Source organism: Citrobacter sp. Ce129, from assembly GCF_030334545.1.
GTDB lineage: Bacteria > Pseudomonadota > Gammaproteobacteria > Enterobacterales > Enterobacteriaceae > Citrobacter > Citrobacter europaeus.
Genome location: NZ_JAOWDS010000051.1, coordinates 288,356 through 519,041 on the forward strand (window position 1 = coordinate 288,356; position 230,686 = coordinate 519,041).

Here is a 230,686-nt window from a genome sequence, read left to right on the forward strand (position 1 = left end):
GTCGCCGATCATCGCGTATTTGATTTTCGCGATAGTGTCAGAGCTGCTGTGCCATGCTTTGTGGGTGAAGTGGGTGTCAGTAGATACGGAATACACGTCTACACCCAGTTTCTGCAGTTCTTCGTAATGGTCTGCAACGTCGCCCAGTTCGGTCGGGCATACGAAAGTGAAGTCAGCCGGGTAGAAGAAGAAGACGCTCCAGCGACCTTCGGTATCTTTCTCGGTTACTTCGATGAACTCACCGTTTTTGAACGCCTGGTTTTTGAAAGGTTTAATTTTGGTATTAATCAAAGACATCTGTACTTCCTCCGTGTTTTCGTTGAGAGATAAGTTAACGAAAATCTCTTCGCAGGGCTAATGCGTTTCCTTTATCAAATCAATAAGCGATAACTAACAACCCACTCAAACACATGTTGTGAACCTAAAGATAAAAGTAAAAAAGGCCCCCTTTGCAGGGAGCCTCATTACCCGAGCTACCCGCAGGTAACGTCAGTGCCAGCAGGGCTGGCTATGTGTTGCGCTCTACATTACCTTAACAAAGGTCGTAACAGCGATTGGGATTACATCACCCAACTCAAGAAAGGGCAATCGACGGACGGTCGATCTTACCTATGGCTGCGATAGGTTTTGCAACTAAGTCCCCTTTCCTTCTGATTTTATAAGGAAAATCAATGTTTAAACGTACCTTACTGTTAACCCTGCTCCCTGCCGTGGTGCATGCCGAAGAACTGCCTGCTCCCGTTAAAGCTATTGAGAAACAGGGTATTACTATCCTGAAACCCTTCGACGCGCCGGGAGGAATGAAAGGCTATCTGGGAAAATACCAGGACATGGGGGTCACTATCTATGTCACGCCTGACGGTAAACATGCCATCTCCGGCTACATGTATAACGAAAAAGGCGAAAATCTCAGCAATGCGCTAATCGAAAAAGAGATCTATGCTCCTGCCGGACGAGAGATGTGGCAGCGAATGGAAAAAGCAGCATGGATTCTGGACGGGAAAAAAGAGGCCCCGGTCATCGTCTACGTGTTTGCCGATCCTTTCTGTCCCTATTGCAAACAGTTCTGGCAGCAGGCGCGTCCGTGGGTGGACGCCGGTAAAGTTCAGTTGCGTACATTATTGGTTGGCGTAATTAAACCTGAAAGTCCGGCCACCGCCGCTGCAATTCTGGCAGCCAAAGATCCGGCCAAAACCTGGCATGACTATGAGGCATCCGGTGGGAAAATGAAGCTGGAAATCCCGGCTTCGGTCCCTGCGGAGCAAATGAAGGTACTGAATATCAACCAAAAGTTGATGGATGATTTGGGAGCCAACGTAACGCCGGCAATCTATTACATGAGTAAAGACGATACGTTACAACAGGAAGTAGGCTTACCGGATAAAGAAAAATTAAACATTATCATGGGAAATAAATAAAGGTAACAAGATGAGTGATTGTTATCGTTCTCATTTCAATCACTCATTAGAATTAACTTTCTGGTGAAAATTACGCAATCTGTGCTATTTTAGCTAAAGTTAATTATTCATTAAGCACAGAAACATAAATTTCAAGAATAACTAGCATTTAAACTATTCCATAATTGAATTTTTCAATACATTACCATCACAGGAAGGTATGCATGGCTAACCTCTATGACCTCAAAAAGTTCGATCTCAACCTGCTGGTTATATTTGAATGCATATATCAACATTTGAGCATCAGCAAAGCTGCAGAAACGTTGTACATCACACCATCAGCCGTAAGCCAGTCATTACAACGACTACGTACGCAGTTTAACGACCCTTTGTTTATTCGCTCCGGCAAAGGCATCACGCCTACGGTGACAGGAGCCAATCTTCATCAGCACCTTGAGCAGAATCTAAATAAACTGGAACAAACCATTAATATTATGCACGGTTCCAGCCTGAAAAATAAATTCGTAATCTACAGTCCACAAATCACCACCACGCTGGGCGTAACGGAATTAATAAACTCATTAAGAAAAAACTCCGATGTTGAAATTGAACACCACGATATATTAATGTCGACAGAAACTGCAGAAAATATTCTGGCGTACCGCAAGGCTGATCTGATCATCTCGACAGTACCTGTGCACAACCGCTCTATCGTATGCACCCTGTTTAAAACAGTTGAAAGTGTATTAGTATGCAGCAGGAATCATCCCAGAATGGTTGAACACAGTACGCTTGAAGACATCATGCGCGAGCAGTTTACACTGTTTATCACGACACAACCCGGGGTCCAGGAACAACAGTCAGCAGCTAATAATCTCTTTCTCAACCGCAAAATAGGTTTTAGTAGTGATTCGTTGACTTCTATTACCAATATTATTGCCAGCACAGATATTATTGGTCTCCTTCCCAAAATAATATATGAGCAAAACGCGGTAGCGCTTAACCTGAAAGAGATCAGTGTTGATTTCAAATTACCGTCAGTTAAACTATTTTTAATGTATAATCGCTCCTCACTTAATAACAAATCATTTGCTGAGTACATTAAAACAATCACCCCATAGGCTCTGTAAATAACAACACAACAATATATATTTCTTATAAATTAGACAGCAATATTTAAACCGTGAATATGTTTAAGTATTGCATCCTGGTGAAATTAGCATATCTTATTGAAAGTATTTACTATAGCTGTAAATAATAAAATCTGGATATGGACTTGATATGTCTGTTTATAAAATACCACTGAATCAAAACGTTCTCGAAGCCGCACAGGAACGTATTGCCTGGACGCTTGAGGCTCTGCCACGCATTTGCGTTTCTTTCTCTGGGGGTAAAGATTCTGGGTTGATGTTACATCTGACGGCCATAAGTGCCCGCCAGTCAGGTAAAAAAATTGACGTGTTATTTATCGACTGGGAAGCCCAGTTTTCCTGCACTATCGACTATGTACAGGCGCTTCGCGAACGTTATTCTGATGTCATCGAACGCTTTTATTGGGTCGCATTACCGCTCACTACGCAAAATTCCCTCTCCCAATTTCAACCTGAATGGCAGTGTTGGGAACCGGGCACGCCGTGGGTTCGCCAGCCTCCGGAAGATGCCATAACCGATCCTGAGTATTTCTCTTTTTACCAGCCCGGCATGACGTTTGAACAATTTGTTCGCGAGTTCGCTGACTGGTATTCAGAGAAACGACCAGCCGCGATGATGGTCGGGATCCGCGCCGATGAGTCCTATAATCGTTTTGTCGCCATTGCTAATTCGCAAAAGCAACGCTTTGCCGATGATAAACCCTGGACCACCAGCGCCCCCGGCGGACATACCTGGTATATTTACCCACTTTATGACTGGAAAACCGCCGACATCTGGACCTGGTTTGCTAAAACCCAGTTGCCATGCAACCCCTTGTATAACCTGATGTATCAGGCCGGTGTTCCTACACGATATATGCGCATCTGCGAACCCTTTGGACCAGAGCAGCGTCAGGGACTGTGGCTCTACCATGTTATTGAGCCTGAACGCTGGGCGACAATGTGCGCGCGCGTCAGCGGCGTAAAAAGCGGCGGGATTTATGCAGGTCTCGATAACCATTTTTATGGTCATCGCAAAATATTGAAACCCGAACATTTAAGCTGGCAGGAATATGCCATGCTGCTGCTCAACAGCATGCCGGAAACGACCGCCGAACATTATCGCAATAAAATCGCCGTCTATTTGCAGTGGTATAAGAAAAAGGGCATGGAAAATATTCCGCAAACTCAGGAACGAGATATTGGCTCAGCGGATATTCCGTCGTGGCGGCGTATCTGTAAAGTCCTGCTGAATAACGACTACTGGTGTCGGGCGCTGTCATTCAGCCCAACAAAACCCAAAAACTACCAACGTTATAACGAACGCATGAAAACCAAACGCCAGGAATGGGGGATCTTATGCAACAACGATTAACTCAGGAACTCGTTGGCTTTCTTTCTGATCTGTCAGAAAAAGAGAGAATTGAGGCCATCAATGAATTCAGACAGGCGATACACAGCGTCAGTCCTTTTCGCGAAGAGCCTGTAGACTGCGTGCTGTGGGTTAAAAATGATCACATCTCACCCAATGACTACAATCCCAACAACGTTGCGCCACCGGAGAAAAAGCTGCTGCTGAAATCTCTGGAGGCTGACGGATTCACGCAACCCATCGTGGTGGTCCATTCCACGGCTGAAGAATACGAAATTGTCGATGGTTTCCACCGCCATGAACTAGGGAAAGCCAAAGCCTCGCTGCGCACAAGGCTAAAAGGATATTTGCCGGTCTCCTGTTTAGAGCGTGAGCGTCATGAGCGTATGGCTGCGACCATCCGCCATAACCGCGCTCGCGGACGTCACCAAATTCATGCCATGTCCGAAATCGTCCGTGAATTATCATTGCTGGGCTGGAGTGAAGAAAAAATTGGCAAAGATCTCGGCATGGATAGTGACGAGGTTTTACGCCTGAAACAAATTAACGGCCTGCAAGAATTATTTGCCGACCGTCGCTTCTCCAAAGCCTGGACGGTTAAATAGCTACAGCGAAACCAGACGTTCGGCTGCCGCTATCAGCGTCGATTCCTGCTTGGCAAAACATAGGCGAATCAGCTTATGCGGGAAAGGATCGGCGCAGAAAACCGATAGCGGGATCGCCGCGACGCCCACTTCTTTGGTCAGCCACTGGCAAAACTCAACGTCGCCAAGCGTGGAGACGGCGCTGTAATCGACCAGCAGAAAATACGTGCCTTCACACGGCAGAATTTCCAGTCGGCTTTCACGCAGCGCATTTACCAGTACATCGCGTTTTTTCTGATAAAAGGCTGGCAACTCACGATAATGCGTGGGATCTTCGCGCAGCATATCCGCCAGAGCCAGCTGTGCCGGCGTATTGACGGAAAACGTCAGATACTGGTGTACCTTGCGCAATTCCGTGCTAATGGCGGCAGGCGCTACGCAGTAGCCGACTTTCCAGCCGGTCATATGATAAGTCTTACCAAACGATGAAACGGCAACGGCACGTTCACGCAGCTGTGGATGCGCCAGCACGCTGGCATGTCCCTGTCCGGCGAAGCAGATATGTTCATACACTTCATCGCTGATGACAAAAATATCGCGTTCTTTAATCGCCTGCCACAGGGCATCGAAATCGGCGTGATGCCACACGCTGGCGGAAGGGTTGTGCGGAGTGTTAAGGATCACCAGCCGGGTCCGTTCGCTAAGTAAAGCGCTAAATTCCTGCCAGTCGACGCGAAAAGACGGCGGTTGCAGCGCGATGCGTTTGACCACGCCGCCGGATAATTCGATCGCGGGCGCATAGCTGTCGTAGCTCGGGTCAAAACAAATCACCTCATCGCCAGGCCGTACCAGTGCCGTAATCGCGGCGTACAATGCTTCTGTAGCCCCCGCAGTGACGGTCACTTCGCTATTCGCATCAGGTTTATAGCCGTACAGCTGCGCGGTTTTATCCGCAATAGCTTCGCGCAGCGGCTGTACGCCCGTCATCGGCGCATACTGGTTTGCGCCATGCGCGACGTGAAACGCCAGACGTTCTTGTAAAAAGAGCGGACCATCAAAATCAGGGAATCCCTGCGAGAGGTTAATGGCCTGGTACTGCTGCGCCAGCGCGCTCATTTGCGTGAAAATAGTGGTGCCCAGATTAGGCAGTTTGCTTTGCGGAATCAGCGGGTTATTACTCATTATAGTTATCCCAGCGTGTGATGTTGTGGTTGAAGCCACTATAGCACGATGCTAGTATTTGGCAATCAAGACGTTCAGACGTCTATATAAAAATAACCTGCCTGGACAGGACAGCCAAAAGGACAACACAACATGAGTAATACCGAGATTCGCGTCGTCACCGGCCCGGCCAACTATTTTTCCCATCCCGGCAGCCTGTCGAGACTCAACGATTTTTTCACCAGGGATCAACTCTCACGCGCCGTCTGGGTATATGGTCAGCGCGCCATCGATGCAGCCCGACCTTATCTGCCAGAGGACTTTCATCTTGCCGGGGCTAAACGCCTGCTGTTTACGGGCCATTGCAGTGAAACAGATGTCGCTCAACTGGCAAAAGAGTCAGGAGAGAATCGCAGCGTGGTGATTGGCGTGGGCGGCGGGACATTGCTCGACACGGCCAAAGCGCTGGCCCGTCGTCTGGGTCTGCCTTTTGTCGGTATTCCTACTATCGCGGCGACCTGCGCCGCCTGGACACCGCTCTCCGTCTGGTATAACGATGCAGGACAGGCGCTGCATTTTGAAATTTTCACGGATGCCAACTTCCTCGTACTGGTAGAACCCGAGATCGTTTTCCATGCGCCAGAAGAATACTTACTGGCGGGGATTGGCGACACGCTGGCGAAATGGTACGAGGCCGTCGTGCTCGCACCTCAACCGGAAACCCTACCGCTTACCGTGCGTCTGGGTATTGATGCGGCGCAGACGATTCGCGACGTCCTGCTGGAAAGCAGCGAGCAGGCGCTGGCAGACAAACAGCAAGGCACGCTAAGCCGCACGTTTTGTGATGTGGTGGATGCGATTATAGCCGGAGGCGGCATGGTCGGCGGTCTGGGCGAGCGCTATACCCGCGTGGCGGCCGCGCATTCGGTACACAATGGCCTGACCGTCCTCCCGCAAACGGAGAAGTTTTTACACGGCACCAAAGTGGCGTACGGCATACTGGTGCAGAGCGCGCTGCTGGGACAAGATGATGTGCTGGCGCAGTTGATTACCGCTTATCAGCGCTTCAACCTGCCAACCCGATTAGCTCAACTGGAAGTGAACATCAATAACCGCGTCGAACTCGATAAGGTTATCGCGCACACTCTGCGCCCTGTGGAGTCCATTCACGCGCTGCCGGTAACGTTAACGCCACAGACCCTGCGCGCAGCGTTCGAAAAGGTAGAGTCGTTTACGGTGTGACTATGGTGCAGGTTGCCTGATGACGGCTTCGCCTTATCAGGCCTACGGTCAAAGCATTGTTGTAGGCCGGATAAGCGTCAGCGCATCCGGCAAAAAATTAACAGCACTTCGCGCCGCCTTTCCCCCCATAGCGCGCATCCTGACGCTCGCGGAAAAATTCTTCATAGGTCATTGGCATCTGGTCCGGATGCGTGACGCGCATATGTTCAACATAGTTGTCGTAATCCGGCACACCTATCATTAATCGGGCGGTTTGACCTAAATATTTCCCGGCTTTGGAGAGCGTTTCAAACATAGTGTTTCCCTGTCGTACAAACGCCCTCCCCGTTCAGGAGAGGGCTCGTTGGTTAAGAGAATATTAGTGCGCGCCTTTCGCCTGCGCCACGATCTCTTCGACATTTTCAGGCATCGGTTCGTACGGCGTTTCTTTCGACGTCGGTTTGTCCTCTTTCAGCGCTGCCAGCGCAGTTCTGATGGAGAACAGACCCAGCACCACAACGACCACCATGAAAAAGATGGTCAGTCCCGCATCCAGTCGGTTATTAAATACCAGTTGCGTCAGCTGCGACTGGGTGTACTGCGCAGGAATGTTACCGCTGTCGATCATCGCCTGGAACTTGTTGGCGATAGCCAGGAAGCCGATTTTCGCATCCGGGCTAAACGCTTTCTGCCAGCCAGCGGTCAGGGTACAAATCAGCAGCCATGCCGTTGGCACCAGCGCCACCCATGCGTAGCGCTGACGTTTCATCTTGAACAACACCACCGCACAGAGCATCAGCGCCATACCGGCCAGCATTTGGTTGGCGATACCAAACAGCGGCCACAGAGTATTAATACCGCCCAGTGGATCCACCACCCCCTGGTGCAAGAAGTAACCCCAGGCCAACACGCACAGCGCTGTAGCCAGCAGGTTCGCAGGCAGCGAATCGGTACGTTTCAGACTCGGTGACACCACGCCCAGCAGATCCTGCAGCATAAAGCGCGCGGCACGTGTACCGGCATCTACCGCCGTCAGAATAAACAGCGCTTCAAACAGAATGGCGAAGTGATACCAGAACGCCACATCCATCATACCGCCCAGCGCACCGTGCAGAATGTACGCCATCCCTACAGCCAGCGTCGGCGCTCCGCCTGCGCGGGAGATAATGGATTGTTCACCGACTTCATTGGCGATTTGATGCAGGGTGTCCGGCGTAATGGCAAAGCCCCAACTGCTGACCACCTGCGCCGCAGAAGCGACTACGTCAACCGTCCCCGCCGGAGCCAGCACCGCCATCGGGCTGTTCATCGCAAAGTACACGCCCGGATCGATGATACACGCAGAAACCAGCGCCATGATGGCGACAAAGGATTCCATCAGCATCCCGCCGTAGCCGATAAAGCAGGCCTGCCCTTCATTCGCCAGCATCTTCGGCGTGGTACCGGAAGCGATCAGCGCATGGAAGCCCGATACCGCGCCACAGGCAATGGTAATAAACAGGAACGGGAACAGGTTACCGGTCCAGACCGGGCCAGTACCATCAACAAACTTTGTCAGCGCAGGCATGGTCAGCGTCGGACGCATGATCAGAATCCCTACCGCCAGACCAACAATGGTGCCGATTTTCAGGAAAGTAGAAAGATAATCACGCGGCGCCAGCAGCAGCCACACCGGCAGCACGGCAGCGACAAAGCCGTAGCCCACCAGCATCCACGTCAGCTGTACTCCGGTAAAGTCAAAGTACGGCGCCCAGGTCGGGCTTTCAGCGACCCAGCCGCCGGAAATAATAGCAAACACCAGGAATACAAGACCGATGACCGACACTTCACCAATGCGGCCCGGGCGCAGATAACGCAGGTAAATCCCCATGAAGATCGCCAGCGGGATGGTAAACGCGACGGTGTAAGTGCCCCACGGGCTGTGGGTCAGCGCTTTCACGACGATCATCGCCAGTACCGCAAGGATAATCACCATGATCATAAAACAGGCCACCAGCGCAATGACGCCCGCCGTAGGGCCCATCTCTTCTTTCACCAGTTCGCCAAGGGAACGACCATCGCGACGGGTAGAAACAAACAGCACCATGAAATCCTGCACCGCCCCCGCCAGCACTACCCCGGCGAGCAGCCAGATCATACCTGGCAGATAGCCCATTTGCGCCGCCAGCACAGGTCCAACTAACGGACCTGCTCCGGCAATCGCCGCAAAATGGTGACCAAACAGCACTTTTTTATCGGTAGGAACATAGTCCAGACCATCGTTATGACGCACGGCTGGCGTCATACGCGTCGGGTCCAGCGCCAGTACATTTTTCGCAATGTACAGGCCATAAAAACGGTAAGCGATTAGGTAAACACAGACCGACGCCACGACTATCCACAACGCGTTGATCTGTTCACCACGGTTTAATGCGATATAGCCGAGGGCAAATGCTCCCACTACGGAGAGCAATGTCCAGACGAGGTACTTCCCTGATTTGTTCATAGTTGTATCCGTTATCCTGGTCAGAGAGATGTTACATTTTGTTTCTATAACATCTTTTCTTGATTTAACAACCTGACAACCATGTAAAGCGGATATATCACTGATTTTTTACATTGTATTGTTAACTTGATCACTATCAACGCAGAGACAACTGAAAAAATTGCGCGCTATGTGCCAACCCCTCAATGTTTTGTCCACATCTCCTCCCGGCATGATGCAGAGCGAGTCACTTAATATTTTTATTATCAATAAGGATATTTATTAACAATATTAACCTGAACTTCTCAATTTATACGGTTAATACATTTATGGATTCAGACTATCCTGATTTTGTATGCAGTTAGTGCTTTATTTCATTTTAATCACCGATTTCAAAGCAAAGAATATACCCGCATCACCAGTTTTAATGACAAAATCATCCATATAAAAAATAAAATTAATTAAGCAGAATTTTTTCAGCGCCAGGTTGTTCAGGATGGCCGTATAAGGATATAAATTATGAATAAATGCTATCGCATCGTCTGGAATATCGCCAGAAATATGTTTGTGGTGACGTCAGAACTCTCGCAGGGCGATCATCGGGTCCGCGCAACCGTCGCGGGCCTGGTGTTATCGGTGGTTGGATTAACGGCAAACTGCGTTCATGCCAGCGACTACGGTCCGCTTAGCGGTGAAACCATCAGTTTAAATGATGGCGATACAGTGACGTCTGTTGATGGCACCACGGGTATCGAAAGCCTGTCCTCAGGGGGGCAAGGCGTACAAATTAATGGTAAAGCCACCATTAACGTTACTGGTGATAGTGGCTCTGTTGGGGTAAAGCTTGATAACAGCGCCAGTAATAATTTAGGTAACGGCACACAGATTAACGTTACGGACACAGGAACGGCGAAAACAGCATCAACCACAGGTCTTTATATTAACAACACCAGTCCAGGCACAAATATAGACGCCGAGAATATATCAATTAATACCATTAGTAAAAAAGATGCTTACGGAATTAACGTTCATACAGAAAACGCCACGCTGAACTTCGGCAACAAGAGTAAAATTGTCACCGAATCCCAAAATGGTAATGCGACGGGCGTCTATTTCTATGACGACAATAATACGTTAACCATGAATGCTGGAATAATCCAGGTTAACACCGAAGCAACCGGTAAGGCTGTCGGTATCGACACATACTGGGCAAACGGTACCACGCTCAATTTTGGGGATGACAGCCGCATAGAATTAACCAGCGGCACAGCCGGCGGCAGCGCGCTCTATCTTGGAAAAAACACCCAGGTTAACGCGAATGGGCTGAACATTGATTTCACCGTATCAGAGGCAGGAACAGGCACCACGATTTATGGTATCCAGGAGGGGCAATACAGCCAAGTTAATCTGGGCAAGAACAGCGCAATTACGCTCTCAATGCCTGGAGGTACGGCATATGGACTCGTTTCTGGTTCACAAAGTTATTTTACGGCAGATAGCCTTGATATCACCCTTTCCACAACCTCTACCGAGCGCGCAAAAGGTACGGGCGCGGACATCAGCGGCAACGTGGATTTTGGCAATGATTCCACCATTACCGTGCACGGTTTCTCCGAAGGATACGGGATGATTGTTGATGATTATTCAGCAACCAGCAAAGATGATGCCATCGGGACAGTAAAGGCCAACAATCTCACCATTGATGTCACCGGCCAGAAGACGGAAGGGCTTCGAATAGAAGGCGGCGTGGTTGATTTAGGGTCAGACAGCGCCATTAGCGCAAACGGGACTGCATCAACAATTTACCTGACCGGCCGAGGATACAGTGAATTCAATGCCAAAAATCTGACCGTCACGACCGCGCAGTCCACCGCCCTTACACTAATGAGCAGCATGCATGCCGCCGTCGCCAACATTGGCGAAGGCAGCACTATTGATGGAAGAAATTCCACAGGCCACACAACCAACGGTATTGTGGCCAACACCCCCTACAGCGCCCCGACAACCATAAATTTCAACGGTTCAGCAGAGCAGCGAAACACTATCTACGCGGTGAACGGCTATGGCGCATCAGCCCAATACAGCGGCGCGACGATCAATATATCCAATACGGATATCATCATGAGCGGTAACGATCCTTACGGTCTTTGGGCTATCGGCGATGGGGATTTTACCCATGCAGGCATCATCAATGGTGATAACCTGACTATTGATATGACCGGCGCTAACGGCAGTGGTTACGGCGTGATAGTGCAAGAAGGCGGTATCGTGAATCTGACGGGCGATACCACCATTATCGCCGACGGCGGCGTTGCCATCTGGAATCCGAAAGTTTCTTCGGGCGGGAATGTTCTACCTGGCGGGACGGTAAATGGCTCAGGGAAAATGACCATAACCGGCGACATCGTTAACAGCGGCTGGGGATATATCAACCTCAATATGGACGCGGATTCTTATTTCGCCGGGGCAACCTCGGTTAATGAAAGCTTCAACGACCAGGGTATTGATTCAATCCTCAACCTTAACCTTGCCGACCAGAGCCTGTGGCGGGTTACCGATGATTCCACGCTCACGACGCTGACTAACGCAGGAACCCTTGAGCTGGCGGCAGACCACGCAGCCGGAACTTACAGCACCGTGCATGCTGACGAGGTCACGCTGAAAGAAAGCAGTATTCTCAGCGTCGATTTAAGCGCCGCGGCGCTGGCCAGTCGGTCCGCTAACCCGCTAATTACCGGCGGACAGGTTAATCCCGGCGGCGATCTACACATCAGCAATTCGGGTAATGCGCTGGATCTCAACGCGCTGACCTCAGACAATCAACTGGCAGACATCGACACGGTTACGCTAATTGATGCCGACTCCGCAATCGTGAGCGATTTCGCTTCGATCTCAACCGATCCGGATACCCTGCCCGACTATATCGCGATTTCTGGTCAGGTTAACGCCCTTGATAATACCCAATATGAATTGGGCGTGGGGCTCAGTTGGTACGCCGGAGACTCCGCCGCGGTCTCTACGCCTGCACACGGTACGTTTACCCTTGACGCGGGCCAGACATTTACCGTCAATGGGTTGCTGGCAGATACCTCACCCAACGCCACCACTGGATGGGACGGTAAAAGTCTGACCAAAAAAGGAGACGGCACGCTCACCCTTACCGCAAAGAATACCTGGAGCGGAATCACAGACATTCAGCAGGGAACGCTGTGGTTGACTGAATCGGGCGCTATCGGCGCTGAAGGCAGCAAGCAGAGCGTCAATGTCAAAGCCGGAGCCACCCTCGGCGGCAACGGGGTAATCAACGGCGCGGTAAATAACCTCGGCCTGCTAAGTTTTGGCGATAGCACAACGCCAGACAGCCAGTTGATCGTTAATGGCAATGTGACCAACCAGGGCGTAATCCGCAGCAGTGGTTCGACTCCCGGGAATGCGTTAATCATCAACGGCGACTACACGGGCAACGGCGGTCAGCTCTCACTTAACGCCAGTTTGGGCGATGATAATTCACCAACCGACCAGCTCATTGTCTCGGGTAATGTAAACGGCAGCACCACGCTCTACATCAATAATGTGGATGGCGTGGGGGCATATACCGATCAAGGTATCGAGATTGTTGACGTCGGGGGGGTGTCATCGGATAACGCGTTTTCTCTTGGCAATCAGATTCAAATCGGCCTGTATGAGTATCGTCTGTATGAAGATAACGAAAGCTGGTATTTGCGTTCCAAAGCAGAAACACCCGACGATCCTGACGACAGCGACGTGACACCGGTTGATCCTGATGACGGCGACAGCGACGTCACACCGGTTGACCCTGATGACGGCGGCAGCGACGTCACACCGGTCGATCCTGATGACGGCGGCAGCGACGTCACACCGGTCGATCCTGATGACGGCGGTAGCGACGTTACCCCGACAAATCCACAATATCGCGCCGATATAGGCGCTTATCTGGGCAACCAATGGCTGGCGCGTAGCCTGCAGATGCAAACGCTGTTCGATCGTGAAGGGAGCCAGTACCGCTCGGCCGAAGGAAGCGTCTGGGCGCGAATGAAAGGCGGAAAAACGGACACATCGGCTGTAAACGGCAATATCGACATGGACAGCGATTACACCCAGTTTCAGCTTGGCAGCGACCTTGCAACCTGGCGCGATGATCAGCAAAGCATCACGTTTGGCCTGATGGCCAGTTACCTTGACGGCAGTACCGACAGCACCGGAAATCGTGGCGCGGATGGCAGTCAGTTTACAGCCACAGGCGATATCGACGGTTACAATCTTGGCGCGTATGCCACCTGGTTCTCTGATGCCCGGCAACATCGCGGCTGGTATGTTGATACGTGGTATCAGTATGGCTTCTACAATAACAGCGTCGAGAATGGCAATGCCGGTTCAACGCATTACGACTCCCTGGCTCACGCGATTTCGCTGGAAAGCGGTTATCGCTACGACATGAATATGAGCAGCGCTAACACAGTAAGCCTGACGCCACAGGCGCAGGTTATCTGGCAACGCTACGAGGTAGATAGCGTTGAGACAAATGGTACACGCATAGACGGGCAAAATAGCGATAGCTGGACCACACGTCTTGGTCTGCGAATTGATAGCCAGCTTTCATTCGTCGATGCAACCGTCCGGCCATTCGCAGAGATTAACTGGCTACACTCCACCGACGATCTGGCCGTATCATTTGATAACGCAACGGTAAAACAGGATCTTCCTGCCGATCGCAGCGAGCTAAAAGTGGGAATTCAGGCGAATCTCAATAGCCAGTGGAAAGTCAGCGTCCAGGCGGCAGGTCAGAAAGGTAATAACGACTACCGCGATCTCAACGGGAGTTTTAATCTGCGCTATAGCTGGTAACTGGTGTCACGAAGCGCGTCTAAACGACGCGCTTATCTTCACCCCATCACTGCAGTGCCTAAACGACAGGTGCAACAGCGTCGTCCCTGTTCATCAAAGATAACGATTTCCCAGCTTTGACTCTGACGCCCGAGGTGCAGCGGCTGGCAGACACCGCGCACTTTCCCCTGCGCAACCGCCCGATGATGGGTAGCGTTCAGTTCCGTCCCCACCACGCACTGCCCGTCGCGCGTCATCAGATAACCCGCCATCGAACCCAGTGTTTCCGCCAGAGCCGCCGACGCGCCGCCGTGCAGCAGGCCAAACGGCTGATGCGTGCGGCTATCCACCGGCATTTCGGCTTCCAGCACATCATCCCCCAGTCGGGTATAAACCATGCCAAGATGCGCCACCATCGTGTTCTGACTGGTAGCATTCAGTTCATCCAGCGTTAAATGACGTTTCCAGATCATGGTCATGCCCCCAGCGTAGAGCCGCCGTCCACCACGATATCCTGCAGCGTAATGTGGCTGGCAAGGTCAGAGGCGAGAAATAAAATGGTGTTGGTGATTTCCTGCGGCCGGGCGATTTTCCCCAGCGGAATACCGAGCTTGAACTGCTCGCCAAACCCACGAATGCGCTGTTGCTCCGCGTCATCACTGACCCACAACGTACGCTGCATGTCAGTGTCGGTCGAGCCTGGTGAAACCACATTACAACGCACACCGCTACCCGCCAGCTCAAGTCCGACGGTCAGCGCCAGGCTTTTCAACGCGGCTTTTGACGCGCCGTAGGCGCTCATGCCGATACGCGGTGTGTGCGCCGCATCCGACGCGACGGTCACGATCGCCCCGCCCTGCTGGCGACGAAACTGCGCCATCGTCTGCTGAAACAGATTGAACGCCCCGCCAACGTTTACCGCAAACGTCTGCTGCCACTCCTCAGCGCTCAGCGCATCGGTAGCCCCCATACGCAAAATACCTGCGGCATTGACCAACACATCCAAACGCTCGCGCGCTTTAAGGACGCGCTGGCACACCTCAGCCACCTGTCCGGCATTCGCCACATCCAGCACTTCGGTCGTAAATGGGTAGTTATCCTGAGGAAACTCGCGATCGAATCCTGTCACCTCAGCGCCAGCATGCGCAAATGCCAGCGCCGTGGTATAGCCAATCCCTTTTCCCGCCCCGGTTACCCAGACGGTTTTCCCTGCAAAATCAAATCCGGCCATTACTTCACCTCGCGGGAGAGCAGCGTCCACCAGGCGTCAATGGTCGGATTTTTCGCCAACATCACGAAATCAATGTCGCCATGAACTTTACGCCAGCGCGCCGCCAACGCCATCATGCGCACAGAATCCAGCCCGTAGTCGATCAGGTTTTCATCATCCATCGGCTCTTCAGACTCGTCCAGCAGCGGCAGAATAACGCTGCGCAACGCATCCTTAGTGGCCGGGACCGGGGTCGGTAATAATTCCTGAGTCATCACTACGCGCCCGGAACGCCCTGCCACGTATTTCAGCGACATCAGGTGCTCGTCACGGCTAAAGTCCGCCAGCGCATCGGCAACCATAAACGGCTTGATATCACGCATAAAGGCGTCCGTTGCGGTGGTCATACAGCCGATATGCGCATACACCCCGGTAATGATCAGTTGATTACGACCGGTTTCCTTGAGCATCTGTTCCAGCGGGGAGCGATGAAATGCGCTGTAACGCCATTTCACCAGAATGGTATCCGCTTCATCCGGGGCCAGCGCCTCAACAATCTTTTGCTGTTCTGGTGAACGCGTCAGACCCGGTCCCCACATATCATTGAGCAGAGCGCGGTCTTCATCACTCTGTTCTTTCGGCTGAGCGGTGTAATACACCGGAATGTTATGCTCTTTACAGTACTGACGCAGTGCGGCGATGTTAGCGACAACCTGCTCCATCATCGGGCAGTTATCACCCCAAAAGCCGATAAAATAATCCTGCATGTCGTGGATCAGCAGCGCGGCGCGTTCAGGGTCAAACGCCCAGTCGACCTTGTTCACCGGAACATCAAGCGCCGTGGGTAGCGCATAAGCCTGCAGTTTAGGAATTGCCATCTCTTTTTCTCCTTCAGGCCAGTGAACGTGCTGCCAGCCACTGACGTAATTGTTTTTTATCCACTTTCCCAACCGGGGTCAGCGGTAATGACTCAACGCATTCAACGCGGTCAGGTAATTTGAATTCCGCCACGCCCTGTTCACGTAGAAAACGACGCACCTGCACCGCGCGCAGCGGCTCTTTTACCACCAGCCAGGCACAGCTTTTCTCGCCCATCAGTTCGTCATCCATACTGACCAACGCGGCATGGATCACCGATGGATGGCGCAGCAGCAGGTTTTCAATCTCTTCAGCAGCGATCTTCTCCCCACCACGGTTGATCTGATCCTTCTCGCGTCCCTGAACGGTGATATAACCATCCGGATCGATAGCGATCAGATCGCCGGAACAATAAAAACCGTTGGCGTCAAAGGCGCTGGCATTGTGCTCTGGACTTTTGAAGTAGCCGCGGAAGGTGTAAGGGCCACGCGTCATCAGGCGTCCGGTTTCACCCTGGGCTAATGGATTGCCATCAGCGTCCGCCACCCAGACTTCATCATCGGGACACATTGGGCGACCCTGGGTATTGATGATGCGCTCCGGGCTATCATCCAGACGGGTGTAGTTCACCAGCCCTTCCGCCATGCCGAAGACCTGCTGCAGCTGGCAGCCAATCTCTGCAGGAATACGCGCCGCAAGCGTGGCGGAAAGACGTGCCCCACCAACCTGCAACAGCGTCAGCGAAGCCAATTGCGCATTGCTGCCCCATTCAGCAATGGCCTGCAACCACAGGCTCACCGCAGGCGGTACCAGCGCCGTGACGTTAACCTGATGCCGTTCTATTAGCGGGAAACACAGGGTTGCGCTCGGGTCATCCGCCAGCACCACGGTGCCGCCGGCCAGGAATACGCCCAGTGCGCCAGGCGAACTCATGGCGTAGTTATGCGCCGCCGGGATCGCGCACAGATAACGCGTTTCCCCGGTGAAGCGGCAAATCTCATTGCTGCGACGCACACTGTAGTAGTAATCGTTATGGGTACGAGGTATTAGCTTTGGCGTCCCGGTCGTCCCGCCGGAAAGCTGGAAGTACGCCACCTCATCAGCGGGCGACGGCGTGGCGGTAAAATCAGTCGCAGGTTGGCTTATCGCCGTTTGTAGATTGTGTTCACCTTCATCATTACGCAGTTGCACCACGCGCACTGAATTGTGTTCAGCCACAAAAGCGTTTAGAAAATCGTCCCCGCTAAACAGCGCATGCTGGCGATCGGCAATCAGCAGCGCCGGTTCAATCTGTTTGGCATAGGCGTTTAGTTCGTTACGCTGATGGCTGAATAACGCCAGCACCGGTGCTACGCCCAGCTTGAGCAGCGCAAAGAAGGTGATATACAGCTCAGCCACATTGCCCAGTTGTACCAGCGCGGTTTCACCGGGTTTGATCCCCTGACGGCGCAGGCTGCAGGCGAGATTGTCAGCGGCCTGATTTAGCTGGCGATAGCTCAGATGGCGTTCACCATCAATTACCGCCGTATGATCGCTTTCTGCGTGACGGGTCAGAATGTCGGTCAGCGGCAAATCCTGCCAGTAACCTTTTTCACGATAGCGGCGGGCAAACTCCTCCGGCCAGCGGGTGAAAGGAATACTCATTATCGCTCCTCAGAAGCCTGGTCAATAAGGCTCTTAATGCAGTCCAAAAACATTCAACATCGTGGAGAGCTTGGCCCCCGTTTCACGCCATTCCGCAACCGGAGAAGAGGCAGGAACAATCCCGGCGCCAGCAAAGAAACGAACCTGATTACGCAGCAGCTTCGCGCAGCGGATCGTCACCACCCATTCACCGTTACCTTCGGCATCGCACCAGCCAACAATGCCGCCGAACAGTTCGCGATCGAACGGCTCCAGCTCGGCGATAATGTTGCGTGCAACCTGATGTGGGAAACCGCTCAGCGCTGGCGTCGGATGCAGCAGACACGCCAGCGTCAGGGCGTTTTCCTGCGCGTTGGCTTTACCTTCAAACGGTGTGCCAAGGTGCCAGAGCGTTGGCGTGGTAACCAGTTGCGGTGAAGAAGGCAATTGCAGTTCACGGCTGCGATCGCGCAGGACGGTTTTCATCGCCTGCGTCACCAGTTCGTGCTCATGGCGATCCTTCTCGGAGGCCAGCAGGCGGATCCCCGCCTCTCGATCCAGCACATCATCTGGCTGACGACGTGCCGAGCCTGCCAGCGGCAATGAGCTAAAACGATCGCCTTCTTTGCGCAACAGCAGTTCCGGGCTGGCGCCAATCAATACGCCGCCGTCTTCCAGAGGCACATGGAAGTTGTAGCTCGCCGGATTTTGCGCCACCAGGCGCTCCAGCAGCGCGCCACTGTCAATGCTGGCATCGGTGGTGATATCGATCAGGCGTGACAACACCACTTTGTCGACTTCCGGGGTTGCCGTCAGCGCAGCCGCCCGGCTGACCATATCTTCAAAGAAATCCTGTTCCGGGATCGATTGACGTTCAACAACGTTCAGCGACTGATGCGCGTTAAAGTAACGTGATGACTGCTGCTTAGCCGTTCGGGAGAACGTCTGCCACGAGCGGGGAATAAACAGCGATGACGGCTGGCGGGTATCAAAAGGAATCGCCCCTACCATGATGGGGTTCGCGATACCCTGCGATTTGGCATCCGCAAACAGTGCATGCATTTTTTGTTGGAATGGGCTGTCTGGCGAATCGCCATCAATTGCCGGTTCCGCGTAGCGGGCGAAGCATCCTGACGTCGTAAAACTACGATACGGCGACATAAAGAAAAAACTGTCGGGAGCGAGCGTCGGCATAGTCTGCGTTTTTTCCTCGGCCAGTGACGTATCCATATCATCCTCCAAAAATGATAAAGGCTCTAATAATGATTATCATTTATATTTTCGGTCGCTAACCTAAAAGCAAAGCGCCGGTATGTCAACTCTTGTGGTAGCACAATGTGCGACTTTGGCTTGCATCCTTGCCCGCTAACAATGAAAATGAGAAGCATTACTTATACTGATAACAGGATGCTGATACGTGAGTCTCCCCTCTTTTTGTCGCACCGTGCTCTTACTGGCTGGTTTATCTATTTCAGGAATTTCTTCAGGTCATGCCGCCGACTGGCCGCGTCAGGTTACCGACAGTCGCGGCACGCATACGCTGGAGCATAAGCCACAGCGAATTGTCTCCACCAGCGTCACCCTCACCGGCTCGCTGCTGGCGATTGATGCCCCGGTCATCGCCAGCGGTGCCACTACGCCGAACAACCGCATCGGCGATGCACAGGGCTTTTTACGCCAGTGGAGCGAAGTGGCAAAGGCGCGCAAACTGAGCCGTTTGTACATCGGGGAACCGAGCGCTGAGGCCGTAGCGGCACAAATGCCGGATCTGATTCTGATAAGCGCCACTGGGGGCGATTCAGCCCTCGCGCTTTACGATCAGCTGTCCACCATTGCGCCAACGCTCATCATTAATTACGACGATAAAAGCTGGCAGTCGTTGCTGACCCAGTTAGGTGAAATTACCGGTCAGGAACAACAGGCGGCATCCCGTATTGCCGAGTTTGATAAGCAACTGCAGGCGGTTAAGCAACGTATCACCCTGCCGCCACAACCGGTCAGCGCGCTGGTGTATACCGCCGCGGCGCACAGCGCCAACCTGTGGACCCCTGAGTCGGCGCAGGGCAAACTGATGGAGCAATTAGGTTTCACGCTGGCCCCGCTGCCTGCCGGTTTGCACACCAGCCAGAGTCAGGGCAAACGCCACGATATCATCCAGCTTGGCGGTGAGAACCTGGCGGCTGGCCTGAACGGCAAAGCGCTGTTCCTGTTTGCTGGCGACAGCAAAGATGCCGATGCCATTTATGCCAATCCGCTTCTGGCGCATCTGCCAGCCGTGCAGAATAAACGTGTTTATGCTCTGGGTACGGAAACCTTCCGTCTCGACTACTACAGCGCGACATTGCTGCTGCAGCGTCTGTCGGCTCTGTTTTAATCGCCCGCGCCGGATACGGCTAATGCCTTATCCGGCCTCCCCTGGGCATAACGTTAGCTGGCATTCACGGGCATTTGTCGGAATCGGCGCACTTCACCCAACAGCAGCAGCAGTAGCAGACCGATAATCACCAGCCCAAAGCCACTCACGCTTGCCGAAGCGACCGGCGTCATTATCGCGCCCAGACCACCTAACAGCGCCGCGCCAATCGCATCGCCGGTAACGTTCTGCGCCGTCCACAAACCGTTAATTCGCCCAAGCATTGCTTCCGGCGTCTGCGTCTGTAACAGGGTGTATTGCAACAAAGAGCTGACCGCACTCAACCAGCCGAACAGCGCCAGGCAGACAACCCCAAGCTGCCAGACCGGCATCAGGCCAAACAGACCAATTGCCAGGAACGACGCTACGGTTGATGCCAGCATGATCAGTCCCGGACGAACGCTGTGCGCCAACTGTCCGCTGGTCAATGCCCCCACTGCCGCGCCAAGAGGAATGGCGGCATACAGCAGACCAATTTGCGCGCTCGACATGTGCCAGTTAATTGCCAACGCCGGATACAGCACGCGCACGGCGCTCGCCATAGTCAGCAGACCGCCGAGCAGCGCAATGCCGCCAATTAACGGGCTGGCAAGCAGAAAGCGAAATGCTGCCAGCAGCGATTTCAGCGGATGCTCACGCGGCTGTGGCGGAGGCGGCAACGCGGGAAGACTCAACAACGGCAGCAAGGTAATGAAAGTACCCGCCGCCGCCAGCCCGTAGTTCCAGGCCACGCCGCCGGTCGCGAGCAGCACCCCGCCAAGCATCGGCGAAATTACCGAACCCAGGCGTACCGTCAGCATGGTAATTGCCCCGGCCTGCATCAAATTCTCGCGCCCGACCAGCGCCGGCGTTGCCGCCAGCAAAGCGGTTACGCCCAACGAGGCAAAGAAACCGTCCCATAAGCCAAGCAGATAAATGGCCAGTAACGATGGTTCGGGCAGCAGCGCATTCAGACACAGACCAATAAAGCCGACGCCGCAGGTTCCACGCGCCAGCAGGATCACTTTTTTACGCTCATAGCGATCGGCCAGCACCCCGCCCACCATCAGGCCAATAAACATTGCGCTGCCGGTCAGCGTCACCGATAAACCTACCTGCCAGGTCGACTGAGTCATCATCTGGATCTGTACCGGAACCGCCACGCCGAGTAGCCCCAGAGAGACAATGGAAATAAAACGGGCGAGGAAGACGGCGCGAAATGCAGGGTGGGTCTTTAACAGGCTGAGATTGAGCAGCCAGGATTGTCGATTCATTACAGAGCCTTACCAGGTACTTTTTCAATATCCATTCGATGGCTGCACATGCTAACATATCCAAATAAGATCGATAACGATAATTACTATCATTATCAGGGAAGTTGATATGTCATGCTCTGTTTCCGCGACACGCGCCTTCGCCGTGCCCGGACTATTGTTATTACTCGTTCTCACCACGGTATTAAGTCTGGTTATTGGCGCCAAGTCGCTACCTGCCTCCGTGGTGCTGGATGCGCTCACCGGCAGTTGTCAAAGCGCTGATTGCACCATCGTGCTGGACGCGCGCCTGCCGCGCACGCTGGCGGGGCTGCTCGCGGGTGGCGCGCTGGGCCTGGCTGGCGCATTAATGCAAACGCTCACGCGTAACCCTCTCGCCGATCCCGGTATTCTGGGCGTCAACTCTGGCGCCAGCTTCGCTATTGTGCTGGGAGCCGCGCTTTTCGGCTTTTCCTCTGCGCAAGAGCAACTGCTGATGGCCTTTTGCGGGGCGCTGGCCGCATCACTGATCGTTGCATTTACCGGTAGCCAGGGCGGCGGACAGTTAAGCCCGGTACGTCTGACGCTGGCGGGCGTAGCGCTGGGCGCAGTGCTGGAAGGATTATCTACCGGCATCGCCCTGCTCAATCCGGACGTCTACGACCAGTTGCGTTTCTGGCAGGCCGGTTCACTGGATATCCGTAGCCTGCAAACGCTAAAGGTTGTTCTGGTACCGGTACTGATTGCTGCGGCTGTCGCGTTGTTCCTCAGCCGGGCACTGAATAGTCTGAGCCTTGGCAGCGACACCGCTACCGCGCTTGGCAGTAAAGTCGCTCGCACGCAGTTTATTGGCCTGCTGGTGATTACCGTATTGTGCGGCAGTGCAACCGCGATTGTCGGTCCTATCGCCTTTATTGGCCTGATGATGCCGCATATGGCGCGCTGGTTGGTGGGGGCGGATCACCGCTGGTCACTACCCGTAACCCTGCTGGCAACCCCTTCTCTGTTACTGATTGCCGATATCATCGGTCGCCTGATTGTCCCCGGTGAGCTGCGCGTTTCGGTGGTCAGCGCCTTCATCGGCGCGCCAGTGCTTATCTTTCTGGTACGGCGGAAACCGCGTGGAGGTGGCGCATGATGCACCTCCCTCGCCGCCTGATAATCAGCAGCCTGCTGCTGGTTGTAGGATGTCTCGCCGTTGGCTTGTGGAGCCTGCGTAGCGGCGTCGTTACGCTGGAAACCCAGCAAATTATTGCTGCCCTGCTCGGCGATGCGCCGCGTAGCATTACACTGGTGGTGACCGAATGGCGTTTGCCACGCGTGCTCATGGCGCTATTGATTGGCGCGGCGCTCGGCGTGAGCGGCGCAATATTTCAGTCGCTGATGCGCAACCCGCTGGGTAGCCCGGATGTGATGGGTTTCAATACCGGGGCCTGGAGCGGTGTGCTGGTGGCAATGGTACTGTTCGGACAGCATCTTACCGCTATCGCGCTGGCAGCCATGCTGGGTGGGGTCCTGACCTCTCTGGTAGTCTGGGCGCTCGCCTGGCGCAATGGTATCGACACCTTCCGGCTGATTATTATTGGTATCGGCATACGCGCTATGCTGGTCGCGTTCAACACCTGGCTATTGCTGAAAGCATCATTAGAAACCGCGCTGACGGCCGGGCTGTGGAACGCCGGTTCGCTCAATGGCCTGACCTGGGCCAAGACCTGGCCTTCTGCCCCACTGATTATCATCATGCTGGTGTGCGCCACGCTGCTGGTACGCCGGATGCGTTTGCTGGAAATGGGTGATGACAGCGCCTGCGCGCTTGGCGTCAGTGTAGAACGCTCACGTCTGATGATGATGCTGGTAGCGGTTGTACTGACCGCTTCCGCCACCGCGCTGGCAGGTCCAATCTCGTTTATTGCCCTTGTCGCCCCGCATATCGCGCGGCGGATTAGCGGCACATCGCGCTGGGGATTAACCCTGTCGGCGTTGTGCGGCGCGTTGCTGCTGCTGATGGCTGATTTATGCGCCCAACAGCTCTTTATGCCTTATCAGCTTCCGGTGGGCGTTGTCACCGTAAGCCTCGGCGGTATTTATCTTATCGTCTTGTTAATTCAGGAGTCCCGCAAAAAATGATCGAATCAGTAGCCCGTTTGCGTGGCGACCAGTTAACGCTGGGTTATGGCAAGTTTACCGTGGCGGAAAACCTCAATGTGTCGATTCCCGACGGTCACTTCACCGCAATCATCGGGCCAAACGGCTGCGGAAAATCAACGCTACTGCGCACGCTGAGTCGTTTGATGACGCCCGCGCATGGCAAGGTCTGGCTCGACGGCGAGCATATTCAGCACTATGCCAGCAAAGAGGTTGCCCGCAGAATAGGTTTGCTGGCGCAAAACGCCACCACGCCGGGTGATATTACGGTACAGGAACTGGTTGCCCGCGGGCGCTACCCGCACCAGCCATTGTTTACCCGCTGGCGCAATGAAGATGAAATCGCGGTCTCCAACGCAATGCAGGCGACAGGTATCACACATCTTGCATCACAAAGTGTGGATACCCTTTCCGGTGGACAACGCCAGCGCGCATGGATTGCGATGGTGCTGGCGCAGGAAACGTCGATTATGCTGCTTGATGAACCCACCACCTGGCTGGATATCAGCCATCAGATCGATCTGCTGGAGCTGCTGAGTGAGCTCAATCGGGAGAAAGGTTATACGCTGGCCGCCGTTCTGCACGACCTCAATCAGGCCTGTCGCTATGCGACGCATCTGATTGCGCTGCGTGACGGAAAGATTATTGCCGAGGGTGCGCCAAAGGAGATAGTCACCGCACAGCTTATTGAAAAAATCTACGGTCTGCGCTGTATGATTATCGACGATCCGGTTGCCGGAACGCCGTTAGTGGTGCCGTTAGGACGTACGGCGAACAGGTAAACACCGCCACCTCCGCAGAGGTGGCGAGACCATTTACTGAATGTCTTTGAGCAGGTCACACATGACTGGCCCAATCTTCTCAAACGCCTCAGGGGTTATGATATCAACGTGCGCGCAGTCCTGACGATAGACATCCAGACTGGATATCCACGGCGACCAACTGCGCTCCGGACTGACTCCCGGCACTAAGGTACGCTCAGCGACGAACAGCGTGGCGTGACCAGCAAACGGCACGCTGTGTGCCGTGGTGAGCAGGCGAACCGCATCGGCGTAGTTACCTTCGATTGCGTTAAATAAGGTCTCTGACGCATTACCCTGCTGCGCAGCCAGAAACGCTTCACGCTCGCGCGCGATCTCCGCCAGTACCGCTGGATCTAACCCATTGGCCTCTTTATCCTGCCAGTTTTGCGTTTCCGGCGGCCAGGTATCGAGCAGTCCCAGGAATGCAACTGTCTCTCCTCTGGCATGTAAGCGCGCGGCAATCCCCTGCGCCAGCGTGCCTCCCAGCGAGTAACCTAATAAATAGTAGGGACCATGAGGCTGCTGGCTGAGCAGCGTTGCCAAATGATGTTCACATACCGCATCAAGGTTCTCCGCCGTTTGCATAGGGCCATCCGGCCTTGGAGACTGAATGCCGGTAATCGACCATTGCGGGCTGAGGTAGCGCGACAGCACGCTAAACTGCCAGGCAAAACCCGACGCCGGATGGAAGCAAAACAGCGTTGGCCCGTGACTTTGGCGCAGCGGCAGTAGCGTCTCAAATCCCAGACGCTGCGACTGCTCATCATCATTGCTCTCCAGCAGTGCGCTCAGTTGTTCAACGGTAGAAGCCACCATTATCTGCCCAGGCGTCACCTGACGCTCAAAAGCCAGGCTCAACTGCGCTGCCAGCTTCATCGCCAGCAACGAATGACCACCAAGCGCAAAGAAGTCCGCCTCCACGTCATTCACCTCGCAACTCAGCAAAGCCGCAAAAGACTGTGCGATGGTAGTTTCAGTCCCTGTACGCGGCGCGCGCCCGGAAGTACGCGACGTCAACTGCGGCATCGGCAGCGCTTTACGATCCAGTTTACCGTTCGCGCTAAGCGGTAGCTCCGCCAGTTGCAACAATACCGTTGGCACCATATGCGCAGGCAGTTTTTCACGCAGACTGTCCCGCAATGCGGACGTATCCAGCGGTAACCCCGATTGCGACACCAGATACCCCACCAGTTGACGCGCATCGCCGCCTGTCGCCGCCGCCTGGTTGAATACGCAGGCATGGGCAACGGCATGCTCGACATCAGGCAACTGCTGCATCACCCGATCAATCTCACCAAGCTCAATGCGTTGTCCGCGAATTTTAAGCTGGTCATCGCTGCGCCCAAGGTATTCCACCGCGCCATTTTCCAGCCAGCGCGCCACATCCCCGGTACGGTACATGCGTTCGCCGGCGTTAAACGGATCGGCGATAAAGCGGCTTGCGGTCAGATCCGCTCGCCCCAGGTATCCTTGCGCCAGTTGGATCCCCGTCAGATACAGGTCACCCGCCACGCCGAAAGGCACCGGGCGCATCATGGCATCCAGGATGCGTAAACCTGTATTCCATACCGGATAACCAATCGGCACGCTGTTGCCGGTTACGGCGGCAAGTTCATCCCCACAGGCCGGATACCAGCTCACATCGACCGCCGCTTCCGTTGGCCCGTATAAATTGTGCAGTGGCGCACGAGTCAACTGCTCCCACTCGCGACATAAATCTGCAGGCAAGGCTTCACCGCTGCAGAATACCCGTTTCAGCGAGGCGCAACTCTCCCGCGCGGTTTCCGGCGTCAGTGAAGCGACAAAAGCGGCCAGCATCGAAGGAACGAAGTGCGTGGTCGTCACCCCGTATTGGGCAAAGAATTGCTGCATCGCCAGCGGATCGCGGTGCGCCTCAGGTTCCGCCATTACCAGTTTAGCCCCGGCAATAAACGGCCAGAAAAACTCCCATACCGAGACGTCAAAACTGCACGGCGTTTTTTGCGCCACCACATCATCTGCGGCCAGCGGGTAGTGATTTTGCATCCACAGCAAACGGTTAACGATGGCGGTTTGCCCAACCATTACCCCTTTTGGTCTGCCGGTAGAACCGGAAGTAAAAATGATATAGGCCGTATGATTGGGTTGAGATAGCGCCAGCGGAGCTGCATCTTCTGCTGGCAGCGGCGCGTTGTAGCACAGACTTTCCAGCGCCGGAATATCGCTAAAGCGCGCCAGTTGCTCTTCGATCGCGATCAGCAATTTCGGTTTTGCGTCTTCGAGCATCATCCGCAGGCGATCGTCCGGGTATCCGGTATCCAATGGCAGCCAGGCGGCTCCTGCCTCAACAATACCGTGCAATGCCAGCGTCAGGAACACGGAACGCGGTAATGCCACGGCTACGCTGTCGCCAGGGCGGACGCCACGCTCGCGCAGAAGCTGCGCCAGCGCCACGACCTGCTGGCGCATTTCGCGATAGCTAAACTGATAACGGGCATCGGCCAGCGCCGGGGCATCCGGCGTTTTATCAGCCTGCTGCGCCACTAACGCGCTCAGCGTAGTGGACGGGATCTCCACGGTGGTGTCGTTAATCTTCGTCAGCCGCTCATGTTCTATTGGCAACAGCATCCCGGCGTCGCCGCAGCATAGCGCCGGATTGTCGGCAAACTGCTCGATAAGCCCAATTAAACGTGATGCATGCTGCGCCAGCGTCTCGGCTTCATAACGTTGTTTATTGGCCAGGATTTCAATACTCAAACCGCCGTTTTCATCCGGGAACAGCGCCAGCTCAAGATCGTTCACCGGCCCCGTCGCCAGCGTATGAGTTCGCGCCTGCACGCCGGGAATATTGAGCTGATAGTCGAATATTTTCACGTTCAGCACCGGGCCAAACAGAGGTTCAGCACCGGCTGCGCGCCCGCTGTCGCGAACAATTTGCTCGGCATCATAACGCTGATGTCGGCGCATTTTCTTTAACTGTCCGGCCAGTCGTTGTGCAAGCGCAGGCAAGCTTTCTGCCGCATCCAGTTGCACACCAAATGGCAAAACGTTTAAAACGGGTCCGCTGGACGTCAGCGCCGCCGATCCCATGCGCCGCATAAAGATAAACCCGGCTGCATAATCCATTCGGCTGCACAAACGTCCCAGCCACAACGCCACCAGCGCGAGGGCCAGATCCGCACGCTGAACGTCAGGCATACGTGCCGCAAGCCGGCGAAACTCCCCTTCAGGCGCGGTTAACTTCAGACGAATGATATCCGCGCTGGCTGACCGCCCCGGCAGTGGTTTATCAGATAGCGATGCCGGAGGTGGGAGTTGCTTTCGTTGCTCGCTCCAGAAGGCGCCGTCGCGTTGCCAGGCATCACTCTGACGATACTGTTGATACTCTTCCACCACCTCAGCAAATGGCGTAAAAGGTGATTCTGGCGTGGACTCGCCATGCAGCCATGCGCGGTAAATCGCGGCTATCTGGCGGGTAATGGCCGGAAAACTGAAGCCATCAACCAGCAGATGATGATAACGCTGATACCAATACCAACGCTTGTCTCCCACCTGAATGAGCAGGTGAAAAACCAGCGGTTTGCCGCTATCAGCACGTATGTCCTGCTGCAGGTCTGCCTGCATCAACGCTCGTGCCGCCTCATGGGGATTGGATTTTTCACGCAGGTCAATAACGTCGGGTTGCGCAAAGGCGAGCGCGGGGTCTACCCATTGCCAGACCTCGCCGTTATCTTCGCTAAACCGCATCCGTAGGGTATCTGCCTGCTCCAGACCCGCCACAACCGCTTTTGCCAGTAACGGCGCGTCCAGTTCGCCGGTTAATTCTACGTAGTGCGCCACGCTCCATGCCGAGGGCAATGTGGAGAGTTTTTCCGCCATCCAGATCCCCGGCTGAGCCGCGACTAATGGTAAACGCTGAGTCATGGAGCCTCCTGCACATCGACGTAATTTGCTGGCGTCAGCGTGGTCCAGTTTGCATCCAGCCATTGCTGGCAGGCTTCCTGGGATTGGGGTTCGCACGCGACCGTCCAACCAGCAGGAAGTGAGCATTGTCGCGGCCAAAGGCTAAACTGACGTTGGGGATTTTGCAGAATGTAAAACTGGCCCTGCGGATTATCGAAGGGGTTACTGAATTCCATACTCAACTCCTGTCGTGGAACGTCGTCCGGTTAAATCGTGTCGGTAAGCGGTTGCCAGAGCGTTATAAGCCCTTGCATCAAACCGCCGCGCCAGCAAAGCGCATCGTGTCCGCCATCAACCTGACGCCAGAAAATAGACTGTGGTGCAGAGGGTAACTGGGCATATAGCGCCTGATTAGCGCGAAAAATAATGGGCTCGCGGATCCCGGCTTCCAGGACAATACGCAGCCCCTGAGCACTGACCTTCCCGCTCTTCAGTTGCTCAACGATCGTCCCATCCTGATAACCACCGCGATGCGGCCACCAGTAAGAGCCCGACTGGCTGAGTACGCAGCCAAAGCGCGCGGGCCAGTTTAGCCCGGCATACAGCGATGACAATCCGCCAAAACTTTGTCCGGCGACCACCGTGCGCTGCGGGTCATCACTGAACGCGGTTGTCGTCTTCACCAGCGGCAACAGCTCCTCTTGTACCGCCAACCAAAAATCCGCGTTACACGGCAGTTCGCGGCTACGGTGAGCCGTGTCGATGGCATCAATCAGGAGATAAACGGCAGGAGGAAGGTGCCCACGATGCGTAAGTGAAGTTAGCGCAGGCCAGACCGGCATACTCTGCGCCCAAAACTGTCCGTCCAGCAGGATAGCCAACGGACGCGTTTCGGGTTGAGCATCACCGGTGGTAAACACCCATACGCGACGCGTATTGCCGAGCCTGGCGCTACGCCATTGCAGACACACTGTGGGTGAATCGGGGTTTTCAGGTCGATCCCATCCTGGCTGTACGGGTGCCTCCGGCATTTCCAGCGCAGACACCGCGTGGCCACGACCGCCCTGCCAGCTCTGCGAATTAAGGGGGTCAGCAATAGCCTGCGGCAGTAATTGCCGCCAGCCTTCACGCAGCGCGGTTCGGTCAGGGGTGTCGCCCAGCGCCTGCGGTGCAAAAATATCGTTGCGCGCTGTTGGGATAAAACAGTAACTGCCACGCCAGTTGGCGCTGAGGGAAACACTCCAGCACCAAATATTCGTTCCATCAATGCGTCGCATCGACTGAGGGGTAGCATTTTGATGGTGGTCGGTGACGCCGGTGATATAAACCCAAACGTGATGAATGGCTGACTCTTTCTCCGTTCCCTGCGGGTCACGCCACCAGAAGGTTACCCGATAATTTCCGTTGTCTTCACGCTCCCACTCCGGGCCTTTTTTTGACTGCCACCACGCCTCGCTTCCCATCTTTAACGTCGTCACCGCCATAACCCCATGTTTATCGTGAAATTTTATGATCTAGCGTGAAATATATTGATAATATTATTGATAACTATTTGCATTTGCAATAGCGTATTGTCGCGCTGTGGGAAGCGCGCACAGTTTTTCACCACTTATAAACCGACCTGGCACTGCGTACTTTTTCTGGAATGGAGGGTTTACGCGGATGCGGGCGACATCAGGCCAAATGCCGCAACACGGCACATTGGAACTCGTGGCTAAAAGAACAGCAGGACATACAATGAACAACAAGATTCATTCACTGGCCTTATTGGTCAATTTAGGGATTTACGGGGTAGCCCTGCCAGCAATGGCAGAAGATCAAACCGATAGCGCCGCAGTCTCTCATGAAGACACCATCGTCGTTACCGCTGCCCAGCAGAACCTGCAAGCGCCGGGCGTTTCAACCATTACCGCTGATGAGATTCGTAAGAATCCTCCCGCTCGCGATGTGTCGGAAATCATCCGTACCATGCCAGGCGTTAACCTGACCGGTAACTCAACCAGCGGACAGCGCGGCAACAACCGTCAGATCGATATCCGCGGCATGGGGCCAGAAAACACCCTGATTCTGATCGACGGTAAACCGGTTACCAGCCGTAACTCCGTACGCCAGGGCTGGCGCGGCGAGCGTGATACCCGCGGCGATACCGCCTGGGTCCCACCGGAAATGATCGAACGTATTGAAGTGCTGCGCGGTCCTGCCGCGGCACGCTATGGCAACGGTGCGGCTGGCGGCGTGGTGAATATCATCACCAAAAAAGGCAGCAATGAATGGCACGGCTCCTGGGATACCTATTTCAACGCCCCGGAACACAAAGATGAAGGTTCGACCAAGCGGACCAACTTTAGCCTGAATGGCCCATTGGGCGGGGATTTCAGCTTCCGTCTGTACGGTAATCTCGATAAAACTCAGGCCGACGCGTGGGACATCAACCAGGGCCATCAGTCTGAACGTACCGGCACCTACTCCAACACCTTACCCGCCGGTCGTGAAGGGGTAATCAACAAAGACATTAACGGCGTGGTTCGCTGGGATTTCGCCCCGCTCCAGTCACTGGAACTGGAAGCTGGCTATAGCCGTCAGGGCAACCTGTATGCGGGTGACACCCAAAACACCAACACCAACCAACTGGTGAAAGATAACTACGGGAAAGAGACCAACCGTCTTTACCGCCAGAACTACTCTCTGACCTGGAACGGCGGCTGGGATAACGGCGTCACCACCAGCAACTGGGTGCAGTACGAACACACGCGTAACTCCCGTACACCGGAAGGCCTGGCAGGTGGTACTGAAGGGATTTTCGACCCGAATGCGTCACAAAAATATCTCGACGCCGACCTGAGTGACGTCATGCTGCACAGTGAGGTCAGCATTCCGTTAGATCTGCTGGTCAACCAAAATCTGACGCTTGGTACCGAATGGAACCAGCAGCGCATGAAAGACATGTTATCTAATTCACAGACCTTTATGGGCGGTGATATTCCAGGGGCCAGCAGCACTAACCGTAGCCCGTACTCAGATGCAGAGATTTTCTCTCTGTTTGCTGAAAATAACATGGAGCTGACCGACAGCACGATGCTGACGCCAGGTCTGCGTTTCGACCATCACAGCATCGTCGGCGACAACTGGAGTCCGTCCCTGAACCTGTCCCAGGGTCTGGGTGACGACTTTACGCTGAAAATGGGCATCGCGCGCGCCTATAAAGCGCCAAGCCTGTATCAACTTAACCCGAACTACATTCTGTACAGCAAGGGGCAGGGTTGCTACGCCACCGGTTCCGCGACCGGTATTGGTTGCTATATGATGGGCAACGACGATCTGAAGGCCGAAACCAGTATCAACAAAGAGATTGGTCTTGAGTTCAAGCGCGACGGCTGGCTGGCTGGGGTAACCTGGTTCCGCAACGATTATCGCAACAAAATTGAAGCAGGTACGGTACCGTTCGACAGAACGTCTATCACCAACAAAGGGAAGACGACTTACACCGATATCTACCAGTGGGAAAACATTCCTAAAGCGGTGGTTGAGGGCCTGGAAGGTACGTTGAACGTGCCGGTTAGCGAAACCGTTAACTGGACCAACAACATCACTTACATGCTGCAAAGTAAGAATAAAGAGACCGGCGAACGCCTGTCGATTATTCCTGAGTACACGCTGAACTCGACTCTAAGCTGGCAGGCACGCGAAGATTTGTCGCTGCAGTCCACCTTCACCTGGTACGGCAAACAGCAGCCGAAGAAGTACGATTACCAGGGTAAACCGGTAACCGGTAGTTCGGCGAATGAAGTCAGCCCGTACAGCATCGTCGGCCTGAGCGCGACCTGGGATGTGACGAAAAACGTCAGCCTGACTGGCGGCGTGGATAACGTCTTCGACAAACGTCTGTGGCGTGAAGGTAATGCCCAGACCACGGGCGATATTGTAACCGGGAACTATATGGCGGGCGCTGGCGCATACACCTATAACGAACCGGGCCGGACGTGGTTCATGAGCGTTAACACGCACTTCTGATAACGTTTTCCCTCTCCTCGCTGCGGGGAGAGGGAAATTATAACTATCATGCACATCACGCACACACCGCTCACTTTCGCAGACCACACGCTGCACATTGTCGAGTTCGATCCCGCCAGCTTCCATGAGCACGACCTGCTCTGGCTCCCCCACCACACTCAGCTTCAGTCCTGTGGACGTAAGCGTAAAGCTGAGCACTTAGCTGGGCGTATTGCCGCAGTACACGCGCTGCGTGAGTTTAGTCACAAAACCGTACCCGGCATCGGCGCGCAACGCCAACCGTTGTGGCCGCAAAATCTGTTTGGCAGCATCAGTCATAGCGGAACAATCGCCCTGGCCGCGGTATCAACGCATCCCGTCGGGCTGGATATAGAAACTATTTTTACGCAGCAAATGGCGAACGAACTGGTAAGTAGTATTGTCACCAATACAGAAAAAGCGTGGTTGGCTAATAGCGGTCTGTCTGTGGAGCAGGCTCTCACGCTGGCATTTTCCGCCAAAGAAAGTGCCTTTAAAGCAACCCAGGCGTCACAACAATCAGTCGCCGAATTTACGCAGTATCAAATCGTTGAGTTGCAACACAACCAAATGATACTACGTGCTCACAGCCAGGCGTATCGCGTGCAATGGCGGTTCTCGGGTAATGATGTAATCACACTGGCAACAGTGTGAACGTCACAGCAGTTCTCGCGCCTGAGCAGCGATAGCTGCGGCGTCAAAACCATGATGCTGACGTAGCCAGCCACGATCCGCTGCCGCTGCATACTCTCCATCCGGAATGCCTAAACGCTTTAACACCGCCCCGACTCCGCCCTCAGCCAGCACTTCTGCCACCAGGCTTCCCAACCCACCATTAATGTTGTGCTCTTCTACGGTAATCACCGCTTTGCTGCCCTGTAGTGCTGACAACAGGGCTTTGGTATCACATGGTCGAATTGAAGGTACACTGACCACCTTCGCCTGAATACCGGCATCAGCCAACAGCGCAGCGGCATCAACAATTTCATGAACTGTCGAGCCCGTTGCCACCAGCGCCACATGCTCCCCTTCACGCAGCGTCAACACCGCCCCCGGAACAAAACGGTAACTCTCGTCATGAAGTTCCGGCAGTGCTTTTCCATCAAGACGAATATATACCGGTCCCTGATAGCCAATCGCATAATCGATAATCTGTCGGCACTCTCGTGGCGAAGATGGGGCGAAAATCTGGATATTGCCGAAGCCTCGCATAATGGCAATATCATCGATCGAATGGTGAGTGCTCGCCAGCGGACCATAGCTGGCACCGGCATTAAGACCGAATAGCTTCACATTGGTATTGTTGTAGCAAACATCGACTTTAATTTGCTCATTGGCACGGGAGATAAGAAATGGCGCAGCGTTACAGGTGACGGCGACCTTACCGCCAAGTGCAAGTCCTGCCGCCGTTCCAACCATGCTTTGTTCGGCAATACCTACGTTGACCAGGCGACCGGGAAACTGCTTTATAAAAGGAGCAATTTTCGCGGTTGATGTCGAGTCCGCTACGACCGGCACCAGGTCAACACCCTGTTCCACTGCATCAATGAACGCCTGAACCATGACGTTCGCGAGGTGTTCTGCATTACTCATCTTTTAACTCCTCCAGAGCCAGTTCGATCTCTTCACCTTTTGGCACCCGATGGTGCCATTCAGGGCGCCCCTGGATAAACGATATACCCGCGCCTTTCGTGGTATTGGCAATGATGACGTTAGGTTTGCCATCCTGCTTAAGTCCTTCCAGCGTGGCGACAACCGACGCCATATCATTCCCCTGACACTCAGTCACCGTCATACCAAATGCCTGCCATTTTGCGGCAAGCGGATCGGTATTCATGATTTCGCGAGTCGGTCCGGCTAATTGAAGATTGTTCTTGTCATTAATAATGATCAGGTTATCGAGGCCATAATGAGCAGCAGCCAGCGCCGCTTCCCAGTTACTTCCTTCGGCCAGTTCGCCATCGCCTGTGATTAAAAAGATGCGGCGTGAACTGTTACTTTTCTTCGCAGCCAGAGCCAGTCCCACCGCAACAGGTAAACCGTGGCCCAGAGCACCGGTATTCAGTTCAATACCCGGCGTTTTCTGGCGCACCGGGTGTCCGGGAAGATGGGAATTGGCATGTTGATAGGTTTCCAGCCAGTCAACGGGAAAAAAACCCGCCTCCGCCAGAACGCAGTAGTAACAGCCTACCGCGTGACCTTTAGACTGGATGTAGATATCCCGAGCCTCATCAGCGATACGCTCCGGAGCGACATTGAGTATACGAAAATAGAGTGCCGTCAACAGCTCAACTTGGGACAAGTCCGCACCAGTATGCCCACCCGCAGGGCTGTTAGCATTTAATCTAACGATGTGACGGCGAACCGCCCGCGCTTTGCGCTCAAGAGTCTGGATATCATAGTTCCAGGGATTCATTTAGCACCTCTGAATTTATTTTCAATATGGAATATTTATTCCGCGTGGGACTAAAAAAACCAGAATTTCCCATACGTCACATCTTCAGGCTTACGCCGTTGTATCATGCTCAGGAACATTCTGCCTCCTTACCGCGACCACACTGACGCTGGTAATAATAAGTTGACCTGTAACCACCATGAATATATATTCACAAATGATTCTTTATTCAATTATGCAACCTAATTTTCGTATTTGTCCATAGCTGTTTTGGAGGATTGGTTAAAGTTAGAGCTTTATCACACTTACCTGTCTTCAATTTTCGCGTATGATAAAACGCATTAAGATAATGGCGGTACGTAAATGATTTTCGAGGAAATATATGGCTAAGCAGGACGAACAACGGCTATTGGTTAAAATCGCTACCCTTTACTATCTTGAAGGACGCAAACAGTCCGATATTGCTCAACTTCTCTCGCTTTCTCAGTCGTTTATCTCCCGCGCCATCACCCGCTGTCAGAAAGAAGGGGTGGTGAAAATCAGCGTTGTCCAGCCCTCAAATATCTTCCTGAATCTTGAAAAAGGGATCGAGGAACGTTACGGCATTAAGCAGGCCATTGTGGTCGATACCGAAGAGGATGCCAGCGACCACACCATCAAACGCGCCATTGGTTCTGCCGCAGCCCACTATCTGGAAACCCGACTGCGCCCCAAAGATCTGGTGGGCGTTTCCTCATGGAGTTCGACGATCCGAGCGATGGTGGATGAAGTCCATACGCAGAACCTGAAAGCCGGCGGCGTAATTCAATTGTTGGGCGGCGTGGGTCCTAACGGCAACGTACAGGCCACAATTCTGACGCAGACGCTGGCACAACATCTGAATTGTGAAGCCTGGCTGCTGCCTTCGCAGAGTATCGAAGGCTCGGTTGAAGAGAAAAATCGTCTCGTTGCCAGCAAAGATGTCGCCGATGTGATTTCACGCTTTGATAACGTAGACATCGCCATTGTTGGCGTCGGGATCCTCGAACCGTCCCAATTGCTGAAAACATCAGGCAACTACTACCACGAAGATATGTTGCAGGTACTGGCTGATCGCGGCGCGGTCGGAGACATTTGCCTGCATTACTACGACAACAAGGGCCAGCCGGTATTGCAAGATGACGAAGATCCCGTAATTGGCATGGCCCTGGACAAGGTAAAAAAATGCCCGAATGTCGTGGCCCTTGCTGGCGGTACAGACAAAGTCGCGGCAATTAAAGGGGCGTTGAACGGAGGTTATATCGACGTGCTTATTACCGACTATCCTACCGCCCGGATGCTGGTCACCTCCTGATCCTCGATTCGCTGATAGCCTTTGCACGAAAGATAAAAAGCAAAGGCTGTGACTAAAATCTATATATTTCAATGAACTGAAAGGTTTCACCTCGCCTTAATTTATTCTTCTTTCTGTTATTATCCCGTCTATGTAAGTGTGATTCTCAGCACAATTGATGATTTTTTCTGTAGCCCAACGGAAAGATTGTAGCTAAGGTATTAAATAAATAATCAACACCGAATATATATTCAATAATTAAAAAAACGATGTCACAGCCAGGCCTGATGTAGTAATGACGCGACAATGAGGGGGGCTTTATCCTCCAAACCGGGACGCAATGTGACTCAGGAGATAATCTATGTGTGCAGCGAAGAAAGAGTTCATTATTGCGCTGGATGAAGGCACAACTAACGCCAAAGCAGTCGCGCTTGATGCACAGGGCAATGTGGTCGCAAAGTTTTCTCAGCCACTGGCGATTCAGACCCCTCGGGATGGCTGGGTTGAACAATCTGGCGAGGTGTTGATTGATGCTTCTATTGGCGTCATTGCCAAAGCTGTGAATCATGTTGGTGCTGAAAACGTCGCGGCACTGGCTATTAGTAATCAGCGTGAAACCGCCATAGGCTGGTATCGTCAGACTGGCAGACCGCTAAATTCCGCAATCACCTGGCAATGTACGCGCAGCGCGGCTTACTGCGAGGAGCTGCGGCATGAAAATAAAGAACAACTGATAAAATCAACCACAGGTCTGCCAATCGCCCCCCTTTTTTCCGCATCAAAAATGCGCTGGCTACTGGAATCCGTGACCGATGGGCCACAGCTGGCTGCGCAGGGACAAATTTGCCTGGGAACGATCGACAGTTGGTTGCTATGGAATTTAACCGCTGGTGAAGCCTTCTGCTGTGACTTTTCCAACGCCGCCCGCACACAGTTGCTAAACCTGCACTCTGGAGAGTGGGATGACGCCATGCTGGCACTCTTCCACATTCCACGCGCCGCCTTACCGGAAATAAAACCCTCCAGTGGATTATTTGGTCATACACGTGGACTGAATGGCATTCCAGACGGCATTCCTGTGATGTCGATGGTGGGTGACTCACATGCCGCTCTGTTTGGCCATGCTCTTGGCGAAATGGGATGCGTTAAAGCAACTTACGGTACCGGGTCATCGGTGATGGCGCCGGTCAAATCAGCCCAATGTGATATTGACGCACTGGCTACCACCATCGCCTGGCACGATGGAAACAGCATCATATACGGACTGGAAGGCAATATCCCGCACACGGGTGATGCGGTGGCATGGATGGCAGACAGTACGGGTCTGAGCGAACTTTCGGATGCCGAACTGACCTACGAACTCAACACCCTTCCCGCCTCCGTTGATTCAACCCTCGGCGTTTATTTTGTGCCAGCACTGACCGGCCTTGGCGCGCCATGGTGGGATGACAGTGCCCGTGGAGTCATCTGCGGACTCAGCCGGGGAGTTAAACGAGCACATCTCATTCGTGCCGCACTTGAGTCGATTACCTATCAAATCGCCGATGTTGTAGTTGCCATGCAGCAGCACGATGATTTCAAGTTAACTGCATTAATGGTTGACGGTGGCCCCACCAAAAACGACTGGCTAATGCAATATCAGGCAGACTTGCTTGGTTATCCGGTTATGCGTAGCGATGTGCCAGAACTTTCCGCCATTGGCGCGGCATTACTGGCGCGTAAAGCGCTTTACCCTGGCTCACTGACTGATTTAAAAGCTTTTTTAACCGTACATAGCACATTTCAACCCGACATGGATCGCCATCATCGGTTGCAAAAAAGATGGCAGGAATGGCGCCATGCGGTAAACAGAACATTATGGAAACCGGCCTCGTCCGCCTGACGCCTCACCAGGGAAAAAGCGCGACGTTATTTACCACATATACAGGAGGATACCGGACCATAAAAAATTCAAGCTTTACGTTGTTTCACCGTACCCGACAATAACAACACAGAGAGAACATTGTCATGAAATTACGTTTAACGCTGTTAACTGCTGCAACCCTGACTGCTTTGTCTTTTACTGCTCATGCAGCGGAAAAAGGGACAATCATGATTATGGTGAATTCACTGGATAATCCTTATTACGCCTCAGAAGCAAAAGGTGCCAGTGAAAAAGCCCAGGAACTGGGCTACAAAACCACAATTTTGTCGCACAGTGAAGATGTGAAAAAACAGAATGAATTGATTGATACGGCAATCGGCAAAAAAGTCCAGGGTATCGTTCTGGATAATGCAGATTCAACGGCCAGCGTCGCGGCAATTGAAAAAGCGAAAAAAGCTGGAATTCCCGTCATATTAATCAACCGTGAAATTCCCGTTGATGATGTTGCACTGGTGCAAATTACCCATAATAACTTCCAGGCGGGTTCCGAAGTTGCAAATATTTTCGTCGAGAAGATGGGCGAAAAAGGTAAATATGCTGAACTGACGTGTAACCTTGCCGATAATAATTGTGTTACGCGCTCCAAATCCTTCCACCAGGTTATCGATCAGTTCCCGGATATGGTTAGTGTTGCCAGACAGGATGCCAAAGGTACGCTTATCGACGGTAAACGTATTATGGACAGCATCCTACAAGCTCACCCGGACGTGAAAGGTATTATCTGCGGTAACGGTCCAGTAGCACTGGGCGCTATTGCTGCATTAAAAGCGGCGAACCGCAGCGACGTGGTCGTGGTCGGTATCGACGGCAGCAACGACGAACGTGATGCGGTGAAGGCTGGCACTCTACAGGCAACCGTCATGCTCCAGGCACAGGCTATCGCAGCACAAGGGGTTACCGATCTCGATAACTACCTGCAAAAAGGCATAAAACCAGAAAAACAACGCGTCATGTTCCGCGGAATTCTTATCACTAAAGAAAACGCAGATAAAGTACAGGATTTCAATATCAAGTCCTGATCCCGGGTTGTTGCGCCTCTCAGGAGGCGCAGAGGAGAATATTATGTCTAAAAAAGCCTGGCTTGCGCTGGTCGTGTTGACCGTGGGAGGATGCCGCATCGTCTCGCAGCAGGAACTTGCGGACCTCAAGTCGCCACCGAATCCACACATGGCCAATATAGATCAAACGTGGCAAAACAAAATTGTCCCGCAAATTGTCGGGCAGGCTCGTCCGGTGGCTGATTTACTGATGGCCTTGCAAGCTGAAAAAGATTTTGATAGCGCCTGTAAAAACCTCGGCTATCGTTCCCAGGAAGAGAATCCCTGCATCTTTTACGTAAAAGTTGAGGGAAAAATTAGCAATCTGGATACCGCCTCTCGCAATGGGAAAATGACTATCGCCGATAAAAGCGGCAACAACATTATTGTACAGATTGGTCCGACGCTACGCGGCACACAATTACGAGATGCCTTTAAAGGCGCAAGTTATAGTGATTTCAATGACCAGGTATTATTTGGTGAATATGGTCGGGGAATTAACGAACAAGCAATAAAGATGATCCAATCTGCGCAGCTTAAAACCGGCGAGTCAGTACACGTTTATGGTGTTTTTTCTGAGTGGGAGATTCCAGGATCCATCCCGGATATTACACCAGCGAAAATTGAATCTGTAGGAGGACAATAACATGCAGCAGCAAGATATCGTCACTCCTCATTCCGTCGAATCTGAAGTTATTATCGAAACACACGATTTATCGCGTGTTTACCCTGGGGTAGTGGCGTTAGATAGCGTCAACTATCGGGTATATCGGAATAAAGTAAACGTGCTGATCGGAGAAAATGGTGCGGGTAAGTCCACCATGATGAAAATGCTTGCTGGTGTCGAAAGTCCTTCTTCCGGGCACATTATTATGGATGGCACCCCCGTTACATTAAATTCGACCCATCAGGCCGAAAAACTGGGTATCAGTATTATTTTTCAGGAGTTGAATTTATTCCCAAACATGAATGTCATGGATAATATTTTCATGGCAAACGAGTTTTTTCAGAAAGGGAAAATCAACGAAAAATACCAATACGCTCTGGCAAAATCCTTACTGGAAAGACTCGAACTGGATGTTGATCCGTATACGCCACTGGAAGAACTAGGGATCGGTCATCAGCAACTGGTCGAGATTGCGCGTGCGCTCTCCAAAGATACCCGTGTTTTAATCATGGATGAACCGACCTCCGCCCTCAGCCAGTCTGAGGTGAAAGTGTTGTTTAACGTCATTGAGCAACTCAAGCGACGCGGCGTCACCATCATCTATATATCCCACCGTCTGGAAGAGTTGATGGAAATTGGCGATTACATCACGATTTTCCGCGACGGCCGTTTTATCAGTGAACGTCCAGTCAATGATGCCAGTATTCCGTGGATCATTGAACAAATGGTGGGTGATAAGAAAAAACATTTTGATTATCAACCCGCACCAAAAGGTGAAACGGTTCTATCCGTACAGGGTCTCACAGCCCTTCATCCGAGCGGCGGCTATAAGCTTAATGACGTGACGTTTAGCCTCAGTAAAGGCGAAGTCATCGGAATCTATGGTCTGCTGGGCGCAGGGCGAACTGAACTGTTCAAAGGACTGGTGGGACTCATGCCCTGCCAGAGTGGGAGCGTGCAGCTTAACGGCGAATGCATTGATAAAGCCCATTTTCAGTCACGTCTTAAAAAGGGGCTGGCGCTGGTGCCTGAGGACCGACAGGGTGAAGGCGTTGTTCAGATGATGTCGATTCAGTCCAACATGACGCTGTCTGACTTCAGCCTGCAAGGCTTTCGCCGTGCCTGGAAATGGCTGAACCCGCACAAAGAGCAGGCCAGTGTGAAGGCAATGATCCAGCAACTGGCTATCAAAGTGAGCGATCCCGAATTGCCTATCACCTCATTAAGCGGCGGTAATCAGCAAAAAGTGGTGCTGGGTAAGGCATTGATGACACAACCGCAGGTGGTTTTCCTTGACGAACCTACCCGAGGCATTGATGTGGGTGCGAAAACCGACGTGTATCACCTTATTGGCAAAATGGCGCAGCAAGGGCTGGCGGTGATGTTCTCTTCATCAGAGCTGGACGAAGTGATGGCGCTGGCGGACCGTATTCTGGTGATGGCCGATGGCCGAATCACCGCTGATGTCCCCCGTCATGCGGTCACCCGCGAGGCATTAATCGCGGCTTCTACACCTCAAGATTAATCAGGCTGGAATCCATCATGAACCAGAAATATATGATTTATATGTACCTGCTGAAGGCCAGAACGTTTATCGCACTGCTGCTGGTTATCGCATTCTTTAGCGTGATGGTACCTAATTTCCTGACCACCTCTAACCTGTTGATCATGACCCAGCACGTCGCCATCACAGGCTTACTGGCAATTGGTATGACGCTGGTGATACTGACTGGCGGTATCGATCTGTCCGTCGGGGCGGTAGCGGGTATTTGCGGTATGGTTGCAGGCGCCTTGCTTACCAACGGTCTGCCCATCTGGGGTGGCAACATCATCTTCTTCAACGTACCAGAGGTCATAATCTGTGTTGCCCTCTTCGGCGTTGTCGTTGGTTTTGTCAACGGTGCCGTCATCACCCGTTTCGGCGTTGCACCGTTTATCTGTACGCTCGGCATGATGTACGTTGCCAGAGGGTCTGCTCTTCTGTTTAACGACGGCAGCACTTACCCAAATCTGAACGGCATGGACGCGCTGGGCAATACCGGTTTTGCCACGCTGGGGTCAGGTACTTTGTTGGGGATTTATCTCCCTATCTGGCTGATGATTGCCTTCCTGCTGCTGGGCTACTGGGTAACCACCAAAACCCCATTAGGCCGCTACATCTACGCGATTGGAGGGAACGAATCCGCCGCACGTCTGGCGGGTGTCCCTATCGTAAAAGCGAAGATCTTTGTCTACGCCTTCTCCGGTCTGTGTGCCGCTTTTGTTGGGCTGATTGTGGCTTCACAACTGCAAACCGCACATCCGATGACCGGCAACATGTTTGAGATGGATGCCATTGGCGCAACTGTGCTGGGTGGAACGGCCCTCGCGGGAGGACGTGGACGTGTCTCCGGCTCCATTATCGGTGCCTTCGTAATTGTCTTCCTCGCCGATGGCATGGTGATGATGGGCGTCAGCGACTTCTGGCAAATGGTCATCAAAGGTGTGGTTATCGTCACCGCCGTTGTTGTCGATCAGTTCCAGCAAAAGCTGCAGAACAAAGTCATTCTGATGCGTCGCCACGACGAAAAGCTGGCGGCAGCACCCTCAGTAAATACCGTATCCAGTTAAGCAGCAACATTCCGCCGGGCATCTTTTGCCCGGCCCATACAGGGGATAAAAATATGCAACGTGATTTTCATGGTAAGACAATTGTCATCACTGGTGCTTGTCGAGGGATTGGCGCAGGTATCGCCGAACGTTTTGCCCGCGACGGCGCAAATCTGGTGATGGTATCTAATGCAGAGCGCGTCCACGAAACAGCGGAACAGCTTCGTCAGCGCTATCAGGCAGATATTTTATCTTTGCAGGTGGATGTCACCAATGAAGCGCAGGTGCAATCTCTGTACGAGCAGGCCGCAGCGCGCTTTGGCACCATTGATGTCTCAATTCAAAACGCGGGTGTTATCACCATCGACTATTTCGACCGCATGCCGAAAGCAGATTTCGAAAAAGTCCTCGCCGTAAATACCACTGGCGTATGGCTCTGCTGCCGGGAAGCCGCAAAATATATGGTTAAGCAAAACCAGGGCTGCCTGATTAATACCTCTTCCGGTCAGGGACGTCAGGGTTTCATCTATACCCCACACTACGCCGCCAGCAAGATGGGCGTAATTGGCATTACGCAAAGTTTGGCCCATGAGTTAGCGCCATGGAATATCACCGTCAACGCCTTTTGCCCGGGGATAATCGAAAGCGAAATGTGGGATTACAACGATCGTGTCTGGGGCGAGATTCTCAGTACAGATGAAAAACGCTATGGCAAAGGTGAACTGATGGCTGAATGGGTTAAAGGCATCCCAATGAAACGCGCGGGCAAACCTGAAGATGTCGCCGGGCTGGTCGCTTTTCTCGCCTCTGACGATGCGCGTTATCTCACCGGACAAACCATCAACATCGATGGCGGCCTGATTATGTCTTAATGCCCGCCAGGGTATCTGTTAAGAGAGTCATCACTATGATTGCAAAAGATTTTGCTCAACAACTGTTTAATCTTGAGGGGCGCGTCGCTTTTGTTACTGGCGCAGGCAGCGGCATCGGTCAGACTATCGCCTGCGCACTCGCCAGCGCGGGCGCACACGTAGTCTGTTTTGATTTGCGCGAAGACGGCGGGCTGAACACGACCGTTGATACTATTACCGCTATTGGCGCCCAGGCTGCGCTCTATACGGGTGATGTCCGTCAGCTTAGCGACCTTCGCGCCGCGGTAGCCCTGGCGAAGGAACGCTTTGGTCGTCTGGATATTGCGGTCAATGCCGCAGGCATTGCCAACGCCAACCCAGCGCTGGAAATGGAAAGCGAGCAGTGGCAACGCGTTATCGACATTAACCTCACTGGCGTGTGGAATTCCTGTAAAGCCGAAGCGGAACTGATGCTGGAATCCGGTGGTGGCTCGATTATTAACATCGCATCCATGTCCGGAATTATTGTTAACCGAGGTCTTGAACAAGCCCATTACAATAGCGCTAAGGCTGGAGTCATTCATCTGTCAAAAAGCCTGGCGATGGAGTGGATTGGAAAAGGGATCCGCGTGAATTCTATCAGCCCTGGATATACCGCCACGCCGATGAACACTCGACCGGAAATGGTTCATCAGACGCGGGAGTTTGAAAGCCAGACGCCGATTCAGCGCATGGCAAAAGTGGAAGAGATGGCGGGCCCGGCACTCTTTCTGGCCAGCGATGCTGCTTCATTTTGCACCGGTGTAGACCTGGTTGTAGATGGTGGATTTATCTGTTGGTAAACAGCATTACGCCCGCAGCCATGGTTAGCTGCGGGCATTAATTTATTCTCCGCTACAGGCAGCCAGCGTTTTTCGTTGCCGGCCGTTTTCATCAAAGTTGTCGGCAGCCAGCCAGCGCTGTAACACGGCGTCACACTGGGGCCATTCGCCGTCAATCATCGATAACCAGTCGCTGTCGCGATTACGCCCCTTGCGCACAATCTTCTGGCGAAAGCGTCCTTCGAAGATAAACCCAAGGCGCTCAGCCGCCCGACGGGAAGCCGTGTTCAGGGAATCACATTTCCACTCCACGCGACGATAGCCCAACGCAAACGCCTGGCGCAGCAGCAGCCAGATACTTTCGGTGCCGAGTACCGTATTTTTCATGCGCGGTGACCAGGTCACATGACCTATTTCGACCGAACCGTGCTCTCGTTCAATCGCCATAAAGCACACTAGTCCAACGGCACGTCCGGAACGCTGCTCAATGACGGCATAGGGAACCAGAGATGCATCAGCAGCTTTCCCCTGAACCCAGCAAGCTGCGGCCTCAACGCTTGTGGGGCGAGAGCTGGCAAGCCAGGTCCAGTCGCGATCGTCCGGTGCCTGCGCATAGGCATCAAACAGATCGGCAGCATGGCTGTCGGCATCCAGAGGAACCAGTCGACAATATTGCCCTGTAAGCGTTTCCCGTGGCAGCACGGCGGCGCCATTCCAGCCCGGCACAACATCGCCGACGGTCTGTCCATAAAGATTTAGTTCCGGCAACTTTCAACCCCTTTTGCGAAGTAAAAAATAGTTTTAACACCGGCCATTTCGCCTTCAAAGCGTCGCCAGAAGATTTTGACAACGAACAGAAAATCAGCAGCGCTTCTATACTCTAAGGATTCAATCAACGCTGAAGAGAACCCTATGCCACTACCCGATTTTCATGTTTCTGACCCTTTCACGTTAGGCATTGAGCTGGAAATGCAGGTAGTCAATCCTCCGGGCTACGACCTGAGCCAGGATTCTTCCCGGTTGATTGACGCCGTAAAGCCGCTGCTTACCGCCGGAGAAGTAAAGCACGATATAACGGAAAGTATGCTGGAGATGGCGACCGGGGTTTGTCGCGATATCGACCAGGCGAGTGCTGAATTATCCGCCATGCAGCAGGTAATCTCGCGGGTTGCTGCAAAGCATCACCTCGCCATCTGTGGTGGTGGTACGCATCCATTTCAAAAATGGCAACGTCAGGAAGTGTGCGATGACGAACGCTATCGACGCAACCTGGAAAATTTTGGCTATCTTATCCAGCAGGCGACAGTGTTCGGCCAGCATGTGCATATCGGCTGCGCAAACGGCGATGATGCCATTTATCTCCTGCACGGGCTGTCGCGGTTTGTTCCCCATTTTATTGCGCTCTCCGCCGCCTCACCTTATATGCAGACGTCCGACACGCGGTTTGCCTGCGCGCGACTAAATATATTCTCCGGATTTCCCGATAATGGCCCGATGCCATGGGTGAATAACTGGCAGGAATTCGAGGGGCTATTCCGTCGGCTGGCTTACACCAGCATGATTGACAGCATTAAAGATTTACACTGGGATATCCGCCCCAGCCCGCACTTTGGCACAGTAGAGGTTCGGGTAATGGATACGCCGCTGACCCTTGATCATGCAGTCAATATGGCAGGGCTTATTCAGGCTACCGCCCACTGGTTACTCACCAAACGCCCGTTCAAACACCAGGAGCGTGATTACCTGCTGTATAAATTCAACCGTTTCCAGGCTTGCCGCTTTGGTATGGCGGGAATCGTCACCGACGTCAACACCGGCGACGGCTGCCGCTTGTCAGATGACACATTGCGGCTACTGGAGAATATCGCTACCTCTGCAGATAAAGTGGGCGCGACCAGCGCGATTGAAGCTATAGGCCTGCAGGTTAAAAATGGTCATGATGAAGCACAAAATATGCGTGATTTCGTCGCCGACGGCGGGTCGTTGAGTGGTCTGGTGAAAAAGCATTGTGAGATTTGGGCAGGGTTATAAGCGTGGGAATTTGCGTTGCCCGCAGAGATCCCGGACAATGGCTTTTTAACTCAAGTTTAACAATGCTATGAAACATCCGCTTGAATCACTGATGACCGTCGCAGGGATCCTGCTGCTGGCTTTTTTGTCCTGCCTGCTGCTACCCGCCCCCTCGCTTGGCCTGCTGTTGGCGCAAAAGGTCGTCACCACCTTTCATCTGATGGATCTCAACCAGTTTTATACTTTGCTGTATTGCCTGTGGTTTTTACTGCTGGGGATGCTTGAGTATTTGCTGTTGCGCTTCATCTGGCGGCGCTGGTTCTCGCTGGCGGATTAGGCCCGCGAGAACTCTTCGTCGTTAATGCGTTCGGCTATGATTTTCTTTGCGATAAGCACCCGGCGGCTGGCTGAACGTTCGGGTGAAAATACGCGTAAAGGTCTGCTGCGAATCAAATCCGTACTTCAAACAAATGTCGTACACTTTCTGGTCGGTATCGCGTAGATCGCGCGCCGCCAGCAGCAGCTTACGCTCACGGATGTAACGCCCGAGGCTTTCACCTTTGTACTGCATAAAGAGACGCTGCAGGTGCCATTTGGAATATCCCGCATGGCGCGCAATATCATCAATGCGCAATGGCTGATTCAAATTATCATCAATCCATTCAACAATCGTATCAATTACCTGAGCAGAAATCGTCATCATGCTCTCCCCTGTATTCATTGAGTCGCCTGTTGCCACCAGGCCGTAAACGGTTGGTCCGGTTCGGACAGTACTACCGGTTCACCCAGCATGGGCGTCAGCAGGCGGTAATCCTGATGACGGCTGGCAAGCGCCAGTCGTTTGTAAGGATCATCCCAGGTATGTTTCGCCAGAACGAAACGGCCGGCATGCCCTGGCAACACGGCTTTCGCATGCAAATCTGCCGCGGCCTGTGCCGTCTCTTCCGGCATCATGTGAATAAACTTCCAGTCCTGGTCATACTGACCGTTCTCCATAATCGCCAGGTCAACCGAGCCAAACTGCTCGCCAATGGCTTTGAAATGCGGTCCATAGCCGGAATCGCCACTGTAATAAACGTTCTGCTCCGGCGTTTCGAACATGAAGCTCGCCCATAGCGTTTGGTTGCGCTTGATACCGCGTCCCGAGAAATGACGAGCAGGCAGCACATGAACGATCAGCGAATCCGTCACTCTGACAGACTGATTCCAGTCGCGCTCTTCGATTATCTCGCTGCGCATCCCCCAGTAACGCAGATGCGATCCGACGCCGAGCGGCGTAATCACCCGCTTAATTTTCGGCATTAGCGCCTTGATAGTGGCGAGATCCAGATGGTCATAGTGATCGTGCGAGATGATGAGCAGATCGATCTCCGGCATCGTCTGCGCACTCCACGGATAATCTCCGGCGAAGGCTTTATTCAGGAATGAAAACGGTGCGGCATAATTGCTAAACACCGGATCAATCAGGATACGCTGACCCGCCAGCTGTAAATACCACGAGGAGTGGCCGAGCCAGACCAGCGTATCCTGCAGCGGCGCAAGCCCGGCGAGATCGGTCGCCACCAGCGGTAACGGCTGCGCCGGACGCGCATTTTCACGCTTAGCGACCAGAAACTCCCACCAGGCCGCCAGCATACCTTTGTTGCCGGTATAGCCCGGTGTCGGCACCTGGTTATGAAACTGTCCATCACGATAGTGTGGTGACTGTTCAACCTGACTCAGTTGTGCCCCTTGCGGTGCCTGACCAAACCCGGCATTGAGTACAAACGGTAAACTTGCAGCTGCGGCAATAAGCATAATAACAACCACACAAACTGTGAGACGCTTCATATCCTGACCTTAAACGCGCCCCCTTTCCGCTGGTTTGCGCGACTGACTCTTGATTATGAGTGAGTAAGCACTCATTATAGAAATCGAAAGTTCGCCGTCAAGATGATTTTCAATCTTTGACATTCGCCGTTGCGGTGCAGCAAAGGCCGTGATTCAATCATGTTTTTTACAGACTTAAGGGTAAAGTGTAGTGGCTCGTCCGAAGAGTGAAGACAAAAAACTGGCATTACTGGAAGCTGCAACCACAGCATTTGCACAATCAGGTATTGCGGCCTCTACCGCCGTGATAGCACGCAATGCAGGGGTTGCGGAGGGAACCTTGTTTCGCTATTTCGCGACCAAAGATGATTTGATCAACGAGCTTTACCTCTTTTTGAAGCAAGATCTTTGTCAGTCGATGATGGCAAATCTGGATCGCTCAGTGACCGATGCCAAAACCATGACTCACTACATCTGGAACAGCTACATTAGCTGGGGTCTGAACCACACCTGCGGGCATCGCACGATTCGCCAGTTGGCCGTCAGCGAGAAAATCAGCAAAGAAACAGAACAACAGGCTGACGATATGTTCCCGGAATTACGCGATCTTTGTCATCGCTCCGTACGACCCGAGTTTATGTCTGACGAGTATCGCGCCTTTGGCGACGCGTTGTTTCTTTCTCTGGCGGAGACCACCATGGAGTTCGCCGCCCGCGACGCTGCTCGCGCAAAAGACTATATTTCGATGGGGTTTGAAGCCATGTGGCGCGCACTGACCCGCGAGGAAAAATAATGGACGACCAGACCCTGCATGCCTGTGCGAAGCGCCTGGCGCTCGAACAGCCTTTTACCGAACACTGCTGGCCATTCGGCCCGGAATACGACGTCTTCAAAGTCGGCGGCAAAATTTTTATGCTGGTCACTGAGCTTCGCGGACGCCCGCTGGTTAACCTAAAATCAGACCCGCAGAAGTCACTGTTAAACCAGCAGATCTACCCCAGCATTAAACCCGGCTATCACATGAATAAAAAACACTGGATCTCGGTCTACCCTGGCGACGACATTACCGAATCATTACTGGCAGAGCTGGTGAATGATTCATGGCACCGCGTCGTAGACGGTCTGGCGAAGCGGGATCAAAAACGTCTACGTCCAGGTTGATTTATCGTTAACCCCGATAAGTGTTTTTGCATTTTCCTGTCTTATCTTTTTCCCGCTAACCCTGTACCCTGCTGAAACAAAACGCACCCGCAGGGTATGAAAAATCACCAGGAGTAGTTATGGATATTGTTTCTGTCGCCTTAAAACGTTACTCCACTAAGGCATTCGATCCGAATAAAAAACTGACCGCTGAGCAGGCCAAAAAATTAAAAACGCTGCTGCAGTTTAGCCCGTCCAGTACCAACTCTCAGCCATGGCACTTTATTGTCGCCAGCACTGACGAAGGTAAAGCGCGTGTAGCTAAATCCGCAGCCGGCGGTTTTGTATTCAACGAACGCAAAATGCTGGATGCTTCCCACGTTGTGGTGTTCTGCGCCAAAACGGCGATGGACGATGCGTGGCTGGAGCGCGTGGTGGATCAAGAAGAGAGCGATGGTCGTTTCGCTACGCCTGAAGCTAAAGCCGCAAACCATAAAAGCCGTACCTTCTTTGCCGACATGCATCGCAAAGAGCTGAAGGATGACAACCACTGGATGGCAAAACAGGTGTACCTCAACGTCGGTAACTTCCTGCTGGGCGTTGCGGCTATGGGCCTGGATGCTGTGCCGATCGAAGGCTTTGATTCAGCGGTCATGGATGCAGAATTTGGCCTGAAAGAGAAAGGTTTCACCAGCGTAGTGGTGGTTCCGGTGGGTCATCACAGCGTAGAAGATTTCAACGCCGCACTGCCGAAATCTCGTCTGCCGCTGGAAACGACGCTGACGGAAGTCTAATCCTCCGCATTTGCATAAGCTCCGCACAGCGGTCATCATAGACCGCTGTTTATTAAGGAGACGTTATGCAGGAATTGATATCTCAGGTAGAAGAACTCGGCATTGAAATAAATCACACCACCTCATTGGTGATGATTTTTGGCATTATTTTTATCACCGCCATTATTGTTCACGTTATTTTGCACTGGGTGGTATTACGCGCATTTGAAAAGCGTGCCAGCGCCAGCTCCCGCCTGTGGCTACAAATCATCACGCAGAACAAGTTATTTCACCGGCTGGCATTCACCCTGCAGGGTATCATTGTCAATATACAGGCCGCACTCTGGCTACAGAAAGGCAGCGAAGCAGCAGAAATATTAGTGACCTGCGCTCAGTTGTGGATCATGATGTACGCCCTGCTGTCCCTGTTTTCCCTGCTGGACGTTATTCTCAATCTGTCGCAAAAACTCCCTGCAGCATCGCAATTACCGCTAAAAGGCATATTCCAGGGCATCAAACTCATCAGCGCAATTCTCGTCGGAATATTGATGATTTCCCTGCTGATTGGTCAGTCACCGACAATACTGATAAGCGGTCTGGGCGCCATGGCCGCCGTGTTAATGCTGGTGTTTAAAGATCCAATCCTCGGACTGGTTGCCGGAATACAACTTTCAGCCAACGATATGTTGAAGTTGGGTGACTGGCTGGAAATGCCGAAATATGGTGCCGATGGCGCGGTTATTGATATTGGCTTAACCACCGTGAAAGTGCGCAACTGGGATAACACCATCACCACTATCCCAACCTGGTCACTGGTCTCAGACTCTTTTAAAAACTGGAGTGGAATGTCGGCTTCCGGTGGGCGGAGAATAAAACGCAGCATCAGCATCGATGCCACCAGCATCCATTTTCTTGATGAGGATGAGCGCCAGCGTCTGCATAAAGCCCACCTGCTGAAACCGTATTTAACAACACGTCACCAGGAAATTGACGAGTGGAATCAGCAATTAGATGCGCCTGAATCGGTATTGAATCACCGCCAGATGACGAATATTGGCACCTTCCGCGCTTATCTGAACGAATATTTGCGTCATCATCCACGTATTCGCAAAGATATGACGTTAATGGTACGCCAGCTTGCGCCGGACGATCACGGTTTACCGATCGAAATTTATGCCTTTACTAATACGGTAGTCTGGCTGGAATATGAAAGTATTCAGGCTGATATCTTCGACCATATCTTTGCCGTGGTCGAAGAGTTTGGTTTACGCATTCATCAGTCGCCTACCGGAAACGATATTCGCGCACTGTCTGGCGCGTTTCAGCGATAAACCGGACAGAGAGAAAATGGCCGATCCCATTATTAATATGAGATCGGCCATAGCTTAGCGAGGTTTACGACGCAACAGTTTGAAGGCAACAAACAGGAACAGGATCCACACCGGCAGCAGGATAGCTGACAGGCGCATTTCATCCATCGTACACATCAGCACCAGAATCATGCCAAGGAAAGCAATACACAGGTAGTTCCCTGCCGGGTACAGCAGTGCTTTAAACTGCGTGTCACGTCCCTTACGTCGCATCGCCGCCCGGAACCGCAGATGCGCCAGGCAGATCATAATCCAGTTCAGCAGTAACGTCGCCACCACCAGCGCCATCAGCAGGCTAAAGGCCTTTTGCGGCAGAACATAGTTGATCAGGACCACCAGTGACGTAATAGCGCCGGAGAGGATCAGTGAGTTCACCGGTACGCCACGACGGCTGACGCGGGTTAAGAACTTCGGCGCGTTCCCCTGAACCGAGAGACCAAATAGCATACGACTGTTAGAGTAAACACCACTGTTATACACCGACAGCGAAGCCACAAGAATGACAAAGTTCAGCGCAGAAGCCACCACGTTGCTGTCAAGATTATGGAAAATCATCACGAACGGGCTGCTGTTGGATTTCACCTCTACCCACGGGTAGAGCGCTAACAGCACCACCAGAGAACCGATGTAAAACAGCAGAATACGGTACACCACCTGGTTTACCGCCTTTGGAATGCTTTTCTGCGGGTCCTGCGCTTCTGCGGCAGTAATCCCGATAAGCTCCAGTCCGCCAAAGGAGAACATAATCACCGCCAGCGACAGAATTAATCCGTTCCAGCCGGTAGCAAAAAAGCCGTTGTAACGCCACAGGTTATCGATGCTTGCATGTTCCCCGCCGTTACCGGAAAACAGCATCCACACGCCAAAACCAATCATGCCGATAATGGCCAGCACTTTAATCAGCGCGAACCAGAATTCCGTTTCGCCATATAGACGTACGTTGACCAGGTTGACGGCATTGATGATCACGAAAAATGCCGCGGCCCAAATCCAGGTCGGGACATCGGGCAACCAGTACTGCATATAGATCCCGGCCGCGGTCAGTTCCGCCATACCGACCAGCACAAACATCACCCAGTAGTTCCAGCCGGACAGAAAACCCGCGAACGGTCCCCAATATTTATAGGCAAAATGAGCGAAGGATCCGGAAACGGGTTCTTCCACTACCATTTCGCCCAGTTGACGCATAATCAAAAAAGCGATGATCCCGGCAACGCCGTAACCCAGTAACACCGCAGGTCCCGCCATCTGAATAGCCGGACCAATGCCCAAAAACAGGCCCGTACCAATTGCACCGCCCAGCGCAATTAACTGAATATGGCGGTTTTGCAACCCTCGTTGAAGCGTCGGCTCGTTCGTCGACGCGGCATCAGACACGCTGGTGTCAGATGCAGTTGACGCGTTTTTCACGCCCTTCCCCTGTGTCGTTTTTATTGAAGGGGCTTCTTTTAACATTTCAACCTGGTTGTCGCAAGGCGCAATCGATTGGATGCGCCGGGCTTCCTTGCCCAACGCACCGAGGCTCGGGAGAAAAACAATAAAAAGAAGGCGAGTTGTTATTGTTTATTCAAGTCAATACGTACCACGTTATCTGGCGCAGACGTAGAGTGGTCTTTATTAAATTTTTGCTTCACCGTCACAAACAGCGTTTGTCCATCCGCCGAGAGCAGCAGGCTGTTTGGGTTAGGGGGTAAATCCCAACTTTTCTTCACGCTGTAATCAGTCGCATTCAGGCTGAGCAATTTCCCTGAATCACGCTGCGTAATATAGATTTCGTTGCGTTTTGCGTTGAATTTCACCGCCAGCGAATCACCCACATCCAGTTTTTTCAGCAGGTTACCCGTATGAATATCCAGAACCAGAGTGGTTTTCGCTTTTGAGTTGTCGGTGACAAACAGACGACCCGTTTGTGCGTCCTCCGCCATATTCAGCAGCAGCGCAGGTTGTTCACCCAGCGGCTGCCAGCGTTTCTCAACACGCTGATTACGCGGGTTGATGACGAGAATTTCACCGCCGCCGTTAGCTGCATAAATTCGCTGCGTCACCGCTGAATAATGCAGTCCGGTCATCCATTTACCCGTGTTTTTAATGCGGGTTTTCAGCTTCAGGGTTTCGGCGTCAACCACCCAAATCACCGCCGGATCCGCCACGGCGCCAATATAGAGCAAACCGTTATGCAACAGCACCTGACGGGCGCCATACGGGAAACCTTCTGAGTTACGTTCCGGGAACAGTACGCGATTTTTCACCTTGCCGTCAGCGGTATTCAGCGCGCTCAGGCCACCGTCCAGTGAGTTGGTGACATACACCGTTTTACCGTCCGGCGAGATAGCCATACCAAAGTTTTTCATATCGGTATGACTCAATCCAAGCGTTTTGAGCGTTTTCGGATCCAACTTGTAAACCACGCCGCCCTGCACATCTTTAAATCCTTCGGCGCTGGCAACGTACAACGCATCCCCTGCCGGGCTAAGCGCCATTTCATATAACCCATCCGCCAGCGCGCGTTGCTGTACATCGGTAACGGCAGGTTGTGCTGTTTTTTCCGTAACGCTGACGTTGCTGGCTGGCGTGGAGTGCGCCGCACAACCGCTTAACGCCGCAGCAATCAGCAATGCCAGCGCGGATGTTGTTTTTTTCATTGTCGGGATCCTTACCAGAAGTAATACAGAGAGTTAATAACAAAAGAGAATGAGAACTATACGCATTATCTTTTTTGAATCAAGAATAATTACCCGATAATAAAAAACATGAAACAGAGGTTTGAAGATGCAAACAGGTGCGCGCGACTTCCGGTTTTTCATAATTACAGTGAATTATTCTGGACGAAAAGGCATCGCAGGCCACAGAATGCGCTTTACTGTTTTTCTAACATTTTCAAACGGGTGAACCGGCTGTGTTTTAGTCACTCGTTTTTGAGCCAGGCCAGGCAACGACTGTCATGAATAAGATCATTAAACGACTGGAAATCGTCAAAAGCGCTATTGAACTGGAAGATGAGGAAATTATTTTCCAGCAGGTAGAACATCTGAAAAATGAGCCTTTATCCGTCGTGCTAGGCACCATTGTGCAGGCGATCGAAGAACGACGCTTTCGTGATGCCCTGCGTGAAATCTCAGCCTGGCTGCAATCTCAACGGGCAGTCTCTACGTGGCAGGATCCCGCCATTGCCGCCAGTAAACTGGAACTCAAAGCGCTCGAAACACAGCTGCGTGACCTGATCGATAAGCGCAACACGCGCATTCAAATCCTCGATGATTTCAACGATCTGTATCATCTTCGCCTTGGACCGCTAATGAGCCGGATCCTCGAGTTACGTAAACAGCTCGCCGCCAGCGCCCAGCGTAAACAGGAAGCGGAGCGAAAACGTCGGGAAAAAGACTATCAGTCCTGTCAGCACTATATTTCCCAGGCTGTTGATCAACTTGCCAGGCTCAAGCAGCACTGGATGAACCTTAATTCAGATTCGCGCGAATCGGTGGAAACACGCCAACGTATTCAGCAACAAACGGAACTGATTACCGCCCTGCTGGCGGAGATTCGTGAGTTGGAAAACGACTTTTCTCGCCAGGACGACAGCGCAACCCGCCAGGCTCAGGAAGAGGCCAGCCATGAATATGATGAATTTCAGGAGCAGCAGCAGGATGCGCAGCATCGTTTTAACCGTGACCAGCGACTTTCATCTGATGAACGTAATGAGTTAAAACGCCTGTGGCGTCAGGCCAGCCGTCTTTGTCATCCGGATGTGGTGGCAGATTGTCTGAAAGAGAAAGCGCATCAGATGATGGTTCAGCTTAACCAGGCGCGCCAAAATGCCGATCTTGCCGCCGTTCGGGCGCTACTGACTCAATTACAAAGTGGCCTCGAACCGATGATGGCGAGTGACCGATTGAACGATCTGCAGCATTTACGCAGCAAAATACAGCAGCTCAGAGAACAAATTAATGCGCTGCTCAAAGAAATTACCGAACTGGAAGCTGAGAACGCCTGGCGGCTTGCCACCTCCGTCACAGATAAAGAGGCCTACTTCTCCGATCAACAACGGGCGCTTACGGAAATCCGCAATACCCTGGAACAACAGGTGCATCAGGTTGAACAGGAGCTGTTGGCGGGCTAAGCGCTATCAGCAATGCAATCAGAAAAAATAACCTCTTCAGGTGAGATTTTAAAATTAAGCACAAAAAGCCCAAAATAGGATAATTCCCTAAAAACTTAACACCACTAAGAATTATCGACCTGAAAATTCTAATTTCAGGTCGATAACTGCAAATTGAGCGATATTTCTCTCTTCCCCCTGGCTCCCCTTCTCTTTGTCCTGGTCTTGATTAAGAATTCTCCTGGTCACCAATCATCTCATCAAGAAAAACAGGTATCTGTATGAAATATAAAGTTTTCCATATAAATCCCCTCCACAATGAATAGGAATACCCTGTCTTTATAGAAATCACTCAATCATTATTAGCGTGATCCATAAGCGAAATCTATCAATCATTTACGCAGAGCTGAAATAAACGATTTATCTTAAATTTTAACAAAGTGTAATATCTACTTTAAGAATAGTTAATGATTCGAATTAATACAGAAATATCTGTGGAATCTGTAATAAATAAGGATGCGTTCACACCAGAGAACGTTATACGAGATTTAATTAACATTTCATGCGTCGCAAGAAACTCTTTTTCTTCTTAAAAAAAGAGGCGGTCGCCTGCATCAAAATTTCAAGGAGATCGTTATGTCTAAGGCTATTTTTTTGGGTGACTCAATTTACCCCTGGCTAGGCATGCGAGAAATCCTACGTGGTTCATCATTATATATTGATATCGCGTATTACTCATCTCAGACGCTTTCTGCCGTCAACATAATCCCTTATGAAACGGATTGCATCATTATTAATCCTGACAACACAGATTTTTTAAAATATGCCAGGATTATCCGCAACATGGCTTTACGCCCTGCCACAAGAATCATTGTATTGGCAGATGAAGCTACTTTTTCTATTTTTCAAACCGTTTGCGGGAAGAACATGCTGTTTCTCGATCAAGACGCCAGCCTTGATCGGTTACTGCATGCCGTAACGCGTATTACACAAAACAAAAAACCAAGCAATAACAAAGAACTACAAAATAAAATTACAGCAAACGAATTCAGCGTAATGATGATGCTGGCCCGGGGTTGGTCACTGACGCAAATCGCCGGAGCATCACAAAAAAGTGAAAAAACCATCGGGGCGTACAAAAGCAACATTGCCAGAAAACTCGGCAAAAATAACTCGCGACTCAAGTACACCATTTCCCACTATAGCCAGCCATAACTGACTTATTTAAGGACAATTATCACGCTTACCATTTAAAAGGTTTTCTTTCTACTCAAATTTTAAATTCCGCATCGCACGGAAGGGAACCCTATTTTCCGAAATCTATTACCGGGTAGCACATCCGCGTGCCAACCATAGCCAACAACTCAACGTATTAACACATACATAACAGGAATGTAGACGAGGGTTATATATGAACAAAGTTTACAGCATTATTTGGAACGCGGTACTCGGTATCTGGGTGGTCGTTTCCGAATTAACTAAAGGAAAGAAAAAAAGCAGCTCGCGTAAAACTGTCGCCGTACTGGCGGCCGGCGCATTAAGCGCTGCTTCAATGCCGGCTTCCGCTGATCCGATTATCGATATCGGTGAGCACAATATTTTCACCGACTACCAGGCAGGTATTTCCGTTGGAGATTATGAGGGTATCCACGACTACGGATTCTTATATAAAGATATCACTGCTGGTCAGGCGCTCAATATCAGCGGCGCGATCCCAACGATTGCCCCAGGCCAAAGTGGTGTTGTTGAATCAACGACCATCAGAGAGCTACTGCAAACCGGCAAAATCACCCTGCAGGCCACCAGCCCTGACCAGGGCGTAAAAACGATTACTACCGCTGAAGAACTGGCGGAATACCTGACGTATAACCAATCGTCGACGCCATCACAAAGCACAGAATTTGATATTAACGACCCGGCCTTCCCTGGCGAACCTACAACTATTAAAGTCTTTAACACCAATGACTTAAATAATTTCCTTACCGAATCGCAGATTGGCGATTCGGCATTAAACACCTACGATCCAACGTTGTCTAAAATCTATAAACAATTTGGCATCGCGCTGGCGACAAATGGCTCCATAGCCAATCTGGATATTGGCAACGACACGCTCAATGTCCGCGACAAAGCCAATACTATCGAGTTGCTGGCCAAAGACTCCTCCTTACTGGAGGCTCAGGACGCTGGTAGCCAGGTTAACTGGCAATCCGATAACTACATAAAATTTAACGCTGCTCCGGTTATTCCTGAAAAAACGTTCGCCGGCTCGGCGCAAACCTCTGTGTTTGGCGATGATGTGAAGCTCATGACCTACGGTTATGATACAGACGGCAATGTCGTCGAAACGGGTGAGCGCACATTTAGCATTACCAACACGCAGGATCTGGCCGATTTTAACGACTGGCTGTTGGGCAACAGCAGCGATGCAGCAGAAAACCCGGAAGGCGAAAAAGTCAGCCAAATCCAGCTGTGGCTGGATGCAAATGTCGTCACTACCTCCACCGCCGCACAAACGAAATATGCCGAGCTGATTGATGATCTTATCAACTCCAGCAAGCCCTCAGACGTGCTCACCTGGGATTACGACGTCTGGACCGACGGCTTGTCACATAGCAATAACGCGACCGCTGGCCGCGGTGAGCTGCATGCTATTTACGCCAACGGTGCAGGCACCACCGGCACCCTGAACCAAGATGCGATTATTGCCGTTGACGGCAGTATCAATGGCGTCATGAAAGCCATTGATGGCGGGGTTATCACCAACCTCGGCCAACTGAACGCATTACGCACATCTACCGGACAGAGTCTGGCGATTGGCATGCTGGCAAAAGACGCGACGGCAACCAACAACGGGATCATCAATTCCGGGCTGTTTATCGACAAAGACGGCAACCAAAACGTCAACAGCTATGGCGCATTTGGCATGCAGGGGCAAGGTACCAGCCAGATGACTAACGATGGCACGATTAACCAGGCCATCACCACCGATAACTTCGGTACCGCGTCGGCAGCCGATCCCTGGAGCAAAGACGTACCCGACTCTTCGCTGACGTTGGCTATTGGGATGCAGCTGTCTGACGATTCGCAAGGCATCAACAACGGCGATATCAACGTCGTAGATGGGCGTAAAAGCGGTGCATCCTTTGCCAAAGGCACCGCTTATGGCGTAGAAGTCGCCGGGAATGCCACCTTTACCAACGCTCAGGATGCCTCAATTTATCTTGGTCGCGACGCAAGCGATCCGTCTAAAGATGTCACCATGGCGGGCGGTTCCAGCCTGAGCGCTGGTATTATGACCAAGAGTGCTAAAGAAGTTATTAACAACGGCCTTATCACGCTGGGAACCGGCATACGTAACGCCGCGGGGATTTTGGTCGGGAATGCCACGGGCAACGTCCTCAATACCGGCAACATCGTGATCAATGGCGGTTCTGAAGGAGGTAGCAGTAAGAACTACGGCATCTCCGTACGGGACAGCGGCGCGGAAAATAATCAGGAAATCCGCAACGACGGCAAGATTAACGTAAATGGCACCAACAACGTGGGGATCCACGTTAGCGCCAATAACAAAAATGCCGAAGTCACCACCAGCGCGGCAGGCTCTATCGTGGTGGACGGAGAAGGCGGCGTCGGTAACCGTAACTACGCCATCTGGGCGGAAGGCGGCGCTAACGGCCAGGCAGTGGTCAACGTTTACTCCAACATCACGCTGGATAAGGCCGGTAACATCGGCGTGCACGTGCGTGATAACGCCATCGCTAACGTAGACAGCCTGAGTAGCCCGTCATTCAACAGCACCGATCAGATTGGTTATTACCTGTATGGCAAAGGCGCTACCGCCAATATTGGTCAGGCGGTGATGAATGACAACGGTCAGGATCGCACCACCATTTTCCGTATCGCCAATGGCGCATTGCTGGCCGGTAATACCACTAACCCGAAAGATCAGTCCACTTCCAACTTGAATCTGACTCTCAGCGGTAACAATTCTGTTGGCGTTCTCGCCACCGGGGCTGGCAGTAGCGTAGATACTGGTGAAGCAACGTTCACCGTTCAGGGTACCGACTCCGCGGCACTGGTTATAGAGGGCGGCGCGAAAGGAACTATCAGCGATAAAACCACCATTAATCTGACCGGTGAAAGAACAGTTGCCGGGGTTGTGGATGGTCAGGCGCATCAATTGAATGGCAATACGCAGGGTAATGCCACGAGCACCACCCTCACCTCGGACGCGAAGATCACCTCTGAAGTCAGCGGCAACAAGGTTATCGCCTATGTGGCGAGAAATCTGGGCAACCTGATCCTCGATACCAAAGCGATTATCGATCTGGCCAGCGTCGACAGCATCGGTGTTGATGTTCAAAAAGGCGGGAGTTTAACCAATAACGCCTCCAGCGCCCTGCACGTCAGCAACGGTATCGGCGTACGGGCTTCAGGTGCCAGCGCTCAGATTAAAAAACTGGGCCAGGTAACCGTTGATGACGGAACCGCAGGGGTTCTGCTGACCAATGGTGCAAGCCTGAGTATTACCGGTAATGCCGGCGATGCCATCACGACCAATGGTTCAGCAGACGGCATTCGTCTCGAGACGGGAGCGGGTAAGCTGGCTGCAAAAGGTGTGACTATCAGCGCTAAAGGGACGGGTGCCGGTATTCAAAACGATGCCAACAATACCGATATCACGCTCAATGACGTGACCATCAATGCCAACGATGGCCCGGGGATCCGTACCAGCGTGGCGCTGAACATGAAAGATGGGCTGAACAACATCCTTAACGTCAATGGTAAAGGTACCGGCTTCGCTTTTGAACAACGCAATGGCGATGCGGTGACGGGCGACCTTACTATCGGCAAAGGCTACACCATTGAAGTACAAAACAGCGAAGGGAGCGGGATTCGCGCCAATACGGACGGTCGTGTCACCACCAATGCTGACATCAACGTGCATGATAGCGCAGGCGGTTCGGCGATCATCGCGAAAAACGTCAGCGCATTAACCAACAGCGGCAAGATTATCTCGGCCAGCACCACATCACCGGTGATCGACGCCAGCGGCGACAGCAGCAAAACCATTACCAACACGGGAACCCTGCAGGCTATCAACGACACGGCGGTAGCCATTCAGTCTGGTAAAGGTAACGACACCATTGATATCAGCGGCGGTGTGACCAGTGGTGTAATCAACACCGGCGAAGGTACGGACACCTTCAACTGGCGCAGTGGCTCCTATGCCGGCGAAGTGAATTTCGCGGGTACCGGTGGTAACAATAAGGCCAACATTGGCAATGTGACGCTGGATAAAACGCGCCACATCATGACCGCTGCGGGTACAGGCAACGCCCTCACCTTCACCGATACGAAAGATGCGAAGATTGGTACGCTGGCCAGCGACAACCTAAATACCGGCACCAACATTGGCACCGGCTGGGATTCACTGACCATTAGCGGGTCAAATGCGGATGTGCGCGTAGTTGAAAACCTTAATCTGGCGAGCAAAACCATCGCCGTAAACAATGGCGCAACGCTGCGCACCGGCGACCACGTCGAGCCAACCAGTACTGCCGCAAGCATTGGCGATTACGATATCACCACCCAGGGCGCAGGCAGCAAGGTTATCTTCGATACCCAGGGGGATACGTCAGCAGCACAGATCTATCGCGGCATCATCAGCGGCGACGGGAACTTCGAACGTGCGGCGGGCGGTACTACGGTATTTACCGCTAACAACAGCTACACCGGCTCTACCACCATTGATCAAACTGGTACGCTGCAGTTAGGTGACGGCGGAAATGAAGGCGAAGTCAGCGCCGTGTCTGACATTATCGACAACGGCGTTCTGGCGATTAATCGCGCCAACACCGTGCTGCTCAATGGTGTGATCTCCGGCATCGGGGCGCTACAGCAAATCGGTAGCGGCATTACCCGACTGAACGGCAACAACACCTATACCGGTGAGACCACTGTCACTAACGGTACGCTGCTGGTCAATGGCGATCAAAGCGCGGCGCGCGGCGCCACCACCGTCAGCGGCACATCCACACTTGGCGGCAATGGCGTTATCGGCGGCAACGTGCTGATGAACGATGCCACGACCCTCAGCGCCGGTGACGGCGGTGCGGGTACGTTATCCATCAACGGTAATCTGCAGCTCGGCAGCAAAACGACCTCCGCTTTTGAACTGGGCAAGGCATATACGCCAGGCGGTGCGCTAAACGATCTGATTAACGTCGCAGGCGATCTGCAACTGGACGGAACCCTGGATGTGACGACTTCACAGGGCGGCAACTTCGGACCGGGTGTGTACCGTATTTATAACTACGGCGGCACGCTGAATAACCAGACGCTGGAATTAGGCGCGATACCGGATAGCCAGGATAAGAGCAATATTTTTGTCCAGACCTCCATCGACAAACAGGTCAACCTGGTGAACGCCAACGGCGTTACCCTGCAGTTCTGGGACGGCGCAACCATCAATCAGAGCCACGGCGCGTCGGGCATTGAAGGCGACAACAAAATTGACGGTGGCGATGGCAAATGGATGGCGATCGGCAGCCAGGGTGATAACAACTGGACCACAGCAACCGGTGAAGGTAACGCCCCTTGGGCGCAGAAGTCCTTTGCTGTCTTCACCACCAAAGGCGGAACCGTTACCGTTGATAACGCCGTGGGAGAAGTTAACTTCTCCGGGGCACAGTTTGACGCCGATGGCTATGTCGTTAAAGGCGATGCGCTTAACGCTTATGCCACCACGGAAAACGCGACCCACGCAGGCCAGACGCCTGGAACCGGTGAACTGCTGCTGCGCGTTGGCGCCGGTGGCGCGGGGCAAAACTACACCGCGACCATTGAGTCCGTTATCCGCGAAGCCAGCACGACTGACAAGCTGACGCTGGTGAAAACCGACCTTGGTCGTCTGATCCTCAGCGGCGATAACGAGTATCGTGGCGGCACGCGCATTGATGGCGGTACGTTGCAGATTTCCTCCGACAGCAACCTCGGCCAGAGCGGAACCGACTTAGCTATCAATAACGGCTCCACGCTGCAAATGGGCGCGGACCTGACCAGCAATCGCACCATTGAGCTGGGAGCACATGATAACGCGGCGGTGTTCGACCTCAATTCACACCACTTCACGCCAACAGGTGAGATTACCGGCGACGGTAAACTGAAAGTCACCAGCAGTTCAAGCGATGCGGGCAGCACCCTGTCGCTCGACCGCGCGAACAGCTACAAAGGCGATACCGAAATTGCCGGTACCGGAAATACCAACAATGTAACGGTCAACGTCAGCAAAACCGGGGCCTTTGGTAGCAATGAAAGCAGCACTGTGAACGTCAATAAGGGGGCGACACTCAATGTCAGGGGAACGGATACCAGTCTGCAGTCCCTGACCATGAACATTGCCGACAGCCTGTTAACGCTGGCAGATAACGTCACCGCTGCGAGCGCAAAACTGAACCTGACGGGCGCAGCAAAAGCGGTGTTAACCAACAACGCTACCGCGGGCAACGCGAAGGTTAACGTGTCACAAGACAGCACCCTGGCGCTGGAAGAAAACGCCAGCGGCGGCAATGCTACGGTGAATAACAGCGGACTGATGACCTTAGCCGACCAGGCGATGGCTGAAGATACCGTCGTTAAAAACCTGGCGGGTGGCAAGGTCGATATCAGCGCAGTCGACAGCGCTACGTCTATCGGTTCGTTGTCCGGTGCGGGTAACGTTGAACTGGGTAATAAAGAACTGTCGCTGGGTAATCTGCATCTTGATGACACCATTAGCGGCATTATCAGCGGCAACGACGGCAGTCTGGTGAAAATCGGCGACGGCACATTAACGCTGACCGGCGATAATACCTGGACCGGCGCCACGGACGTCAATGAAGGTGTGCTGCTGGTCAACGGTAATCAGTCTGCCGCAACCGGTCAGGTGACAGTGAAATCCGGGGCAACGCTCGGCGGTAACGGTATCATCGGCGGCGCGGTTGATGTGCTGGACGACGGCCATATTACCGCAGGTGCCGCCATCAACAGCGTGGGTAAACTCACTACCGGTTCACTGACGCTCAGCGATAACGCACAGCTTGATTACCAGTTTGGTCAGGCCTATACCCCTGGCGGAGCTTTCAACGACCTGATTGATGTGAATGGCGATCTGACGCTCGACGGTAAGCTCAATATCGAGACCTCTCCGGGCGGTAGTTTTGACGTTGGCGTTTATCGTGTCATTAACTACACCGGCACCTTAACCAACAATGTGATGGACATTGCCAACGCGCCGGAAGCCGCAGACAGCCTGTACGTTCAAACCTCGGTTAAAAACCAGGTTAACCTGGTCAACCATGCCGGACTGACGCTGCGCTTCTGGGACGGCACTGGCGGTGAGAATGGCGAGTTGAAAAACAACGGCGTCATCAACGGCGGCGACGGTATCTGGCAATCAAGCCAGGGTAACGACAACTGGACTACGGATGAATCAACGCCAGAAGGCGCGCTGAACGCACCGTTTACCGATGCCGCGTTTGCCGTCTTCCAGGGTGAAGCGGGCAACGTCACCGTCGATAACAGCAAAGGCGACGTTATCATTAGCGGCGCACAGTTCGCTACCGATGGTTATCGCGTAGGCGGTGAGGCCATTACCACCGATACGGCCAACACGCTGATTCGCGTCGGCGATGGCACAGTAGACGGCGCTAACTACACCGCCACTATCGACAGCGTGATCCGCGGTACCGGCGGCCTGAATAAAGGCGATCTTGGTACGCTCATCCTCACTGGCGACAATACCTATAGCGGTGGAACCACCATCACTTCAGGGACGCTGCAGGTGGCGGGCGATACCAACCTTGGCGCGCCAGAAACGGGAATTACTTTTAATGGCGGTACGCTGAAATATGGCGAAGCGTTTGATACTGCCCGTCAGGTGACGCTGGAATCCGGCGGCGGGACATTCGATACCAACGGACATAACGTTTCCCTGCTAACGGAAGTCGAAGGTAACGGTCAGTTGACCAAAACCGGTAAAGGCTCCCTGACTCTGACGCTGGATAACACCTATACCGGTGGCACCACCATCGAACAAGGCGTTTTACAGCTGGGTAACGGCGGTAATATCGGTAGCATTCAGGGGGATATCGTTGATAACGGCGTACTCAATGTTAATCGTGGCGATACCCTGGCGCTGACCGGTAATATCAGCGGCGAAGGCCAGTTGCATCAGACCGGTAGCGGTGTGACGGAGCTACAAGGTGAAAACAGCTACAGCGGCGCAACGCTGATTGCCAACGGCGTGCTGCAGGCGGGTAATACCAACACCCTTAGTAGCGCTTCGCACCACTACGTTGTCGCTGACACCACCCTGAACACGCAGGGTTACAACCAGACGGTAGCGGGCCTGAGCAACGGCGGCGATGTTTCACTCATCGGCCAGCAGACTGGCACAACGTTAACCGTCAAAGGGGATTACACCGGCGAAAAAGGGACTATCAACATGGCGGCAATCCAGAATGGTAGCGGCGCAGGCATTGCTGACCGTCTGATTATCGATGGCGGTAAAGCCAGCGGTAGTACGCTGCTGGATGTCGACGGCTCTGGTCTCGGCGCGCCGACCATTGGCGATGGCATCGAAGTGGTGACGGCGCTCAATGGCGCGACCACCACGGCCCAAACGTCGCGTGACGCCTTCCATCTTGCCGCCGACCGTATGGCTGCTGGCGCATTTGAGTATCAACTGCATGCGGGTAATGCTCAAGGTCAGGGTGAAAACTGGTACCTGAGAAGCGAATATCGTCCAGAAACTATGCTGTATTCTGGTCTCGCCAGCGTCGTTCGTCAGGGCGACATCAGCCTGCTAGGCAACATGCACCAGCGTATGGGCGACGAAGTTAAACCGGGTATTGATGAAGATAATCGCGCCTGGGCAAGAATGATTGGTTACTCCGGAAAAACCAAACTGGATGATGCGGCCGGGACACAAACCAGCTCCCATACCATGGGTATTCAGGTCGGCGTTGACATGTATGCTAACGACAGTTGGAAAGCCGGACTGTATACCAGCATTCTTGACATCGACAGCAACGTGAAAGGCACGAAGACAGGCAGCGACGGCAAAGGCGGTAACATCGACGACAACGCGTTTTATGTCGGCGGCTATGCCACCTGGTTCTCGGGCGACGGAATGTATGTTGATAACGTCCTGCAATACGGTAACCATAAATCCCGCCTGGCGGCGACCGGCAATAACGGATCGTATACCGTCAGAGGCAACACGCTGACGGCGTCGACAGAAGTGGGTAAATCATTCCGTTTGGGCGCCAGCGCATGGAGTCTGGAACCTCAGGCGCAGTTGATCTATCAATACAGCGACTTCGATAACGGGCATCTCGATGGTGTGACCCAAACGAAAGTGAAAATGGATACCGCTGATTCCTTTACCGCTCGTCTGGGCGTGCGCCTGGTCGCAGACTATGACACCAACCATGGCAAATTCCAGCCGTACGGTAGGGTCAACGTCTGGCAGGGACTGGGGTCAAAAGACAAAACGCACTTTAGCAATGCGGTCGCCACCACCACGCTGGAATCTTCACAACAGTACTCCAGCACTGAAGTTGCCACCGGTCTGTCATGGTCTATCGACAGAAACCTGCAGGTCTACGGTGAATTGGGTACGCAATTCAGCAACGGCGGCAGTAAGTCGCAGGTTGAAGCGCCGGTCAATGCCTCTATCGGCTTTAAGAAATCGTTCTAAGCAGATATAAACTTACCCGCCCTCTGTTCTACAGGGGGCTTTTTTTTGTCTTTCAGGACGGCCTGATGCGCTACGCTTTTAGGTCTACGGACTTACCGCAACGCGGCACAATCAAGGGTTTGGGAAACGTAAAAAGGAGGGATTAATGATTATATTGTACTAAGAGTGTAGGGATCTCTTCTGCCAACACCGGAGGAGAAATGAAAAAGCCTTGAATTTTGTCACAACCAATCTGCATCAGGCGGTCCAGTTCGGACTGGGTTTCCACCCCTTCGGCCAGAACTTCAATCCCAAAATTATGCGCCAGTGAAATGATACCCTCCACAATCTTTGTTGAGCGGGTGTCGGGTTCAATGCCGGTGACAAATTCCTTGTCAATTTTTAAGGTATCAAAAGGATATTTCAACAGATAGTTAAGATTAGCGTGGCCGGTTCCAAAATCATCAAGGGCAAGTTTGACCCCTATCGCCTTCAACTCCGTCATATTTTTAGCCGCTACCTGACTGTCGCACAGCGGCGACGTTTCCGTGACCTCTATCTGGCATCGATGGGGCGGCAGTCCGCAGGCGGTAAGGTTTTTTCTGACACGTTGGGGTAACAGAGGATCGCAAAATTCAAGCGCGGAAATATTGACTGATAGTACAAGGGGGTCTGGCCAACAGGTTGCCACATCCCAGGGAGTGAGGATAACCATATCTTCAATTGAAATGATATTGCCGCTGTCTTCCAGTAATGTAATAAAAACATCGGGAGAGATCATACCCATCTGAGGGCTATTCCAACGCATTAATGCTTCAAACCCACTAATACTCTGAGTACGCAAGTTAAAAATAGGCTGATAAACCATATAAAGCTGACTGGTATTCAATGCCTTTTCAAGCGCAGTTAGCACCTCACTGGAATTAAACATTCCGCTCCCCCTCAATAAATCATAGAAATTAAAAACCAGTCAACATCACTCCCGAATTGTATCTACTATTAGGTGTGTTACATCAGAAAAGAATGGCCAACTTAGGGTAAAAAAGACATACGATGGGTAAATCTGACAATTAATTTATTTAACTCAGAGGTATTGGTCAGTCCCAGCTTGGCGACGACCCGCATCTTATGCGCCTGAATAGTTTTATAGTTCAGACTAACTAACTCTGAAATTTCTTTAGCGGAATAACCGCTTACCAACAAATTCAGGATCTGCTGTTCTCTCTCGGTTAATCTTTTCTGCGAACGATATAGTCGGGGATTCCATTTCCCGACCGTTAACGACGCCAGTTGACCGAAATCACGCAGCGAAGATTTCTCAGTCAAAACTATTGTTTTTTCAACATATAACAACTCGACGCATAATTTTGCCACCAGGCTATCAGCAACAATTACCACGACATTATTATAAAACTTAAAGCGGTTTTTATTCAGAAACTGCACGATCGCTGAACACGGTTGTTCATTATCAATGATATTAAAAACCATGGTTTGATGCTGGCATAATGATGTCTGATGCAACATATCCTCAAACGGGAATGTTTGTATCGGTACATGTTTGCTTGTCAGGTAGGTAAACAGACCGTTGCCTACAAAATTATCACTGCCACACATCAACATCCTGTTCACCGCTCCTTATAAGCTTCTAATCTTGTTACTCATTAAAAATTTAATAATAATTTTCTCGACCTCAGTCTCTTCGCGACGGTTTTTAAAATCGAACCCGCATGAGATCTGATGACAGGAATACAATTGATTATCATCATCAAATTCATTGATCATGACGACATCGATCACTTTTAAATCCAGTTGTAAACTGCCAAACGTATCAAAATCCAGTGTGGCATTTTTAATCACCGCATCTTTATAAAGAAAACGGGAGTTCACATCTTTAACAATTAATGCACAACCGCCCTGCGAGATGTTTTTAATCTTCAGAGAGTAGTTTTCTCCGTTTTTGTAACGACCAAAACAGAAAAAGTCGTAACCCTTCAGGAAGGAAAAACGCTGATTTTGTCGCTGCTGGGCAAAGAAAATCATATCCGGGATGAGGTAGGATAATCCTGCTTCCGCACCTGCTGATGAGGTTTGTTCGAATCTGGCACTAAATTTCACAATCCCGCTTTCGCTGTGCAGGATAAAGTATTGGACCTTTTCAGGAACAATGTCTTCGTGCCCGGAGATCACAAACCGCTCGAAATCGACCTTCTCTAACTGCGTGATAACGCTACTGTTTTCGCATAAGACTTCCAGTTTCGTTTTCTTGTGCAGCTCTTCTCGAAGGGTAGCTATGATTTCAAACTTGTTTTCCTTTGCTAATCCAAAGCTCATTCTAAAACCCTTATTTCCATATTTAAGATATGTCTCGCTTTTGGTTACTCACAAAACGCGAGATCAGCATCCACCCCTGGTGCTTAATTACCATAGTGGATTCCATGTCAAACAGTTGGTTAAAAATTAAGTTTTTAACTATCTTTAGTCATTTATTGATACGTAAAAACGTTTAATCAGGATTAATTCTAGCTTAAGACATGCCTAAAACCACACGAACTTGTTGATTAACTATAACAAAAGTGAATAACAATCTTTTTTGAAGTGTGGTTTTGAGATAACAAATAGCAAGAATTGCATAGATAAAATTTGAGAAAAATGGAGCTATCCTGGCGGGAGGGCTATGCCGTACGCGGGGTGGCACGCTTTTACAAGAAGAAAGAAAAAATACTTACGACACTGTATCATTAGTCAAAAATATAGCTCTGACTCGTTATTCTTATAAACTGAATAATTGCAACTCATACATATTAAATAAATTTCCCTTAAGGCAGAAAAAAAGCCAGCATCCTGCTGGCCCGGTAATTACCGAATCTAACTATAGTGGCTTACTATCTTACAGAGGGTACAACGTTAAAAATTCAATATCGCTGCTTAATTATTGAACGGGATGAGTCTGCGATGATCATCACTGCTCCCGCCAACATTAACGTATCTTTTAACACCAACCGCCCGGCGCCTGACAAGTATGGAAATCCGTGGTGTAAATCACCCAGCGGCATTACCCATGCTTCAGGCGTGGTTATTAAAAATGATAAGGTTACAATTGGTGTAGCAAATGCCAGAACGCCGCCAATTAATCCCAACCAACGGCTAACAGGATTAGCCAGCACCAGCAAAGCGATAAGCACCTCGACTACGCCCAGACCATTGGAAAACGTATACGTATTATTCGCAGTCTGCCACTCACGTTCCTGCGGCTTAAACTCACCTTCGTGGGTTAAATGCTGCTTATACTCTTCTGGATGTTCATAAAAAAATGACATTACCGGGCTATTGGCGACAAACGGCGTAATGCTGTCGGCCTCGTAAGGTACAAACTTTAATAAGCCAATCCAGATAAAAACAATTGCAATGCTCAGGCGAATTAGGGTTAATCCAATTCTATCGCCCTTACTGAGTAAATGCAGATATTTTTCCATTCAGACTCTCCTCACTTGTACAAAATTGCCGTTGCGTGAGTACTGCTATCAATGCGCATTGAGGTTATTTTCCAGGAAGTTGCATTATTTTCCTGAGCCAGTTTCGCAATAGCATCCTCTATCACGGAAGGTGAATCCGCTATGCCAGACACGCTAACGTGAGCAACCTCGGTTTGCGCCAATGCGGAAAATGTCACCGGCGCAGTCAATAACGCGGTCATTAGTAAGGTACTTTTAAACATGTTCATGTGTATTTCCATTAACCAGCAGTTTCAGTAGCAATATGATAAAATACGTCGACTTATTTCATTTCATCCATCACGCCAGAATAACTGTCAATTAGTATCCAGCCGATAAATAGATAAAAAAAGCCCCACACGGGCGGGGCAAACATGCAGACTACGCTTTTATTATTTAACGAGAGAAAAGAGATCGTTCAGTGATTCACTCATGCTCGGATGCGTAAATATTTGATCGCGCAATGTGGTATACGGTAAACCCGCGTCCATTACGGTTTTAATGATATTAATCATCTCATGGGAATCCACGCACAGCAGCGATACGCCTAATATTTGTTTCGTTTCGCTATCCACCACCGCTTTAAGGACACCACGCGTGTCATCCATCACCCGTGCACGCGGGATAGCCGCAACAGGTAGTGTAACTACCTGCATCGCCGCGCCGCTGGCGCGAGCCTGTTCTTCGGTCATCCCCACGCGGGAAAGCGGTGGCGTCATAAAGACGGAATACGGTACGTTTTGGCGATCGCCGGTATGACGTAATCCCTCGCCTAACAGGTTGTCACGCACAATGCGAAAATCATCCAGCGAGATATAGGTAAATTGTAATCCCCCCGAGACATCGCCCATTGCCCAAATATGGTCTGCCGAGGTACGCAGGTATTTATTCACAATAATGGCGCCACGGTCATTTACATCCACACCCGCGTTCTGCAACTGTAGATTTTCAGTTGCAGGTTTGCGACCCGATGCCACCAGCAGCGCATCCACTGTGTGTGCGCCTTCCGGCATTTGCAGCCGTACCTCGCCGTCCTCGGATGAAACCGCCTGAACCCTGGCATTGAGGATAATCTCAACCCCTTTGTCGCGTAGAATATTAGCGATAGCGTCAGCAATATCCCGATCTTCGCGGGGTAAAAACTGCGGGGCCGCTTCATAAATAGTGACCTTACTGCCGAAGTTGGCAAACATCGATGCGAATTCAACGCCAATATAACCGCCGCCCAAAATACCTAAACGCTCAGGACGTTGCGTCAAATTCAACAGACCAGTGCTGTCAAACACACCCGGTGTAGTCGTTAATCCTTCTACGTCCGGAATCGTTGACTGCGCGCCGGTATTAATAAAGATCTTCTCACCGCTTAGCTCAATCGCGCCGGTTGACTGCATGACCCGCACGGTATGGTTATCAACGAATTCGGCCCGCCCTTCAATCACATCCACGTTTTCCAGATCGGCAAGATTATGGAAGTTTTTATCACGCAAAAAGCTGACAACGGAGGCCTTGCGCTGCATCGCCGCAGCAAAGTCATGCTGAAGTTCAGCATCATGTACCAGGGTTTTGGTTGGAATGCAGCCGATATTGATGCATGTCCCACCATACATGGTGTTTGACTGTTCAATAATCGCCACACGCCAGCCCGTTTTCGCCAGGGTAGCCGCCAGCGTTTTCCCTGCTTTGCCAAATCCGATAATAATCGCCTGATACTGATTCATGCTGTCTCTCCGCCAGGTCACTGTTCGTTTGATGAACTGAAGTATAGGTTGAGCCCTGACAAAACAACGTATCCATAACGCGCGATTAACTGTCAAATCGTCTAAATCATCATTAAAGATGACTAACGTTTATAGAATGAAAAAACACACTAACACTTTGAAGGTATTAAAATAATAACTAATTAAAGAGATAATGCCGTTTCAACAAACAATAAATAAAACTGTTCAGGAGTCTTCATGGATACCCTTAGCCGATTACTGATGCTTAACGACCCGCAAGGCTCGATCGACCAGAACTGTCTACTGAGCAGAGACTGGCAGTTGCCACACGCGGCGGGAGAGTTGTCCGTTATCCGCTGGCATACGGTTACTCAGGGAGCGGTCCTACTGGAGATGCCCGACGGGACATCATTCACCCTGCGGCCAGGCATTCTTGTTATCCTACCGCAAAACTCCGCGCACCGGTTGTGCCAGTCCGGCGATGAACAAACGCATATCGTATGCGGTAGCCTGCGACTGCATGCTTCCTCTCGTTACTTTTTAACTGCGCTGCCGGAAGTTCTGGTTCTGGCGCCTGATGAAAACAGCCCCGTCAGCCACTGGCTCAAGGCTATGATCGCACTGATGCAACAGGAATCCATGAGTGCGCTGCCGGGCTCCAGTGTAGTATGTAGCCAACAATGCGCCACACTGTTCACACTCGCCGTTCGCGAGTGGCTAACCCAAGCGACGCCCGCACAGAACGTGTTGAATTTATTGCTGCATCCCAAACTGGGGGCCGTGGTATTCCTGATGCTGGAGTCACCGGCTTTTGCCTGGACCGTTGAAGAGCTGGCAAAACGGGCACATATGTCGCGGGCCAGCTTCGCACAGCTATTCCGTGAAGTGTCAAATTCCACACCGCTGGCGGTGTTAACCACCTTACGTCTGCAATTCGCCGCCCAGATGTTGTCACGCGGGTCGCAGCCTTTGATTGTCGTCGCCGAGTCGGTAGGCTACGCCAGCGAATCGTCGTTCCATAAAGTCTTTTTACGGGAATTTGGCTGCACGCCGGGCGAGTACCGCAAACGCGTGAAAGCCCTGGAATCATAAAGCTACGCCTGCTTCGGCGACCAAACCGACGCAGGCGAGCGCTTCAGAGCATTACTTTTGGCTGCGATGCCTGTGCAGCCACATCAGCTTATAAGCTGCCGGGATAATGAACAGCGACAGCAATGGCGCAGTGATCATACCGCCAATCATCGGTGCGGCTATACGGCTCATGACTTCTGAGCCTGCCCCCGTCCCCCACAAGATAGGTAGCAAACCCGCGATAATTACCGCCACGGTCATCGCTTTCGGACGCACACGCAGCACCGCGCCGTGATACAACGCCTCATCCAGCTTATCAGCGGTAAAGGTTTGCGGATTTTCCAGTGCAGGTTCAGCTTCAATGGCGTGACGCAGATACATCAGCATCACCACGCCAAATTCTGCGGCAACGCCGGCGAGCGCAATAAACCCGGTTCCGGTTGCAACCGACATATGAAACCCCATCCAGTAGAGAAACCAGATGCCGCCCACCAGCGCAAAGGGGACGCTGGTGATAATCAGCAGCGCCTCGCCAAAGCGACGGAAAGCTAGATAAAGCAGAACGAGGATAATCATCAGCGTCATCGGCACCATCAGTTTGAGCTTATGGCTGGCGCGTTCAAGCAGCTCGAACTGCCCGGAAAAAGCCACGCTGGTCCCCGGTTTTAACTGTACGTTTTCAGCAATAGCCTTTTTCAGATCGTTCACCACCGAAACCATGTCACGGTCGCGGGCGTCGATATAAATCCAGCTGGTTGGTCGCGCATCTTCAGTTTTTAACATTGACGGACCAGAAACTACCGTCACATCTGCAACATCTGCCAGCGTAATTTGCTGCTTCATGGGCGTCAGAATCGGCAGATTACGCAGCGCTTCTGGGCTATCGCGATAGCTCTGCGCATAGCGCAGATTGATAGGATAACGAGCAATCCCTTCCACCGTTTCGCCCACCATCGCGCCCCCCACCGCTGAGGTGACAAACAGCTGCACTGCGCCTACGGTCATACCATAACGCGCTGCTTTCTCCCGATTGATGTCTACGTTGATATAGCGCCCTCCCACCAGACGCTCAGCCAGCGCCGAAGAGACGCCCGGTACGGTTCTGGCCACCTCTTCGATTTGTTCCGCCGTGGCGTCGATATCAGTCAGAACGTTACCTGACACCTTAATGCCAATTGGGCTTTTGATACCGGTAGAGAGCATGTCGATACGGTTACGGATAGGCGGAACCCACAGGTTCGCCAACCCCGGCAAGCGCACGGTTTTGTCCAGCTCGGCGATGATTTTGTCCATCGTCATTCCCGGACGCCACTGATCCTGCGGCTTCAGTTGGATTGTCGTTTCAACCATTTCCAGCGGCGCGGAATCCGTTGCGGTTTCCGCCTTACCGGTTTTACCAAACACGCGTGCGACTTCCGGAACGGTCATGATCAGCTTATCGGTTTTTTGCAGCATATCCGCCGCCTGCGCCGCCGAAATTCCTGGCAAGGTTGAAGGCATATACAGTAAATCGCCTTCGTTAATCTGCGGCAGGAATTCTCCACCAACTTTATTCAGCGGGTAGATAACCGTCAGTATTGAAAGCACCGCAACCAGGAGGGTAGTTTTAGGCCAGTGCAGCACCTTCAACAGCAGCGGATGGTAAATACGGATCAGGAAGCGGTTTAGCGGGTTGCTGCTTTCCGCCGGAATCTTGCCACGGATCCAGAATCCCATCAGGATTGGAATTACCACAATGGCCAGAAACGCCGCGCCTGCCATGGCATATGTTTTGGTGAACGCCAGCGGGCCAAACAGTCGCCCCTCTTGCCCCTCAAGCGTGAAAATAGGGATAAATGACAGGGTGATAATCAGCAGGCTGATGAACAACGCCGGGCCGACTTCTACCGAGGCGTCGGTAATGACCTTCCAGCGCGTTGCGTTATCCAGTTTTTCATCCGGATGCTGATGCCCCCACTCTTCCAGCCGCTTATGGGCGTTTTCAATCATCACGATCGCGGCATCGACCATCGCCCCGACGGCAATGGCGATTCCCCCAAGCGACATGATATTGGCGTTCAGTCCCTGGAAATGCATCACAATAAACGCGATACACAACCCCAGCGGCAGGGAAATAATCGCCACCAGCGCCGAACGCAAATGCCACAGAAACAGAGCGCACACCAGTGCAACAACGATAAACTCTTCCAGCAGCTTATAGCTCAGGTTATCAATGGCGCGATCGATGAGCTGACTGCGATCGTATGTTGTAACTACCTCCACGCCTTCCGGCAGGCTACTTTTTAACGTGTCGAGTTTGGCTTTAACAGCGGAGATAACTTCACGCGCATTTTTACCGGAACGCAGGATAACCACCCCGCCCGCCACTTCGCCTTCACCATTGAGCTCGGCGATCCCACGGCGCATTTCCGGCCCAATCTGCACGCGCGCGACATCGTGCAGGTAAACAGGCACACCGTCGGCCCCTGTTTTCAGGACGATGTTATTGAAATCATCAAGCGTTTGCAGATAGCCACTGGCGCGAACCATGTATTCCGCTTCAGCCATCTCAACTGACGAACCGCCCGCTTCCTGATTCGACGTGTCCAGCGCAGATTTCACCTCCGCCAGGCTAATGCCATATTGCGTGAGCTTCATCGGGTCGATGACGACCTGGTACTGTTTAACCACGCCGCCTACCGAGGCTACTTCAGCCACGTTCGGAATCGTTTTTAACTCATACTTTAAAAACCAGTCCTGCAGAGAACGTAACTCCGCGAGGTCATGTTTCCCGCTGCGATCGACCAGCGCGTATTCAAAAATCCAGCCGACGCCCGTGGCGTCCGGCCCCATTTCCGCGCTAACGCCTGCCGGTAATTTGCCCTGAACCTGGTTGAGATACTCCAGCACGCGCGAGCGCGCCCAGTAAGGATCGGTGCCATCCTCGAAAATGACGTATACATAGGAATCGCCAAACTGTGAGAAGCCGCGCACCGTCTTCGCGCCCGGAACTGACAGCATGGTGGTGGTTAACGGGTAGGTCACCTGATTCTCAACGATTTGCGGCGCCTGCCCCGGATAACTGGTTTTGACGATCACCTGAACATCAGAGAGATCGGGCAGCGCATCAACCGGGGTATTGATGATGGTCCAGGTTCCCCAGATACTGAGAAACAGCGCCCCCATCATTACCAGAAAACGGTTTGCTACTGAGCGGCGGATAATCCATTCAATCATTTATCATATCCTCAGTGTGAATGGGCCGCTGGGGCTGGGCTATCGACTGCGTCTTGTGCACCGCTATTCTGGGCGCGCATACGATCCAGCGCGCCGGAGATATTCGCCTCGGAGTCGATCAGGAACAGACCGCTGGACACCACCTTCTCGCCTTCCGTCAGGCCGGAGCGGATAGCCGTTAGTCCCTGTGATTCATGGAATACCGCAACCTGCTTCGGCACAAATCGACCTTCATGATCAACGGTAATCACCCGCTGTTCGGTACCCGTATCAATTAACGCTTTAGACGGGATCAGCAACATCGGCTTACTTTGCGTTTTCAGTTGCAGGTAGGCATTCATCCCCGGTTTGAGCGCCTCGTCGCGGTTTTCGACCTGTAAACGGATCTGCAACGTCCGCGTGGTGGCATCGACGCTGGGTAAGATATTCCATTTGCTGATGGTGAAAGTCTTGTCCGGCCAGGCTGGCACAGTGATGCTAAATTGCGAGGCGTCTTTAATCAGCCAGGCAATAGATTCCGGGATCGACGCGCTGACCCATACCGGGTCCATACCCTGAATTTTCGCGACCACGTTGTCTTTGGAAATGTTCATGCCGGTACGCAAATCAAATGCAGTGATCACCCCATCAATGGGGGCTTTCAGGGTGAAGCGGGTTTGAATTTTACGCGTCGATTTTAAGCGCTGAATATCCGCTTCAGGCATACCGGCCAGGCGTAACCTCTCCAGAATGCCTTCCACCTGTGTCGCGCTACCGCCGGTCTCACGCAGCAATAAATATTCGCTCTGCGCCTCAACCCAGTCGGGAATCGTCAGGTCGATAAGCGGCGCGCCTTGCTTAATTTTGTCGCCCACGGTGAGCGGGTAAACCTTTTCGATAAAGCCTGCGGAGCGTGCCTGGACAATAACGAACTGGTATTCGTTATAGCTAACGTTAGCCGGGAAAGTTTGCGCGTAGTGCAGCGGCCCACGGCGCACAGGTTCTGTTTTTAGCCCCAAATTCTGGGTCTGGGTGGGATCGATTCGTACGCCAGGCGCTGACGCGCTCGCGGTCTCTTCATCGGCATATTTCGGGATAAGATCCATATCCATAAATGGCGATTTACCCGGCTTATCAAAGCGCGTGTTCGGGTACATGGGGTCGTACCAAAACAAAACTTTTCTGGCTTCTTTTGGCGCAGCCTGCCCGGTTTCAGCCGTTGCTTTTGCGGATGAATAATAAGTATAAATACCGACAGAAATAACCCCACCGGCAATCATGCCTGCGAGAATAAGCGCGGTAGTTTTAATATTTAAAGACGCCATAGTGATTTCCATTGCGCGATAGTCTCACCCGCATTACGAATAATCCGGGTAAGAATAAAAGAGACCAGCGAGAACGTTATTTACTGATGTGAATATCACGTAATACAGAGAGATTTCCCTGCTGAACAAACGTAAACGCAACCTTATCGCCGGGTTTAATATCATCAGCCTTCGTGTCGGCAACCAACGTAAAACGCATCGTCATGGCAGGCCAGTTCACCGCAGGAATAGGGTCATGCTTAATCGTGATTTTTTTACTGTCCCTATCAACAGCTTCAATCACTCCCGTGGCGCTAATGAGTTGTTCCTGTTGAGCCGCTGGCTGCATATCCATCATTTCGCCATGCTGATGCTCATTGGCCTGAGCGTTAAACATGACCAGAGAAAAAAGGCTAAACAGCACGGCTTTGGCGGTAATATTCATAATTGATGCTCCTGAAAAGTTAATATTAAGGATTACTCCACCCAACCGCCGCCTAAGGCAGCAAACAGCTTAATTTCATTAACCTGCTGGGCGTAATTAAGATCGAGCAGTGATTGCTGCGTGGCGAATAAGGAACGTTCGGCATCCAGAACTTCGATATAGCTAACCGCGCCATTTTGATAAAGCGCTCTGGCGCGCTGTAAGGTGATTTGCAATGAGGTCAGATAACGCTGCTGACCGCGAATTTGATCGGCAATGCTTTGGCGCAATACCAGCGCATCCGCCACCTCTTTAAAGGCGTTCTGAATTTTTTGTTCGTAATTCACCACCGACTGCTGCTGGCGTATTTCGGCGAGGTCGAGATTCGACTGATTACGCCCGGCATTGAAAATTGGAATATCTATTTTGGGAACAAAATTCCACATTCCGCTGGCGGCATTAAATAAGCTGGAGAGATCGCTGCTGCTACTGGAAACTGAACTGGTCAGGGTAATCGACGGGAAAAATGCCGCCCGCGCGGCGCCGATATTGGCATTCGCCGCCATTAATCCGTGCTCAGCTTCCAAAATATCCGGGCGCTGCAACAGTATTTGCGATGACAACGATGGCGGCAGCGTTACCGGTTTAATATCCCCGCCGCTGCGCATCTGGTCGTTGGGTAATTTCCCGTACGTACCCAGCAACAGCTGCAGCGCATTGTTTGCTTGCGCCAGTTCACCTTTACGCTTCGCGATTTCGCTGCGCGTGCTTTCAATTACGCCGCGCGCCTGTTCCAGCGCCAGTACGTTGGTGCTGCCGGTCAGCAACTGTTTCTCAACAAAAGCGTATGAGCGCTGATAGTTTTGCAGCGTTTCTTCGGCAATTTGCAATTGCGCATAAGCCAGACGCTGATTGAAGTAACTTTGTGACACGCTGGAGATTAATGAGATATGCACCGCCCGACGCGCCTCTTCGCTGGCAAAGAAGTTCTGTCGCTCGGCTTCACTCATATTCTTCAGCCTGCCAAAGAAATCCAGATCAAAACTGAGATTCAGCCCGGCTTCGAATTCGCGGTTGGTGCTGCTATCGCCTTTCAATTTACCGCTGTAGGTGCCGCTGGAGCCTGCCGTGAGTTGCGGATAGCGGTCAGCGTCGGTGACGCCATATTGCGCTCTCGCCTCCTGAACTTTCAGCACGGCCATACGTAAATCGCGGTTATTAATCAGCGCCTCGCCGATCAGCGCCTTTACCTGGGGGTCAACGAAGAAAGTCCGCCAGCCCGTATCCTGATATCCCATCGGCGCAGAAACCAACGCATTCTGGCTTAAGGAGAATTGCTGCGGCACCGGCAATGCCGGACGCTGATAGTCCGGCGCCAATGAACAACCGGCGAGAACGAATACAGCGCTGAGGGTAAGAAGCTTAAATTTGCTCATAGTTCTTCTCGTCCTGACCGGACTGATGACCCTAAAATGTGTAGGAATTTATAGTGTTGTACTTTAACCAAGTGACTCTGTTTAACCGGTGACAGGAAAATGACAAAACTGTCATTTTCCCAATAACCGATTGCTATCCGATCCCGCTTCCCTAGAATTGAAAGTCCGCACAACCAGTGCGAGAAGGAGAATGCGATGAAGCTCTTGATAGTCGAAGATGAGAAAAAAACCGGTGAATACCTGACGAAAGGCCTGACGGAAGCGGGTTTTGTCGTGGATTTAGCGGATAACGGCCTGAACGGGTATCACCTGGCGATGACCAGTGATTACGACCTGCTCATACTCGACATCATGCTGCCGGATGTAAACGGCTGGGATATCGTGCGGATGCTGCGATCCGCGAACAAAGGGATGCCAATTCTTCTTCTCACTGCGCTGGGCACCATTGAACATCGGGTTAAAGGTCTGGAATTAGGCGCGGATGACTACCTGGTTAAACCGTTCGCCTTCGCCGAGCTGCTGGCACGGGTCAGAACGCTGCTACGCCGGGGTGCGGCGGTGATTGTCGAGAGCCAGTTTCAGGTCGCGGATTTAATGGTCGATCTGGTCAGCAGAAAAGTCACCCGCAGCGGTACGCGCATCACCCTGACCAGCAAAGAGTTTACGTTGCTTGAGTTTTTCCTGCGCCATCAGGGGGAAGTTTTACCCCGCTCGCTGATCGCGTCTCAGGTCTGGGATATGAATTTTGACAGCGATACCAATGCTATCGACGTGGCCGTGAAACGTCTGCGCGCCAAAATCGATAACGACTTTGAGCCGAAACTGATCCAGACCGTGCGCGGCGTGGGATATATGCTTGAGGTTCCTGATGGCCAGTAAACGATGGCGACGCCCTTTTTCGCTGGCGACACGGCTGACATTTTTTATCAGTCTGGCGACGATCGCGTCATTTTTCGCCTTTGCCTGGATAATGATCCACTCTGTAAAGGTCCATTTCGCCGAGCAGGACATCAATGATTTACAAGAGATCAGCGCCACGCTGGAGCGGATTATTAACCAACCTAACGAGCCAGAATCACGCCGTCTGGAAACGCTAAAAAACGTGGTAGCGGGTTACTCGAACGTCATTATTTCTCTGGAAGATAGTAATCAGAAAGCCATTTTTCATTCGCCCAATGCACCGGATCTCCGGCAATTTATTTCCAGCGCAAGACCGGATAAAAATGCCCATGCCAGCGATGTTTTTATTATCTCCGGCCCAACGCTACAAACGCCCAGACATGTCCACGGGCAGAAAACGTCGTCTAACTGGCGAATGATTCGCCTGCCTGTAGGGCAGCTTACCGATGGAAAACCGGCATATACGCTGTATCTGGCATTATCGATCGATTTTCATCTGCACTATATTAACGACCTGAAAAACAAACTGATTATGACGGCATCACTGATTAGCATGATGATTGTTTTTATCGTGCTATTCGCTGTCTATAAAGGCCATGAACCGATCCGTAACGTCAGTCGCCGCATCCAAAATATCACCTCAAAAGATTTGGATGTGCGCCTCGATCCGCAAGCTGTTCCTATTGAACTGGAACAGCTGGTAAGTTCGTTTAATCACATGATCGAGCGCATTGAGGACGTATTTAAACGTCAGTCGAACTTCTCGGCGGATATTGCCCATGAGATCCGCACGCCAATAACTAACCTCGTCACGCAAACGGAAATTGCGCTCAGCCAGACCCGCAGCCAAAAAGAGCTGGAAGATGTGCTGTATTCCAATCTCGAAGAGTTTAGTCGTATGTCGAAAATGGTCAGCGACATGCTGTTTCTGGCGCAGGCGGATAACAATCAGCTCATCCCGGAAAAGACAGCGCTTAATCTGGCTGATGAGGTGGGTAAAGTGTTCGACTTCTTCGAGGCCTGGGCAGAAGAGCGCGAGGTCGGCTTACGTTTTGAAGGACGCGCGTGCTGGGTTTCGGGCGATCCGTTAATGCTACGCCGGGCGGTGAGCAATCTTCTATCAAATGCTATGCGCTATACGCCAAAAGGCGAGTCGGTAACCGTACGGGTGAAAGAGGCGGACAGTCAGGTGCAGATAATCGTGGAAAATCCTGGCCCCCCCATTCCCCCACAGCATCTCCCCCGGCTCTTTGACCGATTTTATCGGGTAGACCCTTCGCGACAGCGCAAAGGCGAAGGCAGCGGTATTGGCCTGGCGATAGTGAAATCAATCGTCATCGCCCATCAGGGAAAAGTCTCGGTTTCATCCGATCAGCTTGCTACCCGATTTATTCTGACGCTGCCCAAGCACGCGAAATAATTCCGGGTGATGACAGATATATGTCATCACCTGTTGTCTGACACAACCGTCATAATTCAGTCACGCCGCTGACCGACCTCGCCAATTATAATTTCTTCCGTAAACCCATACAGGAGAAATATGATGAATAAGATGTCCTCTTTTTTAGCTATCGCGTTTTTTATTTCAGCTGGCGTTAATGCGGCAGAGACGTCACCCCATGCACAATCATTTTCACAAATGAATGAACATGAAAAGGCAATGGTAGTACATCAGTCGACAAATAATGCTCATTCCTATGCCCATGAGCAGCAGGCGGAAAAACACCGTGCGCAGGCAAGCTCTACACGATAACGGATAACGCCAAAGGGCGCTGCGATCACAGCGCTCTCAAAAGCCATGCATTACAGTATGCCGTTTGAATACTGGAGACAGGTATGGCTTTAACCCTCACGGTATTGCTTGAAAACCGGCGTGCGGCGGGCGCGGATAAATCATTACGGGCAAAGCCTGGGTTAAGTCTGTTAGTTCAGGATGAAACCACCAGCATACTGTTTGATACCGGGCCGGACGACAGCTACATACTTAACGCCGCGCAAATGGGCGTAGACCTGACGCAATTGACCGCCGTGGTACTGTCGCACGGTCATTACGATCACTGCGGCGGCGTGCCGTGGCTTGCGGATAACAGCCGTATCATTTGCCATCCCCAAATAGCCTGCGAGCGGTACGCTTCAATAACCCTGGCAAGAACGACAAGGAAAATAAAAAAACTCTCGCGTGATAACGACTACTCTCGGCTCATCATGGAATACACCCGCGAGCCGCTGACTATCAGCGAGCGCTTTTTGTGGTCCGGGGAAATCAGTGTCCCCACTCCGCAGGCCTATGGTGTTATTAGTAAGGAGACGCCCCAACCGGATTACATCAGCGATGAAGGCGTATTGATATATAAATCGGAGCGCGGGTTAGTCATCATTACCGGATGCGGGCATCGGGGAATAGAGAATATCGTACGCCATTGCCAGAACATTACCGGCATTAATCAAATTTACGCCCTCGTCGGTGGATTTCATTTACGTGCCGCCTCCCCCGCTAAGCTATGGCGAACCCGACAATTTATTAAGCAACAGCAACCCGAAAAACTACTCGGCTGTCATTGCACCGGTTCGTGGGGGCGATTATGGCTACCGGGAACTGACGCCCCGGCAACGGGAGATGTAATTGTGCTGGCAGAGTAACGACAGTAAACATTGCCAAAACAGCAATAAAAAACGGGAACCTCGCGGCTCCCGTTTATCAGCCTTCGTTACATAGTGACAATGGCTGGCTCATCAAAGACGGTGAGTTTTGGCGCTTCACCGGTGAATTTTTCTGCGTATACCAGGCTGGTATTCCCCGCACAGCCATTAGCCAGCCTCGAAGTCGGGATATCTGCCGTCAGTACGTTCGCGCCGCCATTTTTACAGATACCGTTTTCAATATCCGGCCATGCACCTTCATGGATACAGATAATTCCCGGTTTAATGCCGTCACTAACGTGCGCCCCCACCAGCACCTGCCCACGCGCATTCCATACGCGGACCAGATCGCCTTCGGCAATCCCTCTGGCTTTCGCGTCATCCGGGTGAATGGTGACCGGCTCGCGATTGGCAATAGCGTACTCTTTGCGCAGCGACGCGTAGTTCAGCTGGCTATGCAGACGATGCGCAGGGTGCGCAGTCAGCAGTTGCAGTTGATCTTTATCCGCAGTTCCTTTCCATTCATCGGGTTCAATCCATGACGCATGCGGCGGACAATCTTTATATTGATAGCCTTCAATCGTTTTCGAGTAGATTTCTATCTTACCGCTCGGCGTTCCCAGCGCATTCATCACCGGATCGCTGCGAAAATCCGCGTAGCGCACATATTTGTTATTCTTTTCATTCTCACGCATTTCGATCAGTTTATTCTGCTGCCAGAACGCGTTGAACTGAGGCATAGCGACACGTTGGGCGCGGGCGGCTTTTTGCGCGGCATCATAGAACTGCTTCAGCCACGCCATTTCGTCTTTGCCTTCGGTGTAGACCGCCTTACCTCCCGGCTTGAGCATCTCAGCCAGATCGGCAAATACGTCAAAATCGCTGCGGGATTCAAACTGCGGCGCGATGACCTGCTTCATCGGCACCAGGTGTTGGTTACTGTAATCACCGGTCATGGTCAGATCGTTACGCTCAAACGAGGTGGTGATCGGCAGGACTATATCAGCGTGTTTAGCCGCTGCGGTCCAGTAGCACTCAGAGATGACAACCAGTTCAGGCTTCTGCCAGGCTGTAATTAAGCGGTTAGTATCCTGATGATGGGTAAAGTTAGCACCGCCTGCCCACCAGATCATTTTGATATCCGGGAAGGTTTGCTCTTTACCATTATGCTGATATTTACCGCCTGGGTTTTCCAGCGCTTCAACAATTCGCGCTACCGGCAGGCTGGTTACCGCATCGGAAACCGCCCAGTCGTTACCCGCTGATGACCCCCCCTCAATTTTGGCGGAAATTGCTGGCAATACCCCACCCGTGCGCGTTGGGTTACCGCCGTTGGAATAATGATACGAGAATCCAAAGCCGCCGCCTTCGGTACCAATTTGCCCCAGCATCGCCGCCAGAGTCACCAGCATCCAGTGTTTTTGCTCACCGTATTGCTGGCGCTGAATCCCCCAACCTGCCATGAGCATGGTTTTATTGCTGGAGAAAATTTCCGCCAGTTTTTCCAGTTGCTCAGCAGGCACGCCGCACACGCCGGAAGCCCACTCGGCGGTTTTCTCTATTTTATCACTCTTGCCGAGCAAGTATTCCTCAAACTGCGGATAACCGGTGGTGTATTTTTCCAGGAAGGCTTTGTCATGGAGATTTTTCTTCACCAGCGTATGGGCGATCCCTAACATCATCGCCACATCGGTCCCCATATGTGGCGCAATCCAGGTGGCATTATCACCAAAGAACTCAATGGTTTCAGAACGCATTGGATCGATGGCGATAACGCTTTTTCCTGATTTTTTCAGCAGATTAAAGTATTCAATCCCCTGTTCATCCGTGCTGCTCCAGGCAATTTTGAGGGTGTTGAGCGGGTTCATCCCCCACAGCACCACGACCTGACTGTGCTCAAGCACCATCGGCCAGGTGGTTTGCTGCTCATAGACCTCAACCGATCCCACGACATAAGGCATGATCACCTGCGCCGCCCCAGTTGAATAATCTCCGGTATGACCGGCGTAGCCACCGGCCATGCTCATATAGCGTTGCAGTAAGGTTTGCGCCTTATGCAGAACGCCGCTGGAGCGCCAGCCATAGGAACCGGCAAATATTGAGGACGGCCCATAGCTGCTACGGATCCGGCTATGCTGCTCATGAATGAGCTTCAGCGCCTGCTCCCAGCTCACTCGCACGAAAGGATCGTTGCCACGTTTACCATCCGCTTTACCCGGGTTTTCCAGATAGCTTTTGCGCACCATCGGATATTTAACGCGGATATTGGTATGAACCTGATCCGGCGCGGTTTGCTGTAACGAGTTCGGCACCGTTTTCGGCAATGCCCCTTTTGAGGAAACCACTTTGCCGTCTTTTACTTCCACGTATACCGCACCCCAACGTGCAGCCGTCAGAATCGCTCCGCCATTTTGGCCTTCGGCCCAGGCTGGCATTGGGATCACCGAAGAAATCGCCATTGTCCCGGTTGCCGCGCCAGCCGTCTTGATAAAGTCACGTCTTGTGAGTTTCATGATTTCTCCTGATTTATCGCTTATTTGTTCATGTCTTTAGCGTTGTACTGGAAGTAACGGCTCAGGATATCCAGTTCGGTTTCACTGATATTGGTGCGAGCGCCCATCCCTTTCGCTACTGAAGGCCAGGCGTTGAGCGTAAAATGATTCGCCGGAATTGGCGCATGGCAGCCCGCGCAATACACATTGTCGAGTTTGCGTGCGTAATCCCACATGGGTTCGCGGCTGGCGAGAGCGGAACCGCTCCATTCACCCTGCAGTACCACATCTCGCCACGCATTGCCGTAATCATCTTTTTTCCAGTCGGAGAGGATTTTCAGCGACTGCTGACCTTTTTCACTCAGGCTGGCAAGAATCAAACGCTGTCCTGCCGCGTAGTAAATGACCTGTTCACTTCCCTGCATCTGGCTCCCGCGAATCTCGACCTGTCGCGTATTGTCCGTTGATTTCAGGACTTGCATTTTTGTTGCCGGGTAAACGGTTCCCAAATCGCCAAGCGCGGTGTTGCTTACGGCATAAAGCTCAGTTGCCGAGGCAGGAGTGGAGGCTGACTGTGCTTCAAGCCCTTTGAGCGCGCTGTCATCCATTTTTACTTCAGGTGGGAAATGGGCGACGCCTTTGTGGCAATCAATACAGGTTTGCTTTTCCGCGATGCCCATTTTGTGCATTTTCTGCGCATCTGCGCTTTGTGCGGCAAGATCCATCGCGTCCATGCTGTGACAGCTACGGCAGGTCGCAGAATCACTCGCCTTGAGCTGTGCCCAGACGGTTTGCGCCATCTCCAGACGGTGTTCTTCAAATTTTTCCGGGGTATCGATTTTTTTGGTTATGAACTGATGATAAACATCTTTTGAGGCCCGCAGTTTAGCCACCAGATAATCCAGTCCGCCTTGCGGGATATGACAATCCGCGCACTCTGCACGAATCCCTTTCTGATTCTGAAAGTGAACCGAACCGGTATATTCCTCATAGGGGGCCTGCATTGTATGGCACGATAAACAGAATTCCGTGCTTGACGTTTTGTGCAAGGTCCATTGCCCTGCCAAAACGATAACAGCCCCAAGAACAATGGACAGCAGCATCGTCCAGAGGATGGTTTTATTTATTTTTCTCATCTTTTATTCCCACAAGACGAATACTCTTTAATGGGTAGACAATAATTATCCTAACGCGGCTACTTATTGATATTCATCAAACACAGAGGGAAATGAGAATCAGCATGCGGGTAAGTTTGAAGGGGCTCGCATAATTAATGAGAACGAAATGTAAATATCGAATTTCGTTTAAAATCAGAATTTTAAACCAAGTATAAGGTTGGATTAACTATTAATTTAATAAACATCAGAATAAAAGTTTGATAAATGTTAAAAGCTGCTGAAATTAACCCTTTGGTGACACTCGTTATATAATTAAATATATAATGAAAACACATAAAAAAGAACCCTTTTCTGTTTTTTGATTACACGTATTAATGAAGATATCTGTCTTGCAGTGTTGCTCAGATATATATTTATGAGCAGACTTGCGACACACGCCTTTCATTGACGCGCATTTATGCACGTAACCTTGATCTGGTCACTTATTATACAGAGCCAGCTTTCGCTACACTCAGGGTAGAGGTAAACAAACAGGAGGTAGTGAATATGTATCGCTCAATTCTGGTGCCCATTGATATCTCTGAAACCGATTTAACCCGCCATGTTGTTCCCCAGGTCCAGGCGCATGCCAAAACCGCTAAGGTCCACTTTTTAGCCGTTATTCCTACCGTTCCGTTTTATGCCTCGCTGGGGCTGGCCTACTCTACCGAATTTCCGGACAGAAGTGGTCTGCAGGCCAAGGCCAGCGAAAAACTCGAAGAAATTATTAAGCAGTTCAATATTCCTGCTGGCAGGAGTCAGACTCATGTCGTTTATGGCCCGCCGAAGGACCAGATCCTCAAGCTGGCGGAAGCGGTTGACGCCGAGCTTATTGTCATCGCCTCACATAAGCCCGGTTTTAGCACATATCTGCTGGGGTCAACGGCGGCAGCCGTCGTACGCCACGCGAAATGCCCGGTGCTGGTTGTGCGGTGATAGGGTTAAAATGGGAGCGAATTTGCTCCCGTTTTTTGTGGCTTAGGCCATCACTCAGTTCTGATTATCCAGTCTGACCAACGCCAGCAACAGCTGACTCAGCGCGCCGTAGAAACCAAAGTCATCATAGCGGCGGCATTTGGCGGTGAACGTCGGTAACCAGCGTAACAGCCCCTCCAGCGTTTCTCTGCGCAGTGCATCAATACGCTGGCGGCTAAGCCCGGACTCTCCGAGAGAAAAATGCAGATGGCTTAACAGTTCGATAAAAATCGCCAGATGATCGGCTGACTCGCTAAACGTATCGCTTACCTGCATGCCCGCATCAGATAACAATTGTTTAATAACCCCGTAATTCTGCCCGCCTTCCAGATGAGCCGACGCATAGGGTAACGCCGCATGTTTGTCCGACATCAGAAACAGGCTGCAAAAATCAGCCGCCAGTTCCAGGGTAGCGTCTTCGCGCACCTGAAGCGCAGCAATTTTCGCCTCCAGCAAAAGAACTTCCGCCTCAAGCGACGGTTCACCTTTTAGCACCGCGAACCACTCAGCCATTTCGCTGGACTGTAAAAGCGCCAGGCTTTGGTCGTCACGCTCCCGGGAAAACAACTGCGCCAGCCAGGCGTAAACGCAGGCCATCTGTTCTGTGGTCAGGGAAGAGCGTTTCATCATGACGTCACCTTCTCTGCCGGGACATATTCGCACTGCGCCACCATTTTTATCGGGCCGCTGAACGCCGTCACGTTATCCACTTTGCCGGTATATTTCTCAATATCCACCAGCGTAGTATGGGCGCTGGTTGCCTGCGCCAGTTGAGACGTGCCGATATCTAACGTTAACACGTTCGGATTGCCGTATTTACACAGCGCCCCTGTTTCTCCACCGTTGTCAGGATCGTACCAGGCACCTTCGTGAATACGCGCCACGCCCGGAGTGTAAAGATCGGAGACAACCGCTCCGGCCAGTACTTGTCCACGTGCGTTAAACACACGGACAATATCACCGTTGCGAATCCCCCTTGCGCTGGCATCCTGCGGGTTGATAAATACCGGCTCTTTACCACTTACCGCATAATGTTTACGTAGCGCTTCAGATTCACAAAGCTGCGAGTGCAGACGGAAATCCGGGTGAACCGATTGCAGATGCAGCGGCCAACGCTGCGACCCCGGCCCACCGTGGGAACGTTCGATTTTCTCAAACCACATCGGATGCCCCTGGCAGTCGTCATACTGCATATCGGCAATCGTTTTTGAGAAAATCTCGATCAAACCACTCGGCGTACCCAACGGCTCAAGATCGGGATCTTCGCGGAAGGCCTGATGACGAACAAACATCTGTGGATGTTCGAATTCAACATACTCCTGCTGATTCCAGAAAACGTCAAAAGCCGGGAGATGAACCCCGCGCCCTTTCCCCTGCTGGCTACCTTCCTGCCAGATCCGTTTCAACCAACCCATCTCATCCAGCCCTTCGGTGAAGGCTTCTTCACGATTAAAGCGGCGGCAAAGATCGCGGAAAATATCGAAATCATTACGCGCTTCAAACTGCGGCTGCACCAGCTGTTTCATAGCGATAATGCCGCGGTTAGAGTGGTTGCCATACTGGTCGAGATCGTTACGCTCAAACTGGGTCGTTGCGGGCAAGACGATATCGGCGAATCGACAGGTCGACGTCCACTGATTATCGATGGCGATAACGGTTTCCAGCTTACGCCAGCCTTCAATAATACGGTTGATCTGCTGGTGACGATGGAAAGGGTTAGTCCCGGCAAAAACGCACATCTTTAACGGCGGCAGCTTGACGGTTTTTCCGTTCCAGTTAATTTTTTTGCCCGGTTCCAGAATCGCATCGATAAAACGTGCGATCGGAATAGTGCTGCTGTAGCCCTTAAAATCGGTGCTGTCATGTACAGGCGCAACGGTAGTGGAGCCAGAAAATCCGCTCAGGATAACGCCTTTACGCCCCGGGGTGCCTGCGCCGTTGTAGTGCCAGCCAAAGCCAAACCCACCGCCGGGTAAGCCGATTTGTCCAAGCATTGAGGCCAGCACCACAATCATCCATGCCCACTGCTCCCCGTGCTGCATACGCTGCACGCACCAGCCGGCAATAATCTGCGTTCTGCCGCCCGCCATCTGCCGCGCCAGTTCACGAATCGTATCGGCATCAATCCCGCATATTTTTTCCGCCCACTGCGCATCTTTAGGCTGTCCGTCACTTTCGCCCAGCAAATAAGGCAGAAATTGCTCAAACCCAACGCAGTAGTTATCAAGAAAATGCTTATCGTAGAGCTTCTCGGTAAAGAGCGTGTGCGCCAGCGCCAGCTGTAGCGGCACATCAGCCTGCGGGTTCACGGCGATGTGCTTAACCTTGTCGCGGCCCAGATAGTCGTGAGTCGAGGTGATGACCGGATCAACGCTGATAACCGAGATCTCGCCGCGCGCCACTTTGTCCTTCAGTTGCTCGTAGTATTCATAGACATCATGATCCGGACACCACCAGTTCGCCTGCTGATTTTTAATCAGGTCGGAACCCCACAGCACAATCGTTTTGCTATTTTTCAGTACCAGCGGCCAGGAAGTCTGCTGTTCATATACCTCCATTGACCCGACCACGCGCGGCAGGATCACCTGAGCAGCACCGGTGGAATAGTCGCCCCCGGTACCCACGCTGTTGCCATGCAGCGCAATGGCGCGCGCCAGCATCCCGGAAGCATTATGGAACATGCCGGTTGATTGCCAGCCGCTGGCCGTCAGCAGCGCGCTCGGACCATAGGTCTTCTGAATGCGCTCCAGCTCCTGATAGAAGAAGTCCAGCGCTTCATCCCACGAAACGCGCACAAAGCGGTTATCTCCACGCTGTGTGGTATCGCTCTGATGGCGTTTACGCAACCAGTCGACGCGGACCATGGGATAGCGAATACGCGTGCCGCCATGTACGTGATCCGGCAGTCCGGCGATCATTTTTGACGGGTATTTATCATGCTCAAACGGTTTGGCCTCAATAAAACGGCCATCAACAACAGTGGCACGGATTGCCCCCCAGTGAGAACCGGTCAGGATCCCCTCTTTGACGCCAGCCCCCTGCACCTCTGCAGCATTGGCGCTACGGGGCGTAAGCAGAGAAGGTCCCAACATACCGGCTACGGTCAAACCGCCCAACTGCAGTAGAAAACGTCGGCGAGATGCCTGAAAGAGATCGTTATTTTTCATTGCTTTCTCCCTTATCGCCATGCGGCTTATCCGTAGTGTCAGAGGCATTCATCTGCAAATATTTCAGCAAGGTACGTTCTTCACGTTTATCCAGACTGGTAAATCCAATCATGCCGTTCAACGTGCCAATCCAGCCGTTAGCGTCAAAGTGTTCTTTCTCTGGCGCGCCGTGGCATTGGTTACAGGTTCCGTTATAGAGCGAGTCGGCATAGGCCCAGATAGGTTTGATGTCGTTGACCATATCGCCCTTTTGCATCCAGGCGGTGGCCTGCAGCTTGCTCCACTGCGTATTCGTTTCCGCGACGGTAGTTTGCTCCAGGTTTTTCACGTGCTGCTGGATGTCACCACGAATGGAGGCCACAAAAATGCGCTTGCCTGGCAGTTGCGCCAACACGCGCTGGCGTCCGTTACTCTCGGTCCAGCCCACAATTTCAATTTGCAGCCAATCGCCATCACGCTTTAACACTTTTACTTCAGAGGCGGGTAGCAGTGAGCCAGCAGGTTCTTTATCACCCTTAGCGGCATAAATAGGCTTGATGTCCAGAGAGTAGAGCGTATCGCCATCGTCGTTCGCCCTGGCGCGTAACTCGTCAAACTGTTTGCGGAAACCACTGCTCATATCGGGAAGCTGGTGCGCGATACCTTTATGGCAGTCGATACAGGATTGGTTGTCCTTGGCCGCAATCTTCATCTGGCGTGCGGCTTCAGGATGCTGCTTAGCATGATCCATCGCATCATAGTTATGACAGGAGCGGCAGGTAGCAGAGTTGTTCTCTTTCATCCGTGTCCATTCTCGCTCCGCCAGCTCGGCGCGTTTGGCCTCGAATTTTTCAGGCGTATCTATAGAGTGGGCAACAAAGGTCTGATAAATATCGTTGCTTGCTTCCAGCTTACGCTTCACCATGCCCGGAATATCTGAAGGAATGTGACAGTCATGGCATTCTGCGCGCACTCCAGAGGCATTCTGAAAATGCGCGGACTGTTTATATTCTTCATAAACCGGCTGCATGCTGTGGCAGCTCACGCAAAACTCGGTAGAGCTGGTTAATTTGATGCCAACGTGCGGCAAAACGATCAGCGCGATACCGACCACAATCCCGATGACGACCAGCGCCAACACTGACCAACGTGCGCTCGGTCTGAGTAGCGCCCTCCAAAGTTTCCGCATAATAGCCCCTGTAATTATATGGTTTAGTTACAGAGGATCTTATTTCTCAAATGTGAACAGCAACACTGGTCAGGATGAATGGCTTACGGCACAATGTGAACAGATATGAACAGAAAGAGACAGCAACCAGGATGCCGCATCACATTGTAATTGTTGAAGATGAACCCGTGACCCAGGCACGGTTACAGGCTTATTTTGAACAGGAAGGTTATCATGTCTCTGTCACCGCCAGCGGAGCCGGCCTGCGTGAAATCCTGTCGCAGCACCCTGTGGATCTTATTCTGTTGGATATTAACCTCCCGGATGAAAATGGCTTAATGCTGACCCGTGCCCTGCGAGAACGTTCAACGGTAGGGATCATTCTGGTAACGGGCCGTAGTGACCAAATTGACCGTATCGTTGGCCTGGAAATGGGCGCTGATGATTATGTCACCAAGCCGCTGGAGCTACGTGAACTGGTGGTACGGGTGAAAAACTTGCTCTGGCGGATCGACCTTGCCCGTCAGGCGCAGCCGGAGGCCAAAGACAACTGCTATCAGTTTGCCGGGTATTGTCTGAATGTCTCTCGTCATACCCTGGAACTGGGTGAAGAGGCGATCAAACTCACCCGCGCCGAATATGAAATGCTGGTCGCTTTTGTCACCAATCCGGGGGAGATTCTCAGCCGCGAACGTTTACTGCGCATGCTTTCGGCACGACGGGTGGACAATCCAGACTTACGCACCGTAGATGTGCTGATCCGCCGTTTACGCCACAAGCTACGAGCGGATTTACTGGTGACGCAGCATGGGGAAGGCTATTTTTTAGCGGCTGATGTGTACTGATACAGATAAACAGGACGGAATCCGCCGGGTGACAGCGAGCACTTAACATGCTGGCTGTCGGCATTTTTCGGGGTGAGCACCAGGATCGGTGGACTGATATTTTCCGACACCGGTTGCCCTTGTAATACCCTGATAGCCTGCTGAATCGCCAGTTCACCTTGCCAGACCATCTGATCGCTGGCAGCCATTATGATTCTTTCGCGTTTAAGCCCGCGATACACCTGGTGCGACAGATAAAAAGAGACTACGGTTAGCGGCGTGCCCTGATTCCGCGTCTCCCCCATGGCGGCTTCCGCAGCAATTGCCGTACCGGCCACTACGTCAACATCCGGGTGACGCTCAAGCATCTCCTGCAACAGGTTGCGCTGAACTTCAATATCATTATCCCCTAACGCCACATCCACAATGTGCACCTGACTGCCGGCAATCGCCTGGCGGAATCCTTCCACCATCTCACGACTGCCTCCGGCGTCGTCAGGCCCGGGCAATAATAAGACCTTTAGCGGTTTACCGCCGCTCCACTTAACCAGATAGCGGCCTGGCTGATACCCCATCTGAAACCACGGAACCCCAACCCGCGCCTTTACCGTCGCGTCATGGATCGCATTCACCACCTCAATAACAGGCAGCGATCCAACCTGGGTCTGCAAATCTGGAAAAGTCGTCGTGCTGCTGCCTAACAAAATGGCATCCGCGCCCCATTGCTGGCACTGAGCGATTTGAGATTTTTGCATGTTTAACTGACGATACCCTCCCGCTTCAAGCACCTTCAGGCTCACTCCGTATTTTTTCGCCGCCTCAAGCATGCCGTAATTTACGGAAAGCCAGTAAGAATCCTTCAGGCTGGGATACAGCGCGCACAGTTTCCAGATTTTGTTTGCAGTAACGTCCGTTTGCGGCGCCGGGACAGCCTGCTGGCTATCCTGCCAGCGCAGTAGTGCGGGCACGGTCGCGTGACCCAGACCGGGAAAAAGCGTGATAAGCAGGAAAACCAATACGCGCATGATAGCCTCATCATTGATAAGGCTTTATCCTAGTTGCTTTCCTCTTTTCGACTCAACCTTTTTAATCTGTGGCGACCAGACAGTGAATTTATCTCTGACCAAACGACTGTGGATAGGCTTTGCGCTGATGGCGGCGCTGACCCTCATGAGTACGCTGGTAGGCTGGTATAACCTGCGTTTTGTCAGCCAGGTTGAGCAGGCCAATACCCAGGCGCTGATCCCGACCATGGACATGGCGCGCCAGCTCAGCGAAGCCAGCGCCTGGGAACTGTTTTCCGCGCAGAATCTGACCACCGCAGATAATGAAAATATGTGGCTGGCTCAGGGGCGTATGTTAACCGCCCAAAGTCTGAAAATAACCGCATTACTGAAAACTCTTCGCGAACAGGGCTTTGATACTTCGGCCATTGAACAACAGGAAAAAGAGATCGCCCAGTCGTTAAGCCATCAGGGGGAAATGGTTGGCGAACGGCTGAAACTGCGCGAGCAACAGCAACAACTCAGCCAACAACTTGTTGAGGCTACCGCCAACGTTGCCGAAATGGCGCGCGGGCAGGCCAGTAATGCCGCCACCTCGGCGGGCGCTACGCAGGCAAGCATTTATGATTTAATTGAAAGCCATCAGGGGCAGGCGGCTGAACACGCTCTCGACAGGCTTATCGATATTGATCTGGAATATTATAACCAGATGAATGAGCTGCGCCTGAGCGCGCTACGCGTGCAGCAAATGGTGATGAATCTGGGGAATAACCAGGCGCAGAATAACCTGGCGGCGCTGGAAAACCAGCTGAATGCCGCCGTCAGAGTGCTTCACCGCCGACAAATACGCATTGAAGATCCGGTGGTACGCGCTCAGGTTGCCGACGCAATAAATTCAATTAGCCGTTATGTCGATCTGCTGGCCCTGTATCGTCAGGACAATGACATTACTACCCGCTTACAGATCTTATCGCAAAACAATATCGAGCAATTTACCCGTTTCAGTAGCCAAGTCAGTCAGTTGGTGGAAATCATCGGCCAACGCAATCAGACCGGGCTGGCGCATCTCAAACAGGCCAGCCAGCGCGGGCAAACGCTGCTGCTGCTGTTAGGTGCGGTATCATTGTGCTTGTTAATTCTCATTCTTTGGCGCGTGGTTTACCGCTCGGTCACGCGTCCGTTGGCGCAGCAAACCCAGGCGTTACAGCGTCTGCTTGAAGGTGATATCGACTCCCCATTTCCGGAAACCGCAGGCGTTCGCGAACTGGACACCATTGGGCGGTTGATGGATGCCTTTCGCGCCAGCGTTCACGCCCTGAATAGCCACCGCGAACATTTGGCCGCTCAGGTTAAAGCACGCACCGCCGAGCTGCGGTCGATGGTGTCTGAACATCGGCTGGCGCGTGCGGAAGCCGAAAAAGCTAACCAGGCAAAATCGGCGTTTCTTGCCGCCATGAGCCATGAAATACGCACCCCGCTATACGGAATCCTCGGCACTGCGCAGTTGCTCTCAGACAATCCCGCACTGGCGCAGCATCAGGAGAATCTGCGCGCAATCACCGACTCTGGCGAGTCTCTGCTGACCATCCTCAACGATATTCTTGACTATTCCGCCATCGAAGCGGGCGGAAAAAATGTGGCCATCGGTGATGAACCCTTTGAGCCCAGGCCATTGCTGGAAAGTACGCTTCAGCTCATGCACAGTCGCGTTGCGGGTCGCCCGGTCGCATTGATTATGGATTTTGCCGACGACGTACCCGACTCCTTACGCGGCGATCCGCGCCGCATCCGGCAAATCATAACTAACTTATTAAACAACGCACTGCGCTTTACCGATCGGGGGCACATCATCCTGCGTAGTCGGAGTGAAGGCCAGGATTGGTACATTGAGGTTGAGGACACGGGATGCGGGATTGATCCTGCCCGTCAGGGCGACATTTTTCAGCCGTTTGTTCAGGTAAGCGGTAAACGTGGGGGAACCGGGCTTGGACTCACCATCAGCGCCAGCCTCGCGCAGGCGATGCAGGGAGAACTCAGCGTCACCAGCACACCAGGGGTAGGAAGCTGCTTTCGTTTGCGTCTGCCATTACGGGCTGGCGCGATGCCGGTAGCGAAATCCGTTCCACGAGCGATATCATTACAGGGTTTACGCATACTGCTTATCGAGGATAACCCTCTCACGCAGCGCATCAGCACAGAAATGCTCACCCTCAATGGCGCACAGGTTACCGCTGCTGACAATGCCGCTGCGGCACTAACCATACTGCAGCAAGACGCCCATTATGATGCCGCCCTGGTTGATTTCGATCTTCCGGATATCGACGGCATCACGCTGGCGCAGCAGTTAACCCGCGCATACCCAATGCTAAATCTGATAGGCTTTAGCGCGCACGTCATCGACGAAACGCTAAACCAAAGAACCAGTACCCTGTTTCTCGGCGTTATTCAAAAACCGGTTCCCCGGGATGAACTCAGTCGGTTAATTATGCATTATTTGCACGGTTACGCGCCTCTCCCGGTTGCATCAGAAAATGACAACAAACGGTTAGATACCCAGCAATTAGCCGGAGATATTCAGCTAATGGGATGGCAAAAGGTACACGAATGGTTAGCGCTCTTTAAGCAACATACCCTTCCTGTATTAGATGAGATTGATAATGCGCGCGCAGCACACGATCGCGAGAAGATAAAACGTCTGGCGCATCAGCTAAAAAGCAGTTGCGCCAGCATGGGAATGCGTTCTGCCAGCAGCGTTTGTGCCGCACTTGAACAACAGCCGTTAGCTGATTTTTCACTCAGGGAGGAGGTACAACTCAGTCTTAAGGAAGTGGAAACGTGGTTGGAAAAGGAAAAATCATCGCAATTCGCTGAAGCTGGACATCTGAAGTGATGTTTAGATGGTACGCCCTGTAGGATTCGAACCTACGACCTACGGCTTAGAAGGCCGTTGCTCTATCCAACTGAGCTAAGGGCGCATTGCGAAGTGATTACTTCATGCAGATGAAACGCGTGAATTATACGGTCAGCGCTTGCTGAGTCAATGCCTTTTGTTTCGGTTGCTGGCGAAGTGTACGAATGTTGATTTTTTCTGCTCGTTCAAGGGTATCCAGGAAATCACCTGGTAACAACTCAGCCCGCAAAACGTCAGATTTAGGGATACATGTATTTAGAATATTTATGATTTTGCTTAACATTCCTTTATCCCCTCTCCCGTGGTTCAGGAACTCTTTAATGTTAAGTATCGCCATCAAGGAAGAAAACAGTCACTTCGAACATGGACTGAAAATCATCATCTCCCATCTGGCAAATCAATGGCACCAGGAGATTTGCTTTTTACCCGTCGAAGATATCGATCGCGCTGACATCGCGTTTATCTCCCTGGATGAAGATTGGCTCAGCGCCGATTGCTACCAGGTTCCTGTCCACACCAGGCGCCAACACCGGGTGGTCATCTGTAGCAAAAACGATAAAGATAAGCTGATGTTCCGGCCCTGCTTGTACATGCTGCCACTGATTTATCGGGAAGATGACGTAGACGAGATAACCAAAAAACTGGTTCTCATCCTGCAAAAACGCGCGCTGCGCAATAGCGTGCCCGCAACTATCTGCCATTACTGCACCACTCGTAACTTTTCTATAGAAGAACGTCAGTTCTTAATGTTTCTCGCCAGTGGGTATACCTTAGCCGAAACGGCCCACCTGCTCTCGGTAAGCGATCTCCAGGCCAAAGCTACCCGCCGCAGCATTATGAAAAAGCTGCATGTGAAAAACGATCAGCAATTCTTAAGATACATCCGCGCGCATCTAAACTTTCTACAAAATTAGTCGGAGTAGTTCTGCCTAATTTTTATTGAGAAATATCTCATCGTCGATTAAGTATCGGCTCCTACTGTACCTGGCTTCAGGCTGCCAGAATTATCGAGCCATACTATTTCCGGGGTAACAGAAAGACATACCCGGTAATATTTTATCTAATCTCAGAGAGAGGCTGAACTGGATAAAACAAGCTTTTGGGCATTGAGTAAGACATCAGAAAACTTCCGGCAGATTATTCTGATGGGATACGCAATTGCCAGTCTGATGATTGTTGAAGCACTGAAACCCAACGGCACAAGTAAACTCACCTTTGCGCTGGCAAAAGTTTGGTTCAGGGATGTTTGTAGTCAGCAATTTATCCAGACCTGACGCAACAGAAATGGAATGGAAAAGGATGCACAGCGCAAAACGCCGGGACCGCTATCGCCGTATACGAAACGCTAACTGTACCTGGCAATATCCCCACTGTACCTCACAGGTATTTGACCGGCTCGAGTATCTGGCGCAAAAACTCGAATACACATTACCGGACGACACTATATCTCAGGCGATAATTACGACAGACTACTATCTGGCCTATGCGCTGAGCCGGCATTTATTTTCAGGCACTCGCACGGGGATCTTCCAGAGCGTTGAATCGGCGTTGCTCAGCATGCAAGAGCCGGTAATTAGCCAGTTAGTGATTGACATAGAAGGCTTAACAACTCCTTATTTCGATATACTTGAAGGTCTGCGTCAATTAATTAAGAAGCGTAATGACATTCAAATCTTCATAATGCTATCGAATCGCGATGAAGACCTTACCTCTTTTATTTCACTGTCTGGTCCATTTTATATCTTGTCACGCAATTTACGCCTCCCGGAGATGCGTCACGCCTTATTATATCCGGCTCTAAACTATATTCATTCCAGGCGCATAAACCAGCTCGATTGGGAGATGATTGCCTTACTTTTACAAGGTAACTCATTAAAAAAGATTGCATTGTTACAGACTCTCCCCTACCACCGCATCATCTATCGTCTGAACAAGTTGATTACGCGCCTGGGATTGCCCAGCAGGCAACGCTTCTTACATCTGATACATCGCCTCAACGTTACCTCTCCTCATTTTAATTAACACCATAACCTCCTGTCCCATAAGATTTTTTAAGAAATTACTTATTCTTGAATAAGAAAACAGATCTAATTTTTACAAAAATTTAATATTTACAACTATTCCTGGTATTATGTCTGGTGCGACTGTCACAGTAAACCTTACAGATTCTGTGCATTTCAATATAAAACCACCTTAATGCCGCCTTAACAAAACCTAAACAATTAGTTTATCATATCGTTTTTACTGTTTAAAAAAATTTTTCAATCTGCCATAATTCGAACTGCAGATAAATAATGCCAATAGCCATTAAGACACCTGGATCTTTCAGAACATCCTAACTGACATTAACAACCGGGATGTTGTAAGTCTTTTCCGAAAGAACAGAGCAGGTATAATCCCCACAGTTTCCTGATTAATTGTTAGTTTTCCCGGTGTGAAATGGATTTTCCACAAATTCATTGTTCTGCAGAAGAACAACCGAATAAGCAAGGATGAAATAATATTTATTCGGCTCTCCCTCAGAACAATTCTTGGCTATTTGACAATATTATAACGCCTGATGTTTTATCAAATTCGCAAGATACGCAAACAGTTTGAGGCATACAACAATGAAACCAGCATCCGTTATCATTATGGACGAACACCCTATTGTCAGAATGTCGATAGAAGTACTACTTGAGAAAAACAGTAATATTCAAGTAGTGCTGAAAACCGATGACAGCCGTACGGCAATAGAACACCTGCGCACGCACCCGGTCGATCTTGTCATTCTGGATATTGAACTACCTGGCTCTGATGGGTTTACATTACTCAAAAGAATAAAGTCATTGCAGGAGAAAACTCGGGTACTGTTTCTGTCCTCAAAATCTGAGTCATTTTATGCCGGGCGTGCTATCAGGGCCGGTGCAAATGGTTTTGTCAGTAAACGAAAGGATCTCAATGATATCTACAATGCGGTAAAAATGATTTTATCGGGATATTCTTTTTTCCCTTCGGATACCCTTAATTTCATTAACAATATAAATGCACAGAAAGGCGTCTTGAATGACATGCCGCTCTCTAACCGCGAGGTTACCGTTTTGCGTTATCTGGCAAACGGGCTGTCCAATAAGGAAATTGCTGAGCAGTTGTTACTCAGCAATAAAACGATTAGCGCTCACAAGGCGAATATCTACTCCAAGCTCGGATTACACACCATAGTGGAGCTGATTGATTACGCAAAAATGCATGAATTAATGTAATAACACTCCCGGCGAGATGTCGTTCGGGAGTGTTTTGTCAGCGCATTGATTAGTTATAGTTAATCATAAACGTGGCATCAGCCCTGGCGAGACCAGGCTGAACCCCGTCTGCTAACGCGATATAGTTGGCGAAAAAGGTCAGCGTGGCATTGCCGTTCTCATCAATCCCCACGGTCTGGCTGGCCTGTTCGAGCGGCAATCGCGTGCGATCGCTGTCATGCAATTCGATCGCCACCTTTTGCGCCATCACCGCGTCATCAAGCGCCAGCAACGTCGTGCCTGGGGCCGGTGTTCCGGAAAACGTTATCGAAGCGGATCCAGGCGGGCAGCCTTCCAGCTTCAGCGTAAACGCGACAGGTTGCGTGGTCTCTCCACTGGTCTGAAGCTGCTTTGTCGGCCAGGTGCCTAGCTCCACAGACTTGTTGCTGTCGCTGGCAATTACCGCACAGGTAAAGTCCACCACGTTACCGCGCAGTTCAATATTGATTTCTCCCAGCGACGAAGCGGCATGGCACAACGAACTGAATGTCAGCAGAGACACCATTGCCAGGAGTGTCCCTGCGGCGGGCGTTTGCTTGTTAGTCATAATCCACTCGCAGATAGCCACGGGCTGTAAAGGGTCCTTCGGTGGGCTTATTGCCCGTCACGCTGACCGGCCATGCCCGAATGCCCACGCTTGCCGCGGCGTTGTCGTCCAGTTGAAACGGAATCGTGCTGGACAGATTATTAGGCGTCAGCGGTCTGCCATTGCCGTCGGCGACAATAAATCCTAAATCTGAGTTATCAGAAACCATCATTTGCCCGGTGGCTTTCTCGGCCTCTACACGCATGGTTAAGTAGGCCTGTGCGGCGACGTTGGTGCATTTTATCGCCACCGTTTTGGTCTGCGGATTAATGCCTTCTGGCCGGTTTCCCGCCCCCGCCTTGCTAAACAGCGATGCGCCAATATCACCAAAATCAAATTCGACAATCTGTCCGGCGTTCACCTCACAGTTTTGTGGAACCTCCACCTTGCCGCTGTAGCTGATGGTGTAAACCGGCGTGCTTAACGCATCTCCGGTACTGGTCGTGACATAAACGCTGAACATCGTCTGCCGGGGGATCGGCACCATGTTAATAAACGGGCGGATCACTTTGAGTTTAAACACCAGCTTTGAATCCATTACGCCAAAAGGCTGCTGCTTAGATACGTTAGGGTGAGTCCCCATGCGGATATAATTACGCGGAGGATAAAACAACCCGGCGTAGCTGTCGGTGATGCTCATGGCCCCCAGCAGGTAGTCATTGAGCTTCAGGTACTGAAATCCACCCTCGGTACTTTGAACCGGCAGTTCAGTCACATAGCTTCTATAGGTGTAATTTACCGTTGTCCCAGCCGGACAGGTGGCATTAACGCCAACCCAGCCCGATTTTTCCGGTAACGTCACGACCTGACCCGGCTGGTTGTTGCTGCTGTTAAACACGTTCGACAGATCGTAAAAAACATCCGTTGGTGTGCCATTCGAGTTTTGGCAGACCGTCGCCCAGGACGAATGGGCCATCAGCAGTAAAGCACTTCCCAGTAACAAACCCGTTTGTCGTTTCATCGTATTATTCCTGTCGTGCCGTTGGGGATTCGCACGTCACGTTCGTGATCGTCACCGCCTGTTTCAGGCTCTCTTCAGGCAAGGCATAGCGCGCCGTGCAGCGAGCTTTTGCGCCTTCTCCCCATTGGATCAGCAACTCGCCTTTTAGCGGCAGACCACTGAGATAAATTTGCCCGTCTTCACCCACCATACTGGTCACGCCGCTGGTGTTCTCCCGCACAACGGAACCAAACGGCACGGGTTTACCGGCATATTTCGTGGTAATCAGTGCCCGCACGCCGATTCGCGTATCAAACGCCGCCCGCACCAACGCCCCTTGCGTTGGGACTACGCTGCTGACGTTATTTTCCACATCGGTATTGTTGTTCATGGAATTGGTGTCTAACGCGACGCGGTTATAGCGATAGACGGTGGCATACGGCATCACCGCGTATCCACGCCAGTCGGTTTGAACGCCGGTCTGGTTTTCTATCCGCACCCCCTGCGCACCAGGTGCTTTAATCAGCACGTTGGTATCGCCCAGAGGCTGACTGAGCGTAATGCCGTCCGCGTGACCCACCACGCCGCCGGAGAGTTGCCAGTTGTAGTCATGCTGGTCGCGGTCATAGTTGTATCCCACGCCCAGCGTGCCATAGGTCGCCTGCCAGTTGGCGCTGGCGTTTCCGCTATAGCCATTGGAGCTACTGTGCCCTTGATTCACGCTGTAGCTCAGGTTGCGTCCATCCAGCAGCGTACCGCCGACTCCGCTCTGCCAACTATTTTGTCCGTTGCTATTGCGGTTGGCATTAAAGGTGGCGTAGGTGCGATCGAGGGCGTTGTCACGCGAGTAGCGCCGCCCGCTCAGCAGGCTGAACGGGACTGACATATTGAACGCCAGAATACGGTCGGTGTCGGAGATGCCAACCGATTCATTCCACGACCAGGAGAGTGAATAGCTAATCCCCTGCCAGCCACTGGCATAGCCTACCTGGTACCAGGTATTGGTATCTGAGGTATTCCAGTACGTTTGCTGACTACCCGAGACATACAGCGATCCGTAATCCCCCAGATTCTGCGAAATGTTTATCTGGAAACGACCTTTTTTGCTGTAGCTCAGGTTGTGGTAGCTCTTCACATTGGGCACGTCGTGGCGATTGCCCTCACTGTCGTATTCGTACTCATAGCCTTCCATACTGCGGTACGCGACGTCATCGAGGGTATAGAAGCCACGCGTTGAGTAGCGATACCCCAACAGCTGGAAGTTAGTGCCAAAATTGTTCAACGATTTCGCATACAGGAAACGCAAAGACTGCCCCTGGTGCGTACTGTCATCCGCCAGTTGGCTACGCGCGTGGGTAAGATCGACAGAAACCGCCCCCCAGTCCCCGAGATTTCGACCAGTGCCTAAAACCATCGCGGTGTAGCGTGAAGCCAACTGCGTACCACCATATGCGGTGTAGCCTTCTGGTAACCCGGCAATTAATGTTCCCTGGAAAAAGAACGGTGAGGATTGCTGGCTATTGCCGCTGCGAAAATCCCCGGCGACCACGTCATACTTGAAACGCCCTTCTCGCTGTAATAAGGGAACCGTTGAGTACGGCACCGTATAGCGTTGCTGACTGCCGTCTTTCTCATCCACAGTGACCTCAAGGTCACCGCTGGATGACGTCGGGTTGAGATCGGTTATCGAGAACGCGCCGGGTGAAACATAGCTTTGATAAATCACATAGCCATTCTGACGAATGGTCAGTTTCGCTGCGGTACGCGCAATGCCGCGAACGGTAGGCGCATAGCCTTGTAAGCTGTCAGGATACATACTGTCTGAGGAATAGAGCCGCGCACCGCGAAACCCGACGCTGTCAAAAACGTCGTTGCCGGTGTTGCTGTCGCCCATCACCAGTTCGCCTTTCAGCGGGATAATCGCGCGCTGAAGCCATGTACCGATGTTTTTCCAGCTTTGTGAATGGTATCCATCGCCCTTGGAATAGCTCCACGCGCCGTTATTTCTCAACCGCCATGGGCCATAGTTCAGACCACTGAGCATACTCAGGAAATAGCTGTCCGCATCACTGCCGCGACTGCCGGTAAAACTGTAGTTAACCAGCGCAGCTGGGATCCCTTCATCCCACTCTTCAGGTGGGATATAGCCACGCGCGCTGTTTAACATCGACGCTTGCGGCAGGCTGACGTTGAGGCGCAAGGTAGAAAAATCAAATGCAATCTCGCTGCCTGGAATCGCTTCAGGCAGATTGATGCAGGTATCGTTCGGGTCCTTACTGAGTGCCGGAAACGCGGCGATATTGACGCCAAGGCGTTTCACCCAGTCGAGTCCAAAACACGGCATCAGCCCACCAGACTTCTCCCCGGCTTTTCCCGCACTGGTCGCAAAACGAATATCCTGAGTGGCCACAAACTCATCGTTGCGCCAGATATCCACGCGATAAACGCCTTCAGGCTGGTGATTGCCTTTTTCAAAGCGTGATAAATCCGCCACGGTTGCCGTATCCGCAGATAAAAAGGCCGGATTAAAATAGCTTTCCCCATGGCTTAAAGAGGGAAAGAGCGCCACCAGCGTGGACAACGCCACCCCTGCCAGCGGTGGCGTAACCCCCGGTAACAGGCCAGGAAAATACGTTGTCTTATTCATCGTTATCTCAACGCACGCTAACCGTTTTGGCCGGAGTCACAGCGCCATAATCATTGACCGTCTGGAACGTGACGTTGCCCTGAACGCCCGTTGGTAGTTGGATCTGCGCATCGCTTTTCGGCGCAACCATCACGTTATCGACCTTTGTTTTCCCCACATTGAGATTGACCAATGTGACGTAATACGCTGACGGATTATTGATTTTCAGGTGGTTACCGGAACGGGAAAACGTCAGCATCCCAGGCGCATCTTCCGGGATTTGCGGCAAATTATTCGGACGGACGAAAAGTTTGATACGTGACAGAATCGCCAGTTGCAGAACGTTTTTGCCCTCAAGGCTGTTTTTATTGACTGACGGAATGGCTTTCACATTCATCCAGAACAGAGACTCACGATCTTTGGGCAGCGGTTCGCCGGCATAGATGATACGCAGCGTATTTTCGCTTTTGGGCTCGCTGACAAACAGTGGAGGCGTAACCACAAATGATTTTTCTTTAACGCCTGCGCTATTCTCAATCCAGGAATTTACCAGGTAACGCTCTTTGGTATCGCTATTGCTGATAGATAGGGATGTTTGTTTGGCATCAGCCGGATAAATAACGCGAGTGGCGCCTAATGCAATACCGCCGGCAGCCTGAACACTGGCAGCAGAAAATAAGGCCAGTAAAAGGATAAAACCTGATTTCAGATAATTAGACATAGCTACAAATACCTTTGATGCGATTATCGTTGGGAAATAAATCAGGGATAAACCAACGTAAACCACACGTCTGAACGAAGCATTCCCGGCGTTATATTTTCCGAGACAGCCCGATAACGAGCAGTGAAATGAAACGTCATCTCTTGCGTTATAATCGGCGCATAATGAAGCGGCAGCGCATTTGGAATAATTTGCCGTTGGCGCTCGTCAAATAACGCCAGACCGATCCCCGAAGCCGCAGAAGCATCGCCGCTGGCAAGGAAAACCTGCGGATCTTCCGCTGGCGTCACGCCCGCAAACGCAATCCCAACATGGTCGTAGACATCAGAACTGCACGAGGTTAAACGCAGTGAAAACGGTACGCTGGTAGAGGCAAAGCTTCCCGTCCCGGAGAAAGCATTGGTGCGATATTGCCCCATTTGCACCCGCATATTCTGACTGTCAGTGGCGACCGTACAGGCTCCGTTGACCAGTTGCCCGCGTAGGTGGACGCGGCCACTTTCCAGTATTACCGTATGTGCAAACACGGGCATTACGCACAGCATTCCCGCCAGCGCCACGCCTTTCCCTATCATCTGCCGCATCCTTCATCATCCCCGGATATTGCCTCATCCAATGAGGCGTACTGCATCCTTGCGCAAATCAAAACGGCTTATTCGTACTTCATGATGAACGTCGCGTCAGCATTTGCCTGACCCGGCGTTGCGCTTGCAGCAGTGGCTTTATAACGCGCAGAGAAACGCAGGGTGTTGGTCCCTTCAACCAGCGCCTGAGCGGTAGAGAAGGTGGCTCCATCCGGCTTCAGCGCGGTGGACGTATTGTCCAGAATTTCAATCCCGACGCCGCTGGCAGTAGTACCGTTGTCTGCAGAAGTGACGGCCAGCAGGTTGTTATTGGTAATATCAGACTGACCAGAGAAAGCAACGGCTGCGGTTGCGGCAACTTTCGGGTCACAGTCGTTCAGGACGATAGAGAACGGAATTTGTGCCGTCGTATCACCCACTGCGGCAAAACTTGCAGTACGATACTGGCCTAAGGTGACAACCTGATCGGATGACTGAGTACTGACTGCACAGGCTGCATTGACCAGTTCACCTTCAAAATGCACAGTTCCGCCGCTAACGCTTACCGGATCGGCCGCAACCGCCGCACCTGCGACTAACATCAGGCTGGCAATAACAGAAGAGGTCATTAATTTACGTTTCATGGATTTCCCTTGAATTACACACATCCGGCTCCGGCGTCCTGCGGGATCCGTTTGACTCATTATCGACATTAAATGTCAGGCTAATTATCTCTGCATCCTGTAAAGATATATCTCGCAAGAGAATTAGCTAACCGTTTACCCCAACTCTCCTGAGTATTTGATTCACTAATTTATCTTCGCGAATATGACTATTCGTCACAGCGATAAATTAAACATTTCAATTAATGAAAAATACCTGCAATTCCTTTTAATGGCCCTGGCTAATTCTTAATAGGCCCCAGGAAAAATCTGGGTGAAAATGAGGTAAAATCACCCAAAATTAAGCGTAACAGACTGGTTTGCGACATATTACCCATGAAAAGACCAGGGTGATGAATTGTTTCATTCACGTTAACTTTAATTAGCATGCTCATTAATTACCCGTAAGGCTTTAGCCTCTGACCTGACCCCTTTCGCCGACAGTAACGCCTCCTATCGCACGTAAAAACGCAAACGAAAACTGACAGCACGTCCCGCTTCTGACAAAATAGCGGCATCCCCTTCGGTTTAACGTAACAGACGGAATCCTCTCTCTGATGGCAGCAAAGATTATTGACGGTAAAACGATTGCGCAGCAGGTGCGCTCTGAGGTTGCTCAAAAAGTTCAGGCGCGTTTAGCGGCTGGATTACGCGCCCCAGGCCTGGCTGTTGTGCTGGTAGGTAGCAACCCGGCTTCGCAGATTTATGTTGCGAGTAAACGCAAAGCCTGTGACGAGGTGGGGTTTGTCTCCCGCTCCTATGACCTGCCTGAAACCACCAGCGAAGCGGAGCTTCTTGAGCTGATCGATACGCTCAATGCAGATACCACCATCGACGGTATCCTGGTACAGCTGCCGTTACCTGCGGGTATCGACAACGTTAAAGTGCTGGAGCGTATTGCGCCGGATAAAGACGTTGACGGTTTCCACCCGTATAACGTCGGTCGCCTGTGCCAGCGTGCGCCACGCCTACGTCCGTGTACCCCACGCGGCATTGTAACCCTGCTTGAACGTTACAACATCGACACCTACGGTCTGAATGCGGTCGTCATTGGCGCGTCGAATATTGTTGGTCGCCCGATGAGCATGGAGCTGCTGCTGGCAGGCTGCACCACCACCGTCACCCACCGGTTCACCAAAGATCTGCGCCGCCATGTTGAACATGCTGACCTGCTGATTGTTGCCGTCGGCAAACCTGGCTTTATACCCGGCGAGTGGATCAAAGAAGGTGCGATTGTGATTGATGTCGGCATCAACCGTCTGGAGAATGGTAAAGTTGTTGGCGATGTGGTCTTTGAAGATGCTGCCGCACGCGCGTCATATATCACGCCGGTACCCGGCGGCGTAGGCCCAATGACGGTCGCCACACTTATCGAAAACACGCTGCAGGCGTGTGTTGAATATCATGATGTAAAGGACGTTTAAAATGGCCACATTTTCACTGGGTAAACACCCACACGTTGAACTCTGCGATTTGCTGAAGCTGGAAGGCTGGAGCGAAAGCGGTGCTCAGGCAAAAATTGCTATTGGCGAAGGGTTAGTGAAGGTCGATGGCGCTGTTGAAACGCGTAAACGCTGCAAAATCGTTGCCGGTCAGACCGTCAGCTTTGAAGGCCACAGCATTAACGTCGTAGAGTGATCCCGGTGCCGGATAAGGTCATTCCTTGTCCGGCCACCTCCCCTCTCTTTTTCAGATAATGACTTCACCGCCGCTTCACAGTGAACTGTTAGCATGTTGTTTTTCCACATGAAGCGATCATCATGCCAACTATCGTCACGCACGCAGCCGTTCCGCTCTGTTTAGGGTTAGGTCTCGGACTTAAAGTCATCCCCCCGCGATTACTGTTTACAGGCGTCATTCTGGCTATGCTGCCGGACGCCGACGTACTGTCTTTTAAACTTGGCGTCGCCTACGGCAACGTGTTTGGTCACCGTGGTTTTACCCACTCCCTGCTGTTTGCTTTTGTCGTGCCGCTGTTTTGCGTAGTGATTGGCCGACGATGGTTTAAGGCGGGATTGATTCGCTGCTGGCTATTCCTGACGGTATCACTGCTGTCGCACAGTCTGTTGGATTCGGTCACCACCGGCGGCAAAGGCGTTGGCTGGCTGTGGCCGTGGTCGGATGAACGCTTCTTCGCGCCGTGGCAGGTGATTAAAGTCGCCCCGTTTGCGCTATCACGCTACGCGACCCCTTACGGGCACCAGGTGATTATTTCGGAATTATTATGGGTGTGGCTACCGGGAGTGATGATGATGGGTGTGCTGTGGTGGTATAGACGTCATTAATAGTGCCTGATGGCGCTAAGCTTATCAGGCCTACCGATCATTACATCGTAGGCCGGATAAGGCGTTAGACGCCATCCGGCAATAGAGAGTTACTTACGACGCCAGGTGGTGCCCTGCGGGCCGTCTTCCAGCACGATGCCCATCTCGTTGAGACGGTCACGCGCGGCGTCGGCTGCCGCCCAGTCTTTCGCCTTACGGGCGTCCAGACGCTGTTGGATTAACGCTTCAATTTCAGCAACTTCACCGTCATCCGCCTGCGCACCGCTTTGCAGGAACGCTTCTGGATCCTGTTCCAGTAGTCCCAGCACGCTGGAAAGCTTACGCAGATGCGCAGCCATGCCGTTCGCCGCCGCCATATCTTCACCCTTCAGACGGTTAACCTCACGCGCCATATCAAACAGTACTGAGTAGGCTTCCGGCGTATTGAAGTCATCGTCCATCGCTTCAATAAAGCGCGCCTCAAAGGCTTCGCCACCAGCAGGAGTAACGGATTTGTCGGTGCCGCGCAGCGCGGTATACAGACGCTCCAGCGCAGAACGCGCCTGCTTCAGGTTCTCTTCGCTGTAGTTTAACTGGCTACGGTAATGACCCGACATCAGGAAGTAGCGGATGGTTTCGGCGTCGTAGTACTTAAGTACGTCGCGCACGGTAAAGAAGTTGCCCAGCGATTTGGACATTTTCTCGCGGTCAACCATTACCATCCCGGAGTGCATCCAGTAATTGACGTATTCACCGTCATGCGCGCAGGTGGACTGAGCGATTTCGTTTTCATGGTGCGGGAACATCAGGTCTGAACCGCCGCCATGAATATCGAAATGGTTGCCCAGCTGTTTGCAGTTCATTGCCGAACACTCAATGTGCCAACCCGGACGGCCTGCGCCCCACGGAGACGGCCAGCTCGGCTCGCCTTCTTTGGACATTTTCCACAGCACGAAGTCCATAGGGTTGTGCTTCACATCAACCACGTCAACGCGCGCACCCGCCTGCAACTGTTCCAGATCCTGACGTGATAGTTGACCGTAATTCGGGTCAGTCGGCACGTCGAACATCACGTCGCCGTTATCAGCCACGTAAGCGTGACCTTTGGCAATCAGCTGTTCAGTGATTTCAATAATCTCAGCGATATGGTGTGTAGCGCGCGGCTCCAGGTCCGGGCGCAGAATATTCAGCGCGTCGAAATCGCTATGCATTTCCGCGATCATTCTGTCGACTAACGCCACAAAGCTTTCGCCGTTTTCATTCGCGCGCTTGATGATTTTGTCATCAATATCGGTAATGTTGCGCACATACTTCAGCTTATAGCCGAGGAAGCGCAGATAGCGCGCGACGACGTCGAAAGAAACAAAGGTACGTCCGTGACCAATATGACAGAGATCGTAAACGGTAATACCACACACGTACATGCCGACTTCCCCGGCATGAATAGGTTTGAATTCCTCTTTTTGGCGCGTCAGTGTATTAAAGATTTTTAACATCGAAGATTCCGTGTAGACGTGTGTGGATAGTAAAGTCTGTATAATACCCATAATTTAGACCGGAAGCAGCACACTTTGCGAGGTGATCGCAGCTTGCGGTTATGCTATAACACACCCCTAACTCTGACCCTTGACGGGGTCGAAGCACCAATCTATCGGAACAGGATGCAAAAATGGTTACTTTCCACACTAATCACGGCGATATCGTAATCAAAACGTTTGATGATAAAGCGCCTGAAACAGTTAAAAACTTCCTGGACTACTGCCGCGAAGGTTTTTACAACAACACCATTTTCCACCGTGTTATTAACGGTTTCATGATCCAGGGCGGTGGTTTCGAGCCAGGCATGAAGCAAAAAGCCACGAAAGAAGCGATCAAAAACGAAGCGAACAACGGTTTGAAAAACACCCGTGGTACGCTGGCGATGGCGCGTACTCAGGCTCCGCACTCCGCAACCGCACAGTTCTTCATCAACGTTGCAGACAACGACTTCCTGAACTTCTCCGGCGAAAGCATGCAGGGTTGGGGTTACTGCGTGTTCGCTGAAGTTGTTGAAGGCATGGACGTGGTTGATAAAATCAAAGGCGTTTCCACCGGTCGCAGCGGTATGCACCAGGATGTGCCTAAAGAAGACGTCATCATCGAAAACGTGACCGTCAGCGAGTAATCGTGACGACACTGTTTATTGCAGATCTTCACCTCTGCACAGAAGAACCGGCGATCACCGCCGGTTTTCTGCGTTTTTTAGCCGGCGATGCGCGAAAGGCCGATGCGCTGTACATTCTCGGTGACCTGTTTGAAGCCTGGATTGGCGACGACGATCCTAATCCGCTGCATCATGAAATGGCCGCGGCGATAAAATCGCTGGCGGATTCCGGCGTTCCCTGCTTTTTTATTCACGGCAACCGTGATTTTCTGCTCGGCAAACGTTTTGCCCGTGAGAGCGGCATGACCTTGCTTCCCGAAGAAAAAGTGCTCGACCTGTATGGCCGCAGGGTGCTGATCATGCATGGCGACACCTTATGCACCGACGACGCGGGCTATCAGGCATTTCGCGCCAAAGTGCATCAACCCTGGTTACAGAAACTGTTCCTCGCCCTGCCGCTGTTCGTTCGCCAGCGAATCGCTGCGAAAATGCGCGCCAACAGCAAAGCGGCCAACAGCAGCAAGTCGCTGGAGATCATGGATGTGAATCAGCAGGCCGTTATCGCTGAGATGGAAAAACATCAGGTTCAGTGGTTAATTCACGGCCATACCCACCGCCCGGCGGTCCACGAACTTACTGCCAATGAGCAACCTGCTTTCCGCGTGGTATTAGGCGCATGGCACAGCGAAGGTTCGATGATCAAGGTCACACCACACGACGTTGAACTGATCGCATTTCCGTTTTAATTCTGCAGATATCCAGTTCCTCTTTACACAAAACTATTCGAGTTGCATCGAGGCGGCAAATCTGTGAATCCCCTGGAGCTTACAAAAGTAAGTGACTGGGGTGAGCAGATGCAGCCAACAAAGAGGCAGCTTGGAGAGTGAAGTGTAAAGCGCGCAATCGTTTTCCTTGACGATGAATTATGCTATTCTCTGTGGCCTCAAAAGTCGAGTGTAGTGCACCACAGGAGTTTTCAGACGCATGTCTTCCCGCAATAATCCGGCGCGTGTCGCCATCGTGATGGGGTCCAAAAGCGACTGGGCTACCATGCAGTTCGCCGCCGAAATCTTCGAAATGTTGGACGTTCCACACCATGTTGAGGTCGTCTCTGCCCACCGTACCCCAGACAAACTGTTCAGTTTCGCCGAAGGCGCTGAAGAGAACGGCTATCAGGTGATTATTGCCGGTGCCGGTGGTGCTGCACATTTGCCAGGCATGATTGCGGCGAAAACGTTGGTGCCTGTTTTAGGCGTTCCGGTACAAAGCGCAGCGTTGAGCGGCGTAGATAGCCTTTATTCCATCGTTCAAATGCCTCGCGGTATTCCGGTGGGCACGCTGGCGATCGGCAAAGCTGGCGCGGCCAATGCGGCCCTGCTGGCCGCGCAAATTATGGCAACACACGACAAAGCCTTACACCAGCGTCTGAACGACTGGCGCAAAGCGCAAACCGATGAGGTGCTGGAGAACCCGGACCCGCGAGGTGTCGCATGAAGCAGGTCTGCGTACTTGGCAACGGACAGCTAGGGCGCATGCTGCGCCAGGCCGGTGAGCCACTGGGCATAGCGGTCTGGCCCGTCGGGCTGGACGCTGAACCGGCTGCGGTCCCTTTTCAACAAAGCGTGATCACCGCTGAGATTGAGCGCTGGCCGGAAACGGCGCTCACTCGCGAACTGGCACGCCACCCGGCGTTTGTTAACCGCGACGTCTTCCCGATTATTGCTGACCGTCTGACGCAAAAGCAGCTTTTTGACAAGCTCGGTCTGGCGACCGCGCCATGGCAACTGCTGGCAGATAAAAGCGAATGGTCTGCGATATTCGACAAACTTGGCGAGCTGGCGATTGTGAAACGTCGCGTCGGCGGCTACGACGGACGTGGACAGTGGCGCTTGCGCGCAAATGAAACTGAGCAACTGCCGGACGATTGCTACGGCGAATGCATCGTTGAGCGGGGAATCAACTTCTCCGGTGAAGTCTCCCTGGTTGGCGCTCGTGCGCACGACGGCAGCACCGTCTTCTATCCGCTGACCCATAACCTGCACCAGGACGGCATTCTGCGCACCAGCGTAGTCTTCCCGCAGGCTAACGCCAGACAGCAGGAACAGGCCGAAGCGATGCTCTCTGCCATCATGCAGGAGCTGGGCTATGTCGGCGTGATGGCAATGGAGTGTTTCATCACCCCAGAGGGTCTGCTGATTAACGAACTGGCTCCTCGTGTGCACAATAGCGGGCACTGGACGCAAAACGGCGCCAGCATCAGCCAGTTTGAGCTGCACCTGCGCGCCATTACTGGCCTGCCGCTGCCGACGCCGGTGGTGAACAATCCTTCGGTGATGGTAAACCTGATCGGCAGCGACCTGAACTACGACTGGCTGAAGCTGCCGCTGGTACACCTGCATTGGTATGACAAGGAAGTGCGTGAAGGGCGTAAGGTGGGTCACCTGAACCTGAGCGACAGCGATACCGCGCGCCTTAGCGCCACGCTGGAAGCGCTTATTCCCCTGCTGCCGCCGGAATATGCCAGCGGTATCATCTGGGCGCAGTCAAAGCTGAAATAAGTTGATACGGGGGCGTACATACACACGCCCCCGTTTTTTACAGACGGATACAGGTTCCGGCTTTGCCCGCCAGCGTATCTTCAATACGTGACAGCGCGCCAATCCATGCCGGTTTTCCACGTCGTTTCACATATCCGCTGACGGCGGTCACTTTTGGTCCCATCGAACCATCGGCTTTAGCAAACGGTGCCAGTTCATCAGGGGAGGCCTGACGAATCGCGCGCTGCTCCGGCGTCCCCCAGTTTTCGTAGACCGCATCGGCATCGGTAAGAATAACCAGACCGTCGGCGTCGATCTGTTCAGCCAGCAACGCTGCCGCCAGGTCCTTATCGATGACCGCTTCAGCACCTAATCCCTCGCCAGTGACGGGGACGCCGCCGCCCCCGCTACAAATCACCACATGCCCTTCTTTGAGCAAGAGCTTAATGGCATCACTTTCTACGATCTGGCGAGGCTCAGGCGAGGCGACAACACGCCGCAGGTATTTGCCGTCACGCTTCATATGCCAGCCGTAGGTGGCTTCCAGTTGCGTTTGTTCTTCGGGCGAATACACCGGGCCGATAAATTTTTCCGGTGACATAAACGCAGGATCGTCCTCGGATACCACAATACGGGTTAACACTGCGGTCACCGGCGGCATCTCCGGTTCTGCGGTCAGGCTCTGGGCCAACATATAACCAATCATGCCCTGCGTCTCGGCCACCAGCACATCCAACGGGTAAGGTTCAACCTCCTTCCAGGCAAGATTCTGTAACGACAGCAGGCCAACCTGCGGTCCGTTGCCATGAACGATAGCCAGGCGGTATGAACGCGCCAGACGCGCCAGGGCGGGTACAGCACTGGCAATATTACGGTATTGATTTTCTGCCGTCAGCGCCTCGCCGCGCTGCAATAATGCGTTGCCACCGAGAGCAACAACCAGCGTTTTCATTCCCTATCCTTCTATGATTTGTTGTCCAATCCAGAACCCTAACAGGGTGTCTGCGCCGGAGGTGTGCCCAAGCGCCAGCAGCGAATTTATCGCCGCATCCAGCCTTTCCTGGCGACGCAGAGCATGGGTGAAGTGGAGTAAAGGTGAAGCAAAGTACCCTAGCGCCGCGTAGCGCAAGTAACTCACGCTAACCACTGTCGTCGCCTGTTCAAGGTTGCCGGAGTAATCAAAGAAACGGTGCCCGGAATGCTTATTCAGCGCGCCGAAATACCATGCGGCCAACAGCATACCGGTCAACGTGTCATCATGGCTGGGCGTTAAACCAGGTCCTTTGCCTAACCACTGTCGCCAGTCTGTCGACAAGCCGGCAAGCGCCGAGAAGAAGCAGTGGCGAAACTGGCGCAGCTCGGGGCACAAAGGCAGGCTTGCCGCCAGCATTAACGGTCCGAATAATCCCGTTTCCTCGCCGCGATCCATCCAGGCCGGTGCAAGGCGCGGGGCATGGGGGCGATAGGTTATTTGCAATGAACAACGACGCTGCGGCTGGCGTAACAGATACGGCCCCAACGCAATCCCCCCGGGGACAGCCAGAGGGATGTCACTACCACTTAACGCCGCACGCAGCGCATCAAAGTCATGCGAACGTATCACCCATCCCCCAGGGCTAAAGCCGCTTCCCTGGCGATGCAGCGTTAACAGTGCGCCCCCTTCAGCCACAAGGTTAATCGAGCGCCGCCAGACGCCAGACAATTGCCATGACTGGCGAAAATCCGCAGACTGCTGACTGCCCATCAGAGGACGGATGATCATCATGCGCGGCTCTCTTAGCTAATGCCCATACTTTCAGCCAGCGCTTCCAGAGCCAGCTCAAAACAGGCCAACGGCGCACGGACCGTACCCGCGCCAATCTGGCCAATACCGGCCTCTTTATGGGCGATACCGGTATTGATCAGCGGCGTAATCCCCGTTTCAACCACGCGACGGATATCGAGCCCCAGGCAGGCCCCCTGGAAGTCCCAGCCGGGGATCTGCAACTGCATATTGCGTTCCAGATAGATTTCAGCCATCTCCTCGGAAACGGACTTCGCGGCCTCCATCCCGCCTGCACCGACAAAACGCGTTACGCCTGGTGCGGCGATCATTGCCGCGCCGCCGATACCAAAAGTTTCGGTGATGGCGCTATCGCCCATATCCGGATTAGCCTGCTCCTGCGAAAAACCGGTAAAGAACAGCCCCTGCGGTGTGTTAACAGGCGCAGTAAACCAGCGATCGCCAAGTCCGCTCACGCGAATACCGAACATATCGCCATTACGGGTCATTGCGGTCACAATACTGCCGGAACGCACCATTGCTCCGGCATCCATTGCCGCTTTGCAGTAAGCCATCGCCAGGTTAAGGAAGAACTGGTCGGTCACACTGAGGAAATCCATCACCTCAGCAATCTGCTGCTTATCATGTTCCAGACGGGCAATTTGCGGCGCCAGCGTACGCATCAACAGGGCTGAAGAGGCAATGTTGCGCTGATGGAACTCATCGCCCATCGTTATGCCCTGCGCCATCATGGCGGTCAGGTCAATACCCTGCTCCAGGGTGCTCAGCGCTGCGCTTAAGACCGGCATCAGAACATCACGCATCCAACGTAAACGCTGCTGGACATCCTCACCATACGCGCCGAAACGCATCACCTTGCCGATACCTTCGTTAAGGTTGCAGTAAGCCCGATTCCCTTCTGTGATGTTTTCTACTACCAGCATCGGCATGCTGGCAGAAGTGATCCCGCCCATCGGCCCCACGGCATTAACATGATGGCAAGGTATAAAATTGACTTTTCCCTGCTCCAGTAATGCCAGTGCGCTCATTTCATCATTGGCCCACCCTTCAAAAAGACATGCACCAATGCAAGCCCCTTTCATCGGGCCGGTCATCTCTTGCCAACGCATTGGCGGTCCCGCATGAAGCAGCGTTTTTCCTTCATTGAGTTCGCTGATTAACGAGGACGCGGGTTGCACATCCAGCCAGTGCGGACGCGCACGACGAATTTCTTCGATTACTGCAGCATTGGCTTGCGCCACTGATGTAAACATTGGAACCCCTTATTGCAAACGTTCTAATAAACGAGCCAGTTTTTTATTACCGCCAGCGACAGGCGCCCACTGGTAATGCACCACCGGCTTTTCTGCCGCCTGTAAATCCAGCGCAAAACTGCGTAACCCGGCATTAATAACCGCTACTTTTTCCAGTAGCGAAGGTGCGGATTGATGAGATAACGGTTGAGATGGTCGAATCAGTTCGGCGGCAAGCAGTGTTGCCTCAGGCAGCGAACTCACCACGGCAATTCCGGCATCTTCCAGCGTAGCGATTTGCAATGAACGACACTGCGGGTCACCTTCTGTACCGGTCACCGTCGCAATCGCAAACAATGGTTGGTCGATGTCTCGGGCAACACATACCTTCTGCCAGGCCTGAACCAGTGACGCAGCAGGATCTGCCGTCGCCCCGTAGCCAATCACGACATCCACCAGCAGCACCCGCACCTGTGGTTGTGAACCCAGATCCGTAATAAGTTGATTACGTAACGCAGGGTCGATCATCGGATGCGGTCGCCCAACGGTGTAAAAATCATCCCCCAGGTCGATAATCTGGTGCCCGGCGGCATCCAGCATCATGCCATGATGATGCTGTGCATCCGCAGCAACGTTCAGGTGCGCGGCCAGCAGTCCCGCGGCTTCGGCAGCCAGCGTACCTCCGGTATAGAGCCCCCGAATCAGGCCATCTCCCGAAGCAGTAAGCGCACTGCGTCGCGCCGTGACTCGCGCCAGCAAACAAGCGAGACGAGCCGCATCATCAAGCGTCGATGCAAACCAGACGTTCTCATCGCGGGGCGCTGTGCAGGTGTAACCTAAAAACAGGGCTACCACAGGTTTGCCCGTGGCTTTCATCGCCGTGACGATATGCTGGCGAACAGCCTCTGCCGGTGGTTTTGACACAAAGGCCAGCACCTGGCTTTTATCATCTGCGCCGAGCATATCCAGTGCGGTAAGCGCACTAATGCCACCCACCTCGGCGCTCAGGTCGCGACCGCCCAGGCCGATGGCGTGAGTGATGCCTTCCCCGGCCAGCGCTATCTGTGAACAGAGCTCCTGGATCCCTGTGCCGGATGCGCCTATCACACCAATGTTGCCTTCCGGCATCACGTTGGCAAAAGCCAGCGGCGTACCGGCGATCATGGCAGTACCGCAATCCGGTCCCATCACCAGCAGACCTTTATCTTGTGCGCGACGCTTCAGATTGATTTCATCTTCCAGCGTGACGTTGTCGGAGAACATCATGACGTTCAGGTTGCGATCCAGCGCCTGGTTCGCCAGCTCTGCTGCGTATTCGCCAGCAACAGAAATTAACGTCATATTCGCTTCAGGTAGTTTCTGACACGCGCTCTCCCAGCGTCTGACCTGCAGGAGCGTTTGGCTCCCCCCGGTAGCCTGCGCCAACTGCTGCAACGACTCATCCAGTTGCTGCAAAATGGCCTGGGTAATACTTTCATCCGCCGTTTCAGTACGAATAGCCACGCAAATATCATTCGGCGTTGCCTGATTAAAATCGTCATGCCAAAACCCGGTCGTTTCCAGCAACGATTTATTCGCTGGCGTTCCCATCATGACCGAAACATCATCTACATTTTCGGACTCACTCAGCTTGCGTGAAATAATCATTAAACTGACAGAGTCCTGAAAACACCCTTTTTTAATAAAGGCGTGAATCATAACAACCCCTTAATAATTGCACCCATGGCAATTGCACGAGTAGTGTTAATGTGGAGCTCAAGGTATATATCCGACATCACAAATAGAGTGATTAAAATCACATACAATTTATTAGCAAAAGAATTTTAATAACCACCACAGGATTACATGCTATTTTTTAACGGAATTTTTTATTTAAAAAGAAATGGCAAATCAGCACTGATTATCAAATAAATTCTAACTATATTTTTTTGCGTGTCTGGATCACATAATCTATTTATATTCCCGGTATGTTAACGGCAGTCATGCTTCACACCGTCGTTAAAAAGGAAGACAGATGAAAATCAGTCGGGAAAAACTCCACCAGCTTATCGAGAATAAGCTTTGCAAGGCCGGACTAAAACGTGAGCACGCCGCAACGGTTGCCGAGGTATTGGTTTATGCAGATGCCAGAGGTATTCACTCTCATGGCGCCGTACGCGTTGAATACTATGCCGAGCGCATTTCAAAAGGCGGCACTAACCGCGAACCCACATTTCGTTTTGAAGATACCGGTCCCTGCACAGCGATTTTGCACGCCGATAATGCCGCCGGGCAAGTCGCAGCAAAGATGGGTATGGAGCATGCAATTGAAATTGCTAAAAAAAATGGTGTCGCCGTTGTCGGCATTAGCCGAATGGGACACAGCGGAGCCATTTCTTACTTTGTGCAAAAAGCCGCTCGCGCAGGCCTGATTGGCCTCTCCGTATGCCAGTCCGACCCAATGGTCGTACCGTTCGGCGGCGCAGATATTTACTACGGCACTAATCCGCTAGCCTTCGCCGCACCAGGGGAAGGCGACGATATCATAACCTTTGATATGGCGACGACGGTGCAGGCCTGGGGAAAAGTTCTGGATGCCCGCTCGCGCAACGAAGCGATCCCAAACACCTGGGCTGTCGATAAAAATGGCTCGCCGACCACCGATCCTTTTGCAGTCAATGCGTTGCTTCCCGCCGCCGGACCTAAAGGCTATGGTCTGATGATGATGATCGATGTGTTATCCGGCATTCTGCTGGGATTACCGTTTGGTCGTCAGGTCAGTTCAATGTATGAAGATTTACATACTGGACGTAATTTAGGCCAACTGCATATAGTAATTAATCCTGAGTTTTTCTCCTCCAGCCAATTATTTCGTCAGCATCTCAGTCAAACCATGCAAGAGTTAAATGCTGTTACTCCTGCACCTGGTTTTAAACAGGTTTATTACCCCGGACAGGATCAAGATATTAATCAACGCAATGCTGCGGCCCATGGTGTCGACATTGTTGACGAGATTTATCAATACCTGATTTCCGATGCCCTCTATATCAAGTCATACGAAACAAAGAATCCCTTTGCACAATAATTATTGAAACAGGAATTTCAGATGATCAACCATTTTCGTCACGCAATAGAAGAAACCCTTCCCTGGCTCTCTTCCTTTGGCGCAGATCCTTCCGGTGGGATGACGCGCCTGCTGTATTCGCCAGAATGGCTTGAAACACAACAGCAATTTAAAAAGCGTATGGATGCCAGCGGCCTTGAAACGCGCTTTGATGAAGTGGGCAATTTGTACGGTCGCCTGCGCGGTAGCGAATCCCCGGAACAGGTAATTTTAAGCGGCTCGCATATCGATACCGTCGTCAACGGCGGCAATCTTGACGGTCAGTTTGGTGTGTTGGCGGCTTGGTTAGCGATTGACTGGCTTAAGACCACCTACGGCGCACCGCTGAAAACAGTCGAAGTGGTCTCGATGGCAGAAGAAGAAGGCAGCCGTTTCCCGTATGTCTTCTGGGGCAGTAAGAACATTTTTGGGCTGGCGAATCCCGATGATGTCCGCAACATCCAGGACGCCAAAGGCACGCGTTTTGTTGATGCGATGAACGCCTGCGGCTTTACTCTCCCCACCAAACCGCTTCACGCTCGCACTGACATTAAAGCCTTTGTTGAATTGCACATCGAGCAAGGGTGCGTACTTGAAAGCAATGGTCAGTCCATCGGGGTTGTCAGCGCGATTGTCGGACAGCGTCGCTATACGGTAACGCTGAATGGAGAATCCAACCATGCGGGTACAACGCCGCTAAGCTACCGTCGCGACACTGTTTACGCCTTCAGCCGCATCTGCAGCCAGTCCATTGAGAAAGCGAAAAAGCATGGCGATCCCCTGGTGCTGACCTTTGGCAAAGTTGAGCCGCAGCCAAACACCGTTAACGTGGTGCCCGGAAAAACGATCTTCACGATCGATTGCCGTCATACCGACGCCGAAGTGCTGCGTGATTTTACCCAGCAACTGGAAAATGATATGCGCGCCATCTGTGATGAAATGGATATTGGCATTGATATCGATTTATGGATGGACGAAACGCCGGTCCCGATGGACACAAAACTGGTCGCCACTCTCACTGAACTGTGTGAAAAAGAACAACTGAACTACCGGGTGATGCACAGCGGCGCGGGCCACGATGCGCAAATTTTCGCTCCTCGTGTGCCAACCTGCATGATTTTCATGCCCAGCATTAACGGTATCAGCCACAACCCTGCTGAACGTACAAATATTAACGACCTTGCCGAAGGGGTCAAAACTCTGGCATTAATGCTTCATCAACTTGCCTGGCAGAAATAAGGAGTCAACAATGGGATATTTGAATAACGTCACGGGTTACCGCGATGATTTACTGGCTAACCGCGCAATTGTAAAACACGGTAACTTCGCCCTCTTAACCCCCGATGGACTGGTTAAAAACATCATTCCGGGTTTTGAAAACTGTGACGTCACCATCCTCTCAACGCCAAAACTGGGCGCGTCGTTTGTTGATTATCTGGTGACGCTGCACCAGAACGGTGGCAACCAGAGCGGTTTCGGCGGCGAAGGGATTGAAACGTTCTTATATGTTATTTCTGGTAACATTGAGGCGAAAGCGGAAGGTCAAACGTTCACTTTAACTCAGGGTGGATACCTGTATTGCCCGCCAGGCGAACTGCTCACTTTCAGCAATACTCAGGCAGAAGACAGCCAGTTGTTTTTATACAAACGTCGTTACACGCCAGTAGCGGGCCATGCGCCGTGGCTGGTGTCCGGTAACGCCAACCAATTAGAACGTATTCATTATGAAGGTATGGATGACGTGATCCTGCTGGATTTCCTGCCTAAAGAATTGGGCTTCGATATGAATATGCACATCCTGTCGTTCGAGCCGGGTGCCAGCCACGGTTATATCGAAACACACGTGCAGGAACACGGTGCTTATATTCTTTCAGGCCAGGGAGTATATAACCTCGACAATCAGTGGATCCCGGTGAAAAAAGGCGACTACATTTTTATGGGGGCTTATTCCCTGCAGGCCGGATACGGCGTAGGTCGTGGAGAAGCATTCAGCTACATCTATTCCAAAGATTGCAACCGGGATGTGGAGATCTAACGGCGTACAGCCCGCCTGATAATTTTTTATTTAGCTATGTTGGGTTTTGCCACGGTTTATACCGTGGCTTTTTTTTGCTTAACGCTGATTTACCGTCTGGCCCAGTTTCATCGCACAAGCGATATTGCGCGCGCAGTGATAGAGATTGGTTTCGCCGCTCGCCAGCACTTCCGCCAACGGGGCGAGCCGCGGCAAAATACTGAATACCGCATCAATACCATGGTCATGAACCACCTCCACGCCTTCCCCCAACACCCCTGCGATACCAATAACAGGAACATGATGCTGCATGGCCACCGACGCTACGCCAATTGGCGCTTTACCGCCGACTGTTTGTGAATCAATACGCCCTTCACCGGTAATAACCAGCGCCGCGTCTTTGATTGATTGCTCCAGCTTTACTGCCTGCAGCACAATCTCAATGCCTGGTTTCAGGTTGGCCTGCAGGAAGATAACCGCAGCAATCCCCATTCCTCCAGCCGCCCCACCGCCCGCAACCTGAGATACATCCTCACCGGTCAGCGTTCGCAGCACATGCGCGTAGTTGAGTAACCCTTCTTCCAGTTTCTCAACCATTTCCGGCGTCGCCCCTTTCTGCGGGCCGAATACTCTTGCAGCGCCGCGCGGACCAACCAAAGGGTTATCCACGTCACAGGCAACGTCAATGCGACATGCTTCCAGCCGCGGATCACACTGTTGCATATCGATGCTCGCAAGACGAGACAAGCTGCCGCCTCCCGCATTTAATGACATACCTTGCGCATCAAGAAAACGCACGCCAAGCGCCTGAGCCATCCCCATACCGCCATCAACCGTGGCACTCCCGCCAATACCAAGAATAATATGACGAATACCGGCATCCAGCGCATGCCGAATCAGCTCACCGGTGCCGTAACTTGAGGCCAGGAGAGGATTGCGCGCTTGCGGTTCGACCAGCATCAGCCCACTCGCCGCCGCCATTTCAATAATGGCGGTCTTTCCGTCACCGGTCAGGCCATAAAATCCCGTGACTTTTTCCCCCATGGGCCCGCAGACTTCCACAGAGATGACTTTTCCCCCTGTTGCCGCCACCATCGCATCCACGGTCCCTTCTCCGCCATCAGCAACCGGCAAACAAATATATTCCGCCTCCGGGAATATGGCTGAAAATCCGGCTTTAATTGCCTGGCAGCATTGGTCAGCGCTTAAGCTCTCTTTAAACGAATCTGGCGCAATTACAATTTTCATCATCAATCCTTTTTAATCATGCTATTTAATGCGTTCCCATGGAATAAGATTTTCCATAAGCACCGCCAGTAAAATTCCCACCAGCAAGCCATTACTCAGTAATGGTCGAATAGTCAGCGGAAGATCTTGTAAATACACCGGAGGCAATCCCATCAAAAAAATGCCGACAAACAGCGGGAGCGCCAGTCGATAAATATTCCGCGCGGTAAAGGTGATTTGTTGGCTAAATACCAGACCGGAATAGAGCAGCGGAAGATAAGAAACCAGCATCACGGCACTGCTGATTGCCAGCGGTATGGCGCAAAATAAGCGGGTTAACGGCGTCACTATCGCCACGAATAAACATAATACGCTGCCGTAAATAAATGATGTTCGCGAGCTGTCGCCGGTCTGCGTTAACAGGCCGATAGAAGAAACAAAAGGTGAAAATGGAATCACGGCTAAAGGCACTGTCACCAGCGTCATAAAGCCGGAAATGATAAAGCATCGGCGGTAACGCGAGCTGCTGGATCCTTGCTGCGCATAAAATACGTCCGTGCCACGTACCGCGCCATAGGTATTACTAATATTCACCAGACCGGTGATAACGGCCGTAAGAATAATACCCGGTAACAGTCTGCCATGGCTGCCTAACGGGAACCACTGCCAGCTTAATTCGCTGGACGGCAGGGATGCTGATGGAAAACACAATCGCCAAAGTCCCCACCCCACTACCGCCCCTACCAACAGGGCATAGCGTGAGATCCGCTGTGGTAAAAAGATGATCATCGCAAGGATGAAGCACATTACGGCAACAGCCAGGCTAAAGGGTGCAAGTTGAATTTTGACGCTGGTATCAGCAATGCCAAAGGGCAAACCCAGCATGCCCTTAAAAAAGATGGTGGTCAGTTGCGCACCGAGCAGCAGCATAAAAAAGACCATGACTGTCGGGGTAAAAAGCCGGGCTAATCGATGTCCTAAGCCACTAAAACCGATAATCATCGTCAGAACAGCGGAAATTACAATCCCGACAGACAGGCTGGTGGCGATATCATTAAGCGGGGTTCCGCGCGACGCCTCAGCCAGAGTAATCGTCAAAATGGTTCCCCACCATAAACCGGTTGGCCCTTCCATAATAGCGCGACGATGGCCACAAATTACCTGAGCAAGACAGGCCAGCGACGTCGTTAAAAAAGCGTACTGCGTAAGCATTAGCAGATTGCTGGCAGGGAGATGAAAAGCAGAAACCAGCGTTGGCGGGACCACGACCGTATTACAAAAAATAAAGAAAAACCACTGAAAGCCGGATAACAAACTTTCGCGGTTAATAACAGGAAGCATATTCATACCTTAAAATAGAGAATGCCCGCCAGCATGACGGGCATTAAGTCACATCACATTATTGTTGATGTTTAAGGATAAATTGACCTTTTGGCGATACAGGGAAACCCTGTTCGATGTCATAGATAACATCACCACGCAGAATAGTTTTCATAATGCGTGCGCCAATCGTCCGGCCAACATACGGGCTAACTTTGTGGCGATATTCCAGGTCTTCATTTTTCAAAACGTATTTGCTGTCAGGTTGAATAAAGACGAAGTCAGCATCTTTACCCGGGGCAATACGTCCTTTCTGTGTCAGACCAAAAATATCTGCGGCGTTGGTTGCCATCAATTTAGCGAACTTCGGCAGCGACATACCGCGTTTTTGCACAGCCTCATCAAACATAACGTCCACGCAGCTTTGCAGCCCGGCAATGCCGCCCCACGCTTGCATGATATTGCCAGCCTTCATTTCCGGAGGGCATGGAGAGTGGTCGGAAACCAGGCAGTCAATCTCGCCGTTGAACAGTTTTTCCCACATACCCCGCTGGTTCTGCAGATCGCGGATCGGTGGAGAACATTTCGCCAGGGTCCCAATCTCTTCAAACTGATCGGTATCCAGCACGAAATAATGTGGACAGGATTCGCAGGTCACATCCTGGCCTTCCTGACGGGCGCGGGTCACTTCCTCCACGCCTTCCGGACTGCTGATATGACAGATGTGCAGACGACAACCGGCGACTTTTGCCAGATACAACACGCGACGAATCGCTTCCACCTCGGTAAATACCGGACGTGAGGCCACATAGTCATGCGCCGTTACACGCCCTTCGCGTTTAGCTTCCTCACCAAGTTCGTCGCAGATGAGCGCGTTTTCGCAATGGACCAGTACCGTCTGTCCCATTTCCGCTAGCTTCTGGACACCTTTGTAGAACTGCCAGTCGTTAACATCACGGAAATCATTATCGATACCGCGGTCACCGCAGGTGGCAACAAAGCATTTAAAGCCGACGACACCAACTTCATCAAGCTCGTGCAAACGGTCGAGGTTGTAAGAGACGAGGCCGCCAAGCTGTGCGGCATCGATGGTTAACTTGCCTTTAGCCGCATCAAATTTCAGCTCAATGGTTTCACGATCCACCGTCGCTGGCAGCTGGTTGAGAGGCATTTCGATCATTGTGGTGATGCCACCTTTTGCCGCGGCACGCGTCCCCGTCTCATACCCTTCCCAATGTGTACGGCCCGGCTCAGAGATATGGGTATGCGCATCAACCATGCCGGGTGAAACCACCAGACCCGACGCATCCATTACCTGCTTCGCCTCCCCCAGGTTCTCGCCAATGGCGGCGATTTTTCCAGCCTGGACGGCAATATCAACAATCCGAGCTTCATTTTCTAAAATAACAGTACCGTTTTTAATAATTAAATCAAAAGACATAACGAACTCCTAGTATGGATACAGATAGTTTTTTATAAACAACGCACTTTTAATAAAATGCGCTTACTGATTTCATCACATCTGGCCTGTAACTTTTTGTACGCCGGCTGACTGCGCACCCGTTCTTTTTTTCAGTAAGGCATATGCCACAAAAGCGACAATAACCCCAACAAACCACGACACTCGCGATAACGGCTCGAGGAATGGAATGAACTTACCACCCAGTGAAAGAATTACGGCGACTAACGTTACAGAGAATGCAGTCAGATTGAACCCATTATCGTAATATTGATAATCACCGCTGGCGGTATATAATTCATCAAGATTAATTTTGCCACGCATAACGATAAAGTAGTGAGCTAACATAACCCCAATAACAGGGCCGAGCATCCCACCAATGATATCCAGAAACAGATAAATACTGCTCTGATTTTCCATTAATTTCCACGGACAGATCAGCAAACTAATAATACTGGCGATCAATACACCTTTTTTATATGTTAATTTAGTTGGAGCAATAGCGGCAATCTGATAACCCGCAGGGATAATATTACCCGTAGCGTTTGTTGAGATTGTTGTCATCAGGATAACTAAAACCGCGAAGAACGAGGCAAACAGGCTGTCCCAACGCTGTACAATATCCAACACATTCCATGTATCCACGCCGTAGTGAATACTGGCACCGGCGATAATGCACACGCTGGCAATGGCAAATAGCACGTATGCGACAATAAGTCCCAGCGTCTGACCCAATGCTTGTTCACGGAATGAGTGGGCATTTTGCGTGAAGTCTGATGCGCTCACTGCCGGAGCGGCCCATACCGCGACGACCGCATTAATGACAACCAGGAACAGGAATCCGCTATTGCCTGCCTTTTGCACTCCGCCAGGAATGTAGTCCAGGATCGGTCCAATTCCTACCAGGGATATCGCCCAGATAGCCATACCGCCGAATACAATATAAATACAGGGGTTGAGGATTGCGGTAAATTTATTTAATACTTTACCACCGCCAAAACCAATACCGACGTTGATAAGCCAAAAAATAAGAAATGTAATTAATCCCGGCAGAGACAACCCTAATAACGTAAAGTCACCGCCCAGCGTTAAAAATCCGGGCCATATTTTGCCAATCAGAATAAGAAATGCCAACGATCCGGCATAACATTGCAGACCAAACCACATAATTGCTGCAATCCCCCCTCTCAATAATCCAGGGAAGAGTGCTCCACGTACGCCATACGAGCCACGCAGAATCATTGCAAAAGGTACACCGTATTTACTTCCGGCGGCACCATTCATAACCATAACTAACGCAATAAACAATGCGCTAATAATAATAGCCAGCATAATGCTGAATGTGGAAAGTCCTAGTATAAAGAACCCGCCAACCATAACGTAATTAGGTACGTTATGCACAGAACCCATCCATAATGTAAAATAGTTGAATGTTTTCCAGTTCCGTTGTTCGGCCGTTTTTGGTAATAAGTCGTCACTATAACCACGTTGTTGGTATAGTTCTCTTTGATGTTCCATAAATCCCTCTCGTCACGTATCGGATAACGTTGTAATGGGTTTAGCTATGCGGAACAAAAACAATAAAGAAAGTAATGCAAATAATTTTTATTATGTCTTTATGCTGAAGCAATAATCGGTGTTGCTTTCTTGTTATATAACGTAACGCCGGCAAAAATAAGCGTTCCGGTTACCACCAGACAAGCTGAGATGACAAAGCTTATCTCTTTTGAACCCGTCAAATCAGAAATAAATCCGGTTAATGTTGGCGCAATAACCGCTGAGCTCATACCAAAGAAGTTAAACAGGCTAAATGCTCTGCCCAGCGTTTTTGAGGACGCCTGCTCAGAGACAAAGGAGATCAAAATCGGATCCACCGCCATCTTGCCGAGCAAACCGTACAGAGTCAGGCTGACCATCAGCATCGTGGTATTCGGCGATAATACCGTAAATACCAACATTGCAGCGGCCATGATTTCCAGACCAAGAATAACTTTGACTTTGCTGTTGCGAAACCTATCGGACAGATGGCTAAAAAACAATGCGCCAGGGACACCCACCACGGCGACTAACGCCGAAGCCGCCCCAATCGCGCCGCCATCGAATTCTCTTTCAGTCTGCAGGTAAGACGGAAGCCAGGTCACAATCAGGTAATAACCATAGCAAGTACAGAAGTAGAGAAAGTACACGCTACATAACAGACCTGAAAACAGCGGTGGGCTCTTATCTTCTGTCGTCGCTAACGTCTGTATTTTCTCGCCTGATACAGGTGTTTCACTTTTAGTCTTTCCGCGAATAACCAGTGTAAACACGCATAGCATTACAACCAGCACGGCGGCAACAAGGAACAGAACATTTTGCCAGGCCATACTCATGCTTTTTACCAGCACGCTGGAACCGATTAAGCCAATCCCCATTCCAATCGCTGAACCGCTATTAATAATGGCGTTTGCCAATGCGCGACGAGCCTGAGGGACATTTGCCGAAGAGAGTGAATATGCTGAGCTAAAGAAAGAGGCACAACCCGCCCCCGCCATTAGTGAACCAGCGTAGATCATCGCCAATCCAGTGGCTTTAGCGATACTGAGCGTACCAATGATAAAGAGCGTAAACCCACACATCAGCATAATTTTCTGGCCAAACTTATCGACCAAAATTCCACAAGGAATTTGCATACTGCAATAGGCGAAGAAATAAAAGCTGGCAATGGCGCCTATTTCAGCATTGCTGACATTTCCCAGGGATGCCTGAATCTCAGGATAAATAGGGGTTAACACGGTGCGATAAATCCATATCGCCACCCAACCCAGACTCATTACAACGACAATCTTCTGCCAGTATTCAATACCGGATTTATTCTTTTCACTCATGACTGCACCTTTCCAAAGTGTGTCTGGTTTTGAAGTATCGCTGCAAAGAGCGCAGCGATACCTATGGTCATGACAATTTATGATTTGCCATTAATTCCAGCGCCTGAACCATTGCTGAGTGATCTAACTGGCTACCGCCATTCGCAGCACAAGTATTAAATAATTCCTGACAGGTTGCCGTATTTGGTAAACTCAATGAAAGTGCCTTTGCGCTTTGTAATGCAAGATTGAGATCTTTTTGATGCAATGCAATCTTGAAACCAGGCTCAAAGGTGCGCTTGATCATGCGCTCACCATGTACTTCCAGAATACGCGAAGAGGCGAATCCACCCATTAACGCCTGGCGTACGCGAATTGGATCCGCACCTGCTTTTGAGGCAAATACCAGCGCTTCAGAAACAGCTTCAATATTTAAGGCAACGATAATTTGGTTGGCCACTTTACAGGTTTGACCATCACCATTACCGCCCACCAGGGTGATATTTTTACCCAGAATATCAAACAGCGGTTTGACCCGTACAAATACCTCTGGCTCACCGCCAACCATAATGGACAAGGTACCTTCGCGAGCGCCAATTTCCCCACCAGAGACGGGCGCATCCAGATAGTCCCCGCCCAGTTCATTAACCTGCTTAGCAAAACGTTTAGTTTCGATAGGAGAGATAGAACTCATATCGACAATTGTTTTTCCCTGCAATGCGGTTTTAGCGCAACCGTGTTCGCCGAAAAGCACTTCTTCAACCTGCGGCGTGTCCGGAACCATTATAAATATAATATCTGCAAAATCAGTAACCTGACGTGCAGTTTCAACATTTACCGCGCCCAATGACAGCAATTCTTCCGCTACAGGGCCAATGGTCGTCACATGTAGCTGATGTCCGGCGCGAGCCAGATTGATCGCCATTGGCGATCCCATAATACCCAGGCCAATAAATCCCAGTTTCATTTTTAACCTCATATATGTCTGTCGGTTTTCCAGAATTCAGGCAACACGATCCCCTGCCAACAAAGTGGAAAAAATAGCGATGCCTGAAATTCCTTACAAATTATCGATATTGATTAATCCACGATAATCCCGCTTCGGTGGTGGTCAGTGGCTTATATTCACAACCAATCCAACCGTCATAACCTGATTTATCGATAAACTTAAAAATAAAGTCATAATTAATTTCCCCTGTCCCCGGCTCTCCGCGACGAGGGTTATCTGCAATTTGCAAATGACCTATTTTATTTGCCCACGTGGTCATGGTTTGGGTTAATTCTCCCTCCATGCGCTGCATGTGATAAATGTCATACTGAATTTTGATATTATTGCAGCCGACGCTGTCAATTAACGCCAGCGCCTGATGAGTCCCGGTAAGATGGAAACCCGGCATATCAAAATGATTGATCGGCTCAATCAGCAATAAAATATCTTCTTGCGCTAACATATTTGCCGCATAGCGCAGATTTTCCACCAGCGTCTGCTGGATCTGTTCGGCGGAAAACCCCGCTGGCGTTTTACCCACCAGGCAGTTGATTTTCTTATTGCCAAGCGCCTTCGCATAGCGAATAGCTGCCGCCACGCCCTCGCGAAACTCTTCTTCGCGCCCCGGAATACAGGCGATACCGCGTTCACCCGCCGCCCAGTCTCCGGCAGGGAGATTATGCAACGTATGTTCCAGTTGGTTGGTCTGCAGCTTTTCCTTTAATACGTCAATGTCGTAATCGTAGGGAAACATAAACTCTACGCCACGAAATCCCGATTGTGCCGCTTTATCGAAGCGTTCAAGAAAACTGTATTCCAGAAACAGCATGGAAAGATTGGCTGAGAAACGTAACATCTTTCACCTCATCTATTCGTATTTCATAAAACAGGTTTCGGTTGGCGCATCGGTAGCACCGTCTGCAATCTCTTCAAACTCGGTCACATTATCCAGTTCACTGCCCATAGAGATGTTCGTCACACGTTCAAGGATCACTTCGACGACAACCGGAACGCTATACTGCGCCATCAGGGCTTTGGCTTGTTCAAATGCCGGAGCAAGATCTTCAGGTTTGAATACGCGAATGGCTTTACAGCCCAATCCCTCTGCCACTTTGACGTGATCGACGCCATAGCCGTTTACTTCGCTGGAGTTGATGTTTTCGAATGCCAGTTGCACGCAGTAATCCATATCAAACGCGCGCTGCGACTGACGAATCAATCCCAGATAGGCGTTGTTGACCAGCACATGGATGTAAGGAATGTTGAATTGCGCGCCTACGGCCAATTCTTCAATCAGGAACTGGAAGTCAAAATCCCCCGAAATCCCGACGACATTGCGTTTTGGATCGGCAACACAAACTCCTAATGCCGCTGGCAGTGTCCAACCGAGAGGACCTGCCTGGCCACAGTTGATCCAATGACGATCTTTAAATACGTGCAGCATTTGCGCGGCGGCAATTTGCGATAACCCGATGGTGGTGACGTAGCAAACGTCGCGACCAAAGGCTTTATTCATCTCTTCATACACGCGCTGCGGCTTAACCGGGACATTGTCGAAGTGGGTTTTACGCAGTAACGTCCGCTTACGCTGTTGGCATTCATCAACCCAGGTATTCCGGCAAGGCAAACGTCCTGATTTCTGCATCTCCTGAGCAACGTCAATCAGCAAAGTCAGCGCGGCTTTGGCGTCGGAAACGATGCCTAAATCCGGGCAAAGAACGCGACCAATTTGTGTCGGCTCAATGTCGATATGAATGATTTTGCGACCTTCGGTATATTTCGCGACGGATCCTGTGTGTCGGTTCGCAAAACGGTTACCAATACCAAACACCATATCGGAGGCCAGTAGCGTGGCGTTTCCGTAACGATGCGCCGTTTGTAACCCCACCATTCCGGCCATTAATTCATGATCGTCCGGGATACATCCCCAGCCCATTAACGTAGGAATTACCGGTACGTGGGTTAATTCAGCAAAGCGTTGCAGCAGTTCGCTGGCATCCGCATTAATCACCCCGCCCCCAGCCACGATGACCGGACGCTCAGCCTGAATCAGCATTTCCAGCGCTTTCTCAATCTGTTTGCGGCTGGCCGCAGGCTTGTATACCGGCAGCGGTTCATACATGTCTGGATCGAATTCGATTTCTTCAACCTGAATATCAAAAGGCAAATCGATCAACACCGGACCTGGACGACCAGAGCGCATTACATGGAATGCCTGCTGTAACACCCGAGGAAGCAGTGCCGCTTCACGCACTGTTACCGCCATTTTGCTGACCGGTTTGGCAATAGACTCAATATCAACAGCCTGAAAATCTTCCTTATGCAGGCGGGCACGAGGAGCCTGGCCGGTGATGCATAGAATTGGAATAGAGTCGGCAGAGGCGGAATACAGTGCAGTGATCATGTCAGTGCCTGCCGGGCCAGAGGTGCCAAGGCAGACGCCAATGTTACCTGCCGTTGCACGCGTATAACCTTCAGCCATATGGGAAGCGCCTTCAACGTGACGAGCCAGAATGTGACGGATGCCTCCATGCTTACGCATTGCGGAGTAGAACGGGTTTATAGCCGCTCCTGGAACCCCAAATGCGGTGGTGATGCCTTCTTTTTCCAGCACATACATTGCCGCGTCAACGGCTCTCATTTTTGCCATTTTCTTTCTACCTCTATTTATTGGAAAGATTTTCCAACTTCAAAAAAATCCAAAAAAGTCCCGCTCCTCTGAGCGGGTTGCGACTTAAGCTACGGGGGCTTTTAAGCCAAGCGCCGTACTGATATCTCGTGCAGTATCCCGTACCAGCTCCCCCTGACTGATAAAACGTTCTTCCGTCAGTCTGGATGCGGGCCCAGAAATAGAGATGGCAGCAACTACACTGCCTGTATCGTCATAGATAGCCGAAGCGATGCAATTCAAGCCAATAACATGCTCTTCGTGATCGATGATATAGCCATTCTCACGCGCCAATTGCAGATTGCGCAGCAGAGTAGGAAAATCCACCAACGTGGTCGGCGTAAACTGCTGTAAACCCGTTTTCACGACGATGTCCATTAACTCTTCTTCTATCAACGGATAAAGCAGCGCCTTACCCGCACCGGAAGCATGGAGCGGCATGCGACTGCCTAAAGGTGCGCACATTCTGACCATCGATTTGCACTCCTTCTGGCCAATTAACACCGCTTCGGTGCCATTGCGAATCGCAACGTTAACCGTTTCGCCTGACAACAGCATTAATCGGTGCATAAACGGTCCGGCTACCGACAGGACATCGCGATTATGAATATACGCGGAGCCCACATTGAAGACGCCTAAACCGATGTGCCACCAACCTAACTGACTGTCCTGATAAACAAAATCAGCCCCTTGTAAAACTTTCAACAGGCGAAAAGTCGTGGAGAGCGGTAAATCCAGACTGCCGGAAATATCGCTAACTGACGAACTGCCTCCACTTCTTTCGAGATACTGTAAAATTGCAATACCCCTCTCAAGCGCCTGAGCGCCTTTTTGCGCAACCGGCTCCGCCTGTCCAGGCCTGCCGCGCCGTCTTACTTCCGTCACCACTACATTTACTCCGGCCCAAAATATGAGCATAAACAATGAACAATATGCTCATATTAAGCAAGAAGGCCGATAGCGTCACGCAAAACAGAGCTCATGTGCCGGGATACTTTCAACATCGCAATTATCGCTGCCACCGCGATCGACGGTCAGAAAATTGGTTACGGTTTGCCAGGCAAATAGTGGATGATGCCAGACATTTCGATGGTAATTCACGCCCTGTAGGCCATTGGAGATAAAGGCTTTTAAGGTGGAAAGATCAGGTTTGTCCTCGCCGAGCGCGACAATCACCACAAATGCTTCACCATTCATAGGCATAAATGCCTGAGTGCCCAGCGGGTGGCGCTCCAGCTCATGTACAACAATCGGCATCGCCGCCGGTTGCGCGCGGTTGATACTAATGAGGGTCCTGTCCTGCTCAAGGATCTCCACATTAGCCAGGTCGTGATAACGCTCAACGAGCCCATCATTGATATGAAAAAAATCACGTTTATGGATTTCTATAACATCGCCATAGGCGCTGAACGTTTGCTGATTTAACGGTAATACCTCTAGTTTCATCATCGTTTCCTTGTAGCTGAATTCTGCAGAACCGCAGTCAGAACATTTAGCGGCTTCAATACCATGCAATCTAAAACCTTCGTGAATTAACATCAACACAAAAATTGGAAAAATTTTCCAAAACTAGATTTAGACCACAATTTAAACAAGGCCATTATGCAAAAATACTTATAAATCAGAGAACAAGAAATCTGGCTTACAGAAGATCATTAAGGGGAGTGGCTGACGATGTTTGATCCGGAAACACTGCGTACCTTTATCGGCGTCGCCGAAACGGGGAGTTTCTCCAGGGCGGCGGATCGCTTGTGTAAAACCACGGCCACCATCAGCTACCGTATTAAGCTTCTGGAAGAAAACACCGGCGTCGCGCTATTTTTTCGCACCACCCGAAGCGTGACGTTAACCGCCGCAGGGTCTCACCTTCTTTCCCAGGCAAAAGACTGGCTCGCATGGCTGGACAGCATGCCCAGCGAATTACAGCAAGTGAACGACGGCGTAGAGCGCCAGGTGAACATTGTGGTCAATAACCTGCTTTACAGCCCAGAAGCCGTTGCTCGCCTGTTATCCTGGCTTAACGAACGCTATCCCTTTACTCAGTTTCACTTTTCCCGGCAGATTTATATGGGCGTGTGGGATTCTCTGCTGTATGAAGGATTCTCTCTGGCTATCGGTGTAACCGGCACGGAACCGATGGCAAACACCTTTACTCTCGATCCTTTGGGTTCTGTTCAGTGGCGATTTGTGATGTCGGCGGATCACCCACTGGCAGACGTCAGTGGTCCATTAACGGAAGCGCAGTTGCGCCGTTTTCCGGCAATCAACATTGAAGATAGCGCGCGGACCCTGACCAAACGGGTCGCATGGCGTCTTCCCGGTCAAAAAGAGATCATCGTCCCGGATATGGAAACCAAGCTTGCAGCGCATCTTGCGGGCGTGGGTATTGGCTTCGTTCCACAGCCGCTCTGCCAACCGTTACTGGATAACGGCCAACTGGTCAGTAGCATAATACCCACCATGCGCCCCCCTTCCCCTTTAAGCCTCGCATGGCATAAGTTTGGCGCAGGTAAGGCTGTGGAAGATATTGTGGCGTTATTTACGCAGCGAAAACCTGAAATCGCCGGATTTTTAGCAATTTTCAACAATGCACGCGATTGAAAATCAAGTCATCCTCTCATTTGGCGCGTAAAATAGTACGCAGGATGATTTGAGGTTTCGTTTTTTACTATGCAAGACACACGAACAGCACAGGACTATCGCGCAATTCTGCTCGCCGGTACGCCTATAATCGATGTACGCGCCCCCGTCGAATTTCAACAAGGCGCGATGCCGGGCGCAGTAAATCTCCCCTTAATGAACGATGACGAACGTGCCGCCGTGGGTACCTGTTATAAACGTCAGGGGCCTGAGGCCGCCCTCGCGCTCGGCCATCAACTGGTTTCGGGAGCAACCCGCCAGCAGAGAATACGTGCCTGGCAGGATGCCTGTCGTCAAAATCCTGCGGGCTACCTATGCTGCGCACGCGGCGGTCAGCGTTCGCATATTGTGCAGCAGTGGCTGCACGAGTCCGGCATTGACTACCCGCTGATACAAGGTGGTTATAAAGCATTGCGTCAGGCAGCGATTCAACTGACTGAAGAACTGGTGCAAAAACCGATCGTCTTAATCGGCGGCTGTACCGGGAACGGCAAAACGCAGTTGGTACAACGGCAGCCGAACGGTGTGGATCTTGAAGGACTGGCTCACCATCGCGGCTCCTCGTTTGGACGTACCGTGGAACCGCAACTTAGCCAGGCAAGCTTTGAAAACCTGCTGGCGGTCGAAATGCTCAAAACGAACAGCCGTCAGGATCTACGTCTGTGGGTACTGGAAGATGAAGGCCGCATGATCGGGGCTAATCATCTGCCCGAATGCCTGCGAGAGCGTATGACCCAGGCATCTATAGCGGTGGTTGACGATCCTTTTGAGCGTCGTCTGGAGCGACTGCGCGAAGAGTATTTCGTGCGAATGCACCACGATTTTACCCATGCTTATGGCGAGAGCCAGGGCTGGCAGGAGTACAGTGACTATCTGCACCACGGCCTGTTTGCTATCCGCCGTCGCCTGGGTTTACAACGTTTTGCCGAGTTGACCGCCCTGCTCGACGTGGCTCTGCGCGAACAGCAGGCGACGGGCAGCACCGACGCCCATATGGGCTGGCTGGTGCCGTTGCTCAACGAGTATTACGACCCGATGTATCGCTATCAACTGGAAAAGAAAGCCGCGAAAATCGTCTTTCGCGGCACCTGGCAGGATGTTGCCGACTGGCTTAACGCACAGTGATCAGTGTCTGTCGCGCTTATCTGCGCGTTTTGCCAGCCAGTCGCCCAGCACCTGAACGACCTGCACCAGAATAATCAGCGCCACCACGGTAACGACCATGACCTGGGTTTCGTAGCGGTAATAACCAAAGCGAATCGCCAGGTCGCCGACTCCACCGCCGCCAACGATACCGGCCATCGCGGAGTAACCGATCAGACTCACCAGCGTTATCGTCAACCCACGCAGCAGACCCGCGCTCGCCTCCGGTAACAGAACGGTGCAGATGATGCGCATCGGGCTGGCACCAAACGCTTCCGCCGCCTCGATAATGCCTTTATCGACTTCACGTAGCGCACTGTCGACCAGACGGGCATAGAAGGCGATTGCCGCCACAGAGAGCGGGACCGACGCCGCAATCGGGCCAATGGTATTGCCAAGTAAAAACTGGGTTAGCGGCAACAGTAGCACCAGCAGGATCACAAACGGCACCGAACGAATGATATTCACCAGCACGGAGCTGAGCAGATACACAAAACGGTTTTGCCAGAATAAATGCCGGTCGGTGACAAAAATAAGAAAACCGAGCGGCAGACCGCCAATAATTGCCAGCACCGTAGAGATGCTCAGCATCTGGAAGGTTTCATTAAACGCCAGCGTCAAATCAGGCAATAAATCATCCACGAATCACCTCCACCTGTGCAGTACGTTGACGAATATGTTCCACGGCGACTTCCACCGCTGAAGGGTTATGCGGCGCGGTCAGTTGCACCACCAAAATCCCCAGCGCGCGTTCGCCAATATATTCAATTTTGCCGTGCAGAATGTTCACCGCCACGCCAAATTTAACCGCGACTTCTGACAACACCGGCTGTTCCGCCGAATCGCCAATGAACAGAATTTTTAGCAACTGGCCGGGCAGATGCTGGCGCAGACGTTCAGGTAGCGTCAGATTGAGGGTATGCGACACCAGTTGCTGCGTGAAAGCGTGCTGTGGGTGAGCAAAAACGTCAAACACCTCACCGGACTCCACCACCTTGCCGCCTGACATCACCGCCACGCGATCGCAAATCGATTTGATCACGTTCATCTCGTGAGTGATCAGTACGATCGTGATCCCCAACTGTTGATTGATCTGCTTAAGCAACGCCAGAATCGTGGCCGAGGTTTCCAGATCCAGCGCGGAGGTAGGTTCATCACACAGCAGTACATCCGGGTGATTGGCAATCGCGCGGGCAATACCCACACGCTGCTTTTGCCCGCCGCTGAGCTGAACCGGAAAGCGGTTTGCCTTGTCAGACAGCCCCACCAGCGCCAGGATTTCGCTAACGCGCGGGCCAATTTTACTGCGCTCCCATCCGGCAGCCTTCAGGCTAAAGGCGACGTTTTGCGCCACGGTACGGGTATGCATCAGATTAAAATGTTGAAAAATCATCCCGATACGTTGACGAGCTTTACGTAGATGCGCGCCTTCCAGCGCGGAAATTTCTACGCCGTTCACCTTCACGCTTCCCTGACTCGGTCGCGTTAAGGCGTTCAGGGTGCGCAGCAGCGTACTTTTCCCCGCGCCGCTGGTCCCGACAATGCCAAATATCTCACCTGCGCCGATGCGCAAGCTGACGTCATCAACCGCCCGGGTTGACGGTCCACGGCCTGCGCTAAAATCCACGCATACCTTTTCTATTTCAATCATAGCCACCTCAGAAATGCGAAAAGGGCAGTCGCCGCTGCCCCTGTTAACCCTTGTGCGCAGCAATTATTGGGCTGCCGACATCCATTCCGGTTTCTGGAAGGCGCTGTAGATGTTTTGCGGATCATCGATCACCGCGCGATACGCCGGAGATTTCACCGCCTCCACAATATCTTTCGCAAACGGTTTATCCGCATCTTCACTGCGTACCGCGATGATATTTTTCAGATTTTCATCCAGATGCTCTTGCTTGATGGCGCTGGCGAGATCCAGTTTTGCCGCCACGGCAAAGTTACCGTTGACCAGCGCGCCGGTCACGCCGTCCAGCGTACGCGGCAGCTGTGCGGCTTCCAGCGGTTTAAACACCAGTCCTTTCGGGTTGCTGGCGATATCGCGCTCGGAGGCCTTCGTTGGATCGATATTGTCTTTGATGGTGATAAGGCCGATAGACTGCAGGAAACGCAGACCGCGAGCCAGGTTGGTGGGATCGTTGGACAGCGTGATCACATCCCCTTTTTTCAACTCATCCAGGCTTTTGATTTTATGTGAGTAAAAACCCATCCCGGCCGTCGGGACCACAATCAGCTTGCTCAGCTTAAGTCCTTTATCGGCGGTGAATTTGTCAAAGTAGAGTGAATGCTGGAACAGGTTGGCATCGATGCTGCCGTTGGATAGCGCCATGTTCGGTTGCACGTAGTCACTGAATTCGCGCACCACGACCTTATAGCCTTTCTCTTTCAGCGTAGGGGCAATGGCCTGTTTCACCATATCACCGTACGGCCCAGGCGCGACGCCAAACACGATGGTATGCGGATCGCTGTTCGCATGAGCAAATTGTAATCCGCAGGCCAGCAATAGCGCTCCGGTCGCGACGCGTAAACTCTGACGCAATCCCATAATCTCTCCATTTTAACGTTGTGGTGTCATGTCTCACGCCGTTCTTGCGGCGTTGTTCTTGTTGGCCCGTTAACAGGCTGATTGTTAACATGACACAGATCACAACCTGCTGTCCTTGAAATTATTTCATGATGTTGCGAAATGTGTTTTCAAATGAGAGAAGGCATGAAAAAGCCGGATGTCGGCACAAGTGCCTTATCCGGCCTACAAATAACGTGATCACCCTGCTCCCGTAGGCCCGATAAGCGCAAGCGCATCGGGCGTTCCGTTTGACAGGCGTTCGATTAGAAGTCGTAACGCAGACGAACCAGGTTCATATCGCCCAGATTGTCGGTGCTGGAGGTGAATACGTGTTCGTAATCAACACGGAAACCGTAATCCAGCTGGAAGCTGATACCCACACCGTTGTCAGTACGCAGGTAGTTACGGCCATTCACGTACTCAATACGGTCTCCCATAAAGTAGGGCTGAACAGATTTCAGCGCATACTGACCAACCGGGAAGGTATAACCCGCGAAGTATTCCAGACCCCAGGCATCACCGGCAAAGTAGTCATTAACAGACACTTTTTTGGTGGTCATGAAGTTTTGATACCAACCGCCGCCCATCGAGAAGGTCCAGTTGTCCGGTTTCCAACTCAACGCGGTACCAACGATGTTCTGATCGTAGGTTTTGCTGGTGTCGCCACGCATTTCCGCACGGGTGTAGTTCCACGCCGTACCCCAGGTCAGGTCATCGGTGATGTGATAATCCACACCCAGCGAGCCGCCGCCTTTACGTTTGTAGCGCAGACCGTTGTTCGGGTTGTAATCATCGCTGAACAGATAAGAGGCGTAGAGATCGACATCGCCAACCGTTTTCTTATACTTCAGTGATTTACGCGTACGATAGGAACCGTCATAGTCGCCATTGATACCGTTACCTGGCGCCTGACCGATCATGTCGTAGTCCCAGATATCCGTTTTCGCACCAACCACATCATAGTAAATGCTGTTCTGTTGACCGAAGGTCAGCGTACCCCAGGTCGCGCTCTTCAGACCGGTGTACAGCATACGGCGCGTGGTATCGTTGGCGCCGTTAGCGTAGTGGTTGTCCCAGTTGAACATCGCCGGGAAGTTAACGCCCAGCTCGTAGTAGCTCACCCAACTGATGTCATCAAACAGATAGTAGTCAGCAGCGAAGCGGAAACGCGTCCCGCCGTCGAAGCCATTACGTTTGTAGCCATTCTTACCATCGTCACCGGCCATATTCTGGAACTGCGGACGAATACTCCCGCCGACGGTGAAGTTAAGACGGCTCAGCGGGTCGCCCGCCTGCGGATCTTGTTTCAGGACCGTGATTTCCGCCTGGGAGGCGAAGGTCGTTAATGCCACTGCTGCGCCGATCGATACCGCCAGCGCCGTTTTTTTTATAGTCATTATTTGTACCTTGATAGATAGCCTGCCAATTATTCAGCATACAAATATTAACGTTTATTAATACACTCGTGTTGTCGGGTTTTTATTGTTCTGTGCTGTTAAATATCAAGGAGTTGTCAATTTGTGCTACATAGATAAAAAAAAGCACCGATTAAAAAAACCGGTGCGTAATCATCACGGATATGAATCAACTACTGAACTGACGGAACAGCGCTTTGCCTTTTAGCAGACGTGAACCGAGCCACCCGCCGCATAAAGAAAGCAGCAATGCCCCACAAAGTGGCAACACGACCCACAGTCGCCAGTCTGGCTCCCACGGGAAATCAAACACTTTGGTTTGCAGCACCGCCAATGCGGTTTCCGCACCGATGGCTGCCACCAATCCGGCTACCATCCCGAGCATGGCGAACTCGCACCACAGCGTGGTACGCAGCAATTTCTTGCCTGCTCCCAACGTGCGCCAGACCACCAGTTCCTGATGACGCTGGCGCATACCGACCTGGACCTGCGCTAATAGCAGCAACATGCCGCAGGCGGTAACCAGCACCACCATCACCTCCAGCGCTCTACTTACCTGCTCCAGCACCTGGCCCACCTGTTTGAGGATGGCGCCAATATCCAGCAGGCTGATGGTCGGAAATTCACGGTTAAGCTGCGTCAGCATGCCGTTGCCATTCTCCCAGCGAAAGCTGGTTAACCAGCTTTGCGGCTGAGCGTCCAGCGCGCCGGAGGGGAAGATAAAGAAGAAATTAGGTCGCAGGCTTTCCCAGTCTACTTTGCGCAGACTGCTGACTTTGGCGCTGAAATCCTGAGTATCGCCCATAAAGGTCACCCGATCGCCAAGCCTGACGTTCAGCCGTTTCGCCAGCCCCTCTTCCATCGACACTTCGCCCGCTTTTGGCGGCCAGCTTCCGGCGGTTATCGGGTTATGATCCGGTCGGGTATCCTGCCAGGTCAGGTTAAGCTCGCGGTTCAGCGCCTCATCCTGGTTGCCTTCGGTTGGCTTCTCATTGATCGCCTTCAGACGCGCCCGCACAATCGGATAGAACGATTCCGGGATCACCTGATGCTCAGACAGGAAAGCCTTCAGCGGAACCACCTGCTCGGTGGCAATATTGATCAGAAAATAGTTCGGGCTTTCCGGCGGCATTTGCTGCTGCCAGCGGTCGAGCAGATCGCCGCGCAGCACCAGCAGCAGCGCAAGCAGCATAAAGGAAAGTGAAAAGGCCGACAGCTGACTGAGCGTTGACCACGGCTGGCGCAACAGTCGACTGACCGCCAAACGCAGCGGCAGCGAGGTGAGCGTCAGACCGCGCAGCACGTTGAGCAGCATCCAGCCAAGTACCCCGCACAACAACGCCAGCACTACCGCGCCAGCCAGCACCGCCCACAGCAGCGGGCTTCCGCCCATCAGTCCGGCCAGCAGTGCAATCACAACTAACAATACCACCGGCAAATAAAACTTCAGCGGCCATACGTTTGCTACCACGTCACGGCGCAGCACCCGCAGCGGCTGCGTCGCCAGCAGCAAACGGTAAGGGCGTAACCCCACCAGCAGCGAAATAACCGTCATGGTACCTAATGCCCATAGCCACGGCCAGGGGCTGGCAGGCGGTAGTTCGCCGGGCAGAACCGGTTTGAGCAGCACGACCAGCACGCGCTCAAATAACAGCCCGAACAACCCACCGGTCACGCCAGACAGCACCAGCACCATCAGCCACTGACCAACAATCAGCCTGCGCAGTTGCGCTCTGCCCGCACCGAGGGTTTTCAGAATCGCCACCAGATCGTAACGGCTGCGGCAATAATGGCTCATCGCCACGGCAACCGCGGCCACCGCCAGCAGTAGCGTTAATAGCGCCGAGAGCAGCAGGAACTGTTGCGAACGCTCCAGTGATTTCCCCAGCGCGCCTTCATCCTGCTCCAGCCCGTACCAGCGCTGTTCCGGCTTTAACTGCGGCAGCAGCCATTTTTCATAGGCTTCCAGTTGGGACGGCGTCCCGCCAAATTTATAGCGCCAGGTCACGCGGCTTCCCGGCTGGACTGCCGCCGTTTTTTCGACATCCGCCATGTTCATCATCAGGCGCGGCGCTATCTGGAACGGATTAAAACCTGAGTCCGGCTCCTGTACTACTTCCCCGGCGATGCGCAGCGTGGCATCGCCAACGTCGATGGAATCACCGATTTTTAAGTTGAGCAGCGCCATCAGACGCGGGGCCAGCAGCACCGAGCCTGGCTGTGGTTTCAGCCCCGGCGGATTGGTCTGCAATGTGCCGTACATCGGATACACTTCATCCACCGCTTTGACGTTCGCCAGTTGCGGCGTATCCTGGGCAAAGGTCATGGTGGCAAAGGTCAGTTGTTCGCCCACCTTCAGGCCACGCTGTCGCGCCTCGTCAATCCACGCTTTCGGCACGGTGCGCGAACTTTGCAGCGACCGATCTCCCGCCATAAACTCACGACTTTGCTGGCTTAGCCCTTTTTCCATACGATCGCTGATATTGCCCAGCGCCAGCACGCAGGCTACCGCCAGGCTCAGCGCCAGCCAGACAATCAGTAATGAAGGCGAGCGCCATTCGCGCCAAAACCAGCGTGCAATCATGCCTCCTCCTGCAACTGTCCGTTCACCAGGCGTAAACGCCGATCGCAACGCGCCGCCAGTTGCGGGTCATGGGTCACCAGTATCAGGGTGGTGCCGTGTTCCCGGTTCAAAGAAAACAGCAGGTCGGCGATTTTCTCTCCGGTCTGGCGGTCCAGATTGCCCGTTGGTTCATCGGCGAACAGCACGTCAGGGCGACCGTTAAAGGCCCGCGCCAGCGCCACACGCTGCTGCTCCCCGCCGGAAAGTTGAGCCGGAAGATGATCAAGACGTTTTCCCAGTCCCAATTGCTCCAGCAGTGTTTTTGCCCCATCGCGACTTTTTCCGCTGTTTTCGCCGCGCAACAGCGCAGGCAATTCGACGTTTTCCAGCGCGTTGAGGGTCGGAATTAACATGAACGACTGGAAGACAAAGCCCACGTGTCTGGCTCTCAGTTGCGCCCGGGCTTCTTCGTCCATGGCGTGCAGCGCCTGCCCCACGAGGCTGACTTCACCGCTGGTGCCATCGTCCAGCCCGGCGAGGATCGCCAGCAGCGTGGATTTCCCCGATCCCGACTCGCCAATCAGCGCAATGGTCTCGGCGCGTTTGACAACCAGTTCAACTCCGGTAAGGATGGATAGCTCATGATCACCCTGACCGACGGATTTCTTAAGATGATGAACTTCAACAATGTTTTCCGCTGGCATTGGCCTTTCCTGTTCCTGGTCCTGTTAACTTTCCGCGCCGCCGCTGCGGACACGTTATTAATTCTGGGTGACAGCCTGAGCGCCGGATACCGTATGTCCGCCAGCGCCGCGTGGCCTGCGCTACTTAATGATAAATGGCAAACAAAAACGCCGGTGGTAAATGCCAGCATTAGCGGCGACACCTCGCAGCAGGGTCTGGCCCGTCTGCCTGCATTACTCAAGCAGCATCAGCCGCGCTGGGTGCTGGTAGAACTTGGCGGCAACGACGGCCTGCGCGGTTTTGCCCCTGCGCAAACCGAACAAACCCTGCGTACTATTCTGCAGGACGTGAAAGCGGCAAATGCCGAACCACTGTTAATGCAAATTCGTCTGCCAGCAAACTACGGTCGCCGTTATAATGAAACCTTTAGCGCGATTTATCCAAAGCTCGCCAAAGAGTTTGATATTCCTCTGCTGCCCTTTTTCATGGAAGAGGTTTATCTGAAACCCCAGTGGATGCAGGATGATGGTATTCATCCTAACCGTGACGCCCAGCCGTTTATCGCCGACTGGATGGCGCAACATCTCACTCCTTTTCTATCCTAAATAATTCGAGTTGTATGAAGGCGGCAAGTGAGAGAGTTCCCAGGAGCATAGATAACTATGTGACTGGGGTGAGCGAGCGTAGCCAACGCACAGACAACTTGAAGTATGACGGATATAGTAAATCACGACTCGTAAAACAACGGAGATCCTGACAGGTAAAGTTATGCAAAAATCGGTCTTAATAACAGGATGTTCCAGCGGAATCGGCCTGGAAAGCGCGCTTGAGCTAAAGCGCCAGGGTTTTCAAATTCTGGCTGGCTGCCGCAAACCTGACGATGTCGCGCGTATGAACAGCATGGGATTCACCGGCGTATTGCTGGATCTGGATTCACCCGAAAGCGTGGATCGCGCCGCCGATGAGGTGATCGCCCTGACCGATAATCGTTTATATGGGATCTTTAACAACGCCGGATACGGCGTCTACGGCCCACTGCCCACGATTAGCCGTGAGCAGATGGAGCAGCAGTTTTCCGCCAACTTCTTTGGCGCACATCAGCTTACCATGCGTTTGTTGCCCGCCATGCAACCTCACGGCGAAGGACGCATCGTGATGACCTCCTCGGTAATGGGATTGATCTCCACACCGGGACGCGGGGCCTATGCCGCCAGTAAATATGCGCTGGAAGCCTGGTCCGACGCGCTGCGTATGGAGCTACGCCACAGCGGGATTAAGGTCAGCCTGATTGAGCCCGGCCCTATCCGCACCCGCTTTACTGAAAACGTCAACCAGACCCAAAGCGATGCTCCCGTGGAAAATCCCGGCATTGCCGCGCGTTTTACGCTGGGACCAGAAGCGGTTGTCGCCAAAGTGCGTCATGCGTTTGAGAGCGATAAACCGAAGCTACGTTATCCAGTTACGCTGGTGACCTGGGCAGTGATGCTGCTTAAACGCCTGTTGCCAGGCCGCATAATGGACAAAATTTTACAGGGTTGAGTTGAAGCAGGCGCGTCAGCCCCCATGTAACAAGAAATCGACAAAAGAGAGTAACTCCATGTCCACACAGAATATTCTTAACATTAACGAATCGAACCTACAGCAGACCCTTGAACAGTCGATGACCACGCCGGTCCTGTTCTATTTTTGGTCTGAGCGCAGCCAGCATTGTCTGCAGTTAACACCGGTACTGGAGAGTCTTGCTGCCCAGTACAACGGCCAGTTTATACTCGCTAAGCTCGACTGTGACGCTGAACAGATGATCGCCTCCCAGTTTGGTCTGCGCGCGATCCCCACGGTTTATCTGTTCCAGAACGGTCAGCCGGTAGATGGATTCCAGGGCCCGCAGCCGGAAGAGGTTATTCGTGCGCTGCTGGAAAAAGTGTTGCCGAGCGAAGAAGAGCTGAAAGCGCGCCAGGCTATCGAATTTATCGAAGCGGGTAATCACGCTGATGCGCTGCCGCTGCTGAAAGAAGCCTGGCAGATCTCCAACCAGAGCAGCGAAATTGGTCTGCTGCTGGCGGAAACGCAAATCGCCCTGAACCGTTCTGACGAAGCCGAAGCGGTGCTGAAAACCATTCCGTTGCAGGATCAGGACACCCGTTATCAGGGGCTGGTGGCACAGATCGAATTGCTGAAGCAGGCGGCTGATACGCCGGAAATCCAACAGTTGCAGCAGCAGGTCGCCAGCAATCCGCAGGATGCAGCGCTGGCAACTCAACTGGCCATTCAGTTACACCAGGTCGGACGCAACGAAGAATCGCTGGAGTTGCTGTTTAGCCACCTGAAGAAAGATCTTACTGCAGCCGACGGCCAGGCGCGTAAAACTTTCCAGGAGATCCTTGCCGCACTGGGTACGGGCGATGCGCTGGCCTCGAAGTACCGCCGCCAGCTGTACGCGCTGCTGTACTAATCCGTTTGATTTTGCCCGATGGCGCTTGCGCTTATCGGGCCTGGAAATTCGACAAATACCGCTCCCGGCATCAGATCACGTCTTCTTCAAATGCGTTACAACTAATTGGTGACGTGAATTATAGAACTTCCGATAGGTCAGGTAGCAGGCAATAATGGTCGACAGGCTGGCCGTCGAAAGCAGCATAAACGTTACCATAATCTGATACTTAATCGCTTTTACCGGATCAATACCTGCAAAAATCAATCCGGACATCATCCCCGGTAAACTCACCAGCCCCACGGTCTTCGCTGAATCGATAGTCGGGATCAGCGAGGCACGAATGCTGTCGCGAATCAGCGGCGCGGAGGCCACTTTCGGCGTCGCGCCGAGGCTGAGTTTTTCCTGAATTTGCTGCTGTTCGCTGTTAAACCGCTGCCCCAGATTGTTGTAACACAGCCCTACCGCAACCATCGCGTTGCCTGCAATCATGCCGGAAATAGGGATAACCTGCATCGGCGTGAACTCGATAGAGCCTGACAAAACCAGCACCGCCAGCGTTAACCCCGCCCCCGCCGTAATGGCGATAAACGACGAGAGAAAAGCCTTATCAATAAATTTACTGCGCTTTTGCGCGTTATAGGCCGCGTTAAAGCAAATAAACAGCACCATCAATAAGGTCAGAATGCTGTGGTTGACGCCGAAAATATATTTCAGCACGTAGCCAACGATAATAAGCTGAACCACCGCCCGGCACACGCTCCAGAGAATATCTTTTTCCAGCGCCAGCTTTTCTTTGTTGCTGATCAGTATTGCGACCACCACCAGCATCATCGCTAATGCCAGGGATTCATTGGTAATATTATGCTCGTTCATTGCTTACTTCCTGCATTTCACCGGCGTGCGGTTGAAGGGTTATGACGTTATCCGCATGATCAATTTCATCTTTGTCATGCGTCACCCACAGCACAGCAATATTCTTATCGCGAACATAGTGGTGAATTAATTCGTTCACATTACGCTTGTTGGCTTCATCCAGCGCGCTGGTGATTTCATCAAGCAGCAGGATTTTCGGCAGAAACTGCAAATTACGAATTAACGAGACGCGCTGCTTTTCGCCGCCGGACAGCTCATTGATATTTTTTTTGAGGATTGCCTCAGGTAACTCAAATCGGGCCAGATCTTCCAGAAACACATCCGGTTCCGGGCGTTTATCGCGAATTTGCCACGGGAAAATGAGGTTGTCGTAGACGGTATCACTAAACAAAGCGGGCGTTTGCGCGCAATAAGAGACCTGCTGACGATACGCTTCCGGCTTGAGGGTATTTATCTCCTTACCCTCAAAAAGGATTTCACCGGAACTCGGACTTATTAACGACGCGACTATCTTGAGTAACGTACTTTTACCGCACCCGGACTGGCCGGTAATCAACTTAAATTCTCCGGCGCGGAGATCAAAACAGATGTTATTGAGAACCTGCGTCGCCCCTGCCTGCCATGCGACATTTTTTAACTGAAGCAGAATGCTGCTTTCTTCCATTACCAATCCCTTTTTTACCTCTTTCGTGCAGATAGTCTATCTCTGTAATTTATTATAGGGGAGCCCACCTTGATAAATCGGGTATAATTTGACTAATGAGGCAGTAAAGGACAGCACAACAGGAGGTTTCATCAATGCTCATTTTTATTCCTATTCTTATTTTTGTCGCGCTGGTCATCGTCGGCGCAGGCGTCAAAATTGTCCCGCAGGGATACCAGTGGACGGTAGAGCGTTTTGGCCGTTACACCAAAACCCTGCAGCCGGGTTTAAGCCTTGTTGTACCGTTCATGGACCGCATTGGTCGTAAGATCAACATGATGGAACAGGTGCTTGATATCCCCTCTCAGGAAGTCATCTCCAAAGATAACGCCAACGTCGCGATTGATGCCGTGTGCTTTATTCAGGTGATCGACGCGCCGAAAGCGGCTTATGAAGTCAGCAACCTGGAACTGGCGATCATCAACCTGACCATGACCAACATTCGTACCGTTCTCGGCTCGATGGAACTCGATGAAATGCTCTCCCAACGCGACAACATCAACACGCGCCTGCTGCACATCGTTGATGAGGCCACCAATCCCTGGGGCATCAAAATCACCCGTATTGAGATCCGCGACGTCCGTCCTCCGGCTGAGCTTATCGACGCCATGAACGCACAGATGAAAGCCGAACGAACAAAACGCGCCTACATTCTTGAAGCAGAAGGGATCCGTCAGGCGGAAATCGTCAAGGCCGAAGGTGAGAAGCAGTCGAAAATCCTCAAAGCGGAAGGTGAACGTCAGTCCGCGTTTTTACAGGCTGAAGCGCGTGAACGTTCCGCAGAAGCAGAAGCCCGTGCAACGCAGATGGTTTCTGAGGCCATTGCCGCCGGGGATATTCAGGCCGTGAACTACTTCGTGGCGCAGAAATACACCGAAGCGCTGCAACATATCGGTTCGTCAAATAACAGCAAAGTGGTGATGATGCCGCTGGACGCCAGCAGCCTGATGGGCTCCATTGCCGGGATCGCCGAACTGGTTAAGGACAGCGCCAGCGAGCGGAAAAAATCATGATAGCGATGATTCTGGTGCATCCGCACATCTTCTGGCTCAGCCTCGGCGGTTTGCTCCTCGCCGCCGAGATGCTGGGCGGTAACGGCTATCTGCTGTGGAGCGGCGTGGCGGCGGTAATTACTGGCCTGGTGGTATGGCTCGTCCCGCTTGACTGGGCGTGGCAGGGGGCGATGTTCGCCGCCCTCACCCTGCTGGCGGCCTGGCTGTGGTGGAAGTGGCTGGCAAGGCGCGTTCAGGAGCAGAAACCCGCCGACAGCCATCTGAACCAGCGCGGACAGCAGCTGGTTGGCCGTCGATTTATTCTGGAAACCGCTCTGGTCAATGGCCGCGGACATATGCGCGTCGGCGACAGCTCCTGGCCCGTAAGCGCCCGCGACGATTTGAGCGCAGGAACGCAGGTTGAAGTCATTGCCGTTGAGGGAATTACCCTGATTATTAAAGCGGTATCACACTAAAAAGACAGGAAATAAGACTATGGTCAGGAAGACACCCCTTGCCTTTGCCCTTTGCACATTACTGACCGCCGCCCCGCAGGCACTCGCCTCTTTCGATATGGAAGACTGTAAATGGAGCGACGACAGCTGCCTGCTGAAAGGCACGCCGACCTTTAACCCTGAAAACGACAGCCGCGACAACCTGCTGCGGCTGCTGAGTCAGGAAAAATCATTTGTTCTGCCGGTGCAGTCGATGCCAGCGGATATCACCCGCTCCCGCGATTTCTATTTTGCGTATCACCCACAATGGGATGAGGCTGTCCCGCAGCCAGCAACAGCGTCGGTGCAAAGCGAAGATACCACTCTGAGTCAGCAACTGGCTGTTCTGGAAATCGAACCTCCGCTATTTGCCAAACAAAACGGCTATGATGCCGACCTGGAAAACCGTTATGTTTCGAATAATCGCCAGAGCGTAAGCGAGTTTATCGCTGCTCTGATGACGGACGAGACATTAAATATCGACCAGCGCCGATTACTTGCGCAAGCGCGCCTGGATTTATGGGGGCGCGCGACCAAAGAACAGATCGCCGAGTCCCTTGCTGCACTTCCGGCTGATTCGACTTCACTTCTGTACAAAACGTATCTGACCGGTGCCGCGCATTTTTACGATCAAAATTACGAAGGGGCCGAGCAAGACTTTACCATCGTGTTGCACAACGGTTCCCCCTGGCTGATGGAAACCGCGCAATACATGTTGATGCGCACAGCACTGAACAAAAGCAGTAAGTTTAGCGACGGGCAGTACGGCGAATTTAATATCGACAATATCAAACTTAAAGACGCCGCTCAGGCGCAAAAAGAGGCGCAGAACTATTTGCAACGCTGGCCGGAAGGGCTCTACGCCAATTCCACCCGCGGTATGTTGCGTCGCATAAACTGGTATTTACAGGCGTGGCCGCAGTTGGCCGGGTTGTATGAGCAGACGCTCCAGCAGTCGGCTGACGCACAGCAACTGCGTGAAATCGTTATCGAATACGATAATGTATTCGGTATGCAATTCTTTGAAGGACCTGTGGTGGAGGCCTTCCCCGACGCGCCGCTGGTCAGCTATATCGAACTGCTGCGCGCGCTGCGTTTGAATAGTGATTACAAACTGACATTAACCCAGGAACAACTCGACGCCAGCAAGCCGGTGTTTGAACAGAGCCAAAAATTGCCGCTATGGCGCGATCTGCAACTGAATCTGTGGCAGGCAACGGGCAACTACGCGGCAATTATTCAGGCAGTTACGCCAGCGCAGAAACTTGCCGCTCACGATACTCTCGCCTTCAGCGAACAGGTGCTGTACGGCGAAGCGCTGATGGGCCAGAAGAATTGGAGCGCGGCGCGTGATTTCTGGCAGCAGTTGTTAAAACTTAGTCAGGACAACGAACAGCAGCAGTATGTGCAGGCTAAGCTCGCTGCGACGCTGGTTTATAGCGGCGACGTGGAGGCAGTTTTTGCCCCAGAAAGTACCGTGACCAACCTGCGCTTTCGCTCGCAGGTGCTAAAAACACAGGCCACGCCTGAACTGCTGCGTCAGCAGGCCGTCCACGGTCCGAATAACGAAGAGCGTACCATCGCCCTGCATACGCTGCTGGTGCGGGATCTTACTGAGGATCGCTTTGGCGACTGGCTGAATGACAAAAAACTGGCCAGCGCGATTACGCCTCCGGTCATTGGCGAAGCATTTGCTGACGTTAACCTGAGCATATTCGACTGGAATGGCGACGCGGCGCAGGCGGGCTATACGTGTCGCAGCCTCAATGAAACGGTAACGGTATTGAGCAAAAAAGCGGATGATGCCCACGCATTGAACTGCTTAGGCGAATTCTTCCGCACCACGCAAACGCATGTTGATCTGTGGAAAAACAGCGCTGGCAATGACGTGCTTGAATCAGCAATCTCGCGCAAGAAACCCTTCGGCCAGTTCGACAGACAAAGCTACTATCAGCAGGTAATCACCTCGCCCACCGCTGAAGTCGAAGATAAGAGCTTCGCGTTGTATCGCGCCATCATGTGCTATGCGCCTTCAGGCGCTAACGAGTGCGGCGGCGAGGAAGTGGATAAACTGCAGCGTAAGGGCTGGTTCACCCAACTGAAAACGCAGTATCCGGGAAGCCCGTGGGCGCAAAAACTCAAATACTACTGGTAACCGCACTGCTGCTGGGCCAGGCACAGGCGGCGGATATCGTCGCCGCCCGTGAGCATCCCGCCTTCTGGCTGTGGTCCGGAGTGAAGGCCAGTGACGAGCTGAAAAACGCGCAAACGGTCTATCTGCATCAGGGCGAGGTGCTGGTTCGTTCGGGTAATGTGGTTTTCCAGCGTCTCGGACTGCCGGTCAGCCATCTGTCTTTTCCGTCAATCTGGCTGACCGTACGCTTTACCACGCTCGACGTATCGGAGGAAATCCCGGCGCGTATCATACGGTTGATGCAACGCTGGCAGGCCGCCGGGAATCACGTTGTCGGCCTGCAGGTTGATTTTGACGCGGCGACCCATCAGCTTGCCGACTACGCGCACTTTCTACAGCAGTTGCGCCAGAGGTTACCCACCGAATTTGCACTTGGCGTAACCGGATTACTGGATTGGGCAAAAACGGGCGACGTCGCCACGTTGAACGCGCTGGCGGTCGATGAACTGGTGGTGCAGAGCTATCAGGGCCGTCACACGGTAACAAATTATCAGGCGTATCTGCCTGCGCTCGCTCGCCTGCGCATTCCGTTTAAGCTGGGACTGGTACAAAACGGTAGCAGGGACCCTCAGGCTGAAGCGCAGCTTGAGAAATCCCCGTGGTATCGCGGTACGGTGGTGTTTATGCTTAATCCTTCTCGCCGTTAAGCCTTCGCCTGGTGATGGCAGCAGCCGGAGAGATTATCCATGATTGGACATTCGGCGCTGTCATCGCCCGGGCAACTGTCCGCCAGCGCCAGCAAATGCAAGCGCATGGCCTGCAGCTCACTGATATGCCGCTCAATGTCCGCCACTTTTTCTAACGTACGCTTTTTCACATCCGCGCTATGACGCGCCGGATCGTTAAATAAGTTTACCAGCTCGCCGCACTCTTCCAGGTTAAAACCAACCTGGCGCGCCTGACGCAGCAACGTCAGTTCATTCAGATGCTGTTGGTTGTAAGTGCGATAGCCATTGTCACTACGCAGCGGCGGCGTCACCAGTCCTTTCTCTTCATAAAAGCGAATGGCTTTGCTGGTTAAACCGGTTTTTTTCGCAACATCGCTAATATTCACTTTTCCCCCGCGGTGCTTGTTGGTGCTGAGCCACATTATAGCCCAGATTGCCGTAATCATTTACCCGAGTGACCTGCACATTTTCAGCCAATAAAGAAATGAATAAATCCTTTTGATTCACATTGTTATACGCGACACAGATCACATTTCAGTATTTGTTGACCGCACAAAATTGACTCAAATCAAAAGATGCATTGATTCTACATCTTTCATATTGAACAAAGGGAAACAATTTTATATATAAACGCGAATGATAATGATGATCATTTACATTCAATAAAGGTTCCCTTATGTTGCCACGGATTAACCAAAGGCCATTTATTCTTTCAGCCCTGACATTATGCATGTCCGGCGCTGTTTCTGCAGCTACCTCTACAACACACGCTTCAACGCCCGGCGATGATACGGTGATCGTCACGGCTAACCGCTCTGAAAGTAGTCTCTGGGATAGCCCGGCAACCATTCAGGTTATCGATCGCCAGACGCTGCAAAACTCCACCAGCGTTTCTATTGCTGATGATTTACAAGATATTCCCGGCGTTGAAGTCACCGATAACGCCCTCGCTGGCCGGAAACAAATCCGTATTCGTGGCGAAGCCTCTTCGCGGGTGCTGATTTTGATAGACGGCCAGGTCGTCAGCTACCAGCGCGCCGGGCAAAACTACGGGGCCGGTTTGCTGATTGACGAATCCGCGCTGGAACGGATTGAAGTGGTCAAAGGCCCTTACTCTGTCCTCTATGGTTCGCAGGCGATTGGCGGCGTCGTAAACTTTATTACCAAAAAAGGCGGCGATAAGCCTCTCGGCGGCAGCGTTAAGGCCGTCTATAACTCCGCAACGGCAGGATGGGAAGAATCAGCTGCGGCCTGGGGCAGCATCGGAAACTTTGACTACCGCATCAATGGCAGCTATTCCGACCAGGGGGACCGCGATACGCCTGATGGAAGATTGCCCGACACCAATTTCCGTAATAACGGCCAGGGCATGTGGCTTGGCTACAACTTCGATCGCCACAAAATCGGACTTTCCCTCGATCGTTACAAACTGTCTACTCAAACCTGGTTTGACGATCCAGAGGGCCAGTTCGACGACTTTAGCGTCAAAATACCTAAGCTGGAACGCGAGAAAATCGGTCTTTTCTACGACTATGCGGCTGACGGGGATTACCTGAAGAAAATCCATCTTGACGCATACAGCCAGACAATAGAGCGCAAATTTGAAAACCGGGTCAAAACGACCCAGATAATCCCCAGCCCGGCGATTAAAGCGCTGACGATAAACAATCAAACCAATACCAACGACAAACAGTATACCCAGGGGGTAACGCTGCAGGGCAATTTCACCCTTCCCGCTAACAACGAGCTGGTGATTGGCACTCAATATCAGCATGACAAAATAAAACAGGACGCGGACGGCAGTACGCGCCAGACCGCAGCTACCGGCTTCTTCGATACGCAAACCCGTACCCTGTCATACAACGAAGCGGAGCAAAGCAACACCTCATTGTTCGCGCAAAACGACTGGCGCTTTGCCGATGACTGGACGTGGACCGTGGGCGCACGCCAGTACTGGCTGTCTTCGAAGCTCAATCGCAACGATACGCAAACCCTGCAAAGCAGCGGCAGCACCTGGCAATCCACCGGAGGAAATTCCGTTCACGATGATGAACTGGTGACCTCAACCAGCCTACGCTATTCCGGTTTTAAAGATCTTGAACTCCGGGCTGCATATGCCCAGGGCTATGTCTTCCCCACGCTGACTCAGCTATTTATGCAGACGTCCGCAGGCGGCAGCGTGACCTACGGCAACCCAAACCTGAAGGCGGAACACTCGAATAACTATGAGCTGGGCGCACGGTATAAAGGGAATATGTGGCTGATTGACGGCGCCATTTATTACTCCGAAGCCAAAGACTATATCGCCAGCCTGGCCTGTTCAGGTCAACCCGTATGCAACAGTAATACCACCTCTTCACGGGGCGGCTATTACTACTACGACAACATCGATCGGGCCAAAACCTGGGGCATGGAACTCACCGCAGAATACAACGGCTGGGCGGTTTCACCTTACCTGAGCGGTAATCTCATTCGCCGTCAGTACGAAGGCAATACCCTTAAAACCTGGGATACCGGCGAACCCACGCTGACCGGCCGCGTCGGCTTGAAACATACCTGGTTGATGAACGTCGCTAATCTGACGTCCGATGTCTTTATCCGCGCGGCGTCCAGCGCCAAAGATAATACCGGCACCACGGAAATCAACTACCCAGGCTGGGCCACACTTAACCTCGCATTTAACACCGAGTTCGGTCCGCAGGATCAGTATCAGGTCAACCTCGCGCTCAACAACTTGACCGACAAGCGTTACAGAACCGCGCATGAATCTATTCCAGACGCTGGTTTCAATGCCGCCGTTGGCTTTGCGTGGAATTTCTGACAATGAAAAAACTCATGATTGGCTTACTGAGCCTCGCCTGCGTTTTCAATGCCCAGTCCGCCGACCGCCTGGTGGTGGCGGGCGGCTCGCTTAGCGAACTGATATACGCCATGGGCGTCGGCAACCGGGTGGTCGGCGTTGATGAAACCACCTCGTATCCGCCTGAAACTGCCGCACTCCCGCATATCGGCTACTGGAAGCAGTTAAGCAGCGAGGGCATTTTATCGCTACATCCGGACAGCTTTATCACCTGGCAGGACGCTGGTCCCCAAATCGTCTTGGATCAGCTGCGAGCGCAAAAGGTTAACGTCGTGACGTTGCCACGCGTGCCGGCCACCGTCGAACAGATGTACGCCAACATTCGAGAACTGGCTACAACACTGCACATTCCTGAGCAAGGCGAGGCGTTAGTCAATCGCCTGCAGCAACGTCTGGAGCGTGTTCAGCACAGCGTGGCGGCGAAAAACGTGCCGGTCAAAGCCATGTTCATTCTCTCCGCTGGCGGCAGCGCGCCGCAGGTCGCCGGAAAAGGCAGCGTTGCCGATGCCATTATGACCCTCGCCGGCGCACAAAATGTCGCCACCCATGAGCAGTATAAAAGCTACAGCGCGGAATCACTGATCGCCGCCAACCCGGAGGTGATCGTGGTGACGTCGCAAATGGTGGATGGCGGTCTGGATCGCCTGAGCGCGATTGCCGGTATTACCCATACTGCAGCCTGGAAAAACCAGCGCATTGTGGCGGTAGACCAGGCGCTGATTCTGGGGATGGGGCCTCGCGTCGCCGATGCGGTTGAAGCCCTGCACCAGCAATTCTGGCCTCACTAACTGGATTTATTAAGAAGAATGAAAACTGAACACTCGCTGGATCTCACCGCGCATTTTGCGCTCGAGGGACGTCAGCCATTTAAGGATCGCCGCGCCACTATGCCCTGGCGTGGGGCGATCCCGGTTGCCAAAGAGCTATTGTCACAAACCTGGCAGGAGGTCATCAGCCAGTCAACCCCGCCGCGTAAACGGCTGGTGTACTTGCATATCCCTTTTTGTGCAACGCATTGTACTTTCTGCGGTTTTTATCAAAACCGGTTTGAAGAAGACAACTGCACCCGCTACACCAACGCGCTGTTGCGCGAAATAGAGATGGAAGCTGATAGCGCATTACATCAGTCGGCCCCCATTCACGCCGTCTATTTTGGCGGCGGTACGCCTTCTGCGCTGTCTGCACAGGATCTGGCCAGAATCATCACCGCGCTGCGTGACAAGCTGCCGCTGGCGCCGGACTGCGAAATCACCATTGAGGGACGGGTGCTCAATTTTGACAATGCGCGAATCGATGCCTGCCTTGACGCTGGCGCCAATCGATTTTCGATCGGTATTCAGTCTTTTAACAGCCGAATCCGCAAGAAAATGGCGCGTACTTCGGACGGCCCGACCGCGACAGCCTTTATGCAAGGACTGGTAAAACGGGATCGTGCCGCCGTGGTGTGCGATCTGCTGTTTGGTCTGCCAGGACAAGACGCAAAACTGTGGGGCGAGGATCTGGCGATTGCCCGCGACATCGGCCTCGACGGCGTAGATCTTTATGCGCTGAATCTGATCCCTAATACACCGCTAGGCAAAGCGGTTGAAACCGGGCGCACAACCGTTCCCTCTCCCGCCGAACGCCGCGATCTCTATCTTCAGGGCTGCGATTTCATGGACAGCGCGGGCTGGCGCTGCATCAGCAACAGCCACTGGGCGCGCACCACACGGGAACGCAATCTGTACAACCTGCTGATTAAACAGGGTGCAGACTGTCTGGCATTCGGCTCTGGGGCAGGAGGATCAGTCAATGGCTATTCCTGGATGGTCGAGCGCAACCTGAATACATGGCATGAATCTATCGCCGCCGGAAAAAAACCGCTAATGATGATGATGCGCACCGCCGAGCGTGGTTTCCAGTGGCGACACACTCTCCAGGCCGGTATTGAGACGGCCCGCGTTCCGCTGGATGAGCTGACACCTCATGCACAAAAACTGGCCCCGCTACTGACCCAATGGCATCACGCAGGACTGACGCGAGATGCCAGCACCTGTGTACGCCTGACCAATGAAGGGCGTTTTTGGGCGAGCAATATTTTGCAGTCTCTTGATGAACTGATTCAGGCACTTAACGCGCCGCGCATTGCGGTAGAGCAACCATAAAAGGAGTGAATTATGAGCCATGTCTCTTTACAGGATTTTTTGAAAACTGAGCCGGACGGTACGCTGGAAGCTATCGCCGCCCAGTACAACACTACATTGCTGGAGGTGGTGAAAAACCTCCCTTCCCCGACGCTGGTTTCCGGCAGTCAATTTGATACCGTCTGGGAAAACGTCTGCGAATGGGGCAAAGTCACCACCCTGGTCCATACTGCTGATGTCATTCTGGAATTCACCGGTGAATTACCTTCCGGGTTCCACCGCCACGGTTACTTCAACCTGCGCGGCAAAAAAGGCATGACCGGTCATATCAAGGCAGAAAACTGCACGCATATTGCCCTGATTGAACGCAAATTTATGGGAATGGACACTGCGTCCATTCTCTTCTTCAACCAGGCGGGTAGCGCTATGTTCAAAATTTTCCTCGGTCGCGATGAGCATCGACAGCTACTGGCCGAACAGGTCAGCGCCTTTCACGCGTTGTCTTCATCTTTAAAGGAACATGCCTGATGGCTCCATGGCTCATTTTTGGTGCAGGTGGTCGCGGCGTCGGCGCGAAAACGCTGGAACTCGCGCTGGCGGAGCATCGTCCGGTGATTGCCGTCGTTCGCAATCCCCAGGTCGCTGCCGGGCTGCAGGAAAAAGGTGTGCAGGTCTTTATTGGCGATGCCTGCGACAGCCAGGTCACCGCCTGCGCCTGTCGCGCAGCGGGTCAGCATGCCACAGTGATCTCCTCCATGGGCGGTGCCCAGGATTATCTGGCGCACAGAACCGTCATTGATGAAGCAGAAAAAGCTGAGATCAAACGCATGATTCTGGTCACCTCCCTGGGCTGTGGCGGCAGTTGGGCCTTTTTGTCCCCACGCGCCAGGGCCGCATTTGGCCAGGCTGTACGGGAAAAATCGTTGGCTGAAAGCTGGCTACAAACCAGTCCACTGGACTACGCCATTCTCCGCCCCGGCGGTTTGCTGAACGGTGAAGCCACAGGCCTGGCGCAACGATTACAGGCCGAAGAGTGTCATGGCTTTGTGATGCGCGCAGATGTTGCCAGGCACATTCACGAACTGGCCACGGCGCCGGCACTCAATAACCAGATTTACAGTTTGGTTGAGCCGGGACTAAAACCCGCGTAAACCCCTCGCGGCGCGGAAACTTCGCGCCGCAAAGACGTTATGGAGCGTTGCGTGCTTAAGGACTCGCTTTCTTCCGTCAGCATTCTGACGGGCCTTTCTCTCTTGCTGGTCGCTCTGATGCTGTTCGGTGCCAGTCAGGGGGCGTTGAATATTAGCTTCAACGCCCTGTTCAACGACGAATACCGTGATATCTGGTTGAACATCCGCCTGCCCCGCGTGCTGCTGGCCGTTTTGGTCGGTGCTGCGCTGGCTACGGCAGGGGTCATTATGCAGGGGCTTTTTCGCAATCCAATGGCCGATCCCGGCCTGCTTGGCGTCAGCAGCGGCTCCGCGCTGATGGTCGGCATCGCGATAGTTATCCCCTTTTCATTCCCCGTGGTGCTGGTGTTGTATGAGCAGATGATTTTTGCCGTCGCGGGCAGCATGGTGGTCTGCACGATTATTTTTCTGATAAGCCAGCGTCATAACCACGGCGGAATGATGCAACTGCTGTTAGCCGGTATCGCTATCAATGCTCTGTGCGGTTCGGCTATTGGCGTGCTGAGCTATGTGGGTGACGAACAGCAGCTACGTCAACTTACGCTGTGGATGATGGGGAATCTCGGCCAGGCCCAATGGCCGACGCTGCTGGTTGCCAGCACGTTTGTTCTTCCAGCCATTGCTGTCACCGTCTGTATGGCAGGAACGCTTAATTTGCTGCAATTGGGTGATGAAGAGGCGCATTACCTCGGCGTAAACGTCAAACGTAAGCGCCAGCAGTTACTGTTGCTCAGCTCGCTCCTGGTTGGCGCTGCCGTTTCCGTCAGCGGCGTGATTGGCTTTATTGGCCTGGTGATCCCACATCTGATCAGAATGACTACCGGCGCCGATCATCGCTGGTTGATTCCCTGCTCTACGCTGGCCGGCGCCTGTTTACTTCTGATTGCCGACACGCTGGCCCGCACTCTTGTTCAGCCTGCCGAAATGCCCGTTGGCCTGTTAACCAGCCTGATCGGTGGACCGTATTTCCTGTGGTTAATACTGCGTAGCCGGAGGGTGTCATGATCGTCGCTGAAAATCTGGTCTACCACATTCAGGGCAGACGACTGACCGATGACGTTTCCCTGACGCTACCTGATGGAGAAATCATCGCGATTCTTGGCCCGAATGGGGCAGGAAAATCGACGCTACTCCGCCAGCTTACGGGCTATCTGCAGCCCCATAGCGGACGTTGCAGCTTGTTTGGCAAGCCGCTGAACGAGTGGTCAATCACCGAGCTGGCAAAAACCCGTGCTGTGATGCGCCAGAACAGTCATATGGCCTTCCCGTTTAGCGTGCAGGAGGTCATCCGCATGGGCAGGCATCCGTATCGGACGCGCAACACGGGCGATGAAACGGAGCACATCATGACGCTGTGCGACTGCCAGGCGCTGGCCGCGCGCGATTACCGGCATCTGTCGGGAGGAGAACAACAACGGGTACAACTGGCGCGCCTGCTGGTTCAGCTTTGGGAGCCCGAGCCCAGACCAAAATGGTTGTTTCTCGATGAACCCACCTCTGCCCTGGATATTCACCACCAACAGCATCTTTTTCGTCTACTGCGTCGCCTGGTAGGTGAACGACAGTTCAGCGTCTGCTGCGTCCTGCACGATCTCAATCTTGCAGCGCGCTATGCTGACCGCGTGGTATTGATGGAACGCGGCAGGATAGTTGATAACGGTCGCCCACAGGATGTTCTGCTGCAACCATCGCTAAATGCGCTGTACGGCGCCGATCTCACAGTGATGAATGAACCGGAGCATCGAACGCCGCTTATCGTTCTCAATCAATAACAGACTGGGAACGTCCTGACCTGACGTTCCCGTTTTTCTCCTTTTCCTGCTTTTTCATCTTTTTTTAAAACGCCCTTGACCTTCCCCTTGCTGGAAGGTTTAACCTTTATCACAGTCAGTTAATCCCGTAATAAAGGAGTGTGTTATGTCTCAAACCATCGACCTGACCCTGGACGGACTGTCCTGCGGTCACTGCGTTAAACGCGTCAAAGAAAGTCTGGAACAACGTCCGGATGTTGAACAAGCGGATGTCACCGTGACTGAAGCGCACATCACCGGGAGCGCCAGTGCAGAAGCGCTGATTGAAACCATCAAACAAGCCGGTTACGGCGCGGAGTTAAGCCACCCAAAGGCTAAACCGCTGACGGAGTCATCAATCCCGTCGGAAGCACTGGCAGCGGTCCCTCCCGAGCTTCCGGCAGCTACGGCTGATGATGACAGCCAGCAGTTGCTGTTAAACGGCATGAGCTGCGCCAGCTGTGTTATCCGCGTACAAGATGCTCTGCAAAACGTACCGGGTGTCACACAGGCACGGGTAAATCTGGCGGAACGTACTGCGCTGGTAATGGGCAGTGCGTCCGCCGACCAATTAGTGAAAGCGGTGGAGAAAGCAGGTTACGGCGCAGAAGCCATTGAAGATGATGCTAAGCGTCGCGAACGTCAGCAAGAAACCGCCGTGGCAACCATGAAACGTTTTCGCTGGCAGGCGGCCGTCGCGCTGCTGCTGGGTATCCCTGTCATGGTATGGGGAATGATTGGCGATAACATGATGGTGAGTGACGACAACCGCAGCCTGTGGCTGGCGATTGGTCTAGCAACGCTTGCCGTGATGGTTTTCGCGGGCGGTCACTTTTACCGCAATGCGTGGAAAAGCCTGATGAACGGCACCGCGACCATGGATACGCTGGTGGCGCTGGGTACGGGGGTGGCATGGCTCTATTCCATGAGCGTCAACCTCTGGCCGCAATGGTTCCCGATGGAAGCGCGACACCTCTATTATGAAGCCAGTGCGATGATTATTGGTCTGATTAACCTCGGGCACATGCTGGAAGCGCGGGCTCGCCAGCGCTCGTCCAAAGCACTGGAAAAATTGCTCGATCTGACGCCGCCGACCGCGCGTGTTGTTACCGACGAAGGTGAAAAGAACGTGCCGCTGGCAGATGTTCAGGCGGGAATGTTGCTGCGCCTGACCACCGGCGATCGCGTTCCGGTTGATGGCGAAATCACTCAGGGCGAAGCCTGGCTGGATGAAGCCATGCTGACCGGTGAGCCGATTCCGCAACAAAAAGGCGAAGGCGATAGCGTCCACGCCGGTACGGTCGTACAGGACGGCAGCGTGCTGTTCCGCGCCAGCGCCGTTGGCAGCCACACCACGCTGTCACGCATTATTCGTATGGTGCGCCAGGCGCAAAGCAGCAAACCGGAAATAGGCAAACTGGCCGACCGTATCTCCTCGGTGTTCGTTCCGGTCGTGGTCGCCATTGCGCTGATCAGTGCGGCTATCTGGTATTTCTTTGGGCCGGCTCCGCAGATTGTTTATACGCTGGTGATTGCCACCACCGTTCTGATTATTGCCTGTCCTTGTGCGCTGGGTCTGGCAACGCCGATGTCGATTATTTCCGGCGTTGGGCGTGCCGCGGAGTTTGGGGTGCTGGTACGTGATGCTGATGCGCTGCAGCGCGCCAGCACGCTGGATACCATCGTGTTTGATAAGACCGGGACGCTGACGGAAGGCAAGCCGCAGGTTGTCGCCATCAAAACGTTTGGCAACACCGATGAAGCGCTGGCAATTCGTCTGGCTGCAGCCCTTGAACAGGGTTCCAGCCACCCGCTGGCCAGGGCGATTCTGGACAGAGCCGGTGATATCTCGCTGCCGCAGGTCAACGGTTTCCGTACGCTGCGTGGGTTAGGCGTCAGCGGTGAGACGGAAGGTCATACGTTGCTGCTGGGCAACCAGGCGTTGCTCAATGAACAGCAGGTAGATACCACTGAAATGGAAGCTGATATTACCGCTCAGGCTTCCCAGGGTTCAACCCCGGTCCTGTTGGCGATTGATGGTCACGCGGCGGCTCTGTTAGCGGTACGTGATCCATTACGTAGCGACAGCGTGGCAGCGCTCCAGCGTCTGCATCGCGCCGGGTATCGTCTGGTGATGCTCACCGGCGACAACCCAACGACCGCCAACGCCATTGCCAAAGAGGCGGGTATTGATGAGGTGATTGCGGGCGTCCTGCCGGACGGTAAAGCCGAGGCGATTAAGCGTCTGCAAAGCCAGGGGCGTCAGGTTGCCATGGTGGGTGACGGGATCAACGATGCGCCTGCGCTGGCTCAGGCTGATGTAGGGATTGCCATGGGTGGCGGTAGCGATGTGGCGATTGAAACCGCCGCGATTACGCTAATGCGCCATAGTCTGATGGGCGTGGCGGATGCGCTGTCTATCTCCCGGGCAACGCTGCGTAATATGAAGCAGAATCTGCTCGGCGCGTTTATCTATAACAGCATCGGTATTCCGGTTGCCGCTGGGATCCTGTGGCCGTTCACCGGAACGCTGCTCAACCCGGTCGTTGCCGGGGCGGCGATGGCGCTCTCCTCCATTACCGTGGTGAGCAACGCTAACCGACTGCTGCGCTTCAAACCGAAAGAGTAACCCATTGCCGAATGGCGCTCACGCTTATCCGACCTACAATGTTATCTGCACTTTGTAGGCCGGATAAGAGGATTTCGCATCGCCATCCGGCGATTCACGCATTGCACCTTCCTGGACCACGCGCTAGCATGGAAGTCTACTTAGGGAGGCCGTATGGATCTGTTGTACCGGGTAAAAACATTTTTCACCGCGCTACGCGGCAACCCCTATACCTGGCCTGCCATCGATATATCCTTGCCCGGCAACCGCCATTTTCATCTGATAGGCAGCATTCACATGGGCAGCCGCGAAATGGCGCCTCTGCCCGCCAAATTACTCAAAAAGCTCAAGCGTGCCGATGCGCTGATCGTTGAAGCCGATGTTTCCGGCGACGACGCGCCGTTTGCCAACCTTCCGACCTTTGCCGCCCTTGAAGAGCGCATCAGCCCGGAGCAGTTAGACAATCTACACAAGGTCACCAGCGAACTGGGGATTTCCCCTTCCCTGCTGTCTACCCAGCCGTTGTGGCAAATCGCCATGGTATTACAGGCAACGCAGGCGCAACAGCTGGGGCTGCGGGCGGAATACGGGATTGATTACCAACTGCTGAATGCGGCAAAACAGGCACATAAACCAGTCATCGAACTGGAAGGCGCATCCAGCCAAATCGAGCTGTTATGCCAGCTGCCCGATAACGGCCTGGCTCTACTGGACGATACCCTGACACACTGGCATACCAATGCCAGACTGCTCCAACAGATGATGGGCTGGTGGCTTAAAACGCCGCCGCGCAATAGCGAACTCACGCTACCCAATACGTTTAGCCAGTCGCTGTATGACGTTTTAATGCATCAGCGTAACGCAGCCTGGCGCGATCGACTCAGAGCGATGCCCGCCGGTCACTATGTCGTGGCCGTAGGCGCGCTGCATTTGTATGGGGAAGGAAATTTGCCGGAGATGTTACGGTAAAAAAAATGGCCAATATTTCTATTGGCCCGTCAAAGAGGAATTTCATCATTATTATGATCCCAACGCTTAAAGCGTCGGTGTAGTTCGATTGTCGCTCAAAGTCATCATCCTGCCAATACTATTGCGCAAGATGGTACTATTTTTTAGACAGACATCAGGCGTATGCTTGAGTCGTATTTTGTCTGGTCCAGGAAAATTGCTATGACACCCGCCGTTAAATTACTCGAAAAAAACAAAATTTCTTTCCAGATCCACACCTACGATCACGATCCGTCCGAGACGAACTTTGGTGACGAAGTGGTGCGCAAGCTAGGTCTGAATGCGGACCAGGTTTACAAAACGCTGCTGGTTGCCGCGAATGGCGATATGAAGCACCTGGCGGTGGCCGTTACGCCGGTGGCAGGTCAATTAGATCTAAAAAAAGTCGCCAAAGCATTAGGCGCCAAAAAAGTCGATATGGCCGATCCAATGGTTGCGCAACGAACCACTGGCTATCTGGTCGGCGGCATCAGCCCGCTGGGGCAGAAAAAAAGATTGCCGACGCTGATCGATGCTCCCGCCCAAACGTTTGACACCATTTATATTTCCGGTGGCAAACGCGGGCTGGATATCGAACTGGCAGCGGGCGATCTGGCGAAAATTCTGGATGCGAAATTCGCCGACATCGCACGCCGTGATTAAGCGGTTGTAGAATGAATGCCTGATGGCGCGCAGCTTTAAGGCCTACAACCGAAGACTCTTACAGTCAGCAGGCCGGATAAGGTGCCAGCACCGCCATCCGGCACTTCGCCCTGTTACTGCCAGGTAACTTCGCCCTTCGGCTCATACGCGCTGGCATCCAGCGGTGAGTTCTTCTGCACGTACTCTTTCAACACTTCCGCATCAATAAACCCGGTATTCACATAGCCTGGCTTATTGTCAATTCGCGGATAGCCATCGCCGCCGGTCGCGTTGAAGCTTAGCGTTGCCATGCGATAGGTTTTGGCTGGGTCAACGGGTTCGCCTTTGATTTTCAAATCGTTAAGCTTGCCGTCTTTCGCCACAAAGCTGACGTTGGCGAACTGCGGATAGGCCCCGGAGTCCGGCTTCATTTGCGCCACGGCGGTCAGATAGTCAATCACCTCTTTCCCGCTCATGTCGGCGTATACCACGATATTGCCAAACGGCTGTACCTTCAGCACGCTTTTATAGGTGATATCACCGCCTTCGATGGAATCACGGATACCGCCGCCGCTCATCACGCCAAAATCAGCGCTGGTTCGCGCCATTTGCGCAGCCAGCAGCAAATGCCCCATGTTGGTCTGCACGAAACGGACTTTGCTCCGATCGCCTTCAAGGCGCGCATTGACGCTACCGATTTTCACGTCGAGCTGCGCTTTCCCCTTATTCTGGAACGGCGTCAGCAGCGAAAGCATTTGCTGATTTTCAGCTATTTCTGGGGTGTAGAGTACGCGTTCACTTTTACCGTTGTCCCAGGTCACTTTTTTCTTCAGGTTGACAGGGATGAGCTGGTAATTAACCATTTTCATTTCGCCGTTACGGAACTCAAAGTCCGCCCGGCCCACGTATTTCCCCCACTCATGCGCCTGCACAATCCAGATCCCATTTTGCTTGTCTGGCGCACATGGCGTACCCGGTACGTAATCAACCTGCTTCTTGTTTTCCGCAGCCATACACACCGGATCCTGCGAGTGACCACCGACAATCATCGCCAGCGATCCCGCCGGCAGGCTGCGCGCCATTTCGACATCGCCAGGGGCGTTCGATCCGTGATTGCCATTGTCATAATGTCCCATATGGGTGGTCGCGATAATGATGTCTGGCTTTTCCCCCATATTCAGTTCCTGGATTACCAGTTTGGCTTCATCGGCAGGTTTACGGAACTCAATATCGGTAAAGAATTCGGGGTTGCCAATTTTCGCCGTATCGTCAGTGGTTAAACCGAGTACGGCTATTTTTAAATCCTGGCGCTTAAAGATGGCCCACGGCTTAAACAAACGCTCGCCGGTGCTTTTCTGATAGATATTGGCCGAGAGAAACGGGAATTTGGACCACTTTTCCTGCTGACGCAAGACGGTCATGGGATTATCAAACTCGTGGTTTCCGACCGCCATCGCGTCGTAGCCAATCAGATTCATCCCGCGAAAATCAGGTTCCGCATCCTGCAAATCGGACTCCGGTACGCCGGTATTAATGTCGCCACCGGAAAGCAGCAGTACACTTCCCCCCTCCTCAGCCACCTCTTTACGAATACCGTCCACCAGCGTTTTTTGCGCCGCCAGTCCATATTCCCCGTATTCACTGCGCCAGAAGTGACCGTGATGATCGTTGGTATGCAGAATGGTAATTTTGTAGGTTTTATCTTTTTCGTACGCTTGCGCAGGCTGACCTGCCAGCGTAAATGCGGCTAATAACGCCAGCGCCACGCCCCGTTTCAAAAACTTCATATTTCTCTCCCTGAGCCAAAATCAACGACTGAAATTACAATGATATGAAATAATAGTCGAAAATGTTTTCAGAAATGAGACTTCCTTCAAACACCTTCCGCAGGTATGTTAGTCAGGTAATAATAACAAAATAGATTACCCTCATAATCGCAACCCAAACAGAAGTGACTTTCTATGGCAATAAGTGAACAAACCCAGCCTGTGGCTGGCGCGTCAGCGTCGGTTGCTAAAGCACGCACCTCATTTGGCATTTTAGGCGCGATCAGTCTCTCCCATCTGCTAAACGATATGATCCAGTCGCTGATCCTGGCGATTTATCCGCTGTTGCAGTCAGAGTTCTCACTGACGTTTATGCAGATAGGTATGATTACCCTGACCTTCCAGCTTGCTTCCTCGCTGCTGCAACCGGTCGTGGGTTACTGGACGGACAAATACCCGATGCCGTGGTCGCTGCCCATTGGGATGTGCTTCACGCTGAGCGGACTTGTTTTGCTGGCCATGGCCGGCAGCTTCCATATGGTGTTGCTCGCCGCGGCGCTGGTTGGCACCGGCTCTTCGGTGTTTCACCCGGAATCATCCCGCGTGGCGCGAATGGCCTCCGGCGGTCGTCACGGCCTGGCCCAGTCAATTTTCCAGGTTGGCGGCAACTTCGGTAGCTCTCTGGGCCCCTTGCTGGCGGCTGTCATCATCGCGCCATATGGTAAGGGTAATGTGGCCTGGTTTGTTCTGGCTGCGTTATTAGCGATTGTCGTCCTGGCGCAAATCAGCCGTTGGTACGCTGCGCAGCATCGGATGAGTAAAGGAAAACCGAAAGTCGCCATCGTAAATCCGTTACCGCGCAATAAAGTGGTGCTGGCGGTAAGCATCCTGCTGGTACTGATTTTCTCCAAATACTTCTATATGGCGAGCATCAGCAGCTATTACACCTTTTATCTGATGCAAAAATTCGGATTATCGGTACAAAATGCCCAGTTTCACCTGTTTGCCTTCCTGTTTGCCGTCGCGGCCGGGACGGTGATTGGTGGACCATTAGGCGATAAAATTGGCAGAAAATATGTTATTTGGGGCTCTATCCTCGGTGTAGCGCCATTTACCCTCGTTTTGCCCTACGCAACGCTGGAATGGACTGGGATTTTAACCGTGATCATTGGTTTTATCCTCGCATCGGCGTTTTCTGCCATTCTGGTCTACGCACAAGAGCTGCTTCCTGGGCGTATCGGCATGGTTTCTGGGCTATTTTTCGGTTTTGCCTTCGGCATGGGTGGCTTGGGAGCCGCGGTGTTAGGGCTGGTAGCCGACCATACCAGTATCGATTTGGTCTACAAAATATGTGCTTTCCTACCTCTTCTGGGGATACTGACCATATTCTTACCTGATAACCGACACAAAGCCTGATTTTCTGACGGCCAAAAGTAAATTTTGGCCGTCATCACTTACAGTTGCCATCAGCCTTTACCTCTCAGATATCACCTTACTTTTCCGATCCGTGCTTTTTTACGCCTAAAATCCCGTTTTCTTCAAAATTCAATAATTATTCATAAACATAAACATCAAAATTGTCATAAACTATTACTCGTAATTTGAGTTTTCAGGATCATCACAGCAACCAAAGGAGACGGAATGCATCACGCCACCCCGCTTATCACCACCATTGTCGGCGGCCTTGTGCTCGCTTTTATATTAGGCATGATTGCCAATAAACTACGTATTTCTCCTCTGGTGGGATATCTGTTAGCGGGCGTTCTGGCCGGTCCATTTACACCTGGTTTTGTTGCGGATACCAAGTTAGCGCCTGAACTGGCCGAGCTTGGCGTAATCCTGCTGATGTTCGGCGTGGGGTTGCACTTTTCGTTGAAAGATTTGATGGCGGTAAAGGCTATCGCCATTCCCGGCGCGATTGCTCAGATAGCGGTGGCAACGCTGCTGGGTATGGCGCTTTCAGCGGTGATGGGCTGGTCGTTAATGGTAGGGATCGTGTTTGGTCTGTGTCTATCAACCGCCAGTACCGTGGTGCTACTGCGTGCCCTTGAAGAAAGACAGCTCATTGACAGCCAGCGCGGGCAAATCGCCATCGGCTGGCTGATTGTCGAAGACCTGATGATGGTACTGACGCTGGTTCTCCTGCCAGCCGTCGCCGGAATGCTGGAAAAAGAAGATGTCGGCTTCGCCTCGCTGGCCGTCGATATGGGCATAACCATCGGTAAGGTGGTGGCGTTTATCGCGATTATGATGCTGGTGGGTCGTCGCCTGGTGCCATGGATTATGGCCCGCAGCGCCGCTACCGGTTCACGTGAACTGTTTACCCTGTCGGTCCTCGCCCTCGCATTAGGTATCGCCTTTGGCGCTGTAGAGTTGTTCGACGTCTCCTTTGCGCTGGGCGCGTTCTTCGCCGGTATGGTGCTGAATGAATCGGAACTGAGTCACCGTGCGGCGCATGACACCCTGCCGCTGCGCGATGCGTTCGCCGTACTGTTCTTCGTTTCCGTCGGGATGCTGTTCGATCCGTTAGTCCTGATCCAGCAGCCGCTGGCGGTGCTGGGCACGCTGGCGATTATTATCTTTGGTAAATCCCTTGCTGCCTATTTCCTGGTGCGCCTGTTTGGACACTCCCAACGTACGGCGCTCACCATTGCCACCAGCCTGGCGCAGATTGGTGAATTTGCCTTTATCCTGGCGGGTCTGGGAATGGCGTTAAACCTGCTGCCGCAGGCCGGACAGAATCTGGTCCTGGCCGGGGCAATCCTGTCCATCATGCTTAACCCGGTGCTGTTCGCGGTGTTAGAAAAATACCTCGCCAAAACAGAAACGCTGGAAGAGCAGACGCTGGAAGAGGCCATCGAAGAAGAGAAGCAAATTCCGGTGGATATCTGTAATCACGCCCTGCTGGTTGGCTTTGGTCGTGTCGGTAGCCTGCTGGGTGAGAAATTGATGGCTGCGGGGATCCCGCTGGTGGTTATCGAAACCTCGCGTACCCGGGTAGATGAACTGCGCGAGCGCGGGATCCGCGCAGTGCTGGGAAATGCCGCCAACGAAGAGATTATGAATCTGGCGCATCTGGATTGCGCACGCTGGCTGTTGCTGACCATTCCCAATGGTTATGAAGCGGGTGAAATTGTCGCTTCTGCACGTGAGAAATGCCCATCGATTGAGATTATCGCCCGCGCGCATTATGACGATGAGGTGGAATATATTACCGAACGCGGCGCCAATCAGGTCGTCATGGGTGAGCGTGAAATCGCCCGTACCATGCTGGAGCTAATTGAAACGCCGCCTGCCGGTGAAGTTGCTACCGCCAGTTAATGTACGTGCCGGATAGCGCTGTCGCTTATCCGGCCTGTGCCTGATTTAACGGTCCCAGTAAGACTCCTCAAGACTGTCTTCACGTTCCGGCAAACCGCGCGTCAGGCGCGGTGAATGCTGGTTCAGCACCTGATAACTCACGCGATTAGCATATTTACACACCTGGGCTAGCGACGAATAGGTCAGCCAGGTGAACTTGTGCTTGCTGGAGTTAGGCACGTTACTGCGGTGATAGCTGTTGGCGGTGATATCATGCAGCAATGCCGCCAGCGCGCCGTCACCCGCGCCGTTGGTATTCATTATCTTTTCAGGCCCGCCCATATACGGCGCAATGTGCGAATACACGCGCAGCGGATTGATACAGTCTTTATGGCGCATGGCGCGGCTGAATTCGTACTGGTTAAATTCGGCAATAGCCCCGGGCAGCAGCGGATGCTGGGTTTTACGTTTAACTTCTTCTTCCGTAAAGCCCGCCATATACAGACCCGCCGGACCCGCGGTGCACAGCACCAGGTCCACCCAATCCAGCGCTTTGTCGGACGCCAGCAGCGGATCGTTCTCGCCTGTCAGCGCTTCGGCCTCTTCTTCATTCATCGCCAGAATAGAGACATGCTCTTTGAGGAACGCCTGCCACCACTGCGGGTTATCGGCAATGACGAACTTGGTGCCCAGCGTCAGTACCACCGGCACATTGTGTTTTTTAGCATATTCAATTGCCTTCATGGTCGCTTCCGGCATCGGCTCGCCCGGCTCGCAGCGCACCAGATAGGACGTCAGCACCAGCGCGGACGCTCCGGCAATCACCGATTCAGGGATGCTATCTGCCCGTAGCTTATTCATATGCCCTGGGCTGATCGCGAAGGTACGCTCACCTGACTCGCCAATCAGCGTAAAGCAGCGGCCAATCGGTCCATTAACGCCTTGCAGGTAGTTCAGATCGGTACGGCTGGAGGTATTGCATAAATAGCGGTACGCATAGCTGCCAATCTCGATATTGCTGCACATCACGCCCAGCAGCACCGAGCGGTCATCCGCCAGCACGGAGTAGTTGTGCATCGTGTTACCGATAGTACCGCCCGCAAACTGATGGGTGATCAAATTTTCACGCACCAGCTCCTGATAGAGCGCTTCTGCGACATCATCGGCAATCACCAGAGAATGCCCGGCGCTTAATCCATAACGTTTTACAAAGCCATCATCCACTTTGGCTTCAATATCCACCAGCGTCTGGTCAATACCCACCACCCAGGCTGCGCTGGTTTCATTTTCTGGCTGAATTTGTTGCAGCAACGGATCGCGCGCGCTAACGGGAAAATAGTGCTTGGATTTACGTTTACCGGGAAATTTCATGGTCGATTTTACGGGTGGTTAACTGAGCGATGCATGGTAGCACATTCCCTGCTGCGCATGCGATGCGGCGCTGAGTTTCAATATCGGACGGTGAGATCGCAGTTTAAACGGGATTAATTTCTACAATAACTCACCTTCACAAGGAGCGTTTTATGAAGCCGGAAAACAAGATCCCCGTACTCGACAAAATTTCGGATGAAATGAAAAGCGTGGTGAATTTTCATCGCGACGATTTGCCGCCGTGGCCCGCTGCCGATGACATCGTGGCCCAGCGCCAACACTATATTCATGAACGACAGCTGTGGAATGCCGATGCGCCACAGATGAATACCCGTGAATGCGTTATTTCTACCGCGTGCGGCCCCGTTGCCACACGCATTTACGCTCCGCAGCCCCATAGCCAGGCGACGCTATATTACCTGCACGGCGGCGGTTTTATTCTCGGTAATCTGGATACCCACGATCGCATTATGCGCTTACTGGCGCACTATACGCAGTGCACAGTAATTGGTATCGACTATTCGCTGTCGCCGGAAGCTCGTTTCCCGCAAGCCATCGAAGAGATTGTCGCCGTTTGCCAGTATTTTCATCAGCACGCTGGCGACTATTCCCTTAATGTGAATCATATTGGTTTTGCCGGTGATTCCGCCGGGGCCATGCTGGCGCTGGCCAGCGCACTGTGGCTGCGGGATAAACACATTGTCTGCGGCAAGGTGGCTGGGGTGCTGTTGTGGTATGGGCTTTACGGCCTGCAGGATTCACTGAGCAGACGGCTGATGGGCGGAGCGTGGGATGGTTTAACCCGCGAGGACTTGCAGATGTACGAAAACGCGTACCTGCGTAGCACCGACGATCGCGAGTCACCGTATTATTGCCTGTTTAATAACGATCTGACGCGCGATGTGCCGCCGTGTTTTATTGCCGGCGCGGAGTTTGATCCGCTGATTGACGATAGCCGCTTATTATTCCAGACGCTACAGACGCATCAGCAGCCCTGCCAGTACAAAATGTACCCCGGCACGCTGCACGCCTTCCTGCACTATTCGCGGATGATGAAAACCGCCGACGATGCGTTGCGGGAGGGCGCGCGTTACTTCAGGGCACAGCTTTAACGGTAAGCTGCAGTCAGATTGACCATCATTTCGATATGTTCCGGCGTGGCGTTCAGCGCCGGGATATACTCATATTGCTTACCGCCAGCCTCGAGGAAAATCTCCCGATTTTGTACCGCTATCTCTTCCAGCGTTTCGAGGCAATCGGCCGCAAAGCCCGGACACATAACCTGGATATGTCGGGTCCCTTTCTCCGCCAGCATTTTTAACGTTTCGTCGGTATACGGCGTCAGCCATGGTTCGCGGCCAAAGCGAGACTGGAAGGTCATCATGACTTTTTCCGGCGGCAGACCAAGCGCTGAAACCAGCTCACGGGTGGTATCGCGACAGCGCTGCGGGTAGTCATCGCCTTCATCGGCGTAACGCTGCGGAATGCCGTGGTAAGAGAGCAGCAGTAAATCAGGTTCGCCATGCTGAGCAAATGAATCCCGGGCGCTCTTGGCCAGCGCATCAATGTAGCTGCTGTCATCGGCGTAATCACGAATAAACGAGACGCCAGGAATACCGCGTTTACGCGCTAAGATGCGCGCCAGTTCATCCCAGACCGCCGCTACCGTCGAACAGGAATATTGCGGGTACAGCGGTAACACCACTATGTGTTCTACCCCGCTTGCCAGCAGCTCATCAACTGCGCTTTCGAGCGACGGTGAACCGTAACTCATCCCCAGCGCGACAGGCGTATTTGGCAAACGTTGTGCCAGCGCCTGCTGTTGCGCCTTGCTGTAGACCATCAGCGGGGAACCGTCTTCCATCCAGATTGACTGGTACAGTTTTGCCACTCGCGGGGCACGCAGCGGCAAAATAACGGCGCGCAACAGTGGCCACCACAGCGCAGGTGACGTATCGACTACGCGTTGATCGCTTAAAAACTGGCGCAGATAGCGCTTAACGGCTTCGGGGGTTGGGGCATCGGGAGTACCGAGGTTTGCCAGCAGGATACCGGTTTTCGTCTGACGCATTACCGCCTCTTATCGATTCAAATTGTTGATAATTGTAGCGGAAAAGCGATAAAGAAGAACTAATTGCTGTGAGAGGTAAGACGAGAATTTGCCGGATGGCGGTGTATACACCACCATCCGGCATTAACCGCGTTAAAAAAATTAACCGAGGATTTTTTCCAGCGCTGCGCGCACGTCAGCCACGGCCTGGGTGCCGTCAACTTTCGCGTATTTGGTGTTACCCGCCTGCGCTTCTTTAGAGTAATAGCCGATCAGCGGAGCGGTCATCTGATGGTATTCCACCAGGCGCTTACGTACGGTCTCTTCCTGATCGTCTTTACGGGTGGTCAGCTCTTCGCCGGTCACGTCGTCTTTACCTTCAACCTTAGGCGGGTTGAATTTGATGTGGTAAACGCGGCCAGAAGCAGCGTGTACGCGACGCCCCACGATACGGTCAACGATCAGCTCGTCAGGTACGTCAAACTCCAGAACGTAGTCCACGTTGATGCCTGCTTCTTTCATGGCGTCAGCCTGCGGAATAGTACGCGGGAAGCCATCAAGCAGGAAACCATTACGGCAGTCTTCCTGAGCAATACGCTCTTTTACCAGCGCGATCACCAGCTCATCAGTCACCAGCTTACCGGCGTCCATGATGTCTTTCGCTTGTTTGCCCAGCTCGGAGCCAGATTTCACGGCGGCACGCAGCATATCACCGGTGGAGATTTGCGGAATACCATACTTCTCCATGATGAACTGAGCCTGAGTTCCTTTACCCGCGCCCGGAGCGCCAAGCAGAATGATACGCATTACGAAAATCCCCTTAAAGGTTGTCGATATTTTTTAAAAAGCGCTAAACGATACCACCATCACGCAATTGGCTCAAGGAAGACGCCCGACGCTGAAACGGTTAACGGAGGAAAATGAAGAAAAGAGAGGATAAAAAAACGCCCGATGGCGCTACGCACATCGGGCTTTCATAAGCTGCCTGCTCGTTGGCCGGATAAGCGTTAGCGCCATCCGGCATTACATTACGGCTATCAGGACACCAGCAACTGGTTCATACGACGGATGAACTGGTTCGGATCTTCCAGCGTGCCGCGCTCGGCAAACAGCGCCTGATCCAGCAGCAGTTCAACCCACTCTTTGAACTGCACTTCATCCTGGGTATCCGCCGTGCGTTTTACCAGCACGTGGTCCGGGTTCAGTTCAAAGATGTATTTCACTTCCGGTACGGCCTGGCCCGCAGCGGCGAATAGTTTCGCCATCTGGGTGCTCATTTCGTCCGCATCGGTGGTGACGATGGCCGGCGTGTCGGTCAGGCGGTGGGTCAGTCGCACTTCTTTTACGCGGTCGCCCAGCAGGGTTTTCACGCGCTCAACGAACGGCGTCAGCGCTTTTTCCGCTTCTTTTGCCGATTCGTCAACTTCATCCGCCAATTTGTCGATGGACTCGTCAGCTTTGGCGACGGACTGGAATGCCTTACCGTCGAACTCGGTCAGGTAGTTCATCATCCACTCATCGATGCGGTCAGAAAGCAGCAGCACTTCGATGCCTTTCTTACGCAGCAGTTCCAGGTGCGGGCTGCTCTTCGCCGCCGCATAGCTGTCTGCAGTGATGTAGTAAATTTTCTCCTGCCCTTCTTTCATCCGCGACACGTAATCTTCCAGCGACACGGTTTGCGCGGAGGAGTCAGTGTGCGTGGACGCGAAGCGCATCAGCTTAGCGATCGTTTCCTGGTTGGCATGGTCTTCCGCCGGTCCTTCTTTCAGCACCAGGCCGAACTGTTTCCAGAAGGTCTGGTATTTTTCCGCGTCGTCTTTCGCCAGTTTTTCCAGCATCTGCAGTACGCGTTTGGTCAGCGCGCTGCGCAGGTTACGGGTGACGGTGCTGTCCTGCAGGATCTCACGAGAAACGTTCAGCGGCAGATCGTTGGAATCTATCAGGCCGCGCACAAAGCGCAGATAGTTCGGCATGAACTGCTCGGCGTCGTCCATGATGAACACACGCTGAACATACAGTTTCAGCCCATGCTTGTGATCGCGGTTCCACATATCCCACGGTGCCTGGGACGGGATGTACAGCAGGCTGGTGTACTCCTGCTTACCTTCCACACGGTTGTGGCTCCAGGTCAGCGGGTCAGTGAAGTCGTGGGCGATATGCTTGTAGAATTCGTTGTACTCGTCGTCTTTGATTTCCGACTTGTTACGGGTCCACAGCGCCTGCGCCTTGTTGATCTTTTCCCAGGAAACCACGGTCTCGCCGTCTTTCTCTTCGGATTTTTCGATCTCTACCGGCAGCGCGATATGGTCGGAATATTTGCTGATGATGGAACGTACGCGCCAGTCATCCAGGAACTCGTCTTCGCCTTCGCGCAGATGCAGAGTGATTTCGGTGCCGCGATCGTCTTTGGTGATGTCGGCTACGGTGTACTCGCCTTCGCCCGCAGATTCCCAGAACACGCCGTTTTCCGGTTTATCGCCCGCAGCGCGGGTACGTACGGTAACTTTGTCCGCCACGATGAACGCAGAGTAGAAACCAACCCCGAACTGGCCGATCAACTGGCTGTCTTTCGCCTGATCGGAGCCCATGGATTCGAGGAAAGATTTGGTGCCGGATTTTGCAATGGTCCCCAGATGATCGATAACGTCATCGCGGTTCATCCCCACGCCGTTATCGGCAATGGTCAACGTACGCTTATCTTTATCGAAGGAAACACGTACACGCAGCTCACCATCACCTTCATACAGATCCGGGTTAGACAGAGCGCGGAAACGCAGTTTGTCTGCCGCATCCGAGGCGTTAGAGATAAGCTCACGCAGGAAGATTTCTTTATTGGAATACAGAGAATGGATCATCAGGTGCAGAAGCTGTTTTACTTCTGACTGAAAACCACGAGTTTCTTGTCCTTTCATGTAGATCTACCTCAACAATGCCATTTTCAATGGTAAAAACACGTTGAGGGTGAAATGGGGACAAGCGGGAAGGATTTCAAGCGGAAGCCGCCGTCGCGGCCTCCGTTTGTTCAGAATTTAATCTTGTGTCGTCCTGCCAGAGAGTGCGACAGCGTGGTGCCATCGACCATTTCCAGCTCGCCGCCTACCGGAACGCCATGGGCGATACGGCTGGCTTCAACGCCATACTGCATGCAAAGCTCAGCAATATAGTTGGCGGTCGCCTCTCCTTCGACCGTGGGATTGGTCGCCAGGATCAGTTCGTTGATTTGCTCAGACGCCAGTCGCTGTTCGAGACGATCCAGCCCGATATCATCAGGGCCAATACCGTCCAGCGGCGACAGGTGTCCCATCAGCACGAAGTAACGTCCGGAAAATTGCCCAGTTTGCTCAATGGCGTAGATGTCCGCCGGACTTTCCACCACGCAAATCTGACCGTTCTCCTGGCGACGCGGGTTCGAGCAGATGTTGCAGACGTCCTGCTCTGTGAAGGTGCGGCAATCGGCACAGTGGCCGATTTCCGACATCGCCTTCGTTAACGCCTGCGCCAGACGCATCCCGCCGCTGCGATCGCGCTGAAGCAGCGTGAACGCCATGCGCTGCGCAGACTTCGGGCCAACGCCCGGCAGACAGCGCAATGCTTCCATAAGCTGAGTTAACAGCGGGCTGGTTTGCATCAGAACGGCATCTTAAAGCCAGGCGGCAGCTGCATTCCGGAGGAAACAGAAGCCATCTTCTCTTTCTGCGTCTCTTCAATGCGACGCGCCGCGTCGTTGAATGCCGCAGCGACAAGGTCTTCCAGCATTTCTTTGTCGTCTTCCAGCAGGCTTGGATCGATCTCCACGCGACGGCAGTTGTGCGCGCCGTTGATGGTCACTTTAACCAGGCCCGCGCCAGATTCGCCGGTCACTTCCAGCTTGGCGACTTCTTCCTGCATCTGTTGCATTTTTTCTTGCATCTGCTGGGCCTGTTTCATCAGGTTACCCAGACCGCCTTTACCAAACATAGGCTTCTCTCTCAATCACGTTAAGGGATGACGACCGTCAAACCATTAGGCTCACGATCAAATGGGGCGAATACTCTCTTCGTCCAGGTCCGCATCGAAAAAACGACGCAGCGTCTGAATGTTATTATCCGCAATAATCGACTCACGCGCCTGCGCGAGCTTCTCTTCATAAATGGCCTGACGCCACTCCAGCGGCGTACGCACCGCTGGATTATCATCTTCAACGATGGTCAATTCAACCGTTGACCCCGTTAAGGAACTCAGTGCTTCAGCCAGTTTTTGCTGCGCGCCGCTGGAATTAAGGTGTCGCTGCGTGGAACGCAGGTGCAGGCAAACCACGTTGCCATTCTCTTCTTTCCAGGCATTGAGCGCCACCTGCTCCACCAGTTTTGGCAGCGAGAGCTGGCTTACCTGCGCAGCCCACGGGTCGCGTTCAATGGCTTCAGCCGCAAGCTTTGCCGCCAGCTCCGGCGTTTTTTCATGCTCAAGCGCTTTTTTCAGCGCTTTCGGCGTGGCGACGACTTCTTTAACTTCTGCAACAGGATTGGCCGCTTTCCAGCGATACGCTTCTTTCTTCGCTGGCGCTTTTTCCAGCGCAGAAACTGCCGGACGCGCCTGAACACGTTCCGACACCGAAGCCAGTCTTTCCAGCGCAGCATTATTCACCGGCCGCGCGCGGGAAGCGGCTGCCGGTTCACTCTTTTTTGGTTTGGTTGCTCCCTGAGCACGTTGCAACTGACTGCGCGCCGCCAGCACCTGGCTGGTGGCATTGGAGAGCGGCACATTCTGTTGCTGTTGCGCAGGCGCTGGCTGCTGCTGCACCTGCGTCGGGGTCATCACCGCAGTGGGTGCGGCCGGGGCAAACGACTGTCGCTGGACTTCAGGTTCCGGGAGCGGCATGCGCGGATGAAAAGCCAGCGCACGCAGCAGCGTCATTTCGACGCCCATTCGCCTGTCCGGCGCATACGGCAGTTCTTTGCGCCCGATTAACAGAGTCTGGTAGTAAAGCTGCACATCGGTTGGCGGGACGATCCGCGCCAGCTCGCGCATACGCTGTTCAATGGCGGCCATATCGCTACCGAGCGCGGCGGGTGAAAGTTGAACCATAGCAATACGGTGCAGCAAAGCCGACATCTCAACCAGCAGCGCTTCCCATTCGATCCCACGCGCAGCGGCATCGTTAACCAGCGTCATAACGCGTTCACCGTCCGCAGCCACAACCGCTTCAACAAGCGAGAGCGCCTGGTCGTCGTCCAGCGTGCCGAGCATGGTGCTGACCGCGTCGGTCGAGACCTGACCATCGCCGCTGGCGATCGCCTGATCGGTCAGACTCAGCGCATCGCGCAGGCTACCGTCCGCGGCGCGAGCCAGCAGTTGCAGCGCACGTGGTTCATGCGCGATATGCTCTTCTTTGAGAATATGCTCAAGCTGATGACGAATCTGATCGACATCCAACGCTTTAAGATGGAATTGCAGACAGCGCGACAGGATAGTCACCGGCAGCTTCTGCGGATCGGTAGTCGCCAGCAGGAACTTAACGTGCGCGGGCGGCTCTTCGAGCGTTTTCAGCAAGGCGTTAAAACTGTGGCGCGACAGCATGTGCACTTCGTCGATCAAGTAGACCTTAAAGCGACCGCGCGCAGGCGCATACTGGACGTTATCCAGCAGGTCACGAGTGTCTTCGACTTTGGTGCGTGAGGCGGCGTCGATTTCAATCAGATCGACAAAACGCCCCTGCTCGATTTCGCGGCAGTTATCGCACACGCCGCACGGCGTCGCGGTGATGCCGGTTTCACAGTTTAATCCCTTCGCCAGCAAACGGGCGATAGAGGTTTTCCCGACGCCACGGGTGCCGGAAAACAAATAAGCATGATGAATACGCCCTAGCGACAAGCCGTTCGCCAGTGCCGTCAGCACATGTTCCTGGCCGACGACGTCAGCAAAGGTTTGTGGGCGCCATTTTCGGGCTAAGACCTGATAACTCATTGGCAGGCTCTGAAAGGCTGGAGGGTGGATTCACAGGGGGATAATGCTAACACAACCTCGCAGCGACGGCGAGGTTGTGTGTCTCGGTATTACTTCAACCGGGATAAGATAGCCCGACTTAGTGGCCTGGGAATGGAACCAGGCTATAACAGGTCAGCCCCTGTTTTTCCAGACGCTGTTCGCCGCCCAGATCAAACAGGTTAATGATAAAAGCGGCATCGGTCACTTCGCCACCCAGACGGCGGATCAGTTTCACGGTCGCTTCAATCGTGCCGCCGGTTGCCAGCAGATCATCCACAACCAGGACTTTATCGCCAGGTTTGATGGCATCAACGTGGATTTCCAGCTGATCGGTGCCGTATTCCAGTTCATAGCTCTCAGCAATAACTTCACGCGGAAGCTTACCGGGTTTGCGTACTGGAACAAAGCCGACGCCCAGACCCAACGCTACCGGCGCGCCAAACAGGAAGCCACGCGCTTCGGTGCCAACCACTTTTGTGATACCCGCATTTTTGTAGCGTTCAACCAGCAATTCAATGCTGAGGGCGTAGGCTTTCGGGTCTTCCAGTAAACTGGTGACATCACGAAAGAGAATGCCCGGTTTTGGGTAGTCGTGGATGCTTTTGATGCTATTTTTGAGAAACTCAAGCTGCTGTGCAGTCGCGGTCATAAGTTTGTGCCTGATTAATACAGTATTACTTCACGGCGCACTATACACTTCATCCTCGACGTATCTTGGATGATTTTGTGTCTATATATGAGTCAAGGTTACACTTGCTTAACCTTTGACCACCTGCGCCTGTGCTCGAAAACGGTCGAATTTACTGACTGTGGGAGACAATTGCAACAGCGTTTATTGCGCTTTACTGCTTTTGTTGTTTTTCATCAATCACCGGGATCCGCCACATAAAAATCAGTAAACAGGCGAGGATGACCAGCAGCAGGCCGCGTACCCACATCATATTGACCAGCCACAGTGAAATACCAAACGTCACCAGGATCAACAAAATAGCGCGCGGCTTCGCTCCCGGCGGCATCGCGCGGTGTTTTTGCCAGTGGCGCAGATACCCGCCGAACCACGAACGGTACAGCAGCCAGTCGTGAAAACGCGGCGATGAGCGGGCAAAACACCAGGCAGCCAGAAGTATAAACGGCGTCGTCGGCAACAGAGGCAATACAACGCCCAGCGTACCTAGCACTACCGCTATCCAGCCAATGATGATTAGAATAATGCGTTGCATAATATGAGTACTTAACACAGAGAATCGCTACTTTAGCATAACAGTTCTCATTTTCATCGGAGTGTTGTCGTGAAAACCGTCATGCTGCTTCAGACGCTCGAAAACCAGCTTAACCGCCTACGCCAGCGTTGTGCCCCGCTGGCGCACCATGCAACGCTTAGCGCCCGCTTTGACAGACATCTGTTTCACACCCGCAGCACGTTGCTGCAGGCCTGTCTGGATGAAGCAGATGATAATCTCGCGGCCCTGCGCCGCGCAGTCGAGCAGCAGCAACTACCACAAATTAGCTGGCTTGCGGAACACCTTGCCTCACAGTTAGAGGCGATTTCACGTGAAACCGCCAGTTGGTCGCTCCGGGAGTGGGACAGCGCATCTCCAGGTCTTGCGCGCTGGCAGCGCAAGCGAGTACAACACCAAGAGTTTGAACGCCGTCTGGTTGAAATGACGCGAGAGCGCAAAGAGCGCCTGGCTCAGGCTACCGGCTTTGAAGAACAGCAAAAACTGCATCGTGAAGTAGAAGCATTCGAAGCGCGACTCGCGCGTTGTCGTCATGCACTGGCAAGAATAGAAAACGTGCTGGCGCGTTTAACCCGCTAATCCCCGGAGAATTTATGTCATTAGAGAATGCCCCGGACGAGGTCAAACTGGCCGTCGACCTGATTGTTTTACTTGAGGAAAATCAGGTTGCGCCTGAAACAGTGCTGAAGGCGCTAGAGATTATTAAACGGGATTACGAAAGGAAACAGCTCTCTTCTTCTAAAAAAGCGCTATAGCTGAAATGCCTGATGGCGTTGCACTTATCAGGCCTACGAATGAATCAAAGCTCGCGGGCCTGATGATTTTTTCTATTAACCTACCGAAGGCGTCGGATCGTCACCCTTGATGATGTCACGCTTAACCTCGGTCACGGTGTCGCCTTTCGCATTATGCAGGTGCACTTCGAGCTGGTTAAAGGCAATATCAATGTCGTTTTCACGGCACAAACGATCCACCGCACGGTTAAGTTCATCAACCGTATGACTACGATCGCGCAGTTCACGTACGTATAAACGCAGTTCATGATCCAGCGTACTGGCGCCAAAGGCGGTAAAGAACACCGCAGGCTCCGGATCGTGCATGACTTTCGGGTGTTCCATCGCCGCCTGCAGCAGCACTTTCTTCACTTTGTCCAGATCCGAACCGTAGGCCACACCAATGCGGATCACCAGACGCGTGGTGGTATCAGAGAGCGACCAGTTGATCAAACGCTCCGTCACGAATGCTTTGTTCGGGATGATCACCTCTTTGCGATCGAAGTCGGTAATGGTGGTGGCACGGATACGAATCTTGCTGACCGTTCCTGAAAACGTACCGATAGTCACGGTATCGCCGATGCGGACCGGACGTTCAAACAGAATAATCAGACCGGAAACAAAGTTACCGAAAATTTCCTGCAGACCAAAACCAAGACCAACCGACAGAGCAGCTGCCAGCCACTGTAGCTTATCCCACGAGACGCCGAGCGATCCGAAGACCGTCATCGCGCCGATGGCGATGATGGCGTAGTTAAGGATCGTAGTGATCGCATAGGAAGCGCCCTGACGCATCTTCAGTCGCGAAAGCACCAGCACTTCCAGCAGGCCGGGTAAGTTACGGATCAGCGCCCACGCGACCATTGAGGCAATAATCGCAAACAGCAGACTGCCCATGGTGACGTCTTTCACCACCGCAGCCCCTGCTTCGGTGCCGTTGTAATGCCAGAGCGTTATGCTGTCGAGGTAGCTGAATACGGTTATCAAATCAGACCAAATAGCCCAGAACAGAACCCCAAACAGGGCAACCATCACCAGCATGGTGATACGCAGCGTTTGCTGGTTAACCTGCTCCAGCGCAATGGTCGGTTCTTCCTGTGGTTCTGCGCCTTCAGCCCCTTCTTTAACCAGGTTCTGACGACGCGCCAGCGCACGACGCCAGGCAATACGGCGTGCCGCTACGCTCAATCCACGCAGCACCGTCTGGTACAGCAGGTTCCAGAGGATAACCAGATAGACCGTTTCAATCCAACGACCGGCCAGGCGCAGCGTGGTGTAGAAATACCCTGTCGCCGTCAGCACCATTAGTGCAATCGGAATAATAGACAGCACGGTAATGGTGACCAGACGTAGACCATGCGACTCTTTGTCACGCCAGCTTTCGCGGCACATTGGCCATACCAGAAAGGCGATCAGCAGCAGGTTGAGGAAAATGACCACCTGGCCAAGCACATCGTCCATCAAATTAAGCGGCGACAGCTCAGCAATGACCGACCAGAAGTTGAGCGGCAACAACGCAAGGCTGATACGAACAATCTGGCGGCGCCAGTGGCTGGTCTGCTGCGCTGGCATGCCAAAATGACGAATCGCCACGCCATCTTTTTCCAGCACCTTCCAGCACAGACCAAACACCAGCCAGAAGATGGTCATCTTCTTGCTAAACGCCCACAGCAGGTCACTGATATTCAGCTGCATGGTCAGCAAAATCAGGCCCACCGCGAGGATAATCAGACATGCCGGCAAGGCTCTGATGAGATCGATCAGAATTGCTTTGGGTGTATTAAGCTGGCTGTCGTTACGCAGGTTCCCCACCGCGGCGGCTAATTTTGCCTGATAATCCTTCAGCCACCTCAAACGCCAGCGGATTAACCCGGCGATAAGCAGCAGCGGCAGCCCTGCCAGGAACGCAATAAATACGGCTGGCCAGGCTTTTTCCCAGTTCACCGTGATTTTCATCGACTTAAACTGGTCTTTTAGCGTTTGTGGGAAGGCTTTGATCCAGTCCCAGTCCATCGGACGGTTACTGTTAACCCAGAAAATTTGCTGCGTGAGGATCCCTTTCAGGTTTTTCGACACGCTCATTAACTGTTGCTGGTTGATTTGCAGATTAATCGCCATCATCAACTGGTTGCCCAACTGCTTATTTAGCTGATCCAACAGTTCACGACGCATATCCACGACCTGCATCAGGGCATCGTGGACTTCAGGATTAACTTCGTTGCTGTGCCCTTCTTCCAGTTTGGCGACAAACGCATCGTTCTGGAACAACGCATCACGCTGCTGGTTGACCTCGAACTGCTCCAGACGCAAATCGGCGATCCGGTTGGTCATATCGGCAAGCTCATCTGCCGACGGCAGCGTTTGTTGTTGCTGATATAAAATGCGCGACAGCAGCAGACTGCCTTTCAGAACGGCGATCTGCTCTTTAATGTTGCGTTCGGATTGCAGGGCGCGGTCAAGCCAGTTTTTAACTTTGATATTTTGCTGCATCAGGCTGTTGCCGTTTTCAGTCGCGGCAATCAGGCGCTGGCTGAGCTGATGGTTAACATCAAGCTCCTGCTTCACTAACGGATTGGACTGGATACGCTCGGCTTCGTCCGGCGTTACCGCTTCCTGCGCCGTCTTTTCGGTTAACGTCAGTCGTTTGCTGTTCACCGCTTCTTGCAAGAGCTGAAGCTGATGTTCAAGGCGGTTACTGTTCGCCGTCACGTAATCGCGTTGTTTTTGCAGGGTGTCCTGCAAAACCGTATTACCTTCGAGGCTCTTACGCTGCTGGTCGATCTGCGCATTCAGCAGCGCCTGCTGCGCCTGCAGCAGCACCTGCTGGCTGGGGCGTAAAGCCGCCTCTCCCACACTGGTGCCATCAAGTCGATTGCGAATTTGCTGCATCTGTTGCGACGCAGTGTACATCGCATTTTGTACGCGCTCTGGCTGCGTCTGCAGCGACACCAGTTGGCTGTTGTAAGCGGCAAGATCGTTTTGCGAACTTTGCAGGTCATCCAGAACCTGCGCCACGCGCGACTCAAGCTGTCGTAAGGAGAGCGTACTCAGCGTTTTTCGCGTTTCATCGTCATTATCAACATCGCTAAGCGAATTTAGCGCATCCGTCGCCTGACGCATTTTTTCCGGCGCCTGGGCAACTTTCTGCCGAAGCTGTACGGTTTCATCCTTCACGCGATCGATTTTATCCAGCGTGGCAATGGTATCGATGAGATCTTGTTGGACCAGCTTATCCTGCGCGGAGAGATCTTTTTGTTTATTCAGCGTGTCTAACTGGCTCTGAATATCCGCTTTCGTCGGCAGTTCACCACTCTGTTGCGCCCGCGCAAATGCAGATGACTGGCAGGATAGCAATAGAATGAAGAAAAGAATGGTAATAGCAATAAGATGCTGTGAACGTTTATAGAGCTGCAACATAGTCATGAGAATGAACGTTTCTGAACCGGAAAAGTGACCGAAAATAGTCAAGCGGCAAGAATATCACGGCTGTGACCGGCAGAATAGCAGCAGGCAAAACGACCAGGAGAATTCCTGGTTCCGACCCAAAGCGTTAGCAGGTTTTCGCCACGTTAACCCGCAGGCTTGGGCAGAGAAGACACATCTCCAGCAGTACAGCGATGTATTCCCGGGCCTCTTTTTTCAGATCAAAAGATTCTGGGGCAAATAACCAGTTCTCTATAATTCCGGTAACGTAGCTACGCAGCAGCACCGCCACGCGACGCGTGTTCAAATTTTCCGGCAGCATGTTGGCATTCATGCAGTGCCGCAATGTTTGTTCGATACGGTCGTAATTTTCAATACACAGACTACGTTGAGCTAACTGAACAGAGGCCATTTCCCCGACAAATTCGCATTTGTGGAATATAATTTCCAACAACAAACGTCGGCGTTCTTCTGTCACGGTAGCTTCAAGAACGTAAATTAAAATTTCTCTTAATACTGATAGTGGATCGTCGGGGAATTTTGCCTGATACTCAATCTCTAACTCATCAATGTTAGGTTTTGCTAGCTCCCAGATTTCACTGAATAAATCCGATTTGTTTTTGAAATGCCAATAGATTGCGCCGCGCGTGACACCAGCGGCTTTTGCGATCTCCGCAAGCGAGGTGGATGATACCCCTTGTTGCGAAAACAAACGCAGAGCGACATCGAGAATGTGCTGTCGTGTTTCCTGTGCTTGTTGTTTGGTTTTTCGTGCCATAGGTCAGTGAATTTACAGGCGTTAGATTTACATACATTTGTGAATGTATGTACCATAGCACGACGATAATATAAACGCAGCAATGGGTTTATGGGCTTTTAGCCATTGATCAATTTGAAATCGGACACTCGAGGTTTACATATGAACAAAAACAGAGGGTTAACGCCTCTGGCAGTCGTTCTGATGCTCTCAGGCAGCTTAGCGCTAACAGGATGTGACGACAAACAGGCCCAACAAGGGGGCCAGCAGATGCCAGAGGTTGGAGTTGTTACGCTCAAAACTGAACCTCTACAGATAACAACCGAACTCCCGGGTCGCACCAGTGCGTATCGCATTGCTGAAGTTCGTCCTCAGGTTAGCGGTATTATCCTGAAGCGTAATTTCACGGAAGGTGGTGACATCGAAGCGGGTGTATCTCTCTATCAGATTGATCCTGCTACTTACCAGGCCGCTTATGAAAGCGCAAAAGGCGATCTGGCCAAAGCACAAGCCGCAGCAAATATCGCTCAACTGACGGTCAAACGTTATCAGAAACTGTTGGGGACTAAGTACATTAGTCAACAGGATTACGATAGCGCGCTGGCAGACGCACAGCAGGCGAACGCCGCCGTTGTCGCCGCGAAAGCCGCGGTAGAAACTGCACGCATCAATCTGGCCTATACCAAAGTGACGTCGCCGATCAGCGGCCGCATTGGTAAGTCATCCGTTACTGAAGGCGCTCTGGTGCAAAATGGTCAGGCGACCGCACTGGCGACCGTTCAGCAGCTTGACCCAATCTATGTGGACGTGACGCAGTCAAGTAACGACTTCCTGCGCCTGAAACAAGAATTGGCCAACGGCACGCTTAAGCAAGAAAACGGTAAAGCGAAAGTCGAACTGGTGACCAATGACGGTATTAAATTCCCGCAGTCCGGTACGCTGGAATTTTCTGATGTGACGGTTGATCAAACCACCGGATCGATTACGTTACGCGCAATCTTCCCTAACCCGGATCACACCTTACTGCCAGGTATGTTCGTTCGCGCACGTCTGGAAGAAGGGACTAACCCAACTGCATTACTGGTTCCACAGCAAGGCGTTACCCGCACACCGCGTGGCGATGCCAGTGCATTGGTTGTCGGTGCAGACGACAAAGTTGAAACTCGTCAAATTGTCGCCTCACAAGCGATTGGCGACAAATGGTTAGTCACTGATGGACTTAAACCGGGCGACCGCGTGATTGTCACTGGGCTGCAAAAAGTACGTCCTGGCGCGCAGGTAAAAGCGCAGGAAATCACCGCTGATAACAACCAGCAAGCAGCAAGCGGTAGCCAACCTGAACAGTCCAAGTCTTAACTTAAACAGGAGCCGTTAAGACATGCCTAATTTCTTTATCGATCGCCCAATATTTGCGTGGGTGATCGCCATTATCATCATGTTGGCAGGGGGGCTCGCGATCCTCAAATTGCCGGTAGCGCAATATCCAACTATTGCACCGCCTGCAGTGACGATCTCCGCGACCTATCCTGGCGCTGATGCCAAAACAGTACAGGATACTGTTACGCAGGTTATCGAACAGAATATGAACGGTATCGATAACCTGATGTACATGTCCTCAAACAGTGACTCCACGGGTACCGTGCAGATCACCCTAACCTTCCAGTCTGGTACTGACGCGGATATCGCACAGGTACAGGTGCAGAACAAACTGCAGCTGGCAATGCCGCTTTTGCCGCAGGAAGTACAACAACAGGGCGTGAGCGTTGAGAAATCATCCAGCAGCTTCCTGATGGTTGTCGGTGTTATCAACACCAACGGCACCATGACGCAGGAGGATATTTCCGACTACGTGGGCGCCAACATGAAGGACGCCATCAGCCGTACTTCAGGTGTGGGTGACGTTCAGTTGTTCGGTTCCCAGTACGCGATGCGTATCTGGATGGATCCGAACAAACTGAATAACTTCCAACTGACGCCGGTTGATGTGATCAGCGCCATCAAAGCGCAGAACGCCCAGGTTGCAGCCGGTCAGTTAGGCGGTACGCCGCCGGTGAAAGGCCAGCAGCTTAACGCGTCGATCATCGCGCAAACCCGTCTGACCTCTGCCGATGAGTTCAGCAAAATTTTGCTGAAAGTGAATCAGGACGGTTCTCAGGTGCGTCTGCGTGACGTAGCGAAAGTCGAACTGGGTGGCGAGAACTACGACATCATTGCGAAGTTCAACGGTAAACCTGCATCCGGTCTGGGTATCAAGCTGGCGACAGGCGCTAACGCCCTGGACACCGCTAACGCTATCCGCGAAGAACTGAAGAAGATGGAACCTTTCTTCCCGTCAGGTCTGAAGATCGTTTATCCGTATGACACCACGCCGTTCGTGAAAATTTCTATTCACGAAGTAGTGAAAACGCTGGCGGAAGCAATCATTCTCGTGTTCCTGGTAATGTATCTGTTCCTGCAGAACTTCCGCGCGACGCTGATTCCGACTATCGCCGTGCCGGTGGTGCTATTGGGTACGTTTGCCGTCCTTGCGATTTTCGGCTTCTCGATAAACACGCTGACGATGTTCGGGATGGTGCTCGCCATCGGCCTGTTGGTGGATGATGCCATCGTTGTGGTCGAGAACGTTGAACGTGTAATGGCTGAGGAAGGGCTACCGCCGAAGGAAGCAACGCGTAAATCGATGGGCCAGATTCAGGGCGCACTGGTTGGTATCGCGATGGTGCTGTCAGCGGTATTTATCCCGATGGCTTTCTTCGGGGGTTCTACCGGCGCAATTTACCGTCAGTTCTCCATCACCATTGTTTCGGCGATGGCGCTGTCAGTCCTGGTGGCATTGATTCTGACCCCTGCCCTGTGTGCGACCATGCTTAAACCGATTGCTAAAGGCGATCACGGAGAAGGCAAAAAAGGCTTCTTCGGCTGGTTTAACCGCATGTTCGATAAGAGCACGCACCATTACACCGACAGCGTGGGCGGAATTCTGCGCAGCACCGGTCGTTATCTGGCGCTGTATCTGATAATCGTCGTGGGCATGGCCTATCTGTTCGTTCGTCTGCCAAGCTCGTTCCTGCCGGATGAAGACCAGGGGGTATTCCTGTCAATGGCTCAGCTGCCAGCGGGTGCAACGCAAGAGCGTACCCAGAAGGTGCTGGACGAAATGACGGATTACTATCTGACCAAAGAAAAAGCGAACGTTGAATCGGTGTTTGCCGTTAACGGCTTTGGCTTTGCTGGTCGTGGTCAGAACACCGGTATCGCGTTCGTTTCTCTGAAAGACTGGAGTGAACGTCCTGGCGAAGAGAACAAGGTTGAGGCGATTACTCAACGTGCGATGGGCGCATTCTCGCAGATTAAAGACGCAATGGTCTTTGCCTTTAACCTGCCAGCCATTGTGGAGTTAGGGACCGCCACCGGTTTCGACTTCCAGCTGATTGACCAGGCAGGTTTAGGTCATGAGAAACTAACCCAGGCGCGTAACCAGCTGTTTGGTGAAGTTGCGAAGCATCCCGATCTGTTAGTCGGCGTACGTCCTAACGGTCTGGAAGATACGCCGCAGTTCAAGATCGATATCGATCAGGAAAAAGCGCAGGCTCTGGGTGTTTCCATTAGTGACATTAATACAACGCTGGGTGCAGCATGGGGCGGAAGCTACGTGAATGACTTCATCGACCGTGGTCGTGTGAAGAAAGTTTACGTCATGTCTGAAGCGAAATACCGTATGTTGCCGGAAGATATTGGCAACTGGTATGTTCGCGGCAGCGACGGGCAGATGGTGCCGTTCTCCGCCTTCTCTACCTCACGTTGGGAATATGGTTCACCGCGTCTGGAACGCTATAACGGTCTGCCTTCCATGGAAATCTTAGGCCAGGCCGCACCGGGTAAAAGTACCGGTGAAGCGATGGCAATGATGGAGCAACTGGCCAGTAAACTGCCATCCGGTATCGGCTATGACTGGACCGGTATGTCCTACCAGGAACGACTGTCCGGCAACCAGGCCCCTGCCCTGTATGCCATTTCACTGATTGTCGTATTCCTGTGTCTGGCGGCATTGTACGAGAGCTGGTCAATTCCGTTCTCCGTAATGCTGGTAGTACCGTTGGGTGTTATTGGCGCATTGCTGGCGGCGACGTTCCGCGGCCTGACCAACGACGTTTACTTCCAGGTAGGCCTGCTCACAACCATTGGGTTGTCGGCGAAGAACGCGATACTTATCGTCGAATTCGCCAAAGACTTGATGGATAAAGAAGGCAAAGGTCTGATAGAGGCGACGCTGGACGCGGTACGTATGCGTTTACGTCCAATCCTGATGACATCGCTGGCCTTTATTCTGGGCGTAATGCCGCTGGTAATCAGCTCCGGCGCAGGCTCCGGCGCGCAGAACGCAGTAGGTACAGGCGTAATGGGCGGGATGGTGACGGCAACCGTGTTGGCTATCTTCTTTGTTCCGGTGTTCTTTGTGGTGGTACGCCGCCGCTTTAGCCGCAAAAGCGAAGATGTTGAGCATAGCCACTCAGTAGACCATCATTGATAGCTCTCTAAAGATAAGGCCGCGCAAGCGGCCTTTTTTCTGGAAAAATCATAAAAACCACTTATTGCGATATCGTTTATTTTCTCTGGGGTAAATAAGCGATATAATCCCTGTAGGCTTAAAGGCTATTCTTAAAAAACATTGAGAGTTCTTATTTACTTTAATAAATATTAAGATTATTCCTAGCTTTTGACTGGCATTGTCGACTGTTACCTTGCGCTGCTAAACCTAATCAAGATAACCCGATGATTGCCCGAAGAATAAAGAAGTTGTCCCATTCCGAATAGCCGTACGTATCTGTTAAAATGTAAAAATGACCTGACATCATAATTTTGCATAATTGTAATTTTTCGTGATATGACGATGAAATCTTTTTTAGAGTAGATTATAGTTAAATCATCAGGAGTCGCGGGCAAGTTCCAGGTAGTTTGTTGTATCCATCCCGAAAGGTGTTCGGTTAGTTTAAGCCACTAAGAAGGGGATGCGTTATGGATGAATACTCACCCAAAAGACATGATATCGCGCAGCTTAAATTTCTCTGCGAAACCCTGTATCATGACTGTCTTGCAAACCTTGAACAAAGTAACCATGGCTGGGTTAATGACCCTACCTCTGCCACCAGCTTGCAGCTCAATGAACTGATAGAGCATATTGCAACCTTCGCACTTAATTATAAAATTAAGTACAATGAAGACAATAAGCTGATTGCGCAGATAGATGAATACCTGGATGACACTTTTATGTTGTTCAGCAGTTATGGTATTAATACGCAGGATCTGCAGAAATGGCGGAAGTCAGGTAATCGTCTGTTTCGCTGTTTTGTCAATGCCACCAGGGCTAATCCTGTTAGTTTGTCTTGTTAAAAATTATTACAATCATAGGTAAGAGTTATGTCCGATAAACCATTAACTAAAACTGATTATTTGATGCGCCTGCGACGTTGTCAGACAATTGACACACTTGAGCGCGTTATTGAAAAAAATAAATATGAATTGTCCGACAACGAACTGGCTGTATTTTACTCAGCAGCAGATCACCGCCTTGCTGAATTGACTATGAATAAGCTCTACGACAAGATTCCAACTTCTGTTTGGAAATTCATTCGCTAATTGCTCACGGGTTAAGTCAGGTATAGCAGTACATTTGTCTGGCTGACCATTTTCGTATTTACAATAGTTATTTAATTCAAATCACGTGACTACGATCACAGCGAACCAACGGGAACGTTCCCCTTGCTGGCATTGCGTTTTACTGTGTTGAAATGATCTCCAGGACACAGGGAATTCGTAATGAGTAATGAAAAGCAAAAAATGATCGCCGGTGAACTTTATCGCCCGGCAGATGAAACATTGCGCAACGACCGGCTACGCGCTCGTCAGTTGACCCATCGCTACAATCACACCGCTCCCGATGAAAAAAGCGAGCGACAAGCTATCCTGCATGAGCTGTTGGGTCAGAGCGAGGGCGCTTATATTGAACCCTCTTTTCGTTGCGATTACGGCTACAACATCTATCTCGGTAAAGAATTTTACGCCAACTTCGACTGCGTTATGCTCGACGTCTGTCCGATCCATATTGGCGACAACTGCATGTTAGCGCCGGGCGTCCATATCTATACCGCGACCCATCCGCTGGATGCCACCGAGCGAAATAGCGGCATGGAGCTGGGTAAACCCGTGACGATTGGCAACAACGTCTGGATAGGTGGGCGCGCGGTGATAAACCCCGGCGTAACGTTGGGAGATAACGTGGTTGTGGCCTCAGGCGCGGTAGTCACTAAAAGCGTTCCGGCCAACAGTGTGGTTGGGGGCAATCCCGCGAGGATCATCAAAACGCTGTGATCTTAAATGTAACTGTTATGCTAAATTGTGGTTAATCTGTTACTTTCTTCAAAAGGTATCCCCTTTTAAAATAGGGCGATCACACTTGAATTTTGCAGACACCACGAAGGCAAGAGATGACAGAAATACAGCGCCTGCTTACTGAAACAATCGACGACTTAAATATTCGCGAAAAGCGCGACAACAAACCGCGCTTTAGCGTCAGCTTTATTCGCAAACACCCAGGGCTGTTCATCGGCATGTATGTTGCGTGGTTTGCCACGCTGGCGGTGATGCTACAGTCAGAAACGTTAGTCGATTCAGTATGGCTGCTGGTGGTTCTGTTCGTCATACTCAACGCGTTTTTCTTTTTCGACGTTGCGCCGCGATACCGCTTTGAAGATATCGACGTACTGGATTTCAGAGTTTGCTACAACGGCGAATGGTACAACACGCGCTTTGTCCCCCCTTCACTCATCGACACCATCCTGCACTCACCCTCCGTCGATAGTGAACATAAAGCACAGCTGCAAAAAATGATATCGCGTAAAGGCGAACTCTCATTTTACGATGTCTTTACCCTAACCCGCCCCCAGACCAGCCAGTAAAGGCGACCTCAGTACAGATAAAAAAAGTGCGTCCCTGTGGAGGAAACGCACTTTAGTCCCTGAAATGCTGGCAAAGAAACTAACGTCTTTTTTTACGCCCCTGTACCGCTTTAAAGCGTGGGTTCGTTTTGCAGATAACGTACAAACGCCCTTTGCGTTTTACTATCTGGCAGTCAGGATGGCGCTGTTTCGCACTGCGAAGTGAATTGAGTACCTGCATCTTAACCTCGCTTAGCGCCAATAAAATGGCCAAAACGTTTCTGGAAACGAGCTGCGCTGCCTTCGTTATCAAAGGTTTTTTGTTTCCCGGTATAGTACGGATGCGATTTGGAAGAGATATCCAGGGTCACGTATGGGTACATTTTCCCCTCAAACTCAATCTCACGCTCAGTCTTGATGGTCGAACCGACCTTAAAGAACTCATTGGCACTGGTATCGTGAAACACCACAGTACGGTAAAAAGGATGAATATCCGGTTTCATGGCAACCTCAATTTGTTACGTTATAACATAACCATTAAAATACACCACTCTTGTACAAACCACAACCTGATTTACGCTACAGAGAGTTAAACGGGATGATAAGTGGCCGTAAATATATGATGCCAATCGAATAGCTTTTTCGGCTTTCGGATATACTTTCCCTACGCTGTGTTAATAAGGATATCACTGTGACAACACGACATCTGATAAGCCTGGTGACAGGGGTACTGTTTCTTTCCATCCTCGCGCCCGTAGGTTTAAGCTTGTGGCTGGCACATCGTCAGGTCGAAACGAAATTTATCGATGAACTCGATATGTTCTCAACGCGAGTCGCATTACGCACGGAACGCGTAGGCGAGCAGGCCAGGAAAGCATTACGCCATATTGAAGCCTTTCAGGGGGTGCCTTGTAGTGAAGAGCATCTGCTGGAAATGCGTCGTTTGTCATATAGCTACCGCTATATTCAGGAAGTGCTGTACCTCAAAGATAACGTTCCGCAATGCTCATCTCTGGAAAAAAGAAGCCAGGCTGACGCATTTCCCCCCGCAATGAAAGTCACGCCTGATGGATATCGCGCATGGCTTACTACGCAGAACGATTTGGGGATTAAGCGCTTTATGGCGGCATTAGGGAGCGAACATTACGTTGTGATGGTCGATCCGAGCTCTTTCATAGACGTCATCCCGTTTGGCTCATGGCCAATTGAAGTCACTATCATTGGCACTGTGCGCAACGTCGTGGTTGCCAGTAGCGCCGATCTGCCTTCGGACGTTTTGCAGCATGTACAGCAAGAACGCTCGATTACCCATTTTCAGAAAGATGGCAGCATTTTTAACGCCCGCCCTTTCCCGGAGCTGGGCATCACTATCGTAACCTGGGCCTCCACCCTGCCATTGCAAAAAACCTGGCACCGACAGGCGCTGATCTGGCTCCCGGCAGGCATTCTTATCGGCCTGCTCACCGCCGCCTTTGTACTGCGCATTTTGCGCCGCTTACAGTCGCCCCATCACCAGCTGCAGGACGCTATCCAGCATCGGGACATTAAAGTCCACTACCAACCGATTATCTCGCTCAAAACGGGGAAAGTGGTCGGGGCAGAAGCGCTGGCTCGCTGGCAGCAAGCCGACGGAAGCTATCTGTCGCCGGAAATCTTCGTCGCCATGGCGCAGCAGACCGGACTCTCAGAACAGCTCACCCGTTTGATTATTGAAAGCGTATTTGATGATTTAGGAAAATGGCTTCGCCAGCATCCGGAGCAGCATATCTCCATCAACCTTGAGTCAGCCGATCTGTCTTCCGAAACTCTTCCTGCCCTGTTAAGCCAGAAGGTGAACCACTGGCAGCTAAAACCTGCGCAAATCGCGCTGGAACTCACCGAACGCGAATTTGCCGACCCGAAAAACAGCGCGCCGTTTATTGCCAAATACCGTCAGGCGGGTCACTCAATTTATATTGATGACTTTGGTACCGGCTATTCCAGCCTGAGCTATTTGCAGGATCTGGATGTAGACATCCTGAAGATAGACAAATCGTTCGTCGATGCGCTGGAGTACAACAACGTCACGCCGCATATTATCGAGATAGCGAAAACGCTGAAGCTGGAGATGGTAGCGGAAGGTATCGAAACCGAGAATCAGGAAGCCTGGCTACGCCAGCACGGCGTGCAGTACGGTCAGGGGTGGCTTTACAGCAAAGCGCTGCCGAAAGCAGAATTTATTCTGTGGGCAGAAAAACGGCTTTAACATGGCTGTTGATGTTGAGATGGCTGGCGGCACGCCGCACAGCCAGTCACATCACTCTTCCATAATGGGCGCAAATCCACCGTAGATCATTCGCTTGCCATCAAATGGCATAGATTCACCGAATTCCTTCATACGGGGATCGGACATCATCTTCTGATTTGCCGCATCGCGGACCTCTTTGGAAGGGTATTCAATCCAACTGAATACGACTTCTTCATGATCCTGCGCTTTCACCGCCATGCGAAAATCGGTCAGTTTGCCGTCGGGGACATCATCTGCCCAGCACTCCACCACGCGCAATGCACCGAACTCCTTGAAAAGCGGAGCTGCTTTTGCCGCCATCGCAATGTACGCCTCCTTGTTTTCAGCGGGTACGGCAACCACAAAGCCATCAACATACTTCATGAGAAAAACCTCCGAAGTGTACTGCGCGGCAAGCCGATTCCGGCCGCGTCAGTCGAGGTTAAGTTTAGTCGCCAGCAGGCGATCGTGCCCCAGGCGCATTCCTGATGCGAATACGCGCCTGCGGCTGATGGCGAAACCATGGCAGGCAAATCTGAATGAGCGGCCCGATAGCCAGTGCATACAGCACGGTCCCTAACCCAACGGTTCCTCCCAGCAACCAACCGATAAGCAGCACCGACACTTCGATTGCGGTTCGAATTCGTCGTACTGGCCAGCCGGTACGCGCGTGAATACCGGTCATCAGGCCGTCACGCGGACCGGCGCCAAAACCGGCACCAATGTACAGACTGGTTGCTAACGCATTCAGGATCACCGCTGACACCAACAGCCCGCTGCGCGCCAGCAGGGATTCAAATCCCGGAATCACCAGCAGCGCGGCATCTGCCGCCAGCCCAATCATAATCACGTTGCTCAACGTGCCAAACCCTGGGCGCTGGCGCAGTGGTATCCACGCCAGCAGTACCAACACGCCCACGGCAATAATCACCACGCCGATATTCATCGACAGTAAATTTGCCACCCCCAGGTGAAACACGTTCCACGGATCGGCCCCTAAATCGGCACGGACAAACATCGCCGTCGACACACCGTACAGCGTCAGCCCGATAAACAGCTGAAGTAAACGACGCAGCATGCTTTTCCCCTCTCACTCTCAGATAACTTTCATCTTCACCGCAATTGGCACTATGATTAATGTCCAGTTTTCAAAAAGTGGACTGCTATGTCATCTCGCCGTTACGGAAGCCAGTCTTTGCAGCGCCTGCTCGGACACTGGCAGGAAAGCCCCTCGCGAACACCCATCTGGCGACAGCTGGCAGAAGCGTTACGTTTACTGATCCTCGATGGTCGACTGGCGCTGGATAGCCGCTTACCGGGTGAACGCGAGCTCGCCGCCGTTCTGCAAGTAAGTCGAACTACCATCGCCAGCGCTATAGCGCAGTTGCGTGAAGAGGGATATCTGGAAAGTCGTCATGGTAGCGGCTCCCGGGTGATCCTGGCGGAACATATTCGCCATGTGCCGACCCGGACCAGCACCGGCACCGCGCTTGATATGTCCACGGCGGCGCTGAACGCCGGTCCCGAAATTCATCAGGCTTACCAGCAGGCGCTGTTCGCAATGCCGCAGCACCTGCAGAGCTCCGGGTATCTGCCGCAGGGGCTGTCGGTTTTGCGTGAATCCATCGCCCGGCATTATTGCGAACGCGGACTCCCGACACAGCCCGATGAAATAATGGTCGTGAACGGCGCGGTCAGTGGGCTGGCGCTGATCCTGCGTTTACTCACCGGCCCCGGCGATCGCGTAGTGGTCGATCACCCCACTTATCCGCTGGCGATTGCCGCGATTCAAGGCGCATCATGTCGCCCCGTCGGCGTGTCGCTGCCCGAGCACGGTTGGGATACGGCGGGCCTTGTCGCCACCCTTGCGCAAACTGCACCGAGAATGGCTTATCTGATGCCGGACTTTCACAACCCGACCGGACGCTGTATGGATGCCGCAACTCGCCAGGTCGTGGCGGATATTGCTGAAAGAACCCACACTACGTTAGTGGTCGATGAGACCATGGTGAACCTGTGGTATGACGCCCCGCCGCCGCCGCCGCTTGCCGCATTCAACCGCGATGCGCCGATCATCCTGCTCGGTTCGGCAGGGAAAAGCTTTTGGGGAGGATTACGTCTGGGCTGGATCCGGGCATCGGCGCGAACCATTGCCGCGCTGGTACAAACCCGCGACACCTTCGACCTGGGCTCACCGGTGCTTGAACAACTCGCCACCAGTTGGCTACTGGATAACGCCGCCGACTTTCTTCCTGACAGAAGACGCCTGCTCACATCCCAGCGAGATCTGTGCTCGGACCTGATGAACTCACATTTCCCGGAATGGCAATTTACCCAGCCGCAGGGAGGGCTCTCTTTCTGGGTTGAACTGCCCGATACGCTGGCAACGCTGTTCGCTACGCGCGCCGAAAGCGCTGGCATTCAGTTGGGAACCGGTACGCGGTTTGGCCTTGATGGCGCATTCGACCGCTTTTTGCGTATGCCTTTCACGTTACCGGATGACACAACGCGTGCCGCCTTCCAGGTATTGCAACCCATTTGGGATAACCTGCGTTTGCAGGCCAGCAGCGGGAAAATGCGTAAAATAATCTAAACGACGAGTCAAAGGACTCGTCTTTAAATGCCGTGATGGACGAGGATGCCCCGGCAATATTACCGTTGAGGAGGAACCGGGAACCCCTTCAGGGAAATCACGAAATTCTCACCATCCTTCTTAATCTTTGCCCCGGCATCACACCAGTCGGAGGCTATACGGAAGAACTCATCGCTGCCGACGTTCCAGCTCAGACGAACATGTTTCACATAACCGGAGCGCAGCATTTCACAGGCTTCGCCGTAATTACAGGCGGTTGAGAGCGATTGTTGTTTCATTTTTTCTTCTTCAGTAATCTTCGCAATGCTTTGATTTCTTTAGGAGTCAGTGCTTCAACTACGGATTCCTCCGTGTGCTGGCTATCGATATCCTCAGCGGAGACTCCCGCCTCTTCAACGGCGGAAAACGCGATCAGCAGTAGTTTTTCCGTCGCAATACTTAAATTTTCATTATGTACTTCAGCGTAATGGCGAAGCTTTTCTTTTAGCGCCTCATCAATTTTGACATTCAATACAGCGGTCGACATCGTAGAAAATCCTTGTGGTCAGCCAAAACACACCGAATGTAAGACCATGTCGTTACAGCGCGATGGCGGCGGCAAAAGCATCAAATAACATCCCCGAAACACATTGACAGCATTTGATGACAATAAAATGACATTACGATGACAAAGAAAAGAAGATAAACAGAAGGGAAATATCGGACGGCAGAAATGGGTGGGGGCCCTGCCAGCTACATCCCGGCACACACGTCATCTGCCTTGGCTGCTTCCTTCCGGACCTGACCTGGTAAACAGAGTAGTGTTGCGGGAGAACCAACAGAGCCCCCATTGAGAGCGTTGTTAACCAACGCGCAGGCGCATTATCACTGCTGCACCCTGTAATTGCAACCCATCCAGCATCGGATGCTGTTTTCTTGCGCAATGCGGCTTCACTCCTTCGCTTTTCGGCATTATGCTGGAGGATTAGCGCAGGAATAAATGATGGATATACAAGACACTTTCCCCCAACGCGTCTGGCAAATCGTCGCGTCAATCCCCGAAGGTTTCGTCACTACCTATGGCGATGTTGCCAGGCTTGCCGGTTCGCCGCGTGCTGCGCGCCAGGTAGGCGGCGTGCTCAAGCGTCTACCTGAAGGCAGCACTCTCCCCTGGCATCGGGTGGTTAATCGCCACGGAGCTATTTCGCTGACGGGTCCCGATCTGCAACGACAGCGTCAGGCGCTGCTGGCAGAAGGAATAGTGGTTTCAGGAAGCGGACAGATCGATTTACAGCGCTATCGCTGGGTGTACTAACCCTCTCCTGGCGGAGAGGGTTACAACTGCCTTAGTACTGCGTGGGAGCTGGAACCGCAGACGACGGATTCACCTGGGTTGGTGACGTTGACGGTACCGTGGTTGTCGCCCCACCGCTCGCCTGAACCGGTACTGCTGTTTGCTGTACAGGCACCAGCGTCAGGTCGGCTTTTTTACCACCCTGATTAATGACCGTCTGAACGGTATCAGTAATAAAGACCAGTTTATCATTCACCGTAATCGCCGCACTCAGCAGAATACGAGCGTTAGGCTGAATATCTGCCGGGTTAAACGGTAATACGAAGCTGAATGGCGCCTGTTTACCTTCAGTACGGACCGCTTTTTGCGACAGTACTTTTGACGGCGCATCGGCCAGTGAAGCATCCGACAGCGTAACGGTCAGCACCGCATCGGGTGGCAAGGCCACTTTCTGGCGGATCCATACCGTACCGGAAACATTCGGTTGTTGAATTTTAGACTGTGTGTCAGAAATTGACGTATTAGGGCTTGGCGCAGGCGTCTGAATATCAGCACTTTTATCGGCGCAGGCTGCCAGAGCGACCGCAACCGCTAAACCACTTACCATGTGCACGAGTTTCATTAAATTCTCCTTATCATCTATGCACCAGCGAGAACTTTCCCCGCCAGAAGAGTGGTTAACAAAAACATAACGTGACTAAGTGTGGCACAAGACAGCTATTTTTGCCTGTAATAGGCCAGTAATTCAGACAATTGCACCCATCGGACCACTTTCAAAATTGCGTTATACTCTGCCTACCTCGCTGCGAGATCGATATTACCTGGAGAGCACGTATGAGTCTGGCGCTGAAAAATTTGCTGACATTGTTAAATTTGGAAAAAATTGAAGAAGGACTCTTTCGGGGCCAAAGTGAAGACTTAGGGTTACGTCAGGTTTTTGGGGGGCAGGTTGTCGGTCAGGCGCTGTATGCCGCCAAAGAAACCGTACCAGAAGAGCGTCTGGTGCACTCTTTTCACAGCTACTTTTTACGTCCCGGCGATAGCCAGAAGCCCATCATCTATGATGTAGAAGTCCTGCGTGATGGTAACAGCTTCAGCGCACGCCGCGTTGCCGCGATCCAGAATGGTAAACCCATTTTTTATATGACCGCCTCTTTTCAGGCACCGGAAGACGGATTTGAACATCAGAAAACCATGCCGGATGCGCCAGGTCCCGATGAGTTGAAATCCGAAACGGAAATTGCCCGCTCAGTGGCGCATTTGCTGCCACCGCTGTTGAAAGAAAAATTTATCAACGATCGTCCATTGGAAGTGCGTCCGGTAGAGTTTCATAACCCCTTAAAAGGTCACGTCGCACCTCCGGCGCGCCAGGTCTGGATCCGCGCTAACGGCGAACTGCAGAACGATCTGCGCGTCCATCAGTATCTGCTGGGTTATGCCTCAGACCTGAACTTCCTGCCTGTAGCGCTGCAGCCGTACGGGATTGGCTTCCTGGAAAAAGGGATTCAGATCGCCACCATTGACCATTCAATGTGGTTCCACCGTCCATTCAATATCAATGAGTGGCTGCTGTATAACGTCGAGAGCACTTCAGCCTCCGGAGCCAGGGGCTTTGTTCGCGGGGAGTTTTATACCCAGGACGGTGTGCTGGTCGCCTCTACCGTGCAGGAAGGGGTAATGCGTAATCGCAATTAAGAATTACCGGATGGTGGCGCAAAAGCGTTGCCATCCGGCAGATTGAAACATCAAGCGTTGTAGGCGTTTTCGCCGTGACTGTTCACATCCAGACCTTCGCGTTCCTGTTCTTCCGGTACGCGCAGACCCACCGTCATATCCGCCAGCTTATAGCCAATGAAGGCCACCACGCCGGACCAGACGATAGTGATCGCCACGCTTTCCAGTTGCACCAGCAACTGATGCCCCATGGTCACGCCCTCAGCAAAGCCCACGCCGCCCAGAGAGCTGGCAGCGAAAACGCCGGTCAGGATGCAACCAACAATGCCGCACACGCCGTGAACGCCAAACACGTCGCACGGATCGTCCACGCGCAGAAAACGCTTCAGCATGGTTACGCCCCACAGGCCAGCCAGCCCCGCAACGACACCGATAATCAGCGCGCCGCCGACACCAATGTAGCCACATGCCGGTGTTACGCCTACCAGACCCGCAATAGCGCCAGAACAAGCGCCCAGCAGAGACGGTTTGCCACGCAGTGCCCATTCACCGAAGATCCATCCGAGGATGGCAGCAGCGGTGGCGACCACGGTATTGACGAAGGCCAGCGCGGCGATCTCATTCGCCGTTCCCGCTGAACCGGCGTTAAAGCCAAACCAACCAATGTAGAGAATAGCGGTGCCGGTGAAGACCATTGGCAGGTTGTGCGGTTTAAAGGCTTCTTTGCCAAAACCGACGCGTTTGCCAATCAGATACGCACCAACCAGACCGGCTATCGCCGCGTTGATGTGCACGACCGTTCCGCCGGCAAAATCCAGCGCGCCATGGGAAGCCAGCAAGCCGCCGCCCCAGACCATATGGGCAATCGGGATGTACGACAGCGTTAACCACACCACCACGAAAATCAGCACCGCAGAGAAGCGAATACGCTCAGCCAGCGCCCCGACAATCAGCCCAACGGTAATACAGGCGAACGAACCCTGAAAAGCAACGTGAATGTACTGGTAGAAACTCCCCGTGACCGCCGTCAACGCGATGTTCTTCAGCAATACCCAGTTGAAGTTGCCGAAGAAATTATTCCCTTCGCCAAAGGCCAGCGAGTAGCCATAAACTACCCATAAAATACAAACCAGAGCGAATGTCACTGTTACCTGAGTCAGCATCGACAGCACGTTCTTACCGCGAATCAAACCGCCGTAGAACAGCGCAATGCCAGGGATAGTCATAAACAGCACCAGCGCGGTACAGATCATCATAAAAGCGTTATCTGCTTTATCCGCAACCGCCGGTGCCGCCATCGCCAGTCCCGGCAGTAGCGCCAGTGAAGCAATACCCGTTTTCATCGTTGCTATCTTCATTTTTTGGTTTCCTATCACTGTGTGCCAGAAGTTACAGTGCGGCTTCGTCGGCTTCGCCGGTACGAATACGAATCACACGTTGCAGCTCGGCGACGAAGATTTTGCCGTCGCCAATTTTTCCGGTGTATGCCGCCTTACTGATGACATCAATCACGCCATCTAGTTGGTCGTCGGCAATCGCCACATCAATCTTCACCTTTGGCAGAAAATTGACGCTATATTCAGCCCCACGGTACAGCTCAGCATGACCTTTCTGTCGGCCAAACCCCTTCACTTCGGTGACGGTCAGCCCCTGAATACCAATAGACGACAGTGCTTCACGGACGTCTTCCAGTTTGAACGGTTTGATTACCACGGTAACCAGCTTCATAGATCCCCTCCAGTCAGAATTCAGTAGTGGCTGCAGATACACGAGAGGAATATTGCAAGGGATGTGCCAGGAATGAAAAACGCGGAATGATTCAGGTTCGTAGGGTACTGCCAGGAGAGAAAAAGAAAAAACGCACTATAACGGTGCATAGTGCGTTACATTTTTGCACCAGATTGTTGATTGCCGGATGGCGGCGTTTACGCCTTACCCGACCTACGACTCCGCGTGGCCGGATAAGCGCTGCACCGTCAGGCGATAACAGAATCCTCTTGCGTACTGGCTGCCAGCTCTTCGCCCGCCAGCTGCAACTGATACATCTGCCAGTAACGGCCTTGCGCCGCCAGTAATTGCTGGTGCGTACCACGCTCAACCGCCTGACCGCGATGTAACACCAGAATGGTATCCGCATCAACAATCGTCGATAACCGATGCGCAATCACTACAAGCGTTGTGTGTTCACGGACCGCCGCCAGAGCTTGCTGAATGGCCTGCTCAGTACCGGAATCAATACTGGCCGTGGCTTCATCGAGGATCAGCACCTGCGGCGTTTCAACCAATACCCGCGCCAGCGCCAGCAGTTGTTTCTGCCCAACGGAGAGATTATTGCCCTGCTCACCCAGCCGGGTATGAATCCCCTCGCTCAAACCGCGGGCCAGTTCTGCCAGTTGCACGGTCTCCAGCGCCTGCCATACTCGCTCTTCTGAGATATCGCGACCCAGCGTGACGTTGGCCAGGAAGGTATCCGCCATCACCACGGGATCCTGCTGCACCATCGCGATGCCCTGACGTAACGCACCGTGGCTCAGCGAAGACAGCGGACGTCCGTCAAGTCGGATTTCACCCTGCGTCAGCGGGTAGTACCCCATCAGCAGGCTGGCCAGCGTACTTTTGCCGCTGCCGGTGTGTCCGACCAGGGCCACAAAGCTACGCGAAGGCACGGACAGACTGATGTTTTGCAGCACCAGATTGTCGTCGCGATAGGCAAATGAAACGTTATCCACCTCAATGTCACCGCTTTTGAGCGGTCGATCATCTTCACCATAGCGCTGACGAGGCCCGTCCATCAGTTCGAACACTCGCTCACCGGCGACAACCGCCTGCTGCAGCATTGACTGCTGGGTTGTCAGTTCGATAAGCGGCTCGTTTAAACGGCCGAGGTAGCTGATAAACGCATACAGCACACCAACCTCGATGGAGCTGCCAGAGGTAAAGCTGAACAGCATCAATAAACCGCAGAGGATCAGCGCCGAAAAAAGGCTCAGCAGCGGGCGCAACAAAAAGCCATCGAGTCGTAGGGTCTGCATACGCGCCATATAGTGCGAGCGGCTGGCCTCCCCCATTCTCTCGCCAAACCGCGCCTGCTGGCGGAACTGCTGGATAACGCTCATGCCGTTGATGACTTCGTTAAAGCCATCGTTAATATCCGCCAGATAAGCGCGAACCCGGCGCACAATCGGGGTGCTGTAGCGTTGATAAATCACCATTACCACCAGCACTGCCGGGAAAATAGCCATCGCCACCAGCGCCATACGCCACTCGAGGCTGAACATCGCGACCAGCATGGCGCCGATTAATGCCGCGCTGCGCAGAACCGTTGCAACCACCGTCACATACAGGTCGCGAATCACTTCGGTGTCATTGGTCACGCGGGAGATAAGCTGCCCTACGGGCTGAGTATCAAAGGCGCTGAGCGGCTGGCGCAGCGCAGCGTCCATTACGTCGGTGCGTAGCTGTTGTACTACGCCAACCGCCGCCTGGTTAAACAGCAATGACTGTGCATAATGCAGGCCTGCTGCCAGCAGTTGCAGACCGACATACGCCGCAACCAGCCCGGCGACCATCGCCAGCGGCAGATTGTTCTTCGCCACCATGTTATCGATAAAATAGCTAATCAGCAGCGGGCCGCTGACTTCCGCCGCAGCCGCCACCCACAGCATGACGACCGCAATCGCCAGCTGTTTTCGCCATGGGGAACCGTATGCCAGTAATCTTTTCAGAGTCGGCCATAATTGCCCGAAACTACGCATTAGCCGCCTCCTCGTTTATCTCTGGTGCATCAGACAGCGCCGCTTCCAGTTGCTGATAGCGGTACATATCACGATACCAGCCAGCCTGCTGCACCAGCTCGTCATGCTCGCCGCGCTGGGCAATATGCCCATGCTGCATCACGATAATCTCGCTGGCTTCCGTCAGAGCCGATAAGCGGTGGGCGCTGATAATGACGGTTCGGCCTTCGCCCCACTGGCGCAGATTATGCAGGATCTGATGCTCGGTACGACCGTCCACCGCCGACAGCGCATCATCCAGGATCAGGATTTCAGCGTTCAGCAGTAGTGCCCGAGCGATAGAAATACGTTGTTTTTGCCCACCAGACAGCATCACCCCACGTTCGCCCACTTCGGTGTCGTAGCCCTGCGGAAGACGTAAAATATCCTCATGAACGCTGGCAAGGCGCGCCACATGCTCGATCTCTTCCTGCGTGGCCTGTGGGCGTCCTAACGCGATGTTATTACCGACGGTATCTGAAAACAGGAATGGCGTCTGGCTGACGACCGCCAGTCGGCTGCGCCAGCTATCAAGCTGTAAGCGCGTTAACGGGATATTATGAAAGCGTACATCGCCCTGAGTGATATCAAAATGACGCTGGATCAGCGACAGCACCGTACTTTTTCCCGCGCCGGTCGGACCACAGATGCCCAGCATCTGTCCAGGTTTAAGCTGGAAATTCACATTTTCCAGCGCCGGGTGGGTGGTCTGCGGGTAACAAAATTCGCGAATCGCCACCGCCAGCTCGCCGCGTCCTTCCGGTACCGACTCAGTGCCGTCATCCACCACCGGCGCTTCGGCCAGCATAGCGCGAATCCGGCTGTAGGCAGCGCTACCGCGTTCGACGATATTAAACATCCATGCCAGCGCCAGCATCGGCCAAATCATCAGACCGAGATACATCATAAAGCTGGTGAGCTGGCCGAGCGTCAACGAACCGTGCACCACCATCCAGCTTCCTCCGGCAATCGCCAGCAGGTTAGCCATACCAATGGCAATATAAATCGTGGGATCAAAGCGGGCGTCAATGCGCGCCACGCGCAGGTTTTTCTTACCGGTATCCTCGGCATCGGCGGCAAATAATGCCGACTGCCGATCCTCCAGACCAAAGGCCTTGATCATACGAATACTGGTCAGGCTTTCCTGAGTACGGTCATTGAGACTGGAAAACGCCGCCTGCGCCAGCTTAAAGCGATTATGGAGTCGATCGCCGTAACGTTTGATCATTATCGCCATCACCGGCATCGGCAGTAGCGCAATCAGCGTCAATTGCCAGCTTATCTGCGTAGACATCACGATCAGCACCGCACACCCCATCACCAGCGAATCCACCAGCGTCAGCACACCTTCTCCGGCGGCAAATACGACGCGATCGACATCGTTAGTTGCACGCGCCATCAGATCGCCCGTACGGTGACGCAGATAAAATTCTGGATGCTGGCGACTCAGCTGACGGTAATAATCTTCCCGCAGTTCAACCGCCAGTTGGTAGGATGCGCCAAACAGCAGCACGCGCCAGACATAACGCAGCAAATAAACCACCACTGCGATCAGGGCAATTGTTCCCACCCACATCAGCAGCCGCTCGGTGGTGAAGCGTTGTGTCGTCACGCCATCGACAATGATCCCAACCACTTTCGGCGGAATAAGCTGAAGGATAGCGATGATGATAAGCAAGGCCACTGCCCCGAGATAGCGACGCCACTCCCGGCGGAAGTACCAGCTTAATTGAGCAAATAATCGCACGCGTTATGTCCTGACAAGATTTCCGGCAATGAGCGCCGGGAGAATTATTCAATAGGTAGAGCAGTTGTGTATTTAATCTGTTCCATCGCAAAGCTGGAGGTGACATCAGACAGGCCCGGTACGCTGTTCACCAGGCGCTTATAGAATTCATCGTAGCTTTTCATATCGGCAACCTGCACTCGCATCAGGTAGTCATACTCCCCAGCCATACGCCAGAATCCCAGAACCTCGGGCATTCCGGTCACTTCAGTGACAAAGCGGCAATACCATTCGCTGCTGTGATGCTGAGTCTTGATCAGCACAAACGCGGTGAGTCCCAGCCCCAGCTTTTCTGGATCCAACAGCGCGACTCTGCCTAGCAGGATACCGTCATCCTCAAGTCGCTTGAGACGTTTCCAGCAGGGGGTGGTAGTCAGATTAACGGCATCTGCTAACGCCTGCAAAGAAAGGGTGCAGTCCTGTTGCAGTAAGCCAAGCAGCTTGCGGTCAATTTTGTCTAACATAACCACTCCACAGAGAAGAATTTTCTCCTTACATTCTATTTTAAAGGCTAAATGGCAACAATTTTTTCCGTGCTTTTCGCTATTCTGGGCACAAAATGATAAATGGATATCTATTAATGATGAATAGTTCCTGGGTTAAAAACGCCATCAATGAAATCAACGCGGATTATCAGCGTTCTGCGGATACGCATCTCATTCGTCTGTCGCTACCGGCGTTCCCGGGCATTCAGATCTATTTAAAAGATGAGAGCACGCATCCGACCGGGAGCCTGAAGCATCGTCTGGCGCGCTCACTGTTTTTGTACGGATTGTGCAATGGCTGGATCAAAGAAGGCACCACCATCATTGAGTCATCGTCCGGTTCAACGGCGGTTTCCGAGGCTTATTTCGCCCGACTGTTAGGACTGCCGTTTATTGCCGTCATGCCTTCCTGTACGGCGAAACGTAAAATTGAACAGATTGAATTCTACGGCGGTCGCTGTCATTTCGTGGAAAGCGCCTGCGAAATCTATGCGGCTTCTGAACAGCTGGCGCGTGAACTGAACGGTCATTACATGGATCAGTTCACTTACGCTGAACGCGCCACCGACTGGCGTGGCAATAATAATATTGCCGACAGCATCTTTCGTCAGATGCAGTGCGAGCCCAACCCCGTTCCCCGCCATATCGTGATGAGCGCCGGAACCGGCGGCACCTCAGCAACTATTGGCCGCTATATCCGCTGTCAGGGCTACGACACTCAACTGATGGTAGTGGACCCGGAAAACTCAGTCTTTCTGCCCTTCTGGCAGGATCGCGATGCAACGTTGCGCAGCCCGGTAGGAAGTAAAATCGAAGGCATTGGCCGCCCGCGTGTCGAACCGTCTTTCATTCCTGACGTGGTTGATGAAATGTTGCGCGTACCGGATGCCGCAAGCGTGGCTACCGCGCACTGGCTGGAAACGCAGTTGGGCCGAAAAGTCGGCGCTTCAACCGGTACCAACATGTGGGGAACCCTGCAGCTTGCCGCTCGTATGCGCGATGCAGGCGTTACCGGTTCACTGGTAACGCTACTGTGCGACAGTGGCGAACGCTATCTGGAAACCTACTACAACCCACAATGGGTCGACGCGCAGATCGGTGATTTAACGCCGTGGAAAGGGGAACTCGCCCGACTTCTGAACACCCATTAACAGGATAAAAAAAAGCCAGACGCGAAGTCTGGCTTGCTGGAAGGGATCTCTCATTCGGGGGAATAAGGTAGATGCGGATTGTCCAGCCAATGCGTCAAAAAGTGTGATACTGCCTGATTGCGGCAATGCCCAATCACCGATAAATGAGGCAGTTCGGCAATCAGTTGCGGCATCGCGTTACCCATAATCAGACCGCGACCAACGCTGCCTAACATTTCGCGATCGTTCATGGCATCGCCAAACGCCATACACTCGGCCATTGAATAACCTAAGTGGTCGCTTAGTACCGCCAGCGCAGATCCTTTGTTACAGCCCAACGGCAGTACCTCAAGACAATCAAACGCGGAAAAACAGAGATTCGCCTGTTCACCCAGCGCTTCATTCAGCTGAATGCGTAATTGGATCAGGGAGTCATGATCGCCGCAGAAACAAACTTTCGTGACCTGATGAGCAGGAATACGTTTCACATCGACAATCTGGTAGCGAAATCCGCTATATACATGCGCCTGCAGCAGCGAGGGGATCTCTTGTCCGGTGAACCAACCGTTGTCATTAAAGACATGCATGCTGGCGGTGGTATCCCACTTCTGATGTAGCACGATATCCGCAACATTCGGATCCAGATCCTGACGGTGCAGCACATCGCCCTCAAGAGAGTGAATACGCGTGCCGTTACCCGTGATCAAAAAAGCGTCCAGTGACACAGAACCCAAAATATGGCGCATCTCCAGCACATGGCGACCGGTGGCAAAGGTCAGGGTGATATCTCGTTCACGCAGGCGCGCCAGCGTTGAAAGCGTTTCGTCACCTAAATGGTGATTCGGCATCAAAAGGGTGCCATCCATATCAAATGCAGCCAGACGAGCCATTTCTTTCTCCACACTGTGACGCGGTTAACTTGTGATTCAGTATCACCTGAGATATACGGAAGTAATAGTGAATAGATAAAATGAATTGTTCCGGGTTTATATGCGATTATTGAATCGACTGAATCAGTACCAGCGCCTGTGGCAACCGTCGAACGGCGAACCACAATCAGTGACCGTGGGCGAACTGGCCAAACGCTGTTTTTGCAGCGAGCGCCACGTGCGAACCTTGCTAAAGCAAGCGCAGGATGCTGGCTGGCTGGAGTGGTACGCTCAGTCGGGGCGCGGGAAACGCGGGCTGCTACGTTTTTTGGTGACGCCAGATTCGCTGCGCAACACCATGATGGAACAGGCGCTGCAAAAGGGAGAACAGCTCAGCGTACTTGAACTGGCTCAACTGGCGCCAGGCGAATTAAGAACGTTGCTACAACCGTTTATGGGAGGTCAGTGGCAAAACGACACGCCAACCCTGCGTATCCCCTACTACCGCCAGCTCGACCCTTTGCACCCTGGATTTCTCCCCGGTCGCGCGGAGCAGCATCTCGCCGGACAACTATTTTCTGGACTGACACGGTTCGACAGCAAGACGCAACGCCCCTGCGGAGATTTAGCCCACCACTGGAATATCTCCGCCGATGGCCTGCACTGGGATTTCTATATTCGTTCCACCCTGCACTGGCATAACGGCGATGCGGTCAGCAGCACGCAGCTACATCAACAATTGCAGAAGCTGTTAGCGCTACCCGCGCTGAATAAGCTGTTTATCAGCGTGAAGCGCATTGAAGTGACGCATCCCCAGTGCCTGACCTTTATTCTGCATCGCCCCGACTTCTGGCTGGCGCATCGTCTGGCAAGCTACAGCAGTCATCTGGCGCATCCTGAACATCCGTTTGTGGGTACTGGTCCGTTCCGATTGACGCTGTTTACTCCTGAACTGGTGCGTATCGAAAGTCACGATCACTACCACCTGAGTCATCCGCTGCTAAAAGCCATTGAATACTGGATAACCCCGCAACTCTTCTCCCAGGATTTGGGCACCAGCTGTCGCCATCCGGTGCAAATTGCGATTGGTAAGCCCGAAGAATTGCCCATGCTAAGCCAGGTAAGCAGCGGCATCAGCCTCGGTTTTTGCTATCTTACGCTCAGAAAAAGCGCGCGCCTGAATACGCAGCAGGCCCGCCGACTGGTCAATATTATCCACCGCTCTTCCCTGCTACAAACGCTTGAAGTGGATGAAAACCTGATTACGCCAAGCAATGCGCTGCTGCCAGGATGGACTATCCCACAATGGGATGAACTGGACGAGGTAACGCTGCCGAAAAAACTAACGCTGGCCTATCATCTGCCGGTAGAACTGCATGCGATGGCTGAACAGCTTCGCCAGGCGCTGGCGCTGCTCGGTTGTGAATTAACGCTTATTTTTCATAATGCCAAGAACTGGGATGGCGATCATCCTTTAGCCCAGGCCGACCTGATGATGGGCGACAGGCTAATTGGCGAAGCGCCTGAATATACCCTCGAACAGTGGCTGCGCTGCGATCAGCTCTGGTCACACGTATTGAGCGCTCCGGCTTATACTCATCTGCAAACCACTCTGGATGCCTTGCAAATTCAGGCTGATGAAGACGATCGTCACGCGGCTTTACAACAAGTTTTCGCCACGCTGATGCATGACGCGACCCTGACGCCGCTGTTCAATTATCACTATCGTATTAGCGCCCCTCCAGGTGTGAACGGCGTACGCCTGAACCCTCGCGGCTGGTTCGAGTTTACCGAAGCCTGGCTGCCGCCGCCTTCAGCGTGAAGAAGCTGGTCGGCGACACGCCCAGGCGCTACCATAAGCGCTTTCGTTACTAGTCAGGAAAAGCCATGAAACGTGCCGTTGTTGTATTCAGTGGAGGCCAGGACTCCACAACCTGTCTGGCGCAAGCGCTGCATCAGTATGATGAAGTGCATTGCGTGACCTTTGATTATGGTCAGCGCCACCGCGCTGAGATTGATGTCGCACGTGACCTGGCCTTAAAACTCGGCGCGCGTGCGCACAAAGTCCTTGATGTCACGCTGCTCAGCGAACTGGCCGTCAGTAGCCTGACCCGCGATAACATTCCGGTACCTGATTACGAACCTGATGCCAACGGCATCCCCAACACCTTTGTGCCTGGACGCAATATTCTGTTTTTAACGCTGGCGGCGATTTACGCGTATCAGGTACAGGCAGAAGCGGTCATTACCGGCGTTTGCGAAACAGATTTCTCCGGATACCCGGACTGTCGCGATGAGTTCGTCAAAGCCCTGAACCATGCCGTAAGCCTGGGGATGGCAAAAGATATCCGCTTTGAAACACCGTTAATGTGGATCGATAAAGCCGAAACCTGGGCACTGGCCGATTACTGGGGCAAGCTGGACCTGGTACGCGAAGAAACGCTGACCTGTTATAACGGCATCAAAGGTGACGGTTGCGGTCACTGTGCGGCGTGTAATCTGCGCGCCAACGGCCTGAACCATTATCTGGCGGATAAATCGGCGGTGATGGCGGCAATGAAGCAGAAAACCGGGTTAAAGTAATACGTTGAGTGATGCCGGATGGCGCTTTTGCTTATCCGGCCTGCAGACACTCGCAGCCACTACTTCACCATCTGCTCCAATTTTTCGCGCAACTCCCCTTCCAGCGGCAGCGCTTTTTGCGTTTTCAAATCAATGCAGACGAAGGTAATCAACGCGTCTGCCACCACCTGTCCTTCCGGCTCCAGGGTGATGGTCTGGTTCAACACGCCGCTTTTACCATTTAGCTGTTGGACCTGGCTGGTGATGGTCAGCAGATCACTCAGCACCGCAGGTCGGCGGTAGTTAATATTAATATTAACGACCACAAAAGCGATGTTGTGTGCGGTCATCCACTGAAAGCTGTCGCTGTTTTCCAGACCATCCCAGCGGGCTTCTTCCAGAAACTCCAGATAGCGGGCATTGTTAACGTGCTGATAGACATCAAGATGAAAACCACGAACTTTGATTTGTGTTTGCATAGCGCAGGAACCTTACGTTTTTATAGGAATATATTCAGGGTAGTGAGGCCATAACTGGTATGACCTCTCTAGTGTGGCAAATATTGGCCACTGCGCAAGTTATTAAAGTGTTAAAACTGCCAAATTACGCTCAACCAGCGAGCTACCCATGCCCGGCACCTGCTTTAAGTCCTCCACCGTTTTAAACGGTCCGTACTCTTCACGATAGCTCACAATCGCCTGCGCTTTCTTCAGACCAACGCCATTCATGACTCGAGCTAAATCCTCAGCAGAAGCACTGTTGATGCTTACCCTGGTACCTTCATCGTCGCTCGCTTTAGCCGCTGACGTGGCTTTGCTTTGCGCCACTGTGGAAGCATCCGCTTTGGCTTGAGTCGCCTGACTTTTGGCGACAGGCTCTGCAGCCAGTGCGCTTTGAGCCATGCCGGCACAGGTCAATGAAAGAGTGATAAGAAGGGTTTTGATTCCATGTTTCATACTGTTTTCTCCTTGTTTGTTAACAGTGGAATCACGATAGCGGGGTGCACAACGACAGACAAACGGCAAATATCAGAAATGGAAAAGGCCGCGAAAGCGGCCTTTTGTCGATACAACTTTTTGCAATTTTTTGCGAGCAGCCTCGGTTATTGCTGCTGTTCCAGCGCGTCACCGACTTTAATTTTTGCGGCTTTACGCAGGTTGCTCATCAGCGCTTCGAAGACAATCTGCGCGTTGTTCTGGGTAATCCCCTGAACCATCGCTTTCTTCTGCGCTTCAGGCATAGAACCGGCTTTCACCTCGTCCAGCGCCAGCAGAACAACATTACCCTGCATATCGTTCGCCACGCCGTAGCTCGGTTTGTCTTTCGCTGGCAGACTCAGGCCAAAGGCCGCCTGGCTCAGCGGATCCTGCCCGGTACGGCTCAGCGTTTTCGCCTCGCCAAAGCTCAGACCCGCCGCTTTCATCGCTTCATCGCCTTTACCGGCTTTCAGATCCGCCAGCAGTTTATCGGCATCAAGCTTCGCCTGCTGCTCTGCTTTATTGTGCTTAACGAGCGCAGTTACCTGATCTTTCACTTCAGCCAGTGGCTTAACGGCTTCGGCTTTGTGTTCTGCAATACGCAATACAAACGCACGATCGCCGTCCACGGTGATGATGTCGGAGTTACTGCCAGGCGTACCGTTTTCGCCAACCAGACCACCATTGAAAATGATGTCAGCGACCGGTTTGAAGTTCAGTTCTTCTGGCAGGCTGTCACGGCTAAACCAGCCCGTCTCAACCGCTTTCATGCCAGCAGCCTGCTCCGCGCCCGCCAGGGATTCGTTATCGTTGCTGGCGGCATCGCTCACTTTCTGCTGCAGTGCGTAATACGCGTCCAGCGCTTTTTCCTGCTTCACTTTCGCCGCAATGTCGTCACGGGCTTCGCTCAGCGGTTTAACCTGTGCAGGTTGTACGTCGTCAAGACGCGCAACGAGGAAACCAACGGAAGACTTAATCACGCCTGACAATTGGCCTTTTTCTTTCAGACCAGCACTTTTCAGCTCATCCGGAGTGGTGGAATCTTCCAGCCATCCCATGTCGCCGCCTTTACGGGCAGAGATGATGTCAGCAGATTTTTCTTTTGCCAGCGCAGCGAAATCACCGCCTTTGTTCAGTTCGTCCAGCACCGCTTTGGCTTCATCTTCCGTTTTGGTCTGAATGATGCTGTAGCGGTTACGCTGCGGCTGAGTGAACTGGTCCTGATGCTGGTCGTAGTAAGACTGAATATCCGCATCGCTGGCCGTCTCCTGCATAGCAGCGGCGTCCAGCTTGATGTAGCTCACGCGGAACTGTTCCGGCGTCATAAAGTTGTTTTTATTTTGCTCGTAGTAGCTGGCAACTTCCTGCTCGGTAACAGACTGCTTCGCGGCCAGTGCGTTAACGTCAATCGTCGCCTCGCGAACGATACGCTGCTGTGCAACCAGCGCCGCCAGCTCGTCCGTTTCGCCTTTCAGCATGAAGTCCGTACCGGCAACACCGTTGATCAGCTGCTGGGTAGTGAGCTGATTACGTAATGCCTGAGCGTACTGATCGGCGGTCATACCCATCTGATTAACAATCGCGTTGTAGCGGTTGTTATCAAATTTGCCGTCCACCTGGAACGCAGGCGTGGCGAAAATAGCCTGTTTGACCTGATCGTCGCTGATGTTGAGCTTAAGCTCGTGGGAGTACTGATCCAGCAGCGCTTCGTCAATAAGACGATTCAGCACCTGCTGACGCAGCGTTTTCATGTAGCCTTCGTTCGCAGCCAGTTCGGAGTATTGATCGCCCAGCTGTTGCTGCATGCGGTTACGTTCGCTGTTGAACGCATTCTCGAACTGCCCGCGGCTGATCTCCTGGCCATTCACTTTGGCGGCGAAGTTATTGCCCCCGCCAATCAGGTAACCACTCACGCCGGTCAAAATGAACGACACGATAATGATACCGAAAATAATCTTGAGCACGAGACTGTTAGCAGCCGTGCGTAAGCTGTCCATCATGGTGTAACCACACTCCGCTGTAGATGACTATACGCGTTATCTCTCAAGCCGCCTGCGCGCAGGCACAACAACAGCGGCAAGGATTTTGAGTATATATGCTTCACGCAGCATAGCGTTTCCTGAACGCTGCGCACAAAGGTCTATTGTGACAAGAAACAGGGGCAATTGTCAGCCCACAACGCGTAGAAAGTACCGGAATTACAAATAAAAAAGGCACATCAGTCGATGCGCCCTTGTACTTCGTCACATCCCCAAAGGGGAAATCACTTAGTTTACCGCGTCTTTCAGTGCTTTACCTGCACGGAAGCCCGGTACTTTAGCCGCGGCGATGGTGATCTCTTTACCTGTTTGCGGGTTGCGACCAGTACGGGCAGCACGCTCTTTAACGGCAAAAGTACCAAAACCTACCAGCGCTACGTCATCACCTTCTTTCAGAGATTCAGTAACAGAAGCAATAATTGCATCTAACGCACGTCCAGCCGCAGCTTTAGAGATATCAGCCCCTGCAGCAATTTTGTCGATCAGTTGAGATTTATTCACTCTTCTCTTCCTCTTTATAATTTATATCGCACCTGAATCCTTCAAAGTGCGAACGCGCAGCAGTTATATCAGGCCTGCCATGCCCTTACAACACCCGTTAATGATGGCAAGCCCAATCCGTCATCTAAATTAGCTATACAAAAAAAGGCTGGCAAGTCCGAAATGGCCTGCCAGCCCTGTTTTTATTAGTGCTCTTTGCGCGAGGTCACTATTTTGCGGTCACAACCTGCATTCCGGAGGGCTCATTTTGCAACGCAAGCGTCAGAACCTCCTCAATGCGTTTCACCGGATGGATGTCCAGATCGGCAATCACGTTGTCCGGAATCTCTTCCAGGTCACGTTTGTTTTCGTCTGGAATTAAGACCGTTTTAATACCACCACGGTGTGCCGCCAGCAGTTTTTCTTTCAAACCACCAATAGGCAGAACCTGACCACGCAGGGTGATCTCGCCGGTCATCGCCACGTCGGCGCGTACCGGGTTACCGGTCAGACAAGACACCAGCGCGGTACACATGGCAATACCCGCACTTGGACCATCTTTCGGCGTCGCCCCTTCAGGTACGTGAACGTGGATGTCGCGTTTTTCGTAAAAGTCCGGATTAATACCCAGTTTTTCCGCACGCGCCCGCACCACGGTCAGTGCTGCCTGAATGGATTCCTGCATGACTTCACCCAGCGAACCGGTGTAGGTCAGCTTACCTTTACCCGGTACGCAGGCGGTTTCGATAGTCAGTAGATCGCCGCCCACTTCCGTCCACGCCAGACCCGTTACCTGACCAACGCGGTTTTCGTTGTCCGCGCGGCCATAGTCAAAGCGTTGAACGCCCAGGTAATCGTGCAGGTTATCACCATTGATCACGATATGTTTCAGCGACTTGTCGAGCAGCAGCTGTTTCACCGCTTTACGGCACAGTTTGGAGATTTCTCGCTCCAGACTACGCACGCCGGCTTCACGGGTGTAGTAACGAATAATGCCCACAATGGCGCTATCGTCGACCGTTAGCTCGCCTTTTTTCAGCGCATTACGCTCAATCTGTTTCGGCAACAGGTGACGTTTAGCAATGTTCAGCTTCTCGTCTTCGGTATAACCGGACAGACGGATCACTTCCATACGATCCAGCAACGGCGCTGGAATATTCATGGAGTTAGAGGTCGCAACGAACATCACGTCGCTGAGGTCGTAGTCCACTTCCAGGTAGTGATCGCTGAACGCCACGTTCTGCTCTGGATCCAGCACCTCAAGCAGTGCGGAAGCCGGATCGCCACGCATGTCAGAAGACATTTTGTCGATCTCATCGAGCAGGAACAGCGGGTTTTTAACGCCCACTTTAGCCATTTTCTGGATCAGTTTACCCGGCATAGAGCCAATATAGGTCCGGCGGTGACCGCGAATTTCAGCTTCATCACGCACGCCGCCCAGCGCCATACGAATATATTTACGTCCGGTGGCTTTAGCGATGGACTGTCCCAGAGAGGTTTTACCTACCCCCGGCGGCCCAACCAGGCACAGGATCGGTCCCTTGATTTTGTTCACACGGCTTTGAACCGCGAGATACTCAAGGATACGATCTTTGACGCGTTCCAGACCGTAGTGGTCAGTATCGAGGATTTCCTGCGCCTGACGCAGGTCTTTTTTGACCTTGCTACGCGCATTCCACGGTACCTGAACCATCCAGTCGATGTAGCCACGCACTACGGTCGCTTCCGCCGACATCGGAGACATCATTTTCAGCTTCTGCAGTTCTGCTTCCGCTTTCTCTTTTGCCTCTTTCGGCATTTTCGCCGCGTCGATTTTACGCTTCAACGCTTCGTTTTCGTCCGGCGCGTCGTCCATCTCTCCGAGCTCTTTCTGAATGGCTTTCATCTGCTCGTTCAGATAGTACTCACGCTGGGATTTTTCCATCTGCTTTTTCACGCGGTTGCGAATGCGTTTCTCAACCTGCAGCAGATCAATTTCAGACTCCATCATCGCCATCAGATATTCCAGACGTTCGTTAACGTCGGACATCTCCAGCACGGACTGCTTGTCAGCCAGTTTCAGCGGCATGTGTGCAGCGATGGTGTCCGCCAGACGTGCAGGATCGTCAATGCTGTTCAGCGACGTCAGCACTTCTGGTGGGATTTTCTTGTTCAGCTTGATATAGCCTTCGAACTGGCTGATAGCGGTACGCACCAGCACTTCCTGTTCGCGCTCATCAATGGCTGGCGAGTCAAGGTACTCCGCTTTCGCAGAGAAATGCTCGCCGTTGTCAGACAGCGCAGAAATACGCGCGCGCTGTAACCCCTCGACCAGCACTTTTACGGTGCCGTCAGGCAGTTTCAGCATCTGCAAAATAGAGGCCACGGTCCCGACGGTGAAAAGATCGTTTACACCCGGCTCATCCGTTGACGCTTCTTTCTGTGCGACCAGCATGATTTTTTTATCATGGTCCATAGCCGCTTCCAGACAACGGATAGATTTTTCCCGCCCTACAAATAAGGGTATGACCATGTGCGGATAAACCACCACATCGCGCAACGGCAATACGGGGATTTCAATGCGTTCAGAACGCTCAGGATTCATAGAGCTCTCTCTTAGTTTAGTTTCCGCCAGGTAATCAGGTGGTACGACTGTGCTCCACACCACCTTTAACATGTATGTCAGTATATGGGGATGTTTCCCACACATTCAACGCCATGTTTACGGAAAAATAAAAGGGGAGATAAAATCCCCCCTTTTTAATTAAATGTCTGTATGAATTGATGAATTATTCGCCAGATGCCTGCTGCGCTTCCGGCTTACCGTAAATCAGCAACGGCTTGCTCTGACCGCCAATCACCGACTCATCGATCACCACTTTTTCGACGTCTTCCATAGACGGCAGATCGTACATGGTGTCGAGCAGCGCGGCTTCGACGATTGAACGCAGACCACGAGCACCAGTTTTACGCGCCATCGCTTTCTTGGCGATCGCATCCAGCGCTTCCTCACGGAATTCCAGATCGACACCTTCAAGATTGAACAGCGCCTGGTACTGCTTGGTCAGGGCGTTTTTCGGCTCTTTGAGGATCTGGATCAATGCTTCTTCGCTCAGTTCGCTCAGCGTCGCGACAACCGGCAGACGACCGATGAACTCAGGGATCAGACCAAATTTGATCAGATCTTCTGGTTCTACCTGCGACAGCAGTTCACCTTCGCTGGCTTTGTCAGACTGCGCTTTTACCGTTGCGCCAAAACCAATGCCGGAGCCGGTTTCAACACGGTTAGCAATCACTTTATCCAGACCGGCAAAGGCACCGCCACAGATAAACAGGATCTTAGAGGTGTCAACCTGCAGGAATTCCTGTTGAGGATGTTTACGACCACCCTGCGGCGGAACGGCAGCAACCGTACCTTCGATCAGTTTCAACAGCGCCTGCTGTACGCCTTCGCCGGAAACGTCACGGGTAATGGACGGGTTATCGGACTTACGAGAAATCTTGTCAATTTCATCGATATAGACGATCCCGCGCTGTGCTTTCTGCACATCGTAATCGCATTTCTGCAGCAGTTTCTGAATAATGTTCTCAACATCTTCCCCCACATAACCGGCTTCGGTCAGCGTGGTGGCGTCGGCCATGGTGAACGGAACGTCCAGCAGGCGCGCCAGCGTTTCAGCCAGCAGCGTTTTACCGGAACCCGTCGGGCCAATCAGCAGGATGTTACTTTTGCCCAACTCGACGCCATTGCTGGTGTCGCCGTTGCGCAGACGTTTGTAATGGTTGTATACCGCGACCGCCAGCACTTTCTTCGCCTGCTCCTGACCGATAACGTAATCGTCCAGGTGGTTGCGAATTTCATGTGGCGTCGGCAGCGCACTGCGTTCACGGTGCGGTGCTACTTCCTTAATCTCTTCGCGAATGATGTCGTTACATAAATCAACACATTCGTCGCAGATATACACGGATGGTCCGGCAATCAGCTTACGCACTTCATGCTGGCTTTTGCCGCAAAAAGAGCAGTACAACAATTTGCCCGAGCCATCTTTGCGTTTATCTGTCATGGGTCAAAACCTCTTCTTTGTTCTTTGTGCCGCACACGACGACGCAAATGCCATTCTCAGGCGCAAGACGCTAGTCAGCGTTGTGCCGCTCCAGGTAATTATAGCGGCACACCTGCGCGCTGGGCATTAATTACGATGGGTCAAAATCGAGTCGACCAGACCGTACTCTACCGCTTCAGAAGCGGAGAGGAAGCGATCGCGCTCGGTATCACGTTCAATCTGCTCAAGAGATTGACCCGTATGATGCGCCATAAGTTCGTTCATGCGCCCTTTTACCTTCAGGATTTCACGGGCATGAATTTCAATATCCGTTGCCTGGCCCTGGTAACCGCCCAGAGGCTGGTGGATCATGACGCGAGAGTTAGGCAGGCAAAAACGTTTACCTTTCGCCCCGGCAGTCAGCAGGAACGCGCCCATTGAGGCCGCCTGGCCCATACAAATGGTGCTGACGTCCGGCTTAATAAACTGCATGGTGTCATAGATAGACATCCCGGCAGTGATCACTCCACCAGGGGAGTTGATGTACAGGTAGATATCTTTTTCTGGGTTTTCTGCTTCCAGGAACAGCATCTGCGCCACGATCAGGTTAGCCATATGGTCTTCGACCTGGCCGGTCAGAAAAATGACGCGTTCCTTAAGTAGACGAGAATAGATATCAAAAGAGCGCTCACCACGTGAGGTCTGTTCAATGACCATCGGCACCAGCGCCATATGGGGTGCAAAGTTATCTCGTTCGCCGCTGTATGACATTTCCGTCTCCTGGATAAAATTTGAAAAAACCTGCTGTGCTGATTGTAACCTTATGGACGGATTATCAGCTAGTCCCTCAGTAATGGGTACGACATCGCCATAATTCAAGCATAACAATCTTTTGTTGTAACGCTAACACTGAAACGCTGTTTTCGCACTCTTCCCATGCAAAATGCGTGACAAAAAAAAACCCGCCACCAAAAGGTGACGGGCTTGCGTACGAAATTCGAGCTAAAAAAGCGACGAATTACGCCTGCTGGTTCATCAGCTCGTTGAAGGAAGTGGCTTTTTCAGTCACTTTCGCTTTCGCCAGAACGGCTTCAACAGCCTGCTCTTCCAGAGCGACGTTACGCATATTGTCCATCAGCTCTTTATTTTTGCTGTAGAACTCAACAACTTCTTTCGGATCTTCGTAAGCAGAAGCCATCTCTTCGATCAGGCCTTTAACGCGATCTTCATCAGCTTTCAGCTCGTTGGTGCGAATCACTTCGCCCAGCAGCAGACCGACAACTACGCGACGCTTAGCCTGTTCTTCGAACAGTTCACGCGGCAGTTCCAGAGCTTGTTTCTCGTTGCCGCCGAAACGCTGTGCAGCCTGACGACGCAGAACGTCGATTTCGCTGTCGATCAGAGCAGCCGGAACGTCGATGTCGTTAGCTTTTACCAGACCTTCGATCGCCTGAGACTTAACGCGGTTACGCACAGCGCCTTTCAGCTCGCGTTCCATGTTTTTGCGTACTTCAGCGCGCAGACCTGCTACGGAACCATCTTCAACGCCGAAACGTTTGATGAATTCTTCAGTCAGTTCCGGCAGCTCGCGTTCTTCAACTTTCTTCAGGTTGATAACGAACTTAGCGGCTTTACCTTTCAGGTTTTCAGCGTGGTACTCTTCTGGGAAAGTCACGTCGATAGTGAACTCTTCGCCAGCTTTGTGGCCTTTAACGCCTTCTTCAAAGCCCGGGATCATACGACCCTGGCCCATCGCCAGTACGAAGTCAGACGCTTTGCCGCCTTCGAACTCTTCGCCGTCTACAGAACCGGTGAAGTCGATGGTTACACGGTCTTCTGCATCTGCAGCGCCGTCTTTGTCTTTCCAGGTAGCCTGCTGCTTACGCAGGGTATCCAGCATCACGTCAACGTCAGCGTCGGTGACTTCAACAACCGGTTTTTCAACTTCGATTGCTTCCAGGCCAGTCAGCTCAACTTCCGGGTAAACTTCGAACTCTACCGCGTAAGTAAAATCTTCACCCAGTTTGTATTCGCCCGGAACGTAGTTCGGTGCGCCAGCCGGATTGATTTTTTCTTTGATGATCGCGTCAACGAAGTTGCGGCTCATCAGGTCACCCAGAACGTCCTGGCGAACAGATGCGCCATAACGCTGAGCAACAACATTCATCGGTACTTTTCCTTTGCGGAAACCGTCAATACGCACTTTCTTCGCTACGTTGACCAGCTCGCTTTTCACAGCGGTCTCGATGCTGTCAGCAGCGATAGTAATCGTTACACGGCGGCCAAGGCCTTGAGTGGTTTCAACTGAAACTTGCATCTTGTTACCTCAAAAAATCACAGTGCTCGGTCAACTCTTCTCCGCAAGCACAGGTTGTTGGCTTCGCGGAACTGGGATGTTCTCATAAGCAATCACATTCCCTGTCGTCAGAATCATCCCGAAGACATTCCGAAAAATAAGACGCGCATTATAGCGGCATCACTTTTATGAGTCGAGAACGGTTATCGCGCGTTGCTGCGGCTTTTTTCACAATTCCCGGCTAATTTTTGTCTGAATACTGTACGAGCGCCCCAGAATTCAGACAAAACAAAACGGCCCGCAGGCCGTTTTCACATAATCTGTAGCAACATACTGGAAAAGCGTCGGTTGTTGCAAATCCGTTTTTACGCGATGCTTCCCGCCCCACGACACGGAGGCGATGCAAAAATCGTATCCTGCAACGCTTCCCACTCCTTAATGGTATAGGTATGCAGGGCAAGCGCATGAACGGTTGTGGAAAGCTCCGCCGTTAATGTGCTGTAAATCATCCGATGACGATTAAGAAAACGTTCACCTGTAAAGCGATCGCTAACCAGCACAACCTTAAAGTGGCTTTCAGAACCAGCCGGGACATTGTGACGATAGCTTTCATCCACAACTTCGAGGAATACGGGTTCGAACGCTGCCCTTAATTTTTCTTCTATTTGCTCACGAATCATCATGAAATTTTTCCTCCGACAACGCTGAGATGTCACCCATCCCTTTAAATACTAGCCGCTTTTACCGTTTTCATTACACCTTAGCAACAAAAAATTAGCCCTTGTCTGATTTTCTCAGCCAAACGGATGAAGTTCACTGAATCTACCCTTCGATTTATTGCAAAAAATCCGTTTATGGTCTCCACAAAGTCATAAAACGGACAACACAATGAATTTACATGCGTTACCCACTTCCCCTCATCGTTGGCGATGTTATGATGGCGGGAATTTTCTCCAACCATACAATTTAGATTCGCTGAGAGCCCTGGCATGTTAAAAAAAATCCTCGTCCCGTTTGTCGCGCTGTTTATGTTAGCTGGATGCGCAACGCCGCCGACCACTATTGAAGTTTCCCCAAAAATCACTCTGCCGCAGCAGGACCCAAGCCTGATGGGTGTGACCGTTAGCATCAACGGTGCCGACCAGCGTCAGGATCAGGCGCTGGCAAAAGTCACCCGTGACAACCAGTTGGTTACCCTGACCGCGTCTCGCGATCTGCGTTTCCTGCTGCAAGAAGTACTGGAAAAACAGATGACCGCACGCGGTTATATGATTGGGCCAAACGGTGCAGTCAACCTGCAAATTATTGTTAGCCAACTGTATGCTGACGTGTCTCAGGGTAGCGTGCGTTACAACATCGCCACCAAGGCAGACATCGCCATCATCGCGACCGCCGCTAACGGCAACAAGATGACCAAAAACTACCGCGCAAGCTATTCTGTTGAAGGCGCACTGCAGGCCTCTAACAAAAATATCGCTGACGCCGTTAACAGCGTACTGACCGACACCATCGCTGATATGTCTCAGGACACCAGCGTTCACGATTTCATCAAGCAGAACGCTCGTTAATTTCTGCCCATATGGCCCGGCGCTCGTCGGGCCTATAGAAGCCCATGTCCAGTCATTACTTACGTATTTTTCAGCAACCACGTTCAGCTATCCTGCTCATACTGGGATTCGCCTCCGGTTTACCGCTCGCTCTGACCTCGGGTACGCTTCAGGCGTGGATGACGGTCGAGAATATCGATCTTAAAACCATTGGTTTCTTTTCTCTGGTCGGCCAGGCCTACGTGTTTAAGTTCCTCTGGTCCCCGCTAATGGACCGCTACACTCCGCCGTTTTTAGGTCGACGCCGGGGTTGGCTGCTGGCAACCCAGGTACTGTTACTGATTTCTATCGCCGCGATGGGTTTTCTGGAACCTGGTACGCAGCTGCGCTGGATGGCCGCGCTTGCGGTGGTGATCGCGTTTTGCTCAGCATCGCAGGACATCGTCTTTGATGCCTGGAAAACCGACGTGTTGCCCGCCGAAGAACGCGGCACCGGTGCGGCTATCAGCGTGCTGGGCTATCGCTTAGGGATGCTGGTTTCCGGTGGGCTGGCCCTGTGGATGGCCGATCGCTGGCTGGGCTGGCAGGGCATGTACTGGCTGATGGCAGCACTACTGATACCTTGTATCATCGCTACTCTGTTAGCGCCCGAACCAACTGATGCCATTCCGGTGCCCAAAACGCTGGAGCAGGCGGTAGTCGCCCCGCTGCGCGACTTCTTTGGTCGTAACAACGCCTGGCTGATCCTGCTGCTGATTGTGCTGTATAAGCTTGGGGATGCTTTCGCCATGAGCCTGACCACCACCTTTTTAATCCGCGGCGTTGGGTTTGATGCGGGTGAAGTTGGCGTGGTGAATAAAACGCTCGGTCTGCTGGCCACCATCGTTGGCGCGCTGTACGGCGGGATCCTGATGCAGCGCCTTTCGCTGTTTCGCGCCTTGCTGATTTTCGGCATCCTGCAGGGGGCGTCGAATGCGGGTTATTGGTTACTGTCCATCACTGACAAACACATGTTCAGTATGGCGGCCGCCGTCTTCTTTGAAAACCTGTGCGGTGGAATGGGCACGGCAGCGTTTGTCGCCTTATTAATGACGCTGTGCAATAAGTCCTTCTCAGCGACCCAGTTCGCCCTGCTCTCCGCGCTTTCAGCCGTTGGTCGCGTTTACGTTGGCCCGGTAGCGGGTTGGTTTGTCGAAGCGCACGGTTGGCCAACGTTTTATTTGTTCTCCGTGTTTGCCGCGATCCCCGGCCTCATACTGCTGCTGGTTTGTCGTCAGACGCTGGAGCATAGCTGGAAAAATGAAAGCTTTATTCCACGCACGGAATTTCGTGGGGCGTACAGCCTGGCATTAATGACGTTGGTAGCGGGCTGCTGCTTACTGCTGGTTTGGCTACTGCTGTTAACTATGAACGCGCTGGATTACACCAGCTTCTCCTTCCTGCCGGAACTGCTTGAAGTCTCAGTGGTGGTCGCGGTCTGTGGAGTCGTTTTTGGTGGATTGCTGGATTATCTGGCACTGCGCAAAACCCGTCTGGCGTAACAATCCGCATTAATATCGCCGTTGTAATCACCTTGCGTAATTATAACGGCTAAATAAACAACAATCGCTAAAAATATAATTTGTTATTTTGTGCGCCAAAGAATTTGGAAATTATTGACGCCTTTTATATATACTATTTTCCTTACTCGATTCAGCCACTACAGATTTATTTTTTGTTCTTTAATTGTCTTTTTATTGATAATCAATTGTTAAACAATTGTTTTATTTTCGTATTGGTTATACCAATTGCCCTCAGCAAGTCCCTCGCCTGCCCGCTTTCGTTATAACGTGATGTTGCAACAGGTTCTTAAAGCCAAAGCGACATATATTGCAACATATGTGACATGCGCGGCAGAACCCAGTAACACAGATCCAAGGATGTTTACAGTAATGTAACCTTCCCGTAAAATGACCTCACACTTTAAACGCCACCCGGTCCCGTGGAATTGAGGTCGTTAAATGAGACTCAGGAAATACAATAAAAGTTTGGGATGGTTGTCATTAATTGCAGGCACTGCGTTACTCAGTGGCTGTAATTCTGCGCTGCTTGACCCTAAAGGACAGATTGGACTGGAACAACGTTCATTGATACTGACGGCATTTGGCCTGATGTTGATTGTCGTTATTCCCGCCATCTTGATGGCTGTTGGTTTTGCCTGGAAGTATCGTGCAAGCAATAAAGATGCGAAGTACAGCCCGAACTGGTCACACTCCAATAAAGTGGAAGCTGTGGTCTGGACGGTGCCGATCTTAATCATCATTTTCCTTGCCGTACTGACCTGGAAAACCACTCACGCTCTTGAGCCAAGCAAACCGCTGGCGCATGACGAGAAGCCCATTACCATCGAAGTGGTTTCCATGGACTGGAAATGGTTCTTCATCTATCCGGAACAGGGTATCGCTACCGTGAATGAAATCGCCTTCCCGGCGAATACTCCGGTTGAGTTCAAAGTGACATCTAACTCCGTGATGAACTCCTTCTTTATCCCGCGTCTGGGTAGCCAGATTTATGCCATGGCCGGTATGCAGACTCGACTGCATCTGATCGCCAACGAAGCCGGTACTTATGATGGTATCTCCGCAAGCTATAGCGGACCTGGCTTCTCCGGTATGAAGTTCAAGGCTATCGCAACAAAGGACCGCGCCGAATTCGACCAATGGGTTGCTAAAGCTAAACAGTCCACGAACACCATGAGCGACATGGCAGCGTTCGAGAAAGTGGCTGTGCCAAGTGAATACAACCAGGTGGAATACTTCTCCAACGTGAAACCCGATTTGTTTAAAGACGTTATTAACAAATTTATGGCTCACGGTAAGAGCATGGACATGACCCAACCCGAAGGTGAGCACAGCGCACACGAAGGAATGGAAGGCATGGACATGAGCCACGCGGAATCCGCTCACTAAGGGGCCGAGGAAGAATACGATGTTCGGAAAATTGACGCTGGATGCAGTGCCGTTCCATGAACCTATTGTCATGGTTACGATCGCTGCAATAATCATCGGTGGTGCGGCCTTACTGGGCCTAATCACTTACTTCGGTAAGTGGACCTATCTATGGAAAGAGTGGCTGACTTCTGTTGACCACAAACGCCTTGGCATCATGTATGTCATCGTTGCAATCGTCATGTTGATTCGTGGCTTTGCCGACGCCATCATGATGCGTAGCCAGCAAGCGCTGGCTTCTGCAGGTGAAGCGGGCTTCCTGCCACCTCACCACTACGATCAGATCTTCACGGCTCACGGCGTGATTATGATCTTCTTCGTGGCAATGCCATTTGTTATCGGTCTGATGAACCTGGTGGTTCCGCTGCAGATCGGCGCTCGTGACGTTGCGTTCCCATTCCTGAACAACCTGAGCTTCTGGTTCACCGTTGTCGGCGTAATCCTGGTTAACCTGTCTCTGGGCGTGGGAGAGTTCGCACAGACCGGTTGGCTGGCGTACCCGCCGCTCTCGGGAATAGAGTACAGTCCAAGCGTCGGGGTCGATTATTGGATATGGGCAGTTCAGTTGTCAGGTATTGGTACCACTCTGACCGGTATCAACTTCTTTGTGACCATCATTAAGATGCGTGCGCCAGGAATGACCATGTTCAAGATGCCGGTATTTAGCTGGGCATCTCTGTGTGCGAACATCCTGATTATCGCTTCTTTCCCAATCCTGACGGTTACCGTCGCGTTGCTGACCCTGGATCGCTATCTGGGTACCCATTTCTTTACCAACGATATGGGCGGCAACATGATGATGTACATCAACCTGATTTGGGCCTGGGGCCATCCGGAAGTGTACATTCTGGTTCTGCCGGTGTTCGGTGTATTCTCCGAAATCGCTGCAACCTTCTCGCGTAAACGTCTGTTTGGCTACACCTCACTGGTGTGGGCAACCGTGTGTATCACCGTTCTGTCGTTCGTTGTTTGGCTGCACCACTTCTTCACCATGGGTGCGGGCGCTAACGTAAACGCCTTCTTCGGTATTACCACCATGATTATCGCTATCCCAACCGGGGTGAAGATTTTCAACTGGCTGTTCACCATGTATCAGGGCCGTATCGTATTCCACTCAGCGATGCTGTGGACGATTGGCTTTATCGTCACCTTCTCAGTCGGCGGCATGACCGGCGTACTGCTGGCGGTGCCGGGTGCGGACTTCGTACTGCACAACAGTCTGTTCCTGATTGCGCACTTCCATAACGTTATCATCGGCGGCGTTGTATTTGGATGCTTCGCTGGTATGACCTACTGGTGGCCAAAAGCGTTTGGCTTCACGCTGAACGAAACCTGGGGTAAACGCGCATTCTGGTTCTGGATCATCGGCTTCTTCGTGGCATTTATGCCGCTGTACGTGCTGGGCTTCATGGGTATGACCCGTCGCCTCAGCCAGCAGATTGACCCGCAGTTCCATCCGATGCTGGTCGTTGCCGCCTGCGGTGCCGCGCTGATTGCACTGGGTATCCTGTGCCAGTTGATTCAGATTTACGTGTCTATTCGCGACCGCGAGCAGAACCGTGACCTGACCGGTGACCCATGGGGTGGTCGTACGCTGGAGTGGGCAACGTCTTCCCCGCCTCCGTTCTATAACTTTGCCATTGTGCCGCACGTTCACGAGCGTGATGCCTTCTGGGAAATGAAAGAAAAAGGTGAAGCGTACAAACAGCCTGCGCACTATGAAGAAATTCATATGCCGAAGAACAGCGGTGCCGGTATCGTCATTACCGCCTTCGCAACACTGTTTGGTTTCGCCATGATCTGGCATATCTGGTGGCTGGCGATTGCAAGCTTCGCAGGCATGATCATCAGCTGGATTGTGAAAAGCTTTGATGAAGACGTGGATTACTACGTGCCGGTCCCGGAAGTCGAAAAACTGGAAAATCAGCATTTCGATGAGATTACTAAGGCAGGGCTGAAAAATGGCAACTGATACTTTAACGCACGCGACTGCCCACGCGCACGAACACGGGCACCACGATGCAGGCCAGACCAAGATCTTCGGATTCTGGATCTACCTGATGAGCGACTGCATTCTGTTCTCTATTCTGTTTGCAACCTATGCCGTTCTGGTGAACGGCACCGCAGGTGGCCCAACAGGTAAGGACATTTTTGAACTGCCGTTCGTTCTGGTTGAAACATTCCTGCTGTTATTCAGCTCCATTACTTACGGCATGGCAGCGATTGCCATGTACAAGAACAACAAGAGCCAGGTTATCTCCTGGCTGGCGTTGACCTTCTTGTTCGGTGCCGGATTCATCGGGATGGAACTCTATGAATTCCATCACCTGATTGTTAACGGTATGGGCCCGGATCGCAGCGGCTTCCTGTCTGCGTTCTTCGCGCTGGTCGGCACGCACGGCCTGCACGTTACCTCCGGTCTTATCTGGATGGCGGTGCTGATGGTGCAAGTTGCTCGTCGCGGCCTGACCAGTACTAACCGCACCCGCATCATGTGTCTGAGTCTGTTCTGGCACTTCCTTGATGTGGTGTGGATCTGTGTGTTCACTGTTGTTTATCTGATGGGGGCGATGTAATGAGTCATTCTAACGAGAGCGGCGGCGCATCCCATGGCAGCGTAAAAACCTACATGACAGGTTTTATCCTGTCGGTAATCCTGACGGTCATTCCGTTCTGGATGGTCATGACGGGTGCTGCCTCTCCGGCCGTCATTCTGGGAACTATTCTGGCAATGGCAGTGGTACAGATTCTGGTGCACCTGGTGTGCTTCCTGCACATGAATAGCAAATCTGATGAAGGTTGGAACATGACGGCCTTTGTCTTTACTGTGCTAATCATCGCCATCCTGGTTGTGGGCTCCATCTGGATTATGTGGAACCTTAACTACAACATGATGATGCACTAAGAGCGGCGATTATGATGTTTAAGCAATACCTGCAAGTAACGAAACCAGGCATCATCTTTGGCAACCTGATCTCGGTGATTGGGGGGTTCCTGCTGGCCTCGAAAGGCAGCATCGACTATCCCCTGTTTATCTACACGCTGATTGGGGTGTCACTGGTTGTGGCGTCGGGTTGTGTATTTAACAACTACATCGACAGGGATATCGACAGGAAGATGGAGAGGACCAAAAACCGCGTGCTGGTTAAAGGTCTGATTTCCCCTGCGGTCTCGCTGGTATACGCCACCCTGCTGGGTATTGCTGGCTTTATGCTGCTGTGGTTTGGCGCGAACCCTCTGGCCTGCTGGCTGGGGGTAATGGGCTTCGTGGTCTATGTGGGCGTCTATAGCCTGTATATGAAGCGCCATTCCGTTTACGGTACGCTGATTGGCTCACTCTCCGGCGCAGCGCCGCCGGTGATTGGCTACTGCGCCGTAACCGGTGTGTTCGATAGCGGTGCGCTGATTCTGCTGGCTATTTTCAGCCTGTGGCAGATGCCGCACTCTTACGCGATTGCGATTTTCCGCTTCAAGGATTATCAGGCTGCCAACATCCCGGTACTGCCGGTGGTGAAAGGTATTTCGGTCGCGAAAAACCATATCACGCTGTACATCGTAGCATTTGCTATCGCCACGTTAATGCTAACCCTGGGCGGCTATGCTGGTTATAAATACCTGATTGTTGCTGCGGCGGTGAGCGTCTGGTGGTTGGGCATGGCGCTGCGCGGATATAAAGTGGAAGATGACAGAGTCTGGGCGCGCAAGCTGTTCGGTTTCTCCATCATCGCCATTACCGCGCTTTCCGTGATGATGTCAGTCGACTTTATGGTGCCAAACTCGCAGAACCTGCTGACTTACGTCTGGTAAGAATCTGCAGATACGAAAAGGGTGCTCTGGCACCCTCTTTATTTACTACGTTATTTTGAGAGCGTCAGGTCTCGTCTTTTTGTTCTTCAGGCCAGCTCTCAAACAACCATTTCCCCGCTTCAGCCGACTCAGCAAACATCCTTACGGTTAACGGTATGCGTGTTGCTTCCACTTCTTCCCGGTTAGCTTTGAACCATCTCGTGAATAGTGGCAGATTGTGCCATGGATAATAAGGTTTCCAGTTCACACATGATAAATCAACTTTGAACTCTTTCTCATATCGATCCAGAGCGCTGTGGAGATCATCTCCGGGGACATCAAACAATTCTGAGTCGAGTTCTAAAGAAACCTCCTTCCATTTTTCATCCAAATACCCAGGTATTTCTTCCCTGAAAAGTTTTAACACATCGTCCTGAATACTCACTAGAATGATGTCCACTGAATACAGTCATCAGCTTGAAACAATTGGTTATATTTATCGCGAAATACCATTTCCTTTTCCCTGTTTCCATTAGTAATAACCACAAAAAGACTACACCCGTAATTATCACAAGTAAATTAGTTGCGTTGGTAATTATTTCAATTATCCCACTACACAATTCCACATATCGTAGAGGTTTACCCCACCCCTTCCCCGCTTTACACTAGGCGCGAAATTAATACAGAGGTGGGAATGAACGATTACAAAATGACGCCCGGTGAGTTGCGCGCCACCTGGGGTTTAGGGACCGTATTTTCGTTGCGCATGCTTGGCATGTTTATGGTCCTGCCGGTTCTGACCACGTACGGTATGGCGCTACAGGGTGCCAGCGAAGCCTTGATCGGACTCGCTATCGGTATTTATGGCCTGGCGCAAGCCGTTTTCCAAATCCCCTTTGGTCTGCTCTCTGACCGCATCGGGCGTAAGCCGCTTATTGTCGGCGGACTGGCGGTATTCGTTCTCGGCAGCATAATTGCCGCCCTCTCCGATTCAATCTGGGGCATTATTCTTGGTCGTGCCCTACAAGGTTCTGGCGCGATTGCTGCTGCCGTAATGGCGCTGCTGTCCGACTTAACCCGTGAGCAAAACCGAACGAAAGCGATGGCGTTTATCGGCGTCAGCTTTGGTATCACTTTCGCCATTGCGATGGTGCTGGGGCCGATCGTTACCCATGCGCTGGGGCTAAACGCGCTGTTCTGGATGATTGCCGCTCTTGCTACCACGGGTATCGTGCTAACCATTTGGGTCGTTCCCAACAGTACCAACCACGTGCTGAACCGCGAGTCGGGCATGGTAAAAGGCAGCTTCAGCAAAGTGCTGGCGGAACCTAAACTGCTGAAGCTCAACTTCGGCATCATGTGTCTGCACATTTTGCTGATGTCTACCTTCGTCGCCTTACCGGGCCAACTGGCGAAAGCAGGCTTCCCCGCCGCTGAACACTGGAAAATTTATCTGGTGACGATGCTGCTGTCCTTTGTTTCCGTGGTGCCGTTCATCATTTACGCCGAAGTGAAGCGCCGGATGAAACGCGTGTTCCTCGCCTGCGTGTTACTGATTCTTATTGCAGAGATTGTATTGTGGAGCGCTAACATTCGTTTCTGGGGGCTGATTGCGGGCGTTCAGATATTCTTCCTCGCCTTCAACCTGATGGAAGCCCTCCTCCCCTCGCTTATCAGTAAAGAATCTCCGGCTGGCTATAAAGGCACGGCGATGGGCGTTTACTCCACCAGCCAGTTCATCGGCGTGGCGATTGGCGGTTCGCTCGGCGGTTGGGTAGTCGAAATGTTTGATGGTCAGACGGTATTCCTGGCTGGTGCGCTTCTGGCGGCAGTGTGGTTATTGGTGGCAAGTACAATGAAAGAGCCGCCGTATGTCAGCAGCCTGCGGGTGGAAATCCCACCTGAAATTGCTGCGGATGACACCCTGAAGCAGCGTCTGCTGGCTAAAGAAGGGATAAGCGAAGTGTTAATTGTCGCGAAAGAGCACTCGGCCTACGTGAAAATCGACAGCAAAGTGACGAATCGATTTGAGGTTGAGCAGGCCATCAGCCAGGCGTGAAGATTGCCGGATGGCGGCTATCACCTTATCCGGCCTACCAATAGCGTGTGCTACCTGTAGGCCTGATAAGCGTAGCGCCATCAGGCATTACGACTTAATCGCGGAAGTTCTTAAACTGGAATGGCTGGCCGAGATCGCCACCGCGAACCAGCGCCATAACGGATTGCAGATCGTCACGCGCCTTACCGGTCACACGAATTTCTTCGCCCTGAATCTGCGCCTGCACCTTCAGTTTGCTGTCTTTAATCAGCTTAACGATTTTCTTTTGCACCGCGCTTTCAATGCCCTGCTTCAGCTTAGCTTCCACAAACCAGGTTTTACCGCTGTGCACGAAGGTTTCTGGTACGTCCAGCGACGTGCCTTCAATACCGCGCTTCAACAGCTTGGCACGTAAAATATCCAGCAACTGGTTGACCTGAAAATCAGACTCGCTCAGCACCTTAATCGTCTTATTTGACTCATTCAGCTCAAAAGTCGCTTCAACGCCACGAAAATCAAAGCGTGATTCCACTTCACGGCTGGCGTTATCTACCGCGTTACGGGCTTCCTGAAGATCAACTTCAGAAACAATATCGAAAGATGGCATCTTTTCCTCTCCCTTCATTTTTGATGCGAAGCATAATACCTGCAAAGTTACACAACAGACAGCGCTATACTAGGCTGTATCCTTTAATTGTACGTGGTACTGACACCTGCGAACAATAATGGGGTACGGCCGATATGGATTAACACCTGGTGCTGTTGCAGGTGAGGAGGAAGAATGAAAATTACCGTACTGGGATGTGGAGCGTTAGGGCAGCTTTGGCTAACCGCGCTGTGCAAACATGGACATGAAGTTCAGGGGTGGCTACGCGTACCGCAACCCTATTGCAGCGTTAACCTGATCGACACGGATGGGTCAGTTTTTAATGAATCCCTGACGGCAAACGACCCCGATTTTTTGGCGAAAAGCGACCTGCTGCTGGTCACCCTGAAAGCCTGGCAGGTTTCTGATGCGGTAAAAGGCCTGGCCGCAATACTGCCTGAAACCACTCCCATTCTGCTGATTCACAACGGTATGGGGACGATTGAAGAACTGCATAACATTAAGCAACCTCTGCTGATGGGTACCACCACCCACGCGGCACGCCGTGACGGGAACGTCATCATTCATGTCGCTCAGGGTACTACAAGGATTGGTCCGGCGCGTGAACAAGACGGTGATTTCAGCTATCTGGCTGAAGTCCTGCAAGAAGTGCTGCCGGACGTCGCCTGGCACAACACTATCCGCGCCGAGCTATGGCGCAAGCTGGCAGTAAACTGCGTTATTAATCCGCTGACCGCATTATGGGATTGCCCAAACGGCGAGTTACGCCATCATCCAGAAAAAATAGCACTCATCTGCGAGGAAGTAGCAGCGGTCATTGAACGCGAAGGCCACCACACATCAGCGGATGATTTACGCTATTATGTCGAGCAAGTAATTGACAGTACTGCGGAAAATATCTCATCGATGCTGCAAGACATTCGTGCGCTGCGCCATACTGAGATCGATTACATTACCGGCTATTTGTTAAAACGCGCCCGCGCGCACGGCATCGCCGTCCCGGAAAATGCCCGCCTGTTTGAAATGGTTAAGAGAAAGGAAAGTGAGTATGAGCGCTCAAGCACTGGTATGTCTCGCCCCTGGTAGTGAAGAAACCGAAGCGGTCACCACTATCGATCTGCTGGTTCGCGGCGGGATTAAGGTCACGACCGCAAGCGTCGCCAGCGATGGCGGCCTGGCTATTGTGTGTTCACGCGGAGTGAAGCTGCTGGCGGATGCGCCATTAGTGGAAGTTGCTGACGGCGATTTCGATATCATCGTGCTGCCGGGCGGAATTAAAGGCGCCGAGTGTTTTCGCGACAGCCCTCTGCTGGTCGAAACCGTGAAACAGTTTCATCGCTCCGGGCGCATTGTCGCAGCAATTTGCGCCGCTGCCGCCACCGTCCTCGTCCCACACGATATTTTCCCCATCGGAAATATGACGGGCTTCCCGGCGCTGAAAGACAAGATCCCCGCTGACCAGTGGCAGGACAAGCGCGTCGTATGGGATCCGCGCGTTAATCTGTTAACCAGCCAGGGACCGGGAACCTCAATCGATTTCGGTTTAAAAATCATTGATCTGCTGGTGAGTCGCGAAAAAGCTCACGAGGTGGCGTCACAGCTGGTGATGGCCGCGGGAATTTATAACTACTACGAGTAAACTTTCAGGCCACTCACATACAAGGAA

At 52.4% G+C, this 230,686-nt stretch carries 200 protein-coding genes, 1 tRNA gene, 1 other RNA gene, 1 pseudogene and 1 other annotated feature (1 of these 204 only partly in view); of the genes and pseudogenes, 98 read left to right on the forward strand and 105 right to left on the reverse strand.

Features of this window, described 5'->3' with window-relative positions:
* Positions 1 to 297: the 5' portion of an alkyl hydroperoxide reductase subunit C gene (gene ahpC / locus OGV77_RS03460; protein WP_004859485.1), read on the reverse strand. Its footprint begins 267 nt before the window's first position; only the first 297 of its 564 coding nucleotides appear in the window; its start codon is at positions 295 to 297; its stop codon lies beyond the left edge, outside the window.
* A 374-nt stretch (positions 298 to 671) separates the two neighbouring features.
* On the opposite strand from ahpC, the gene dsbG reads away from it, so the two are divergent.
* The 4 genes from dsbG (at position 672) to OGV77_RS03480 (ending at position 4,504) form a co-directional block, all read left to right on the forward strand.
* Positions 672 to 1,418: a thiol:disulfide interchange protein DsbG gene (gene dsbG / locus OGV77_RS03465; RefSeq protein ID WP_043015549.1), complete on the forward strand. Its 747-nt coding sequence runs from the start codon at positions 672 to 674 to the stop codon at positions 1,416 to 1,418.
* Positions 1,419 to 1,621: 203 nt separating this feature from the next.
* A complete protein-coding gene (gene citR / locus OGV77_RS03470; RefSeq protein ID WP_047412754.1) occupies positions 1,622 to 2,518 on the forward strand; it encodes a DNA-binding transcriptional repressor CitR in 897 nt (298 codons plus the stop codon).
* A gap of 160 nt (positions 2,519 to 2,678) precedes the next feature.
* The gene (locus OGV77_RS03475; RefSeq protein WP_043015547.1) at positions 2,679 to 3,902 is read left to right on the forward strand and encodes a phosphoadenosine phosphosulfate reductase; all 1,224 of its coding nucleotides are present in this window, start codon (positions 2,679 to 2,681) and stop codon (positions 3,900 to 3,902) included.
* Positions 3,887 to 4,504: an IbrB-like domain-containing protein gene (locus OGV77_RS03480; RefSeq protein ID WP_043015546.1), complete on the forward strand. Its 618-nt coding sequence runs from the start codon at positions 3,887 to 3,889 to the stop codon at positions 4,502 to 4,504. Before OGV77_RS03475 ends, OGV77_RS03480 begins: the two co-directional genes overlap by 16 nt.
* Here the strand turns inward: OGV77_RS03480 and OGV77_RS03485 are convergent, their stop codons facing one another.
* On the reverse strand, positions 4,505 to 5,665 hold the full coding sequence (locus OGV77_RS03485; RefSeq protein WP_087051577.1) for a pyridoxal phosphate-dependent aminotransferase: 1,161 nt from the start codon (positions 5,663 to 5,665) through the stop codon (positions 4,505 to 4,507).
* Positions 5,666 to 5,797: 132 nt separating this feature from the next.
* Between OGV77_RS03485 and OGV77_RS03490 the strand changes: the two genes are divergently transcribed.
* Positions 5,798 to 6,886 carry an oxidoreductase gene (locus tag OGV77_RS03490; RefSeq protein ID WP_087051579.1) on the forward strand — a complete coding sequence of 363 codons (1,089 nt, stop codon included), beginning with the start codon at positions 5,798 to 5,800 and terminating at the stop codon, positions 6,884 to 6,886.
* Between the two features lie 97 nt (positions 6,887 to 6,983).
* Here the strand turns inward: OGV77_RS03490 and OGV77_RS03495 are convergent, their stop codons facing one another.
* Together OGV77_RS03495 and cstA are read right to left on the reverse strand one after the other, a co-directional pair.
* Positions 6,984 to 7,181 carry a YbdD/YjiX family protein gene (locus OGV77_RS03495; protein ID WP_043015543.1) on the reverse strand — a complete coding sequence of 66 codons (198 nt, stop codon included), beginning with the start codon at positions 7,179 to 7,181 and terminating at the stop codon, positions 6,984 to 6,986.
* A gap of 63 nt (positions 7,182 to 7,244) precedes the next feature.
* Positions 7,245 to 9,350: a pyruvate/proton symporter CstA gene (cstA, locus tag OGV77_RS03500; RefSeq protein ID WP_043015542.1), complete on the reverse strand. Its 2,106-nt coding sequence runs from the start codon at positions 9,348 to 9,350 to the stop codon at positions 7,245 to 7,247.
* A gap of 498 nt (positions 9,351 to 9,848) precedes the next feature.
* Between cstA and OGV77_RS03505 the strand changes: the two genes are divergently transcribed.
* Positions 9,849 to 14,195 (forward strand): autotransporter outer membrane beta-barrel domain-containing protein, encoded by a 4,347-nt coding sequence (locus OGV77_RS03505; RefSeq protein WP_087051581.1) that lies wholly within the window; start codon positions 9,849 to 9,851, stop codon positions 14,193 to 14,195.
* Between the two features lie 38 nt (positions 14,196 to 14,233).
* On the opposite strand, the gene entH is transcribed toward OGV77_RS03505, so the two are convergent.
* Genes entH through entC form a run of 5 tightly spaced genes read right to left on the reverse strand, consistent with a single transcriptional unit; the run spans position 14,234 to position 19,095 of the window.
* Positions 14,234 to 14,647, reverse strand: a complete 414-nt coding sequence (gene entH / locus OGV77_RS03510) for a proofreading thioesterase EntH (RefSeq protein WP_029139447.1) — start codon at positions 14,645 to 14,647, stop codon at positions 14,234 to 14,236.
* A gap of 2 nt (positions 14,648 to 14,649) precedes the next feature.
* The gene (entA, locus tag OGV77_RS03515; RefSeq protein WP_087051583.1) at positions 14,650 to 15,405 is read right to left on the reverse strand and encodes a 2,3-dihydro-2,3-dihydroxybenzoate dehydrogenase EntA; all 756 of its coding nucleotides are present in this window, start codon (positions 15,403 to 15,405) and stop codon (positions 14,650 to 14,652) included.
* Positions 15,405 to 16,262, reverse strand: a complete 858-nt coding sequence (locus tag OGV77_RS03520; RefSeq protein ID WP_043015539.1) for an isochorismatase — start codon at positions 16,260 to 16,262, stop codon at positions 15,405 to 15,407. The genes entA and OGV77_RS03520 overlap by 1 nt, the downstream gene beginning before the upstream one ends.
* A 13-nt stretch (positions 16,263 to 16,275) precedes the next feature.
* Complete coding sequence (entE, locus tag OGV77_RS03525) at positions 16,276 to 17,886, reverse strand: (2,3-dihydroxybenzoyl)adenylate synthase EntE (RefSeq protein ID WP_087051584.1); 1,611 nt, start codon at positions 17,884 to 17,886, stop codon at positions 16,276 to 16,278.
* A gap of 33 nt (positions 17,887 to 17,919) precedes the next feature.
* On the reverse strand, positions 17,920 to 19,095 hold the full coding sequence (entC, locus tag OGV77_RS03530) for an isochorismate synthase EntC (RefSeq protein ID WP_087051585.1): 1,176 nt from the start codon (positions 19,093 to 19,095) through the stop codon (positions 17,920 to 17,922).
* A 187-nt stretch (positions 19,096 to 19,282) separates the two neighbouring features.
* Between entC and fepB the strand changes: the two genes are divergently transcribed.
* Entirely contained in the window at positions 19,283 to 20,239 is a 957-nt protein-coding gene (fepB, locus tag OGV77_RS03535; RefSeq protein ID WP_047412778.1) for a Fe2+-enterobactin ABC transporter substrate-binding protein, read from the forward strand.
* A gap of 53 nt (positions 20,240 to 20,292) precedes the next feature.
* On the opposite strand, the gene entS is transcribed toward fepB, so the two are convergent.
* Positions 20,293 to 21,531, reverse strand: a complete 1,239-nt coding sequence (gene entS, locus OGV77_RS03540; protein WP_043015535.1) for an enterobactin transporter EntS — start codon at positions 21,529 to 21,531, stop codon at positions 20,293 to 20,295.
* Positions 21,532 to 21,640: 109 nt separating this feature from the next.
* Between entS and fepD the strand changes: the two genes are divergently transcribed.
* Genes fepD through fepC form a run of 3 tightly spaced genes read left to right on the forward strand, consistent with a single transcriptional unit; the run spans position 21,641 to position 24,437 of the window.
* Complete coding sequence (gene fepD / locus OGV77_RS03545) at positions 21,641 to 22,648, forward strand: Fe(3+)-siderophore ABC transporter permease (protein WP_043015534.1); 1,008 nt, start codon at positions 21,641 to 21,643, stop codon at positions 22,646 to 22,648.
* Complete coding sequence (fepG, locus tag OGV77_RS03550) at positions 22,645 to 23,637, forward strand: iron-enterobactin ABC transporter permease (RefSeq protein ID WP_043015533.1); 993 nt, start codon at positions 22,645 to 22,647, stop codon at positions 23,635 to 23,637. Before fepD ends, fepG begins: the two co-directional genes overlap by 4 nt.
* A complete protein-coding gene (gene fepC, locus OGV77_RS03555; RefSeq protein WP_075145017.1) occupies positions 23,634 to 24,437 on the forward strand; it encodes an iron-enterobactin ABC transporter ATP-binding protein in 804 nt (267 codons plus the stop codon). The genes fepG and fepC overlap by 4 nt, the downstream gene beginning before the upstream one ends.
* A 33-nt stretch (positions 24,438 to 24,470) precedes the next feature.
* Here fepC and entF read toward each other — a convergent pair whose 3' ends face one another.
* The 3 genes from entF to fes are packed head-to-tail and all read right to left on the reverse strand — an operon-like array spanning position 24,471 to position 29,824.
* Entirely contained in the window at positions 24,471 to 28,361 is a 3,891-nt protein-coding gene (gene entF, locus OGV77_RS03560; protein WP_087051586.1) for an enterobactin non-ribosomal peptide synthetase EntF, read from the reverse strand.
* Positions 28,358 to 28,576, reverse strand: coding sequence for an MbtH family protein (locus OGV77_RS03565; protein WP_047412796.1), 219 nt, complete (start codon positions 28,574 to 28,576; stop codon positions 28,358 to 28,360). The genes entF and OGV77_RS03565 overlap by 4 nt, the downstream gene beginning before the upstream one ends.
* Positions 28,577 to 28,606: 30 nt before the next feature.
* A complete protein-coding gene (gene fes, locus OGV77_RS03570; RefSeq protein WP_087051587.1) occupies positions 28,607 to 29,824 on the reverse strand; it encodes an enterochelin esterase in 1,218 nt (405 codons plus the stop codon).
* Positions 29,825 to 30,077: 253 nt separating this feature from the next.
* Between fes and OGV77_RS03575 the strand changes: the two genes are divergently transcribed.
* Both OGV77_RS03575 and entD read left to right on the forward strand, forming a co-directional pair.
* Entirely contained in the window at positions 30,078 to 32,351 is a 2,274-nt protein-coding gene (locus OGV77_RS03575) for a TonB-dependent siderophore receptor (RefSeq protein WP_080625578.1), read from the forward strand.
* A 48-nt stretch (positions 32,352 to 32,399) separates the two neighbouring features.
* The gene (gene entD / locus OGV77_RS03580) at positions 32,400 to 33,023 is read left to right on the forward strand and encodes an enterobactin synthase subunit EntD (RefSeq protein ID WP_087051588.1); all 624 of its coding nucleotides are present in this window, start codon (positions 32,400 to 32,402) and stop codon (positions 33,021 to 33,023) included.
* Between the two features lie 3 nt (positions 33,024 to 33,026).
* Here the strand turns inward: entD and OGV77_RS03585 are convergent, their stop codons facing one another.
* Together OGV77_RS03585 and OGV77_RS03590 are read right to left on the reverse strand one after the other, a co-directional pair.
* The gene (locus OGV77_RS03585) at positions 33,027 to 33,962 is read right to left on the reverse strand and encodes a transketolase family protein (RefSeq protein WP_008784049.1); all 936 of its coding nucleotides are present in this window, start codon (positions 33,960 to 33,962) and stop codon (positions 33,027 to 33,029) included.
* Positions 33,955 to 34,785 carry a transketolase gene (locus OGV77_RS03590; RefSeq protein ID WP_003831177.1) on the reverse strand — a complete coding sequence of 277 codons (831 nt, stop codon included), beginning with the start codon at positions 34,783 to 34,785 and terminating at the stop codon, positions 33,955 to 33,957. Before OGV77_RS03590 ends, OGV77_RS03585 begins: the two co-directional genes overlap by 8 nt.
* 361 nt (positions 34,786 to 35,146) lie before the next feature.
* Between OGV77_RS03590 and OGV77_RS03595 the strand changes: the two genes are divergently transcribed.
* The 8 genes from OGV77_RS03595 (at position 35,147) to OGV77_RS03630 (ending at position 43,986) form a co-directional block, all read left to right on the forward strand.
* On the forward strand, positions 35,147 to 36,097 hold the full coding sequence (locus OGV77_RS03595) for a sugar-binding transcriptional regulator (RefSeq protein WP_003831176.1): 951 nt from the start codon (positions 35,147 to 35,149) through the stop codon (positions 36,095 to 36,097).
* Positions 36,098 to 36,437: 340 nt separating this feature from the next.
* Positions 36,438 to 37,958 (forward strand): FGGY family carbohydrate kinase, encoded by a 1,521-nt coding sequence (locus OGV77_RS03600; protein ID WP_087051589.1) that lies wholly within the window; start codon positions 36,438 to 36,440, stop codon positions 37,956 to 37,958.
* 125 nt (positions 37,959 to 38,083) lie between these two features.
* Positions 38,084 to 39,019 carry a D-ribose ABC transporter substrate-binding protein gene (locus OGV77_RS03605; protein WP_043015525.1) on the forward strand — a complete coding sequence of 312 codons (936 nt, stop codon included), beginning with the start codon at positions 38,084 to 38,086 and terminating at the stop codon, positions 39,017 to 39,019.
* Between the two features lie 43 nt (positions 39,020 to 39,062).
* Entirely contained in the window at positions 39,063 to 39,683 is a 621-nt protein-coding gene (locus OGV77_RS03610) for a DUF2291 family protein (protein WP_047412808.1), read from the forward strand.
* Between the two features lies 1 nt (position 39,684).
* Positions 39,685 to 41,229, forward strand: coding sequence for a sugar ABC transporter ATP-binding protein (locus OGV77_RS03615; protein ID WP_047412811.1), 1,545 nt, complete (start codon positions 39,685 to 39,687; stop codon positions 41,227 to 41,229).
* A gap of 17 nt (positions 41,230 to 41,246) precedes the next feature.
* Complete coding sequence (locus OGV77_RS03620; protein ID WP_043015522.1) at positions 41,247 to 42,314, forward strand: ABC transporter permease; 1,068 nt, start codon at positions 41,247 to 41,249, stop codon at positions 42,312 to 42,314.
* Between the two features lie 53 nt (positions 42,315 to 42,367).
* On the forward strand, positions 42,368 to 43,165 hold the full coding sequence (locus OGV77_RS03625) for an SDR family oxidoreductase (protein WP_003831170.1): 798 nt from the start codon (positions 42,368 to 42,370) through the stop codon (positions 43,163 to 43,165).
* A 35-nt stretch (positions 43,166 to 43,200) separates the two neighbouring features.
* The gene (locus tag OGV77_RS03630; RefSeq protein WP_047412814.1) at positions 43,201 to 43,986 is read left to right on the forward strand and encodes an SDR family oxidoreductase; all 786 of its coding nucleotides are present in this window, start codon (positions 43,201 to 43,203) and stop codon (positions 43,984 to 43,986) included.
* A 42-nt stretch (positions 43,987 to 44,028) separates the two neighbouring features.
* Here OGV77_RS03630 and OGV77_RS03635 read toward each other — a convergent pair whose 3' ends face one another.
* Positions 44,029 to 44,733 carry a GNAT family N-acetyltransferase gene (locus tag OGV77_RS03635; protein WP_087051590.1) on the reverse strand — a complete coding sequence of 235 codons (705 nt, stop codon included), beginning with the start codon at positions 44,731 to 44,733 and terminating at the stop codon, positions 44,029 to 44,031.
* A 144-nt stretch (positions 44,734 to 44,877) separates the two neighbouring features.
* Here OGV77_RS03635 and OGV77_RS03640 point away from each other — a divergent pair, with 144 nt between their 5' ends.
* Complete coding sequence (locus tag OGV77_RS03640) at positions 44,878 to 45,996, forward strand: YbdK family carboxylate-amine ligase (protein WP_087051591.1); 1,119 nt, start codon at positions 44,878 to 44,880, stop codon at positions 45,994 to 45,996.
* 67 nt (positions 45,997 to 46,063) lie between these two features.
* A complete protein-coding gene (locus OGV77_RS03645) occupies positions 46,064 to 46,312 on the forward strand; it encodes a DUF1158 family protein (RefSeq protein WP_087051592.1) in 249 nt (82 codons plus the stop codon).
* Between the two features lie 21 nt (positions 46,313 to 46,333).
* Here OGV77_RS03645 and OGV77_RS03650 read toward each other — a convergent pair whose 3' ends face one another.
* Positions 46,334 to 46,675 carry a RamA family antibiotic efflux transcriptional regulator gene (locus OGV77_RS03650; RefSeq protein WP_003021996.1) on the reverse strand — a complete coding sequence of 114 codons (342 nt, stop codon included), beginning with the start codon at positions 46,673 to 46,675 and terminating at the stop codon, positions 46,334 to 46,336.
* Between the two features lie 17 nt (positions 46,676 to 46,692).
* On the reverse strand, positions 46,693 to 47,805 hold the full coding sequence (locus OGV77_RS03655; protein WP_043015517.1) for an MBL fold metallo-hydrolase: 1,113 nt from the start codon (positions 47,803 to 47,805) through the stop codon (positions 46,693 to 46,695).
* A 190-nt stretch (positions 47,806 to 47,995) separates the two neighbouring features.
* Between OGV77_RS03655 and OGV77_RS03660 the strand changes: the two genes are divergently transcribed.
* The 4 genes from OGV77_RS03660 to OGV77_RS03675 all read left to right on the forward strand — a co-directional run bounded on the left by OGV77_RS03660 (position 47,996) and on the right by OGV77_RS03675 (position 51,028).
* A complete protein-coding gene (locus OGV77_RS03660) occupies positions 47,996 to 48,577 on the forward strand; it encodes a TetR/AcrR family transcriptional regulator (RefSeq protein WP_087051593.1) in 582 nt (193 codons plus the stop codon).
* Positions 48,577 to 48,945 (forward strand): MmcQ/YjbR family DNA-binding protein, encoded by a 369-nt coding sequence (locus tag OGV77_RS03665; protein ID WP_087051594.1) that lies wholly within the window; start codon positions 48,577 to 48,579, stop codon positions 48,943 to 48,945. The genes OGV77_RS03660 and OGV77_RS03665 overlap by 1 nt, the downstream gene beginning before the upstream one ends.
* Positions 48,946 to 49,064: 119 nt before the next feature.
* The gene (gene nfsB, locus OGV77_RS03670; protein ID WP_087051595.1) at positions 49,065 to 49,718 is read left to right on the forward strand and encodes an oxygen-insensitive NAD(P)H nitroreductase; all 654 of its coding nucleotides are present in this window, start codon (positions 49,065 to 49,067) and stop codon (positions 49,716 to 49,718) included.
* Positions 49,719 to 49,783: 65 nt separating this feature from the next.
* A complete protein-coding gene (locus OGV77_RS03675; RefSeq protein WP_087051596.1) occupies positions 49,784 to 51,028 on the forward strand; it encodes a mechanosensitive ion channel family protein in 1,245 nt (414 codons plus the stop codon).
* Between the two features lie 54 nt (positions 51,029 to 51,082).
* Here the strand turns inward: OGV77_RS03675 and pheP are convergent, their stop codons facing one another.
* On the reverse strand, positions 51,083 to 52,477 hold the full coding sequence (pheP, locus tag OGV77_RS03680; protein ID WP_043015514.1) for a phenylalanine transporter: 1,395 nt from the start codon (positions 52,475 to 52,477) through the stop codon (positions 51,083 to 51,085).
* 146 nt (positions 52,478 to 52,623) lie between these two features.
* Complete coding sequence (locus OGV77_RS03685; protein WP_043015513.1) at positions 52,624 to 53,709, reverse strand: YncE family protein; 1,086 nt, start codon at positions 53,707 to 53,709, stop codon at positions 52,624 to 52,626.
* A 299-nt stretch (positions 53,710 to 54,008) separates the two neighbouring features.
* On the opposite strand from OGV77_RS03685, the gene OGV77_RS03690 reads away from it, so the two are divergent.
* The 3 genes from OGV77_RS03690 (at position 54,009) to OGV77_RS03700 (ending at position 65,907) form a co-directional block, all read left to right on the forward strand.
* Entirely contained in the window at positions 54,009 to 55,184 is a 1,176-nt protein-coding gene (locus tag OGV77_RS03690) for a coiled-coil domain-containing protein (protein WP_286502610.1), read from the forward strand.
* 615 nt (positions 55,185 to 55,799) lie between these two features.
* Positions 55,800 to 56,378 carry a helix-turn-helix transcriptional regulator gene (locus tag OGV77_RS03695; RefSeq protein ID WP_075145027.1) on the forward strand — a complete coding sequence of 193 codons (579 nt, stop codon included), beginning with the start codon at positions 55,800 to 55,802 and terminating at the stop codon, positions 56,376 to 56,378.
* Positions 56,379 to 56,574: 196 nt separating this feature from the next.
* Positions 56,575 to 65,907: an autotransporter outer membrane beta-barrel domain-containing protein gene (locus OGV77_RS03700; protein ID WP_286502611.1), complete on the forward strand. Its 9,333-nt coding sequence runs from the start codon at positions 56,575 to 56,577 to the stop codon at positions 65,905 to 65,907.
* A 142-nt stretch (positions 65,908 to 66,049) separates the two neighbouring features.
* On the opposite strand, the gene OGV77_RS03705 is transcribed toward OGV77_RS03700, so the two are convergent.
* The 6 genes from OGV77_RS03705 to rclA all read right to left on the reverse strand — a co-directional run bounded on the left by OGV77_RS03705 (position 66,050) and on the right by rclA (position 71,095).
* The gene (locus tag OGV77_RS03705; protein WP_087051599.1) at positions 66,050 to 66,817 is read right to left on the reverse strand and encodes a putative bifunctional diguanylate cyclase/phosphodiesterase; all 768 of its coding nucleotides are present in this window, start codon (positions 66,815 to 66,817) and stop codon (positions 66,050 to 66,052) included.
* A 101-nt stretch (positions 66,818 to 66,918) separates the two neighbouring features.
* Positions 66,919 to 67,500 carry a helix-turn-helix transcriptional regulator gene (locus OGV77_RS03710; protein WP_170928040.1) on the reverse strand — a complete coding sequence of 194 codons (582 nt, stop codon included), beginning with the start codon at positions 67,498 to 67,500 and terminating at the stop codon, positions 66,919 to 66,921.
* A 21-nt stretch (positions 67,501 to 67,521) separates the two neighbouring features.
* A complete protein-coding gene (locus OGV77_RS03715; RefSeq protein ID WP_043015507.1) occupies positions 67,522 to 68,217 on the reverse strand; it encodes a flagellar brake protein in 696 nt (231 codons plus the stop codon).
* Between the two features lie 581 nt (positions 68,218 to 68,798).
* Positions 68,799 to 69,359 (reverse strand): reactive chlorine resistance membrane protein RclC, encoded by a 561-nt coding sequence (gene rclC, locus OGV77_RS03720; RefSeq protein ID WP_043015506.1) that lies wholly within the window; start codon positions 69,357 to 69,359, stop codon positions 68,799 to 68,801.
* Positions 69,360 to 69,370: 11 nt separating this feature from the next.
* Positions 69,371 to 69,601, reverse strand: coding sequence for a reactive chlorine resistance periplasmic protein RclB (rclB, locus tag OGV77_RS03725; RefSeq protein ID WP_043017861.1), 231 nt, complete (start codon positions 69,599 to 69,601; stop codon positions 69,371 to 69,373).
* Positions 69,602 to 69,769: 168 nt separating this feature from the next.
* Positions 69,770 to 71,095: a reactive chlorine resistance oxidoreductase RclA gene (gene rclA / locus OGV77_RS03730; protein ID WP_087051600.1), complete on the reverse strand. Its 1,326-nt coding sequence runs from the start codon at positions 71,093 to 71,095 to the stop codon at positions 69,770 to 69,772.
* A 237-nt stretch (positions 71,096 to 71,332) separates the two neighbouring features.
* Between rclA and rclR the strand changes: the two genes are divergently transcribed.
* On the forward strand, positions 71,333 to 72,187 hold the full coding sequence (rclR, locus tag OGV77_RS03735; RefSeq protein ID WP_087051601.1) for a reactive chlorine-specific transcriptional regulator RclR: 855 nt from the start codon (positions 71,333 to 71,335) through the stop codon (positions 72,185 to 72,187).
* A 51-nt stretch (positions 72,188 to 72,238) separates the two neighbouring features.
* Here the strand turns inward: rclR and OGV77_RS03740 are convergent, their stop codons facing one another.
* From OGV77_RS03740 to OGV77_RS03755, 4 genes are all read right to left on the reverse strand, one after another.
* A complete protein-coding gene (locus OGV77_RS03740) occupies positions 72,239 to 75,382 on the reverse strand; it encodes a CusA/CzcA family heavy metal efflux RND transporter (protein ID WP_087051602.1) in 3,144 nt (1,047 codons plus the stop codon).
* Between the two features lie 11 nt (positions 75,383 to 75,393).
* The gene (locus OGV77_RS03745) at positions 75,394 to 76,686 is read right to left on the reverse strand and encodes an efflux RND transporter periplasmic adaptor subunit (protein ID WP_087051603.1); all 1,293 of its coding nucleotides are present in this window, start codon (positions 76,684 to 76,686) and stop codon (positions 75,394 to 75,396) included.
* Between the two features lie 76 nt (positions 76,687 to 76,762).
* Positions 76,763 to 77,110 (reverse strand): cation efflux system protein CusF, encoded by a 348-nt coding sequence (cusF, locus tag OGV77_RS03750; RefSeq protein ID WP_043015501.1) that lies wholly within the window; start codon positions 77,108 to 77,110, stop codon positions 76,763 to 76,765.
* A 32-nt stretch (positions 77,111 to 77,142) separates the two neighbouring features.
* Positions 77,143 to 78,525 carry an efflux transporter outer membrane subunit gene (locus OGV77_RS03755; RefSeq protein ID WP_043015500.1) on the reverse strand — a complete coding sequence of 461 codons (1,383 nt, stop codon included), beginning with the start codon at positions 78,523 to 78,525 and terminating at the stop codon, positions 77,143 to 77,145.
* Between the two features lie 195 nt (positions 78,526 to 78,720).
* Between OGV77_RS03755 and cusR the strand changes: the two genes are divergently transcribed.
* The 4 genes from cusR to OGV77_RS03775 all read left to right on the forward strand — a co-directional run bounded on the left by cusR (position 78,721) and on the right by OGV77_RS03775 (position 82,065).
* Positions 78,721 to 79,404 (forward strand): copper response regulator transcription factor CusR, encoded by a 684-nt coding sequence (cusR, locus tag OGV77_RS03760; protein ID WP_087051604.1) that lies wholly within the window; start codon positions 78,721 to 78,723, stop codon positions 79,402 to 79,404.
* Positions 79,394 to 80,845, forward strand: coding sequence for a Cu(+)/Ag(+) sensor histidine kinase (locus tag OGV77_RS03765; RefSeq protein ID WP_087051605.1), 1,452 nt, complete (start codon positions 79,394 to 79,396; stop codon positions 80,843 to 80,845). The genes cusR and OGV77_RS03765 overlap by 11 nt, the downstream gene beginning before the upstream one ends.
* 123 nt (positions 80,846 to 80,968) lie before the next feature.
* A complete protein-coding gene (locus tag OGV77_RS03770; protein WP_047412863.1) occupies positions 80,969 to 81,178 on the forward strand; it encodes a PcoE/SilE family metal-binding protein in 210 nt (69 codons plus the stop codon).
* An 83-nt stretch (positions 81,179 to 81,261) separates the two neighbouring features.
* Positions 81,262 to 82,065, forward strand: a complete 804-nt coding sequence (locus tag OGV77_RS03775; protein ID WP_087051606.1) for an MBL fold metallo-hydrolase — start codon at positions 81,262 to 81,264, stop codon at positions 82,063 to 82,065.
* A gap of 68 nt (positions 82,066 to 82,133) precedes the next feature.
* Here the strand turns inward: OGV77_RS03775 and OGV77_RS03780 are convergent, their stop codons facing one another.
* The gene (locus tag OGV77_RS03780) at positions 82,134 to 84,578 is read right to left on the reverse strand and encodes a trimethylamine-N-oxide reductase 2 (protein WP_043015495.1); all 2,445 of its coding nucleotides are present in this window, start codon (positions 84,576 to 84,578) and stop codon (positions 82,134 to 82,136) included.
* A gap of 20 nt (positions 84,579 to 84,598) precedes the next feature.
* Positions 84,599 to 85,693 (reverse strand): NapC/NirT family cytochrome c, encoded by a 1,095-nt coding sequence (locus tag OGV77_RS03785; RefSeq protein WP_043015494.1) that lies wholly within the window; start codon positions 85,691 to 85,693, stop codon positions 84,599 to 84,601.
* A 528-nt stretch (positions 85,694 to 86,221) separates the two neighbouring features.
* Here OGV77_RS03785 and uspF point away from each other — a divergent pair.
* Positions 86,222 to 86,650, forward strand: a complete 429-nt coding sequence (uspF, locus tag OGV77_RS03790) for a universal stress protein UspF (protein ID WP_003021923.1) — start codon at positions 86,222 to 86,224, stop codon at positions 86,648 to 86,650.
* A 54-nt stretch (positions 86,651 to 86,704) separates the two neighbouring features.
* Here uspF and torD read toward each other — a convergent pair whose 3' ends face one another.
* From torD to torC, 3 genes are read right to left on the reverse strand one after another with little or no spacing between them, the layout of a single operon-like run.
* The gene (torD, locus tag OGV77_RS03795) at positions 86,705 to 87,319 is read right to left on the reverse strand and encodes a molecular chaperone TorD (protein WP_075145037.1); all 615 of its coding nucleotides are present in this window, start codon (positions 87,317 to 87,319) and stop codon (positions 86,705 to 86,707) included.
* The gene (gene torA / locus OGV77_RS03800; RefSeq protein ID WP_043015491.1) at positions 87,316 to 89,856 is read right to left on the reverse strand and encodes a trimethylamine-N-oxide reductase TorA; all 2,541 of its coding nucleotides are present in this window, start codon (positions 89,854 to 89,856) and stop codon (positions 87,316 to 87,318) included. Before torA ends, torD begins: the two co-directional genes overlap by 4 nt.
* The gene (gene torC / locus OGV77_RS03805) at positions 89,846 to 91,024 is read right to left on the reverse strand and encodes a pentaheme c-type cytochrome TorC (RefSeq protein WP_075145038.1); all 1,179 of its coding nucleotides are present in this window, start codon (positions 91,022 to 91,024) and stop codon (positions 89,846 to 89,848) included. Before torC ends, torA begins: the two co-directional genes overlap by 11 nt.
* 131 nt (positions 91,025 to 91,155) lie before the next feature.
* On the opposite strand from torC, the gene torR reads away from it, so the two are divergent.
* Entirely contained in the window at positions 91,156 to 91,848 is a 693-nt protein-coding gene (gene torR, locus OGV77_RS03810) for a two-component system response regulator TorR (protein WP_080625592.1), read from the forward strand.
* Here the strand turns inward: torR and torT are convergent.
* The gene (gene torT, locus OGV77_RS03815) at positions 91,821 to 92,852 is read right to left on the reverse strand and encodes a TMAO reductase system periplasmic protein TorT (protein ID WP_047412881.1); all 1,032 of its coding nucleotides are present in this window, start codon (positions 92,850 to 92,852) and stop codon (positions 91,821 to 91,823) included. The two genes, torR and torT, sit on opposite strands and share 28 nt — an antisense overlap.
* A gap of 82 nt (positions 92,853 to 92,934) precedes the next feature.
* Between torT and torS the strand changes: the two genes are divergently transcribed.
* On the forward strand, positions 92,935 to 95,721 hold the full coding sequence (torS, locus tag OGV77_RS03820; protein WP_172862804.1) for a TMAO reductase system sensor histidine kinase/response regulator TorS: 2,787 nt from the start codon (positions 92,935 to 92,937) through the stop codon (positions 95,719 to 95,721).
* Positions 95,722 to 95,729: 8 nt separating this feature from the next.
* Here torS and OGV77_RS03825 read toward each other — a convergent pair.
* Positions 95,730 to 95,806 (reverse strand) — tRNA-Arg (locus OGV77_RS03825).
* Between the two features lie 39 nt (positions 95,807 to 95,845).
* Positions 95,846 to 96,025, reverse strand: a complete 180-nt coding sequence (locus tag OGV77_RS03830) for a hypothetical protein (RefSeq protein WP_043015487.1) — start codon at positions 96,023 to 96,025, stop codon at positions 95,846 to 95,848.
* A gap of 37 nt (positions 96,026 to 96,062) precedes the next feature.
* On the opposite strand from OGV77_RS03830, the gene fimW reads away from it, so the two are divergent.
* The 4 genes from fimW to fimZ all read left to right on the forward strand — a co-directional run bounded on the left by fimW (position 96,063) and on the right by fimZ (position 98,984).
* Positions 96,063 to 96,656 (forward strand): fimbria biosynthesis transcriptional regulator FimW, encoded by a 594-nt coding sequence (fimW, locus tag OGV77_RS03835; RefSeq protein WP_043015486.1) that lies wholly within the window; start codon positions 96,063 to 96,065, stop codon positions 96,654 to 96,656.
* Between the two features lie 231 nt (positions 96,657 to 96,887).
* A complete protein-coding gene (locus OGV77_RS03840) occupies positions 96,888 to 97,016 on the forward strand; it encodes a hypothetical protein (RefSeq protein ID WP_255602865.1) in 129 nt (42 codons plus the stop codon).
* Positions 97,017 to 97,041: 25 nt separating this feature from the next.
* Positions 97,042 to 97,764 carry a fimbria biosynthesis regulator FimY gene (fimY, locus tag OGV77_RS03845; protein WP_043015485.1) on the forward strand — a complete coding sequence of 241 codons (723 nt, stop codon included), beginning with the start codon at positions 97,042 to 97,044 and terminating at the stop codon, positions 97,762 to 97,764.
* 587 nt (positions 97,765 to 98,351) lie between these two features.
* Positions 98,352 to 98,984: a fimbria biosynthesis transcriptional regulator FimZ gene (gene fimZ, locus OGV77_RS03850; RefSeq protein WP_043015484.1), complete on the forward strand. Its 633-nt coding sequence runs from the start codon at positions 98,352 to 98,354 to the stop codon at positions 98,982 to 98,984.
* 49 nt (positions 98,985 to 99,033) lie between these two features.
* Here the strand turns inward: fimZ and sfmF are convergent, their stop codons facing one another.
* The 6 genes from sfmF to fimA form a co-directional block, all read right to left on the reverse strand.
* Complete coding sequence (sfmF, locus tag OGV77_RS03855) at positions 99,034 to 99,528, reverse strand: fimbria assembly protein (protein WP_087051608.1); 495 nt, start codon at positions 99,526 to 99,528, stop codon at positions 99,034 to 99,036.
* Between the two features lie 34 nt (positions 99,529 to 99,562).
* Entirely contained in the window at positions 99,563 to 100,570 is a 1,008-nt protein-coding gene (gene fimH / locus OGV77_RS03860; RefSeq protein ID WP_043015482.1) for a type 1 fimbria D-mannose specific adhesin FimH, read from the reverse strand.
* A gap of 4 nt (positions 100,571 to 100,574) precedes the next feature.
* A complete protein-coding gene (locus tag OGV77_RS03865; RefSeq protein WP_087051609.1) occupies positions 100,575 to 103,196 on the reverse strand; it encodes a fimbrial biogenesis usher protein in 2,622 nt (873 codons plus the stop codon).
* 7 nt (positions 103,197 to 103,203) lie between these two features.
* Positions 103,204 to 103,896, reverse strand: a complete 693-nt coding sequence (gene fimC, locus OGV77_RS03870) for a type 1 fimbria chaperone FimC (protein ID WP_047412892.1) — start codon at positions 103,894 to 103,896, stop codon at positions 103,204 to 103,206.
* A gap of 41 nt (positions 103,897 to 103,937) precedes the next feature.
* Positions 103,938 to 104,471 carry a type 1 fimbrial protein subunit FimI gene (fimI, locus tag OGV77_RS03875; RefSeq protein ID WP_047412895.1) on the reverse strand — a complete coding sequence of 178 codons (534 nt, stop codon included), beginning with the start codon at positions 104,469 to 104,471 and terminating at the stop codon, positions 103,938 to 103,940.
* A 77-nt stretch (positions 104,472 to 104,548) separates the two neighbouring features.
* The gene (gene fimA / locus OGV77_RS03880) at positions 104,549 to 105,103 is read right to left on the reverse strand and encodes a type 1 fimbrial major subunit FimA (protein WP_043015478.1); all 555 of its coding nucleotides are present in this window, start codon (positions 105,101 to 105,103) and stop codon (positions 104,549 to 104,551) included.
* A 575-nt stretch (positions 105,104 to 105,678) separates the two neighbouring features.
* Here fimA and folD point away from each other — a divergent pair.
* From folD to OGV77_RS03895, 3 genes are all read left to right on the forward strand, one after another.
* Positions 105,679 to 106,545 carry a bifunctional methylenetetrahydrofolate dehydrogenase/methenyltetrahydrofolate cyclohydrolase FolD gene (gene folD, locus OGV77_RS03885; protein ID WP_003021887.1) on the forward strand — a complete coding sequence of 289 codons (867 nt, stop codon included), beginning with the start codon at positions 105,679 to 105,681 and terminating at the stop codon, positions 106,543 to 106,545.
* Between the two features lies 1 nt (position 106,546).
* A complete protein-coding gene (gene ybcJ / locus OGV77_RS03890; protein WP_075145042.1) occupies positions 106,547 to 106,759 on the forward strand; it encodes a ribosome-associated protein YbcJ in 213 nt (70 codons plus the stop codon).
* A 122-nt stretch (positions 106,760 to 106,881) separates the two neighbouring features.
* A complete protein-coding gene (locus OGV77_RS03895) occupies positions 106,882 to 107,406 on the forward strand; it encodes a metal-dependent hydrolase (protein WP_087051610.1) in 525 nt (174 codons plus the stop codon).
* An 89-nt stretch (positions 107,407 to 107,495) separates the two neighbouring features.
* Here OGV77_RS03895 and cysS read toward each other — a convergent pair whose 3' ends face one another.
* Positions 107,496 to 108,881 (reverse strand): cysteine--tRNA ligase, encoded by a 1,386-nt coding sequence (cysS, locus tag OGV77_RS03900; RefSeq protein ID WP_043015475.1) that lies wholly within the window; start codon positions 108,879 to 108,881, stop codon positions 107,496 to 107,498.
* A gap of 173 nt (positions 108,882 to 109,054) precedes the next feature.
* Here cysS and ppiB point away from each other — a divergent pair, with 173 nt between their 5' ends.
* The 4 genes from ppiB (at position 109,055) to purK (ending at position 112,086) form a co-directional block, all read left to right on the forward strand.
* On the forward strand, positions 109,055 to 109,549 hold the full coding sequence (gene ppiB, locus OGV77_RS03905; RefSeq protein WP_003021875.1) for a peptidylprolyl isomerase B: 495 nt from the start codon (positions 109,055 to 109,057) through the stop codon (positions 109,547 to 109,549).
* A gap of 2 nt (positions 109,550 to 109,551) precedes the next feature.
* Positions 109,552 to 110,274 (forward strand): UDP-2,3-diacylglucosamine diphosphatase, encoded by a 723-nt coding sequence (gene lpxH, locus OGV77_RS03910; protein ID WP_075145044.1) that lies wholly within the window; start codon positions 109,552 to 109,554, stop codon positions 110,272 to 110,274.
* A 238-nt stretch (positions 110,275 to 110,512) separates the two neighbouring features.
* Positions 110,513 to 111,022, forward strand: coding sequence for a 5-(carboxyamino)imidazole ribonucleotide mutase (purE, locus tag OGV77_RS03915; RefSeq protein WP_080625599.1), 510 nt, complete (start codon positions 110,513 to 110,515; stop codon positions 111,020 to 111,022).
* A complete protein-coding gene (purK, locus tag OGV77_RS03920) occupies positions 111,019 to 112,086 on the forward strand; it encodes a 5-(carboxyamino)imidazole ribonucleotide synthase (protein WP_075145045.1) in 1,068 nt (355 codons plus the stop codon). The genes purE and purK overlap by 4 nt, the downstream gene beginning before the upstream one ends.
* A gap of 37 nt (positions 112,087 to 112,123) precedes the next feature.
* On the opposite strand, the gene OGV77_RS03925 is transcribed toward purK, so the two are convergent.
* From OGV77_RS03925 to OGV77_RS03940, 4 genes are read right to left on the reverse strand one after another with little or no spacing between them, the layout of a single operon-like run.
* The gene (locus OGV77_RS03925) at positions 112,124 to 113,017 is read right to left on the reverse strand and encodes a carbamate kinase (RefSeq protein WP_043015471.1); all 894 of its coding nucleotides are present in this window, start codon (positions 113,015 to 113,017) and stop codon (positions 112,124 to 112,126) included.
* Positions 113,018 to 113,020: 3 nt separating this feature from the next.
* Complete coding sequence (locus OGV77_RS03930; protein ID WP_043015470.1) at positions 113,021 to 113,830, reverse strand: oxamate carbamoyltransferase subunit AllH family protein; 810 nt, start codon at positions 113,828 to 113,830, stop codon at positions 113,021 to 113,023.
* 11 nt (positions 113,831 to 113,841) lie between these two features.
* Positions 113,842 to 115,101 (reverse strand): YlbE family protein, encoded by a 1,260-nt coding sequence (locus tag OGV77_RS03935; protein ID WP_043015469.1) that lies wholly within the window; start codon positions 115,099 to 115,101, stop codon positions 113,842 to 113,844.
* A 9-nt stretch (positions 115,102 to 115,110) separates the two neighbouring features.
* Positions 115,111 to 116,778, reverse strand: coding sequence for an acyl-CoA synthetase FdrA (locus tag OGV77_RS03940; RefSeq protein ID WP_080625600.1), 1,668 nt, complete (start codon positions 116,776 to 116,778; stop codon positions 115,111 to 115,113).
* Positions 116,779 to 117,094: 316 nt separating this feature from the next.
* On the opposite strand from OGV77_RS03940, the gene allD reads away from it, so the two are divergent.
* From allD to allE, 3 genes are read left to right on the forward strand one after another with little or no spacing between them, the layout of a single operon-like run.
* Positions 117,095 to 118,144 carry an ureidoglycolate dehydrogenase gene (allD, locus tag OGV77_RS03945; protein WP_043015467.1) on the forward strand — a complete coding sequence of 350 codons (1,050 nt, stop codon included), beginning with the start codon at positions 117,095 to 117,097 and terminating at the stop codon, positions 118,142 to 118,144.
* A gap of 21 nt (positions 118,145 to 118,165) precedes the next feature.
* Positions 118,166 to 119,401 (forward strand): allantoate deiminase, encoded by a 1,236-nt coding sequence (gene allC, locus OGV77_RS03950; RefSeq protein WP_043015466.1) that lies wholly within the window; start codon positions 118,166 to 118,168, stop codon positions 119,399 to 119,401.
* A gap of 10 nt (positions 119,402 to 119,411) precedes the next feature.
* Positions 119,412 to 120,197, forward strand: a complete 786-nt coding sequence (gene allE / locus OGV77_RS03955) for a (S)-ureidoglycine aminohydrolase (protein WP_043015465.1) — start codon at positions 119,412 to 119,414, stop codon at positions 120,195 to 120,197.
* 78 nt (positions 120,198 to 120,275) lie between these two features.
* On the opposite strand, the gene glxK is transcribed toward allE, so the two are convergent.
* The 10 genes from glxK to allA all read right to left on the reverse strand — a co-directional run bounded on the left by glxK (position 120,276) and on the right by allA (position 132,130).
* Positions 120,276 to 121,424, reverse strand: coding sequence for a glycerate 3-kinase (gene glxK, locus OGV77_RS03960; protein ID WP_087051611.1), 1,149 nt, complete (start codon positions 121,422 to 121,424; stop codon positions 120,276 to 120,278).
* Positions 121,425 to 121,445: 21 nt separating this feature from the next.
* Positions 121,446 to 122,744, reverse strand: coding sequence for a uracil/xanthine transporter (locus OGV77_RS03965; RefSeq protein ID WP_043015463.1), 1,299 nt, complete (start codon positions 122,742 to 122,744; stop codon positions 121,446 to 121,448).
* A gap of 58 nt (positions 122,745 to 122,802) precedes the next feature.
* The gene (allB, locus tag OGV77_RS03970; RefSeq protein WP_043015462.1) at positions 122,803 to 124,164 is read right to left on the reverse strand and encodes an allantoinase AllB; all 1,362 of its coding nucleotides are present in this window, start codon (positions 124,162 to 124,164) and stop codon (positions 122,803 to 122,805) included.
* A gap of 75 nt (positions 124,165 to 124,239) precedes the next feature.
* Positions 124,240 to 125,700 (reverse strand): allantoin transporter, encoded by a 1,461-nt coding sequence (locus OGV77_RS03975; RefSeq protein WP_043015461.1) that lies wholly within the window; start codon positions 125,698 to 125,700, stop codon positions 124,240 to 124,242.
* Positions 125,701 to 125,798: 98 nt separating this feature from the next.
* A complete protein-coding gene (locus OGV77_RS03980; RefSeq protein WP_047412939.1) occupies positions 125,799 to 127,049 on the reverse strand; it encodes an MFS transporter in 1,251 nt (416 codons plus the stop codon).
* Between the two features lie 67 nt (positions 127,050 to 127,116).
* Positions 127,117 to 127,995 carry a 2-hydroxy-3-oxopropionate reductase gene (glxR, locus tag OGV77_RS03985; RefSeq protein WP_286502615.1) on the reverse strand — a complete coding sequence of 293 codons (879 nt, stop codon included), beginning with the start codon at positions 127,993 to 127,995 and terminating at the stop codon, positions 127,117 to 127,119.
* Positions 127,996 to 128,095: 100 nt separating this feature from the next.
* The gene (hyi, locus tag OGV77_RS03990) at positions 128,096 to 128,872 is read right to left on the reverse strand and encodes a hydroxypyruvate isomerase (protein ID WP_047412942.1); all 777 of its coding nucleotides are present in this window, start codon (positions 128,870 to 128,872) and stop codon (positions 128,096 to 128,098) included.
* A gap of 12 nt (positions 128,873 to 128,884) precedes the next feature.
* Positions 128,885 to 130,666 (reverse strand): glyoxylate carboligase, encoded by a 1,782-nt coding sequence (gene gcl, locus OGV77_RS03995; protein ID WP_043015457.1) that lies wholly within the window; start codon positions 130,664 to 130,666, stop codon positions 128,885 to 128,887.
* A gap of 84 nt (positions 130,667 to 130,750) precedes the next feature.
* A complete protein-coding gene (gene allR, locus OGV77_RS04000) occupies positions 130,751 to 131,569 on the reverse strand; it encodes an HTH-type transcriptional repressor AllR (RefSeq protein ID WP_043017859.1) in 819 nt (272 codons plus the stop codon).
* 78 nt (positions 131,570 to 131,647) lie between these two features.
* Positions 131,648 to 132,130: an ureidoglycolate lyase gene (allA, locus tag OGV77_RS04005; RefSeq protein ID WP_043015456.1), complete on the reverse strand. Its 483-nt coding sequence runs from the start codon at positions 132,128 to 132,130 to the stop codon at positions 131,648 to 131,650.
* A gap of 228 nt (positions 132,131 to 132,358) precedes the next feature.
* Between allA and allS the strand changes: the two genes are divergently transcribed.
* Entirely contained in the window at positions 132,359 to 133,285 is a 927-nt protein-coding gene (gene allS, locus OGV77_RS04010) for an HTH-type transcriptional activator AllS (protein WP_087051612.1), read from the forward strand.
* A gap of 69 nt (positions 133,286 to 133,354) precedes the next feature.
* Positions 133,355 to 134,449, forward strand: a complete 1,095-nt coding sequence (gene mnmH, locus OGV77_RS04015) for a tRNA 2-selenouridine(34) synthase MnmH (protein WP_087051613.1) — start codon at positions 133,355 to 133,357, stop codon at positions 134,447 to 134,449.
* On the opposite strand, the gene OGV77_RS04020 is transcribed toward mnmH, so the two are convergent.
* From OGV77_RS04020 to ybbA, 6 genes are all read right to left on the reverse strand, one after another.
* Positions 134,450 to 135,109 carry a methionine ABC transporter permease gene (locus OGV77_RS04020; protein WP_043015453.1) on the reverse strand — a complete coding sequence of 220 codons (660 nt, stop codon included), beginning with the start codon at positions 135,107 to 135,109 and terminating at the stop codon, positions 134,450 to 134,452.
* Positions 135,102 to 136,118: a virulence-associated ABC transporter ATP-binding protein SfbB gene (sfbB, locus tag OGV77_RS04025; RefSeq protein ID WP_043015452.1), complete on the reverse strand. Its 1,017-nt coding sequence runs from the start codon at positions 136,116 to 136,118 to the stop codon at positions 135,102 to 135,104. The genes OGV77_RS04020 and sfbB overlap by 8 nt, the downstream gene beginning before the upstream one ends.
* Before the next feature lie 63 nt (positions 136,119 to 136,181).
* Positions 136,182 to 137,012 carry a MetQ/NlpA family ABC transporter substrate-binding protein gene (locus OGV77_RS04030; protein ID WP_003021862.1) on the reverse strand — a complete coding sequence of 277 codons (831 nt, stop codon included), beginning with the start codon at positions 137,010 to 137,012 and terminating at the stop codon, positions 136,182 to 136,184.
* Positions 137,013 to 137,296: 284 nt separating this feature from the next.
* Positions 137,297 to 138,430 carry a porin gene (locus OGV77_RS04035; RefSeq protein WP_043015451.1) on the reverse strand — a complete coding sequence of 378 codons (1,134 nt, stop codon included), beginning with the start codon at positions 138,428 to 138,430 and terminating at the stop codon, positions 137,297 to 137,299.
* A 187-nt stretch (positions 138,431 to 138,617) separates the two neighbouring features.
* Positions 138,618 to 141,032, reverse strand: coding sequence for a putative ABC transporter permease subunit YbbP (ybbP, locus tag OGV77_RS04040; protein ID WP_087051614.1), 2,415 nt, complete (start codon positions 141,030 to 141,032; stop codon positions 138,618 to 138,620).
* Entirely contained in the window at positions 141,029 to 141,715 is a 687-nt protein-coding gene (gene ybbA, locus OGV77_RS04045; RefSeq protein WP_043015449.1) for a putative ABC transporter ATP-binding protein YbbA, read from the reverse strand. Before ybbA ends, ybbP begins: the two co-directional genes overlap by 4 nt.
* Between ybbA and tesA the strand changes: the two genes are divergently transcribed.
* The 3 genes from tesA to OGV77_RS04060 all read left to right on the forward strand — a co-directional run bounded on the left by tesA (position 141,686) and on the right by OGV77_RS04060 (position 144,147).
* Positions 141,686 to 142,300 carry a multifunctional acyl-CoA thioesterase I/protease I/lysophospholipase L1 gene (gene tesA, locus OGV77_RS04050; protein WP_043015448.1) on the forward strand — a complete coding sequence of 205 codons (615 nt, stop codon included), beginning with the start codon at positions 141,686 to 141,688 and terminating at the stop codon, positions 142,298 to 142,300. The genes ybbA and tesA overlap by 30 nt on opposite strands.
* Before the next feature lie 163 nt (positions 142,301 to 142,463).
* Positions 142,464 to 143,234 (forward strand): SDR family oxidoreductase, encoded by a 771-nt coding sequence (locus OGV77_RS04055; protein WP_087051615.1) that lies wholly within the window; start codon positions 142,464 to 142,466, stop codon positions 143,232 to 143,234.
* Positions 143,235 to 143,292: 58 nt separating this feature from the next.
* Positions 143,293 to 144,147: a co-chaperone YbbN gene (locus OGV77_RS04060; protein WP_286502616.1), complete on the forward strand. Its 855-nt coding sequence runs from the start codon at positions 143,293 to 143,295 to the stop codon at positions 144,145 to 144,147.
* Positions 144,148 to 144,222: 75 nt separating this feature from the next.
* Here the strand turns inward: OGV77_RS04060 and fetB are convergent, their stop codons facing one another.
* Positions 144,223 to 145,002 (reverse strand): iron efflux ABC transporter permease subunit FetB, encoded by a 780-nt coding sequence (fetB, locus tag OGV77_RS04065; protein ID WP_043015445.1) that lies wholly within the window; start codon positions 145,000 to 145,002, stop codon positions 144,223 to 144,225.
* Positions 144,989 to 145,666 carry an iron efflux ABC transporter ATP-binding subunit FetA gene (gene fetA, locus OGV77_RS04070; protein ID WP_043015444.1) on the reverse strand — a complete coding sequence of 226 codons (678 nt, stop codon included), beginning with the start codon at positions 145,664 to 145,666 and terminating at the stop codon, positions 144,989 to 144,991. The genes fetB and fetA overlap by 14 nt, the downstream gene beginning before the upstream one ends.
* 134 nt (positions 145,667 to 145,800) lie before the next feature.
* Between fetA and OGV77_RS04075 the strand changes: the two genes are divergently transcribed.
* The 4 genes from OGV77_RS04075 to OGV77_RS04090 are packed head-to-tail and all read left to right on the forward strand — an operon-like array spanning position 145,801 to position 150,032.
* A complete protein-coding gene (locus tag OGV77_RS04075) occupies positions 145,801 to 146,718 on the forward strand; it encodes an SPFH domain-containing protein (protein WP_003021835.1) in 918 nt (305 codons plus the stop codon).
* Positions 146,715 to 147,173 carry an NfeD family protein gene (locus OGV77_RS04080; protein ID WP_043015443.1) on the forward strand — a complete coding sequence of 153 codons (459 nt, stop codon included), beginning with the start codon at positions 146,715 to 146,717 and terminating at the stop codon, positions 147,171 to 147,173. Before OGV77_RS04075 ends, OGV77_RS04080 begins: the two co-directional genes overlap by 4 nt.
* Before the next feature lie 19 nt (positions 147,174 to 147,192).
* Positions 147,193 to 149,346, forward strand: a complete 2,154-nt coding sequence (locus OGV77_RS04085) for a PA5441 family protein (RefSeq protein ID WP_286502618.1) — start codon at positions 147,193 to 147,195, stop codon at positions 149,344 to 149,346.
* Positions 149,316 to 150,032, forward strand: a complete 717-nt coding sequence (locus tag OGV77_RS04090; RefSeq protein WP_087051617.1) for a DUF3142 domain-containing protein — start codon at positions 149,316 to 149,318, stop codon at positions 150,030 to 150,032. Before OGV77_RS04085 ends, OGV77_RS04090 begins: the two co-directional genes overlap by 31 nt.
* Here the strand turns inward: OGV77_RS04090 and cueR are convergent.
* Complete coding sequence (gene cueR, locus OGV77_RS04095; protein ID WP_043017858.1) at positions 150,029 to 150,439, reverse strand: Cu(I)-responsive transcriptional regulator; 411 nt, start codon at positions 150,437 to 150,439, stop codon at positions 150,029 to 150,031. The two genes, OGV77_RS04090 and cueR, sit on opposite strands and share 4 nt — an antisense overlap.
* Positions 150,440 to 150,729: 290 nt before the next feature.
* Between cueR and OGV77_RS04100 the strand changes: the two genes are divergently transcribed.
* The 10 genes from OGV77_RS04100 to ybaK all read left to right on the forward strand — a co-directional run bounded on the left by OGV77_RS04100 (position 150,730) and on the right by ybaK (position 162,274).
* Positions 150,730 to 152,874 carry a TonB-dependent receptor plug domain-containing protein gene (locus OGV77_RS04100; protein ID WP_043015440.1) on the forward strand — a complete coding sequence of 715 codons (2,145 nt, stop codon included), beginning with the start codon at positions 150,730 to 150,732 and terminating at the stop codon, positions 152,872 to 152,874.
* A gap of 2 nt (positions 152,875 to 152,876) precedes the next feature.
* Positions 152,877 to 153,701 (forward strand): heme/hemin ABC transporter substrate-binding protein, encoded by an 825-nt coding sequence (locus tag OGV77_RS04105; protein ID WP_087051618.1) that lies wholly within the window; start codon positions 152,877 to 152,879, stop codon positions 153,699 to 153,701.
* Positions 153,702 to 153,719: 18 nt separating this feature from the next.
* Positions 153,720 to 155,057, forward strand: coding sequence for a heme anaerobic degradation radical SAM methyltransferase ChuW/HutW (gene hutW, locus OGV77_RS04110; RefSeq protein WP_087051619.1), 1,338 nt, complete (start codon positions 153,720 to 153,722; stop codon positions 155,055 to 155,057).
* A 12-nt stretch (positions 155,058 to 155,069) separates the two neighbouring features.
* Positions 155,070 to 155,564 carry a heme utilization cystosolic carrier protein HutX gene (gene hutX, locus OGV77_RS04115; RefSeq protein ID WP_043015437.1) on the forward strand — a complete coding sequence of 165 codons (495 nt, stop codon included), beginning with the start codon at positions 155,070 to 155,072 and terminating at the stop codon, positions 155,562 to 155,564.
* Complete coding sequence (gene chuY, locus OGV77_RS04120) at positions 155,564 to 156,187, forward strand: anaerobilin reductase (RefSeq protein WP_286502619.1); 624 nt, start codon at positions 155,564 to 155,566, stop codon at positions 156,185 to 156,187. The genes hutX and chuY overlap by 1 nt, the downstream gene beginning before the upstream one ends.
* Before the next feature lie 51 nt (positions 156,188 to 156,238).
* Positions 156,239 to 157,231, forward strand: a complete 993-nt coding sequence (locus OGV77_RS04125; protein ID WP_043015435.1) for a FecCD family ABC transporter permease — start codon at positions 156,239 to 156,241, stop codon at positions 157,229 to 157,231.
* Complete coding sequence (locus OGV77_RS04130) at positions 157,228 to 157,998, forward strand: heme ABC transporter ATP-binding protein (protein WP_047412979.1); 771 nt, start codon at positions 157,228 to 157,230, stop codon at positions 157,996 to 157,998. Before OGV77_RS04125 ends, OGV77_RS04130 begins: the two co-directional genes overlap by 4 nt.
* A 145-nt stretch (positions 157,999 to 158,143) precedes the next feature.
* The gene (copA, locus tag OGV77_RS04135; RefSeq protein ID WP_087051620.1) at positions 158,144 to 160,645 is read left to right on the forward strand and encodes a copper-exporting P-type ATPase CopA; all 2,502 of its coding nucleotides are present in this window, start codon (positions 158,144 to 158,146) and stop codon (positions 160,643 to 160,645) included.
* A gap of 153 nt (positions 160,646 to 160,798) precedes the next feature.
* On the forward strand, positions 160,799 to 161,593 hold the full coding sequence (locus OGV77_RS04140; RefSeq protein ID WP_075145056.1) for a TraB/GumN family protein: 795 nt from the start codon (positions 160,799 to 160,801) through the stop codon (positions 161,591 to 161,593).
* 201 nt (positions 161,594 to 161,794) lie between these two features.
* On the forward strand, positions 161,795 to 162,274 hold the full coding sequence (gene ybaK / locus OGV77_RS04145; protein WP_087051621.1) for a Cys-tRNA(Pro)/Cys-tRNA(Cys) deacylase YbaK: 480 nt from the start codon (positions 161,795 to 161,797) through the stop codon (positions 162,272 to 162,274).
* Between the two features lie 113 nt (positions 162,275 to 162,387).
* On the opposite strand, the gene ushA is transcribed toward ybaK, so the two are convergent.
* On the reverse strand, positions 162,388 to 164,040 hold the full coding sequence (gene ushA / locus OGV77_RS04150) for a bifunctional UDP-sugar hydrolase/5'-nucleotidase UshA (protein WP_043015430.1): 1,653 nt from the start codon (positions 164,038 to 164,040) through the stop codon (positions 162,388 to 162,390).
* 174 nt (positions 164,041 to 164,214) lie between these two features.
* Here ushA and fsr point away from each other — a divergent pair, with 174 nt between their 5' ends.
* Positions 164,215 to 165,435, forward strand: coding sequence for a fosmidomycin MFS transporter (fsr, locus tag OGV77_RS04155; protein ID WP_043015429.1), 1,221 nt, complete (start codon positions 164,215 to 164,217; stop codon positions 165,433 to 165,435).
* Between the two features lie 225 nt (positions 165,436 to 165,660).
* Positions 165,661 to 167,340, forward strand: coding sequence for a YbaL family putative K(+) efflux transporter (ybaL, locus tag OGV77_RS04160; protein WP_043015428.1), 1,680 nt, complete (start codon positions 165,661 to 165,663; stop codon positions 167,338 to 167,340).
* 45 nt (positions 167,341 to 167,385) lie between these two features.
* Here ybaL and gsk read toward each other — a convergent pair whose 3' ends face one another.
* Positions 167,386 to 168,690 carry an inosine/guanosine kinase gene (gsk, locus tag OGV77_RS04165; protein ID WP_043015427.1) on the reverse strand — a complete coding sequence of 435 codons (1,305 nt, stop codon included), beginning with the start codon at positions 168,688 to 168,690 and terminating at the stop codon, positions 167,386 to 167,388.
* A 152-nt stretch (positions 168,691 to 168,842) separates the two neighbouring features.
* Between gsk and aes the strand changes: the two genes are divergently transcribed.
* Positions 168,843 to 169,802, forward strand: coding sequence for an acetyl esterase (aes, locus tag OGV77_RS04170; RefSeq protein WP_087051622.1), 960 nt, complete (start codon positions 168,843 to 168,845; stop codon positions 169,800 to 169,802).
* Here the strand turns inward: aes and hemH are convergent.
* From hemH to OGV77_RS04210, 8 genes are all read right to left on the reverse strand, one after another.
* The gene (gene hemH, locus OGV77_RS04175) at positions 169,799 to 170,761 is read right to left on the reverse strand and encodes a ferrochelatase (protein ID WP_087051623.1); all 963 of its coding nucleotides are present in this window, start codon (positions 170,759 to 170,761) and stop codon (positions 169,799 to 169,801) included. The genes aes and hemH overlap by 4 nt on opposite strands.
* Positions 170,762 to 170,902: 141 nt before the next feature.
* Positions 170,903 to 171,547 carry an adenylate kinase gene (gene adk / locus OGV77_RS04180; protein WP_003021773.1) on the reverse strand — a complete coding sequence of 215 codons (645 nt, stop codon included), beginning with the start codon at positions 171,545 to 171,547 and terminating at the stop codon, positions 170,903 to 170,905.
* Positions 171,548 to 171,777: 230 nt separating this feature from the next.
* Positions 171,778 to 173,652 (reverse strand): molecular chaperone HtpG, encoded by a 1,875-nt coding sequence (htpG, locus tag OGV77_RS04185; RefSeq protein ID WP_087051624.1) that lies wholly within the window; start codon positions 173,650 to 173,652, stop codon positions 171,778 to 171,780.
* A 110-nt stretch (positions 173,653 to 173,762) separates the two neighbouring features.
* On the reverse strand, positions 173,763 to 174,368 hold the full coding sequence (gene recR / locus OGV77_RS04190) for a recombination mediator RecR (RefSeq protein WP_003021767.1): 606 nt from the start codon (positions 174,366 to 174,368) through the stop codon (positions 173,763 to 173,765).
* Entirely contained in the window at positions 174,368 to 174,697 is a 330-nt protein-coding gene (locus tag OGV77_RS04195; protein ID WP_003021764.1) for a YbaB/EbfC family nucleoid-associated protein, read from the reverse strand. The genes recR and OGV77_RS04195 overlap by 1 nt, the downstream gene beginning before the upstream one ends.
* A 57-nt stretch (positions 174,698 to 174,754) precedes the next feature.
* The gene (dnaX, locus tag OGV77_RS04200; protein WP_080625613.1) at positions 174,755 to 176,683 is read right to left on the reverse strand and encodes a DNA polymerase III subunit gamma/tau; all 1,929 of its coding nucleotides are present in this window, start codon (positions 176,681 to 176,683) and stop codon (positions 174,755 to 174,757) included.
* Positions 175,358 to 175,422 (reverse strand) — a sequence feature (DnaX frameshifting element). It overlaps the preceding gene by 65 nt.
* A 118-nt stretch (positions 176,684 to 176,801) precedes the next feature.
* Positions 176,802 to 177,353: an adenine phosphoribosyltransferase gene (gene apt, locus OGV77_RS04205; RefSeq protein WP_043015422.1), complete on the reverse strand. Its 552-nt coding sequence runs from the start codon at positions 177,351 to 177,353 to the stop codon at positions 176,802 to 176,804.
* A 193-nt stretch (positions 177,354 to 177,546) separates the two neighbouring features.
* A complete protein-coding gene (locus OGV77_RS04210) occupies positions 177,547 to 177,924 on the reverse strand; it encodes a DUF454 family protein (RefSeq protein ID WP_008783969.1) in 378 nt (125 codons plus the stop codon).
* Between the two features lie 69 nt (positions 177,925 to 177,993).
* Between OGV77_RS04210 and priC the strand changes: the two genes are divergently transcribed.
* Both priC and rsmS read left to right on the forward strand, forming a co-directional pair.
* Entirely contained in the window at positions 177,994 to 178,521 is a 528-nt protein-coding gene (gene priC, locus OGV77_RS04215; RefSeq protein ID WP_043015421.1) for a primosomal replication protein N'', read from the forward strand.
* Positions 178,522 to 178,535: 14 nt separating this feature from the next.
* Positions 178,536 to 178,697, forward strand: coding sequence for a pleiotropic regulatory protein RsmS (gene rsmS, locus OGV77_RS04220; RefSeq protein ID WP_064507026.1), 162 nt, complete (start codon positions 178,536 to 178,538; stop codon positions 178,695 to 178,697).
* Between the two features lie 75 nt (positions 178,698 to 178,772).
* On the opposite strand, the gene mscK is transcribed toward rsmS, so the two are convergent.
* Both mscK and acrR read right to left on the reverse strand, forming a co-directional pair.
* Positions 178,773 to 182,138 (reverse strand): mechanosensitive channel MscK, encoded by a 3,366-nt coding sequence (gene mscK, locus OGV77_RS04225; protein WP_043015420.1) that lies wholly within the window; start codon positions 182,136 to 182,138, stop codon positions 178,773 to 178,775.
* 127 nt (positions 182,139 to 182,265) lie between these two features.
* Positions 182,266 to 182,916: a multidrug efflux transporter transcriptional repressor AcrR gene (acrR, locus tag OGV77_RS04230; protein WP_043015419.1), complete on the reverse strand. Its 651-nt coding sequence runs from the start codon at positions 182,914 to 182,916 to the stop codon at positions 182,266 to 182,268.
* Between the two features lie 141 nt (positions 182,917 to 183,057).
* On the opposite strand from acrR, the gene acrA reads away from it, so the two are divergent.
* The 6 genes from acrA to OGV77_RS04260 all read left to right on the forward strand — a co-directional run bounded on the left by acrA (position 183,058) and on the right by OGV77_RS04260 (position 189,851).
* Positions 183,058 to 184,251, forward strand: a complete 1,194-nt coding sequence (acrA, locus tag OGV77_RS04235; protein WP_043015418.1) for a multidrug efflux RND transporter periplasmic adaptor subunit AcrA — start codon at positions 183,058 to 183,060, stop codon at positions 184,249 to 184,251.
* 22 nt (positions 184,252 to 184,273) lie between these two features.
* Positions 184,274 to 187,423, forward strand: coding sequence for an efflux RND transporter permease AcrB (acrB, locus tag OGV77_RS04240; protein ID WP_043015417.1), 3,150 nt, complete (start codon positions 184,274 to 184,276; stop codon positions 187,421 to 187,423).
* Positions 187,424 to 187,911: 488 nt separating this feature from the next.
* Positions 187,912 to 188,286, forward strand: coding sequence for an Hha toxicity modulator TomB (gene tomB / locus OGV77_RS04245; protein WP_003021733.1), 375 nt, complete (start codon positions 187,912 to 187,914; stop codon positions 188,284 to 188,286).
* A gap of 27 nt (positions 188,287 to 188,313) precedes the next feature.
* A complete protein-coding gene (gene hha / locus OGV77_RS04250; RefSeq protein ID WP_002892050.1) occupies positions 188,314 to 188,532 on the forward strand; it encodes a hemolysin expression-modulating protein Hha in 219 nt (72 codons plus the stop codon).
* Positions 188,533 to 188,712: 180 nt separating this feature from the next.
* Entirely contained in the window at positions 188,713 to 189,264 is a 552-nt protein-coding gene (gene maa / locus OGV77_RS04255) for a maltose O-acetyltransferase (protein WP_043015416.1), read from the forward strand.
* Between the two features lie 116 nt (positions 189,265 to 189,380).
* A complete protein-coding gene (locus tag OGV77_RS04260; RefSeq protein WP_043015415.1) occupies positions 189,381 to 189,851 on the forward strand; it encodes a YlaC family protein in 471 nt (156 codons plus the stop codon).
* A 79-nt stretch (positions 189,852 to 189,930) separates the two neighbouring features.
* Here the strand turns inward: OGV77_RS04260 and ykgO are convergent, their stop codons facing one another.
* Complete coding sequence (ykgO, locus tag OGV77_RS04265) at positions 189,931 to 190,071, reverse strand: type B 50S ribosomal protein L36 (protein WP_005125190.1); 141 nt, start codon at positions 190,069 to 190,071, stop codon at positions 189,931 to 189,933.
* Position 190,072: 1 nt separating this feature from the next.
* The gene (locus OGV77_RS04270) at positions 190,073 to 190,333 is read right to left on the reverse strand and encodes a type B 50S ribosomal protein L31 (protein WP_043015414.1); all 261 of its coding nucleotides are present in this window, start codon (positions 190,331 to 190,333) and stop codon (positions 190,073 to 190,075) included.
* Between the two features lie 188 nt (positions 190,334 to 190,521).
* Between OGV77_RS04270 and pdeB the strand changes: the two genes are divergently transcribed.
* Positions 190,522 to 192,075 (forward strand): cyclic di-3',5'-guanosine monophosphate phosphodiesterase PdeB, encoded by a 1,554-nt coding sequence (gene pdeB, locus OGV77_RS04275; protein WP_087051625.1) that lies wholly within the window; start codon positions 190,522 to 190,524, stop codon positions 192,073 to 192,075.
* A gap of 51 nt (positions 192,076 to 192,126) precedes the next feature.
* Here the strand turns inward: pdeB and OGV77_RS04280 are convergent, their stop codons facing one another.
* Together OGV77_RS04280 and yczE are read right to left on the reverse strand one after the other, a co-directional pair.
* A complete protein-coding gene (locus tag OGV77_RS04280) occupies positions 192,127 to 192,480 on the reverse strand; it encodes a DUF1428 domain-containing protein (protein WP_003831033.1) in 354 nt (117 codons plus the stop codon).
* Between the two features lie 64 nt (positions 192,481 to 192,544).
* Complete coding sequence (yczE, locus tag OGV77_RS04285) at positions 192,545 to 193,174, reverse strand: membrane protein YczE (RefSeq protein WP_043015412.1); 630 nt, start codon at positions 193,172 to 193,174, stop codon at positions 192,545 to 192,547.
* An 87-nt stretch (positions 193,175 to 193,261) separates the two neighbouring features.
* Here yczE and yczR point away from each other — a divergent pair, with 87 nt between their 5' ends.
* Positions 193,262 to 194,689, forward strand: coding sequence for a MocR-like transcription factor YczR (gene yczR, locus OGV77_RS04290; RefSeq protein ID WP_087051626.1), 1,428 nt, complete (start codon positions 193,262 to 193,264; stop codon positions 194,687 to 194,689).
* A gap of 59 nt (positions 194,690 to 194,748) precedes the next feature.
* On the opposite strand, the gene OGV77_RS04295 is transcribed toward yczR, so the two are convergent.
* From OGV77_RS04295 to ffs, 3 genes are all read right to left on the reverse strand, one after another.
* Entirely contained in the window at positions 194,749 to 194,967 is a 219-nt protein-coding gene (locus OGV77_RS04295; RefSeq protein WP_016152066.1) for a hypothetical protein, read from the reverse strand.
* Positions 194,964 to 195,215 (reverse strand): hypothetical protein, encoded by a 252-nt coding sequence (locus OGV77_RS04300; RefSeq protein WP_043015410.1) that lies wholly within the window; start codon positions 195,213 to 195,215, stop codon positions 194,964 to 194,966. The genes OGV77_RS04295 and OGV77_RS04300 overlap by 4 nt, the downstream gene beginning before the upstream one ends.
* Before the next feature lie 197 nt (positions 195,216 to 195,412).
* Positions 195,413 to 195,509, reverse strand: an RNA gene (gene ffs, locus OGV77_RS04305) — signal recognition particle sRNA small type.
* 84 nt (positions 195,510 to 195,593) lie between these two features.
* Here ffs and OGV77_RS04310 point away from each other — a divergent pair.
* Positions 195,594 to 195,983 (forward strand): annotated as a pseudogene (locus tag OGV77_RS04310) (MGMT family protein).
* 31 nt (positions 195,984 to 196,014) lie between these two features.
* On the opposite strand, the gene OGV77_RS04315 reads toward OGV77_RS04310, so the two are convergent.
* Positions 196,015 to 196,584 carry a YbaY family lipoprotein gene (locus tag OGV77_RS04315; RefSeq protein WP_043015409.1) on the reverse strand — a complete coding sequence of 190 codons (570 nt, stop codon included), beginning with the start codon at positions 196,582 to 196,584 and terminating at the stop codon, positions 196,015 to 196,017.
* 212 nt (positions 196,585 to 196,796) lie between these two features.
* Between OGV77_RS04315 and tesB the strand changes: the two genes are divergently transcribed.
* Entirely contained in the window at positions 196,797 to 197,657 is an 861-nt protein-coding gene (tesB, locus tag OGV77_RS04320; protein WP_087051627.1) for an acyl-CoA thioesterase II, read from the forward strand.
* Positions 197,658 to 197,707: 50 nt separating this feature from the next.
* Here the strand turns inward: tesB and amtB are convergent, their stop codons facing one another.
* From amtB to decR, 5 genes are all read right to left on the reverse strand, one after another.
* Complete coding sequence (gene amtB, locus OGV77_RS04325; RefSeq protein ID WP_008783954.1) at positions 197,708 to 198,994, reverse strand: ammonium transporter AmtB; 1,287 nt, start codon at positions 198,992 to 198,994, stop codon at positions 197,708 to 197,710.
* 31 nt (positions 198,995 to 199,025) lie between these two features.
* Positions 199,026 to 199,364 carry a P-II family nitrogen regulator gene (glnK, locus tag OGV77_RS04330; RefSeq protein ID WP_003021657.1) on the reverse strand — a complete coding sequence of 113 codons (339 nt, stop codon included), beginning with the start codon at positions 199,362 to 199,364 and terminating at the stop codon, positions 199,026 to 199,028.
* Between the two features lie 248 nt (positions 199,365 to 199,612).
* A complete protein-coding gene (locus OGV77_RS04335) occupies positions 199,613 to 201,391 on the reverse strand; it encodes a SmdB family multidrug efflux ABC transporter permease/ATP-binding protein (RefSeq protein WP_043015408.1) in 1,779 nt (592 codons plus the stop codon).
* Entirely contained in the window at positions 201,384 to 203,156 is a 1,773-nt protein-coding gene (locus tag OGV77_RS04340; RefSeq protein ID WP_087051628.1) for a SmdA family multidrug ABC transporter permease/ATP-binding protein, read from the reverse strand. Before OGV77_RS04340 ends, OGV77_RS04335 begins: the two co-directional genes overlap by 8 nt.
* Positions 203,157 to 203,200: 44 nt before the next feature.
* Positions 203,201 to 203,659, reverse strand: a complete 459-nt coding sequence (gene decR / locus OGV77_RS04345) for a DNA-binding transcriptional regulator DecR (RefSeq protein ID WP_003831023.1) — start codon at positions 203,657 to 203,659, stop codon at positions 203,201 to 203,203.
* 116 nt (positions 203,660 to 203,775) lie between these two features.
* On the opposite strand from decR, the gene OGV77_RS04350 reads away from it, so the two are divergent.
* Positions 203,776 to 204,831 (forward strand): PLP-dependent cysteine synthase family protein, encoded by a 1,056-nt coding sequence (locus OGV77_RS04350; RefSeq protein WP_220133950.1) that lies wholly within the window; start codon positions 203,776 to 203,778, stop codon positions 204,829 to 204,831.
* Positions 204,832 to 204,881: 50 nt separating this feature from the next.
* Here the strand turns inward: OGV77_RS04350 and cof are convergent, their stop codons facing one another.
* Positions 204,882 to 205,700, reverse strand: a complete 819-nt coding sequence (gene cof / locus OGV77_RS04355; RefSeq protein ID WP_047413023.1) for an HMP-PP phosphatase — start codon at positions 205,698 to 205,700, stop codon at positions 204,882 to 204,884.
* 100 nt (positions 205,701 to 205,800) lie between these two features.
* On the opposite strand from cof, the gene OGV77_RS04360 reads away from it, so the two are divergent.
* Both OGV77_RS04360 and queC read left to right on the forward strand, forming a co-directional pair.
* Positions 205,801 to 207,501 carry an SgrR family transcriptional regulator gene (locus OGV77_RS04360; RefSeq protein WP_043015405.1) on the forward strand — a complete coding sequence of 567 codons (1,701 nt, stop codon included), beginning with the start codon at positions 205,801 to 205,803 and terminating at the stop codon, positions 207,499 to 207,501.
* A gap of 65 nt (positions 207,502 to 207,566) precedes the next feature.
* The gene (queC, locus tag OGV77_RS04365) at positions 207,567 to 208,262 is read left to right on the forward strand and encodes a 7-cyano-7-deazaguanine synthase QueC (protein ID WP_043015404.1); all 696 of its coding nucleotides are present in this window, start codon (positions 207,567 to 207,569) and stop codon (positions 208,260 to 208,262) included.
* A 59-nt stretch (positions 208,263 to 208,321) separates the two neighbouring features.
* Here the strand turns inward: queC and fadM are convergent, their stop codons facing one another.
* The 9 genes from fadM to bolA all read right to left on the reverse strand — a co-directional run bounded on the left by fadM (position 208,322) and on the right by bolA (position 218,738).
* The gene (gene fadM, locus OGV77_RS04370; RefSeq protein ID WP_016152055.1) at positions 208,322 to 208,720 is read right to left on the reverse strand and encodes a long-chain acyl-CoA thioesterase FadM; all 399 of its coding nucleotides are present in this window, start codon (positions 208,718 to 208,720) and stop codon (positions 208,322 to 208,324) included.
* Positions 208,721 to 208,822: 102 nt separating this feature from the next.
* A complete protein-coding gene (locus OGV77_RS04375; RefSeq protein ID WP_043015403.1) occupies positions 208,823 to 209,197 on the reverse strand; it encodes a helix-hairpin-helix domain-containing protein in 375 nt (124 codons plus the stop codon).
* Positions 209,198 to 209,343: 146 nt separating this feature from the next.
* Entirely contained in the window at positions 209,344 to 211,218 is a 1,875-nt protein-coding gene (ppiD, locus tag OGV77_RS04380) for a peptidylprolyl isomerase (protein ID WP_043015402.1), read from the reverse strand.
* Between the two features lie 267 nt (positions 211,219 to 211,485).
* Positions 211,486 to 211,776, reverse strand: coding sequence for a nucleoid-associated protein HU-beta (gene hupB, locus OGV77_RS04385; RefSeq protein WP_219352570.1), 291 nt, complete (start codon positions 211,774 to 211,776; stop codon positions 211,486 to 211,488).
* Positions 211,777 to 211,966: 190 nt separating this feature from the next.
* Positions 211,967 to 214,321, reverse strand: a complete 2,355-nt coding sequence (gene lon / locus OGV77_RS04390; RefSeq protein ID WP_038638272.1) for an endopeptidase La — start codon at positions 214,319 to 214,321, stop codon at positions 211,967 to 211,969.
* A gap of 184 nt (positions 214,322 to 214,505) precedes the next feature.
* Complete coding sequence (clpX, locus tag OGV77_RS04395; protein ID WP_003831013.1) at positions 214,506 to 215,780, reverse strand: ATP-dependent protease ATP-binding subunit ClpX; 1,275 nt, start codon at positions 215,778 to 215,780, stop codon at positions 214,506 to 214,508.
* A gap of 126 nt (positions 215,781 to 215,906) precedes the next feature.
* Positions 215,907 to 216,530: an ATP-dependent Clp endopeptidase proteolytic subunit ClpP gene (gene clpP / locus OGV77_RS04400; protein ID WP_003021624.1), complete on the reverse strand. Its 624-nt coding sequence runs from the start codon at positions 216,528 to 216,530 to the stop codon at positions 215,907 to 215,909.
* A gap of 247 nt (positions 216,531 to 216,777) precedes the next feature.
* Positions 216,778 to 218,076 (reverse strand): trigger factor, encoded by a 1,299-nt coding sequence (tig, locus tag OGV77_RS04405; RefSeq protein ID WP_003021622.1) that lies wholly within the window; start codon positions 218,074 to 218,076, stop codon positions 216,778 to 216,780.
* Positions 218,077 to 218,420: 344 nt separating this feature from the next.
* Positions 218,421 to 218,738 (reverse strand): transcriptional regulator BolA, encoded by a 318-nt coding sequence (gene bolA, locus OGV77_RS04410; RefSeq protein WP_003021619.1) that lies wholly within the window; start codon positions 218,736 to 218,738, stop codon positions 218,421 to 218,423.
* Positions 218,739 to 219,044: 306 nt separating this feature from the next.
* On the opposite strand from bolA, the gene OGV77_RS04415 reads away from it, so the two are divergent.
* From OGV77_RS04415 to cyoE, 7 genes are all read left to right on the forward strand, one after another.
* Positions 219,045 to 219,623, forward strand: a complete 579-nt coding sequence (locus OGV77_RS04415; protein WP_087051630.1) for a lipoprotein — start codon at positions 219,045 to 219,047, stop codon at positions 219,621 to 219,623.
* 44 nt (positions 219,624 to 219,667) lie between these two features.
* Complete coding sequence (ampG, locus tag OGV77_RS04420; RefSeq protein ID WP_087051631.1) at positions 219,668 to 221,143, forward strand: muropeptide MFS transporter AmpG; 1,476 nt, start codon at positions 219,668 to 219,670, stop codon at positions 221,141 to 221,143.
* 459 nt (positions 221,144 to 221,602) lie between these two features.
* Positions 221,603 to 222,550, forward strand: coding sequence for a cytochrome o ubiquinol oxidase subunit II (gene cyoA / locus OGV77_RS04425; RefSeq protein WP_043015400.1), 948 nt, complete (start codon positions 221,603 to 221,605; stop codon positions 222,548 to 222,550).
* 19 nt (positions 222,551 to 222,569) lie between these two features.
* Entirely contained in the window at positions 222,570 to 224,561 is a 1,992-nt protein-coding gene (gene cyoB, locus OGV77_RS04430; RefSeq protein WP_043015399.1) for a cytochrome o ubiquinol oxidase subunit I, read from the forward strand.
* A complete protein-coding gene (locus OGV77_RS04435; protein WP_003021608.1) occupies positions 224,551 to 225,165 on the forward strand; it encodes a cytochrome o ubiquinol oxidase subunit III in 615 nt (204 codons plus the stop codon). The genes cyoB and OGV77_RS04435 overlap by 11 nt, the downstream gene beginning before the upstream one ends.
* On the forward strand, positions 225,165 to 225,494 hold the full coding sequence (locus OGV77_RS04440) for a cytochrome o ubiquinol oxidase subunit IV (RefSeq protein WP_043015398.1): 330 nt from the start codon (positions 225,165 to 225,167) through the stop codon (positions 225,492 to 225,494). The genes OGV77_RS04435 and OGV77_RS04440 overlap by 1 nt, the downstream gene beginning before the upstream one ends.
* An 11-nt stretch (positions 225,495 to 225,505) precedes the next feature.
* Positions 225,506 to 226,396 (forward strand): heme o synthase, encoded by an 891-nt coding sequence (gene cyoE / locus OGV77_RS04445; RefSeq protein ID WP_087051632.1) that lies wholly within the window; start codon positions 225,506 to 225,508, stop codon positions 226,394 to 226,396.
* Positions 226,397 to 226,460: 64 nt separating this feature from the next.
* Here cyoE and OGV77_RS04450 read toward each other — a convergent pair whose 3' ends face one another.
* A complete protein-coding gene (locus tag OGV77_RS04450) occupies positions 226,461 to 226,835 on the reverse strand; it encodes a DUF1493 family protein (protein ID WP_170928041.1) in 375 nt (124 codons plus the stop codon).
* 234 nt (positions 226,836 to 227,069) lie between these two features.
* On the opposite strand from OGV77_RS04450, the gene OGV77_RS04455 reads away from it, so the two are divergent.
* Positions 227,070 to 228,434 carry an MFS transporter gene (locus tag OGV77_RS04455; protein WP_087051634.1) on the forward strand — a complete coding sequence of 455 codons (1,365 nt, stop codon included), beginning with the start codon at positions 227,070 to 227,072 and terminating at the stop codon, positions 228,432 to 228,434.
* Positions 228,435 to 228,528: 94 nt separating this feature from the next.
* Here the strand turns inward: OGV77_RS04455 and OGV77_RS04460 are convergent, their stop codons facing one another.
* Positions 228,529 to 229,020 (reverse strand): YajQ family cyclic di-GMP-binding protein, encoded by a 492-nt coding sequence (locus tag OGV77_RS04460; protein WP_003831002.1) that lies wholly within the window; start codon positions 229,018 to 229,020, stop codon positions 228,529 to 228,531.
* Positions 229,021 to 229,194: 174 nt separating this feature from the next.
* On the opposite strand from OGV77_RS04460, the gene panE reads away from it, so the two are divergent.
* Together panE and yajL are read left to right on the forward strand one after the other, a co-directional pair.
* Entirely contained in the window at positions 229,195 to 230,106 is a 912-nt protein-coding gene (panE, locus tag OGV77_RS04465; protein ID WP_043015394.1) for a 2-dehydropantoate 2-reductase, read from the forward strand.
* Complete coding sequence (gene yajL / locus OGV77_RS04470) at positions 230,069 to 230,659, forward strand: protein deglycase YajL (RefSeq protein WP_043015393.1); 591 nt, start codon at positions 230,069 to 230,071, stop codon at positions 230,657 to 230,659. Before panE ends, yajL begins: the two co-directional genes overlap by 38 nt.
* The last annotated feature ends 27 nt before the right edge of the window (positions 230,660 to 230,686 follow it).

Excerpts from the sequence above, each read along its gene's own strand:
- dsbG (WP_043015549.1), top strand. The coding sequence starts at position 672 with ATGTTTAAACGTACCTTACTGTTAACCCTGCTCCCTGCCGTGGTGCAT.
- OGV77_RS04360 (WP_043015405.1), top strand. The coding sequence starts at position 205,801 with ATGCGATTATTGAATCGACTGAATCAGTACCAGCGCCTGTGGCAACCG.
- rclB (WP_043017861.1), bottom strand. The coding sequence starts at position 69,601 with ATGTTTAAAAGTACCTTACTAATGACCGCGTTATTGACTGCGCCGGTG.
- OGV77_RS03620 (WP_043015522.1), top strand. The coding sequence starts at position 41,247 with ATGAACCAGAAATATATGATTTATATGTACCTGCTGAAGGCCAGAACG.
- OGV77_RS03685 (WP_043015513.1), bottom strand. The coding sequence starts at position 53,709 with ATGAAAAAAACAACATCCGCGCTGGCATTGCTGATTGCTGCGGCGTTA.
- OGV77_RS03765 (WP_087051605.1), top strand. The coding sequence starts at position 79,394 with ATGGCCAGTAAACGATGGCGACGCCCTTTTTCGCTGGCGACACGGCTG.
- entH (WP_029139447.1), bottom strand. The coding sequence starts at position 14,647 with ATGATCTGGAAACGTCATTTAACGCTGGATGAACTGAATGCTACCAGT.
- OGV77_RS03935 (WP_043015469.1), bottom strand. The coding sequence starts at position 115,101 with ATGTTTACATCAGTGGCGCAAGCCAATGCTGCAGTAATCGAAGAAATT.
- OGV77_RS03690 (WP_286502610.1), top strand. The coding sequence starts at position 54,009 with ATGAATAAGATCATTAAACGACTGGAAATCGTCAAAAGCGCTATTGAA.
- glxR (WP_286502615.1), bottom strand. The coding sequence starts at position 127,995 with ATGAAACTGGGATTTATTGGCCTGGGTATTATGGGATCGCCAATGGCG.
- OGV77_RS03740 (WP_087051602.1), bottom strand. The coding sequence starts at position 75,382 with ATGATTGAATGGATTATCCGCCGCTCAGTAGCAAACCGTTTTCTGGTA.
- OGV77_RS03490 (WP_087051579.1), top strand. The coding sequence starts at position 5,798 with ATGAGTAATACCGAGATTCGCGTCGTCACCGGCCCGGCCAACTATTTT.
- OGV77_RS03975 (WP_043015461.1), bottom strand. The coding sequence starts at position 125,700 with ATGGAACATCAAAGAGAACTATACCAACAACGTGGTTATAGTGACGAC.
- gcl (WP_043015457.1), bottom strand. The coding sequence starts at position 130,666 with ATGGCAAAAATGAGAGCCGTTGACGCGGCAATGTATGTGCTGGAAAAA.
- OGV77_RS03745 (WP_087051603.1), bottom strand. The coding sequence starts at position 76,686 with ATGGCGTCTTTAAATATTAAAACTACCGCGCTTATTCTCGCAGGCATG.
- ybaK (WP_087051621.1), top strand. The coding sequence starts at position 161,795 with ATGACACCCGCCGTTAAATTACTCGAAAAAAACAAAATTTCTTTCCAG.
- entA (WP_087051583.1), bottom strand. The coding sequence starts at position 15,405 with ATGGCCGGATTTGATTTTGCAGGGAAAACCGTCTGGGTAACCGGGGCG.
- rsmS (WP_064507026.1), top strand. The coding sequence starts at position 178,536 with ATGTCATTAGAGAATGCCCCGGACGAGGTCAAACTGGCCGTCGACCTG.
- ybbP (WP_087051614.1), bottom strand. The coding sequence starts at position 141,032 with ATGATTGCACGCTGGTTTTGGCGCGAATGGCGCTCGCCTTCATTACTG.
- allA (WP_043015456.1), bottom strand. The coding sequence starts at position 132,130 with ATGAAACTAGAGGTATTACCGTTAAATCAGCAAACGTTCAGCGCCTAT.
- clpX (WP_003831013.1), bottom strand. The coding sequence starts at position 215,780 with ATGACAGATAAACGCAAAGATGGCTCGGGCAAATTGTTGTACTGCTCT.
- OGV77_RS04415 (WP_087051630.1), top strand. The coding sequence starts at position 219,045 with ATGTTAAAAAAAATCCTCGTCCCGTTTGTCGCGCTGTTTATGTTAGCT.
- purE (WP_080625599.1), top strand. The coding sequence starts at position 110,513 with ATGTCTTCCCGCAATAATCCGGCGCGTGTCGCCATCGTGATGGGGTCC.
- OGV77_RS03930 (WP_043015470.1), bottom strand. The coding sequence starts at position 113,830 with ATGATGATCATCCGTCCTCTGATGGGCAGTCAGCAGTCTGCGGATTTT.
- ykgO (WP_005125190.1), bottom strand. The coding sequence starts at position 190,071 with ATGCAGGTACTCAATTCACTTCGCAGTGCGAAACAGCGCCATCCTGAC.
- tomB (WP_003021733.1), top strand. The coding sequence starts at position 187,912 with ATGGATGAATACTCACCCAAAAGACATGATATCGCGCAGCTTAAATTT.
- cof (WP_047413023.1), bottom strand. The coding sequence starts at position 205,700 with ATGGCTCGTCTGGCTGCATTTGATATGGATGGCACCCTTTTGATGCCG.
- ybcJ (WP_075145042.1), top strand. The coding sequence starts at position 106,547 with ATGGCCACATTTTCACTGGGTAAACACCCACACGTTGAACTCTGCGAT.
- allD (WP_043015467.1), top strand. The coding sequence starts at position 117,095 with ATGAAAATCAGTCGGGAAAAACTCCACCAGCTTATCGAGAATAAGCTT.
- fadM (WP_016152055.1), bottom strand. The coding sequence starts at position 208,720 with ATGCAAACACAAATCAAAGTTCGTGGTTTTCATCTTGATGTCTATCAG.
- citR (WP_047412754.1), top strand. The coding sequence starts at position 1,622 with ATGGCTAACCTCTATGACCTCAAAAAGTTCGATCTCAACCTGCTGGTT.
- fetA (WP_043015444.1), bottom strand. The coding sequence starts at position 145,666 with ATGGAAGAAAGCAGCATTCTGCTTCAGTTAAAAAATGTCGCATGGCAG.
- OGV77_RS03650 (WP_003021996.1), bottom strand. The coding sequence starts at position 46,675 with ATGACGATTTCTGCTCAGGTAATTGATACGATTGTTGAATGGATTGAT.
- entD (WP_087051588.1), top strand. The coding sequence starts at position 32,400 with ATGCACATCACGCACACACCGCTCACTTTCGCAGACCACACGCTGCAC.
- OGV77_RS03965 (WP_043015463.1), bottom strand. The coding sequence starts at position 122,744 with ATGCTTCCTGTTATTAACCGCGAAAGTTTGTTATCCGGCTTTCAGTGG.
- OGV77_RS03710 (WP_170928040.1), bottom strand. The coding sequence starts at position 67,500 with ATGTGTGGCAGTGATAATTTTGTAGGCAACGGTCTGTTTACCTACCTG.
- hemH (WP_087051623.1), bottom strand. The coding sequence starts at position 170,761 with ATGCGTCAGACGAAAACCGGTATCCTGCTGGCAAACCTCGGTACTCCC.
- OGV77_RS03520 (WP_043015539.1), bottom strand. The coding sequence starts at position 16,262 with ATGGCAATTCCTAAACTGCAGGCTTATGCGCTACCCACGGCGCTTGAT.
- torA (WP_043015491.1), bottom strand. The coding sequence starts at position 89,856 with ATGAAAAATAACGATCTCTTTCAGGCATCTCGCCGACGTTTTCTACTG.
- OGV77_RS04435 (WP_003021608.1), top strand. The coding sequence starts at position 224,551 with ATGGCAACTGATACTTTAACGCACGCGACTGCCCACGCGCACGAACAC.
- purK (WP_075145045.1), top strand. The coding sequence starts at position 111,019 with ATGAAGCAGGTCTGCGTACTTGGCAACGGACAGCTAGGGCGCATGCTG.
- OGV77_RS04455 (WP_087051634.1), top strand. The coding sequence starts at position 227,070 with ATGAACGATTACAAAATGACGCCCGGTGAGTTGCGCGCCACCTGGGGT.
- allB (WP_043015462.1), bottom strand. The coding sequence starts at position 124,164 with ATGTCTTTTGATTTAATTATTAAAAACGGTACTGTTATTTTAGAAAAT.
- OGV77_RS04280 (WP_003831033.1), bottom strand. The coding sequence starts at position 192,480 with ATGAAGTATGTTGATGGCTTTGTGGTTGCCGTACCCGCTGAAAACAAG.
- fsr (WP_043015429.1), top strand. The coding sequence starts at position 164,215 with ATGGCAATAAGTGAACAAACCCAGCCTGTGGCTGGCGCGTCAGCGTCG.
- allE (WP_043015465.1), top strand. The coding sequence starts at position 119,412 with ATGGGATATTTGAATAACGTCACGGGTTACCGCGATGATTTACTGGCT.
- OGV77_RS03615 (WP_047412811.1), top strand. The coding sequence starts at position 39,685 with ATGCAGCAGCAAGATATCGTCACTCCTCATTCCGTCGAATCTGAAGTT.
- OGV77_RS04080 (WP_043015443.1), top strand. The coding sequence starts at position 146,715 with ATGATAGCGATGATTCTGGTGCATCCGCACATCTTCTGGCTCAGCCTC.
- sfmF (WP_087051608.1), bottom strand. The coding sequence starts at position 99,528 with ATGGTGTCTCTGCTGACATTCAGTTCGTTGTGCCATGCCGCTTCGTCG.
- OGV77_RS03715 (WP_043015507.1), bottom strand. The coding sequence starts at position 68,217 with ATGAGCTTTGGATTAGCAAAGGAAAACAAGTTTGAAATCATAGCTACC.
- OGV77_RS03630 (WP_047412814.1), top strand. The coding sequence starts at position 43,201 with ATGATTGCAAAAGATTTTGCTCAACAACTGTTTAATCTTGAGGGGCGC.
- decR (WP_003831023.1), bottom strand. The coding sequence starts at position 203,659 with ATGTTAGACAAAATTGACCGCAAGCTGCTTGGCTTACTGCAACAGGAC.
- acrA (WP_043015418.1), top strand. The coding sequence starts at position 183,058 with ATGAACAAAAACAGAGGGTTAACGCCTCTGGCAGTCGTTCTGATGCTC.
- OGV77_RS03590 (WP_003831177.1), bottom strand. The coding sequence starts at position 34,785 with ATGAATCCCTGGAACTATGATATCCAGACTCTTGAGCGCAAAGCGCGG.
- OGV77_RS04350 (WP_220133950.1), top strand. The coding sequence starts at position 203,776 with ATGATGAATAGTTCCTGGGTTAAAAACGCCATCAATGAAATCAACGCG.
- OGV77_RS03595 (WP_003831176.1), top strand. The coding sequence starts at position 35,147 with ATGGCTAAGCAGGACGAACAACGGCTATTGGTTAAAATCGCTACCCTT.
- chuY (WP_286502619.1), top strand. The coding sequence starts at position 155,564 with ATGGCTCCATGGCTCATTTTTGGTGCAGGTGGTCGCGGCGTCGGCGCG.
- OGV77_RS04270 (WP_043015414.1), bottom strand. The coding sequence starts at position 190,333 with ATGAAACCGGATATTCATCCTTTTTACCGTACTGTGGTGTTTCACGAT.
- dnaX (WP_080625613.1), bottom strand. The coding sequence starts at position 176,683 with ATGAGTTATCAGGTCTTAGCCCGAAAATGGCGCCCACAAACCTTTGCT.
- torT (WP_047412881.1), bottom strand. The coding sequence starts at position 92,852 with ATGCGCGTATTGGTTTTCCTGCTTATCACGCTTTTTCCCGGTCTGGGT.
- OGV77_RS04295 (WP_016152066.1), bottom strand. The coding sequence starts at position 194,967 with ATGAAACAACAATCGCTCTCAACCGCCTGTAATTACGGCGAAGCCTGT.
- OGV77_RS04460 (WP_003831002.1), bottom strand. The coding sequence starts at position 229,020 with ATGCCATCTTTCGATATTGTTTCTGAAGTTGATCTTCAGGAAGCCCGT.
- lon (WP_038638272.1), bottom strand. The coding sequence starts at position 214,321 with ATGAATCCTGAGCGTTCTGAACGCATTGAAATCCCCGTATTGCCGTTG.
- OGV77_RS04440 (WP_043015398.1), top strand. The coding sequence starts at position 225,165 with ATGAGTCATTCTAACGAGAGCGGCGGCGCATCCCATGGCAGCGTAAAA.
- adk (WP_003021773.1), bottom strand. The coding sequence starts at position 171,547 with ATGCGTATCATTCTGCTTGGCGCTCCGGGCGCGGGTAAAGGAACTCAG.
- OGV77_RS03505 (WP_087051581.1), top strand. The coding sequence starts at position 9,849 with ATGAATAAATGCTATCGCATCGTCTGGAATATCGCCAGAAATATGTTT.
- mscK (WP_043015420.1), bottom strand. The coding sequence starts at position 182,138 with ATGACTATGTTGCAGCTCTATAAACGTTCACAGCATCTTATTGCTATT.
- torD (WP_075145037.1), bottom strand. The coding sequence starts at position 87,319 with ATGATGAAACGCTCTTCCCTGACCACAGAACAGATGGCCTGCGTTTAC.
- torC (WP_075145038.1), bottom strand. The coding sequence starts at position 91,024 with ATGCGGAAACTTTGGAGGGCGCTACTCAGACCGAGCGCACGTTGGTCA.
- fimZ (WP_043015484.1), top strand. The coding sequence starts at position 98,352 with ATGAAACCAGCATCCGTTATCATTATGGACGAACACCCTATTGTCAGA.
- cstA (WP_043015542.1), bottom strand. The coding sequence starts at position 9,350 with ATGAACAAATCAGGGAAGTACCTCGTCTGGACATTGCTCTCCGTAGTG.
- OGV77_RS03925 (WP_043015471.1), bottom strand. The coding sequence starts at position 113,017 with ATGAAAACGCTGGTTGTTGCTCTCGGTGGCAACGCATTATTGCAGCGC.
- mnmH (WP_087051613.1), top strand. The coding sequence starts at position 133,355 with ATGCAAGACACACGAACAGCACAGGACTATCGCGCAATTCTGCTCGCC.
- panE (WP_043015394.1), top strand. The coding sequence starts at position 229,195 with ATGAAAATTACCGTACTGGGATGTGGAGCGTTAGGGCAGCTTTGGCTA.
- cysS (WP_043015475.1), bottom strand. The coding sequence starts at position 108,881 with ATGTTAAAAATCTTTAATACACTGACGCGCCAAAAAGAGGAATTCAAA.
- fimA (WP_043015478.1), bottom strand. The coding sequence starts at position 105,103 with ATGAAACGTAAATTAATGACCTCTTCTGTTATTGCCAGCCTGATGTTA.
- OGV77_RS03830 (WP_043015487.1), bottom strand. The coding sequence starts at position 96,025 with ATGTTAAGCAAAATCATAAATATTCTAAATACATGTATCCCTAAATCT.
- allC (WP_043015466.1), top strand. The coding sequence starts at position 118,166 with ATGATCAACCATTTTCGTCACGCAATAGAAGAAACCCTTCCCTGGCTC.
- fepC (WP_075145017.1), top strand. The coding sequence starts at position 23,634 with ATGATCGAATCAGTAGCCCGTTTGCGTGGCGACCAGTTAACGCTGGGT.
- OGV77_RS04060 (WP_286502616.1), top strand. The coding sequence starts at position 143,293 with ATGTCCACACAGAATATTCTTAACATTAACGAATCGAACCTACAGCAG.
- cyoB (WP_043015399.1), top strand. The coding sequence starts at position 222,570 with ATGTTCGGAAAATTGACGCTGGATGCAGTGCCGTTCCATGAACCTATT.
- OGV77_RS03770 (WP_047412863.1), top strand. The coding sequence starts at position 80,969 with ATGAATAAGATGTCCTCTTTTTTAGCTATCGCGTTTTTTATTTCAGCT.
- OGV77_RS04075 (WP_003021835.1), top strand. The coding sequence starts at position 145,801 with ATGCTCATTTTTATTCCTATTCTTATTTTTGTCGCGCTGGTCATCGTC.
- OGV77_RS03775 (WP_087051606.1), top strand. The coding sequence starts at position 81,262 with ATGGCTTTAACCCTCACGGTATTGCTTGAAAACCGGCGTGCGGCGGGC.
- tesB (WP_087051627.1), top strand. The coding sequence starts at position 196,797 with ATGAGTCTGGCGCTGAAAAATTTGCTGACATTGTTAAATTTGGAAAAA.
- rclC (WP_043015506.1), bottom strand. The coding sequence starts at position 69,359 with ATGGAAAAATATCTGCATTTACTCAGTAAGGGCGATAGAATTGGATTA.
- hutX (WP_043015437.1), top strand. The coding sequence starts at position 155,070 with ATGAGCCATGTCTCTTTACAGGATTTTTTGAAAACTGAGCCGGACGGT.
- OGV77_RS03665 (WP_087051594.1), top strand. The coding sequence starts at position 48,577 with ATGGACGACCAGACCCTGCATGCCTGTGCGAAGCGCCTGGCGCTCGAA.
- OGV77_RS04315 (WP_043015409.1), bottom strand. The coding sequence starts at position 196,584 with ATGAAACTCGTGCACATGGTAAGTGGTTTAGCGGTTGCGGTCGCTCTG.
- OGV77_RS04210 (WP_008783969.1), bottom strand. The coding sequence starts at position 177,924 with ATGCAACGCATTATTCTAATCATCATTGGCTGGATAGCGGTAGTGCTA.
- ppiD (WP_043015402.1), bottom strand. The coding sequence starts at position 211,218 with ATGATGGACAGCTTACGCACGGCTGCTAACAGTCTCGTGCTCAAGATT.
- OGV77_RS03755 (WP_043015500.1), bottom strand. The coding sequence starts at position 78,525 with ATGAGCAAATTTAAGCTTCTTACCCTCAGCGCTGTATTCGTTCTCGCC.
- fimH (WP_043015482.1), bottom strand. The coding sequence starts at position 100,570 with ATGAAACGACAAACGGGTTTGTTACTGGGAAGTGCTTTACTGCTGATG.
- ppiB (WP_003021875.1), top strand. The coding sequence starts at position 109,055 with ATGGTTACTTTCCACACTAATCACGGCGATATCGTAATCAAAACGTTT.
- OGV77_RS03840 (WP_255602865.1), top strand. The coding sequence starts at position 96,888 with ATGGGATACGCAATTGCCAGTCTGATGATTGTTGAAGCACTGAAACCC.
- yczR (WP_087051626.1), top strand. The coding sequence starts at position 193,262 with ATGTCATCTCGCCGTTACGGAAGCCAGTCTTTGCAGCGCCTGCTCGGA.
- OGV77_RS03585 (WP_008784049.1), bottom strand. The coding sequence starts at position 33,962 with ATGAGTAATGCAGAACACCTCGCGAACGTCATGGTTCAGGCGTTCATT.
- amtB (WP_008783954.1), bottom strand. The coding sequence starts at position 198,994 with ATGAAGATAGCAACGATGAAAACGGGTATTGCTTCACTGGCGCTACTG.
- OGV77_RS03640 (WP_087051591.1), top strand. The coding sequence starts at position 44,878 with ATGCCACTACCCGATTTTCATGTTTCTGACCCTTTCACGTTAGGCATT.
- OGV77_RS03780 (WP_043015495.1), bottom strand. The coding sequence starts at position 84,578 with ATGAAACTCACAAGACGTGACTTTATCAAGACGGCTGGCGCGGCAACC.
- OGV77_RS03625 (WP_003831170.1), top strand. The coding sequence starts at position 42,368 with ATGCAACGTGATTTTCATGGTAAGACAATTGTCATCACTGGTGCTTGT.
- tig (WP_003021622.1), bottom strand. The coding sequence starts at position 218,076 with ATGCAAGTTTCAGTTGAAACCACTCAAGGCCTTGGCCGCCGTGTAACG.
- entC (WP_087051585.1), bottom strand. The coding sequence starts at position 19,095 with ATGGATACGTCACTGGCCGAGGAAAAAACGCAGACTATGCCGACGCTC.
- apt (WP_043015422.1), bottom strand. The coding sequence starts at position 177,353 with ATGACCGCGACTGCACAGCAGCTTGAGTTTCTCAAAAATAGCATCAAA.
- uspF (WP_003021923.1), top strand. The coding sequence starts at position 86,222 with ATGTATCGCTCAATTCTGGTGCCCATTGATATCTCTGAAACCGATTTA.
- hyi (WP_047412942.1), bottom strand. The coding sequence starts at position 128,872 with ATGTTACGTTTCTCAGCCAATCTTTCCATGCTGTTTCTGGAATACAGT.
- fepG (WP_043015533.1), top strand. The coding sequence starts at position 22,645 with ATGATGCACCTCCCTCGCCGCCTGATAATCAGCAGCCTGCTGCTGGTT.
- OGV77_RS03705 (WP_087051599.1), bottom strand. The coding sequence starts at position 66,817 with ATGTTTAATTCCAGTGAGGTGCTAACTGCGCTTGAAAAGGCATTGAAT.
- OGV77_RS04105 (WP_087051618.1), top strand. The coding sequence starts at position 152,877 with ATGAAAAAACTCATGATTGGCTTACTGAGCCTCGCCTGCGTTTTCAAT.
- maa (WP_043015416.1), top strand. The coding sequence starts at position 188,713 with ATGAGTAATGAAAAGCAAAAAATGATCGCCGGTGAACTTTATCGCCCG.
- cyoA (WP_043015400.1), top strand. The coding sequence starts at position 221,603 with ATGAGACTCAGGAAATACAATAAAAGTTTGGGATGGTTGTCATTAATT.
- OGV77_RS04335 (WP_043015408.1), bottom strand. The coding sequence starts at position 201,391 with ATGCGTAGTTTCGGGCAATTATGGCCGACTCTGAAAAGATTACTGGCA.
- queC (WP_043015404.1), top strand. The coding sequence starts at position 207,567 with ATGAAACGTGCCGTTGTTGTATTCAGTGGAGGCCAGGACTCCACAACC.
- torR (WP_080625592.1), top strand. The coding sequence starts at position 91,156 with ATGCCGCATCACATTGTAATTGTTGAAGATGAACCCGTGACCCAGGCA.
- nfsB (WP_087051595.1), top strand. The coding sequence starts at position 49,065 with ATGGATATTGTTTCTGTCGCCTTAAAACGTTACTCCACTAAGGCATTC.
- OGV77_RS03695 (WP_075145027.1), top strand. The coding sequence starts at position 55,800 with ATGTCTAAGGCTATTTTTTTGGGTGACTCAATTTACCCCTGGCTAGGC.
- gsk (WP_043015427.1), bottom strand. The coding sequence starts at position 168,690 with ATGAAATTTCCCGGTAAACGTAAATCCAAGCACTATTTTCCCGTTAGC.
- sfbB (WP_043015452.1), bottom strand. The coding sequence starts at position 136,118 with ATGATTGAAATAGAAAAGGTATGCGTGGATTTTAGCGCAGGCCGTGGA.
- entF (WP_087051586.1), bottom strand. The coding sequence starts at position 28,361 with ATGACTCAGCGTTTACCATTAGTCGCGGCTCAGCCGGGGATCTGGATG.
- OGV77_RS03980 (WP_047412939.1), bottom strand. The coding sequence starts at position 127,049 with ATGAGTGAAAAGAATAAATCCGGTATTGAATACTGGCAGAAGATTGTC.
- OGV77_RS04130 (WP_047412979.1), top strand. The coding sequence starts at position 157,228 with ATGATCGTCGCTGAAAATCTGGTCTACCACATTCAGGGCAGACGACTG.
- ushA (WP_043015430.1), bottom strand. The coding sequence starts at position 164,040 with ATGAAGTTTTTGAAACGGGGCGTGGCGCTGGCGTTATTAGCCGCATTT.
- cusF (WP_043015501.1), bottom strand. The coding sequence starts at position 77,110 with ATGAATATTACCGCCAAAGCCGTGCTGTTTAGCCTTTTTTCTCTGGTC.
- tesA (WP_043015448.1), top strand. The coding sequence starts at position 141,686 with ATGAACTTCAACAATGTTTTCCGCTGGCATTGGCCTTTCCTGTTCCTG.
- entS (WP_043015535.1), bottom strand. The coding sequence starts at position 21,531 with ATGAATCGACAATCCTGGCTGCTCAATCTCAGCCTGTTAAAGACCCAC.
- OGV77_RS03610 (WP_047412808.1), top strand. The coding sequence starts at position 39,063 with ATGTCTAAAAAAGCCTGGCTTGCGCTGGTCGTGTTGACCGTGGGAGGA.
- fepD (WP_043015534.1), top strand. The coding sequence starts at position 21,641 with ATGTCATGCTCTGTTTCCGCGACACGCGCCTTCGCCGTGCCCGGACTA.
- OGV77_RS03700 (WP_286502611.1), top strand. The coding sequence starts at position 56,575 with ATGAACAAAGTTTACAGCATTATTTGGAACGCGGTACTCGGTATCTGG.
- OGV77_RS03480 (WP_043015546.1), top strand. The coding sequence starts at position 3,887 with ATGCAACAACGATTAACTCAGGAACTCGTTGGCTTTCTTTCTGATCTG.
- fes (WP_087051587.1), bottom strand. The coding sequence starts at position 29,824 with ATGGCGGTGACGACGTTAAAGATGGGAAGCGAGGCGTGGTGGCAGTCA.
- yajL (WP_043015393.1), top strand. The coding sequence starts at position 230,069 with ATGAGCGCTCAAGCACTGGTATGTCTCGCCCCTGGTAGTGAAGAAACC.
- recR (WP_003021767.1), bottom strand. The coding sequence starts at position 174,368 with ATGCAAACCAGCCCGCTGTTAACTCAGCTTATGGAAGCATTGCGCTGT.
- OGV77_RS03675 (WP_087051596.1), top strand. The coding sequence starts at position 49,784 with ATGCAGGAATTGATATCTCAGGTAGAAGAACTCGGCATTGAAATAAAT.
- clpP (WP_003021624.1), bottom strand. The coding sequence starts at position 216,530 with ATGTCATACAGCGGCGAACGAGATAACTTTGCACCCCATATGGCGCTG.
- fimW (WP_043015486.1), top strand. The coding sequence starts at position 96,063 with ATGTTAAGTATCGCCATCAAGGAAGAAAACAGTCACTTCGAACATGGA.
- OGV77_RS04100 (WP_043015440.1), top strand. The coding sequence starts at position 150,730 with ATGTTGCCACGGATTAACCAAAGGCCATTTATTCTTTCAGCCCTGACA.
- copA (WP_087051620.1), top strand. The coding sequence starts at position 158,144 with ATGTCTCAAACCATCGACCTGACCCTGGACGGACTGTCCTGCGGTCAC.
- cyoE (WP_087051632.1), top strand. The coding sequence starts at position 225,506 with ATGATGTTTAAGCAATACCTGCAAGTAACGAAACCAGGCATCATCTTT.
- glxK (WP_087051611.1), bottom strand. The coding sequence starts at position 121,424 with ATGAAAATTGTAATTGCGCCAGATTCGTTTAAAGAGAGCTTAAGCGCT.
- OGV77_RS04195 (WP_003021764.1), bottom strand. The coding sequence starts at position 174,697 with ATGTTTGGTAAAGGCGGTCTGGGTAACCTGATGAAACAGGCCCAGCAG.
- cusR (WP_087051604.1), top strand. The coding sequence starts at position 78,721 with ATGAAGCTCTTGATAGTCGAAGATGAGAAAAAAACCGGTGAATACCTG.
- fimC (WP_047412892.1), bottom strand. The coding sequence starts at position 103,896 with ATGTCTAATTATCTGAAATCAGGTTTTATCCTTTTACTGGCCTTATTT.
- OGV77_RS03475 (WP_043015547.1), top strand. The coding sequence starts at position 2,679 with ATGTCTGTTTATAAAATACCACTGAATCAAAACGTTCTCGAAGCCGCA.
- OGV77_RS03895 (WP_087051610.1), top strand. The coding sequence starts at position 106,882 with ATGCCAACTATCGTCACGCACGCAGCCGTTCCGCTCTGTTTAGGGTTA.
- OGV77_RS04035 (WP_043015451.1), bottom strand. The coding sequence starts at position 138,430 with ATGACTATAAAAAAAACGGCGCTGGCGGTATCGATCGGCGCAGCAGTG.
- OGV77_RS04055 (WP_087051615.1), top strand. The coding sequence starts at position 142,464 with ATGCAAAAATCGGTCTTAATAACAGGATGTTCCAGCGGAATCGGCCTG.
- rclA (WP_087051600.1), bottom strand. The coding sequence starts at position 71,095 with ATGAATCAGTATCAGGCGATTATTATCGGATTTGGCAAAGCAGGGAAA.
- OGV77_RS03655 (WP_043015517.1), bottom strand. The coding sequence starts at position 47,805 with ATGAAGCGTCTCACAGTTTGTGTGGTTGTTATTATGCTTATTGCCGCA.
- entE (WP_087051584.1), bottom strand. The coding sequence starts at position 17,886 with ATGAGTATTCCTTTCACCCGCTGGCCGGAGGAGTTTGCCCGCCGCTAT.
- yczE (WP_043015412.1), bottom strand. The coding sequence starts at position 193,174 with ATGCTGCGTCGTTTACTTCAGCTGTTTATCGGGCTGACGCTGTACGGT.
- OGV77_RS03785 (WP_043015494.1), bottom strand. The coding sequence starts at position 85,693 with ATGAGAAAAATAAATAAAACCATCCTCTGGACGATGCTGCTGTCCATT.
- OGV77_RS04300 (WP_043015410.1), bottom strand. The coding sequence starts at position 195,215 with ATGTCGACCGCTGTATTGAATGTCAAAATTGATGAGGCGCTAAAAGAA.
- OGV77_RS04140 (WP_075145056.1), top strand. The coding sequence starts at position 160,799 with ATGGATCTGTTGTACCGGGTAAAAACATTTTTCACCGCGCTACGCGGC.
- OGV77_RS03605 (WP_043015525.1), top strand. The coding sequence starts at position 38,084 with ATGAAATTACGTTTAACGCTGTTAACTGCTGCAACCCTGACTGCTTTG.
- OGV77_RS03940 (WP_080625600.1), bottom strand. The coding sequence starts at position 116,778 with ATGATTCACGCCTTTATTAAAAAAGGGTGTTTTCAGGACTCTGTCAGT.
- OGV77_RS03575 (WP_080625578.1), top strand. The coding sequence starts at position 30,078 with ATGAACAACAAGATTCATTCACTGGCCTTATTGGTCAATTTAGGGATT.
- ampG (WP_087051631.1), top strand. The coding sequence starts at position 219,668 with ATGTCCAGTCATTACTTACGTATTTTTCAGCAACCACGTTCAGCTATC.
- fetB (WP_043015445.1), bottom strand. The coding sequence starts at position 145,002 with ATGAACGAGCATAATATTACCAATGAATCCCTGGCATTAGCGATGATG.
- folD (WP_003021887.1), top strand. The coding sequence starts at position 105,679 with ATGGCAGCAAAGATTATTGACGGTAAAACGATTGCGCAGCAGGTGCGC.
- hutW (WP_087051619.1), top strand. The coding sequence starts at position 153,720 with ATGAAAACTGAACACTCGCTGGATCTCACCGCGCATTTTGCGCTCGAG.
- OGV77_RS04375 (WP_043015403.1), bottom strand. The coding sequence starts at position 209,197 with ATGAAACATGGAATCAAAACCCTTCTTATCACTCTTTCATTGACCTGT.
- OGV77_RS03645 (WP_087051592.1), top strand. The coding sequence starts at position 46,064 with ATGAAACATCCGCTTGAATCACTGATGACCGTCGCAGGGATCCTGCTG.
- rclR (WP_087051601.1), top strand. The coding sequence starts at position 71,333 with ATGGATACCCTTAGCCGATTACTGATGCTTAACGACCCGCAAGGCTCG.
- acrB (WP_043015417.1), top strand. The coding sequence starts at position 184,274 with ATGCCTAATTTCTTTATCGATCGCCCAATATTTGCGTGGGTGATCGCC.
- acrR (WP_043015419.1), bottom strand. The coding sequence starts at position 182,916 with ATGGCACGAAAAACCAAACAACAAGCACAGGAAACACGACAGCACATT.
- fimI (WP_047412895.1), bottom strand. The coding sequence starts at position 104,471 with ATGATAGGGAAAGGCGTGGCGCTGGCGGGAATGCTGTGCGTAATGCCC.
- OGV77_RS04085 (WP_286502618.1), top strand. The coding sequence starts at position 147,193 with ATGGTCAGGAAGACACCCCTTGCCTTTGCCCTTTGCACATTACTGACC.
- OGV77_RS03485 (WP_087051577.1), bottom strand. The coding sequence starts at position 5,665 with ATGAGTAATAACCCGCTGATTCCGCAAAGCAAACTGCCTAATCTGGGC.
- fimY (WP_043015485.1), top strand. The coding sequence starts at position 97,042 with ATGCACAGCGCAAAACGCCGGGACCGCTATCGCCGTATACGAAACGCT.
- glnK (WP_003021657.1), bottom strand. The coding sequence starts at position 199,364 with ATGAAGCTGGTTACCGTGGTAATCAAACCGTTCAAACTGGAAGACGTC.
- OGV77_RS03495 (WP_043015543.1), bottom strand. The coding sequence starts at position 7,181 with ATGTTTGAAACGCTCTCCAAAGCCGGGAAATATTTAGGTCAAACCGCC.
- hha (WP_002892050.1), top strand. The coding sequence starts at position 188,314 with ATGTCCGATAAACCATTAACTAAAACTGATTATTTGATGCGCCTGCGA.
- OGV77_RS04260 (WP_043015415.1), top strand. The coding sequence starts at position 189,381 with ATGACAGAAATACAGCGCCTGCTTACTGAAACAATCGACGACTTAAAT.
- OGV77_RS03600 (WP_087051589.1), top strand. The coding sequence starts at position 36,438 with ATGTGTGCAGCGAAGAAAGAGTTCATTATTGCGCTGGATGAAGGCACA.
- OGV77_RS03865 (WP_087051609.1), bottom strand. The coding sequence starts at position 103,196 with ATGAATAAGACAACGTATTTTCCTGGCCTGTTACCGGGGGTTACGCCA.
- htpG (WP_087051624.1), bottom strand. The coding sequence starts at position 173,652 with ATGAAAGGACAAGAAACTCGTGGTTTTCAGTCAGAAGTAAAACAGCTT.
- ybbA (WP_043015449.1), bottom strand. The coding sequence starts at position 141,715 with ATGCCAGCGGAAAACATTGTTGAAGTTCATCATCTTAAGAAATCCGTC.
- OGV77_RS04030 (WP_003021862.1), bottom strand. The coding sequence starts at position 137,012 with ATGGGATTGCGTCAGAGTTTACGCGTCGCGACCGGAGCGCTATTGCTG.
- ybaL (WP_043015428.1), top strand. The coding sequence starts at position 165,661 with ATGCATCACGCCACCCCGCTTATCACCACCATTGTCGGCGGCCTTGTG.
- allS (WP_087051612.1), top strand. The coding sequence starts at position 132,359 with ATGTTTGATCCGGAAACACTGCGTACCTTTATCGGCGTCGCCGAAACG.
- OGV77_RS03565 (WP_047412796.1), bottom strand. The coding sequence starts at position 28,576 with ATGGAATTCAGTAACCCCTTCGATAATCCGCAGGGCCAGTTTTACATT.
- bolA (WP_003021619.1), bottom strand. The coding sequence starts at position 218,738 with ATGATGATTCGTGAGCAAATAGAAGAAAAATTAAGGGCAGCGTTCGAA.
- aes (WP_087051622.1), top strand. The coding sequence starts at position 168,843 with ATGAAGCCGGAAAACAAGATCCCCGTACTCGACAAAATTTCGGATGAA.